229 protein-coding genes and 14 pseudogenes (2 of these 243 cut by a window edge) are annotated in these 223,318 nt (G+C 62.6%); 115 read left to right on the forward strand and 128 right to left on the reverse strand.

Annotation, left to right across the window (positions count from 1 at the left end; all coding sequences use genetic code 11):
- Together sufB and LUA85_RS17045 are read right to left on the reverse strand one after the other, a co-directional pair.
- Positions 1-354, reverse strand: partial view of a Fe-S cluster assembly protein SufB gene (sufB, locus tag LUA85_RS17040; protein ID WP_231471546.1) — the 5' end (the start) only. 1,128 nt of this gene lie to the left of the window's left edge; the window shows 354 of its 1,482 coding nt (coding positions 1-354); its start codon is at positions 352-354; the stop codon falls past the left edge of the window.
- Entirely contained in the window at positions 351-791 is a 441-nt protein-coding gene (locus LUA85_RS17045; protein WP_231471547.1) for an SUF system Fe-S cluster assembly regulator, read from the reverse strand. Before LUA85_RS17045 ends, sufB begins: the two co-directional genes overlap by 4 nt.
- A 425-nt stretch (positions 792-1,216) precedes the next feature.
- Here LUA85_RS17045 and LUA85_RS17050 point away from each other — a divergent pair, with 425 nt between their 5' ends.
- The 3 genes from LUA85_RS17050 to LUA85_RS17060 all read left to right on the forward strand — a co-directional run bounded on the left by LUA85_RS17050 (position 1,217) and on the right by LUA85_RS17060 (position 5,966).
- Positions 1,217-2,266 (forward strand): quinone-dependent dihydroorotate dehydrogenase, encoded by a 1,050-nt coding sequence (locus LUA85_RS17050; protein WP_231471548.1) that lies wholly within the window; start codon positions 1,217-1,219, stop codon positions 2,264-2,266.
- A 10-nt stretch (positions 2,267-2,276) separates the two neighbouring features.
- Entirely contained in the window at positions 2,277-4,028 is a 1,752-nt protein-coding gene (ggt, locus tag LUA85_RS17055) for a gamma-glutamyltransferase (RefSeq protein ID WP_231471549.1), read from the forward strand.
- 120 nt (positions 4,029-4,148) lie between these two features.
- Positions 4,149-5,966, forward strand: coding sequence for a long-chain fatty acid--CoA ligase (locus tag LUA85_RS17060; RefSeq protein WP_231471550.1), 1,818 nt, complete (start codon positions 4,149-4,151; stop codon positions 5,964-5,966).
- 154 nt (positions 5,967-6,120) lie between these two features.
- Here LUA85_RS17060 and LUA85_RS17065 read toward each other — a convergent pair whose 3' ends face one another.
- From LUA85_RS17065 to LUA85_RS17075, 3 genes are all read right to left on the reverse strand, one after another.
- Positions 6,121-6,855 carry a LytTR family DNA-binding domain-containing protein gene (locus LUA85_RS17065; protein WP_256448260.1) on the reverse strand — a complete coding sequence of 245 codons (735 nt, stop codon included), beginning with the start codon at positions 6,853-6,855 and terminating at the stop codon, positions 6,121-6,123.
- A 10-nt stretch (positions 6,856-6,865) separates the two neighbouring features.
- The gene (locus LUA85_RS21745) at positions 6,866-8,770 is read right to left on the reverse strand and encodes a histidine kinase (protein ID WP_371823701.1); all 1,905 of its coding nucleotides are present in this window, start codon (positions 8,768-8,770) and stop codon (positions 6,866-6,868) included.
- Positions 8,771-8,847: 77 nt separating this feature from the next.
- Positions 8,848-10,371 carry a fumarate hydratase gene (locus LUA85_RS17075; RefSeq protein ID WP_231471551.1) on the reverse strand — a complete coding sequence of 508 codons (1,524 nt, stop codon included), beginning with the start codon at positions 10,369-10,371 and terminating at the stop codon, positions 8,848-8,850.
- A gap of 167 nt (positions 10,372-10,538) precedes the next feature.
- Between LUA85_RS17075 and LUA85_RS17080 the strand changes: the two genes are divergently transcribed.
- The 4 genes from LUA85_RS17080 to LUA85_RS17095 all read left to right on the forward strand — a co-directional run bounded on the left by LUA85_RS17080 (position 10,539) and on the right by LUA85_RS17095 (position 13,564).
- Entirely contained in the window at positions 10,539-11,132 is a 594-nt protein-coding gene (locus LUA85_RS17080) for a protein-L-isoaspartate O-methyltransferase (RefSeq protein WP_231471552.1), read from the forward strand.
- 5 nt (positions 11,133-11,137) lie between these two features.
- Positions 11,138-12,598, forward strand: coding sequence for a TolC family outer membrane protein (locus tag LUA85_RS17085; RefSeq protein WP_231471553.1), 1,461 nt, complete (start codon positions 11,138-11,140; stop codon positions 12,596-12,598).
- Positions 12,599-12,636: 38 nt separating this feature from the next.
- Positions 12,637-13,095: a DUF2497 domain-containing protein gene (locus tag LUA85_RS17090; protein ID WP_231471554.1), complete on the forward strand. Its 459-nt coding sequence runs from the start codon at positions 12,637-12,639 to the stop codon at positions 13,093-13,095.
- A 67-nt stretch (positions 13,096-13,162) separates the two neighbouring features.
- A complete protein-coding gene (locus LUA85_RS17095; RefSeq protein ID WP_231471923.1) occupies positions 13,163-13,564 on the forward strand; it encodes a ferredoxin in 402 nt (133 codons plus the stop codon).
- Here the strand turns inward: LUA85_RS17095 and LUA85_RS17100 are convergent.
- Both LUA85_RS17100 and LUA85_RS17105 read right to left on the reverse strand, forming a co-directional pair.
- The gene (locus LUA85_RS17100) at positions 13,533-14,414 is read right to left on the reverse strand and encodes an NAD(P)H-hydrate dehydratase (RefSeq protein WP_231471555.1); all 882 of its coding nucleotides are present in this window, start codon (positions 14,412-14,414) and stop codon (positions 13,533-13,535) included. The genes LUA85_RS17095 and LUA85_RS17100 overlap by 32 nt on opposite strands.
- On the reverse strand, positions 14,407-15,198 hold the full coding sequence (locus LUA85_RS17105) for a histidine phosphatase family protein (protein ID WP_231471556.1): 792 nt from the start codon (positions 15,196-15,198) through the stop codon (positions 14,407-14,409). Before LUA85_RS17105 ends, LUA85_RS17100 begins: the two co-directional genes overlap by 8 nt.
- A gap of 108 nt (positions 15,199-15,306) precedes the next feature.
- Between LUA85_RS17105 and LUA85_RS17110 the strand changes: the two genes are divergently transcribed.
- Complete coding sequence (locus LUA85_RS17110) at positions 15,307-15,807, forward strand: hemerythrin domain-containing protein (RefSeq protein WP_231471557.1); 501 nt, start codon at positions 15,307-15,309, stop codon at positions 15,805-15,807.
- Between the two features lie 38 nt (positions 15,808-15,845).
- Here LUA85_RS17110 and purD read toward each other — a convergent pair whose 3' ends face one another.
- The gene (purD, locus tag LUA85_RS17115; protein WP_231471558.1) at positions 15,846-17,132 is read right to left on the reverse strand and encodes a phosphoribosylamine--glycine ligase; all 1,287 of its coding nucleotides are present in this window, start codon (positions 17,130-17,132) and stop codon (positions 15,846-15,848) included.
- Between purD and xseA the strand changes: the two genes are divergently transcribed.
- Genes xseA through LUA85_RS17130 form a run of 3 tightly spaced genes read left to right on the forward strand, consistent with a single transcriptional unit; the run spans position 17,131 to position 19,507 of the window.
- The gene (xseA, locus tag LUA85_RS17120; protein ID WP_231471559.1) at positions 17,131-18,621 is read left to right on the forward strand and encodes an exodeoxyribonuclease VII large subunit; all 1,491 of its coding nucleotides are present in this window, start codon (positions 17,131-17,133) and stop codon (positions 18,619-18,621) included. The two genes, purD and xseA, sit on opposite strands and share 2 nt — an antisense overlap.
- A gap of 26 nt (positions 18,622-18,647) precedes the next feature.
- On the forward strand, positions 18,648-18,851 hold the full coding sequence (locus LUA85_RS17125; protein ID WP_231471560.1) for a DUF2093 domain-containing protein: 204 nt from the start codon (positions 18,648-18,650) through the stop codon (positions 18,849-18,851).
- Entirely contained in the window at positions 18,848-19,507 is a 660-nt protein-coding gene (locus LUA85_RS17130; protein ID WP_231471561.1) for a M23 family metallopeptidase, read from the forward strand. The genes LUA85_RS17125 and LUA85_RS17130 overlap by 4 nt, the downstream gene beginning before the upstream one ends.
- 35 nt (positions 19,508-19,542) lie before the next feature.
- Here LUA85_RS17130 and LUA85_RS17135 read toward each other — a convergent pair.
- The 7 genes and pseudogenes from LUA85_RS17135 to LUA85_RS17165 form a co-directional block, all read right to left on the reverse strand.
- Positions 19,543-20,091 (reverse strand): annotated as a pseudogene (locus LUA85_RS17135) (transposase); the annotation flags it as partial.
- 67 nt (positions 20,092-20,158) lie between these two features.
- On the reverse strand, positions 20,159-21,688 hold the full coding sequence (gene ltrA, locus LUA85_RS17140) for a group II intron reverse transcriptase/maturase (RefSeq protein WP_008828485.1): 1,530 nt from the start codon (positions 21,686-21,688) through the stop codon (positions 20,159-20,161).
- Positions 21,689-22,325: 637 nt separating this feature from the next.
- A pseudogene (locus tag LUA85_RS17145) lies at positions 22,326-23,146 on the reverse strand (helix-turn-helix domain-containing protein); the annotation flags it as partial.
- A gap of 52 nt (positions 23,147-23,198) precedes the next feature.
- The gene (locus tag LUA85_RS17150) at positions 23,199-23,786 is read right to left on the reverse strand and encodes a mobile mystery protein B (RefSeq protein ID WP_231471562.1); all 588 of its coding nucleotides are present in this window, start codon (positions 23,784-23,786) and stop codon (positions 23,199-23,201) included.
- A complete protein-coding gene (locus LUA85_RS17155; RefSeq protein ID WP_231471563.1) occupies positions 23,783-24,241 on the reverse strand; it encodes a mobile mystery protein A in 459 nt (152 codons plus the stop codon). Before LUA85_RS17155 ends, LUA85_RS17150 begins: the two co-directional genes overlap by 4 nt.
- A gap of 87 nt (positions 24,242-24,328) precedes the next feature.
- A complete protein-coding gene (locus LUA85_RS17160) occupies positions 24,329-24,625 on the reverse strand; it encodes a hypothetical protein (protein WP_231471564.1) in 297 nt (98 codons plus the stop codon).
- A 1-nt stretch (position 24,626) separates the two neighbouring features.
- Entirely contained in the window at positions 24,627-25,163 is a 537-nt protein-coding gene (locus LUA85_RS17165) for an antirestriction protein ArdA (RefSeq protein WP_231471565.1), read from the reverse strand.
- A gap of 388 nt (positions 25,164-25,551) precedes the next feature.
- Between LUA85_RS17165 and LUA85_RS17170 the strand changes: the two genes are divergently transcribed.
- Positions 25,552-27,639 (forward strand): hypothetical protein, encoded by a 2,088-nt coding sequence (locus tag LUA85_RS17170; RefSeq protein ID WP_231471566.1) that lies wholly within the window; start codon positions 25,552-25,554, stop codon positions 27,637-27,639.
- A 215-nt stretch (positions 27,640-27,854) separates the two neighbouring features.
- Here the strand turns inward: LUA85_RS17170 and LUA85_RS17175 are convergent.
- Together LUA85_RS17175 and LUA85_RS17180 are read right to left on the reverse strand one after the other, a co-directional pair.
- Positions 27,855-29,218, reverse strand: a protein-coding gene (locus LUA85_RS17175; protein ID WP_371823646.1) for an IS3 family transposase whose coding sequence is annotated in 2 segments (ribosomal slippage) — positions 27,855-28,870 and positions 28,870-29,218 — 1,365 coding nt in all. Because the reading frame shifts where the segments join, the coding sequence is not laid out codon by codon here.
- Between the two features lie 52 nt (positions 29,219-29,270).
- Complete coding sequence (locus tag LUA85_RS17180; protein ID WP_231471567.1) at positions 29,271-29,666, reverse strand: epoxide hydrolase N-terminal domain-containing protein; 396 nt, start codon at positions 29,664-29,666, stop codon at positions 29,271-29,273.
- A 283-nt stretch (positions 29,667-29,949) separates the two neighbouring features.
- On the opposite strand from LUA85_RS17180, the gene LUA85_RS17185 reads away from it, so the two are divergent.
- Together LUA85_RS17185 and LUA85_RS17190 are read left to right on the forward strand one after the other, a co-directional pair.
- Positions 29,950-31,176, forward strand: coding sequence for an aromatic ring-hydroxylating dioxygenase subunit alpha (locus LUA85_RS17185; RefSeq protein ID WP_183956599.1), 1,227 nt, complete (start codon positions 29,950-29,952; stop codon positions 31,174-31,176).
- Between the two features lie 42 nt (positions 31,177-31,218).
- Positions 31,219-31,581 carry a hypothetical protein gene (locus tag LUA85_RS17190; RefSeq protein ID WP_183956598.1) on the forward strand — a complete coding sequence of 121 codons (363 nt, stop codon included), beginning with the start codon at positions 31,219-31,221 and terminating at the stop codon, positions 31,579-31,581.
- Positions 31,582-31,709: 128 nt separating this feature from the next.
- On the opposite strand, the gene LUA85_RS17195 is transcribed toward LUA85_RS17190, so the two are convergent.
- A complete protein-coding gene (locus tag LUA85_RS17195) occupies positions 31,710-31,883 on the reverse strand; it encodes a hypothetical protein (RefSeq protein ID WP_231471568.1) in 174 nt (57 codons plus the stop codon).
- Between the two features lie 94 nt (positions 31,884-31,977).
- Between LUA85_RS17195 and LUA85_RS17200 the strand changes: the two genes are divergently transcribed.
- From LUA85_RS17200 to LUA85_RS17215, 4 genes are all read left to right on the forward strand, one after another.
- On the forward strand, positions 31,978-32,355 hold the full coding sequence (locus LUA85_RS17200; protein ID WP_183956597.1) for a nuclear transport factor 2 family protein: 378 nt from the start codon (positions 31,978-31,980) through the stop codon (positions 32,353-32,355).
- Positions 32,356-32,469: 114 nt separating this feature from the next.
- Positions 32,470-33,153 (forward strand): SDR family NAD(P)-dependent oxidoreductase, encoded by a 684-nt coding sequence (locus LUA85_RS17205; RefSeq protein WP_231471569.1) that lies wholly within the window; start codon positions 32,470-32,472, stop codon positions 33,151-33,153.
- Positions 33,154-33,197: 44 nt separating this feature from the next.
- Positions 33,198-34,561 (forward strand): IS3 family transposase gene (locus LUA85_RS17210; RefSeq protein ID WP_371823651.1). Its coding sequence is split into 2 segments (ribosomal slippage): positions 33,198-33,546 and positions 33,546-34,561, totalling 1,365 coding nucleotides; the frame shifts between segments, so codons are not numbered across the junction.
- 74 nt (positions 34,562-34,635) lie between these two features.
- The gene (locus LUA85_RS17215) at positions 34,636-34,818 is read left to right on the forward strand and encodes an SDR family oxidoreductase (RefSeq protein WP_256448278.1); all 183 of its coding nucleotides are present in this window, start codon (positions 34,636-34,638) and stop codon (positions 34,816-34,818) included.
- Here LUA85_RS17215 and LUA85_RS17220 read toward each other — a convergent pair.
- Positions 34,790-34,957: a hypothetical protein gene (locus LUA85_RS17220; RefSeq protein ID WP_231466483.1), complete on the reverse strand. Its 168-nt coding sequence runs from the start codon at positions 34,955-34,957 to the stop codon at positions 34,790-34,792. The genes LUA85_RS17215 and LUA85_RS17220 overlap by 29 nt on opposite strands.
- 55 nt (positions 34,958-35,012) lie before the next feature.
- Between LUA85_RS17220 and LUA85_RS17225 the strand changes: the two genes are divergently transcribed.
- Both LUA85_RS17225 and LUA85_RS17230 read left to right on the forward strand, forming a co-directional pair.
- A protein-coding gene (locus LUA85_RS17225) for an IS5 family transposase (protein ID WP_231471571.1) occupies positions 35,013-35,824 on the forward strand; the annotation gives its coding sequence in 2 pieces (ribosomal slippage) (positions 35,013-35,325 and positions 35,325-35,824; 813 coding nt in all).
- Positions 35,825-35,868: 44 nt separating this feature from the next.
- A complete protein-coding gene (locus LUA85_RS17230; protein WP_231471572.1) occupies positions 35,869-36,048 on the forward strand; it encodes a hypothetical protein in 180 nt (59 codons plus the stop codon).
- Here the strand turns inward: LUA85_RS17230 and LUA85_RS17235 are convergent.
- Positions 36,041-36,538, reverse strand: coding sequence for a hypothetical protein (locus LUA85_RS17235; RefSeq protein WP_231471573.1), 498 nt, complete (start codon positions 36,536-36,538; stop codon positions 36,041-36,043). The genes LUA85_RS17230 and LUA85_RS17235 overlap by 8 nt on opposite strands.
- 6 nt (positions 36,539-36,544) lie before the next feature.
- Here LUA85_RS17235 and LUA85_RS17240 point away from each other — a divergent pair, with 6 nt between their 5' ends.
- Together LUA85_RS17240 and LUA85_RS17245 are read left to right on the forward strand one after the other, a co-directional pair.
- Positions 36,545-36,877 (forward strand): hypothetical protein, encoded by a 333-nt coding sequence (locus tag LUA85_RS17240; RefSeq protein WP_231471574.1) that lies wholly within the window; start codon positions 36,545-36,547, stop codon positions 36,875-36,877.
- A gap of 494 nt (positions 36,878-37,371) precedes the next feature.
- Entirely contained in the window at positions 37,372-37,575 is a 204-nt protein-coding gene (locus LUA85_RS17245) for a hypothetical protein (protein ID WP_231471575.1), read from the forward strand.
- On the opposite strand, the gene LUA85_RS17250 is transcribed toward LUA85_RS17245, so the two are convergent.
- The 4 genes from LUA85_RS17250 to LUA85_RS17265 all read right to left on the reverse strand — a co-directional run bounded on the left by LUA85_RS17250 (position 37,572) and on the right by LUA85_RS17265 (position 39,657).
- Positions 37,572-37,781 (reverse strand): hypothetical protein, encoded by a 210-nt coding sequence (locus LUA85_RS17250; protein ID WP_231471576.1) that lies wholly within the window; start codon positions 37,779-37,781, stop codon positions 37,572-37,574. The genes LUA85_RS17245 and LUA85_RS17250 overlap by 4 nt on opposite strands.
- A 404-nt stretch (positions 37,782-38,185) precedes the next feature.
- The gene (locus LUA85_RS17255; RefSeq protein ID WP_231471577.1) at positions 38,186-38,407 is read right to left on the reverse strand and encodes a hypothetical protein; all 222 of its coding nucleotides are present in this window, start codon (positions 38,405-38,407) and stop codon (positions 38,186-38,188) included.
- Between the two features lie 377 nt (positions 38,408-38,784).
- Positions 38,785-39,474: a site-specific integrase gene (locus LUA85_RS17260; RefSeq protein ID WP_231471578.1), complete on the reverse strand. Its 690-nt coding sequence runs from the start codon at positions 39,472-39,474 to the stop codon at positions 38,785-38,787.
- A gap of 15 nt (positions 39,475-39,489) precedes the next feature.
- Positions 39,490-39,657 (reverse strand): hypothetical protein, encoded by a 168-nt coding sequence (locus LUA85_RS17265; RefSeq protein ID WP_231466483.1) that lies wholly within the window; start codon positions 39,655-39,657, stop codon positions 39,490-39,492.
- A 55-nt stretch (positions 39,658-39,712) separates the two neighbouring features.
- On the opposite strand from LUA85_RS17265, the gene LUA85_RS17270 reads away from it, so the two are divergent.
- Positions 39,713-40,479, forward strand: a protein-coding gene (locus LUA85_RS17270) for an IS5 family transposase (protein WP_231466484.1) whose coding sequence is annotated in 2 segments (ribosomal slippage) — positions 39,713-40,025 and positions 40,025-40,479 — 768 coding nt in all. Because the reading frame shifts where the segments join, the coding sequence is not laid out codon by codon here.
- 41 nt (positions 40,480-40,520) lie between these two features.
- Here LUA85_RS17270 and LUA85_RS17275 read toward each other — a convergent pair.
- A complete protein-coding gene (locus tag LUA85_RS17275; protein WP_231471579.1) occupies positions 40,521-41,327 on the reverse strand; it encodes a DUF3703 domain-containing protein in 807 nt (268 codons plus the stop codon).
- Positions 41,324-41,950, reverse strand: a complete 627-nt coding sequence (locus LUA85_RS17280; protein ID WP_069052215.1) for a cation transporter — start codon at positions 41,948-41,950, stop codon at positions 41,324-41,326. The genes LUA85_RS17275 and LUA85_RS17280 overlap by 4 nt, the downstream gene beginning before the upstream one ends.
- A gap of 83 nt (positions 41,951-42,033) precedes the next feature.
- Between LUA85_RS17280 and LUA85_RS17285 the strand changes: the two genes are divergently transcribed.
- From LUA85_RS17285 to LUA85_RS17295, 3 genes are read left to right on the forward strand one after another with little or no spacing between them, the layout of a single operon-like run.
- Positions 42,034-42,438, forward strand: coding sequence for a helix-turn-helix domain-containing protein (locus LUA85_RS17285; protein ID WP_231471580.1), 405 nt, complete (start codon positions 42,034-42,036; stop codon positions 42,436-42,438).
- Positions 42,438-42,788: a DUF3147 family protein gene (locus LUA85_RS17290; RefSeq protein ID WP_231471581.1), complete on the forward strand. Its 351-nt coding sequence runs from the start codon at positions 42,438-42,440 to the stop codon at positions 42,786-42,788. The genes LUA85_RS17285 and LUA85_RS17290 overlap by 1 nt, the downstream gene beginning before the upstream one ends.
- Positions 42,785-43,129 (forward strand): YnfA family protein, encoded by a 345-nt coding sequence (locus LUA85_RS17295; protein ID WP_231471582.1) that lies wholly within the window; start codon positions 42,785-42,787, stop codon positions 43,127-43,129. The genes LUA85_RS17290 and LUA85_RS17295 overlap by 4 nt, the downstream gene beginning before the upstream one ends.
- A gap of 961 nt (positions 43,130-44,090) precedes the next feature.
- On the opposite strand, the gene LUA85_RS17300 is transcribed toward LUA85_RS17295, so the two are convergent.
- Positions 44,091-45,020, reverse strand: a complete 930-nt coding sequence (locus LUA85_RS17300; protein WP_231466349.1) for an IS110 family transposase — start codon at positions 45,018-45,020, stop codon at positions 44,091-44,093.
- 253 nt (positions 45,021-45,273) lie between these two features.
- On the opposite strand from LUA85_RS17300, the gene LUA85_RS17305 reads away from it, so the two are divergent.
- Both LUA85_RS17305 and LUA85_RS17310 read left to right on the forward strand, forming a co-directional pair.
- The gene (locus tag LUA85_RS17305; RefSeq protein WP_231471583.1) at positions 45,274-47,373 is read left to right on the forward strand and encodes a ParB/RepB/Spo0J family partition protein; all 2,100 of its coding nucleotides are present in this window, start codon (positions 45,274-45,276) and stop codon (positions 47,371-47,373) included.
- Positions 47,374-47,455: 82 nt separating this feature from the next.
- Positions 47,456-48,369 (forward strand): annotated as a pseudogene (locus LUA85_RS17310) (ArdC family protein).
- Between the two features lie 121 nt (positions 48,370-48,490).
- Here the strand turns inward: LUA85_RS17310 and LUA85_RS17315 are convergent.
- The 20 genes and pseudogenes from LUA85_RS17315 to LUA85_RS17410 all read right to left on the reverse strand — a co-directional run bounded on the left by LUA85_RS17315 (position 48,491) and on the right by LUA85_RS17410 (position 66,927).
- The gene (locus LUA85_RS17315) at positions 48,491-48,877 is read right to left on the reverse strand and encodes a DUF305 domain-containing protein (protein WP_235527226.1); all 387 of its coding nucleotides are present in this window, start codon (positions 48,875-48,877) and stop codon (positions 48,491-48,493) included.
- Positions 48,878-48,935: 58 nt separating this feature from the next.
- Positions 48,936-49,166 carry a hypothetical protein gene (locus LUA85_RS17320; protein WP_231471584.1) on the reverse strand — a complete coding sequence of 77 codons (231 nt, stop codon included), beginning with the start codon at positions 49,164-49,166 and terminating at the stop codon, positions 48,936-48,938.
- Positions 49,167-49,386: 220 nt separating this feature from the next.
- Positions 49,387-49,995 carry a DedA family protein gene (locus LUA85_RS17325; RefSeq protein ID WP_019368201.1) on the reverse strand — a complete coding sequence of 203 codons (609 nt, stop codon included), beginning with the start codon at positions 49,993-49,995 and terminating at the stop codon, positions 49,387-49,389.
- Between the two features lie 12 nt (positions 49,996-50,007).
- A complete protein-coding gene (locus tag LUA85_RS17330; RefSeq protein ID WP_053556598.1) occupies positions 50,008-50,385 on the reverse strand; it encodes a hypothetical protein in 378 nt (125 codons plus the stop codon).
- Positions 50,386-50,483: 98 nt separating this feature from the next.
- The gene (locus tag LUA85_RS17335) at positions 50,484-50,939 is read right to left on the reverse strand and encodes an MgtC/SapB family protein (protein WP_053556572.1); all 456 of its coding nucleotides are present in this window, start codon (positions 50,937-50,939) and stop codon (positions 50,484-50,486) included.
- A gap of 114 nt (positions 50,940-51,053) precedes the next feature.
- Positions 51,054-51,803 carry an HAD-IIB family hydrolase gene (locus LUA85_RS17340; protein ID WP_053556571.1) on the reverse strand — a complete coding sequence of 250 codons (750 nt, stop codon included), beginning with the start codon at positions 51,801-51,803 and terminating at the stop codon, positions 51,054-51,056.
- Positions 51,800-54,300, reverse strand: a pseudogene (locus LUA85_RS17345) (heavy metal translocating P-type ATPase). Before LUA85_RS17345 ends, LUA85_RS17340 begins: the two are co-directional and overlap by 4 nt.
- Positions 54,297-54,905, reverse strand: a complete 609-nt coding sequence (locus LUA85_RS17350; protein WP_053556569.1) for a cation transporter — start codon at positions 54,903-54,905, stop codon at positions 54,297-54,299. Before LUA85_RS17350 ends, LUA85_RS17345 begins: the two are co-directional and overlap by 4 nt.
- A complete protein-coding gene (locus LUA85_RS17355; RefSeq protein ID WP_053556568.1) occupies positions 54,902-55,588 on the reverse strand; it encodes a ZIP family metal transporter in 687 nt (228 codons plus the stop codon). The genes LUA85_RS17350 and LUA85_RS17355 overlap by 4 nt, the downstream gene beginning before the upstream one ends.
- A gap of 3 nt (positions 55,589-55,591) precedes the next feature.
- Positions 55,592-55,975: a hypothetical protein gene (locus LUA85_RS17360; RefSeq protein ID WP_053556597.1), complete on the reverse strand. Its 384-nt coding sequence runs from the start codon at positions 55,973-55,975 to the stop codon at positions 55,592-55,594.
- A gap of 5 nt (positions 55,976-55,980) precedes the next feature.
- Positions 55,981-56,868 (reverse strand): bestrophin family protein, encoded by an 888-nt coding sequence (locus LUA85_RS17365; protein WP_053556567.1) that lies wholly within the window; start codon positions 56,866-56,868, stop codon positions 55,981-55,983.
- A 31-nt stretch (positions 56,869-56,899) separates the two neighbouring features.
- Positions 56,900-57,241 carry a flagellar hook-basal body complex protein FliE gene (gene fliE, locus LUA85_RS17370; protein WP_007406845.1) on the reverse strand — a complete coding sequence of 114 codons (342 nt, stop codon included), beginning with the start codon at positions 57,239-57,241 and terminating at the stop codon, positions 56,900-56,902.
- Between the two features lie 45 nt (positions 57,242-57,286).
- Positions 57,287-57,661 (reverse strand): hypothetical protein, encoded by a 375-nt coding sequence (locus LUA85_RS17375; RefSeq protein ID WP_053556566.1) that lies wholly within the window; start codon positions 57,659-57,661, stop codon positions 57,287-57,289.
- Positions 57,658-58,146: an SRPBCC family protein gene (locus LUA85_RS17380; RefSeq protein ID WP_053556565.1), complete on the reverse strand. Its 489-nt coding sequence runs from the start codon at positions 58,144-58,146 to the stop codon at positions 57,658-57,660. Before LUA85_RS17380 ends, LUA85_RS17375 begins: the two co-directional genes overlap by 4 nt.
- 53 nt (positions 58,147-58,199) lie before the next feature.
- Positions 58,200-61,445: an efflux RND transporter permease subunit gene (locus LUA85_RS17385; protein ID WP_231471586.1), complete on the reverse strand. Its 3,246-nt coding sequence runs from the start codon at positions 61,443-61,445 to the stop codon at positions 58,200-58,202.
- 3 nt (positions 61,446-61,448) lie between these two features.
- Positions 61,449-62,624, reverse strand: coding sequence for an efflux RND transporter periplasmic adaptor subunit (locus LUA85_RS17390; protein ID WP_231471587.1), 1,176 nt, complete (start codon positions 62,622-62,624; stop codon positions 61,449-61,451).
- Positions 62,624-63,901, reverse strand: coding sequence for a TolC family protein (locus LUA85_RS17395; RefSeq protein ID WP_053556562.1), 1,278 nt, complete (start codon positions 63,899-63,901; stop codon positions 62,624-62,626). The genes LUA85_RS17390 and LUA85_RS17395 overlap by 1 nt, the downstream gene beginning before the upstream one ends.
- 60 nt (positions 63,902-63,961) lie before the next feature.
- Positions 63,962-64,258, reverse strand: coding sequence for a hypothetical protein (locus tag LUA85_RS17400; RefSeq protein WP_007406840.1), 297 nt, complete (start codon positions 64,256-64,258; stop codon positions 63,962-63,964).
- 73 nt (positions 64,259-64,331) lie between these two features.
- Positions 64,332-66,299, reverse strand: coding sequence for a cytochrome c/FTR1 family iron permease (locus LUA85_RS17405; protein ID WP_004212871.1), 1,968 nt, complete (start codon positions 66,297-66,299; stop codon positions 64,332-64,334).
- Positions 66,299-66,927 (reverse strand): annotated as a pseudogene (locus LUA85_RS17410) (cation transporter). The gene LUA85_RS17405 and the pseudogene LUA85_RS17410 overlap by 1 nt, the downstream one beginning before the upstream one ends.
- 90 nt (positions 66,928-67,017) lie before the next feature.
- Between LUA85_RS17410 and LUA85_RS17415 the strand changes: the two are divergent.
- Positions 67,018-67,440: a helix-turn-helix domain-containing protein gene (locus LUA85_RS17415; RefSeq protein WP_231471924.1), complete on the forward strand. Its 423-nt coding sequence runs from the start codon at positions 67,018-67,020 to the stop codon at positions 67,438-67,440.
- A gap of 829 nt (positions 67,441-68,269) precedes the next feature.
- Here the strand turns inward: LUA85_RS17415 and LUA85_RS17420 are convergent.
- Positions 68,270-68,476 carry a hypothetical protein gene (locus LUA85_RS17420; protein WP_231471588.1) on the reverse strand — a complete coding sequence of 69 codons (207 nt, stop codon included), beginning with the start codon at positions 68,474-68,476 and terminating at the stop codon, positions 68,270-68,272.
- A 461-nt stretch (positions 68,477-68,937) separates the two neighbouring features.
- A pseudogene (locus LUA85_RS17425) lies at positions 68,938-69,525 on the reverse strand (recombinase family protein).
- A 477-nt stretch (positions 69,526-70,002) separates the two neighbouring features.
- On the opposite strand from LUA85_RS17425, the gene LUA85_RS17430 reads away from it, so the two are divergent.
- Positions 70,003-70,260, forward strand: a complete 258-nt coding sequence (locus LUA85_RS17430) for a hypothetical protein (RefSeq protein WP_231471589.1) — start codon at positions 70,003-70,005, stop codon at positions 70,258-70,260.
- A gap of 137 nt (positions 70,261-70,397) precedes the next feature.
- On the opposite strand, the gene LUA85_RS17435 is transcribed toward LUA85_RS17430, so the two are convergent.
- The gene (locus LUA85_RS17435; protein ID WP_231471590.1) at positions 70,398-70,655 is read right to left on the reverse strand and encodes a hypothetical protein; all 258 of its coding nucleotides are present in this window, start codon (positions 70,653-70,655) and stop codon (positions 70,398-70,400) included.
- 152 nt (positions 70,656-70,807) lie between these two features.
- On the opposite strand from LUA85_RS17435, the gene LUA85_RS17440 reads away from it, so the two are divergent.
- The 3 genes from LUA85_RS17440 to LUA85_RS17450 are packed head-to-tail and all read left to right on the forward strand — an operon-like array spanning position 70,808 to position 71,831.
- The gene (locus LUA85_RS17440; RefSeq protein WP_231471925.1) at positions 70,808-71,104 is read left to right on the forward strand and encodes a Mu transposase C-terminal domain-containing protein; all 297 of its coding nucleotides are present in this window, start codon (positions 70,808-70,810) and stop codon (positions 71,102-71,104) included.
- On the forward strand, positions 71,038-71,424 hold the full coding sequence (locus LUA85_RS17445) for a hypothetical protein (RefSeq protein WP_231471591.1): 387 nt from the start codon (positions 71,038-71,040) through the stop codon (positions 71,422-71,424). Before LUA85_RS17440 ends, LUA85_RS17445 begins: the two co-directional genes overlap by 67 nt.
- Positions 71,385-71,831 carry an ATP-binding protein gene (locus tag LUA85_RS17450; RefSeq protein WP_231471592.1) on the forward strand — a complete coding sequence of 149 codons (447 nt, stop codon included), beginning with the start codon at positions 71,385-71,387 and terminating at the stop codon, positions 71,829-71,831. Before LUA85_RS17445 ends, LUA85_RS17450 begins: the two co-directional genes overlap by 40 nt.
- A 393-nt stretch (positions 71,832-72,224) precedes the next feature.
- Here LUA85_RS17450 and LUA85_RS17455 read toward each other — a convergent pair whose 3' ends face one another.
- The 8 genes from LUA85_RS17455 to LUA85_RS17490 all read right to left on the reverse strand — a co-directional run bounded on the left by LUA85_RS17455 (position 72,225) and on the right by LUA85_RS17490 (position 78,980).
- A complete protein-coding gene (locus LUA85_RS17455; protein WP_231471593.1) occupies positions 72,225-73,370 on the reverse strand; it encodes a site-specific integrase in 1,146 nt (381 codons plus the stop codon).
- Positions 73,371-73,890: 520 nt separating this feature from the next.
- A complete protein-coding gene (locus LUA85_RS17460; protein ID WP_231471594.1) occupies positions 73,891-74,115 on the reverse strand; it encodes a hypothetical protein in 225 nt (74 codons plus the stop codon).
- Positions 74,112-74,261, reverse strand: a complete 150-nt coding sequence (locus tag LUA85_RS17465) for a hypothetical protein (RefSeq protein WP_231471595.1) — start codon at positions 74,259-74,261, stop codon at positions 74,112-74,114. The genes LUA85_RS17460 and LUA85_RS17465 overlap by 4 nt, the downstream gene beginning before the upstream one ends.
- Positions 74,262-74,413: 152 nt before the next feature.
- Positions 74,414-74,563 carry a hypothetical protein gene (locus LUA85_RS17470; protein ID WP_231471596.1) on the reverse strand — a complete coding sequence of 50 codons (150 nt, stop codon included), beginning with the start codon at positions 74,561-74,563 and terminating at the stop codon, positions 74,414-74,416.
- Positions 74,564-77,485, reverse strand: a complete 2,922-nt coding sequence (locus LUA85_RS17475) for a class I SAM-dependent DNA methyltransferase (protein ID WP_231471597.1) — start codon at positions 77,483-77,485, stop codon at positions 74,564-74,566. It lies immediately after the preceding gene.
- A gap of 49 nt (positions 77,486-77,534) precedes the next feature.
- A complete protein-coding gene (locus LUA85_RS17480; protein ID WP_231471598.1) occupies positions 77,535-77,747 on the reverse strand; it encodes a hypothetical protein in 213 nt (70 codons plus the stop codon).
- A gap of 239 nt (positions 77,748-77,986) precedes the next feature.
- The gene (locus tag LUA85_RS17485; protein ID WP_231471599.1) at positions 77,987-78,301 is read right to left on the reverse strand and encodes a hypothetical protein; all 315 of its coding nucleotides are present in this window, start codon (positions 78,299-78,301) and stop codon (positions 77,987-77,989) included.
- Between the two features lie 220 nt (positions 78,302-78,521).
- Complete coding sequence (locus tag LUA85_RS17490; RefSeq protein ID WP_231471600.1) at positions 78,522-78,980, reverse strand: hypothetical protein; 459 nt, start codon at positions 78,978-78,980, stop codon at positions 78,522-78,524.
- Positions 78,981-79,245: 265 nt separating this feature from the next.
- Between LUA85_RS17490 and LUA85_RS17495 the strand changes: the two genes are divergently transcribed.
- Positions 79,246-80,502, forward strand: a complete 1,257-nt coding sequence (locus LUA85_RS17495; protein WP_231471601.1) for an NYN domain-containing protein — start codon at positions 79,246-79,248, stop codon at positions 80,500-80,502.
- A gap of 261 nt (positions 80,503-80,763) precedes the next feature.
- Here LUA85_RS17495 and LUA85_RS17500 read toward each other — a convergent pair whose 3' ends face one another.
- The 3 genes from LUA85_RS17500 to LUA85_RS17510 all read right to left on the reverse strand — a co-directional run bounded on the left by LUA85_RS17500 (position 80,764) and on the right by LUA85_RS17510 (position 84,264).
- The gene (locus LUA85_RS17500; protein ID WP_231471926.1) at positions 80,764-81,753 is read right to left on the reverse strand and encodes a tyrosine-type recombinase/integrase; all 990 of its coding nucleotides are present in this window, start codon (positions 81,751-81,753) and stop codon (positions 80,764-80,766) included.
- A gap of 91 nt (positions 81,754-81,844) precedes the next feature.
- Entirely contained in the window at positions 81,845-83,062 is a 1,218-nt protein-coding gene (locus LUA85_RS17505) for a tyrosine-type recombinase/integrase (RefSeq protein ID WP_231471602.1), read from the reverse strand.
- Positions 83,063-83,121: 59 nt separating this feature from the next.
- A complete protein-coding gene (locus LUA85_RS17510; RefSeq protein ID WP_231471603.1) occupies positions 83,122-84,264 on the reverse strand; it encodes a tyrosine-type recombinase/integrase in 1,143 nt (380 codons plus the stop codon).
- 217 nt (positions 84,265-84,481) lie between these two features.
- Between LUA85_RS17510 and LUA85_RS17515 the strand changes: the two genes are divergently transcribed.
- Positions 84,482-85,450, forward strand: coding sequence for a hypothetical protein (locus LUA85_RS17515; protein ID WP_231471604.1), 969 nt, complete (start codon positions 84,482-84,484; stop codon positions 85,448-85,450).
- On the opposite strand, the gene LUA85_RS17520 is transcribed toward LUA85_RS17515, so the two are convergent.
- Genes LUA85_RS17520 through LUA85_RS17530 form a run of 3 tightly spaced genes read right to left on the reverse strand, consistent with a single transcriptional unit; the run spans position 85,401 to position 87,996 of the window.
- Positions 85,401-86,444, reverse strand: coding sequence for a TniQ family protein (locus LUA85_RS17520; protein ID WP_231471605.1), 1,044 nt, complete (start codon positions 86,442-86,444; stop codon positions 85,401-85,403). The genes LUA85_RS17515 and LUA85_RS17520 overlap by 50 nt on opposite strands.
- Positions 86,444-87,268, reverse strand: a complete 825-nt coding sequence (locus LUA85_RS17525) for a TniB family NTP-binding protein (protein WP_231471606.1) — start codon at positions 87,266-87,268, stop codon at positions 86,444-86,446. Before LUA85_RS17525 ends, LUA85_RS17520 begins: the two co-directional genes overlap by 1 nt.
- Positions 87,256-87,996, reverse strand: coding sequence for a Mu transposase C-terminal domain-containing protein (locus tag LUA85_RS17530; protein ID WP_231471607.1), 741 nt, complete (start codon positions 87,994-87,996; stop codon positions 87,256-87,258). Before LUA85_RS17530 ends, LUA85_RS17525 begins: the two co-directional genes overlap by 13 nt.
- 33 nt (positions 87,997-88,029) lie before the next feature.
- Between LUA85_RS17530 and LUA85_RS17535 the strand changes: the two genes are divergently transcribed.
- Entirely contained in the window at positions 88,030-88,704 is a 675-nt protein-coding gene (locus tag LUA85_RS17535; protein WP_231471608.1) for a hypothetical protein, read from the forward strand.
- Positions 88,705-89,097: 393 nt separating this feature from the next.
- Positions 89,098-89,970 (forward strand): hypothetical protein, encoded by an 873-nt coding sequence (locus tag LUA85_RS17540; protein ID WP_231471609.1) that lies wholly within the window; start codon positions 89,098-89,100, stop codon positions 89,968-89,970.
- Positions 89,971-90,039: 69 nt separating this feature from the next.
- Here the strand turns inward: LUA85_RS17540 and LUA85_RS17545 are convergent, their stop codons facing one another.
- Genes LUA85_RS17545 through LUA85_RS17555 form a run of 3 tightly spaced genes read right to left on the reverse strand, consistent with a single transcriptional unit; the run spans position 90,040 to position 93,619 of the window.
- Positions 90,040-91,134 carry a hypothetical protein gene (locus tag LUA85_RS17545; protein WP_047867034.1) on the reverse strand — a complete coding sequence of 365 codons (1,095 nt, stop codon included), beginning with the start codon at positions 91,132-91,134 and terminating at the stop codon, positions 90,040-90,042.
- On the reverse strand, positions 91,131-91,952 hold the full coding sequence (locus LUA85_RS17550; RefSeq protein ID WP_047867035.1) for a TniB family NTP-binding protein: 822 nt from the start codon (positions 91,950-91,952) through the stop codon (positions 91,131-91,133). The genes LUA85_RS17545 and LUA85_RS17550 overlap by 4 nt, the downstream gene beginning before the upstream one ends.
- A complete protein-coding gene (locus LUA85_RS17555) occupies positions 91,952-93,619 on the reverse strand; it encodes a Mu transposase C-terminal domain-containing protein (protein ID WP_047867036.1) in 1,668 nt (555 codons plus the stop codon). The genes LUA85_RS17550 and LUA85_RS17555 overlap by 1 nt, the downstream gene beginning before the upstream one ends.
- 252 nt (positions 93,620-93,871) lie before the next feature.
- Between LUA85_RS17555 and LUA85_RS17560 the strand changes: the two genes are divergently transcribed.
- From LUA85_RS17560 to LUA85_RS17570, 3 genes are all read left to right on the forward strand, one after another.
- Entirely contained in the window at positions 93,872-94,531 is a 660-nt protein-coding gene (locus LUA85_RS17560) for a hypothetical protein (protein WP_231471610.1), read from the forward strand.
- Positions 94,532-94,927: 396 nt separating this feature from the next.
- On the forward strand, positions 94,928-95,614 hold the full coding sequence (locus LUA85_RS17565; protein WP_047867037.1) for a ParA family protein: 687 nt from the start codon (positions 94,928-94,930) through the stop codon (positions 95,612-95,614).
- A complete protein-coding gene (locus LUA85_RS17570; protein WP_231471611.1) occupies positions 95,607-96,002 on the forward strand; it encodes a hypothetical protein in 396 nt (131 codons plus the stop codon). The genes LUA85_RS17565 and LUA85_RS17570 overlap by 8 nt, the downstream gene beginning before the upstream one ends.
- Before the next feature lie 46 nt (positions 96,003-96,048).
- On the opposite strand, the gene LUA85_RS17575 is transcribed toward LUA85_RS17570, so the two are convergent.
- Positions 96,049-97,182 (reverse strand): replication initiation protein, encoded by a 1,134-nt coding sequence (locus tag LUA85_RS17575; protein WP_047867039.1) that lies wholly within the window; start codon positions 97,180-97,182, stop codon positions 96,049-96,051.
- Between the two features lie 857 nt (positions 97,183-98,039).
- On the opposite strand from LUA85_RS17575, the gene LUA85_RS17580 reads away from it, so the two are divergent.
- From LUA85_RS17580 to LUA85_RS17595, 4 genes are all read left to right on the forward strand, one after another.
- On the forward strand, positions 98,040-98,879 hold the full coding sequence (locus LUA85_RS17580; protein ID WP_047867040.1) for a toprim domain-containing protein: 840 nt from the start codon (positions 98,040-98,042) through the stop codon (positions 98,877-98,879).
- 103 nt (positions 98,880-98,982) lie between these two features.
- On the forward strand, positions 98,983-99,561 hold the full coding sequence (locus tag LUA85_RS17585; RefSeq protein ID WP_047867041.1) for an NAD(P)H-dependent oxidoreductase: 579 nt from the start codon (positions 98,983-98,985) through the stop codon (positions 99,559-99,561).
- Between the two features lie 143 nt (positions 99,562-99,704).
- Positions 99,705-103,916: a strawberry notch family protein gene (locus tag LUA85_RS17590; protein WP_231471612.1), complete on the forward strand. Its 4,212-nt coding sequence runs from the start codon at positions 99,705-99,707 to the stop codon at positions 103,914-103,916.
- Between the two features lie 138 nt (positions 103,917-104,054).
- Positions 104,055-104,816 carry a YkgJ family cysteine cluster protein gene (locus LUA85_RS17595; RefSeq protein ID WP_066766771.1) on the forward strand — a complete coding sequence of 254 codons (762 nt, stop codon included), beginning with the start codon at positions 104,055-104,057 and terminating at the stop codon, positions 104,814-104,816.
- Between the two features lie 40 nt (positions 104,817-104,856).
- Here LUA85_RS17595 and htpG read toward each other — a convergent pair whose 3' ends face one another.
- The 3 genes from htpG to LUA85_RS17610 form a co-directional block, all read right to left on the reverse strand.
- Entirely contained in the window at positions 104,857-106,737 is a 1,881-nt protein-coding gene (gene htpG / locus LUA85_RS17600; protein ID WP_066766766.1) for a molecular chaperone HtpG, read from the reverse strand.
- A 288-nt stretch (positions 106,738-107,025) separates the two neighbouring features.
- Complete coding sequence (locus LUA85_RS17605) at positions 107,026-108,519, reverse strand: septum formation inhibitor-activating ATPase (RefSeq protein ID WP_231471613.1); 1,494 nt, start codon at positions 108,517-108,519, stop codon at positions 107,026-107,028.
- Between the two features lie 5 nt (positions 108,520-108,524).
- On the reverse strand, positions 108,525-110,789 hold the full coding sequence (locus LUA85_RS17610) for a hypothetical protein (protein WP_231471614.1): 2,265 nt from the start codon (positions 110,787-110,789) through the stop codon (positions 108,525-108,527).
- A gap of 272 nt (positions 110,790-111,061) precedes the next feature.
- Here LUA85_RS17610 and LUA85_RS17615 point away from each other — a divergent pair, with 272 nt between their 5' ends.
- The 9 genes from LUA85_RS17615 (at position 111,062) to LUA85_RS17655 (ending at position 117,041) form a co-directional block, all read left to right on the forward strand.
- Positions 111,062-113,131: a ParB/RepB/Spo0J family partition protein gene (locus LUA85_RS17615; RefSeq protein ID WP_231471615.1), complete on the forward strand. Its 2,070-nt coding sequence runs from the start codon at positions 111,062-111,064 to the stop codon at positions 113,129-113,131.
- 84 nt (positions 113,132-113,215) lie between these two features.
- A complete protein-coding gene (locus LUA85_RS17620; RefSeq protein ID WP_231471927.1) occupies positions 113,216-114,169 on the forward strand; it encodes an ArdC family protein in 954 nt (317 codons plus the stop codon).
- Positions 114,138-114,530 (forward strand): hypothetical protein, encoded by a 393-nt coding sequence (locus tag LUA85_RS17625; RefSeq protein WP_231471616.1) that lies wholly within the window; start codon positions 114,138-114,140, stop codon positions 114,528-114,530. The genes LUA85_RS17620 and LUA85_RS17625 overlap by 32 nt, the downstream gene beginning before the upstream one ends.
- A gap of 47 nt (positions 114,531-114,577) precedes the next feature.
- Complete coding sequence (locus LUA85_RS17630) at positions 114,578-115,219, forward strand: hypothetical protein (RefSeq protein WP_231471617.1); 642 nt, start codon at positions 114,578-114,580, stop codon at positions 115,217-115,219.
- 12 nt (positions 115,220-115,231) lie between these two features.
- Positions 115,232-115,855 (forward strand): hypothetical protein, encoded by a 624-nt coding sequence (locus LUA85_RS17635; protein ID WP_231471618.1) that lies wholly within the window; start codon positions 115,232-115,234, stop codon positions 115,853-115,855.
- A gap of 17 nt (positions 115,856-115,872) precedes the next feature.
- Positions 115,873-116,073, forward strand: coding sequence for a hypothetical protein (locus LUA85_RS17640; RefSeq protein ID WP_231471619.1), 201 nt, complete (start codon positions 115,873-115,875; stop codon positions 116,071-116,073).
- A gap of 94 nt (positions 116,074-116,167) precedes the next feature.
- Entirely contained in the window at positions 116,168-116,422 is a 255-nt protein-coding gene (locus tag LUA85_RS17645; protein WP_060977715.1) for a type II toxin-antitoxin system Phd/YefM family antitoxin, read from the forward strand.
- Positions 116,419-116,685: a Txe/YoeB family addiction module toxin gene (locus LUA85_RS17650; protein ID WP_231471620.1), complete on the forward strand. Its 267-nt coding sequence runs from the start codon at positions 116,419-116,421 to the stop codon at positions 116,683-116,685. Before LUA85_RS17645 ends, LUA85_RS17650 begins: the two co-directional genes overlap by 4 nt.
- A 14-nt stretch (positions 116,686-116,699) precedes the next feature.
- Entirely contained in the window at positions 116,700-117,041 is a 342-nt protein-coding gene (locus LUA85_RS17655) for a hypothetical protein (protein ID WP_231471621.1), read from the forward strand.
- A gap of 23 nt (positions 117,042-117,064) precedes the next feature.
- Here LUA85_RS17655 and LUA85_RS17660 read toward each other — a convergent pair whose 3' ends face one another.
- Entirely contained in the window at positions 117,065-117,562 is a 498-nt protein-coding gene (locus LUA85_RS17660; protein WP_066209246.1) for a hypothetical protein, read from the reverse strand.
- A 67-nt stretch (positions 117,563-117,629) separates the two neighbouring features.
- Between LUA85_RS17660 and LUA85_RS17665 the strand changes: the two genes are divergently transcribed.
- Both LUA85_RS17665 and LUA85_RS17670 read left to right on the forward strand, forming a co-directional pair.
- Complete coding sequence (locus LUA85_RS17665) at positions 117,630-118,916, forward strand: hypothetical protein (RefSeq protein ID WP_231471622.1); 1,287 nt, start codon at positions 117,630-117,632, stop codon at positions 118,914-118,916.
- A 47-nt stretch (positions 118,917-118,963) separates the two neighbouring features.
- Positions 118,964-119,599, forward strand: a complete 636-nt coding sequence (locus tag LUA85_RS17670) for a hypothetical protein (protein ID WP_231471623.1) — start codon at positions 118,964-118,966, stop codon at positions 119,597-119,599.
- Positions 119,600-119,681: 82 nt separating this feature from the next.
- Here the strand turns inward: LUA85_RS17670 and LUA85_RS17675 are convergent, their stop codons facing one another.
- Positions 119,682-120,611, reverse strand: a complete 930-nt coding sequence (locus LUA85_RS17675) for an IS110 family transposase (RefSeq protein WP_231468374.1) — start codon at positions 120,609-120,611, stop codon at positions 119,682-119,684.
- 242 nt (positions 120,612-120,853) lie between these two features.
- Between LUA85_RS17675 and LUA85_RS17680 the strand changes: the two genes are divergently transcribed.
- The 9 genes from LUA85_RS17680 (at position 120,854) to LUA85_RS17720 (ending at position 126,704) form a co-directional block, all read left to right on the forward strand.
- Positions 120,854-122,527: an ATP-binding protein gene (locus LUA85_RS17680; protein WP_231471624.1), complete on the forward strand. Its 1,674-nt coding sequence runs from the start codon at positions 120,854-120,856 to the stop codon at positions 122,525-122,527.
- Between the two features lie 59 nt (positions 122,528-122,586).
- Positions 122,587-122,958 (forward strand): DUF3768 domain-containing protein, encoded by a 372-nt coding sequence (locus LUA85_RS17685; protein ID WP_231471625.1) that lies wholly within the window; start codon positions 122,587-122,589, stop codon positions 122,956-122,958.
- Positions 122,959-123,031: 73 nt separating this feature from the next.
- The gene (locus LUA85_RS17690; RefSeq protein ID WP_231471626.1) at positions 123,032-123,382 is read left to right on the forward strand and encodes a hypothetical protein; all 351 of its coding nucleotides are present in this window, start codon (positions 123,032-123,034) and stop codon (positions 123,380-123,382) included.
- Positions 123,383-123,584: 202 nt separating this feature from the next.
- Entirely contained in the window at positions 123,585-124,073 is a 489-nt protein-coding gene (locus LUA85_RS17695; RefSeq protein WP_231471627.1) for a DUF736 domain-containing protein, read from the forward strand.
- A gap of 186 nt (positions 124,074-124,259) precedes the next feature.
- Positions 124,260-124,775, forward strand: coding sequence for a hypothetical protein (locus tag LUA85_RS17700; RefSeq protein WP_231471628.1), 516 nt, complete (start codon positions 124,260-124,262; stop codon positions 124,773-124,775).
- On the forward strand, positions 124,769-125,140 hold the full coding sequence (locus LUA85_RS17705) for a hypothetical protein (RefSeq protein ID WP_231471629.1): 372 nt from the start codon (positions 124,769-124,771) through the stop codon (positions 125,138-125,140). The genes LUA85_RS17700 and LUA85_RS17705 overlap by 7 nt, the downstream gene beginning before the upstream one ends.
- Before the next feature lie 75 nt (positions 125,141-125,215).
- The gene (locus tag LUA85_RS17710) at positions 125,216-125,518 is read left to right on the forward strand and encodes a type II toxin-antitoxin system prevent-host-death family antitoxin (protein WP_231471630.1); all 303 of its coding nucleotides are present in this window, start codon (positions 125,216-125,218) and stop codon (positions 125,516-125,518) included.
- Positions 125,499-125,903 carry a hypothetical protein gene (locus LUA85_RS17715; protein ID WP_231471631.1) on the forward strand — a complete coding sequence of 135 codons (405 nt, stop codon included), beginning with the start codon at positions 125,499-125,501 and terminating at the stop codon, positions 125,901-125,903. The genes LUA85_RS17710 and LUA85_RS17715 overlap by 20 nt, the downstream gene beginning before the upstream one ends.
- A gap of 465 nt (positions 125,904-126,368) precedes the next feature.
- Positions 126,369-126,704 (forward strand): single-stranded DNA-binding protein, encoded by a 336-nt coding sequence (locus tag LUA85_RS17720; RefSeq protein WP_066284740.1) that lies wholly within the window; start codon positions 126,369-126,371, stop codon positions 126,702-126,704.
- A gap of 36 nt (positions 126,705-126,740) precedes the next feature.
- On the opposite strand, the gene LUA85_RS17725 is transcribed toward LUA85_RS17720, so the two are convergent.
- The 4 genes and pseudogenes from LUA85_RS17725 to LUA85_RS17740 form a co-directional block, all read right to left on the reverse strand.
- Positions 126,741-126,977, reverse strand: a complete 237-nt coding sequence (locus tag LUA85_RS17725) for a hypothetical protein (protein WP_066110934.1) — start codon at positions 126,975-126,977, stop codon at positions 126,741-126,743.
- A 276-nt stretch (positions 126,978-127,253) separates the two neighbouring features.
- Positions 127,254-127,802, reverse strand: a pseudogene (locus tag LUA85_RS17730) (transposase); the annotation flags it as partial.
- 67 nt (positions 127,803-127,869) lie between these two features.
- Positions 127,870-129,399, reverse strand: a complete 1,530-nt coding sequence (gene ltrA / locus LUA85_RS17735; RefSeq protein ID WP_008828485.1) for a group II intron reverse transcriptase/maturase — start codon at positions 129,397-129,399, stop codon at positions 127,870-127,872.
- A 637-nt stretch (positions 129,400-130,036) separates the two neighbouring features.
- Positions 130,037-130,857 (reverse strand): annotated as a pseudogene (locus LUA85_RS17740) (helix-turn-helix domain-containing protein); the annotation flags it as partial.
- A 60-nt stretch (positions 130,858-130,917) separates the two neighbouring features.
- Between LUA85_RS17740 and LUA85_RS17745 the strand changes: the two are divergent.
- Complete coding sequence (locus LUA85_RS17745; protein WP_231471632.1) at positions 130,918-132,036, forward strand: hypothetical protein; 1,119 nt, start codon at positions 130,918-130,920, stop codon at positions 132,034-132,036.
- A 67-nt stretch (positions 132,037-132,103) separates the two neighbouring features.
- On the opposite strand, the gene LUA85_RS17750 is transcribed toward LUA85_RS17745, so the two are convergent.
- On the reverse strand, positions 132,104-133,060 hold the full coding sequence (locus LUA85_RS17750) for a helicase (RefSeq protein WP_231471633.1): 957 nt from the start codon (positions 133,058-133,060) through the stop codon (positions 132,104-132,106).
- Between the two features lie 60 nt (positions 133,061-133,120).
- Between LUA85_RS17750 and LUA85_RS17755 the strand changes: the two are divergent.
- The 5 genes and pseudogenes from LUA85_RS17755 to LUA85_RS17775 all read left to right on the forward strand — a co-directional run.
- Positions 133,121-133,941: pseudogene (locus LUA85_RS17755) on the forward strand (helix-turn-helix domain-containing protein); the annotation flags it as partial.
- A 637-nt stretch (positions 133,942-134,578) separates the two neighbouring features.
- A complete protein-coding gene (gene ltrA, locus LUA85_RS17760; protein ID WP_008828485.1) occupies positions 134,579-136,108 on the forward strand; it encodes a group II intron reverse transcriptase/maturase in 1,530 nt (509 codons plus the stop codon).
- A gap of 67 nt (positions 136,109-136,175) precedes the next feature.
- Positions 136,176-136,724: pseudogene (locus LUA85_RS17765) on the forward strand (transposase); the annotation flags it as partial.
- Between the two features lie 266 nt (positions 136,725-136,990).
- Complete coding sequence (locus LUA85_RS17770; RefSeq protein ID WP_371823702.1) at positions 136,991-138,340, forward strand: IS1380 family transposase; 1,350 nt, start codon at positions 136,991-136,993, stop codon at positions 138,338-138,340.
- Positions 138,341-138,578: 238 nt separating this feature from the next.
- On the forward strand, positions 138,579-139,295 hold the full coding sequence (locus LUA85_RS17775; RefSeq protein WP_183956591.1) for a TetR/AcrR family transcriptional regulator: 717 nt from the start codon (positions 138,579-138,581) through the stop codon (positions 139,293-139,295).
- A gap of 29 nt (positions 139,296-139,324) precedes the next feature.
- Here LUA85_RS17775 and LUA85_RS17780 read toward each other — a convergent pair.
- Positions 139,325-139,682: pseudogene (locus tag LUA85_RS17780) on the reverse strand (transposase); the annotation flags it as partial.
- Between the two features lie 116 nt (positions 139,683-139,798).
- Positions 139,799-139,990: pseudogene (locus tag LUA85_RS17785) on the reverse strand (transposase domain-containing protein); the annotation flags it as partial.
- Between the two features lie 171 nt (positions 139,991-140,161).
- On the opposite strand from LUA85_RS17785, the gene LUA85_RS17790 reads away from it, so the two are divergent.
- The 7 genes and pseudogenes from LUA85_RS17790 (at position 140,162) to LUA85_RS17820 (ending at position 147,916) form a co-directional block, all read left to right on the forward strand.
- Positions 140,162-141,403, forward strand: coding sequence for a tyrosine-type recombinase/integrase (locus LUA85_RS17790; RefSeq protein ID WP_231471635.1), 1,242 nt, complete (start codon positions 140,162-140,164; stop codon positions 141,401-141,403).
- On the forward strand, positions 141,403-142,359 hold the full coding sequence (locus LUA85_RS17795; protein WP_183956594.1) for a tyrosine-type recombinase/integrase: 957 nt from the start codon (positions 141,403-141,405) through the stop codon (positions 142,357-142,359). The genes LUA85_RS17790 and LUA85_RS17795 overlap by 1 nt, the downstream gene beginning before the upstream one ends.
- Positions 142,352-143,086: a tyrosine-type recombinase/integrase gene (locus tag LUA85_RS17800; RefSeq protein WP_231471636.1), complete on the forward strand. Its 735-nt coding sequence runs from the start codon at positions 142,352-142,354 to the stop codon at positions 143,084-143,086. The genes LUA85_RS17795 and LUA85_RS17800 overlap by 8 nt, the downstream gene beginning before the upstream one ends.
- Before the next feature lie 52 nt (positions 143,087-143,138).
- Positions 143,139-143,959 (forward strand): annotated as a pseudogene (locus LUA85_RS17805) (helix-turn-helix domain-containing protein); the annotation flags it as partial.
- A 637-nt stretch (positions 143,960-144,596) separates the two neighbouring features.
- Entirely contained in the window at positions 144,597-146,126 is a 1,530-nt protein-coding gene (gene ltrA, locus LUA85_RS17810; protein ID WP_008828485.1) for a group II intron reverse transcriptase/maturase, read from the forward strand.
- Between the two features lie 67 nt (positions 146,127-146,193).
- Positions 146,194-146,742: pseudogene (locus tag LUA85_RS17815) on the forward strand (transposase); the annotation flags it as partial.
- Between the two features lie 238 nt (positions 146,743-146,980).
- The gene (locus LUA85_RS17820) at positions 146,981-147,916 is read left to right on the forward strand and encodes an IS5 family transposase (RefSeq protein WP_230190284.1); all 936 of its coding nucleotides are present in this window, start codon (positions 146,981-146,983) and stop codon (positions 147,914-147,916) included.
- 516 nt (positions 147,917-148,432) lie between these two features.
- Here LUA85_RS17820 and LUA85_RS17825 read toward each other — a convergent pair.
- A protein-coding gene (locus tag LUA85_RS17825) for an IS5 family transposase (protein ID WP_231466484.1) occupies positions 148,433-149,199 on the reverse strand; the annotation gives its coding sequence in 2 pieces (ribosomal slippage) (positions 148,433-148,887 and positions 148,887-149,199; 768 coding nt in all).
- A gap of 55 nt (positions 149,200-149,254) precedes the next feature.
- On the opposite strand from LUA85_RS17825, the gene LUA85_RS17830 reads away from it, so the two are divergent.
- Positions 149,255-149,422 (forward strand): hypothetical protein, encoded by a 168-nt coding sequence (locus tag LUA85_RS17830; RefSeq protein ID WP_231466483.1) that lies wholly within the window; start codon positions 149,255-149,257, stop codon positions 149,420-149,422.
- Here LUA85_RS17830 and LUA85_RS17835 read toward each other — a convergent pair.
- The 3 genes from LUA85_RS17835 to LUA85_RS17845 form a co-directional block, all read right to left on the reverse strand.
- A complete protein-coding gene (locus LUA85_RS17835) occupies positions 149,394-149,993 on the reverse strand; it encodes a hypothetical protein (RefSeq protein WP_231471637.1) in 600 nt (199 codons plus the stop codon). The genes LUA85_RS17830 and LUA85_RS17835 overlap by 29 nt on opposite strands.
- A gap of 228 nt (positions 149,994-150,221) precedes the next feature.
- Entirely contained in the window at positions 150,222-150,503 is a 282-nt protein-coding gene (locus LUA85_RS17840) for an integration host factor subunit beta (RefSeq protein WP_231471638.1), read from the reverse strand.
- Between the two features lie 150 nt (positions 150,504-150,653).
- On the reverse strand, positions 150,654-150,995 hold the full coding sequence (locus LUA85_RS17845) for a GntR family transcriptional regulator (RefSeq protein WP_231471639.1): 342 nt from the start codon (positions 150,993-150,995) through the stop codon (positions 150,654-150,656).
- Positions 150,996-151,181: 186 nt separating this feature from the next.
- Here LUA85_RS17845 and LUA85_RS17850 point away from each other — a divergent pair, with 186 nt between their 5' ends.
- Together LUA85_RS17850 and LUA85_RS17855 are read left to right on the forward strand one after the other, a co-directional pair.
- On the forward strand, positions 151,182-153,173 hold the full coding sequence (locus tag LUA85_RS17850) for a peptide MFS transporter (RefSeq protein ID WP_231471928.1): 1,992 nt from the start codon (positions 151,182-151,184) through the stop codon (positions 153,171-153,173).
- Between the two features lie 273 nt (positions 153,174-153,446).
- Positions 153,447-154,127, forward strand: a complete 681-nt coding sequence (locus LUA85_RS17855; protein WP_231471640.1) for an NnrU family protein — start codon at positions 153,447-153,449, stop codon at positions 154,125-154,127.
- Positions 154,128-154,156: 29 nt separating this feature from the next.
- Here LUA85_RS17855 and dxs read toward each other — a convergent pair whose 3' ends face one another.
- The 7 genes from dxs to LUA85_RS17890 all read right to left on the reverse strand — a co-directional run bounded on the left by dxs (position 154,157) and on the right by LUA85_RS17890 (position 159,064).
- Complete coding sequence (dxs, locus tag LUA85_RS17860; RefSeq protein WP_231471641.1) at positions 154,157-156,079, reverse strand: 1-deoxy-D-xylulose-5-phosphate synthase; 1,923 nt, start codon at positions 156,077-156,079, stop codon at positions 154,157-154,159.
- A gap of 74 nt (positions 156,080-156,153) precedes the next feature.
- Entirely contained in the window at positions 156,154-156,630 is a 477-nt protein-coding gene (locus LUA85_RS17865) for a Fur family transcriptional regulator (protein ID WP_231471642.1), read from the reverse strand.
- Positions 156,631-156,666: 36 nt separating this feature from the next.
- The gene (gene msrA / locus LUA85_RS17870) at positions 156,667-157,344 is read right to left on the reverse strand and encodes a peptide-methionine (S)-S-oxide reductase MsrA (RefSeq protein WP_231471643.1); all 678 of its coding nucleotides are present in this window, start codon (positions 157,342-157,344) and stop codon (positions 156,667-156,669) included.
- Between the two features lies 1 nt (position 157,345).
- A complete protein-coding gene (locus LUA85_RS17875) occupies positions 157,346-157,528 on the reverse strand; it encodes a hypothetical protein (RefSeq protein WP_231471644.1) in 183 nt (60 codons plus the stop codon).
- A gap of 90 nt (positions 157,529-157,618) precedes the next feature.
- Positions 157,619-158,395 carry an exodeoxyribonuclease III gene (gene xth / locus LUA85_RS17880; RefSeq protein WP_371823703.1) on the reverse strand — a complete coding sequence of 259 codons (777 nt, stop codon included), beginning with the start codon at positions 158,393-158,395 and terminating at the stop codon, positions 157,619-157,621.
- The gene (locus LUA85_RS17885) at positions 158,392-158,724 is read right to left on the reverse strand and encodes an iron-sulfur cluster assembly accessory protein (protein ID WP_231471930.1); all 333 of its coding nucleotides are present in this window, start codon (positions 158,722-158,724) and stop codon (positions 158,392-158,394) included. The genes xth and LUA85_RS17885 overlap by 4 nt, the downstream gene beginning before the upstream one ends.
- A 46-nt stretch (positions 158,725-158,770) precedes the next feature.
- Positions 158,771-159,064 (reverse strand): hypothetical protein, encoded by a 294-nt coding sequence (locus LUA85_RS17890; RefSeq protein ID WP_231471645.1) that lies wholly within the window; start codon positions 159,062-159,064, stop codon positions 158,771-158,773.
- A gap of 155 nt (positions 159,065-159,219) precedes the next feature.
- On the opposite strand from LUA85_RS17890, the gene LUA85_RS17895 reads away from it, so the two are divergent.
- Positions 159,220-159,648 (forward strand): CBS domain-containing protein, encoded by a 429-nt coding sequence (locus LUA85_RS17895; protein WP_231471646.1) that lies wholly within the window; start codon positions 159,220-159,222, stop codon positions 159,646-159,648.
- Positions 159,649-159,748: 100 nt separating this feature from the next.
- A complete protein-coding gene (locus LUA85_RS17900; RefSeq protein ID WP_231471647.1) occupies positions 159,749-161,074 on the forward strand; it encodes an aminopeptidase P family protein in 1,326 nt (441 codons plus the stop codon).
- Between the two features lie 6 nt (positions 161,075-161,080).
- Here the strand turns inward: LUA85_RS17900 and LUA85_RS17905 are convergent, their stop codons facing one another.
- On the reverse strand, positions 161,081-162,076 hold the full coding sequence (locus LUA85_RS17905; protein WP_231471648.1) for an adenosine kinase: 996 nt from the start codon (positions 162,074-162,076) through the stop codon (positions 161,081-161,083).
- Positions 162,077-162,253: 177 nt separating this feature from the next.
- On the opposite strand from LUA85_RS17905, the gene LUA85_RS17910 reads away from it, so the two are divergent.
- The gene (locus LUA85_RS17910; RefSeq protein WP_231471931.1) at positions 162,254-162,694 is read left to right on the forward strand and encodes a hypothetical protein; all 441 of its coding nucleotides are present in this window, start codon (positions 162,254-162,256) and stop codon (positions 162,692-162,694) included.
- On the opposite strand, the gene LUA85_RS17915 is transcribed toward LUA85_RS17910, so the two are convergent.
- Positions 162,678-163,130 (reverse strand): Rrf2 family transcriptional regulator, encoded by a 453-nt coding sequence (locus LUA85_RS17915; RefSeq protein ID WP_231471649.1) that lies wholly within the window; start codon positions 163,128-163,130, stop codon positions 162,678-162,680. The two genes, LUA85_RS17910 and LUA85_RS17915, sit on opposite strands and share 17 nt — an antisense overlap.
- Positions 163,131-163,206: 76 nt before the next feature.
- On the opposite strand from LUA85_RS17915, the gene LUA85_RS17920 reads away from it, so the two are divergent.
- Complete coding sequence (locus LUA85_RS17920; RefSeq protein ID WP_231471650.1) at positions 163,207-163,647, forward strand: globin domain-containing protein; 441 nt, start codon at positions 163,207-163,209, stop codon at positions 163,645-163,647.
- Positions 163,648-163,728: 81 nt separating this feature from the next.
- On the opposite strand, the gene dcd is transcribed toward LUA85_RS17920, so the two are convergent.
- From dcd to LUA85_RS17940, 4 genes are read right to left on the reverse strand one after another with little or no spacing between them, the layout of a single operon-like run.
- Complete coding sequence (gene dcd, locus LUA85_RS17925) at positions 163,729-164,283, reverse strand: dCTP deaminase (protein WP_231471651.1); 555 nt, start codon at positions 164,281-164,283, stop codon at positions 163,729-163,731.
- A gap of 21 nt (positions 164,284-164,304) precedes the next feature.
- Positions 164,305-164,739 carry a cytidine deaminase gene (locus LUA85_RS17930; RefSeq protein ID WP_231471652.1) on the reverse strand — a complete coding sequence of 145 codons (435 nt, stop codon included), beginning with the start codon at positions 164,737-164,739 and terminating at the stop codon, positions 164,305-164,307.
- Positions 164,736-165,431 (reverse strand): glycoside hydrolase family 25 protein, encoded by a 696-nt coding sequence (locus LUA85_RS17935; protein ID WP_231471653.1) that lies wholly within the window; start codon positions 165,429-165,431, stop codon positions 164,736-164,738. The genes LUA85_RS17930 and LUA85_RS17935 overlap by 4 nt, the downstream gene beginning before the upstream one ends.
- 55 nt (positions 165,432-165,486) lie before the next feature.
- Positions 165,487-165,969, reverse strand: a complete 483-nt coding sequence (locus LUA85_RS17940; RefSeq protein WP_231471654.1) for a UPF0262 family protein — start codon at positions 165,967-165,969, stop codon at positions 165,487-165,489.
- Positions 165,970-166,085: 116 nt separating this feature from the next.
- Between LUA85_RS17940 and LUA85_RS17945 the strand changes: the two genes are divergently transcribed.
- The 3 genes from LUA85_RS17945 (at position 166,086) to rpoZ (ending at position 168,741) form a co-directional block, all read left to right on the forward strand.
- Positions 166,086-167,603 carry a replicative DNA helicase gene (locus tag LUA85_RS17945; RefSeq protein ID WP_231471932.1) on the forward strand — a complete coding sequence of 506 codons (1,518 nt, stop codon included), beginning with the start codon at positions 166,086-166,088 and terminating at the stop codon, positions 167,601-167,603.
- Positions 167,604-168,007: 404 nt separating this feature from the next.
- Positions 168,008-168,253 carry a DapH/DapD/GlmU-related protein gene (locus tag LUA85_RS21750; RefSeq protein WP_371823733.1) on the forward strand — a complete coding sequence of 82 codons (246 nt, stop codon included), beginning with the start codon at positions 168,008-168,010 and terminating at the stop codon, positions 168,251-168,253.
- A 143-nt stretch (positions 168,254-168,396) separates the two neighbouring features.
- Complete coding sequence (rpoZ, locus tag LUA85_RS17955; protein ID WP_231471655.1) at positions 168,397-168,741, forward strand: DNA-directed RNA polymerase subunit omega; 345 nt, start codon at positions 168,397-168,399, stop codon at positions 168,739-168,741.
- A 72-nt stretch (positions 168,742-168,813) separates the two neighbouring features.
- Here rpoZ and LUA85_RS17960 read toward each other — a convergent pair whose 3' ends face one another.
- Positions 168,814-169,197 (reverse strand): nuclear transport factor 2 family protein, encoded by a 384-nt coding sequence (locus tag LUA85_RS17960; protein WP_231471656.1) that lies wholly within the window; start codon positions 169,195-169,197, stop codon positions 168,814-168,816.
- An 83-nt stretch (positions 169,198-169,280) separates the two neighbouring features.
- Positions 169,281-169,979, reverse strand: a complete 699-nt coding sequence (locus LUA85_RS17965) for a dienelactone hydrolase family protein (protein WP_231471657.1) — start codon at positions 169,977-169,979, stop codon at positions 169,281-169,283.
- 117 nt (positions 169,980-170,096) lie between these two features.
- On the opposite strand from LUA85_RS17965, the gene LUA85_RS17970 reads away from it, so the two are divergent.
- From LUA85_RS17970 to LUA85_RS17995, 6 genes are all read left to right on the forward strand, one after another.
- Positions 170,097-170,351: a DUF6489 family protein gene (locus LUA85_RS17970; RefSeq protein WP_231471658.1), complete on the forward strand. Its 255-nt coding sequence runs from the start codon at positions 170,097-170,099 to the stop codon at positions 170,349-170,351.
- 31 nt (positions 170,352-170,382) lie between these two features.
- Positions 170,383-171,678, forward strand: coding sequence for a tRNA uridine-5-carboxymethylaminomethyl(34) synthesis GTPase MnmE (mnmE, locus tag LUA85_RS17975; protein WP_231471659.1), 1,296 nt, complete (start codon positions 170,383-170,385; stop codon positions 171,676-171,678).
- 94 nt (positions 171,679-171,772) lie between these two features.
- Positions 171,773-173,620, forward strand: coding sequence for a tRNA uridine-5-carboxymethylaminomethyl(34) synthesis enzyme MnmG (gene mnmG, locus LUA85_RS17980; protein ID WP_231471660.1), 1,848 nt, complete (start codon positions 171,773-171,775; stop codon positions 173,618-173,620).
- Positions 173,617-174,300: a 16S rRNA (guanine(527)-N(7))-methyltransferase RsmG gene (gene rsmG / locus LUA85_RS17985; RefSeq protein WP_231471661.1), complete on the forward strand. Its 684-nt coding sequence runs from the start codon at positions 173,617-173,619 to the stop codon at positions 174,298-174,300. The genes mnmG and rsmG overlap by 4 nt, the downstream gene beginning before the upstream one ends.
- Entirely contained in the window at positions 174,297-175,073 is a 777-nt protein-coding gene (locus LUA85_RS17990; RefSeq protein ID WP_231471662.1) for a ParA family protein, read from the forward strand. The genes rsmG and LUA85_RS17990 overlap by 4 nt, the downstream gene beginning before the upstream one ends.
- Entirely contained in the window at positions 175,070-176,011 is a 942-nt protein-coding gene (locus LUA85_RS17995) for a ParB/RepB/Spo0J family partition protein (RefSeq protein ID WP_231471663.1), read from the forward strand. Before LUA85_RS17990 ends, LUA85_RS17995 begins: the two co-directional genes overlap by 4 nt.
- 25 nt (positions 176,012-176,036) lie before the next feature.
- On the opposite strand, the gene LUA85_RS18000 is transcribed toward LUA85_RS17995, so the two are convergent.
- On the reverse strand, positions 176,037-176,729 hold the full coding sequence (locus LUA85_RS18000) for a glycine zipper 2TM domain-containing protein (RefSeq protein ID WP_231471664.1): 693 nt from the start codon (positions 176,727-176,729) through the stop codon (positions 176,037-176,039).
- 140 nt (positions 176,730-176,869) lie between these two features.
- A complete protein-coding gene (locus LUA85_RS18005; RefSeq protein ID WP_231471665.1) occupies positions 176,870-177,352 on the reverse strand; it encodes a GAF domain-containing protein in 483 nt (160 codons plus the stop codon).
- Between the two features lie 84 nt (positions 177,353-177,436).
- On the opposite strand from LUA85_RS18005, the gene LUA85_RS18010 reads away from it, so the two are divergent.
- On the forward strand, positions 177,437-178,897 hold the full coding sequence (locus LUA85_RS18010; RefSeq protein ID WP_231471666.1) for a sorbosone dehydrogenase family protein: 1,461 nt from the start codon (positions 177,437-177,439) through the stop codon (positions 178,895-178,897).
- A 32-nt stretch (positions 178,898-178,929) separates the two neighbouring features.
- Here LUA85_RS18010 and LUA85_RS18015 read toward each other — a convergent pair whose 3' ends face one another.
- Together LUA85_RS18015 and LUA85_RS18020 are read right to left on the reverse strand one after the other, a co-directional pair.
- The gene (locus LUA85_RS18015; RefSeq protein WP_231471667.1) at positions 178,930-179,745 is read right to left on the reverse strand and encodes a DUF815 domain-containing protein; all 816 of its coding nucleotides are present in this window, start codon (positions 179,743-179,745) and stop codon (positions 178,930-178,932) included.
- Positions 179,742-181,460 (reverse strand): acyl-CoA dehydrogenase, encoded by a 1,719-nt coding sequence (locus LUA85_RS18020; protein ID WP_231471668.1) that lies wholly within the window; start codon positions 181,458-181,460, stop codon positions 179,742-179,744. The genes LUA85_RS18015 and LUA85_RS18020 overlap by 4 nt, the downstream gene beginning before the upstream one ends.
- Before the next feature lie 62 nt (positions 181,461-181,522).
- On the opposite strand from LUA85_RS18020, the gene LUA85_RS18025 reads away from it, so the two are divergent.
- Positions 181,523-182,470, forward strand: a complete 948-nt coding sequence (locus tag LUA85_RS18025) for an L-threonylcarbamoyladenylate synthase (protein WP_231471669.1) — start codon at positions 181,523-181,525, stop codon at positions 182,468-182,470.
- Between the two features lie 3 nt (positions 182,471-182,473).
- Here the strand turns inward: LUA85_RS18025 and LUA85_RS18030 are convergent, their stop codons facing one another.
- Together LUA85_RS18030 and LUA85_RS18035 are read right to left on the reverse strand one after the other, a co-directional pair.
- On the reverse strand, positions 182,474-182,818 hold the full coding sequence (locus tag LUA85_RS18030; RefSeq protein ID WP_231471670.1) for a hypothetical protein: 345 nt from the start codon (positions 182,816-182,818) through the stop codon (positions 182,474-182,476).
- 99 nt (positions 182,819-182,917) lie between these two features.
- On the reverse strand, positions 182,918-183,712 hold the full coding sequence (locus tag LUA85_RS18035) for a head GIN domain-containing protein (RefSeq protein ID WP_231471933.1): 795 nt from the start codon (positions 183,710-183,712) through the stop codon (positions 182,918-182,920).
- 574 nt (positions 183,713-184,286) lie between these two features.
- Between LUA85_RS18035 and LUA85_RS18040 the strand changes: the two genes are divergently transcribed.
- A complete protein-coding gene (locus LUA85_RS18040; RefSeq protein WP_231466349.1) occupies positions 184,287-185,216 on the forward strand; it encodes an IS110 family transposase in 930 nt (309 codons plus the stop codon).
- Positions 185,217-185,398: 182 nt separating this feature from the next.
- On the opposite strand, the gene LUA85_RS18045 is transcribed toward LUA85_RS18040, so the two are convergent.
- From LUA85_RS18045 to rho, 5 genes are all read right to left on the reverse strand, one after another.
- A complete protein-coding gene (locus tag LUA85_RS18045) occupies positions 185,399-185,923 on the reverse strand; it encodes a CarD family transcriptional regulator (protein WP_231471671.1) in 525 nt (174 codons plus the stop codon).
- Positions 185,924-186,237: 314 nt separating this feature from the next.
- A complete protein-coding gene (gene fdxA, locus LUA85_RS18050; RefSeq protein ID WP_231471672.1) occupies positions 186,238-186,576 on the reverse strand; it encodes a ferredoxin FdxA in 339 nt (112 codons plus the stop codon).
- A gap of 60 nt (positions 186,577-186,636) precedes the next feature.
- Entirely contained in the window at positions 186,637-186,909 is a 273-nt protein-coding gene (locus LUA85_RS18055) for an RNA-binding S4 domain-containing protein (RefSeq protein WP_231471673.1), read from the reverse strand.
- A 13-nt stretch (positions 186,910-186,922) separates the two neighbouring features.
- Entirely contained in the window at positions 186,923-189,493 is a 2,571-nt protein-coding gene (locus LUA85_RS18060; RefSeq protein WP_231471674.1) for a helicase-related protein, read from the reverse strand.
- Positions 189,494-189,583: 90 nt separating this feature from the next.
- Entirely contained in the window at positions 189,584-190,840 is a 1,257-nt protein-coding gene (gene rho / locus LUA85_RS18065; RefSeq protein WP_231471675.1) for a transcription termination factor Rho, read from the reverse strand.
- Between the two features lie 246 nt (positions 190,841-191,086).
- Between rho and LUA85_RS18070 the strand changes: the two genes are divergently transcribed.
- Complete coding sequence (locus LUA85_RS18070; protein ID WP_231471676.1) at positions 191,087-191,242, forward strand: hypothetical protein; 156 nt, start codon at positions 191,087-191,089, stop codon at positions 191,240-191,242.
- On the opposite strand, the gene LUA85_RS18075 is transcribed toward LUA85_RS18070, so the two are convergent.
- Positions 191,239-191,682 (reverse strand): CopD family protein, encoded by a 444-nt coding sequence (locus LUA85_RS18075; protein ID WP_231471677.1) that lies wholly within the window; start codon positions 191,680-191,682, stop codon positions 191,239-191,241. The genes LUA85_RS18070 and LUA85_RS18075 overlap by 4 nt on opposite strands.
- A gap of 92 nt (positions 191,683-191,774) precedes the next feature.
- Positions 191,775-192,800 carry a uroporphyrinogen decarboxylase gene (gene hemE, locus LUA85_RS18080; RefSeq protein WP_231471678.1) on the reverse strand — a complete coding sequence of 342 codons (1,026 nt, stop codon included), beginning with the start codon at positions 192,798-192,800 and terminating at the stop codon, positions 191,775-191,777.
- A gap of 337 nt (positions 192,801-193,137) precedes the next feature.
- Here hemE and LUA85_RS18085 point away from each other — a divergent pair, with 337 nt between their 5' ends.
- The 10 genes from LUA85_RS18085 (at position 193,138) to LUA85_RS18130 (ending at position 199,691) form a co-directional block, all read left to right on the forward strand.
- Positions 193,138-193,980 (forward strand): pyruvate, water dikinase regulatory protein, encoded by an 843-nt coding sequence (locus LUA85_RS18085; protein ID WP_231471679.1) that lies wholly within the window; start codon positions 193,138-193,140, stop codon positions 193,978-193,980.
- Positions 193,981-193,993: 13 nt separating this feature from the next.
- Positions 193,994-194,581: a nucleoside triphosphate pyrophosphatase gene (locus LUA85_RS18090; RefSeq protein ID WP_231471680.1), complete on the forward strand. Its 588-nt coding sequence runs from the start codon at positions 193,994-193,996 to the stop codon at positions 194,579-194,581.
- A complete protein-coding gene (gene aroE / locus LUA85_RS18095) occupies positions 194,578-195,432 on the forward strand; it encodes a shikimate dehydrogenase (protein WP_231471681.1) in 855 nt (284 codons plus the stop codon). Before LUA85_RS18090 ends, aroE begins: the two co-directional genes overlap by 4 nt.
- Positions 195,429-196,034, forward strand: coding sequence for a dephospho-CoA kinase (coaE, locus tag LUA85_RS18100; RefSeq protein ID WP_231471682.1), 606 nt, complete (start codon positions 195,429-195,431; stop codon positions 196,032-196,034). The genes aroE and coaE overlap by 4 nt, the downstream gene beginning before the upstream one ends.
- A 48-nt stretch (positions 196,035-196,082) precedes the next feature.
- Entirely contained in the window at positions 196,083-196,769 is a 687-nt protein-coding gene (gene dnaQ, locus LUA85_RS18105; protein ID WP_231471683.1) for a DNA polymerase III subunit epsilon, read from the forward strand.
- Between the two features lie 47 nt (positions 196,770-196,816).
- Positions 196,817-197,401, forward strand: coding sequence for a ribosome hibernation-promoting factor, HPF/YfiA family (hpf, locus tag LUA85_RS18110; RefSeq protein WP_231471684.1), 585 nt, complete (start codon positions 196,817-196,819; stop codon positions 197,399-197,401).
- Between the two features lie 168 nt (positions 197,402-197,569).
- Positions 197,570-198,031, forward strand: coding sequence for a PTS sugar transporter subunit IIA (locus LUA85_RS18115; RefSeq protein WP_231471685.1), 462 nt, complete (start codon positions 197,570-197,572; stop codon positions 198,029-198,031).
- Positions 198,018-198,512, forward strand: coding sequence for a PaaI family thioesterase (locus tag LUA85_RS18120; protein WP_231471686.1), 495 nt, complete (start codon positions 198,018-198,020; stop codon positions 198,510-198,512). Before LUA85_RS18115 ends, LUA85_RS18120 begins: the two co-directional genes overlap by 14 nt.
- A gap of 1 nt (position 198,513) precedes the next feature.
- Entirely contained in the window at positions 198,514-198,855 is a 342-nt protein-coding gene (locus LUA85_RS18125; protein ID WP_231471687.1) for a DUF1491 family protein, read from the forward strand.
- 215 nt (positions 198,856-199,070) lie between these two features.
- A complete protein-coding gene (locus LUA85_RS18130; protein ID WP_231471688.1) occupies positions 199,071-199,691 on the forward strand; it encodes a cell wall hydrolase in 621 nt (206 codons plus the stop codon).
- Positions 199,692-199,965: 274 nt separating this feature from the next.
- Here LUA85_RS18130 and purH read toward each other — a convergent pair whose 3' ends face one another.
- Genes purH through rpe form a run of 3 tightly spaced genes read right to left on the reverse strand, consistent with a single transcriptional unit; the run spans position 199,966 to position 204,120 of the window.
- Positions 199,966-201,555 carry a bifunctional phosphoribosylaminoimidazolecarboxamide formyltransferase/IMP cyclohydrolase gene (gene purH / locus LUA85_RS18135; protein WP_231471689.1) on the reverse strand — a complete coding sequence of 530 codons (1,590 nt, stop codon included), beginning with the start codon at positions 201,553-201,555 and terminating at the stop codon, positions 199,966-199,968.
- An 11-nt stretch (positions 201,556-201,566) separates the two neighbouring features.
- Positions 201,567-203,459, reverse strand: a complete 1,893-nt coding sequence (locus LUA85_RS18140; protein ID WP_231471690.1) for a heparinase II/III family protein — start codon at positions 203,457-203,459, stop codon at positions 201,567-201,569.
- A gap of 1 nt (position 203,460) precedes the next feature.
- Positions 203,461-204,120 carry a ribulose-phosphate 3-epimerase gene (rpe, locus tag LUA85_RS18145; protein ID WP_231471691.1) on the reverse strand — a complete coding sequence of 220 codons (660 nt, stop codon included), beginning with the start codon at positions 204,118-204,120 and terminating at the stop codon, positions 203,461-203,463.
- 399 nt (positions 204,121-204,519) lie between these two features.
- Here rpe and LUA85_RS18150 point away from each other — a divergent pair, with 399 nt between their 5' ends.
- On the forward strand, positions 204,520-205,032 hold the full coding sequence (locus LUA85_RS18150; RefSeq protein WP_231471692.1) for a DUF2141 domain-containing protein: 513 nt from the start codon (positions 204,520-204,522) through the stop codon (positions 205,030-205,032).
- A 60-nt stretch (positions 205,033-205,092) separates the two neighbouring features.
- On the opposite strand, the gene LUA85_RS18155 is transcribed toward LUA85_RS18150, so the two are convergent.
- The 3 genes from LUA85_RS18155 to LUA85_RS18165 form a co-directional block, all read right to left on the reverse strand.
- Positions 205,093-205,854, reverse strand: coding sequence for an NTP transferase domain-containing protein (locus LUA85_RS18155; protein WP_231471693.1), 762 nt, complete (start codon positions 205,852-205,854; stop codon positions 205,093-205,095).
- Positions 205,855-205,946: 92 nt separating this feature from the next.
- Positions 205,947-207,047 (reverse strand): inositol-3-phosphate synthase, encoded by a 1,101-nt coding sequence (locus tag LUA85_RS18160; protein ID WP_231471694.1) that lies wholly within the window; start codon positions 207,045-207,047, stop codon positions 205,947-205,949.
- Between the two features lie 94 nt (positions 207,048-207,141).
- Positions 207,142-208,311, reverse strand: a complete 1,170-nt coding sequence (locus LUA85_RS18165) for a CDP-alcohol phosphatidyltransferase family protein (protein ID WP_231471695.1) — start codon at positions 208,309-208,311, stop codon at positions 207,142-207,144.
- 185 nt (positions 208,312-208,496) lie between these two features.
- On the opposite strand from LUA85_RS18165, the gene LUA85_RS18170 reads away from it, so the two are divergent.
- Entirely contained in the window at positions 208,497-209,465 is a 969-nt protein-coding gene (locus tag LUA85_RS18170) for a CDP-alcohol phosphatidyltransferase family protein (RefSeq protein WP_231471696.1), read from the forward strand.
- Here LUA85_RS18170 and LUA85_RS18175 read toward each other — a convergent pair.
- Together LUA85_RS18175 and LUA85_RS18180 are read right to left on the reverse strand one after the other, a co-directional pair.
- Positions 209,458-210,996, reverse strand: coding sequence for a lipopolysaccharide biosynthesis protein (locus LUA85_RS18175; protein WP_231471697.1), 1,539 nt, complete (start codon positions 210,994-210,996; stop codon positions 209,458-209,460). The genes LUA85_RS18170 and LUA85_RS18175 overlap by 8 nt on opposite strands.
- A gap of 50 nt (positions 210,997-211,046) precedes the next feature.
- Positions 211,047-212,369: an MFS transporter gene (locus LUA85_RS18180; RefSeq protein WP_231471934.1), complete on the reverse strand. Its 1,323-nt coding sequence runs from the start codon at positions 212,367-212,369 to the stop codon at positions 211,047-211,049.
- A 130-nt stretch (positions 212,370-212,499) separates the two neighbouring features.
- Here LUA85_RS18180 and LUA85_RS18185 point away from each other — a divergent pair, with 130 nt between their 5' ends.
- Positions 212,500-213,126, forward strand: a complete 627-nt coding sequence (locus LUA85_RS18185) for a class I SAM-dependent methyltransferase (protein WP_231471698.1) — start codon at positions 212,500-212,502, stop codon at positions 213,124-213,126.
- A 60-nt stretch (positions 213,127-213,186) separates the two neighbouring features.
- Here the strand turns inward: LUA85_RS18185 and LUA85_RS18190 are convergent, their stop codons facing one another.
- Positions 213,187-214,008: a hypothetical protein gene (locus LUA85_RS18190; protein ID WP_231471699.1), complete on the reverse strand. Its 822-nt coding sequence runs from the start codon at positions 214,006-214,008 to the stop codon at positions 213,187-213,189.
- A 106-nt stretch (positions 214,009-214,114) separates the two neighbouring features.
- Between LUA85_RS18190 and lipB the strand changes: the two genes are divergently transcribed.
- Positions 214,115-214,798, forward strand: coding sequence for a lipoyl(octanoyl) transferase LipB (gene lipB, locus LUA85_RS18195; RefSeq protein ID WP_231471935.1), 684 nt, complete (start codon positions 214,115-214,117; stop codon positions 214,796-214,798).
- Positions 214,795-215,091 (forward strand): hypothetical protein, encoded by a 297-nt coding sequence (locus LUA85_RS18200; RefSeq protein WP_231471700.1) that lies wholly within the window; start codon positions 214,795-214,797, stop codon positions 215,089-215,091. The genes lipB and LUA85_RS18200 overlap by 4 nt, the downstream gene beginning before the upstream one ends.
- Here LUA85_RS18200 and LUA85_RS18205 read toward each other — a convergent pair.
- On the reverse strand, positions 215,074-215,955 hold the full coding sequence (locus LUA85_RS18205) for a CoA ester lyase (RefSeq protein WP_231471701.1): 882 nt from the start codon (positions 215,953-215,955) through the stop codon (positions 215,074-215,076). The two genes, LUA85_RS18200 and LUA85_RS18205, sit on opposite strands and share 18 nt — an antisense overlap.
- An 18-nt stretch (positions 215,956-215,973) precedes the next feature.
- A complete protein-coding gene (locus LUA85_RS18210) occupies positions 215,974-217,092 on the reverse strand; it encodes an alkene reductase (RefSeq protein ID WP_231471702.1) in 1,119 nt (372 codons plus the stop codon).
- A gap of 73 nt (positions 217,093-217,165) precedes the next feature.
- On the opposite strand from LUA85_RS18210, the gene LUA85_RS18215 reads away from it, so the two are divergent.
- Both LUA85_RS18215 and LUA85_RS18220 read left to right on the forward strand, forming a co-directional pair.
- Positions 217,166-218,071, forward strand: a complete 906-nt coding sequence (locus LUA85_RS18215; protein WP_231471703.1) for a DMT family transporter — start codon at positions 217,166-217,168, stop codon at positions 218,069-218,071.
- 68 nt (positions 218,072-218,139) lie between these two features.
- On the forward strand, positions 218,140-218,427 hold the full coding sequence (locus tag LUA85_RS18220; RefSeq protein ID WP_231471704.1) for a DNA-binding transcriptional regulator: 288 nt from the start codon (positions 218,140-218,142) through the stop codon (positions 218,425-218,427).
- A 1-nt stretch (position 218,428) separates the two neighbouring features.
- On the opposite strand, the gene nadA is transcribed toward LUA85_RS18220, so the two are convergent.
- From nadA to LUA85_RS18235, 3 genes are all read right to left on the reverse strand, one after another.
- Positions 218,429-219,427, reverse strand: a complete 999-nt coding sequence (nadA, locus tag LUA85_RS18225) for a quinolinate synthase NadA (RefSeq protein WP_231471705.1) — start codon at positions 219,425-219,427, stop codon at positions 218,429-218,431.
- An 82-nt stretch (positions 219,428-219,509) separates the two neighbouring features.
- Positions 219,510-220,163 (reverse strand): DUF4230 domain-containing protein, encoded by a 654-nt coding sequence (locus LUA85_RS18230; protein WP_231471706.1) that lies wholly within the window; start codon positions 220,161-220,163, stop codon positions 219,510-219,512.
- The gene (locus tag LUA85_RS18235; RefSeq protein WP_231471707.1) at positions 220,145-221,068 is read right to left on the reverse strand and encodes an MBL fold metallo-hydrolase; all 924 of its coding nucleotides are present in this window, start codon (positions 221,066-221,068) and stop codon (positions 220,145-220,147) included. Before LUA85_RS18235 ends, LUA85_RS18230 begins: the two co-directional genes overlap by 19 nt.
- An 84-nt stretch (positions 221,069-221,152) precedes the next feature.
- On the opposite strand from LUA85_RS18235, the gene LUA85_RS18240 reads away from it, so the two are divergent.
- The gene (locus LUA85_RS18240) at positions 221,153-222,631 is read left to right on the forward strand and encodes a glycerol-3-phosphate dehydrogenase (RefSeq protein ID WP_231471708.1); all 1,479 of its coding nucleotides are present in this window, start codon (positions 221,153-221,155) and stop codon (positions 222,629-222,631) included.
- On the opposite strand, the gene LUA85_RS18245 is transcribed toward LUA85_RS18240, so the two are convergent.
- Together LUA85_RS18245 and LUA85_RS18250 are read right to left on the reverse strand one after the other, a co-directional pair.
- Positions 222,628-223,110, reverse strand: coding sequence for a DUF1465 family protein (locus LUA85_RS18245; protein ID WP_231471709.1), 483 nt, complete (start codon positions 223,108-223,110; stop codon positions 222,628-222,630). The genes LUA85_RS18240 and LUA85_RS18245 overlap by 4 nt on opposite strands.
- A gap of 137 nt (positions 223,111-223,247) precedes the next feature.
- Positions 223,248-223,318, reverse strand: the 3' portion of a protein-coding gene (locus LUA85_RS18250; RefSeq protein ID WP_054107176.1) for a YdcH family protein. Its footprint extends 127 nt past the window's final position; the window shows 71 of its 198 coding nt (coding positions 128-198); its start codon lies off the right edge, out of view; its stop codon occupies positions 223,248-223,250.

Here is a 223,318-nt window from a genome sequence, read left to right on the forward strand (position 1 = left end):
CAGCTTTTCGTAGATGCGCAGGATTTCGGGATCGACCTCGTCAAGGCTGCCAAGCTTTGGCTTGGCCTTGGGCGCGGCCCAGTAATAAGCGTCCTGATAATCGATCGGCGGTACGTTCAGCTTGGCCCAATCGGGCGTCGGCATGGTCAGCCAGTGACGATAGGCCTTGAGCCGCCATTCGAGCATCCACTCCGGCTCGTCCTTCTTGGCCGAGATGTAGCGGACGGTGTCTTCGGACAGGCCCTTGGGACCGTATTCCTGCTCGATATCAGATGACCAGCCATGTTCGTAATCGGCCACCCTGGCGGCGGCTTCGCGCGCAGCCTGATCCTTGATCTGTACTTCTTCAGTCATGCCAGAACCTCCGCCACCGGGGCCGCGATTGCAGCGGGACGGGACAATTGGGTAAGTGGTATTCCGGCCAGCGCGCCCCGCAATGCAGCATCGACGGCGGGCCAGTGCGGACGGATCGTGCACGCCGCTTCCAGCGTGCAATCGTGGCGCCCATGCTCGCTACAGGGCGTGAGCGCAATAGGGCCTTCGACCGCCTCGACGATATCGGCAAGCGTGATGGCGGCTGCGGGGCGGGCCAGTTGCAACCCGCCACGCGCGCCACGCACCGATTTCAGCAGCCCGGCGGCGGACAGCTTGCTGACCAGCTTCTGCACCGTGGGGGCGGGCAGCCCCGTCTCATCGGCGATTTGCTGCGCCGAAACACGAGCGTGTCCGCAATGACGCGCGGCGGCGCTCATCGTAACGACGGCATAATCGGCCATGCTGGAAAGTCGCATCGTCGCCTTGGTCCCGGACGTCCGAACCTAAATCGGACCGAATCACTCCGGTTATCTAGGCGCTTGCCCCACCATGCACAAGATGCGCCATGCCAGATGCGTCCCGAAACAAAAAAAGGGCGGCCGAGCCCTGTTAAGGTCATCGGCCGCCTTGAAGTCGAGAACCCGATACAGAATGCACCGAGCCCTTCGGGTCGCAACGCCTGACTACGCAGTTGCCCGGATGATGAATTGTATGGATTCGACAAAATAGGTTGCATTGCGGCAACATAACCCGTCAAATCGATGACAATTGCTGTCACTTTCGACACGTTCGGACTTGGCCACTGCTGTTAGCAGGCGCAATAGACAGAAGAGTCTGTGCCGTAGGCGGGTTCGCAACCGGCAGTGCATGCAACTTCAAGCTTATTCGGAACCGTTTCCCTGTGTCGCCCTTTTCCCTGTTGCGTCCGTTCATCTTTCGCATTCCCGCTGAACCGGCCCATCGGCTGACGATCAAGGCCCTGACGCTGTCACAGGGCGGCAGTCATGCCGCGCCAACGCCAACACTGGCGCAGCGAATCGGCGGGATCGTCTTCCCCAATCCGGTCGGAATGGCACCGGGGTTCGACAAGAACGCCGAAGTTCCCGATGCCATGCTCGGCCTCGGCTTCGGTGCGGTCGAAGTCGGTACGGTCACTCCCCTGCCGCAGGAAGGCAATCCCAAGCCGCGCCTGTTCCGGCTGGTCGAAGACCGCGCCGTGATCAACCGCATGGGCTTCAACAACGAAGGCGCACAGGCCGTTACCAACCGGCTGGTGCGGCGGCGCGAAACCGGCGCCCATGGGCTTCCCGGCGTTGTCGGGGTCAACATCGGCGCAAACAAGGATTCGTCCGATCGCATCGCCGATTATGCGCAGATGACCCGGCTGATGGCACCGCTGGCATCCTACCTCACGGTCAATATTTCCTCGCCCAACACGCCGGGCTTGCGCGCGCTGCAGGATGAAGGCGCGCTGTCGGCACTGCTCGACGGGGTGCTGGAAGCGCGCGGCAACATGACCGTACCGGTGTTTCTCAAGCTTGCCCCGGATCTGGAACCTGCCGACATTGACAGCATCTGCCGCATTGCGATGGAGAAAAAGCTGGCCGCGCTGATCGTTTCGAACACCACCATCACCCGCCCGGCGCTGCGATCACGCCATGCTGCCGAAGCAGGCGGCCTTTCGGGCGAACCCTTGCGCGAACTGGCGTTGCAGCGGTTGCGCGATTTCCGCAAGGCCAGCGGCGGCGCGATCCCGCTGATCGGGGTCGGCGGAATTTCCACGGTCGATGATGCCTGGGCGCGAATCCGCGCGGGGGCCTGCCTGATCCAGATGTACAGCGCGATGGTCTATGAAGGCCCCGGCCTTGCCCGCCGTCTTGTGGCCGGGCTGGAAAGAAAGGTACGCGAAGCGGGCCTGACCTCCATTGCAGAGGCGGTCGGCAGCGAATAGCTTGGGCGCCATGATTTTTCTGCGCGCGCTCCGCTTCCTGTCGTTCTCCACCGTATTGCTGGCCAGCGCCTGTGTGCCGCCGCCCGGCGCGCCGGTTGCGCCGCCGGGACCGCCAGCCTCGGCAGCAAACGGTATACCCGATGGCAGCCCCGGTCTTGTTTCCGCCGCCGATCCACGCGCGGCCGAAGCAGGCGCGCAGATGCTGCGCCTTGGCGGCAGCGCAACCGATGCCGCCATCGCCACGATGCTGGCGCTGACCGTGGTGGAACCGCAAAGCTCCGGGATCGGTGGCGGTGGCTTCCTCGTTCTGGGTGACGCTGCGGGCGTTGTCGAAACCATTGATGGACGCGAAACCGCGCCAAAGGCGGCAACACCGCTGTGGTTCCATATCGATGGAAAGCCGCTGGCCTTCCCCGATGCCGTGCCCGGCGGGCGCAGCGTGGGGGTGCCGGGCAACCTGCGGCTTGCCGCGCTGGCCCATAACAAGCACGGTCGACTGTCATGGCGCACCCTGTTTCAGCCCGCGATCCGTCTGGCCCGTGAAGGCTTCGCCATTACGCCACGGATGCGCGCATCGCTTGCAGGCGCCAGCCGCACCGGGGCGCTCGATCCCGATGCCCGCGCGCTGTTTTACGCAGCCGATGGCCAGCCGCTGCCAACGGGCGCACTGGTTCGCAATCCTGCGCTTGCCACCACGTTCGAGATCCTTGCAGCGCGCGGGGCCGACAGCTTTTATACCGGCGATAACGCCACGCTACTGGCGACAAAGGTCGGCACGGCCCCGATCAACCCGGCGCCGATGTCCACCGCCGATCTTGCCGGTTACAAGGCTGTCGAGCGACCGCCGGTATGCGGGCAATATCGCCAGTACCGCATCTGCGGCATGGGTCCGCCATCGTCCGGCGCGACCACGGTCTTCGCCATCCTCAAGCAGATCGAACGCTTCGATATCAAAGTGCTCGGCCCTGCCGATCCGCAATCGTGGCACCTGATCGCCGAATCGCAGCGCCTCGCCTATGCCGACCGGGAACAGTATCTGGCCGATGCCGATTTCGTTTCCGTGCCAGTGGCGGGCCTTGTCGATCCCGCTTATCTTGGCGAACGCTCGGCATTGATCTCGCCAACCGCCACCCTGCCAACAGCGCTTCCGGGTACGCCGCCCGGCGCCAAGCTGGCGTTTGCGCGCGCGGCACCGCAGGAAGAGCATGGCACCACGCACTTCGTCACGGTCGATCGCTGGGGGAATGCCGCCAGCTATACCTCGACCATCGAAGGACCGTTCGGATCGGGGCTGATGGTCGGCGGCTATTACCTCAACAACGAATTGACCGATTTCAACATCATGCCTGACCGGAACGGAAAGCCCACCGCCAACCGTGTCGAAGGGGGCAAGCGCCCGCGCAGTTCGATGGCACCGACGCTGATCTATGGCCCGGACGGAAAGCTGCGGCTGGCCATCGGCGCTGCGGGAGGCACGACCATCCCGGCGCAAGTCGCCAAGGCCATCATCGGTGTGCTCGACTGGAACCTTTCCGCGCGCGATGCCATCGCGCTGCCCGTGATTTTCGCACCCGGCGGCGATACGGTTTATGTCGAGAAGGGTACGACGCTCGAAGCGATGATCCCGGCGCTTCAGCAACTCGGCCACGCAAAGGTCATCGCCCGCAGCCCTTCGTTCAAGGCCAATGCCATCGAGCGCATCGGCGGGTTGTGGCGCGGGGCCGCCGATCCGCGCAGCGAAGGCGCATCGGTAGCGCCCTGAATAACTCGTGCCTGAAGAACTGGTGCCTGAACGGTTGCCGTAACAAAGCTGCGCCACTAGGTTCGCGTGCAACCACAAGGAAGCCGGACGTCCAACCGGCGCCGGGCCGAGGAACCGAACGTGCAGCTTTCCGATTTCGCCAGTTTTCCCAATCTCGTCGCGATGTTTCTCGATCGCGCGGCATCGCGCGGGCAAAGCCCGTTCCTGTGGGCCAAGCGCGATGGCCAGTGGCATTCGCAAAGCTGGGCAGAGGCCGCGCGCAAGGTTTGCCTGCTGGCTGAAAACCTGCGCGCACTGGGCCTGAACCCTGGTGACCGGGTGGCGCTCGTTTCGGAAAATCGGCCGGAATGGGCGATTGCCGATCTGGCGATCATGGCCGCTGGCCTTGTCACCGTACCGACCTATATCACCAACACCGAACGCGATCACCTGCACATCCTCGAAAACTCCGAGGCGCGCGCGGTCATCGTCTCCACCTCGAAACTTTCGCACACGCTCCTGCCCGCCGCGCTCGCCGCGCCCTGCGTCGAACACGTGATCGGCATCGAACCGCTTCGCCAGATGCAAGCGGGCAAGCTGGCATTCCACGATTGGGGTGCGATGATCGCGGGCGATGCCGAAGCGGCACGGGCGGCGGTGGATGCGCGCCTTTCCACGATGGGCCGCAATGATCTCGCCTGCCTGATCTATACCAGCGGCACCGGCGGTTCCCCGCGTGGTGTGCGGCTGCACCATGGCTCGATCCTGTGCAATGTCGATGGCGCGGCCCACATTCTGACGCAGGATTTCGGCTGGGGCGACGAAGTGTTCCTGTCGTTCCTGCCGCTCAGCCACGCCTATGAACACACCGGCGGCCAGTATCTGCCGATCGGCATGGGCGCACAGATCTATTATTCCGAAGGCCTCGAAAAGCTGGCGTCCAATATCGAGGAAGTGCGCCCCACGATCATGGTCGTGGTGCCCCGCCTGTTCGAAGTGCTGCGCACCCGGATCATGAAGCAGGTGGAAAAACAGGGCAAGGTTGCGAACTATCTGATGGACCGCGCGCTCAATATCGGCACACGTAAGGCATCGGGCCGCAACCGGATCATCGATGCGCCGATGAACCTGATCCTTGAACGCACGTTGCGCCCGAAGATCCGCGCACGCTTCGGCGGGCGGATGAAGGCGATGGTTTCAGGCGGCGCGCCGCTCAATCCAGATGTCGGCGTGTTCTTCGATGCAATGGGCCTGACCATGCTGCAGGGCTATGGCCAGACCGAAGCCGGCCCGGTGATCTCTTGCAACCGTCCCAGCGCCGGCCTTGGCATGGATACGGTCGGACCACCGATGAAGGGCGTGGAAGTCAGGATCGCCGAGGACGGCGAGATCCTCGTGCGCGGCGAACTGGTGATGCACGGCTACTGGCGCAATGACGCCGATACCGCGCGCGCCATCCCCGGCGACGGTCCGAACGCGGGCTGGCTGCACACCGGCGACATCGGCCACATCGACGTCAAGGGCCGCATCGTCATCACCGATCGCAAGAAGGACATGATCGTCAACGACAAGGGCGACAATGTCTCGCCCCAGAAGATCGAGGGCATGCTCACCCTCCAGCCCGAAATCGCACAGGCAATGGTGTGCGGCGACAAGCGGCCCTACATCGTCGGCCTGATCGTCCCCGATCCCGAATGGGCGCTCGACTGGTCCCGCAAGCAGGGCGAACACTTCGATTTCAAGGAATTGCAGGACCTGCCCGCGTTCAAGGCCGCAATCCGCGCGGCGGTCGATCGCGTAAACAAGGACCTTTCGGTGATCGAAAGGGTCCGTCAGTTCACGTTTGCCGACGAAGCGTTCAGCATCGACAACGAGGAAATGACCCCCAGCCTCAAGATCCGCCGCCACAAGATCAAGGCCCGGTACGGGGCGCGGGTGGATGCGCTGTACAAGGGGTAATGTTCAGGTGATGAGCATCCTCCCCGAAACGGGGAGGGGGACCGCCAGCGAAGCTGGTGGTGGAGGGGACCCGCCCCATTTACGAACCTCTGTAACGGAGAGACCCCTCCGTCAGCCTGCGGCTGCCACCTCCCCGGAACGGGGAGGATGAAATCTACCGCCCGGCCATCGCCTTGACCCGCGCAAGATAGGTCCGGCCGATCCGCTGGACCGAACCGTCCACCAGTTCGGCCGACCACACGCCCAGCCCATCATGCTTCAGCCCGGCGATACGATCTTTGCGCACGATGGTCGAGCGGTGCAGGCGGATGAAGCATTCGGGATCGAGCCGCGCTTCCAGCCCGGCAATCGTGTGCAGCATCATGTAGCTGCGGGTTCCGGCATGAAGCCGCACGTAATCGCGTTCGGCATCGATGCGTTCCAGATCGGCGGCGGCCACGCGAATCAGTTCGGAGCGGTGCGGCACCCAGAATTCCTCGATCCATTCGCTGGCGGGCTTTTCAGGCGCAAGCGACGGTTCGGCAGGCGCGGCGCGCCGCGCTTGCGCGCGTTCGACCGCGCGTTCCAGCCGCTCCTGCGCCACGGGCTTGAGGACATAATCCACCGCATCGCAATCGAACGCCTCGACCGCGAAATCATCGTGCGCGGTCACGAACACCACGGCCGGGCGATTGGCCTGGCTCGAAAGCGCGCGCGCCACGCCAAGGCCGTCAACTTCGGGCATGGTCATGTCGAGCAGCACGAGATCGGGCATCAGCGCCGCGATCAGGCGCAGCGCGGCCGCGCCATCGCTGGCGGTGCCCACCACTTGCAGCACCGGAATGCGCGAGCAAAGGATCTGCATCCGCTCCACCGCCAGCGGTTCATCGTCAACAATCAGCGTCCGCACAAAAGTCCCCTCAGCATTCGTTTCGCACGATCGGCATGGTCAATACTGTCGCATAACCGCCCGCAGGCAGCGGTCCGCTTTCCACCTTGGCCTCGTCTTCCCCGAACCGCGCCGCCAGACGGCTGCGCACGTTGGCAAGGCCGATGCCGGTGCTGCCATTGACGAAGCCCTCGCCAGGGCCATCGTCCGCCACGGACAGGATCAGGAACCCGCCGGCCTCACGCGCTGAAATGCGGATCGTGACGGGGCGGATAGTGGTGGAAACCGCATACTTGATCGAATTTTCGACCAGCGGCTGAAGGATCATGCCGGGGACGCAGGCTGACATCAGTTCGTCCGGCACGTCGAATTCGCACTTCAACCGTTCGGGAAAGCGCACCGCCTCGATATCCAGGTAATGCCGCTGCAAGGCAATCTCGTCCTCCAGCGGCATATCCGATGTGGGATCGCCCGCCAGACTGTGACGATAGAACCGCGAGATCGACTGGATCATCCGCTCCGCCTGCTCGGCCCGCCCGACCATGACCAGCGCGGACAGCGAATTCAATGTGTTGAACAGGAAATGCGGGTTCACCTGATAGCGCAAACTGCGCAGCTCCGCCGCCTTGGCCGCCCGCGCGAACTGCCCTTCGCGATATTCCGCCGCGCGCAACTGCTCGCCATTGCCCAGCGCCAGATAGAGCGCGGCCCAGGCGATCAGGAGAAAATAGCGGCCCAGCGCCACGTCGGTCAGCTGCCGCCACAACCCCTCGCTTTCCAAACTCTGGCGGATGATCGTCACCTTGTCCGGGCCTTCGAAGTTCTCAGTAACCACATCGGACGGCGATGGTTGTGGCACTTCGGCCGCCGCAGGCACATCGGGCTGCGTCGCCCTGGCTGCCTTCGCCCGCTCGATCCGCGCGGCGACCTGCTGGCGCACCTGCTGGACGGCCTGCGCCTCGCGCAGCGCCTTTTCCGCCGCCTGCCGCGCCGCCGCGCGTGCCTTCGCGCTCGGCACGGTCGATGGTGCCGGTGGCGCCGGAAGTTCTGCCATGGTGGGCGGTTCAGGCGGTTCGGGAATATCGGCTTCCGCCAATGGCTCCACCGATTCAACCTCGTCATCGGCATCGCTGCGGATCAGGTAGCCGCCCGTACGCACTTCGGATCGCCCGTCGGCAAAGCGCCGCACGACCAGTCCCGGCTGCGTGATCACCATCGTGCCGTTCTCACCCTGTACGATCCTGGTGTTCTTCAGCACTTCGGCGGCAATGCGTTCGCCCATCGCCTCAAGCTCGGCCAGCGTTTCGGCGTCAATCTCTCCATCGGTCGCGGGCGTGGCCGGAACGGAGGGCGAAGGCGCGGGTCGTGGCGATACCTGCGCGCGCGGTGCCGGCGCAGGCGCAGGCGGTTCGGGCGGAACCGGCGGAACCGGGGGCACGAAGCCTTCGTCCAGCACGTCCACCAGCACGTTGCTCGCCATGTCATGGCGGATCTGCACCCCGGCGCTGCCATCCTCGCCGCGAACGGTCACCTTGCTGGCCGTGTGCGAGTCGGTCCGTTCCTGCGTGATGCGCTCGATCATGCGCTGTTCCACCGGGGCAAAGGCCCACTGGTTGATCGCCGCCAACGCCAGCGCAGCGGGCAGCATGATCACCAGCGCGGCCGCCACACGCACCGCCAGCGAACGGCCGTCAAACCGGCGCAGCAGCGGCCAGCATGCCACCGTCACCACGATCCCCGCCGCCGTGACCGCCGCGCGCCGCCACAGCAGGTCGGAAAAATCGCCCAGTTCCACCACCAGCCCGCGCACGGTGATCAGCATGAAATAGCACAGCCATAGAGCGACAGCGGACAGCACGACTTGCCGGGCGGGAACGCGCGCAATGCCAGGATCTGTCCCCCGGTCCGTTCGGGCGTCACTATTGGCCGATATCATGCCAGCCTGCCTAAACGCGAACGGCCCGACACACCAGAACGGTGGTCGGGCCGTCTGTGCGGTTTGTCGATGTGCGGTCACACCTTGAGGAGGTTTTCCTCCACAATCTTCTTCTTCCACACCAGCGGAGCCAGCTGGTGCACATTGTTCCCCTCGCTATCGACGGCCACGGTTACCGGCATGTCCTCAACGGTGAATTCATAGATCGCTTCCATGCCCAGATCCTCGAACCCGACGACCTTCGCCTGCTTGATCGCGCGGGCGACAAGGTAGGCCGCGCCGCCCACAGCCATCAGGTAAGCGCTCTTGTGCGCGGCGATGGATTGCGTGGCGGCAGGACCGCGCTCGGCCTTGCCGACGCTGGCGAGCAGGCCAAGATCGAGCATCAGGTCGGAGAAGCTGTCCATGCGCGTGGCGGTGGTGGGACCGGCCGGGCCGACCACTTCCTCGCGCACGGGGTCGACCGGGCCAACGTAGTAGATCACGCGGCCCTTGAAATCGACGGGCAGTTCCTCGCCTTTCGCCAGCATGTCCTTGATCCGCTTGTGCGCGGCATCGCGCCCCGTCAGCATCTTGCCGTTGAGCAGCAGGCGGTCGCCCTGCTTCCAGCCCTGGACTTCCTCGGCGGTCAAGGTGTCGAGGTTGACGCGCTTCGCCGCCGAATCCGGCGCCCAGTGCACTTGCGGCCATTCATCCAGCTTCGGCCGCTCAAGATAGCTCGGTCCCGAACCGTCGAGCGTGAAGTGCGCGTGGCGCGTGGCGGCGCAATTGGGGATCATCGCCACCGGTTTGCCCGCAGCGTGGCATGGCGCGTCCATGATCTTCACGTCAAGGATGGTCGAAAGCCCGCCCAACCCCTGCGCGCCGATACCCAGCGCGTTGACCTTGTCGAAGATCTCGATACGCATCCGCTCGATATCGGTCTGAGGCCCGCGCAGCTTCAATTGCGCCATGTCGATCGGCTCCATCAGCGCCTTCTTGGCCAGAAGCACACAATGTTCCGCCGTGCCGCCGATGCCGATGCCGAGCATGCCCGGCGGGCACCAGCCAGCACCCATCTGCGGCAGCATCTCGATTACCCAGTCAACGATCGAATCGCTGGGGTTCATCATCTTGAACTTCGACTTGTTCTCGCTGCCGCCACCCTTGGCCGCCACATCGACGGTGATCTTGTTACCCTTGACCATCTCGACATGAAGTACGCAGGGTGTGTTGTCGCGGGTGTTGCGGCGGGTAAAGGCGGGATCGGCCAGCACCGATGCGCGCAGCTTGTTGTCCGCATTCAGATAAGCGCGGCGTACGCCTTCATCGACCACGTCCTGCAACGACAGGTCGGATTCGAGGCGGCAATCCTGCCCCCATTCGATGAACACGTTGACGATGCCGGTATCCTGGCACAGCGGACGATGACCTTCCGCGCACATCCGGCTGTTGGTCAGGATCTGCGCAATCGCGTCCTTGGCCGCCGGGCCTTGCTCCGCGTCATAGGCATCGCCCAACGCCCGGATGTAGTCCATCGGATGGAAATAGCTGATGTATTGCAGCGCATCCGCCACGCTCTCGATCAGGTCTGCTTCCTTGATCGTGACCATTTCCGCCATATTGCCGACTCCCTCCAGAGGCCAAAGAACTGCGCAGGCGCATTACGCGGCAATTTGCGACAAGCAAATCCCTTGGAAAGGACAAGTCGATATTCTAAGGCACTGGCGAAACGTCAAAGGCCTTGCCTGAAGCAGGCGCGCAGGCTGCTCGAAACATGAGGGTTGAAATGACCGTGGTTGAAGACCGCACGGCAGCAGGCGACATGCAGATCGCGCGCCGCGCCATGATCGATAGCCAGCTTCGCGTCAGCGGCGTGAACGCGCCCGCCATTCTTGCAGCCTTTGCTGCTATCCCGCGCGAGGATTTCGTACCGGCGGATCGCCGGGCGGTGGCCTACGCAGACCGGGCAGTGCCGCTGGGCGATGGCAAGGCCTTGTCGCCTGCGCTGACATACGGCCAGATGCTCGAAGCGGCCCAGGCGGCGCGCGACGATTCCGTTCTGGTAATTTCGGGCAACGGCTACCTCGCCGCGCTGGCCGCGCAACTTTGCGACAATGTTTCGCAAGTCGCATCGCTGGAGCAGGCACAAGGTGGGCCATATTCGCTGATCCTGATCGATGGCGCGGCCGAAGTCCTGCCCGATTCGCTCGCTACGCTGCTCGCCGACGATGGCCGGGTGATTACCGGGCTGGTCGATCGCGGCGTCACCCGCCTCGCCCTTGCACGCAAGGCGCTTGGCCGGGTCGTGCCGACTGCACTGGGTGAGGCTGACTTCGCCGTCCTGCCCGAATTCGCCGCACCAAAGAGCTGGAGTTTCTGAAGTACATGTCGGCACGCAAGGCACTGCGCCTCCTCCTTTCGGCCAGCGCTACCCTTGCCGCTGCCGCACCCGCGCTGGCCGACGATCTGCGTGAAGCGCTGACCAGCGCTTACAATACCAACCCGACGCTCCAGGCGGCCCGGTCCACGCAGCGCGCCACCGATGAGGGTGTGCCGATTGCCCGTGCGCGCGGGCTGCCCAGCCTTTCGGGACAGGCCAACTTTACCGAATTCCTCAAGAAGAACCCGGTCGCGTTCACGGCACCCGACCGCGCGGTCACCGCCGACGTCAACTTTGGCGTGCCGCTGTTCTCAGGGGGCGCGGTCAAGAATGCTGTTCGCGCAGCGAAAACGCGGGTCGAAGCCGGACAGGAGGACTTGCGGGCGACCGAATCCGGCGTCTTCGCGCAAGTCGTCGCCGCTTACATGGACGTCATCCGCGACAGTGCGATCGTCGGCCTCAGCCGCAACAACGTCGAAGTGCTTGACGTCAATCTGCGCGCGACGAGCGACCGCTACGAGATCGGTGACCTTACCCGGACCGACGTCGCCCAGTCGAACTCGCGCCTTGCGCTGGCCCGCGCAGACCTGCGCACCGCCGAAGTGAATCTTGTTTCCAGTCGTGAGCGCTATATCCAGGTCGTGGGCAAGGCTCCGGTCGATCTTGCGCCGCCACCGCCCCTTCCCGGTCTTCCCGCGACGGCTGACGATGCAGTGGCCTTCGCGCTCGAAAACAACCCCGATCTGATCGCCGCGCGCGAACGCAGCAAGGCTGCGGGTTATGATGTCAAAGTGGCAAACGCGGCAAAGCTGCCCACCGTTTCGCTGAATACCGTAGGCAGTTACCAGGACTATCTCGGCACACTCGGCGGCGGGGTTCCCGGCGCATCGTTCCAGCAGCGCGCCACCACCGCGCAGGCAGGCGTCAGCGTTTCGATTCCGCTGTTCCAGGGCGGCGCACCCGCAGCGCAGACCCGGCAGGCACAGGCGCGCGAATCGGCCACGCTCGAACAGGAAATCGGCGTGGAACGCGATGTGATCGCTTCGGTCCGGTCGTCCTACGCCTCGTGGAGCGCGGCGAATGAGATCATCGCGATGAACCAGACCGCGGTCGATGCCGCCGCGCTCAGCCTTGAAGGCGTGCGCGCGGAAAACAGCGTGGGCAATCGCACGATCCTCAACATCCTCGATGCAGAACAGGAACTGCTGCGCGCGCAAGTGCAGCTCGTGACCGCGCGCCGCAACGCCTATGTTGCCGGTTTCAACCTGCTGTCGGCGATGGGTCGCGCGCAGGCGCGGGACCTTGGCCTTGATGGCGGGGTCCTCTACGATCCGCAGATCAACTATGACCGGGTCAAGGGCCGCGTATTCGATTGGGACCGCGATCCCGATCCAAAGCCCCTGTCGACACGCACCGTTGACACGCCAGCGCAGAATGCGACAATCGCGCCCGCACCGCGTCCTTGACAGAATCGGTTGCAGGGCAATGGGGGGAAGCAGTTTCGATGCGCCAGGCCGGTGAACCGTCCGTCGAGGAAATCCTCGAATCGATCAAGAAAGTCATCGCGCGCGATAATCGTGCCGAGGCCCAGAATCGTGCAGAAAGCCAGACCCGCCCCCGTACCGAACCCCGTACCGAACCGGTGCAGCGCGTGGCGCCACGTCAGGCAGAAGTGCTCGAACTGACCGAACCGGCGATGGAACTGGACGACGATTGCGACAGCGAAGGCCTGCTTGCCGATGCAGCCACCGCCTCGATGCGCGAATCGCTCGCCGCCCTGTCGATGCTGGCGCAGCCGGGCATGGCTCCGCAGATCGTCCGCTCTGGCGAAACCTCGCTCGAAGGGCTTACCCGCGAATTGCTCAAGCCGATGCTGGCCGACTGGCTGGAAAAGAACCTGCCCGCCATGGTCGAAAAGATGGTCTCTGCCGAAATCGCGCGTATCGCCGGAAAGCGCGGCTGATCGCGTGCAACGGCCATTATGACAAAGGCCATTATAACAAAGGGTTGTGGCACCCAAGCCTGACGATATGAGCAACCCGGCAAAACAGCTCGCCAAGGCGGAGCGCGTTCTCGAAAAGCTTGGCGGCTTTCGCATGGAACGCCACATCCTGATCTGTGCAGGCGCGGACAAGGCCAAATGTGCCTCGTCCGACGTGACCGACGAGGCGTGGCATTACCTCAAGACCCGGCTTTCCGAACTCGGCCTTGGCGGCGATCAGGGTATCCTGCGCAACAAGGTGGGCTGCCTGCGCGTGTGCCTTTTGGGGCCGGTCGCGGTCGTCTATCCCGACAACGTCTGGTATCATTCCTGTACGCCGCCGGTGCTCGAACGGATCATTCAGGAACACCTGATAGGCGGCACCCCGGTCGAGGAATTCCGGCTCAACCCGCCGAAGGCTATCCGGCCCGATGCATTACCTGAGGAATGAAGCCCAGCAGTTCGCTGGCAAGAAAACCCAGCGGGCCAATCGATTCGGCGCAACGCCGCCCCGCCTCGCCATGCAACCAGACTGACCATAACGCGGCCACCAGCGGTGGTGTGCCACGCGCGATCAGCGCCCCGGCGATGCCTGCCATGACATCGCCCGAACCGCCGGTCGCCAGCCCGACATTGCCCCCGCTATAAGCAAAGACCTGCCCCATCGGATCGGCAACTACGCTGATCGCACCCTTGAGCACGACCACCGCACCGAAACGTTCGGCACATTCGCGCACCGCCCTTTCGCGATCATCGTCGATCGCTTGCGCTTCGCGCTCCAGCAAGGCCGCAATCTCGCCAATATGCGGCGTCAATACAGCGGGGAATCTCCGCGCCTTCAGACCCTGCGCGTGATGACAAATCGCCATCAGCGCCGCCGCATCCAGCACCAGCCCTGCGTCGCCGCAATGGTCCAGCGCCATTTTTACCAGCGCCGCACTCTGCGTTGCACAACTCATCGCAGGCCCCAGCACAACCGCATCGCTGCGGGTCAGGTGCCGTTCGACTGCGGCTTGCGCCGCATCGATCTCGCCATCGTCATTCATCCGCAGCGGCACTACGCCGATTTCGGGCAGGAATGCCCCGATCATGTCTGCGACACTCTCGATAGTGGCGACCTGCACTTTGCCCGCCCCTGCCCGCAATGCGGCTTCTGCCGTCAGCCGAACCCCGCCCGGCACGGTGCGGCAACCGCCGATCACCAGCACACGACCCCGCGCATTCTTGTCCGCTGCTTCATGCGGCTGCGGCAGGGAATTGGCGCGCAACCATGCGCCGTCAAGGATCGTCGGGCTATCCACGCGAAGCGACCATCTCGTCCGGCGCGCGAGTGGCCGGCGTACCTTCGCGGATCATCGGCGCAACCACGTTGTAGCGCTCAAGCACCAGCGCACCGTCGCCGGTGGCATGCCAATCCCAGCGATATTGCGTGATCGCGCAATTGGCGACATCGGCCTCACGGTCGATGGCGAGGATCTCGGCCTCGGTCATGCCTTCGATGATATAGCGCAGGCACAGCACCACCACCTGATGCGCCACGATCATCACGCGCTTTCCGGCATAGTGCAGCGATATCGTATCGAGCAGCGCGCGCAGGCGGAAGATCACGTCCACCCAACTCTCGCCACCGGGCGGGCGATGATAGAACTTGCCCAGCACCTTGCGGAACTGCGCCTGATCGGGCTGGAAGCGGTGAATGCCGCTCGTGGTCAACCCGTCGAGAATGCCGAACTCCTTTTCGCGCAGGCGCTCGTCGATGCAGATCCGAAGCGCGGGATCGCACCCGCCCGCTTCACGGAACAGCTCCGCCGTCTGCACCGCCCGGACATAGGGACTGGCCAGAACCACATCGGGCCGCGCCCCCTCTTCGCCGCTGGCGAACCAGTGGCCGAGCGCGGTCGCCTGTTCACGGCCCAGCGGCGAAAGCGGCACATCAACGTCGCGATGATCGAGCGCGATGCGATGGGCGCCCCGCGCGTCGGCTTCGTCACGCGCCACGTTGCCCGCGCTTTGGCCGTGGCGGATGACCCACAATGTCTCTGGCCAGCGCAGGCGGGTACGGTTCATCTGTTGAAAATCGGTCATGCCATTGCAACCGCGCGGGGGCCGCGATGTTCCGCGCCGATGGTGCTGGAACCCCAGCCCTTGCGAAGGATTGTCCCGGTAACATCCCTGCTTTCAAGGACTTTCCCCATGGCACAGCCCAGCTATACCGACGCGATTGCCTTGTTGAAGGCCGATCACCGCACTGTAGAAGCCCTCTTCGAAAAATTCGAAAACGCCCGTGACGACAGGAAACAGGCGCTTGCCCAGCAGATCTGCAACGAACTGAAGATCCACACGACCATCGAAGAGGAAATCTTCTATCCCGCGCTGAAGGGCAAGATCGAGGAAGAAACCTATACCGAAGCCTATGTCGAACACGATGCCGCCAAGCTGCTGATCAACGACATCATGGCCTCATCGCCCGAAGACGATTTCTTCGACGCCAAGGTCAAAGTGCTAAGCGAAGAAATCAAGCACCACGTGCACGAGGAAGAGGCGCGGTCCGAAGGCATGTTCGCCCAGGCGCGCGAAGCCGGGCTGGACATGGTCGCGCTGCGCGACGAAATGCTCGCCCGGAAAATGGAGTTGCTGGCCCAGGCCAAAGCCGAAGCCCTGCCTGAAGCACAATTGCGCGTGATGCAGGCCTGATCTCTGCCCCGCGAGCAGACCTGTGAATGGGCGGGGGTTCAGTCCCCCGCCTCTTCCCGTTCGATCTCGCGCCAGCCAATATCGCGGCGACAGAACCCTTCCGGGAAGCTGATGGCATCGACCGCCGCATAGGCCCTTTCGCGCGCTGCCTTCACGCTCGGCCCCTTGGCGGTCACGTTCAGCACACGACCGCCAGATGCGCTGAGCACACCTGCGCCTGACAGTGCCGTACCGGCGTGAAACACCTTGGCCCCGGTCGCCTCGGCCGCCGGAATGTGATCGATCCGGCCGCCCTTTTTCGGGGTGCCGGGATAACCCTCGGCCGCCATCACCACGGTCATCGCCACGTCGTCCGAAAAGTGCGGAGACTCGATGCTCGACAGCTTGTTGTCGGCGCAGGCGAGCAGCACTTCCACAAGATCGCTTTCCAGCCGCATCATCAGCACCTGGCATTCGGGATCGCCGAACCGCGCGTTGTATTCGATCAGCTTCGGTCCCGCGTCGGTCAGCATCAGCCCGGCATAAAGAACGCCGGAATAGGGCATGCCTTCGTCCGCCATGGCCTTCACCGTGGGTGCGATGATCTTGGACAGCACTTCGGCTTCCAGTTCGGGCGTCAGCACCCGTGCGGGGCTATAGGCACCCATGCCGCCGGTGTTCGGGCCGATATCGCCATCGCCGACGCGCTTGTGATCCTGCGCCGATCCGAACGGTACGATCGTCGCCCCGTCGGTCAGCGCGAAAAAGCTGGCTTCCTCGCCGGTCATGAATTCCTCGACCACCACTTCGGCCCCGGCAGCGCCGAACGCGCCATCGAACATGTCGTCCACCGCCGCCTCGGCCTCGGCCATGGTCATCGCCACGACCACGCCCTTGCCCGCCGCCAGCCCATCGGCCTTGATCACCACCGGCGCGCCGAACCGCGCCAGCGCCGCGCGCGCTTCGTCCAGCGACTTTGCGCGGACGTAGTCTGCGGTCGGAATCCCGGCACGTTCGCACAAATCCTTGGTGAAGCCCTTGGACCCTTCCAGCTGCGCTGCCACGCGGCTTGGTCCGAACACCGAAAAGCCCGCCGCCCGCAACGAATCCGTCAATCCATCGACCAGCGGCGCTTCCGGGCCGACCACGACCAGCCCGATCCGCTGCGCTTCGCAGAATGTCACCACGGCGGCGTGATCGGTCAGTTCCAGCGCAACGATTTGCGCATGTTCGGCAACGCCCGGATTGCCCGGCGCGGCATAGAGCTTGCCCAGTCTTGGCGATTGGGCCAGTTTCCAGCTAAGCGCATGTTCGCGCCCGCCCGACCCGATCAGCAGGATATTCATGGCATTCCCTTCCACGCCCTACGATAATGAGGACAACAATCCGTCCGGCGGGCTAGTAGCGAGGGAATCGGCTGGCGACAACGCTCCGGCCCTTTCGATCTCCGAGATTTCTGCGCTGCTCAAGCGCACGGTGGAAGATCGCTTCGGCTTCGTGCGTGTGCGCGGCGAACTTTCAGGCGTGAAACGCGCCGCCTCTGGCCACCTTTACCTGAGCCTCAAAGATGAGAACGCCAAGCTGGACGGAGTGATGTGGCGCGGCGGTGTGCAGCGGCTGGGCTTCCGCCCCGAAGACGGCGTGGAAGTGATCGCCACCGGGAAGCTGACGACTTACCCCGGCCGTTCGAACTACCAGATCGTGATCGACCGCATAGAGATCGCGGGCGAAGGCGCGCTGCTGGCGCTGCTGGCCAAGCTCAAGGCGCGATTGGAAGGCGAGGGCCTGTTTGATCCAGCGCACAAGAAGCCGCTGCCGTTCCTGCCCCGCGTCATCGGCGTGGTAACGTCGCCCACCGGCGCGGTGATCCGCGACATTCTCCATCGCCTGTCAGACCGCTTTCCCACCCGCGTCATCGTCTGGCCGGTGCTGGTGCAGGGACAGGGCGCAGGCGCGCAAGTTGCCAATGCCGTGCGCGGCTTCTCGAACATGGTTGAAGATGGCCCGGTCCCCCGTCCCGATCTGGTGATCGTCGCGCGCGGTGGCGGTTCGATAGAGGACTTGTGGTGCTTCAACGAGGAAGATGTCGTCCGCGCTGTGGCGGAATGCACCATCCCGATCATCAGCGCAGTGGGCCATGAAACCGACACCACCCTGTGCGATTTCGCCGCAGACCTGCGCGCGCCAACGCCCACTGCCGCCGCTGAACTGGCGGTGCCGGTGCAGGCCGAACTTGCCGCCTTCGTCGCCGATCTCAACGCCCGTCAGCGCCGCGCCCTCGCCCGCCAACTGGCGCAGGCAAAGGAACGCCTGGAGGCGCGCAGCCAGCGGTTGCCGCACCCCCATGCATTGCTGCAAGGGCAGGCCCAGCGCGTCGACGATCTGGCCGATCGCCTGCGCCGCGCACTGGTTCATCGCACCGAGATCGCCGGATCGCTGCTCGCGCGCCACGCAGGCGCGTTGCGCCCTGCGCTGCTTTCCGCGCGAATCACGCGCGAACGCGAGCGGCTTGCCGCCCTGCGCCTGCGCCCCGAAGTGCTGCTCCAGCGCATCGACCACGCGCGGGGCAAGGTCGATGCGCTTGACCGCTTGCGCCTGTCGCTCGACCCCGAAGCCCCGCTCAAGCGCGGTTACGTGCTGGTGACCGACCGCGATGGCCATCTGGTCAAGGACCGTGCCACCGCCGAAAGCCGCACCGCGCTCACCCTCAAGTTTGCCGATGGCGCGCTCGATGTCATGGCCGGCACCTCGCCCTCGATCTCACCGGCACCACCCCGCCCTGCGCCAAAACCGCGCCCGGCCGCACGGCCCCCCGGCCAGCAGGAATTGTTCTGAAGCGGCATAGTCGCTACATTGGCCCCATGTTGATGTCCCAGCCAGACCGCCTCGCGCGGCTTCACTACCTTCCCGGCGGCTTGCGCCAGCTTTCGTCGGGCGATCATGTCCTGTGCGCCGTCACCGGCCAGAAAATCCCGCTCGACATGCTGCGCTACTGGTGCGCCGAGCGGCAGGAAGCCTATGCCACCTGCGAAATTTCGACGCGCCGCCACCTCGAAGGCCAATGACCGGCCAATTCATCGCAAGCCGGCGCGATTTCATCGTCGGAGGTGCAACAGCACTTGCCGCGCTATCGCTGGGCAATGCGCCCGCACTGCCAATCCAGATCGAACCGGGCGGGCAATTGACTCAGGGCGGCTGGCTGCGCGGACGGGTTCAGCCCGGCACCCGCGCGCTGGCGCTCGATGGCAAGCCGCTGCCCTTCGCCGACGACGGCCGGTTCCTTGTCGCGTTTGATCGCGATGCCGCGCCTGCCGCACAACTGCTTGCGATCCTCGCCGATGGCGCGAGCTTCGCCATGCCCCTCACCATCGCCCCGCGCGCCTGGCAGATCGAACACATCAACCTGGCGCGCAAGCCCGGCGGTATCACTGACGAACACTACCTGCGCCTGCGCAGGGCCGAACTTGCGCGTATCGCCGCGGCCCGCGCGCTCGATACCGGCGCGCAAGGCTGGCGGCAGGCCTTCATCCGCCCGGCCCCAGGCCGCTTCTCTGGTCGGTTCGGTTCGCAGCGCATCTACAAGGGTGAAGCGGGGTCCTATCATTCCGGGCTGGATATCGCGGGCGGCGAAGGCACCCCCTATGTCGCTCCGGCCGATGGCGTGGTGATACTGGCCGCTGCGTGTCCGTCGTCAGAACATTCGGCACAACTCGCGGCGTAAATTAGCGGAGTGCGGACCTCGTCTGGGGGTTGATGTTAGGCGGCGAGCTTGCGGTGTTGCAAGCGCCGATGTTCGATGGTCTGTCGCTTGATCCTTTCGCGCTGTTTGATGATGGCTGGAGCCCTGCCGAAGTAGGCATCGGCGGGCGTCACGTTGTTCAGGCTCTCGTGGTAACGCTGGTGGTTGTAGTACTCGACGAAGGCCTCGATTTGGGCTTCGAGGTCGCCGGGCAAAAAGTAGTTTTCCAGCAGGATGCGGTTTTTCAGGGTTTGGTGCCAGCGCTCGATCTTGCCCTGGGTTTGCGGGTGCATCGGGGCACCGCGCACGTGGCTCATCTTCCGGGCCTCAATGTATTCAGCCAATTCGCCGGCGATGTAGCTGGGGCCATTATCCGACAACAGCCTGGGCTTGTGCAGCACCGTGGCGCTGTCGCAGCCCGATGCGCCAAGGGCCAGGTCGAGCGTGTCGGTCACATCCTCGGCGCGCATGTTGGTGCACAGTTTCCAGGCGATAATGTAGCGCGAGAAGTCGTCGAGCACGGTCGACAGGTACATCCAGCCCCACCCGATGATCTTGAGTGGAGTAGGAAGCGCATAAGCGCTTCCCCTCCCCGAACCGTACGTGCACCTTTCAGCGCATACGGCTCTCTATTCAACCTTGGTCCAAGGCCATGGCGACATCACGATAGCGGGAGGTGACGGTGTTTCGGAGCTCGTCCCGATAGATGTAGGGATTTCGCTCCGGATTCCGCCACCGGAACTGCATCTTCTGGCTTGTGACCAGTCGTCGCAGCGCCTTGCCGACGGCATTGCCCTGATTGCTTCGACCGTAGACCAGCCACGTCTTCGATTGGCCGGTTTCCGGCATGCGGTACCATTTACGCATCAAAGGCTTGATACGGGACCGGTACTTCTGCGCCAACCAGTGCGCCATTTTCCAGAACACGACGGTGTCGATGCGCCGGAATGTGCGCGCCGTGAAGTCGGTGAACCTGTAGAACGCAGCCCATCCCGCCAGCTGGCGGTTCAGACCGTCGATCATGTCCACCGCGGCAACCTCATGATTGCCGGAGAGAGCCTCGACCAATCGGCGAGCGAAGGTCTTGGCCTTCTCCTTGGGTATCGTTGAGACCACGGACATGCGTCCGCTCGATCCCCGCCTGCGGATAATCCGGTGCCCGAGGAACACGAACCCGTCGTCGACGTGGGTGATATGGCTCTTGTCCATATTCAACGTCAGCTTCAGGTCGTCTTCCAGAAAGGCCCGGCATTCCTCGCGGATGGCCTCGGCATGTGCCTTGGTGCCCTTGACGATGACAACGAAGTCATCGGCGTAACGGCAGTAGGCGACAGCAGGTTTCCATTGCCGGTTCTCGCGAACCGTGATGGGGCGCCCCTGCTGGATGCCGAAGTTCCATGCCCAGCGATCCTTTCGCGCCTTGTCGCTCAGGTATTTCGCCTCCAGCCACGCATCAAACTCATGGAGCATGATGTTGGACAGGAGCGGCGACAGCACGCCGCCTTGCGGTACACCTTCGCTTGAGGCGACGAACAGGCCACGGTCGACGTGGCCCGCCTTCAGGAATCGCCAGAGCAGATCAACAAACCGATCATCCCGGATTCGCCGCCGAACGCAGCGAAGCAGAAGCCGGTGGTGGACCGTATCGAAGTAGCTCGCCAGATCACCTTCGATGATCCAGCGGCCCCGCGCTCCGGCACCACTATCCTGCAACTGTATCTTCACGGTCCGGACAGCGTGATGCACGCTGCGTTCCGGCCTGAAGCCGTAGGAGAGGCGATGGAAGTCGCTTTCCCAGATCGGCTCCATGGCCATCAGCATCGCGCGCTGGACGATGCGGTCTTTCAGGGTCGGGATACCAAGTGGTCGTTTCTTGCCATTGGCTTTCGGGATATAGATTCGCCTGACCGGCTGCGGGTGATAACTCCCCGTCAGCAAGTCCGTTCGCAGACTGGCCAGCTGTTCTGCCAGTACGGCCTGCATCCGTCGCTTGTCCATTCCGTCGATGCCCGGCGTATTGGCGCCACTCGACGCCAGCACGATCCGAGCCGCCTCGGCAAGCCACGCCCGATCGGCAATGAGCCGGAGAAGGCGATCGAACTTGCGGTTCTGGTCGCTCTCGGCCCACGTCGCGAGCTTGTGCTGCATTTCGCTGATTATCAAAGGTCTTCACCTCGTTTGGTCAGGTAGTTTGCACTTCAAGCTGATTGAACTGTCCCCCTTCGCCATGTGACAGGCTTTCCCTGTCGCGGACTACTACGGGGACTCCGCCAGCACGGTGGACATCGGGGCCAACTCCCTTGGCATTCCATCATGCCTTCCCTCGTTCATATGCTGGACTTTCGCGCGCTGGGGAGGCTGCCGGTCGCAGTCCTTGTCCTTGCGTCCCGCAAGTCGATGCCGATGCCATGGCCTGGCTGCATTCTCTCCATGGCTCCATGCGGACGGGCTACATTTCCGGCCACATTCGGATGTCGCCGACATACGTCTCCGGCGCCATCATCAGCATTCCGCCTGTTAAGCCGTGTAGGCGAAGGCGACATTTCAGCCCTCGGATGCGGATTAACCGGTTCGTGTTCCTCAACCTTCCAGCGCTACAGCCTCGGGGACCATCTCGGCGTAACGGCTTCGCCTCAATCCCCTTTACCTGCGGGCTACGTCACCCTGCCAGTTGACGGCAGGTCACCGCCGCTTGGGCTCATGCCCCCTCACAGCAGAGGGCAAGGCATTCGTTCAGTTCCTCCTTTCTCCTTTGCATTCCAGTCATATGCACCCCGGACCATCCGGGACGAGGCGCACAGTAGGTAAAATCAGTCTGCCACATCTCGTTTACCCGCGTGGTCTTGGTGTGGAACTGATCGGCGGCCTTGATCACGACATAGGCCGGGCTGGTGATCAGATCGTGGGCCTTCAACAGACGGTAAACCGTGGCTTCCGACACGAAGTAGCGCCTCTCATCGGTAAAACGCACCGCCAGTTCCCGGGGGCTTAGCTCGGACTGCCCCAGCGCCAGCTCGATGATCTGATCATGGATGTCAGGCGGGATCCGGTTCCACACCCGGCTCGGTGTCGATGGCCGATCCTCCAGCGCCTCCGGGCCGCCTTCGAGGAACCGGTCGTACCAGCGGTAGAAGGTCCGACGGGCAATGCCGAGCTCGTCCAACGTGTGCTTGGCTGGTAGGTGCGATTGCTCGACGATCCGGATGATCTCGAGCTTCTCCGATGCTGGATACCTCATTCGTCGTCGCCCCCATCCGCGATCATACTTTTTTTGAGCAGACGGTTTTCGAGCGTCAGGTCGGCAACGCATTCCTTCAGGGCACGGGCTTCGCGGCGCAGGTCCTGCACCTCGCCGGTGGTTGCGGCACGGGCAGTGTCGCCAGCCAGGCGACGCTTGCCCGCTTCCATGAACTCCTTCGACCAGGTGTAATACAGGCTTTGGGCGATGCCTTCCTTGCGGCACAGCTCGGCAATGCTGTCCTCGCCGCGCAGGCCATCCAGCACGATCCTGATCTTGTCTTCGGCCGAGAAGTGCCGACGGGTCTGCCGCCGGATGTCCTTCACCACCCGCTCGGCAGGGGCCTTCATCGGCGATTTTTTTAAGGAGTGTTGGGGCTTCATCTTCGTTCCTTCGTCACTACGACGAAGCCCCAACACTCCTTAAATCACAACCTCAAATCTGTGCCATTGGTGCTGACGGGGAACAGTAGCCATCGGCGGCGCGCAGCGCCGCCACGTAGGCCCGGCGGGTTTCTTTGGCTTCGACCAGATTGGCGCGGCCCCATGTAAAGCGGGGTAGGGTAAGCTGCACGGCCAGCAGGTCTGCTGCAAGGCGCGCATGGCGTCCGTTTCCATTGGGAAACGGATGGATGGCGACCAACCGGTGATGAAACCGCACCGCGATTTCATCGGCGGGGTAGGTGGCATGGTCGATCCAGTAGCGCACATCGTCCAGCAGTTGATGCAGGTCCATACCAATGCGGTAGGCGTCTACGCCGATGTTGCGCCCGGTCGTGCGGTATTGCCCGGCCCAGCGCCAAACTTGCCCGAACATCCGCTTGTGCAGGGATTTCAGGAAGCGTTCGTCCAGCACATCGCGCTTGCGTCCGAACGCCCAGCGGTCGGCCTCTTCGATGCCAATTTGCTCGGCCTCGTTTAGTTCATGGCGCAACGTGATGTAGGCTGGAATCAGCCCCTCGCGCTCTTCGGCGGTGAGGGGTGTCGCTGCGTCATCTTCATCGTCAAACAGCGAGTCGCTCATGCCTCATCCCATAAACGGCGCGCGGGACCGTCCAAATAAGCTGCAATCAGGCGTTCGCGCGCGTCGGCAAGGTCGCGCGCATCCAACGCCTGATCTTCTAAGCGCATGGTGTGATGCACGCGGGCCAGCTCTGCGTCGGCCAGAGCGACGGCGCGGGCGCGGCGCAATTCGTCCAGCGGCTTGGTTGGCACAATAGCGTAAACGAAGGTGCAGCCCATGGCCTCGGCAGCTTCGCGCATGCTCTTGATGGTGGTGCCGCCCGTTACCTCGGCCTTTTCCAGCGCGGATACGCGCGAAGGAACGACGCGAAGGCGCGCAGCCAATTGCGCGCTGCTCATTCCCAAGGCTTCGCGCAGCGCGCGCAGCCAGCCGCGCGCAGGGGGCGTTAGCTCGATTTCCCGCAACGGGGAAAGCTTGCGCTCTAGGTGCTTACGGGCAAGTTCGCTCTGGTTCATGACACTTATCTGTGAATTTATATTGCCTTGTTTATCACAAATATGTGCACTATTCCAGAATATTATTCATCAATAAGTGAATCTGTATCAGAACAAGCAGCCCTGCCTGCTGGCGTCGATATGCGCCAGCCAATCGGGCTTAGCTGCTTCCTCGTCCAGCCACGCCGTCACCTGCGCGACCACATCGCCGCCATGGGCGTCAACCGTGCCGATGGGTACGAAGTGCGACCGATAGCCGGTGCCGGTGATGGGCAACGCCGCCCCTTCGGGCGCGATACTGCGAATTTCCAGATGCTCAATAGCGGTCCAGCGGCGGGGCGTATGCACCACGCGAATGGTGATTGTCCGCCATGTCAGGCTGTAGGTTCGCGATTGCGGCTCCATATCAGTGCCCCGCGAACACGTGCACGGCATCCCATGCAGTCTGCACGGTGAACAGGTCGCCGTTCATTTCGGCATCGCGGGCCATGGCGGGCCAGTCGATATAGTAGCGGAGCGCATGGGGAATGGCGGTGCTGTCCTCCGTCACTTCCTGCACATAATCGGCAAGGCTGGCATAAGTGCCCAGATGGCGGTCCTCGATGGCCTCGCGGGCTTCGTCCAGTTCGCCGCTGCAATGGTCCAGCAAGGCCACGCCCAACGCGCCATGCTCGGCAATGAATGCGGCAAGTTCGCTCACATGGTCAAAGCTGGCATATTCCTCGATGCGCGCACCGCCGAACCCCTCATAATCATGGATGGCCCATTCTTCGGCCCCAGCGATGGGCGATGCGGCCAGCATGGCCTTTACCTCATCGTAAATGGCCCAAGGCTCCTGTGCGGCGTCGATCCAAGCGCCGTGCAGATAGCCGTTATTGTAGGCGGCAAGGCAGGCCACATAGATGCGGGGTTGTTCGATCTGGTTGGTGGTGAAGGCTCCCATTTCTGTCTCCGTCGGTTTGGGTTTCAGGTGCGATCTGAAACCCTGCCCATGCGGCGAGCATCGGGGGGCAAACGGAGCAAGTGGCTCCGCGGGGAACCGGCTGCACGCAACGCAGTGGAGGAAGCTGGGCGGAAGGCACTTCGCAGTGCGCTGGGGGCAGCGCCCCAGCCCTTGCGTTAGCGGTCGTCACCGGATGGCAAAAACGCCGCAGGCGGTTGCGGGCGCACCGCGCCTAGAACGCGTGCCGAAGGCAACGCCCCGCTAAGAATTGTTACGGAATCCCAGCATCATTGTTCTTGCCAACAAACGGCAAAAGGGAGGAGAATTTCAGGACGGGAGCGTCGGAATTATGATTGCCCCGTCAGAAGTGCATTTCTGGAGGTACTTTTTGGAGCTGAGAGCCTTTTGCGCGACGGTCGATCAGACATCGGGTGGCATCAATGACATCCGCGAGAGCCCGCAAGCGCTGTATGACTATGTAGGACTTAATTTTGAAGGGACCTACCAGCTCGCAGCGGTTCGGGATGCGTTGAATGAACAAGTCCGATCTGCATTTCAGTCTGGCCATCGGACCGCTGCAACCCTTTGTCGCAGCCTGATTACAGATTTAATTCGCGAGCATGTGCTGTTCGATCAACCTCTTGACCCATACTACGAGATTTTGACGCGCATTCGTGATGCTGCCCGGCAGGTCGATGACGCTGGAGAAATCGACGGTGATTGGAAGGCTGCAATCAAAGCGGCACGAGATGGCGTCGAACTCTCGAACTTCCCCCGATCCGACCTCCGCTCACCGCATGCACGGGATTATAATGTTGCCGAGGCGGCTAAGGCACTGAGATCGGCAGGCTATGCGATCCGCCTCGAACCGGGGTTCATTGCCGTAGAGGAAGCGGCCCAGACCTTACTTGTTGGCGAAATCGAGCGACTTGCGGCAGCGATTGGCGGTATCAACATTGCCAAGCGGATATTCGCCCGGATCACCCCGGCCTACGACAACGCGATGGGCCGATATCATCTCGTTCCTTCTATCTCGATGATGGGCGGCGGCAGTCCGCAAATTCCATTCGGCTATATCCTTCAACTGGCCGTCAAGCACCTTGAGGCAAGGGCCCCAATTGCCATGCATGATGCGCATTGGGCGCGACTGACCGGTCTGGCCACTGCGTATGCGGCGGTTATTGATGTGCAGCCCTACTATCCGGCGGTGTGGGGCACCATGGATGCACAAGGTCTGCTGAATTACCTACGTGAACAGGCCCTTTATGACTCGATGTTTCGGTTCCCGCAGTTGCGGGCATCCGATGTCCTCAAAATCTGTCGTGGCGCATTCTCATTTTATGACTCCGACCAGCAAAACCCCGGCGGTTGGACCTTAAGCCAGGCGTTCGATATCATCAGCTATCTGGTTTCACCTAGCCATGACGTTCGTGGCCCCGTCGTTGTCGACGAACGGGCGGTGAGACGCTGTCTGCCGCACATTCCCAGAGCGGCAATTTCCATTATTCTCAAAGAGGTTCTTTCACACCCGGCCGGAGGACCAAATCAGCATTTTTCCCTTCCAACGGATGCCCCCACGCCTGAAAATAAGGGAAAGGGTGCCGATTTTTATCTAAAGCCACTGATCCGCAGGCCCGGCAATCGCTATCTTATCATCGACAGATCGATGTGCGGTTGGGGTTACATCGAAGCTTTGCTGACCGCTTTAAGACCGCACGTCCAAGATCTTGATTCCAAAGTTGGAACCGCAATGGAGCGGTTTATCGAAGCAGAGTTTGCGTTACGCAATGTCGAGGCTTTCGGTGGAGACTATGATGAGGTTGGTCACGGGGAATGCGATTTGGTGGTGCCGACGCCTGACGTGCTTGTGTTTCTGGAATTGAAAAAGAAATCGCTCACCCGCTTGGCACGAGCAGGGGTGGATGCGGAACTTCTCCTGGCACTGGCGGGAAGCATGCTTGACGCCCTTGCCCAGGCGGGTTGGCACGAGCTTCGCATCGAGCGCGCAGGTTCTTTAGACCTCGTGAAGGATGGCACCACGCGCCGAGTTGCACTTGATGGTCGCAGAATTGAAAAAGTTGCCGTGGGCATGATGGACTTTGGCAGCTTTCAGGATAGAACCGTTCTCAAGCAGTTCCTTGAAGCGACCTTGAATGTAAATTTTGGCTCTTCGGACCCTGCATACGATAAGAAATTGAAAAAAATTAATGCTGCACTCGATGAGATCCGCGACCAATATAACGTTGCTCATTCTGGTAATTCCGAAGTTCGTCAACCTTTCTTCAATTGCTGGTTCATGAGCATCTCGCAGATTTTAATTTTGCTGGATGAGGTTTCGGATTCTGCGACATTCAAGGATGCTTTATGGAGCTACCGACATATGGTTACAGGGACATCTGATCTCTATTTTGAAATATCAAACATGCGCAGGATCAAAGCGGAAATTTCGGTGCAATCGCAGACCCCGGACTACTAATCACGATCCACGCCATTGAATGCAGCGACAAGCGCTTGTGCGCGCGTCGCCAATGCCCCCCCGCCCGCAGCCAATGCCACGACCCTATCGCGGGCGGAATCGAAGTCGAGAAAGCTCTCAAGATGGTTCCGCTTTAGGACCTGTCCGTCGTCAGAACATTCGGCACAACTCGCGGCGTAAATTAGCGGAGTGCGGACCTCGTCTGGGGGTTGATGTTAGGCGGCGAGCTTGCGGTGTTGCAAGCGCCGATGTTCGATGGTCTGTCGCTTGATCCTTTCGCGCTGTTTGATGATGGCTGGAGCCCTGCCGAAGTAGGCATCGGCGGGCGTCACGTTGTTCAGGCTCTCGTGGTAACGCTGGTGGTTGTAGTACTCGACGAAGGCCTCGATTTGGGCTTCGAGGTCGCCGGGCAAAAAGTAGTTTTCCAGCAGGATGCGGTTTTTCAGGGTTTGGTGCCAGCGCTCGATCTTGCCCTGGGTTTGCGGGTGCATCGGGGCACCGCGCACGTGGCTCATCTTCCGGGCCTCAATGTATTCAGCCAATTCGCCGGCGATGTAGCTGGGGCCATTATCCGACAACAGCCTGGGCTTGTGCAGCACCGTGGCGCTGTCGCAGCCCGATGCGCCAAGGGCCAGGTCGAGCGTGTCGGTCACATCCTCGGCGCGCATGTTGGTGCACAGTTTCCAGGCGATAATGTAGCGCGAGAAGTCGTCGAGCACGGTCGACAGGTACATCCAGCCCCACCCGATGATCTTGAAGTAGGTAAAATCAGTCTGCCACATCTCGTTTACCCGCGTGGTCTTGGTGTGGAACTGATCGGCGGCCTTGATCACGACATAGGCCGGGCTGGTGATCAGATCGTGGGCCTTCAACAGACGGTAAACCGTGGCTTCCGACACGAAGTAGCGCCTCTCATCGGTAAAACGCACCGCCAGTTCCCGGGGGCTTAGCTCGGACTGCCCCAGCGCCAGCTCGATGATCTGATCATGGATGTCAGGCGGGATCCGGTTCCACACCCGGCTCGGTGTCGATGGCCGATCCTCCAGCGCCTCCGGGCCGCCTTCGAGGAACCGGTCGTACCAGCGGTAGAAGGTCCGACGGGCAATGCCGAGCTCGTCCAACGTGTGCTTGGCTGGTAGGTGCGATTGCTCGACGATCCGGATGATCTCGAGCTTCTCCGATGCTGGATACCTCATTCGTCGTCGCCCCCATCCGCGATCATACTTTTTTTGAGCAGACGGTTTTCGAGCGTCAGGTCGGCAACGCATTCCTTCAGGGCACGGGCTTCGCGGCGCAGGTCCTGCACCTCGCCGGTGGTTGCGGCACGGGCAGTGTCGCCAGCCAGGCGACGCTTGCCCGCTTCCATGAACTCCTTCGACCAGGTGTAATACAGGCTTTGGGCGATGCCTTCCTTGCGGCACAGCTCGGCAATGCTGTCCTCGCCGCGCAGGCCATCCAGCACGATCCTGATCTTGTCTTCGGCCGAGAAGTGCCGACGGGTCTGCCGCCGGATGTCCTTCACCACCCGCTCGGCAGGGGCCTTTATCGGCGATTTTTTTAAGGAGTGTTGGGGCTTCATCTTCGTTCCTTCGTCACTACGACGAAGCCCCAACACTCCTTAAATCACAACCTCAAATCTGTGCCATTGGTGCTGACGGGGAACAGAGCTGAGGCTCAGTCAGGGGGCCGACTATCTTCAGAAACTCTACGACAGATCCGGGCCAGCCATGCGTTATCAGCAGCGGGAGCGCACGCGGGTTCGACGAGCGGATATGCAGGAAATGAATATCAAGCCCGTTAATAGGTGTTCTGTACTGGCCCAGGTCGTTCAATAGGCGCTCGCAACGCCGCCAGTCATATGAGGATCGCCAGTACTCGCACAGCTTTCGTACGGACTCCAACGGTGCGCCCTGCGTCCAGTTCTGCACAGTCTCCGGCTCAGGCCAGCGCGCACGCTCAAGGCGTTGCTTGAGATCAACGATCTGATCTTCCGGAACCCTGCTATAATATCTTTCTACGTCGAACATGAACCTGTCGCTGCTCCCCAAGGCGTCGCTTATTTTTGAAAGTATCGGGCAGAACCTTGCGAGTGGTCCGCTGCCGGGTATTGATCCTGCTTAACAAATGCTGCGTTCTCGACCCAGAGGCTCGGGGAGGTTCATTCTGACCCTCCGTCAGAAAGGCTGATTGTAGCTTTGCGCGCCCCGCCATAAAGACGAGCCTAGCAAGCCACCGAACACCGGCACTATCGTGCAGAGGCAGCGTTGGCGGCCAATGTTGCTAGGTTGCGGATTTGAGTAGGAGGATGTCATGAACGGATTTACCAGGATACCGGAAAGTCGCTGGTTGAGATCGAGGGATCTCAAACTGGAGGAGAGTTCTGCCCCAGCCTCCTTCTATACGTCGCAGGAACAGTTCGAGCTGGAGCGTGAGCAGGTCTTTCGGCGCGCTTGGTTATCGGTCGCGCGCGTGGAAGAGCTTCCCAACGCAGGCGATTTCGTCAATCTCGACATTTTGACACTCAAGGCCAAGCTGATCTTGGTCCGGGGCGACGACGGAGAGGTGCGCGGCTTCCACAATTCCTGCGCGCATCGCGGTGTGATGGTCGTACAGAAGGAGAAGGGCAACGCTGCCCAGTTCCGCTGCCCCTACCATGCCTGGGTGTATGGAACCGACGGCAAGCTGCGGACCATTCCCGGCGCCGATATGTTCCCGGATGTGAAATGCGGTCATGACGGTCTGCCGCCGGTGCATACGGGTATTTGGAACGGTTTCATATTCGTCAATTTTGCCAAGGAACCCGAGGAGTCCCTTGAGGAGTTCCTCGGAGAAGCCGGGGTTCTTTTCTCCGACTTGCCCTTCGAGGATTATAATCACGAGCTGCGCTTCCCTCAGCCGCTCGCGACGAACTGGAAGCATATCAGCAACGCCTTCACCGAAGGCTATCACCTGGGCTTCCTGCACAAGAATTCACTCCCGTTCGTCTTCGATCGCGAAAACCCACTGACGGATTATCCGACCGTGCGATTCATGGGGCGCCACTCCGCGAATATCACCGGAGCCAACAGCAAATGGCAGCCGACAAAGCCGGTTATGCGCTTTGCCCTGGAAACCGGGTTCGCAGCAGACGCCGAGTTGGAGCCGGCCGGCAAGAAGTTGATGGATCATCCGGCAATCAACCCAGATCGTATAGATCCGATCATGGAAGAGGCCATCAATATCTTCCCTAACACTCAGATCCAGGTTCTGCGTAATGGCTATCTGTGGTACCAGTATTGGCCGTCGGGGCCCAATGAAATGCTGTGGGACGTGCGTCTTTTCCTCGATAGGGCACCGCACAGTTTCAGGACGGAATTCGCAGAAGCCTCCTATGTCGCGGCCAGCCGCGACGTGTTGGCCGAAGATTCCTCGATGGGCGAACTGCAGCAGCAAGGTCTCATCTCGGGAGGACTGGAACGGGTCAAATATGGTGAGAACGAGTTCATGCTGCGTCACTTTGCGCAGACGCTGACGAATTACATCGAAGGCAAGGTTTAGATCTAAGGGTTGCTGGCGCCGGACGCGCCAAGGAGAATTATAATGTCAACGATTGAAAGAGGCGTCAGTCCGTCGCTGCCTGCCGGCTTCGAGGCGCTCGAGATGTTCCTCGAGGAGTGGGGTGATCTCGAGACAGAGGACGAGAGATACCAACTTCGACGCCGCAAAAGCCTCGAGGACTTGAAGCTCTTCTATGATGCCGTGACTCCGAGGCTCGAGGATGTGTTCCGGCATCTCGACCAATTCGAGTATGGCCCGCTGCCCAGAGCCGAGCAGGGACTTTTCCGGCTCGCTCTCGGGCTGGCCGAGGTCGCCCAGGCTGTGGAGGTGATCGGGCATCCCAGTGTCCCCACCACCTCTGCCCAGCACACTATTCAAATTTCTCGGCCACGGAGCCTGAAGTAGAAGCAGGTTCTTGAGGAGGGCCGATCGGGCGGTCCCGCTCGGAGCGACCAAGTTGCCGTGGTCGGGAAGGGCAGCGGCTAACCGGGAGACATCGTGTCACGCTGGTTCAAGGTGGCTCGACACTGGCATCACAGTTTGAGGCGCCGCTGGCAGCGGTAAATATCGGCTATGATGACGTCGAGGCGGCCAAAGACCGTCTGGAGGCGGCGGGTTACCCCGTGCTGTATCAGCAGGCGATGAAGTCGGGTGGAACCGCCTATCATTTCGGGAAAGCTTTCCATGGCATGCCACTTTTTATTCATCCAAGCTCGGCAGACGCGGAAATGATCGGCGTGTAATATCATAGCGGGTGCGGAGCGATTACCGCTCACGCGCTAAAGGAACGGGAGCAATCACGTGGCTAATTCTGACGGCAACAAGGAACTGGTTCTACGGTTTATGCAAGCCATCGTGGATGGCGACGTCGCGACCCTCGAGACAATTATCCATTACGACGCGAGATGGTGGATCAACGGGATCGGGGACCTCGATCGAGCGGGCCTCTTCAACGGCCTTAGCGCCCTGATTGCCGCCAAAGAGCGGACGATGGTAGTGACCCATGCTGTGGCGGAAGGCGATCACGTCGCTGTGGAGGCGGTCGGCGAAATGGTCTATGATAACGATGTCTATCGAAATCAGTACCATAATGTCTTCCGGATTGCCGATGGCTGTATCATAGAGGGCCGGGAATATATGGATACGCAAGCGGCAGCCGCGTTTATGGCTAGGCGGTAGTTTCCGGGCCGAGGGGAGCCCCCGCGGGCAATGGCCTACGGCCTAGCATTAAATGCAAGCAGAGCGGATACTGGGCAATGCCTTTCGCCTGCTACCTATGTTAAAGGAAAGCAAATGCAGCGTCTGGCAAACAAGGTCGCGATCGTCACGGGCGGCGGCGGCCGTATCGGTGCGGCAACGGCAAAGCGTTTCGCTGCCGAGGGCGCAAAGGTTGTGATCGCAGATCTTAGTGAAGAGGGCGCCGAACGGGTCGCGACCGAGATCGGGGACGCGGCGCTGGCCGTCCGGTTCGATGCCGGCGACGTCGAAAGCATTGCTCGCCTGGTACAGCGCACCGTCGATCATTTTGGCGGACTTGACATCCTTCACAACAACGCCGCGCTTTTGGATCTGGAATTCCTCAATCGTGATCGTACCGTGGTCGATACCGATATAGAGGTGTGGGATCGCACAATGGAAGTTAATGTGCGCGGCTACATGGTGGCATGCAAACATGCGATCCCTCATATGCGTCGACGGGGTGGCGGATCCATTATCAATACGTCGTCGGGCGCGGCGGCAGCGGGGGACAGTTCGCGCGTCGCTTACGGTTCATCAAAGGGAGCGATCCTCGTGATGACCAAATATATTGCCACACAGCATGGTCGGGAAAATATCCGATGCAATGCGATAATGCCCGGGCTCATTCTCGACCCGGAACTTGAGCCTAAGATTGCCGAACTCGCCGCGCTCATCAAACGTCACCAGCTCATCGAACTGTTCCCCGTCAGCACCAATGGCACAGATTTGAGGTTGTGATTTAAGGAGTGTTGGGGCTTCGTCGTAGTGACGAAGGAACGAAGATGAAGCCCCAACACTCCTTAAAAAAATCGCCGATGAAGGCCCCTGCCGAGCGGGTGGTGAAGGACATCCGGCGGCAGACCCGTCGGCACTTCTCGGCCGAAGACAAGATCAGGATCGTGCTGGATGGCCTGCGCGGCGAGGACAGCATTGCCGAGCTGTGCCGCAAGGAAGGCATCGCCCAAAGCCTGTATTACACCTGGTCGAAGGAGTTCATGGAAGCGGGCAAGCGTCGCCTGGCTGGCGACACTGCCCGTGCCGCAACCACCGGCGAGGTGCAGGACCTGCGCCGCGAAGCCCGTGCCCTGAAGGAATGCGTTGCCGACCTGACGCTCGAAAACCGTCTGCTCAAAAAAAGTATGATCGCGGATGGGGGCGACGACGAATGAGGTATCCAGCATCGGAGAAGCTCGAGATCATCCGGATCGTCGAGCAATCGCACCTACCAGCCAAGCACACGTTGGACGAGCTCGGCATTGCCCGTCGGACCTTCTACCGCTGGTACGACCGGTTCCTCGAAGGCGGCCCGGAGGCGCTGGAGGATCGGCCATCGACACCGAGCCGGGTGTGGAACCGGATCCCGCCTGACATCCATGATCAGATCATCGAGCTGGCGCTGGGGCAGTCCGAGCTAAGCCCCCGGGAACTGGCGGTGCGTTTTACCGATGAGAGGCGCTACTTCGTGTCGGAAGCCACGGTTTACCGTCTGTTGAAGGCCCACGATCTGATCACCAGCCCGGCCTATGTCGTGATCAAGGCCGCCGATCAGTTCCACACCAAGACCACGCGGGTAAACGAGATGTGGCAGACTGATTTTACCTACTTCAAGATCATCGGGTGGGGCTGGATGTACCTGTCGACCGTGCTCGACGACTTCTCGCGCTACATTATCGCCTGGAAACTGTGCACCAACATGCGCGCCGAGGATGTGACCGACACGCTCGACCTGGCCCTTGGCGCATCGGGCTGCGACAGCGCCACGGTGCTGCACAAGCCCAGGCTGTTGTCGGATAATGGCCCCAGCTACATCGCCGGCGAATTGGCTGAATACATTGAGGCCCGGAAGATGAGCCACGTGCGCGGTGCCCCGATGCACCCGCAAACCCAGGGCAAGATCGAGCGCTGGCACCAAACCCTGAAAAACCGCATCCTGCTGGAAAACTACTTTTTGCCCGGCGACCTCGAAGCCCAAATCGAGGCCTTCGTCGAGTACTACAACCACCAGCGTTACCACGAGAGCCTGAACAACGTGACGCCCGCCGATGCCTACTTCGGCAGGGCTCCAGCCATCATCAAACAGCGCGAAAGGATCAAGCGACAGACCATCGAACATCGGCGCTTGCAACACCGCAAGCTCGCCGCCTAACATCAACCCCCAGACGAGGTCCGCACTCCGCTAATTTACGCCGCGAGTTGTGCCGAATGTTCTGACGACGGACAATCGAACGAACCGGGCGGCCCGAGGATATTGCCGCCTTGGCGGCTTTCTTCGCGTCAGACGAATCCGGCTTCATCACCGGGCAGTCGCTCAGGGCCGATGGTGGCGTTCTCGATCATCAGCCTATGTTCGCGGATGAATTAGGCCGTGAACCCATTAACGCGACGGTGTCTGAGCCTTCTTGATCTGTCGCACCGCCCAGATGACAATCGGAATTGTCAGAATCAGGAACACGATAAGTCGGGTGTTCCACTGCTCACCGCTGAAGAATGCGATCAAGGCAGCGGCAAAGAAGAATAGCGTCCAAGACATCCAGGGCTTCATAGGGTTCATCGTAACACGCCTTTCCTTGTTGAGCGAAAGCTGATTCAGGGACTGGATGAGCCGATATGACCTGACCGATTTCGAGTGGCGTGTGATCGAACCAATGTTGCCCAACAAGCCTAGAGGCGTGCCACGTGTCGATGACCGGCGTGTGCTGAATGGCATCTTCTGGGTGCTGCGGTCAGGGGCGCCGTGGCGAGACTTGCCGGAACGCTATGGCCCGCGCACAACCTGCTACAATCGCTTCGTGCGATGGCGAAAAGCCGGTGTGTGGGATCGAATGATGGACGCCATCACCGCCGCCCATGATGGCGATATCCAGATGATCGACAGCACTTCCATCCGGGCGCACCAACAGGCTGCGACGGCAAAAAGGGGGATCGAGATCATTGTCTCGGTCGCTCCCGAGGCGGGCTCACCACCAAAATCCACGCGGTCGTCGATGGGCAAGGCCTCCCGATCCGGCTCAGCCTGACTGCCGGGCAAAGCCACGACGGGCAAGCGGCTGACGATCTACTCAATCACGTTGGCGCCGGAACAATCGTGCTGGCAGACAAGGCGTATGACGCCGATCGTATCCGAGCGTCTCTCCGCGAAAAGGGATCGTTTGCCAACATTCCGCCCAAGGCAAACCGGAAGTCGAAACCGTACTTCAGCACATGGCTGTACCGCGAGCGGAACCTGATCGAACGCTATTTCTCCAAATTGAAGCACTTCCGCAGAGTAGCTACCCGCTACGACAAGTTGGCCGAAAACTTTCTGGCCATGGTCCAACTCGCCTCAATGCGCCTGTGGCTGCGCGTTTATGAGTCTACGGCCCAGTTTCAGCGCAAGCAACGGACCCCAAAGAGAAGGCTTACATTCTGACCCTGACCTGTTCGGTGGTGGCGTCATGGTTCAAGGACGAACCGATGTATGCCAAGACCAGCGATGCCATTTCGCGCACAGCCACGGTGCTTGGCTACTCCAAGAAAAAGCAGGCGCAGGATATTGTCGCCATGAGCAGCGTTCTGGGAAATGAAAGGCGTTCCAATCCGACGATCATGGATCGGCATCGGGCGGCCTGCCGCCGTTATGGATTAGCTAGCTAAGCCCGGCGGCTGGATTGTTCGGCGCTCGTACATCGGGCACCGACTGTGGGGCAGGAGCGGCGTTACTGCCAACGGAAACGCCCGCAGCAGCGAGTGCTGCACCGATTTCATCCATTTCGGCAGGCACCACGGCATTTGGAGTGGGTGCGGCTTGCCGTGACACTGCATCCTTGGAAGCGGTTTGGCTTTGGCTGGCCGCCTGCGCCTGTATCCCTTCAATCTCTTGCAAGTTTGCCTGCGCGGTGCTGAGCAAACGCGGATAGTCAGGACTATCCTTAGCGCCGTGGTCGCCCGCGTCTTGTACTTGATCGAGTTGAAGCTGCGCGGCTTGTCGTAGGGCATCCGGGGTGCCAATGGCGCGCAGGCGGTCGATTTCTTCCTTACGTTCCTGCTCGCGCTTGCGGTAGGCGGCTTCCTCTTCAGCGTTTTCAAAGCGCAGATAGGGATCGAGCACTTTCTTCTCGAACAGGTCGCTATTCAGGGCGTCCATCGAAGCGTGCACGCGCTCAAGCCGTGCTTCCAGCGTTTCGGCGCTTTGCGCACTGGTCGCGGTGGTGCGGGCCTGCTGCGCCACGGCCCCACTCTGAGCAACAATGGCGGCAATATCGCTGCGCAGGCCAGCGAGCGCGGTGGCACCGGCGGTGCCTACCTGCCGCATGGCGGCGCTGAGGTTTTGGAGCTGGGTTTCCAGTGGGCCGGTGCTGGCCCCGCTGCGGCTGAGTTCGGCCAGGACGTTCTCAAGGTCAAACTGAGCTATGGCCAGTTTGCCAATCAGTTCGGCGCGCTGGCTAGCCAGCGGTTCATCCGTGGCCGGATGACCCGGCTCTGAAACTGTCATGTCGGCGGCGATAGATTACCTGTCTCGCGCGAGGGTGAACGTCACACAGCATACCTCAAAAATCGCTAAAACTTGGTTAATATTTGGTTGATGGGTGGGCGGTTTCGGCAGGGAACCTCCCCGCACTAGCGCGTGGAATGGCGCTGGCCGTGTCGCGTATGGCCGACCGCGCGGAACGGGCAAGGCGCGGCGCTTCCGTGGCCCATGGCATATCCGGGCCGTGTGCAGCTTGCCCGCCGGGGGGCGGTGCCAAGGGCAGCCGGTGCCCGATGCGCTTGGCCGGTCGGCCTGTGGCTCCGGGTCCATCGTGCAATCCAGCGCGGGGCGAACCGGGAGGAACCCATGACCGTGACCGCCACCATCCTGCTTATTAACGCTATTGCTCAACTTGCGGCTTCCGTGGCGCAACTGGTGCGGGCGCTTCGTCACGGGCGACGGCAATAGGTAGCGCTTGCGGCTGCGGTTGCTGCCACTATGCTTCGGGGATGAGCCGTGAATGGGACCATTATGATGTTGAATGCAGCGGTTGCGGCGCAACCGGCAGCATTCGTATGTGGTCCGACGACTGGAACCGCTGGGGCACAGAATGGGACGGTTTCAAAGGCATGACCTATGTGACCGGGCCGAAGCCGGAACGGGTCGAATGTGAGAAATGCGGCAGCAGCAATCCTGCTATCATCCGGCGTTAGCCGAGCGCTGAGTAGCTCGTCACACTGACATGGAACACAAGCATAGCTTCGCGCTTGGTGTCATTGACGCTGCGGATGCTGGGATGGCAAAGATGTTCGCTGTCACGGTAGCTGATCCAGAAATCGCGCCCGCCTTTGTAGACCCAGACCATATCGCCGTCATCATTGGTCCATTTTCCAATCAACTGCCGCTTTGAGCGCGCCATGCTTTTCGATTCCTTCGTCTGAGGGCTGACAGGCCCGTGCTGTCAGAAAGCCGCCATAGCAATGATCGAACAAAAATAGAACAAAGAGGCTTCGATTCATCGGTGGATAGTGCGTCTAATATGGAGTGGTTGCGATGGCCGCGCTCCGTTCGGGGCGCTTATGGCCACCATGCTCCCGGTTCCGTGAGCATTTCGCGGGCGCGTCGCCGGTTCCGGCTTTGGCGCGGTTGGCGTCCTGTTCAGTGCGCCAACAGTAGGGCTGTTGCGTATGCTTTTTCTTTTACCCAGCAAAAGCTGATGGTTTTGTACAAAATGAGCAATGTTCGATGTTGGATTGGCTTACTCTGCTGACCGTTACCGATCAGCACCGTCATGCGCCATTTGATTGACAACTTCTTAATCAATCAAATCGCGTCCCATTCTCCGATATCATCAGGTATATTCAGGCTCCCGAGATCGACGCCGTTTGAGGGTGAATATGTATGTCCGCCGGAGGCATCATCTGCTGCGGCCATTGGTGAGTGATATGAGCCCAGATTTTCATTATCATACATGATGATCCAGCGGCCTTGATGGGCCAGAATGAAGACCGGCCCACGTCTAGTTTGGAAGCGATAGCCTCTCATATACGAACTCCGTCACGTCTGGTGCGGGCGGGGGGAATCGAACCCCCAAGGGCAAAGCCCGACGGATTTTCTTACCAGCTACGGCTTTCGCCGCCGCCCGGATGGGCGTTTGTGGTCTGGACTATCCCTTCACCATGCCCCGGCTGGCGGGGGTTAGGTGCTGCCCGTCTAGTCTCTACACCTTCCCGAAAGCGGGGCTTTCGGGCTTGGCTCGGGATTGCCATTTCAAAGGTTTCCCCGACTTTGAGCAGTTCTACATCGCAGGTTTCCCCGCGCGCACTCAATGGCCTAAGTCCGTTGCGTCTACCAGTTCCGCCACGCCCGCACAGCCGGGGCAACCTATAGTCTGCACAATAGAGAGTGCCAAGCAGGATATATCATTTGTCCGCATTATCGTTGCTGGACTGGCTTTCGCCGGAAGGCTGCTTTTTCGGTTTGCGTTTTACAACATTGACGGCTCGAGCGTCGATCATGTCCTTAATATGTGCGGCATAGTATTTCTCGATCATCTCCACACTTGTTCGGCAGTTCTTTGCGATTTGATAAATGTCTGCGCCCTCAAGGAGGCGCATAGATATATATGTGTGCCGCAGGCTGTAGAATGTGCGGGGGTTTCCTTCTCGATCCTTTTTCATATCGAGTTCGCCAAGCAGCGCGTTGAACAGCTCGCGTTGCAGCGTTGGGAAAACCAGGTCGGTCGGCTTAAGGCTATGACGCTCCTTCATGCGGGTGAAAGGATGCACCGCGCCTGGCATGGACTTGGCCCAGCCGGTGCCGCGCTTTCCCCGAACGGCAATATGAAGGATGCGCTGGCCTTTGGGGCCATCCGGGACGATTTCAATGTCCCGGAGTTCAAGCCGTTTCGCCTCGTCGGGCCGAAGGCCGGTATTCACCATGAACAGGATATAGTCCAAGAGGTCTTCGCAAGCGCTGCGCCAGCGTTCCTTCTTTGGCGTTCTAGCCCGTTCCCGCGCCGCCTCGTAAAGTTGCTGATACTCGGCGGGCGAAAACCACGCCCGATGCGAAACTTTGCTGGGCGCGCGATACGGGTCAGAAAGGTCAGGCATTAGGCCGTGAACCCATTAACGCGACGGTGTCTGAGCCTTCTTGATCTGTCGCACCGCCCAGATGACAATCGGAATTGTCAGAATCAGGAACACGATAAGTCGGGTGTTCCACTGCTCACCGCTGAAGAATGCGATCAAGGCAGCGGCAAAGAAGAATAGCGTCCAAGACATCCAGGGCTTCATAGGGTTCATCGTAACACGCCTTTCCTTGTTGAGCGAAAGCTGATTCAGGGACTGGATGAGCCGATATGACCTGACCGATTTCGAGTGGCGTGTGATCGAACCAATGTTGCCCAACAAGCCTAGAGGCGTGCCACGTGTCGATGACCGGCGTGTGCTGAATGGCATCTTCTGGGTGCTGCGGTCAGGGGCGCCGTGGCGAGACTTGCCGGAACGCTATGGCCCGCGCACAACCTGCTACAATCGCTTCGTGCGATGGCGAAAAGCCGGTGTGTGGGATCGAATGATGGACGCCATCACCGCCGCCCATGATGGCGATATCCAGATGATCGACAGCACTTCCATCCGGGCGCACCAACAGGCTGCGACGGCAAAAAGGGGGATCGAGATCATTGTCTCGGTCGCTCCCGAGGCGGGCTCACCACCAAAATCCACGCGGTCGTCGATGGGCAAGGCCTCCCGATCCGGCTCAGCCTGACTGCCGGGCAAAGCCACGACGGGCAAGCGGCTGACGATCTACTCAATCACGTTGGCGCCGGAACAATCGTGCTGGCAGACAAGGCGTATGACGCCGATCGTATCCGAGCGTCTCTCCGCGAAAAGGGATCGTTTGCCAACATTCCGCCCAAGGCAAACCGGAAGTCGAAACCGTACTTCAGCACATGGCTGTACCGCGAGCGGAACCTGATCGAACGCTATTTCTCCAAATTGAAGCACTTCCGCAGAGTAGCTACCCGCTACGACAAGTTGGCCGAAAACTTTCTGGCCATGGTCCAACTCGCCTCAATGCGCCTGTGGCTGCGCGTTTATGAGTCTACGGCCTAGTATCAAGTCGTATTGTTTCAATTGAAGGCGGCCACGTCCTGTCATGATCGGCCTCGATCATCATGCCGGTCAACTGCGAATCGAAGATCCTCCGGGATTGGTATCCGCGCAAAAGCGCTCACATTTGATCGCCCGGTGTTACCTTCTGGTGGCCGCCCAGTCACCGCGCCAAGTGGGGCCAGAATGATCCTGACCAACTGCCCCAGAACTTCGCTCCATTCGTGCCGTCGCATCGCAATCGCCAGCATTGCACCGTGACTGGCGAGATGCGGGCCAAGATAGGGCTGCGAAACGATATGCACCCGCTCCAGGTGGTGCCACACAAGATCATCGTCGCCCGCTTCGACCGCTGACCGGTATGCCGCCATTTCGGCCGCGATCACCCGCCGCGCCGCGAGGCTCTTGGCAAGCCCCCGCCAGCGTCGCTGCCGGTGCCAATAGAAGATCTGCGCGAAGGCCCAGATGAACGGGGTCAGGGCTCCGGCCGAAACTTCGACCTCGTCGCTGTAACGCGTCCCGCCGTCCTTATCCGGCGCGACCGTAATCCAATGATCCCACTTCGAGATGATGGCACTATAGCCGTCATCTCGCAGTCGCTTGGGCCACTGGGTGCCCTTAGCTTCGTGCAGGGACGTCACGATCCACTGGGTTCCGAAGGGGATCATTCCGAACAGCCGGAGCTTAATCTGATAGCGCCCGCCGGGCTGAAAGCTCTCGAACGCCGCATCGTCGGCCGGGATGAAGCGCACCAGCGGCCAGGCGATATGCTGCAACAGGCCCGCCGTCTGGACCTCTGCCCAGACAGATTCCGGCTTGAGCGCGATACGTGTCGAACGGGAAACCTTCATGCCGCAACGCTCCCCAACTCACGCCGTGCCTGCCGGACAATCTGGATGCCGCCGCTGATCCCGAGCAGCGCCAGGATCGCTGCAACAATAAGGTCGGGCCGGGCCGTCCCGGTGCCGAACACGCCAAGTGCTGCCGCCATCACGGCGATATTGCCGATCGCGTCATTGCGCGAGCAGATCCAGACCGAGCGCATATTCGCGTCTCCGGTGCGGAAGCGATAGAGCATGATGGCGACACCGGCGTTGGCCGCGAGCGCGAGCGCACCGATGATCCCCATCAATTCAGGCTCGGGTGCAGCGCCGCCGAGCGCCGCCAGAACCGCCGTGATCATCACCCAGCCACCCAGACCGATGAGGGTAAGACCCTTGGCAAGGGCAGCCCGCGCGCGCCATGCCAGCGCCATCCCGGCAACCAGCAGGCTGATCGCGTAATTGGCAGCATCACCGAGAAAATCGAGTGCGTCCGCCTGCAGCGCGCGGCTGTCAGCAGCGGCACCTGCCGCCATCTCGACAGCGAACATGCCGGCGTTGACGCCGAGCGCGATCCACAAAGCCCTGCGCCAGCGCGGGTCATTCAGCGTTGCCGTCGTTCCGCACGCGGCCTTGCAGCAATCATCAGCCATCATCTTGCGTTCTCGACAACTCCCGAGTCGGCACTCTATCTACACCCTGTAGCAACTACAGGGTCAAGCCCGGAGGAGTGGCAATGAAAATTGGCGAGCTCGCGAGCGCCACGGCGACCAAGGTCGAGACCGTGCGCTTTTATGAAAAGACTGGGCTGCTGCCTCCACCCGCACGGACAAGCAACAATTACCGGACCTATGGGACTGATCATCTGGCGCGCCTGTCGTTCATCCGCCGCGCCCGCGATCTCGGTTTCACGCTCGAAGCGGTGCGCGAACTGCTCACGCTGTCGGATGACAAGGCCCAATCCTGCGATGCAGTTGACGGCATAGCGCGTGTCCACCTCACCGAAATCGACCGCAAGGTTGCCGATCTGACCGCGCTGCGCGGCGAGCTTGATCGGATCATCGGTTCCTGCCGTCACGGGACGGTGGCCGATTGCAAGATCATCGAGACCCTGGCTCCGCGCGGAAAGGACAAAGCTTGATGTATTATCTGCTCATCAAGGCCGTGGTATCTGCCATCATCATCGTGATCGTTTCAAAAACCGCGCGGCGTAATCCCGGCACCGGTGCGCTGATCGCTTCGTTGCCGCTGATTTCAGTGCTCGGCATGATCTGGATTTGGCGCAACACGCAAGATGTAATGCGTCTGGCCGACCATTCTGCGGCGACGTTCTGGTATGTGCTCCCAAGTCTACCGATGTTTCTCGTCATCCCTGCCCTGCTCAAGCGTGGTGTCGGGTTCTGGCCCGCCCTGCTTGCGGGGTGCGTTCTGACCATGGCGCTTTACGCGTCAATGGTCTGGGCCGGCCCGAAATTTGGATTGAAGCTATGACCATGCCCAACCTGCCAACGGCAATCATTTATGCCCTCGCCGCGATAGCCGAGATCGCGGGCTGCTTCGCCTTCTGGGCATGGCTGCGCCTCGACAAGCCCGTGTGGTGGGTGTTTCCGGGCATAGTTTCCCTAGCCTTATTCGCGTGGCTTCTTACGCTTGTTGATGCGCCCGTCGCGGGGCGCGCTTACGCAGCCTATGGAGGTGTTTACATCGCCGCTTCGCTGATATGGCTCTGGACGGTGGAAGGTGCACGGCCCGACCGCTGGGATGTCATCGGAGCCTCGATTTGCCTCGCCGGGGCCGGGTTGATCCTTTTGGGGCCGGGACGATCAGCGTGATGGGAGCCAATTGCAATCAATCAGACGCGCCGTAGCCCAATGAACTGGTGCCTAGCGAAGCTATGCCGTCAATGTCACGGATAACAATAGTTTCGATCCCATAATTAACAAGCCTTGACAGGATCCCCACCGTGCACACTCTCAAGCGGAAGCGATCCATAAAAAAGGCGGGCGCCCGGTCAGTGACCGAACGCCCGCCCTCATGCTCTGGTTATTCCCTTACGGGCAGCAGCTCATGGCCGCATCACAGCAAGCGAGCACGAGGTCGCAGCAGGACATAGCCAAGGACGCAACCTGATCAGGCGCAGCGGCAAATGCCGCCGAGCTGGAACCAAGCAGCACCGCTGCGGTGAGAATGTACTTTTTCATGATGGTATCTCCGTTGATGTTGAATTGAAGTGATCAGCGGAGAATTCGGGGAGGCGGCGGTTCCGGCCCTCCGATTGGAGAGGGCGGAGAATTGGCGAGAAGCGGGAGAAAGGTGAGTGACGAAAGATCGCGGGCTTCTAGCGGCGAAATGCGCGCTGCTGGCAGCGTCTGGCACAAGGCCAGACAATAGCTCTGACATTGCTGACGCTCATCATCCATGCAGTCGCCGCAGTCGCCTGCGTCCATCTCTGCCATGGGGGCGCACCCGTTCGTTGCATACGTTGCCTCGACGGGCAGCAGCGCGACCAGAAATGCCGCGAGATAGAGAAAGAGGCGCTGTGTCACTGGTCGAACCATACTGCGGTGTTCGGTTGGATCAAAGACATAGTTACACGGGTGTCTCGAATCCATCGTGCCGCCTGAATGACGATCTTCGCCTGTCTACTGAGCCGGTAATTTCGGAAACGTCGATTGACTGCGCCTTTTCAGGGCCGGTTTACCTCTGCGTTAAACCCTGGGGCGAAAAAGAATAACCCTGAGGCCTGCGTGAACCGCAGATCAGAAGGGGAGCGACTATCTGACAGGTCAAGTGTCACTGACCAATTTCAGCTCTTGTTTCGCGTGCTTTTGCGTTGAGTCGGACGAGCAGTTTTCGGGCGAGGGCGATGCGGACGACCATTTTGGGTTTACCTTGGTCGAGCAGGCGTTGGCGGAACTCTGCCATGGCCGGATCGAATTTTCGCACGATGTCGGCGACGAGGAAGAGGATCGAGCGGACAGAGCTTCTTCCACCACGGATAGATCGGGCACCGGATCGTTTGCCGCTGTCGTTCGCGATGGGCGCAAGGCCTGCAAGTTTGGCGATGGCCTTGTTCGACAGGGTTCCGATTTCGGGCAGTTCGGCCAGCAGGGTGGCAACGGTGCGATCTGCCACGCCCTTGACCGAGCGCAGTGTGCGATCAAGCGCGGTCCAGACGGGATCGTGTTCGATCAGGCCTGCGATTTCACGGGCCAGCGCTTTGGCTTGGGTATTGAAGAAGGCGATGGCCTCTTTCAGGCTGGCAAGGGCAAGCGGATCGCGGGTGGAATGCAGGCGCTGCTTTTGCACCGTGATATCGCCTGTCACTTGCCGCAACCGGGCAGAAAGCGCGCTAAGCCTTTGTTGTTCGTCGCAAGGTGGCGGCGTTGGCCGTAGCCGCCGTGCCGCAGCAAAGCAGGCGATGACCTCTGCATCGATACGGTCGGTCTTCTCCAGCCGCCCCATCGCCTCGGCAAAATGCCGTACCGCTCTGGGATTGGTCAGGGCACAGGGCATGCCTGCGCGCCACAGCGCCAGGAATGCGTCCTGTTCGAGCCCGCCACTGGATTCCATCACCACCAGCCCTGCGCCATGGCGACCGGCCCAGTCCACCAACGCAGCAATCCCCGCCTCATCATTGGCGAACCGGCGATAGCCGCCGGCCTCGATCCAGCCATCAAGCCAGGCCTTGCTAACATCCACTCCACAAATCGTTTCGATCACGGTAACCTGCCTTGTCCGTACGGTTGAGACACCTGCCGACTATTCGGTCGTGCGTGACAAGCGGTGCTGGTCCCAGGCTCCCTTACGGTTACTGCCTGAGGGGTGACGGGCGACAGCACCGCAGCGCCGGGGTGGGTGGCCACCCACCCCGGCGATCAGCCGATTACATCGCAATCAACCAACAACGTCCAGATACAAGGGGGAGGGGATGTGTGCCCGGGTGATTGCCGGGTGTACATCAGGAGTCACGACCATGCTTATTCCCTTTTCCCGGCTCTATCTGAGCGATGCCAATGTGCGCAAAACGCGCAGCGAAGAAGACGATATCCAGCTTTCCGCCGACATCGAAGCGCGCGGCCTTTTGCAGAACTTGCTCGTTACTAAGAGCAAGAAGCGCGGCAAGTTTGCCGTGATCGCCGGTGGTCGCCGCCTGCGGGCCATCGAGATGATTGTGACGCGCGGTGCCTGGGCCCCCGACACCGAGATCGAATGCAAGCTGCTTGAGGGTAGCGAGGAGGACGCTGGCGAGGCCTCGCTTGCCGAGAACTTCCAGCGCGTCGGCATGTCACCGGCTGAGGAATGCCGCGCCTTCCAGCACTTCATCAAGGAAGGCAGCGATGTTGCCGCGGTCGCCAAACGCTTTGGCCTCACCCAGCGCTTTGTGGAAGGCCGTCTGCGGCTTGCCAATCTCGCCGAGCCGATCTTCGAAGCGCTTGCCAAGGGCGATGTCACTCTCGAAATCGCGAAAGCCTATGCTGCTACCGATCAGCACGAGGTGCAGCTGCGGGTCTTTGAGCAGATGCGCTATGCATATAACCCAAGCGCCGATGCCATCCGGCGTATGGTGGCGAGCGGTTCCATGCGCGGCAATGACCCAATCGCGCGGCTGATCGGCGAAGATGCCTATGTGGCCGCCGGCGGAAAGATCGAGCGCGACCTCTTCAGCGAAGCGGCAGATGATCGCTGGATCGACATCGAGATCGCTCACAGACTTGCGGCCGAGAAAATGGAAGCCGAAGCCCAGCGCATCGCTGCTGAAACGGGCCTTGCCTGGATCAGCCCGGTGGCGTCGACCAATTCCTGGCAGGCGCGAAGCGAAATGGGCGTCAATGCGGTTCGCCTCCCGCCCGCGCCGCTCTCAGAAGAAGCACGTGCCAGAATTGACGCGATCGATGCCCGCATGGAAGAAATCAGCGAGATCATCGACGAAGGCGAAGAGGGCGGTGATACCGATTTCGGGCAGCTCGAGGCCGAATATGAGGATCTCGATGCTGAGCGCAGCGACCTCAATAACCCGGTGCGCGAATTGCCCGAAGAATGGCGCAGTGAGGCCGGACGGTTCCTGGTTCTCACCACCCGCGGCGAGATGGTGCTCGAGGCCGATTACTACAGCGAAAAACGCCTGTCGTTCGAGACCGATGAGAATGGCAAAGTGACAGCGACGGCCGAAGAGCCGGTCCCAGGTTCCACCAAGCGCGGTAGCGCTGCACCTTCCAGGCCCGAGGCAGTTGCGCCGGGCACGGAGAAACCGATCAGCGCCCGCCTGTTCGACGAGCTTTCGGTTCAGCGCCGCAATATCCTGTCGGCATCCCTCCTCAGCGATGCGGGGCTCGCGCTCGACTTCGCCATCTTCGCGCTGGCTGACAGCCGCAGCTATGAAAGCCGGGGCACCTCGATCAAGGGCGGACGACCCAGCGATCCTGCGACCGGAGAACTTTCGCAATCCACAGCTGAGGGGATTCTCGCCGAGGCCGAAAACGCGCTCGACACGACATGGCAGGAACATAGCTGTGCAGCCCAGCGCTTCATTGCCTTCCGCGAACTTGCCGACGAAGCCAAGGCGGCGTGGCTCGCCTATGCGGTGGCCATCTCGCTCGAAGCCAAAAAGGGCTATGGTTCGGAATACCATCCGATCCATGCTGTCATTGGCAGCATGCTCGACATCGACGTTGCAGCGATGTGGCGGCCGACAGCCGAGAATTTCTTCGACCGGGTCAGCAAGACCTCGTGTCTTGTCGCGCTGACCGAAGTCGGCGGCAGCGATCTTGCGGCGCGTTATGCCGCATCGAAGAAGGCTGACCTTGCCAAGACCTGCGAGACGATCTTCGCCGGCAAGGCGATCATTGAACAGGACGTCAAGGAAGCAGCGCTGGCCTGGTTGCCTGAAGGCATGAAGTTCACGATCGCTGCCAATCCCGCTGATCCGGTCATCCCGGACACCGACGAAAGCGATCCCGTCGCCGACCCCAGCGACTGTGATGGCGATAATCGTGGAGCCGACAGCGAGGCCGATGAACTGATCGATGACCATGAACCTCAACACGCCTGTGAAGAAACGGCGGTAGCCGCCTGAGGCGGTCAATCACCCCTCCTGATGACCTGGCCCGGCCACTCGCCTGAGTGAGCCGGGCCTCTTTTTGTTGAGGAGCAGGCCAATGCGCCAACGACCCAAGCGCGACGTCGCGCAGGAAATCACCAATCTGATCATCGCTACAATCGAGGCCGGAACGCTGCCCTGGCGCCGGCCCTGGAAGAAGACCGGGATGGGCGGAGCGCCGCTGCGCGCTGCAGGCGTCCCTTACACAGGGGTCAACCGCCTCTATCTTTGGGCGGTCGCCGACCACTATGGCTATGGCTCACGCTACTGGATGACCTGGCGGCAAGCCATCGAGCTTGGCGGACAAGTCCGCAAGGGCGAGGCCGCCGAGCCGAGCATCTACTTCAACAGCACGAAGAAGACTGCGGTCGACCAGGCAACGGGCGAGGAATCGTCAAAAACAATCCGCTTCATGCGCGCCTACAGCGTGTTCAACGCCTCTCAGATCGATGGCCTGCCGCCGCATTTCTATCCGAGCCCGGTGCCCGAAGCGCCGCCGACGCCTTCGCAGAAGGCCGCTGCGATCGAGCGCTTCTTCGCACCCGTTCCGGCTGACATACGCCTCGGCGGAGACCGCGCGTTCTACTCGCCGGGCGCTGATTATATTCAGCTTCCGCACCCCAATGTCTTCAACACCGAAGACGGGTTCGTGGCCACGCTTGCCACGAACTTTGCCACGCGACGGGACATGTTGACCGACTTGCCCGTCCCTCTCTCATTTCCACGAAGCGCGAGGACTACGCCCGAGAGGAATTGGTTGCCGAGCTAGGGGCGGCGTTCGTCAGCGCGACCATCGGCATCAAGCTTCACGATCGTGAAGACCACGCCGCCTATCTGGCGAGTTGGCTACAGGCCCTGCGCAACGACAAGCGGTGCATCTTCACCGCCGCCCGCCTAGCCCAGGACGCGTCCGACTGGCTCTTGAGCCGCATGGCCGTTGAGACGGCCCCTGAACTGGACGAGGCGGCATGAGCGCCCCCACGATCCCGGCCCCGACGAGGGCCGGGACGTGGCGGCGCGACTGGCCTATGATCCCAAAATCACGACCGTCGCCATCATTGACGGCGGTGAGCGCCACCTTTTCAATCAGCCGCTACTTTCGGGGTTGCCGACGTGCAAGCCAGGTCCGCATTTCGGCGATCTCGCGCCTTTGGGTTGCCACCACTGCGGCCGCGAGGCGGCGCACGGCGGGATCTCGGCCATACTTCAATTCGATTTCAGCCATCGCGATAGCGCCTTCATGATGGGGAATCATCGCGCGCATAAAATCGGCGTCGGCATCACCCGTGAAGGCTACGTCCATATCGCCATGCATCTTGGCATTTGCGGCCCGGTAGGCCCGCGTAGCGGGCGGCTCGTTTAGCGAGCCTGACACGGCACCAGTTGACCCATGCTGGGTATGCTGTGCCTTCGCGGAAAGCGGGGTTAAGACGGCGGTCATTGCCAGCATCAGCGCGAACGGCCTGTTGCTTCCGATCATTACGATTCGTCTCCAGTGATAGTGATTTGGTTCATGGGGCGGGCGAAGGTGGCTCGCTTCAGCGTCCAGACTGCCGCCCCGCCGCCGCGTCGAGCTCGGCCACGGCTTGCGCCGCGGCCTCGCAGTCGCTGCCGGTCTCTTGGCCCCGCTCGCAGCGTGTGACGACCAGTCTCGCCTCTTCCGCGTGGAAGCGGAAATAGCCGGCGTCGCGTGGTTTAATCAGCCCGCATCCGGACAGAACGATTGTTGCGGCAACGGCGATGATCGCCTGCTGCTTGCTGTTCCCCATTATGTCGATCCTCTCCATATTCCGGCCCAACGCCACTTCCCTCCGTTGCGACGCCATGCGTGAAATCCGCTGCGGTGAAGCCTTCCAACCAATCTGATGAGGATGATCGCGCTGGCTGGTGAGATCAGGCTAAAGGCACGTGCAAAGCGTGTGATGCGGACAAGCATCGAAGCTGCCATGAGCCAAAGGCCGGCAGGAAACGCGGGCAGCAGGTCAGCCATCAATGGCCACCCCTTGATCGCCCGAAAGTCGCGACCCGCCAAAGATACCAGATGACGGCCAGCGCGAGCACGGCGTTGCTGACCGGTTCGATGACGCTCGCCACCTGGCTATAGCGTTCGCCCAGCTCATAGCCCGCCAGCACGAGGATAACGGTCCATATGGCCGAGCCGGTGAGCGTCGAGACCAAGAATGGACCAAGGGGCATCCCGCTGACCCCTGCGGGCACCGAAATCAGGGTCCGGACTCCCGGGACCATGCGCCCGAACAGAACCGCCCAACGACCGTAGCGGTCGAACCAGCGGTCGACATGATCGACCTCACCGGGCGTCAACGTCAGCCATCGGCCGTGGCGGGAAGCAAAGCGCTTCAATCGTTCGATGCCGATCCAGCGGCCGACATAGTACCACAGCACCGCCCCTGCAGCCGATCCGAGGGTGCCGGCGATTGCCACCACCCACAGCGAGCCGCGCCCCTGCGCAGCGGTGTAGCCGGCAAGTGGCAAAATCACTTCCGACGGGATTGGCGGAAAGACGTTTTCGGCCAGCATCAGCAGGAAGACGCCAAAGCCGCCGAGTGACGCGAGGATCGATGTTATGATGTCGAACACAAACCAGCCTCGTCAGAAGATCCAATAGGAGATCGCGCAAATTACGAGCAGGAGGGCGGCGACGGACCCAACGATCCGATTTTCCAGGCGCGGACATTCGACGTTCCTGATCCGCACGGCGACCTGCCAAGCGGGTCGAACCGGACACCGCCATGAACCTGCGGCAATCCGATCCAGCTCGGCATCAGACAATCCGAAGAACGATTTTGCTTCACCGCGCGATCGTCCCGCCAACCCCATCACCCGCAGCACCACGTCGCTCCATGCGACATCGATCGCGCTCGGCCGATCGACCATCGTGCCGCGCGCGTCACCGCCCGCCCACGAGGGGGACAGCAGGCCGATGATCTGGTGGGGATTGCGCTCCAGCAGCGTCGCCCAGCGCAGCAAGCGATGTTGGCGGTCTCGCGCCGCGATGGTCGTCGCCGGTGACCAGCGCCGGGTAAGGGATCGCACAGGCCGCATCCATCGGCTCGCCCAAGGGCTCGTCATGGGCTCGCCGAGCTGCCGACGTCGCCATTGGTGGCACGCTTGAGCGGACGAGAGCAGCGCAGGGTGAGGAAGGTGGTGGCGCTCAGGATGAAGGCGATGTCGTATAGGCCGTAGCCTACGGCCGCGCCGAGAGCCCCAGTCGCCCACAGACTGGCCGCCGTCGCCGTACCTGACGCCTTGTCGCCCTTCTTCAGAATCGCGCCGCCCCCGATGAAGCCGACGCCCGTAATCAGACCTTCGAGCAACCTGGCTTGCGCTGGAGACGTGCGGCCGAGGATCGCGATGCCCACCAGCACGAAGCCGCAACTGGCGATGGCAACCAACGGGAATGTACGGATGCCTGCGCTGCGGGCGTCCTTCTCGCGATCCCAGCCAACAGGAAGGGCGAGCGCGTAGGCGACGGCGAGACTGATGATATGGGTGGCGATCTCCCACCACGAGCTTTGAAACATGCCGGCCTGCCTGTTCTACGCGATTGCTCCAGATCGGAGGTAAAGGGCTAAGGTCGGGACGAGAGTCCCACAGACGTTCAGGCCCAAGGCGGGGATCGCGAACATCGGCGATCCCTACCGGTGCAGACATGCGATGATGGCTGTCACGACGGCGGTGGTTTCCGCAACGTCGCGCACTCTCACCGTATCGAGGCCAATTTCAGCGGCGGGATAGTCATTCCCACCGGGGAAGATCGCGTCGCCGATGAACAGCATCCCGTCGAGCGGGACGCCGCTTTCAGCACTCAGGCGCTTCAGGCCATAGCCCTTGTCCACCCCTGCCCTGGTCACGTCGATCGATGTCGTGCCACCTAGATTGATCGAGAGGTCCGGCAGCGTCGCGCGCAACGTGGCCTGCAACGCGGTCCTCTTCTTTCGGTCGGGATCCCACGCTTCCTTTTCCTTTAGCGGCGCTCCCTGCCCCAGCCCCGAAAAGGTGATCTGGCTGCCCCGGTCCTCGATCCGTTCGCCCCAGATACGTTCGTCGGCGAGGCTGGCATCGGTCAGGGCTTGATCGAAGGCCGCGCGGATCGTCGCCTTCTCTGCGTCGTCGAACAGCTCGGCATAGACCGCGCGCCAAGCGCCGTTGATGAACCGATAGAGTTTTGTGCCTGTGGTCGGCATCAACCAGAGACGGTCAAGCGCGGCGCCGGCAGGAAGACGCGAGGCGACCTGCTTTTCGAACTGCGGCCAGTCCCCGCCCGAGATCACCGCCACATCCGTGACGGCGAGCAATCGGGCGAGGGTTGTGGCCATATCCTCCGACAGCGGCCGCTTGCTCTCGGCAAGCGTGCCGTCGAGGTCGAAGGCGATCATCCACTTCATGCCGCCTTCCCCGCCGGATCGCGGTAGGCGAGCAGCCTGAGCGCATTGATGACAACAAGCAGCGTTGATCCCTCATGAACCGCCACCGCTGGCCCAATGCCGAGGCCGAGGATGGTAGCAGGCACCAGGAAGGCGACGACACCCAGGCTGACGAAGACGTTCTGCCGGATGATTCCACGGGTATGGCGGCTAAGACCGACTGCGAATGGCAGGTGCGCCAGATCGTCGGCCATCAGCGCCACGTCGGCTGTCTCCAGCGCAACGTCCGACCCCGCCGCGCCCATCGCGATGCCGACCGTGGCGCTTGCCATCGCCGGCGCATCGTTCACGCCGTCGCCCACCATCGCGACCTTGTCTTCGCCGGCGAGCTTCTTGATCGCGGCAACCTTGTCTTCGGGCATGAGGTCGCCCCACGCTTCGTCGATCCCGACTTCGTCGGCGATCGCTTCGGCGACTTTCTGGTGATCGCCGGAGATCATTATCATCCGCGACACGCCCATCTCGTGCAGCCGGCGCAGCGCGGTCTTTGCCGCTTCGCGGGGCGTGTCCATCAGGCCGATCGCGCCCAGGTCGCGGTCCCCCTTGCGGACCACCATCGTCGTGCGACCGTTCTCGCGCAGTTTCGCGATCGCGTCCTGCGCTCCCTGCCCCAGCGCCGGAATACCCTCACTCCCGAACATCTCGGCCTTCCCGATCCAGACCGTCTCGCCATCCACGCTCGCGGTGACGCCCCGACCGGTCAGGCTCTTGAGGTCGCCGGCAGTCGGCACGGCACGATCGTTCAGTCGTTCGCGACCGTCCTTGACGATCGCTTGGGCCAGAGGATGGTCGCTCAACGCTTCGACGGCGACGGCCAGCGCCAGCAGCTCGCCTTCATCGGCGCCATCGACGGGCACCACATCGGTGATGCGCGGACGACCTTCGGTCAGCGTGCCCGTCTTGTCGAAAGCGATCGCCTTGAGCGACCCAAGGTTTTCGAGCGGTGCACCGCCCTTCACGAGCACGCCGCCCCGCGCTGCACGGGCAACGCCAGACAGGACAGCGCTCGGAGTTGCGATGGCGAGCGCGCACGGGCTTGCCGCCACCAGCACCGCCATCGCGCGATAGAAGCTGTCGCGGAACGGCTCGTCGACGACCACCCATGCGAAGAGCAGGAGCACCGACAGGATCAGGACAGCAGGCACGAAGATCCGCTCAAACCGATCGGTGAAGCGCTGCGTCGGCGACTTCTGCGTCTCCGCTTCGCTCACCATCTTCACGACCTTGGCGAGTGCGCTTTCGTTGGAACGGCGCGTCACCTCGATCTCGATCGCGCCGCCGCCGTTGATCGTACCGGCAAAACCCGGCTTTCCGCGTCCACCGCATCGGGCTTTGCGCGTGCCGCCGCAGCGTCGGCGACCGGCACCTTGTCGACCGGGATGCTTTCACCCGTCACCGGGGCCTGGTTGATCGCGCTCGTGCCCTTGATGACGAAGCCGTCGGCGGGCAGGCGCTCATTCGGGCGCACGATGGCGATGTCCCCGACGACCATCTGTTCGACAGGGATTTCGCTAGTTTCCCCGTCGCGACGCACGGTCGCGGTTTCCGGGGCGAGCTTCGCCAGCGCCTCGATCGCCTTCTTGGCGCGACCCATCGCGTAATGCTCGAGCGCGTGACCAAGGCTGAACAGGAACAGCAGCAGCGCGCCTTCGGCCCATGCGCCCAGCGCAGCGGCGCCGGCGGCAGCGACCAACATCAGCGTGTCGATCTCGAACTTCTTCATCCGAAGGTTATCGATCGCCTCGCGCAGCGTGAAGAATCCGCCGAAAAAGTAGGCTGTGATGTAGCAGGCGGTCGGCAGCCACTCCGGTGCGCCGGCAACTAGCCTCTCGATCGCATAGCCGATCCCCAGCAGCGCGCCGCAGGCGAGCGCGAAGATCAGCTCGGTGTTGGGGCCAAGAAACTCGGCATGGCTATGGTCGTGGCCATCGCCGGGACCGTGCTTCTCCTCGCTCATGCCGTGGCCCCCCGGCCCGTGGTCGTGGCCGGCATGGTCGTCGGCCGCGACCCGCTTGCCCACACCGACCTTCAGCTTGCGAAGCGCAGCGCGGACCTCCTCTTCGGTGGTTTCGCGTCGATCATACTCGACCCGAACCGAGCCGCTGGTGCTGGCGCTTGCCTGGACCACGCCGGGCAAGGCGCACAGCGCATCGCTGACGGTGCGTGCCCGACGCTCGTGATTGATACCTGTAACCTGCCAGATTGCATGGCCGTAGCGGTCGGTGATCTCGGCGCCCGCGGCGCGCACCATCTCGCGCACGCGCGGCAGCGGCAGCTTGGCAGCATCGAAATGGATGCACAGCGCCGCCGGCGTGTCGCCGTCGAGGCAGATCACATGCGCCCGCTCCACGCCTTCGCGCTTGGATAGGGTCGACACAAGACGGTCCAGGCAGGCATCGGCCGCATCAGGCAGGTCCGGCAACAGCACTGGAATATCGAGTTCGAGCTTGTCGTTCATGACGACCTCCTTTCGCTTTTCTTGGTTTCGGCGCGCGCATCGCGCAGGATTTCGACACCGCCCTTGATGGCGATGATGGCGGTGGCGAAGCCGACCAGCAGGTCCGGCCAGTTGGTGCCCAGCCACAACACCAGCACGCCGGCGATCAGGATGCCGCCGTTGGAAATGAAGTCGTTGAAGCTGAAGGTGGTGGCGGCCCGGAGATTGACGTCCGGATCCTTGAGGCGCTGAAGCAGCCGCAGGCAGAGGTAGTTCACGACACCGGCAATCGCCGACATGACCATCATCGTCGGTCCGATCGGCTCGCTGCCTTGCACGTAGCGCCGTGCGACATCGAGCAGAATGCCGCCCGCGAAGATCAGCAGCATGACGCCCGACGCCATCGCGGCGCGTGTCTTCCATGTCTTGCCCCGGGTGAGCGCCACGAGGCTCAGCGCGTACACGGCGGTGTCTGACAGGTTGTCGACGCCGTTGGCGATCAGCGCGCTCGAATCCGCGAAGAAGCCCGAGACGAAGAAGCCTGCCGCAATCGCCGCGTTCAGCAGCAGGACGATCCAGAGAGTGCGGCGCTCCTGTCCGCCGTTGTTGTCATTGCTCGAGATCATCCCATAATCTCCTCAAGCGTGAGCAGGGCCAGGAACCCCACGAAGAACATCGAGCTGATGAGCGGGGTGTCGGGTTTCTCGTGCGCCTCGACCAGCAGCTCCTCCGTGACGAGATAGAGCAGCGCCATCAGCCCGAAGCTGAGGAAGCCGGCGACCATCACCGGCGACAGCGTGGCGACGGGCACGGCCGCAAGCGCGCCGAGCGGCAGCAGCAGCGCCAATGCCGACACGATCACGATAATGCGAAGGCGCGAGCGATAGGTTTCCGCCAGCTCGTCGGTCAGCGTCAGCCCTAGGAACAACACTTCCAGCGTCAGCGCGATCGTCAGCAGGAAACCCGCCTTTTCGCCCGCCACGAAGGCGAGGCCGAGCACCAAGCCGTCGACCAGAATGTCAATGCCGATCGCGGCGAGCAGCGCCATCGGTCCTTTGAAGCGGGCTTCGAATGCCTTGAGCCCTAGCATCGTCGCAACGCCCGCCGCCCCGCCGATCAACGTCGCGCTGGGCGACGCCTCATGCTTGACCTGCGGCAGGATTTCAGTCGCGGCCGCCGCGAACACGACCCCTGCCGCGAGATGCTGGAGGCCGGCCACAAGGTTGGGCTTCAACTTGGTGCGGCTCGCTATGATCGCGCCGAGCACGACCGCCAGCACAGGCGCAAGCGTGTAAAGCAGTGCCTGCATATCCTATGATCCCTCCGGGGTTCGGTGACAGACGTGGATTTTCCCGCGCCGCATGAAGGCGATCGCCCCGCCCGCCACGACGGCCCGTGACTGGTTGCCGCGAAATTCATCACCGGTTCGCTGGGCGCGCAGGATCTCGGTCCTGCCCTTCGGCAGCCAGGTTACGGCCATCTTCAGGCCGTCGTCGATGAAGTCGACATCGGCGCGGGTGCCGTCGTCGCAATACATGATGCGCTGCGCGATCAGCCTTGGCGTCACACGCTTGTCGTGAGCCGGTTCGACAGGTTCGCTCGGAGCCGGGTTGCACGCCCCTACAATCACGCCGGTGACGAGAACGACGCCAACGCGCGCGATCGTCAGCCCGGGCAGATGCAGCAAGGCGCGCATGCCCATCACCACAGCACCCCGTGGTCAGGTGTCAGCGGCTCGGGGGCCGGAAGTCCCGCGGTTTGGAGAAGGTCGATCTCGATCGTGCGACACATTGCCGTGAGCGGGACATCGTGGACGCTATTGGCGAACGGATCGGTCAGATCCTCGCCGATGCTCAGCACCGCGAGGAAGACGAGTCCGATCAGCGTCGATCCGATCGGCGTGGCAAGGCCCAGGGATTCGACCAGCGCGATCGGGAGCAGCACGCAGAACACACGCGTGAAGAGGTTCGGGAAGAACCGAAAGCCATTGGGCAGCGGCGTGTTCTTGATCCGCTCCATGCCGCCCTGCGCATTGGCGATGTCGATCAGGACGCGCTCCACAGTTGCCTGCTGGATTTCGGTGATCCGACCTTCCGCGAGCGCGTCGGCGTAAATGCCCGATATGTCCTCCAGGAGCGCGTTGGCAGGGTTCAGGCGGGCGACCGCCATATCGGCGACTTCCGTTCCAGCGACCCGGGCAATCTCTTCATAGGGCGATTGTCGGCGAAGCTGGCAGCGCATCGAGTGCGCAAAGGCGATCTGCCGCAGGATGATGTTGTGCCGCATCTCACTGCCCTCGGGTTCCCCCTTGGTCAGGCTGCGCGTGATCCGGGCCAAGCTGCGCGAGGCATTGATGAGCGCGCCCCAAAGAGTTCGCGCTTCCCACCAGCGTGCATAAGCGGCGTTGGTCCGAAACCCCATGAAGAGCGCGATGGCAGTGCCGAACAGCGCCGTCGGCAAAGGCGGTTCCTTGATCGGGGTCATCATGTGGAATGCCGTCACCGCCACGTCCCACACGAACAGGATCGTGAGAGGCTTCCAAACCTCGACAATAATCTGCTTGAATCGTGGCCTTGTGCCGACAATCATACCAATACCGCCTTAGTTATCTTCGCGATCGTCATCCGATCGGCATGTTCATGATGTCTCGATATGCAGACAGCAGCTTGTTCCGGACTTGCAGCGTCGCCTCGAAAGTAATGGATGCACGGCTCTGGATGAGCGCGACGGTTGCAATGTCGGTGGTTTCGCCCCGTTCATATGCTTCGGTGACGACATCCTCCTGCTCCTGGGTCTCGTTGACCTTCGCCACCACGGCATTGAGGGTGTCGGCAAAGGTTGAGGCTGGAGCGGTCGGCGTCACGCCGGGCGGTGCCGTCGGCTGCGCCTCGCGCAAGGCGCGGCTTCGCGCGATTACTTCGGCGCGAATGGCCATCACATTCGAGATCGACGTGTCAGACATCGTTTCTCTCCCGTTGCGGTGCGACGTGTCGGAAGACATGACGGTTCATCGGGTGCCCTCCCGTTCGCAGGTCCGCGTGCGGCCTTCGCCTTCCACGATGGTGAGCTGCGACCCCTTGAAGGTCGCGGTGGCTGTCTCGCCGACATATTGGAGGCCCTGCGCTGGCGCGGTCAGCGTCATGGGCACGGCGCTGCTGGAGCGCCGCAAATCGATCTGCAGGCCGTTGTCCTTGTAGTCGACGAACAGCGGTTCCCCGTCGGAACAGCGATAGGGATGGCGCCCCATTTCCCCGGTCGCCACGGCGCTGTCGGATGAATGGATTTGCTGCTCCGTTGGCGGGGCTGGCGGCTTGCTTTCCGTGCAAGCCGCCAGCCCGACAACGAGGATGAGGGCGGGCAGTACCCGCTTCAACGGCGTCATCGCGCCTTCCTCCTGTAGCGGGAGGGGACGCGCTGACGATTGATCCCACGGGCAGGCTGACCCACCCGCCAGCGCAGATAGGTCGCAAGTCGATCGTCGGCATCGACCATCAGGGACCGCAGACGACGCAACATCATCGCCGCGAACGGCAAAGACAGCGCCCCGCGCAGCGTGCAGCTATGTGTTAGCCTGGTGCCACCGTCGTCCCCTGCCAGCTCGTACCGCTCTTCGAGCGTGAACAGATAAGGGATGCCGCAGGACCAAGCGAAGGCGTGCGGCTTGTCGAATTGATCGACCATGGCCGGCGTCCGAATTGGCCGGGTGATGCCCTGGATCGCGAAGGTACATTCCGTCTCGCCAAGCTGGCACGGGTTGTCGAGGAATACGAGCGGACTCCAAGCCCGGCGATGATCCGGATCGGTGATCGCCGACCAGATCCGCAGTGGCCCGCCGTGAAGCATTGAGCTGGTTATGGTGCGAGGCATATCCCCATCTCCCAGAGATGAGCGGGGCGATCGCGGATCGCCCCGCGCACCCATCAGGCCAAGTTGTTCACGAAGGTCTGACCGTGGTCGTCCCCTTCATGCTCCTCATTGTAGTGCTCGGGCTTCTCGATCGCCTTCTGCCCGAACCGGGCGTAGAGCGTCGGCAGCACGAACAGCGTCAGCAACGTCGCCGAGATCAGGCCGCCGATGACGACGGTCGCCAATGGCTTTTGCACCTCCGCGCCCGCGCCCTCGCCAAGCGCCATCGGAACGAAGCCGAGGCTGGCGACGAGCGCGGTCATGACGACTGGCCGCAGACGCTGCATTGCGCCGACATGGGCCGCCTCCTCGCGCGATAGCCCCGACCGGATCAGATCCTGGATTGAGCTGACCATGACGAGGCCGTTGAGGACCGCGATGCCCGACAAGGCGATGAAGCCCACCGCCGCCGAGATCGAGAAGTCCATGCCGCGCAGGAAGAGCAGCAGGACGCCGCCCACCAGCGCGAAGGGCACGCCGGTGAACACGATCGCGGCATCGCGGACCGATCCAAGCGCACCGTAAAGGAGCAACAGGATCAGGATGAAACAGGCCGGAATGACTAGCTTCAGCCGTTCGCTCGCCGATTGCAGGTTCTCGAACTGACCGCCCCATTCGAGATAGGCACCGGCAGGCAGCCGGACCTGGCTGCCGATCGCCGCCTGCGCGTCTGCAACGACGCTACCGACGTCGCGACCACGCACGTTGGCTTGCACCACCACGCGCCGCTTCCCGTTTTCGCGGCTGATCTGATTGGGACCGTCGACGACCTTGATGTCAGCGACACTGGACAGCGGCACATAGCCGCCCCCCGCCACCGGCACCTGCACCTGTTCCAGCAGGCCAATGTCAGCGCGCTGCGTCTCCGACAGGCGGATCACCACCGGGAAGCGGCGGTCGCCCTCGAAGATCTGGCCCGAGGTGCGTCCGCCGATTGTCGCGGTGACGGTATCCTGCACATCCTGCGCGGTGACGCCCAGGCGCGCCATCGCGTCACGATTGACGCGAATGTCGAGCATGGGCAGGCCCGTCGTTTGCTCGACCTTCACGTCCGCCGCGCCCTGCGTTTTGCGCAGTACGGCGGCGATTTGCTCGGCCGTCCGGTTCATCGTGTTGAAGTCGTCGCCGAACACCTTCACCGCGATGTCACCGCGCACGCCGGCGATCAGCTCGTTGAAGCGCATTTGGATAGGCTGGGTGATCTCATAGGCGTTGCCCGGGATTTTTGCGAGATTTCCCTCGATCCGGCTGACCAGCTCCTCCTTGGCAAGATCGGGATTTGGCCAATCCTTGCGCGGCTTCAGGATGACGAACATGTCGGTGGCGTTGGGCGGCATCGGGTCGGAAGCGAGTTCCGCCGTGCCCGTCTTGGAATAGACGAACGCCACCTCCGGCTGCTTCGACATCATCCGTTCGATCGGCACCTGCATCGCCTGACTTTGCTGGACCGACGTGGCGGGGATGCGCAGCGATTGGATCAGCAGGTCGCCTTCATCGAGCTGTGGCAGGAACACCGAGCCGAGCGTCGTGAAGGCGAGCGCCGCCACGACAAGGCTGCCGACACCCGCGCCGATCGTCAGGGTCGGGCGCTTCATTGCCCGGTCAAGACCGGGCTCGTAGCGCTTCTTCAGCCACGTGATGATGCGGCCGTCCTTCTCCTCAACCTTCTTCGACAGCCAGATCGCGATCATGGCCGGCACGAAGGTGATCGAGAGGATGAAGGCGAAGGCGAGCGCGATGATGACGGTGAGCGCCATCGGCACGAACGTCTTGCCCTCCACGCCGGTCAGCGTGAGCAGCGGCACATAGACAAGGATGATGATCGCCTGCCCGTATACCGAGGGGCGGATCATCTCGCGCGCGGCGGCCGCCACGGTCGCGAGCCGTTCCCTTACGCTCAGCAAGCGACCTTCATGATGCTGTTGCTCGGCAAGCCGTCTCAGCGCGTTCTCCACGATGATGACAGCGCCGTCGACGATCAGACCAAAGTCCAAGGCGCCAAGGCTCATCAGGTTCGCCGAGACGCCGGCACGCAGCATCCCGAAGCCGGTCAGCATCATGGTGATCGGGATGACCAGCGCCGCGATCAGCGCCGCGCGGAAATTGCCGAGCAGCAGGAAGAGCACGACGATGACCAGCACCGCGCCTTCGGACAGGTTTTTCGCGACCGTCTTGATCGTCGAATTGACCAGCTCGGTGCGGTTCAGCACCGGCTGAATTACGACGTCAGGAGGCAGCGAAGCGTTGATCGTCTTCAGTTTCTCAGCGACCGCGGTCGACACGATGCGGCTGTTCTCGCCGATCCGCATGATCGCCGTGCCGACGACGACTTCGGTACCGTTCTCCGATGCCGAACCCATGCGGATCGCCTGACCCGTCTTCACAGTCGCAACTTGTTCGACCGTGATCGGCACGCCGTTACGTGTCGCGATCACGGTCCTGGCCAACTCGCTGGCATTGCGAACGAGCGCATCCGAGCGAACAGCCAGACCTTCGCCATTGCGATTGACGAAGCCACCGCCGACGCTGGTGTTATTGCGCTCCAGCGCATTTCCCAGGTCCGTCAGCGTGATGCCGAGCGAGGCCAGCTTCTGCACGTCGGGCACGACGAGGAACTGCTTGGCGTAACCGCCAATCGAGTCGACACCGGCGAGGCCCGGTGTGGTCTTCAGAAGCGGCGTCACGATCCAGTCCTGCGCGGTGCGCAGGTAGGTCGCCTTGTCCTCTTCGGTCGTCAGTCGCTCGCCCTCTGGCGTGATGTAGCTGCCATCGGGCTGTTGGCCCGGTTCACCGGGCTTGTGCTTGTCGTCCTCGCGATGATCGAGACGAACGGTGTACATGTACACCTCGCCCAGGCCTGTCGCGATCGGACCCATTTCAGGGTTCACGCCGTCGGGCAGATTCTCTTGCACGCCCCGCAGACGCTCGCCCACCTGCTGGCGGGCGAAATAGATGTCCGTCGCGTCCGAAAAGACCGCCGTGATCTGCGCGAAGCCGTTGCGGCTCAACGAGCGCGTATATTCCAGGCCGGGGGTGCCGGCGAGCGCGGTTTCGATTGGAAACGACACCTGCTTCTCGACCAGCTCGGGCGAGAGGGCAGGCGCGCGGACGTTGATCTGGACCTGATTGTTGGTGATGTCCGGCACCGCGTCGATCGGTAGCCGGTAGAGGGAAAAGGCGCCGATGGCGGCGACGATGACGGTGAGGAGCAGGACTAGCCAGCGCTTCTCGACCGCCCAGGTTACGATACGGGCGATCATGGCTTAATCCTCGTGGCTCGCTTCGCCCTTGCCGATCTCGGCCTTGAGCGTGAAACTTCCGGTGGTGGCGATCTGTTCGTTGCCGGTCAGGCCCGACCGGACGATCACCGTGTCGCCCGACGCATCGCCGAGCTGGACCGGGGTCGCCTTGAAGCCGGTGGGCGTGCGCACGAACACGACCGACTTGCCCTCGAAACTCTGGACCGCCGTCGTCGGCACGCGGACCGCCCCGCTCCCGCCGCTGCCCGTGAGCTGCACGGCTGCCGTCACAGGCTCGCCGACCCGCCATTCGCCACCGCGATTGTCGAGGGTGGCGAGCGCAGGCACGAGCCGCGTCTGCGGATCAAGCGCCGGCGACACGAAGGTCACGCGGGCGGTCGCCTGACGGCCTGCCGCCTTCACCAGCACCGTATTGCCGGGACGCACCCGGCCCGCATCCTCGGGCTTGAGATTAAGCGCGATCGACACCTGGCTCAGGTTGGCGATGCGATAGAGTTCGGCATCCGCCGCGACCGTTTGTCCCAGCGTCACGGGGCGCGCAATGATCTGGCCCGAGATCGGCGCGGCAATGCCGAGCCGGTTGAGCCCGCCGCCGCCGACACCCGCCGCCGAAACCATGCTCTGCGCCTGCGTCAGGGCGATCCGCGCCTCCGTCGCCGCTGTGCGGGCGGCGATCAGATCCTGTTCAGGGGAGACTCTCTGCGCGAACAGCCGCTGTTCGCGCGCGAGGTTCGAATTAGCGAGCTGAAGCCGCGCCCGCGCCGCCTCGACCTCGCCCTTGATCTGCGCCGCCTCGCGGCTTTCGATGACCGCAATGGTCTGGCCGCGTCCGACCGATTGGCCGAGGTTACGGGTGAGCGCGACCACGCGTCCCGCAATTGCGGCCGAGACGACCTGCGTTCCCTGTGGGTCGCCCTCGATGATCGCGGGCAGCTCGATCGTCCCGGCCCCGCCGATGATCGGCCGTCCAATCTGCACGCCCGCTGCGGCGATCTGATCGGCGCCCAGCGTGACCACGCCTTCATCGGCATGACCGCCTTCGGCACCGCCCTTTTCCGTGCCTGCCGCTTCGTTACCGGCTGCGGCATTGGCGGTCGCCTCGTTCCCGGCATCCTTGCCGCCACAGGCAGCCAGCAGCAGGGCGAGCGATGCGACGCCCGCGAGATAGAAGTTCTTCATCACTGGTTTCCCCCATTGGGCGCAGGAGCGGTCAATCGCTCCACCTGCGCGCGGGCATTTTGATAGTTGGCGAGCGCGTCGATCGCGGCGACCCGCGTCTCGGCGAGGGTGCGTTCCGCATCGAGCAATTCGAGCTGGCCGAACTTGCCCTCGCGATAGCCAATCCGGGCGATGCGGGCGGCCTCCTGCGCAGCCGCCAGCGCCGGCCCCGACGCCGCGCGTGCGGTCGTCGCGGCATTGGCCGCCTGTGCCTGCGCGTCCGTGATGGCCTGTTCGATGTCGAGCGCGGTCACGCGGCGCTGTGCATCCGCCTGCGTCCGCTGCGCGGTCGCCTGCGCGATCGCCGCGCGACCGTTGTTGAACACCGGGATCGGGATCGACACGGTGAACACCGCCGCCATGTCGTTGGTCGCTTCCAGTCGGCGGATCGCAGGTCCGACGTTCAGGTCAGGGACGCGATTAGCGCGCGCGAGCCGCACGCCGGCCTCGGCGATCGAGAAATCCGCGTTGGCCGCCGCCAGCGCCAGCGTGCCGGTCGTGTCAGCCGGCGCGATCGGCCCATAGACGTTCGCCCCCGGGAGGCGATCGAGCAGCGTGTCATCGAGCGCACCGTCAATCGGTCGCCCGATCCGGCGCGCCAGATTGGCCCGCGCCGCCTCAGCCAAGCGAAGCTGCCGCTCCACATTGGCGTCGGCGTTGATGCGCGCGACATCTGCGCGCTGTTGCTCGAGCGGGGAGGCGCGCCCCGCCTGCACGCGAACGCTCGCAGCCCGCAGCGCGTCGCTGGCGATCCGGGCCTGATCCCGCGCCGTCGCCACCCGGCGATCGGCCGCGACCGCTTCGACATAAAGCTGCGTCACCTGAAGCCGGACATCCGCCGCGATGATCGCGGCCTGGATCTCGGCCCGGGATAATTGCGCATTGGCGACCGCGACGCGGGCGCCGCGCTTGCCGCCTAGCTCGATCGGGATCGCAAAGCCGACCGTGGATTCCGCGCTGCGGACCCCACGATACGGACCCGAGCCGATGACGTTCTCAACCTGGCCCTGGACAACCGGGTTGGGCCGCAGTCCGGCGACCGTGCGGCCCGCGCGGGCCGCATCGATCGCGGCTGTTGCCGCTTCGGCAGCAGGGGCCGAACCGCCCGCTGCACTGACCGCTTGGTCAAGCGTGTAGACCGGCGCGTCCTGCGCAAAAGGCGCGGACGGTCCGACCTGCGCCTGCGCCATAGTGGCGCACGACGCTGCGGCCAGCATGGCCGCGAGGATACGATGCATGAAAATAGGACTCCTGACGATGATCGACAGGGGCGCGCCAACGCGCGCCCAAATCGGACGTCAGGCTTGGGGGGGCCTCAAATGGACCATGCCGGTGCGGCCGTCGAGCGACGCAGAGGCGGAGATTGTCGGCTTGGGCACTGTGAGGACGGGGGTATATTCCATCGTCGTGCGCGCAGGCGCGCCGACGTCGTGTCCGTGACAATAATTGTGATGATGCGGGACATTCTTGTCCGAGTCCGATGGCACCTGATCGATGTCACCGGCGGTATGGACCGTGAACTCAACGCCCGCGATGCTTCCCCCCGCCAGATCGGCGGCATGGGCCATGCCGGAGAAGCTGGTCAGGACCAGCATCAGGCATGTCAGGAAAGGCAAAAAGGCTCGCACTAGCTTGCCTCTATCACGGAAGGGTTTTCATGTCATTGCACTAATTCGAACCAAGGGTCACTGAGCCGGAACCCGAGCGGGATCGGTCGCGCCCGTTCCAGGCGAACCCGACCGCAATGGCGACCGCCATCAGGAGTTGCGCCAGCACCGATTGCCAAGTGGGAAACACGCCGAGCATCGACAGCCGTGGCACGTCCGCGAGCGGTGCGATGTTGATAAGGCCGGCTTCCTGGAGCGCGGCGACGCCTTTACCCGCCAGCACGACGGTCAGGACCGCCATGAGCCAGGAGCTATAGCGGAAGAACTGCGCGATCGGCAGCTTGCGACTGTAGCGAAGCATGGCCCAAGCGATCAGGCTGAGCAGTCCAATCGCCGACCCGGCCCCCGCGAGAAGCATCCCGTTGTCACCTTGCGCCGAAAGCGCGGCATAGAACAGGATCGTCTCGAAGACCTCGCGATAAACTACGACGAACGCCAGCCCGAACAGGAACCAGCCCGACCCGCCCGAGAGCGCCCGCGACATCTTCTCGCGAATATAGCGCTGCCACTGATCGGCCTGCGCCTTGCCGTGCATCCAAATCCCGACCGAGAGCAGCACGACCGCGGCGAACAGCGAGCCAAACCCTTCCGTCAGCTCCCGGCTCGCACCGCTGATCCCGATCGCATAGGTGGCGACCGCCCAGGTGATCCCGCCCGCGATGATCGCGCTGACCCAGCCGCCATGCACGTACCGCAGCGCCTCGCCGCGCTCGGCTTTACGCAGGAACGCGATCATGGCGACAACGATGAGCAGGGCTTCGAGCCCTTCACGCAGCAGGATCGTGAACGCGCCCAGGAACGTGGACGCTTCGGTGGCGGCATCAGGCGCGAGCGCCGCTTCCGCATCGTCGAAAAGGCCGCCCAGTACTGCGACCTTCTCCGCGAGATCATCGGGCGACGCGCCCCGGTCGATCGAGGCGCGGAACTCCCCCATCGCGCCCTCGATTCGACCCATCAGCGTCGCGTCGCGCGCGGTGAGTGTTGGCTCGATCGGCTCGAACCCATCGAGATAGGCCGACAGCGCCAGCTCTTTCGCCATGCGCGCATCGCCGCGCCGCGCAGCCGCCACGCTTTCGGCGAGTTTGGCGCGGGCGACCGCGAGCGAGCCGGGAGCCTGTTGTATCACCTGTTCGGGATGACGACGCAGGAACGCGAGCACTGGGTCAGCCTTGGCGTCGCCGATCGCCGCGCCGAGCGCGGCCGGGGTGAGCGCGACCAGGGTTTTCAGGTCCGGAATGCGCCGGCGAAGGGTCGGGTCGGATTTCCAAAGCCGCTCGCCTTCGCGCGCCTGCGCATCCGTGAAGGCGAAGCTCCCGGCTCGGAATGCTAACGCCCAGCGCTGATCGTTGGGCAGATCGGCGAAGCTCTGCATCGCGGTCCCGTCGATGCCTTGCGTCACCACCTGATAGAGCGCGAACACGCTGCGCTGGCGCGCGCGCTCGGCATCGGTGAAAGCAATCGGGGGCGTAGCGAGCTTGGCGGCGTCAGGGCCACGGCCGTTGCCCGTCATCCCGTGGCAGGACGCGCAGGATTGTCGGAACAGGGCATCGCTGGAGACGAGGTTCGGAGCCTTATCGGGCGCGAGCGGCACCGGGTAGGCGCGCAACAGATCGGCCGCGAGCCCGTGCGCCAATGTTGCCACCTGTTCAGTCGGTCCCTTTTCCGCGATCACCGCCTGGAGGTTGGCAGCCCGCTGGATGAGGGCTTGACGCTCCGGCTTCGCCGGCAGGCCCTGAAGCCGTGTCGAGACCGACGCGGCGAACTCCGTCATCTCGGCATATTCCGACGTGCTCTTGATCCGACCGTTGGCGACCGCGCCGCCATAATCGACGGCCATATAGTCGAGCAGCCGCCATGCGGTTTGCACGTCGCCGGGTTCGGCGATTGCCGCAGCAGGGATCAGCAGCGCCGCGAGCGCGGAGAGCAGCCGCAACGAGAGCATTGCCCGGATCAACGCGAGCAGACGCACTACCGCTCTCCCAATTCGCGCCGAGCGCCAGTGACGATTTCATAAGCGGAGTGGAGGAACAGGAGGGCGATGAGGCCGGCGACGGCGAGGTCCGGCCAGGCGCTTCCTGTCCACGCCACCAGACCGGCCGCGGCGATCACCGCCACGTTGGCGAGCGCGTCGTTGCGGCTGAACAGCCAGATCGCGCGAACATTGGCGTCCCCTTCCGGAAAACGCGCAAGCACCAAGGGCGGACACGACATTGATCGCGAGCGCGACAACGCCGATTGTGCCCATCAGTTCGGCATCGGGCGCGGTTGCGTTCAGGGACGCGCCAAATCGCGAAACCGATTACGCCCACGCCAAGCGCACCGAGAAACAACCCCTGCGTCAGCGCGACCTTTGCCCTCGCCCGTGCGGACCAGGCAAGCGCGAGAAGACCGATAAGGCTGATCGACCCGTCGCCCGAGAAAATCGAGGGAATCCGCTTCAGCGCTTGGCTATCGGCGATGAACCCGCCGAACAGCTCGGCGACTCCGAAGCCGAGGTTGAGCACCACGACGGTCAGCAGCGCACGGCGATAGGCCGGATCGGTTTGCGCGCGCGCGGGCTCCCCGTGGCACCCGCAGCTTTCGGTAGAAGCATTCATGCGGCCTTCCTTACCACCTCCAGTCGCTGTAGAAGCAAGCGAAATGTGCGACACGTTCGCATAAGCAAGGATGGCATGATGAAGCCGGTGATGATTGGGCAGCTCGCCAGCGAGACCTCGACGAAGGTGACGACGATCCGCTTTTATGAGTCGATCGGGTTGCTCCGATCCGCCCCTCGCACGGCGTCGGGTCGCAGAACCTACGATGCCAGTGACATTGAGCGTTTGCACTTCATCCGCAACGGTCGCCGGCTTGGCTTCTCCGTCGACGAGATCCGTTCGTTGATGGGGCTGGCGCAGAACCCGGACCAGGATTGTGGTGCCGCCTCAGCTATCGCTGCTCAGCACCTCAAGGATGTGGAGGAGAGACTGGCGCAACTCGCGGTGTTGCGGGATGAGTTGGCAATGCTCAGCCAGAGCTGCACCAAGGCGCGCATGGCCGATTGTCGGATCATGAAAGGCGAGCGGCAAAGGCCACCCATCAAGCCGATCAATAATAATCGGCCAGCCTGAGCTCGCGCACATCACCCGAGGCCAATCGTCAGCTTACGAGGGTGCCAGCAGGCCGGGAGCGCACTTGCCAGAGCTCCCCACGGCGTATAGTTCGCCATCGATCGAATGGCCGTTCACCGCCACTATCCGGTCGCCGACCGCCCAGCCAGACCTTTTCCGCGGGACTGTTCGCCGCCACATGAACAAACGGTGAGCGCCGTTGGTGAGGCTGCGAGGCCAAGGCCGCTACGGTCCTTCAGCATCGGCAGGCGACGACGAGGACGCGTGGCCGGAGCCACAACGAATCCGGCGGTCACGTCGAACACCAAGTCGAATTGAGGCGATACGCGGTAGGGCCGACATTGCCAACCGCTGTCATGTTGGAGAGCCAAGCTCTCATCCCCGAGTGTGGGGACGTTTCGCAGACGCCAAGCCCTTCGATGTTGATGTTCCTGTGATCGTGAAAGCCATCGTTGACTACGCACAAGCCAGTCGAGCCGCCGAATCGCCGCGGTCGAGAAACGAGCTTCCCGATTCAACGCCCTTGATCGCGTGCATAGGCCGACGAGGAGCATCATCGCGGCCAGCAGCTGCCAAGATTCCGATCAAATCAAGGCACGGGAGGCAAACCCGAAGACGGAACAGCTCGAATGAACACTCCTGCTTTTGGCACAAGTGCTCCGAAGCGCGACAGCGCGCCCAGTCGGCAGGCGAGAAACGTGCCTACTTGACGACCGCCATACCCTTTTCGCGAAATCGACAGCGCGGGGGGGGGGTGCACTACCCTTGAACATATCGGCCCCGAGGCGGATATCGATCGGTCCGTCCGAAAAGGCCGCCGACACTGAACTCAGATCACCAACGACGGCAAAGGGTAAGCGACGGGTTTCGCGGGCGAGCTGTACGTCGATGTCGCGGACCAGCAGCACCGGGCCTTGGCGCTCAGGCCCCAGCCGCTAATCATTCGCCGCTCACCATCGTTCAAGCCGAGCTTCGCCGCGAGCGCCGTGCTCATGATCGACGCGGCCGCTGCCCACTGGTCGAGCACCGCCCGCACCGGCACTCCGCGCACTTGTGCCGAAACAAGGAGGGTATCACCCGTGCCGACTTCCAGCGGCTCCCATTCGAGGTGAGCCGCACCGAAGTTCCACGAGCCCGCAGACCGGGAAGTCTGTCGCGCGGCGTTGGAGAACCGAGCACCAAGCCGGTTCCACAGGCCACCAGCCGCGCCACTAATGAGCGTCGAGACATACCGATTGCTTCAACACGGGCCGTCAAAAAGCCACCTCCAGCCCCCCGTCCGCAGGAGAGCAAATGCGGTTACATGCTCCAGCCCTGGAGGAGCAAGTGCTTTTGGTGCGCCCGAAAATCCTCAGAAGCGCTTGGAGAACTTTAGATGAAGGATGGTGCAGACCGCTTAGATGCCTTCCCGATAACGAACGGTTCCGGGGGACGCTGGGCCGATCGGGACCGCGAACGGTGTAAACGCTCGCGCTAAGTGGCGGCATTCTGATCGCGCTATTTGTCGGCGAGCGTCGCTACGCGGCTAACCGGCTTGGTCTCGGCCGATCGCACATAGGCGTAGAGTTTTGGCTTGGAGATGCCGAGCATCGAGCAAATCTTGGCGATCGGCATCGTGTTCTCGTGGTAGAGCCTGACGGGCAGGTCGCGCTTGTCCTTGCCGAGTGCGGCCGGCCGGCCACCCTTCTTGCCGCGGCGCGGGCTGCGGTGAGACCGGCCTGGGTCCGCTCGCGGATCAGTTGCGCTCGAACTCCGCCAATGCCCCGAACAGGTGGAAGGTAAGCTTGCCCGACGTGGTGGTCGTGTCGATCGCCTCGTGCAGGCTCAGCCCGACCTTTTCCTCGTCGAGGTAGGTCATCCATCCGATCAGATCACGGAGCGAGCGGCCGAGCCTGTCGAGGCGCCAGACCACCAGTGTGTCGCCGGCGCGAAGCAGCTCCTTCACCTTTTCCAATCCAGGGCGAGCGGCAGTCGCCCCGGAGGCCTTGTCGTGATGACCTTCTCGCAGCCGGCAGCCTTCAGCGCATCACGCTGGAGGTCCAGGTTCTGCTCGGCGGTCGATACGCGGGCGTAACCGATTTTCATGCGTAGGGCCGGTGGCGCCCGATCGGGCGCGGTTTGGGAAGAAAGTCGTCATCGGCAGGTCTATGTTGCCCTAGTTTTCTTTACCGGGTAGATTTACGTCGAACAGGCCGGTTTGGCAACGCGAGCGGACTCGCATGGCGATGGGCAGGCAAATCTCCGTTTTCCTTACCTGCGACACGGACCGTCGGCGGTGACGCATCCGGCGCTTGTCCCGCCGCTGGCGATCGAGCGCTACCGCGTCCTTGAACCGCACCTCGCCGATGGCATCCCGCTCGCGGACCTCGCCCGCACCGGCACGCTGAGCGAGCGGACGTTGCCTGCGCTGGCTCGGGCGCTACCGTGCCGAAGGACTTGCGGTCTCGCGCGTCTGCCGCGCAACGATCGGGGCAGGCTGCACCTGCCGGAACATCTGGTCGAACTGACCCGCACTCTCGCCACCAAGCGCCCGCGACCCCCGGTCGCCGCCATTCACCGAAAGTGCAGGAACTCGCCATCGCGCATGGACACCGAACCCCCAGCTATGCGGCCGTCGCGCGTGTCGTCAGGGCGATACCGGCAAGCCAGATCGCCGCAGCCTCCGATCCGGCCGTCTACCGCGACCAGCACGAGCTAGTGCATCGGCGCGAAGCCGCGACCTCGAACGAGATGTGGCAGGCCGATCATACCGTTCTCGACATTCTCGTGCTCGATGATGCCGGAAACCCCGGTGCGTCCTTGGCTGACCGTCATCGTTGACGATCACAGCCGAGCCATCGCCGGTTACTCCTCAGCCTCGATGCCCCCAGTGCCCTCAACACGGCGCTCGCCTTGCGGCAGGCGATCTGGCGCAAGCCCAATCCCGAATGGATCGTCAGCGGCATTCCCGAACAGCTTTACGTCGACAACGGCTCGGATTTCATCTCCGAGCATATCGAGCAGGCGTGCATCGCCTCAAAATCCGCCTCATCCATTCGCTGCCGGGGCGTCCTCGCGGGCGCGGCAAGATCGAGCGGCTGTTCCGCACCATCAACGACATGTTCCTGCCCGACCTGCCCGGCCACCTGATCGCGGGCAAGCCGCTGTCGGCGCCAGTGCTCACGCTCGACGAGCTGCGCGCCCGCTTCGAGGCGTTCGTGTGCGGCGTCTATCATCGTCCCCGCATGGCAGCACCGGCGAACCGCCGATCACGCGCTGGCAGAAGGGCGGGTTCCTGCCCGCAATGCCCGACAGCCTTGAACAGCTCGACATGCTGTTCGTGCACGTGCCCAAGCCCCGTAAAGTGCTGCGCGACGGCATCCGTCTGATGGGCAGGCGCTATGTCGAACCCACGCTCGCGGCCTTCGTCGGCGAGCAGGTCGAGGCGGTCTATGACCCCCGACCTGACCGAGATCCACGTCTACCACCAGGGCCGGTTCGTCTGCCGTGCGCTCAGCTCCGAGCACGCTGGGCACCCGTCGTTGCGCGCGATCCAGCGCGCCCGGCGCGGCGCGAAGGAGCGCGACAAGCAGGTGCCTGCCCCCACGGAGACCTTCGATGGCGACCAAGAGGATACGGCTTCCCGGCCCACCACCTACCGAGGGCTCCGGCTCTACGCCGCTGACGATTGAGTTCCTGGTCGAGCAGCCGTTCCTGGCGACCCGCGAACATGCCCGGTTCGTCGAGTTTGCCGAAGCCTGCGCGCACTACCGCTATATCGGCGTGTGTCATGGCGGCCGGGCGTCGAAAGACGCGATCGGCGCGGAGTTTTCCAGCTTCCCCGACCTGGGGGAATATGCCGCGCTCCGTCCCATTGCCGCGCTCCTTGGCGAAAAGGTCGCTCGCTGCCGCGCCGTCTTCTACACCGTGTCGGTCAGCAACACGCCCAAGACGATCGACGCGGTGTGGGCCTCAACCTCATTAAGCTGGGCTATGCCCGGCTGACGGTCGCGGGCGGCTCGCAGGACGAAATCACCCATGACGCCGCCCGCATCGCCTGCCCCCTCGTCATCGTCGACGAGGCCGACCGCCTGACCATAAAGTCGCTCGAACATCTCCGCGACATGGCCGATCGCCACGGCTTCGGCTGTCCTGATGGGTATGCCGGGCTTGGAGAAGCGCCTCGCCCGCTCTATGCCCAGCTCTACTCGCGGATCGGCTTCGTCCACGAGTTCAAACCCGCTTACCGAGACCGAAATGCGGCTGCTGCTCGCGACCCACGCCGGCGATTTCGGGATCAGCTCGACCCGGCCCAACTCGACGCGATCGAAGCGCAGGCAGCCGTGATCCGCATCACGCGCGCAACTTCCGGCTCATGGAGCGCCTGTTCGCGCAGATGCGGCGGATCATGACCCTCAACCGCGTCGAGGAGGTCACCGCTGACATCGTTCAGGCCGCGCGCGATTGCCTCGTCATCGGACCCGGCAACTGACAAATAGCGCGATCAGAACGCCGCCATTTAGCGCGAGCGTTTACACAGGATAAGATCCATACCGTTTCCGGAACCACTTTCTTGTTTCCTCTTCGAAATTGGACTGTGCTGATGAGTTTGAGCGATGGTGGCTTCGCTCATACACTACGCGCTACCAGGCCCCTGCCCGTTTCTTAGGCTTAACGTTGTAGCTCAAGACCCCGGGGGCTCAGCCTCCCTTCTCCGGTTCTTGCCGCTGCGCAAATCCCTCGATCTACCTGCCGCCGTCGTGTGGTCGCACGCATCATCCAAAGACCTATTTAGGCCGTCATGACTAGCCAATCTTCGCCATAAGGCGCCCCGCCGCCCCCTGCTCTGCCGCGAGATTGCGATTATAAGCGAGCGGCATCCGCGGCGACTTCCACCGCAGCGCGTCCATGATGCCGGCCAAATCCTCCCCGCTGGCGAACAGGTCCTGATTGAGCCCGATCCGCGTCGAGTGCGCACTGATCCCCTTCAGCAACCGCGCCAGATCGTCCGCCGTCAAATCGGGCAGCGCGCCACGGTCGAACGCGCGGCCGATGATCGACCGAAAGATTGGTCCGATCGAGCCCGGGTGCAGCGCCACGGTGCCGATGTCATATTCGACGCGCGCCTTCACCGCCGGCTTGGACAGCGTCTTGCGCAGATCCCACGTCTCCCGGCCCGAGATGCTGTCGATCGGCCGACCGCGCACGGCTGCCCGCGCCTTGTAGCGCCGCACCTGCACCCGCCGGAACAGCGGCCCTGTCGTGATCCCCGCCGCTTCGGTCCACGCCGCGATCGCCGCGACGGTGCGCGGGCTGAGGTAGGCGGTCGCCCCCTCCCCGTCTTGATCGCCCTTATGACGCAGAATCTGCAGCAGCCGCGCTTCGGGATCGATCGCCTCCTCAATATGCTCAATGGCGACCGCCACCAGTTCGGAGGCGCGCAGCCCGGTGTCATAAGCGGCCGATAGCAGCGCCCGATCACGCAGCCCCGGCAGATCCTCGCCACAACTCTCGAGCAGCGCGCGGATGTTGAGCCCCCGCGCCTTGTCGCGCTCGACGTCGCGCACCGGGCCCTTGAACCGCAGCGGCCGCGCCTGCTTCTGCGCAGCCCCCTTCTCGCGGCGCACCGTCTGGAGCCGCAGCTTCACCAGCGGCGCCGGCGTCGGATCCTTGAGCTCGAGCAGCTGGTGGATCTTGGCGATCGACGCCTTGTAGCGGGATAGCGAGGCCGGCCGGCTCCCCTTCCCGGCCCGCGCGTCGAGATAATCGGCCACGGTCTCGGCCGTCGCCGGCAGCGCGATCCGGTTGGTGCGCCGACACCACGCGTCGAACGCTTCGACGTCGGATTTGAGCGCGCGGATGCTGTGGGGCGACGAGGCGCCCTGATAGGCGGCGATCAGCGCCTCGTTGACGTGATGCGCTCGCCGGCGCGCATCTGCACGATCGTCCAAGCAATGTGGCCGAAGCCCCGACGACCGGCAGGGTCGCCTCAGGCGCCGCCACAACGGTTTTCTGCCCTTCCTGGCGGTTTCGATAGCCATGACACGCCTAGCTGCTCGGCGGCGCTTGTACCGCACGTTATAAGGGGTGTCAAATCTGCTTATGTGGATAACTGTATTATCGCAATAAAGCGTTTTCTCGATCTAGCACCATGGAGTGCCGTCAGCAGTCGACCAATCATTGTCCATTCAAAGCCGGTTTCCCGACTTCCCAAATGCGGACATGTTTTCCCGCTTGCTTCCGGGTCGCCCAATGTCAGAAAAGTCGACGTTTGGGACTGTCCGGATTTACTCGCCAAGATGGAGGAAGCGGTCTTTGATCTTGGCCTGATCCGCTCATGCCAGTGCTACGTCCCAGCAAGGGAATGAGCGATCATTCGCGAAGGCGTTTGCCGAACCCGATCTTCGAGGACTTTCGGTTCCCTGGCCGAGGCCACGTCACGACTTCGCCGGCCCGGTCGGGAATCGCGTTCTACATCTCGATCCAGAGATGATCGATCTGGATCGGAGACAGGCCGGCGAGTCGTTGATGATGGGATCGCAGGAACGCCAGGCGCTGCGCTGCATCGTGGCCTAGCAGCGCCAACTTATCCGTGACCGACCAGTTTTCCACTGTGTCGCCTACGATCGCATCAACCCAGCTATCGAGCTGCTGTTTCCAATGCGGGATGTCGTTGACCTGGACATAGCCGATCATCGCGGCACGGCGATGGCTGCCACCGTGGTGCCCAGCCTTAAAGCGCTGAATCCCACCGTCGAACTGAACCGGCTGATCAGGTACTCGCGTTCGTCGCGATCCGCCGCTGCGGGCGTGGGCAGGCGCTTGCATTCGATCGGGAGCAAGGTGCGATACTCGGTGTATTCGCGCCCTTCGATCCAGATTGATGGCTCCGCTCGGGGCGAACGGCAAGGTCGATCGCGCGGGCGGCCATCAGCTTCATCAGGCTCCTGCGCTTGACTGGATGAAATCCCAGCCTGGCGCGTGGCGAGAGAGACTATTCAGACCGCGAGCAGAGCTGCGCCGTCAGCTTGGTCTCGCCGGTCGCCGCTTCGCGCGCCGGATCATCGCGCCAGCCCGCCAGCGCACCGCCGATGAAACCGACCAGCGCCGACAGCCATTCTCCGGGCTGGATGGATACCGACACTCAGCGCTCCCGCCGGTCTACCGCGTTCGCCTTCGTCCGCCAGCACCTCAGAAGCCCTGCGCTCTGAGGTCGGCGAGCACGTCGTCGGCGTCCCGAAGCGCGATGGCGGGCGTCCAAAAACGATGGCGATCGGGCTTCAACAAGAACACGAAAGCCGTCGTCGTAACAAGCGGTAATCCGCGTGATCGTCAGGCTGGTGCCCCGGCGCTCTTGGAGCAGCGCATCGAGCTTCTGGCGCAGTCCATCCGCGCCGGTCCAATCCACCTCGCCATCACCGAAGACATAGGCCTTGCAGATCGCCCCAGGCCAGCGCTGACCCGGCAGCGCCTTCAGGGCGGTACGCGGATAAACCGCATTGATCTGCCGGGCGAAAACGTCGTCGAATTCGGCAAGGGCTTCGCCCGGCGCGGGCCGCATGACGGCGGCGCCGGTGCCGAGGCGGATGAATTCGCGCTGGTGTTCGACCACATCCGCCGCAACGATCCGCTCGTTCTCGCTGAGGTCGAGGTCATGATCCTCGGGATAGGGCACGGCCAGAACGTCGGCGCTCAGAATGGCGGTGGCGCGCTGCGTGAAGAGCCGAGCGCTGATCCCCGCCACGTAGGCACGCAGAACCGTCGCTTCTCGGAAGAGCCAATCGTTGATCGCGCTCAGCGCACCGAGTTGCTCCGCCGGGGCCGCCAAGCCGACGATCTCGTGCTTGTAGGCGAGGTAGTGGCCGTTCCACACGCCATGGTGCAGATCCTCGTGCTCCTTGATGAGCAGCAAAGGCGGCGTGAAACGCCGCGCGGTCTTGGTGTCCTTGATCGGCTTGTCGGGCACGACGTCGAGAAAGCGCGTATCGAGCCCATCACGCGACAGGTTGCTGGTCGGAAGCAGCGGCTTGCCGACGAGGTGCTCCGCTGGGCGCGAGATGCCCTTCCGGCCGGCGATATAGCCTTCGCCGAAATCCCACTGATGCTTCTGCGCGAAATCCCGCAGAGTCGGATAATCGCGCAAGCGCTGGATCAGGTCGTGGACGCGGCTTCCGCCGAGCAGGTTCGCCCGCCAGATGTCGCGAGACTTCTCCGCGATCGCGTTGCCGAACCAGTGCAGGTCATAATAGTCGATGTCGAAGCCCTGCTCGGCCGTCGCCCGGCCGTTGCGGCGAAACACGGCATGAAGGAGGCGGCTGTCGGCGGTCGGCTGCACCGCCTCGGCAATGACCACGACGACCTTCGGGTCGGCCTCGCCCTTCTTGAAGAGGCCCCGAACCGAGACGAAGTCCAGAACCTCACGGACCGACCAGCGGCTGAAGAAGGACTGACGGAACGTGAGAGCGTGCTGGTTGTAGAGAAAGCCCGCGGGCTCGACCATCGCGAGCACGCCGCCCGGCGAAAGCAGCTCCATCGCCTCGCTGAGAAAGAGATAGGCGAGCTGGTTGTCGGCGAGCGCCCCATGCGCCTTGGTATAGGCGGCATAGCTTCGCCTCGCGCCGTCCGTCGTGAGAGCGGATTCGAACGGCGGATTGCCTACGACGACCGCGACCGGCGCCTGGACCAGGCCGCGCTCTTTGGCCTCGAAGAAGCAGCTCCAGTGGAGCGTGTTGTCGGCGAGCCGCGGAAACAGCTTGACGCTGGAGCGGATCTCTTCGGGCTGGAGAGCGTCGCACAGGCTCAGGCACAGGCTGAACGCGGCCAGTTCGACCGCCCCCTCTTCGAGATCGACACCATGCACGCGCTGGAGCAGCGGACGCAGATCGTCGACATCCGGACGCGCCCAGCCGTTGCGCCAGCGCCAGTGCAGCACCAGCCGCTTGTATGCCTCGACCAGGAAGACGCCCGATCCGCAGGCCGGATCGAGGATGACCCCGTCCCCGGCCATGAGCCGGTCGATACGGTCCCAGCTCAGCGTCTCTTCCAGCATTAGCCGAACCAACGCCGGCGGCGTGTAGATCGAGCTGGCCGCGTCTTTCACGAAGAGCTGGTAGATGTTGCTGATAAGCTCCACCGGCAGGTCGCGGAAGGAGTAGAGGCGCCAGAGGCTGAACTGCCCCGTCGAATCCTCGAAGCCCTCGACCAACCGCGCGTAGCTGGCGAGTTCGGTGCTGTCGGCCAGCGCTGCGCGCTCTGCATCCTTCAGGCGGAACACATGTCCGTTGAACCGCTCTTCGAGCGCTTCGAGCAATGTTATCAACGCCGGACCATTGCCCAGAACCTCGAAAAAGTGGGTGGCGCCAGGCAAGGCGCGAGCGAAGTCGTCCGGCAGAAGGACCGACCGTTCCTCGAGATAGGCGATGAGCAGTGAGAGGATCAGTAATCGCCGCTGCAGCCCGCCATCGAGCAACCTACGCTCGCCCATCTGCCTAGCGAGCTCGCGGACTTCTTCGACCAGTTTACGATGGGCCGATTTCTGAGCCGAAAGCATCAGGCGGCAGGCATCGGGGTCGTCCCAGATGGCGCCATTGCGGATGCGAGCGGCATCCCACCATACGTCCTGCACCGCGATCTCCGCGCCGATCGCCAGCGTGCGGATCGGCCGGCAGATTGGCGTGTCGTCGGGACCGACGAAATCGGGCGCATGCGCGCAGCGGAAGAGCTGAATCTGCCCCGGACCGGCGCGGTAGACGATCGGGACGCCGCTCCAGCTCCACAGCCGCTTGTGCAGCTCAGCGAAAGCCCGATCGTCGGCATGCGCGGCAGCATCGAAAACGAAGGCCTGCGCGACCGATGCGCGACCATGCCGGCCAGCTTCGAAAAATACCGCGCGCGCGCCGTAGCTCGCGGCCTTCTCGATGAAGGCGACTTCCTCGGGGGGCCGCCCCGCCGGAACATAGCCATCGACAGCGACCAGGCCATCGACGGCGGGCAGATCGCCCCCGCGCCCGATCGCGAAAAGCCATTCAGCGCCTTCGAATGCAGCGCCGGGTGTGTGGAGCGTCACATCCGCCTCCTCGGACCGAGGGCGGATGGAAGGGCGAACGGCACCACGATCATTTCTGCCGCTTCTTCTTCGAGAGCGCGAAGCCCTCCTTCAGCAGATCGGTCATCGTGATCCCTTGGGAGACCGCGAAGCCCTTGAACTCTTTCTTGAAGTCGGGACTCACCTTGAAATTGAGCGACTTGTTCTCGCCGTCGCCCCCATGATCCTCGTCGGCCGGATGGGTTCGACTGCTGGCCAAGATACGCCCTCCCACTGCGGCCATGTTCCCTCTCGGCTGCTTCGGTTTGGGCAGAAATACAGATTTCCGCCTTTCTGGCAATCCGGAAAGACGGAATTCCTGAAATCTGGAAAGACAGAAATAAAGAAATCTGGATCGACTCCTCGACTCACGCTGGCTCAGGCGGATTGATGGAAACGGCTAAAAACCGTTGTCATAACGAGAACACAATAGGAACATTTGGTCAACCTGCGGCTTTGTGGCGCCGAATAGAAAACCGACCCCTATTCGTCCAGACTGGCTCCGGTCGACCAACGCTCGTCGCTCGGTTTCAGGAAATACCCTTCCTCGCAACAGGCCGGCGCCAGGGCGTGGAGCGGCGCCTGTTCGTCAAGCCATTCGCCGATCGCGAACGGATCAATCAGGAGAGGCATGTCCCTGCTCGCGCGGCCGACGATCGCGTTCGCGGCGGTGCGAATGCCAGCGCAGTACATGCCGTCAGGCCCATCAGCGATACGGGCGTTGATCCGTGAGGCGATTTGGCGGCTGCTTACGACCAGTTTAAGGCGCTCGCTGTTGCCGGTTGGAAGGACAGGCACTGCCAAGAGCGGTCGCCCGCTGATGGCATGCCTGTCCGGTGACGAACGATGGAAAAAAGGGCGCGATCCAGAATATGGGCAACCGGGCGGTCGCTTTTTTTGATTTGGGTATGCCTATAAAGGAACAAGCCCTTCCAAAACGGCTTCCCAAAAAAATCCGGCAAACTTGACGCGCCACTAGGGATCGTCCGTGAGCGAGGCAGCCAAATAGACACTTGCTTCAAATTTTGCTTCGAGCGTTACGAATTTTGTACTCGATGTCGGAAATTTTCCGACTGATGTCGCTGCACCGGCTTTCGCCCTCTGCAATCCATGAACGTAGTTTGACGATACGCTGCTCAGCGCTCGCAACCCGGTTGCGGTAGTCTAGCAATTTTGCAGCGGCCTCGGCTCTGCGCTCCTCACGGGAATGTGTGGTCGCAATCTTCTCTTGCCGCTGTGCCCATTCCTGTGACGGCGGACTCAGCTGCCTTTCCAGAAAACCTTCCGCTTTTGCCAGTCTTTCCTTATTGGAGTGTATGCTGTCCGATATTCTGGATTGCGTGGATTCCAAACGAGAAATTGAGTCCTCCCACCGGCTGATATGCCCATTCAGGCGGTCTACCATCTCGTGATAATTATTGCTCCGCTGCATGTGATCGAACAGCAAAAACAGCCCAACTGCTTTGCCCAAATTCATACGTGAACTCCAAAAGTGTGCAGCCGTGAGGCTAAGTCGTGCCTGTGCTGCTGGATAGTGCAAATGCTAGAGAGAAGGCGACGAGTCAGTCGGGTCCTTGCAGCTGTGGCGGTAGTGTCCCGCTTGCAAGGCCGCTCAATAAGCGTATGCTACGGGGGCTTCGAACCAACTGCAAATTCATAGCCTTTGCTACGAATTATCTTGTCGGTCGCGGCAGGGAATCTCGCGGATTGGCCGCGCGATACCTTTTAAATGGAGATTTTACATGGTTGCGAAAAGCGCGATTCTCGTCGATTTCGACAACGTTTTCATCACCCTTTGGGATCTCGATCGCGACGCTGCATTACGGTTCGCTTCCGAGCCCGCCGACTGGCTTCAGGTCCTCGCTAACACGCACCTGTCGGGCGATTCCCGGCGCTGGCTGGTGGCGCGCTGCTACCTCAATCCAGCCGGTTACTTGCGCGCGGTAGGCGAGACCAACGACCGCCTGTACTTCTCCCGTTTTCGCCCGGGACTCGTACGTGCGGGGTTCGAAGTTATCGACTGCCCCGTAGTGGCGCGGGGGGGCAAGAACGCGGCCGACATTCGCATTGTCATCGACGCGCTCGATCTTCTCGGCCACGGTACTCGTTTCGACGAGTTTGTGCTCGCCTCCGGGGACTCCGACTTTACCCCGTTGCTCCAGCGCCTGCGTGCCGAGGACCGCCGGATTACGATCATATCGCCGGGATACCTCTCATCCGCTTACACTGCTCTGGCAGATAGCATTGTCGGGTACGACGCTATTCGTGCCCTCGTCGCGGCAGACACGGAGGAATCCACCGAGGAGGACCCGCCCGCCCGCTCTGAAGTTGCTGCAGAGGGCGACAAGAATGCCGAGGCCTCCGAGACTGCATTCGCCGATTTTGTGCGAAAGAGGTATGAGGGGGCCAGCGCCCCGCTCAACCTTGCTGCCCTCGCGCTGGAGGCGGCCCGGGCGCTTCCCGGTGCCAAGCGTTCTCGCTGGTACGAGCACGGTAGCTTTTTAGCGGCCGTCGCCGCCCTAGGGCTACCGCATGTCCGCTTCTCGCAACACCACCTGTGGGATGAGGACAGGCACCAGCCTCCGGCCGGCGCCACGGCCGGTGAAGCCGCTCAGCAACCGAAGCCCGTCGAACTCCTCTCAAACGCCCTTGATCTGCCGCGAGTTAAGCAAGAGCATTGGCCGAGGCTATTCGACGCCCTGTCGACCTTCGCCGCGTCCAACGAGTTCAACCTAACGGAAGCGACGCGCTGGTGCCGCGATGCGCTTGCCCGCGATGGTGTGTCCGTCCCTCGCGCCACGATCGGATACGTGGCGCGAGGCTGTCAGTTCGGAGGGGCCCGTCTAGACGCGGAGGTTCCACCGAGTGCGCAGGAGATCGCAAGGGCGTTCCTGGACGCAGTGATCGAGCGAGCGGGAGCTGTCGGCGTGGCGCTTGATACAAGAGCAGAACAAGAGATCGCCAGTTGGCTCGGGTTGACACTTCCGCCAGCAGGGTAAGGCGAACAGTGACCATTGGAATACTGTCGTCGCTCCTCCGAGCCATCTCGGCGGAGCCAGTCAAGATCCACTATAGCCAAGAAGGCTCGGGGAAATGATTCTCCGACGCGGTAGGATGGACCCTATGGGCGAGAGCCAGCCTGCACACGGCCAGTCCCGTTTATAGGTACGAGAGTGAACATGGAATAATGGACGGCTGCTCTTGCTAAGAGCGGCCGTTCATCGCGCGCAGTCGGAACGGCAGGAATGTCCCAAACTCAGTCATTCCAGCTTGCGAGACAGGCGACCAACCGCTCCTGCTTCGGCCGCTAAATTACGATTATAGGCGAGCGGCATGCGGGGACTTTTCCAGCGCAGCGCGTCCATGATCCCGGCCAAATCTTCGCCCGCGACGAACAGGTCCTGATTAAGACCCACCCGCGTCGAATGAGCGCTTATTCCCTTCAGCAGTCGGGCCAGATCGTCAGCGGTAAGGTCGCCCAATGCGCCGCGATCGAACGCACGCTGAATGATTGCCCGCCAGATCGGGCCGATCGATCCCGGATGGAGCGCCGCGGCGCCGATGTCATACTCGACCCGCGCCTTCACAGCGGGCTTGGACAGCGTCTTGCGCAGATCCCAAGTCTCACGGCCCGATATGCTGTCGATCGAACGACCCTTCACAGCCGCCCGCGCTTTGTAGCGCCGTACCTGCACCCGCCGGAACAACGGCCCCGCGTCGATCCCAGCGGCCTCTCTCCACGCCGCGACAGCCCGCACAGAGCGGGGCGACAAATAGGCTGTGGCTCCCTCGCCCTCCTGATCGCCTTTGCTTCGCGCGATGGCGAGGAGGCGCGCTTCGGGATCAAGCGCCTCGAGAATGTCATTGATGCTGATTGCGACGAGCTCCGATGCACGGAGCCCCGTGTCATAGGCCACCGACAACAGGGCTCGGTCCCGCAGGCCTGGCAGATCGCCCGCGCACGCCTCCAGCAAAGCTCGCACATTCAGTCCGCGAGGACTGTCGCGCTCCACGTCTCGCACTGGCCCCTTGAAGCGCAAGGGACGCGCCTGAGCCTGCGCGGTGCCCTTCTCGCGCCGGATCGCGCGTAGCCGCAGCTTCACGAGATCAGCCTGGGTGGGATCCTTGAGATCAAGCAGCTGATGGATCTTGGCGATCGACGCCTTGTAGCGGCCAAGCGAGGCGGGCTTGGCCCCCTGCCCTGCCCGCGCGTCGAGATAGTCGGCGACGATCTCGGGCGTGGCCGGCAGTTGTCGGCTGCCAAAGTTTCGATCATTCCTGACGCCAAGTTCAGGCCCGCTCTGCCATAATTGATGGCAACGGATTGGCTGCTTGAGGCCATTATCTCCTCACCTCGCGCAGCATTCGCGCGGTTGCGTTGGATGCCGGAGCCAGCTTGCGGCCATATCGCAGCGCGGTGGACGTCGACGTCCACCGCAGCGCCTGCGCGATCGGTCCGGCGTCTTCGCCGGTGGCGAACAAATCCTGGGTCAACCCGACCCTGAGCGAATGCGTACTGAGCGCCGCGATCGCCGTGTCGAGGTCCTTGCCGACGAGATTGACGAGGTACTCGTCTGCTGCCCGCTGTGCGACCCTCTTGATGATCAATCGCACCGCTGCCGGCGTCAGCGGTTCCTCGCCGATGACATAGGTTGTTGTTGCCAGCACGGGTTTCGTGTCCGGAGACACTGTCGCGCCGGCAGGCAGCCGCCACTGGAACCCCGGCGGGGCCGGGAGTGCTTCGGTTGGCGCAGCGGCACGCGCTTTGGTGCGAACCACACCGATACGCCGAAACAGCGCCCCCTCAGAAATTCCGCTTGCTTCACGCCAGGCTGCAAGTCGCCGCATGGTGTCGGGCGAGAGCCAAGCGTAAGCCCCCTTCCCTTCCTGATCGGTTTTGGAATTCGGCACAGTGAGCACCGCCGAGCCATCGGGTTCGACCGCAATGTGATCGCAGGCCACCCGCACCAACTCTGCCACGCGCAACCCGGTGTCGTAAGCCAGCGAAAGCAGCGCCGCATCGCGCAGACCCGGCAGCGTCTCCGGACAGGCCTGCAATAGCGCACTCAAGGTGAACCCTTTGGCGGGAACGAGGCCGATCCCCTCACCAAACCGCAGCGGCCCCGCCTGGCGCTGCGTCACATCGACCCGGCGACGGAACCCGCGCAGCGCATCCCGCACGATCGGTCCCCGCGTGGGGCTTGGCGCACTGAGCAGCCCGTGCACCACGGCAAGGCTGGCCAGGCGTCGGCCCACCGTCGCCGGTTTGAGCTGCCGCCTTTCGCAATCCTCCAGATAGGCAACGATCCGCGCCTCGCTGGCGGGCAGAGCAATGCCGCCCGTGCGGGCGCAGAAGCCAGCATAGCAGGAGAGGTCATTGGCTAGCGCCTTGACGCTCATCGGGGCGCGCGCTTCGAGGCTCTTGCGGAAGGCGAGATGGTCGATCGCTGCGTCTTTGCCGACGAGCCCCGCGAGCAGGTCGGTAAGCTGGTGAACTCGGTCGGTAGCGCGTCCGTCACGCCTTCGCGGCAGTGTGTGACGCACCATAATTGACGTCATGCCGGGTCCAAGCGGAGCCTTTAGCGCTTCAACAATAGTGACATTGGCCTGCTTCTGCCTCAGCCGCTCCCTCGCAACTTGCCCAGCACCCGTGCGGCCGCATTATTGCCTACGGCAAGCTCGCGGGCATATCGCAGCGCGGTGGTCGGCGAGGACCAGCGCAGCGCCAGCGCGATCCCTGCGCCGTCCTCGCCCGCTGCGAACAGGTCCTGTGTTAACCCGACCCGGAACGAGTGCGCGCTCAGCCCACGCACGGTGTCACCTTCCATCCCGGGCTCGACTTCGACGAGACCGCAATCGACCGCCTCCAGCACCCGGCGACGCAGGATCGCAACCACCCCCTGACGCGTGAGCGGCCTGGCCCCGATGTAGTGCCGCACAATTCGCTGCCCGGAGGCGTCTGGCGGACCGCTCAGAACATTGATGCGCCGAAACACCGGACCCTCGCCGATGCCGCTTGCGAGCAACCAGGTCGATAGGCGCGCCATGGTGTCGCCCGACAGCCAGGCCAGAGCCCCCTCCCCCAACTGGTCAGTCTTGGAATGCGCGATGTCGAGCCGTCCGCTGCCATCGCCGACTTGGCGCAGATCGGAAACCGTGGTGCCGACCAGTTCGGAGACTCTTAAGCCCGCGTCATAGGCGAGACTGATCAGCGCTGCGTCACGCAGACCGATGATGTCGCTGCCGCACGAGGCCAGCAGTGCGTTGACGGTTACCCCCTCGGGCGGTGCCTGACCCTCCTGCATCGCCTCGCCGAGCCGTAGCGGCGCAGCCTGCTTTTGCCGTTCACGCTTTTTGCGGCGGATGGCTTTCAGCGTATCGCGCACCATTCCAGCCTGGGTGGGCAGCGGCTCTGTGTCGCCAAAACCCAGGATGCGGTGAATGCGCGCGATCGAGGCGATCCGGCGGGCAAGGGTGGCGGGCTTGGCACCCGCGCGCGTGTCCGATCCTTTAGACAACCAGTGCAAGTAGTGGACCAGCGTTTCCGGTTCGGCGGGAACAGCCGTGGCGACAGGCCGTCGCGCCTTGCACCACCCTAGAAAGCATTTGAGATCGGCCGTGATGGCCGCCTTGGTCGCCGGCGCCATCGCCGCGACTGCGGCCTCAAGCGCCAGCGGACTGGCGGCGCGGGTATCGATCAGCATCCCGTGGCCGCCGAGCACCAGTTCCACCGATGACGGGAACGGACGATCGGTTGTCATGCGGAAGGATCGTTTTGGGTGGATTTCATGGGCACTTTATGGGCCAAAATCGGCACTCTGGGCAATGCTGATTTTACCATAATATTAGATTATGGAAATACCGCCGATTTACGATGCTATGGATAGGATACCAAAGCGTAGGTTTAGTAAACTCTGTGTTGACGACGATTCCCTGTCCCGTTAGCCAGTTCGCAGCCTCCAGAGCGAAAGCCTTGAATTGAGCAGCACGATCGACGCCGGCCCTATCGCCTTCCGTATCGGCCAGATCGATGCTCTGGCCAAATGCCTGCTGGCCTCCGACACCTGCTATTCCGCAGAAATGCGCGCCGCACTCGCCCTCCACTGGCTCAGCCGTGCCTGGGAGCAATACCGCCAGGACCGGGCGATTACCCTCGGGGCCTCGCTGATCGGCGCCGAATGCATGGGCGAGCGTAACGCCTTCCTCGCCCTCTTCGAGCACGCCCTGCCAACCCCCGAAAAGGTGATCGCCGAGGCCATCCGGACAGTGCGCAAGATCGCAATCCTGCCGATGGCCAGCGAAGCCCGAGAGACCGAAACCATCGTCGCTGCCAGCCTTCCCGAACTCAGTGCCGTACTCGACGCGCTGGGTCACGCCAAGCTGCCCGGCGATCCACTCGAGCGGCTGCTTTCCCTCGTCGAGCGCTTCCGCTATTCGCGCGGGAACGAGCCCGATGCCCTGACGGCAACCGCCCGAACCCCGTGCTGGGCAATCAACCTGGCGGCGAGCGCGCGCGGGCATGCCTTTCGGCTGAGCGAGACCCCCCTCCCCTTCCCCGGCCTTGTCCAGCGCCGACTGTTCAGGGCCGACCGCGACCCCAGCCAGCGCCGCGCCCAAGCCCGCGAGAGTCTGCACGATGCACTCTATGCTACTGCCTGCGATATCGCCCGTTTCCCGCGCGGCGCCGATGTTTTTGCGCGCGAGTTTCCGAGCCAGCGTTCGAACTCGCGCCTCTATCATGCCTGGATGCTGCTGTTCGGCCTTGGCACCCTCACCCCCGCCCAACTTGCCCGCGCGCTTGGCGCGACCAAGGCCGGTGCTGCCAAACTCCTGCGCCAGCTGGAGGCAACACGCATGGCCTACGCTCAAGGCCCGTTCACGACCTTTGTCTGCGCCATTACGCCAACCCTGGCACTGCCAGATTGGCGGCATCAAGCAAGCTTCTAGACGGCCAGGCTGCCGTCGGCGGGAGAGGAAGACCCTCGTAGCGCGCGAATTCCGCCGCCAGCTCCCTTTCTTTCTCCTGGCGTTGGCGCACAGTGCCGTATGTGGCGATCAGCGCAAAGATGTCGCAGGTCCATTTGGATCTGGGCTTGGGGAGCTTGCAGGTCCGCAGACGCAATGCACCTCGAACCGGCGTTTCAATTCTACCTTCAGTCAGCGGCCTCTCGGCCAGTCTGGTTGCGATCATACGCTCAAAGCGGTGCGCGGCTTTCGTACGTGGGCTGTGCGCCAGCGCCAGCATGCCGATCCGTTCGCGCGCAAAATGGTACTGATTGGCTACGAACTGCTCCTGATAACGCTGGTATGGCGGCGCAAGCCCCACCCAATCGCTAGGGCGCATCAGGCAGTCGATCACTGTCTTGTTTCGCGCAAGCGCGGCAGAAGTCGGTTTGATTTTCCATTGAATTCTGCGAGATCGCATCACGGCATGCGCCAAGAACGCCTGCAATTGCCGCCCCGTGTCCTCCAATGGAAGGCTCCGCATGTCGGTGAGCGGCAACCCGTGCAGGCTGCATAGCCAGGTCGCCCGAAAAATCCATTCGCGGCGCACGATTATAGGCCCGCCAGCCAGATGCGCCTCGTAACAGCATAGCGCACAGACGTAATGGCGGTGCGCAGAGGGCAGGAGCGCCTCCGCCTCACACGCGAGAAAGGTCGCATTGATCTGCTCGGGATCGATTTCGACCGCCCATGCAAGCCGTTCCACCATCGCATCGCAGGCCGCATGCAGCGCCGGATCGAGACCGCCCTTCCCTCGCGCCAGGTCCAAGCGCGAAAGACCCGGCGCGATCTCCAGATGGCGGAACAATTGTGCCCGGCTCACCCGGTGGGCGGCGGTCAAGCGGCTCAACCACGAATCAAACGCTTCATCTCTGCGTGGCTTGATCGGGAACGCCAGCGTCTCAGGCTCAAGATTGGGCGACCACTTGGCGGCCATCAAGCTGAAGCCGGGAGCATCGCTGCTGCTGCGCGCAAATCTGCAAATTCAACACGCTGACGACCGTCGCGAGAGGCAATCTTATGGCCCCAATGCAAAAGCCGTTTGAAATTCCCTGTCACGCCATGGCTGGTGCGCCAGATGAATTCGGCCATCTCGGGCTCAGCGAAGCGTTCCGGCTCGATGATGCGCAATCCCCGCGCCAGCGCAAGGATCAGGCGCTGGGATGGCTCTCCAGGCGGCCAGAGCGGCAATCGCAGGACGATCGAGCGATAGGCCAGCTCGACGTCCTCGGCAAAGATGTCTGCGGCGATTTCGAGACCGGCGACAACCATAGACACATTGCCTTCGCTCATCAGAAACCGGAATGCATCGAGGGTGTCACGCCTCGCCCTGCCGCCCGCGGTGAGAATGGCGTGAACATTGTCGACCGCCACTAACCGCGTCCGCTGTCTGCCGAGCAATTCAACGACTTTCAGGTCGGCAATCCGGTGGATACTGGTGGTGATCGGCCAACCCTGCTTCCACAACAAGGTCAGGTTGATCTTGAGCGACGTCGGACTAGCTGGGATCACGGTCCTGAGGACGGGAGCATACCGGGCATCCCGCCACCCTTCAGGCTCTGGAAAGTCGCATTCGATACGCCGCTGGGCTTCGCGCAGGATCGATGTCTTCCCCATACCGGATTGACCCACGAGAATGACGCAGGGCGGCCGTTCATCAGGCTCGTCATGTGCGATATCAACCAGCGTTTCCACGGCAAAACGCGCTTCGTCGAAGTCGATCCAGAAAGCGGAACTGTGCGGCTGACCTAATCCCTCCATTTGAGCCACCCTTCATCGTGTAAGTCGGCCACCGATACCCAACTGGGTACATTGGAAACCTCCTGATTTGCCGGCTGAGCGGCGTGGGATACACCTTCCCTTTCCAGCCTTTTTCGCGCGTCTCGCAAGCCCCGCGTCCGGGATTTCGCGTTGAGAACTTCCTGCCTGTTGGCATGCACAAGCCGCGCAATTTCAGCCTGACCCCCAGCATGCTGGTAAACCACGCCGGAATGGCGCCGTGCAGCGACCGCAACATCCCATTCAGGCCTGGTCACGTTCGGATAATTGCCCACCGCAGCAGCAGCGACAAGAACTCCATCGATGACAGGATAGACCTCCTGGATAGTCCTGTCGTCGTAATGGATCATGACCTTGAGACCCAGGCGCGGCGCCAAACTTTCGTGCCAATAGCGAATATGATCAATCTTCACGCCGCCCGATTGAACGGTCCGCTCGACCCACGGCAGAAATCGGCGGGTTAGCTGCTCGATATCGACACCTGGCGGCGCCAGCGGCCCGTGGCTCTCGACACCCGTGGACCACATTTGCGCAGGTGCGACGCGACCCAGTCCTTCGTGAGGTGTATGATGATAGCGGCAAATCTCCCGGACCAACCACCGCTCGAATTCCTCAAGCGTCATCGCCGCGTCCGCTTCCGCATCATGGCCGTCTCGCGCCGTAACATTACCTCCGGTCGCCCCCGGAAGAAGCCGCATTCTACGCGTCATGGTGCCGATCAGACGCTCGATATGCGTGCCATAATGCGCCGGACCACGTGGGCGGACGTCCGGATCGATGCCATAAGTCTTGCAAGCGCTTCTAAAAACTTCCGCGCGATGAGATCCGGCGTGATCGGCATGCAACTTCCTGAAAAAACCATGCATTGGATATTCGATTTCGAGACCGAGACTCTCGAGCAACGGCTGTTTCGGCAACAGAGCATTGGCGATTGCCCGTCCGCATCGAAAAATCGAAGGTGCCCCAAAACTCACGTAGAAGCCGAGAATGCATCGGCTCCAGACGTCGATGAGCAAGGTCACCCACGGTCGGCCCAGAGCCATACGGTGTGTGCTGTCGACAAGTATGACGTCGGCGGGGGTGTGATCCATCTGGACCACATCGAGCAAACCATCGCTGTGGTATTCCCCCGGGTGCGCCTCGTGGGCGGTACGCCGTTTCGAACCCATGAAACGAGCCTTCTGCGGCTCGCTTATCTCCCCGATTATCCGCTCGATCGTTCGAAAACTTGGAACGATCCCGGGATCGAAGCCGTAGTCGCCATTATCGGCGATCAGCAAATAACGCACCTGCTGCGCCGCTTCCCGAACACTGAGCGGCACTTTCGTCAGAACGATTTCTTCAATGAGGCCATCGATCGCCACGAGGACCTCTGGCGGCGCTTGTCTACTTCCTGGCTTTGGACCGCGCGGCCGTGAGGCCAGGCTCTCGGCAATGGGCTTGCTGCGATAGCGCCGCGCCAACTCCCGAATTCGCCGCTCGCCCAAGCCAGTTTCCCGGGCAATGACAGAAACAACGTCGGCCGCCAGCGGCGCGTCCAGCGGAACCAATTTGCGGAAAGTTTGATAGAGGTCCGCGCCGCGCGTTAGCGCAGCTTCCGAATACGCTGCCATTCTTGGCGGTTTGCGTTCGATCATAGGGAAATTTCCCTCTCTTTCGGCCGCGCAGACTGTCGTTTGTTTTGACCACCGTTGAAAGCAGAATCTTTTGTGCGTCATATTTGACTGTCACTTTATCGCGAGAATATGACTTTAATTCAATAGTTTACACCCGATGTTGGAAACTTTGTCGCGTGACACCTGCTCGCGGAGATGACCCGCAGCCGCTGGACGCCGCTCGCCGACGCGGCGCTGGGGCTGGAAAAAGCCTGTCTGGCGCTGCGCGATCCCGACAGCGCTGCCGCCGTCGAAACCGCAAAGGCCGCGATCGACGAGGCCGCGGCCCTGGTCGCGGCGCTCGAGCCGGCCCCCCTCCCCTTCACCGCTCTCGCCGCCCTCCACCGCGCCATCGGCCAGAGCCCGCGCTTCGCTCCCGCCGAGCGGACGACCGACACGATCGCGCTCGCGAACCGGCAAGTCGTGATCGAGCGGCCGCGCCCACCTTCCCCGCGCTGGGCGATCGAATGCGCCTTTGGTGCGCATCTCCAAGCCACCGGCGCCCATGGTGCGGCGCTGCCGCTGAACGGTCTGATCCGGCTCGACACGGTGCGCGCGGCCGACGTCGACGACAACCCGGCGCACGCCGCCATTGTTCAGGCCGAGGCGTTGCGCGATGTCCTGGAGCACCTCTACAGCCTGGTCGCGAAAGCCCGCGACACGCGCCAGGCGCTGGCCGATCGCTACCGTGCGAAGCGGGCGAATTCGCGCGTGCCCCAGCTCTATGGCCTCCTCGCCAGCTTCGGTCCGCTGCGGTCGTCGCAGATCGAGGCAGTGCTGGGCGTCACCCGCCTTGGGGTCCGGAAAATGCTGGAGGCCTTGTCGGAAGCCGGCGACCTGGCCATCGAAACCGTTTCGGGCGTCAAGCTCTACTCGGTCACGCGCGGCAGACCGTCCGTTCCCCCCACCGCCCTGGCCGACGAACCGAGCCAGTTTTCCAGCGAGGCGATCGAGGACTATGATGCCGCCCTCGCCAAGATCGACGCCTTGCTGGCACGCTATGACGATCAGTCGGACGACCAGGCCTGAAAACCGGCAAAAATTTTGCCCCCGCAAATGCCCCTTACAGCGCCAAAACGGGCGTAGGCCAGCCCAGACTTACGGCAGCGACCCCAAATCGCGCTGTACGGGCTTCTGAGGGCGATTTTGCCAACCGAGGCCGCCCGGCCCGCGATCATTCGTCCATTTTTGCGCCGATGCGCTGTTCATCGAGCGATAGAAGCCATAATTGTCTCCAGGCCCCGCGGGGCGACCGAGCGGCTCGCCCCGCGCTTCCGCGCGCTGGGCAATGGACAGATAGGTTTGCAACAGCATCGGCAAATCGGGTTCCCAGCGGCGGCCGCGCCTGGGCCTGTCGATAGCCGCCTCGATATCGATTCCCTCGACCCTCGGCTGCGGGCGCCGGAAGAACCCCCTCCCCTCCTTCGCAAGCTCGCTCCGGCTGAGCGCGACAAAGCGCTCGAAGCGCCGCGCCGGTTGCGCTCCGCTGCTGTGCCGCAAGGCCAGCAACCGGATCCGCTCGCTCGAAAAATGAAAACGGTTCGCGACGATGGTCTCGACATAGCGCCTGTACCGCTGCGGAGTGACGCCATCGTCGCCTTTGCGGAGAAATTCGATCACGGCCCGATTGTACGCGATCAGCCGCGCCGTCGGGCGCGCCGCGCGCACGATCTCGCGCGCGGCCGCCTCGAGGCGTCCCAGCATCGCCGCAAGGCTACCCTCCCGGCGCGGCCAGTCCCATGCCGGCATCACCGACAAGGGCAGCTGATGCTCGTGACACCACCAGCTCGCGCTCCATATCCAGTCCTTGCGGATATAGAGCGGCCGCCCTTCGGCGATCAGCCCGGACCAGCAGCAAGCGCAGCCATAGCGGCGCAGGGTCAGCGGCAATAGCCAATGCGCAGGCCCAGCGGCAAAACCGTCCATCACCGCATCGCGATCGACGTCCACCGCCCAGCCCAGCCCGGCAACGAGCCCGTCGAATGTTGCATGATGCCGCGCCGGCAGGCCGAGCTTACCCCTCGCGAGGTCATAATTTGCCAGATCGGGATCGACATCGAGATAGCGGAACAAGGTTCTCCGCGAGGTTTCGTGGCGGCGCACGATCCGGTCCAGCCACGAATCGAAGCCCTCCGCAGGCTGGGGGCGCACCCGGAACGCGAGCGGCGTGCGCTCCGGCGCTTCCGGCTTCATAAGAGCCGGTAGGGCGGAAAACGCTTCAGCGCATTGTCGATATCGTCGCGCCTAATGACGCTGCGACCATCGCTTTTCGCGACCTTGGCCGACCAGTGCAGGATCCGCTTGAAATTGCCCGTCACGCCATGGCTCGCAGTGCAAATCGGTTCGGCGAGATCGGGCTCGGCGAGCCGGTTAGGCTCGACAAGGCCCATGCCGCGCGCCAGCGCCCGGATCAGCCGCTGTGACGCCTCCCCCGGCTCCCACAGCGGCAAGCGCAGGATGATCGAGCGCGAGGCGAGTTCGACATCTTCGGAAAAAATATACTCGGCCACGTCCAGGCCCGCCACAACCAACGGCACATTGCCGGCGCTCATCAAATAGCGGAAAGTATCGAGCGTATCGCGGCGCGCCTTGCCGCTGGCCGTCAGAATCACATGGACATTGTCCACCGCGACAAGCCGGGTGCCCTGCTTGCCGAGCAGATCGACGACCCTGAGGTCCGCGACCTTGTGGGTCGTGCTGGTGACAGGCCAGCCTTGCTGCCACAGCAGAGCGAGATTGATCTTGAGCGAGGTCGGGCTTGAGGGGATGACCGTCCTCAGCACCGGCTGATAGCGCGCATCACCCCAATCGGGCGGCTCGGGAAAGTCCGCGGTCAGCCGCCGTTGCACTTCACGCAGGATCGAGGTCTTGCCCATGCCTGAATCGCCGACTAGGACGATGCACGTTGGCCGTTCCTCGGGATCGTCATGGGCCACGTCGACGATCGTCTCGACGGCATTGCGCGCTTCGTCAAAGGCGATCCAGAAGGGCAGCGATGGTGCTGGTCCCATCAGCCGATCCGGTCCCAGTCTTCGCCGAGTTCGGCCGCGGGTTTCCAGATCACGGGCTTGGCCGCCGGCGTTTTTGGACGCCGCAGATCGGCCACGGTCGCCCCCTCCCCTTCGCGGCGCTTGGCCTGGCGCCGCGCCTCCTTCGTGCGAACGCGGGCGCGGTGTATTTCCTGATTTGCGGCGGCCACCGCCCGCGCCGTCGCCGCGCGGCCGCCATCGGCCTGGTAGGCCCGCCCCAGCGCCCGCACGCCTGCCCTGGCGGCTTCCCAGTCCGCCTCCCAGACATCGGGATAGTCGCCGATAACCGGCAATTCGACATAGCGGCCATCGAGATCGGCGTAGACATGCTGAATCGTCCGCTCGTCCCAGCTGATTTCGATCTTTTGGCCGATCCGAACGGCAAGCTCCGGATGCCAGTAATGGCGATATTTGATCTGAATGCCCTTGGCATGGACCGTCAGCGACTTCGACGGCAGAAACTGGCGGAACAGCGCGTCGGAAGCGACCGACACGGGCAGCAGCGGGCCGTGCTTCGCCGCTTCGCGCGCCCACATCTGGGCCGGGCACAGGCCGCCCAGCGCGCTATGCGGCGCGTGATGATAGATCGCGATCTGGCACAAGAGCCAGCGCTCGAATTCTGCAAGCGTCATCGCCGCGTTCGCCTCGGCATCATAGCCGTCGCGCGCCGCCACATTCGATCCGGTCGCACCGGGCAAGAGCCGCAGCTTTCCAACCATCGTGCCGATCAGCCGCTCGATATGTCCGCCAAGGTGAGCCGGCCCGGGCCGCCGAACATCGGGGGCGATCCCGTTTCGGATACAGGCGCGCCTAAAAGCCTCCGAGCGATGCGGTTTGGCCTGATCGGCATGCCAGCGCCGGAAGAGGCCGTGCATCGGATAGCTGACGTCGACGCGCAGGTGGGAAAGGACCGGCTCTTTGGGCAACACAGCGCTCGCTACCGCCCGCCCGCACCGGAAGATCGAAGGGTCGCCGAAGCTCACATAATAGCCCAGAATCGACCGGGTCCAGATGTCGATGAGGAAGGTGATCCACGGTCTTCCGAGATGTTCGCGCCGCAGGCTATCGACCAGGATCACATCGCCCTTGGTATGATCCATCTGCACCAGATCGAGAAATCCCTCGCTGGCATATTCGCCGGGGTGCGGCTCATGCGCGCTCCGCGTCTTCGATCCCATCGTCGCTTTCGCCCAAACACGGCTCGGAATCTCGGCCAGCAGCCGCTCGATCGTCTTCTCGCTCGGGATCAGATCGGCGGGAAACCGATGATCTCCGTTATACGCGTGCAGCAGGCCCCAGATCTGCCGCGCCGCTTCCGCGCGCGATGGCGCGACCATCTTGAGCGCGATTTCGTCAATCAGCGTATCGATGGCGACCCTCACCTCGGGATCGATCCTGTGCGATCCGATAGCGGGTCCGCGCGGTTTTGGCGCCAGCGTTTCGGCAACGGGATGCAGCCGGAAGCGCGCGGCAAGTGTCCGTATCCGCCGCTCTTTGAGGCCGGTTGCCTCGGATATCGCCTGAACCTGCGCCGCAGTCACCGGGCCGCTAAGCGATATATGTCGCCGGAAATGCGGGTAGAGCGCCAGGCCCGTCTCGAGAGATTTGAGGCGCCGACGGGGCGCAGGAGACGGCTTGCGCTCAATCATGGAACGGGCTCCCCAACGATTTTTGCTGCCCGCGGAATGTAGCTTATTTTGTCTAAGGCCGCGACGTGCATATCGCCCTGGACAGATTTACTTGCAGCTCATTCGACATAATCTATTGATATTACTAGGCATTATGGAAATGCAGCCTATTCTGTCGGCTGACATCTGGACGAGTTCGCTGAATTTGACGGTTGGCGGCAAGCGCTGCTCTCAAACGAGCCGCTTGAATGGCGCGATGCTCTTCCCACGTCGGTGGTCGATCCACCCGGGGCGGCCGAGCACCCTCCCCTCATTCGTGCCATCGACCGTGTCCGGCAATATTCACGGCAACTCGGCACGATCACGCCCTGGCTTGGTCTACCCTTCTCCCTTCGTGATCAGGGTCTATCCCACGTCCCACTGCCCTGCCTCTGCGGCGGCGCCAAGGCTATGCGGCTGAAGCCGCGGCTGTCCGACGCGGACTGGCTGCCGATCGTGAGGTCGCTGCAACGTGCAGCCGCTGATGGGACTGAGCGGCTCGATCAACTCGAACGACTCTATCGTGACGCGCAGCGCGCGATCGTCAGCGAGTACAGACCGGGCGCCCTCCCCTCTTTGGCCGCTCTGACCATTCACCGTCCTCTTCTCTCACCGCAATTTGTCTCCGAGGCTCTCGGCCTCACTATAACTGGTGCGAGCAAGCTCCTCGAGCGCGGTGTCGGGTCTGGGTTGCTGGTCGAAGTCACGCGGCGTCGTTCCTGGCGCGTTTTCGTGGCCGGTGATCTCGCGGTGGCATTCGGATATGCCTCTCCCCAGCGCGGTCGACCGCGATTGGAGCCCCCTCCCCCACCTGCCGATCGAAGCCTCAGGCAGGTTTTCGACTCGTTCGATGAGCAGATGGCGGAGATCGATCGCCTTCTGTCCCGCTCTTGATCCAGCTATCGTCGCGATGAAGACGCCGTCGACGCGAGAGTCGCGTGCTGCGGTTTGGCCGATTTCCACCGTTTTCTCCCTGTGCCGCGTTATGTGCCGCGTGTTGTAACGCGCTGGGTGCCGCGATTGCGCTCTGCCTAGCGTTCGCGCGGCGCAGCGCGCTGGCGCGTGCGGCATCGCGAGCCGCAGCGCGTGCGCTTGTGCGTTTACTGGCGCTTGCGTCCTCGCTGCTAACGGCGCTTGCTGTTGCGCGTGTGCCATTCCCAGCGCGGTCAGTAGCGCGGTCGCCTTGCACCGCGCTTACACAGGCGCTATGAGAAGCGCAGATCAATTGTGCCGCGCTGCCTGTGCCACGTCACATGGGTGCCGCGCCCGCGACCCACAGGGAGCTATTTCGTGCCAGTCATCACTATCGCGCAGAGCAAGGGTGGAGCAGGCAAGACGACGCTTGCGCTTGCCCTCGCATCGGAATTCGAGGCACTGGGCGGCTCGGTGTTCATGCTCGACGCCGACCGTCAAAACAGCCTGTTGAACTGGCACCGGGATCGGATCGCAGCGGGCAGGGGAGGGGACTCGCGCATCGCCGTCGAGGACGCCTCGCAGCTGCGGGACTCGGATATCGGTGCCGCGATCGGACGAGCGCGCGAGGCGGCCCAGCTCGTCGTCGTCGATTCCGAGGGAACGTCGAACTTCAAGACCGCCTATGCCGCTATGGATTCCGACTTTGTCGTCATCCCGACACGGTCATCGCGGCTCGATCTCGAGCGAACCGTCGAAACCAGCGATATGCTCGAGAAAATGTGCCGCGGCGTCCCATACCGCGTGCTCATCACCCAGACAGGGCAGGTGGCCCGCTCCAAAGCCGAGTGGGAGATCGACGGTCAAATCAGGAAAGCTCTCCCGACCTTCACCGACCAGATGTTCACCCTCGACGCCTTTCGCGCCATGTCGAACTACCGGATGACCCTCGCTGAGGTCGAAGCTGCCAACCTCGCCAAGACGGAGAAAGCGCGCCGCATCGCGCAAAGCGTCCTCGCCGATATTCTCAGCGAAATTCAGAACAAGGAGGCAGTCGATGCCTGAAGAAAAAGCCGCCGTGAGCAGCATGGGCGACATCATCGGATCGACACGGCAGCGCCTGGAGCAGCCAGAAGCGCCCGCCGATCGTCTCCGCGGGCTCGTTGCCGCTACAGCCGCGCCCAAACCTGCCAGCACGCCGCCAGTCCAACGCGAACCCGCCGGATCGGCGCTCCCAGCCAACTATTTTCCGCAGGTTACTGCCGATCTCGGCGTCACACCCAAGCGCAAGCCCCATCGCGGTCCGGCCCGGTCGCTCCATATCAGCATGCGCCTGTCGCCTCCTGAGCGCGACCGCCTCGTGCGCTGGTGCGACGACCGCAACCTCAGCCTCCCGGACGGGATCATGGCGCTGATCGATCTGGCCGAAGGGGAGGGGAGGGCGCCCGAATAGGCCCGGTCTCGCTTTATGTGAGGAAACGGGGGAGGGCAGGCTATCCCTAAGGCCGGCCACGAAGCCCGACGAAACTTTTGCAGAAGCCTTCCCAGGATTTGTAGAGCGGCACGCCCGTCAGGGTCTTGAGCCGGTCGCCCATCTTCTCGCGAAACGCCCCGGCGATCAGATCCTTGTCCCAGCCGCCCCCGAAATCGGCCACAATCGTCAACAGGCGCTGATCCCCGCAGAAATGCATCGATCCAGTGGGGAAGGGCTTGCTCGACGGCAATGCCGCCACAGGGGCGGCCGCCGGAATGGCCGCGACCTCCTCGACGCTGCCATCGCGCCTGGCACGGCGTCCGACCTTGGGCCGATCGAGCTCCTTTGCCGTCTCTTCCTGCTCAACAGGGTCCTTGGGGCTGAAGGTCAGCTTGACCGCCTCGACCGGCCGGCCGCGCCCGGACCCCCGGATTTCTTCCCATTCCACGATGAAATCGGCGAGCTGGTCGATCTCCGCCTTCGATTTGACGAGCACGTCACGCCGAAACTCGGCGAAGTTCTTGAAGCTGCCGTCGGGCACACCCAGGCGTCGGCGCAGTTCATCGACGTTCATTTTGACGACGCGGTTCTGCCGATTGATGATCAGGCAGCCAAGATCGTACAAGGTGAGCGAATAGCGCGACTGGAGCGCAAGCATCACCCCGAGGTTCACCCGCGCATAGTAATCCGAACGCTGGATCACGCGCTTGAAGCTCTCTGAGAACTGAAACTCCACGACGCTCATGCCGTCTTCGGAGATTTCCTCGACGCAGCTCGACAGCAGCGACTGCGACATGATCGCAGGCTTACCCTTCTTCGAGGTGGTCCGGATACGGACGATCACGCGTAGCAGTTCGTCCATTACCGGCTGGATGCGCTCGTTACCCTTGTGCGAGCCGCGCAGTTCCTTCTTGGTGATCGTGAAAGTCTTGCTGTCTTCGCCGGCTTCCGGTCCCGCTTTCCGCAACATCAGTGCGAAAGCCTTTCTTCCGGCCGCACTCAACGACCCCGTCTCGAACTCGGATTCGACTAATTCCCCAGGTTTACTTACAAAGTCGAGGTCGCGGCGGCGAATCACGTCAGCAACCCGCAACGTCCGACTCAGACCCTCCAGGTCAGGCGGAACCTCGATTTCCACGGTGTCCGAATCGAGCTTCATGTGAGTTGCATACCATCAGCTTGTCATAATGAGAACCGCCCCCCGTTCACTCACATAGACGTGCCCCCAGACGCTCATAGAGACGTCGTTGGCCCATGCGATCACCAGCCCCCAAGCGCTCACATAAAGCCGCCGAGCCCTCGGCACGCGACTCGCGTTCCCGAGCCGAGTCGCGATCACTCCCCCGAAAACTCACATAAAAGATTCGTGTCGCGTGGCCGCGTCGAAGCGGCGAGCAGGGCCGCGCAGCGCGTGACCCCCGCCGACTCACATATAGATCTTCATATCATGTTGGTTTAATTGGCTTTTCTTGGCATCCCCCAATCGCTCACATAAAGGTGGAGAAATTCCTTATTTCGAACGCCCCATTTTCGCGGGCCGCCCCCGAGACCTCACGCAAAGATCCGCACGCCTCGGCCACGATCCCCCAATCGCTCACATAAAAGAGCATCTCCGATGTCGGCGATCTTCCCCGAAGCAAAAACATACGGGGATTCAGGGATTTCCCGGCAGCTCTTTAGCCCGTTTCGCCTGAGTCCCCCGAGAACTCACATTGTCCCCCGATCACTCAGGCTCCAGCCCCCCCTGGCTCGCACAGACGCCCCCGAGCCCTCACACTGAAGCCCCCGTCTCCTCACAAGGAGAGCACTCAACCTATTGGTTTACCGTCGTAAACGGCCCCTGAATCTTAGAATCAATGAATCTATGAAGCTCCCGCGCTCCGCTTGGGCGTTTTTAAGATTTGATTCTTCAAGAGGAGCAGAACGACCGTCCCGCAAAGCCGGTTAGCTGCGCCCCAGGATAAGGTGAGCCGGCAGAGAGGCAAGGGGGAGCATGGGCCGCGAAAGGAACTGCCAATGGCCCTTGTCGCGCTCAGACCAACCCAGGACCTCATCGATCTAGTCGGCTCGCTCGGGGGAACCTGGCACGGACGCACCGCGATGTGTCCGTGTCCCGCCCACGCCGACAGCACGCCCAGCCTCTCCATTCGCCAAGGCAACCAGGGTATTCTCGTCACCTGCTTTGCCGGCTGCGACCGGGAAGATGTTCTGCGTGAGCTTCGGCGGGTCCCGAGCCGTGGTCGCTTCGCCTACACCGACACGCCCACCGCGCGGTCCGGCAACGCCGAGCGGCTCTGGGACGAGGCGCTCCCTCTCGATGGCACGCTCGCCGAGCGCTATCTTCGCCTGCGACATCTCTGGCCTGTAACCCATGACCTGCGCTTCCACCCGCGCTGCCCCTATCGGCCCAAGCCGTGGACGACCTATCATCCTGCGCTGATGGTCGCGGTGCGGGAAGGGCGGCGCCTGACTGCCGTCCAGCGGATATTCCTCGACCCGTTGACAGCCCGATATCGGATGAAGCTGATGCTCGGCCGGCCGGGGCAAGGCGCATGGCAGGGAGGAGGGCAGGCAGTTCCTGTGCTGGCGCTGGCCGAGGGCTTCGAAACCGCGCGCGCCTTCACCATCCTCCACGACATACCTTGCTGGACGAGCCTTGGAGCCCGCCGGCTCGACCAGCTCCTGCTTCCGTCATCGCTGACCTCGCTGATCCTGGCCGTCGACAACGATGCCGAAGGCGCGATCGCGGCAGAGCGGGCAGCCCTGCGTTACGCCAGGCCGGATCTCGCGATCACCCCCATGCCCCCCAAGGGCGTCAAGGACTGGGCCAAGGTTCTCGAGATGAGCCGGCGATGACCAGGGTCTCGCCAACGGCAGCCTGGCATTGGCGCGGCACCTTGGGAAACTTCCTGATTGCCGGAGGCAACGCGGGAGAGGAAGGCAATGTCCGGAGGAGCGCATGGCACGCATTGCGATCATCGATGGACACCCCGATACTGATCGGGCGCGCTTCGTTCACGCGCTGGCGGATGCCTATGCGGCGGGTGCCGAGGCAGGCATCCACGAAGTCCGCAGGATCGATATCGCGTCCCTGGATTTTCCGATTTTGCGCTCGGCCAAAGAATGGCGCGAGGCCAATCCTGTAGACACGATCCACACGGCGCAAATCGACATTCGGTGGGCCGACCATCTCGTGATCCTCTATCCGCTTTGGCTCGGCGACGTGCCCGCTCTCCTCAAAGCCTTCCTCGAGCAGGTCATGCGGCCCGGCTTTGCGATCGATGAAACCGAACCTGATCAGCCAGCAAGACTGCTCGGTGGCTGGTCGGCGCGTATCATCGTGACGATGGGGATGCCCGCACCTTTCTATCGGTTCTTCTACCGGGCCCATAGCCTCAAGAGCCTCGACCGCAATCTGCTCCGCCTCGTCGGCATCGCACCCGTTCGCTATTCGATCATCGGCGGCGTCGAGAAGGGTGGCGGACACCGGAAACACTGGCTGCACTGCGTCCGCCAGCTTGGCCGGGACGCCCGATAGCACTGGTTCGGAAACTGTCGGCGAACCCAAGGCTTTCCGCGATAGCGTAGCCGGCCCCTGCCAACCACCGCGCGACTGGGCAAAGGGAAGGGGGATCGAAGGATTGATGCTGCCGATGGGGCAGCCAGTCCGGAGACCCCACCATGTCCGATCTCTTCGATACCGCCACCGCGGCCGAACGCCGCGCGGCCACGCTTCTCATCGACCGCCTCAGGTCGACGGACCCGATCACCCGGGCCGACCTCAATACGGCGATGATCGAAGGCTATGGCGGGACCGACGCGGACGGGCTCTGGACCCAGCGCGACAGCTTCGAGATTCTCGAGCATGCGCTCGCCCACCACCTCCAGTTCGGTCCCTATCCGCTGACCTCGCTCGATGACGTGATTGCGGCCTGCGACCTGCTCGACCGGCTGCCCACCCAGACCGTTCGCAGCGAAGATCAGATCGAATGGCAGCAGTTCTCGACGCCCGTCGATCTTGCCGCGGTGGCGGTTGTCCTCGCCAATATCCAGAGCGACGATGTGATCCTCGAGCCGAGCGCCGGCAATGGGCTCCTCGTGGCGCATTGCCGCGACTTCGGCTCCCTCCAGCTCAACGAATATGCGTCGGGCCGCCGGGCGCGTCTCGCCGATGTCTTCCCCGACGCGACCGTCACTGGCCACGACGGCGCCACGATCAACTCGAGCCTGGCGGCAGCGGCGCGCCCCAGCCTGATCCTCATGAACCCGCCATTCTCCCGGTCGGTCGGGCTGGGCGCGGACGCACACGCCGCTGTCCGACATCTCCAGGCAGCCCTTCGCCGACTGCAGGCCGGCGGCCGTTTGGTTGCAATCATGCCCGACTGGTTCGGACCCAATGCCCGGATGCGCGATCTCTTCGAGACCACGCTGCGCGATGTCAGCGTGCGGACCTCGGTGCGGCTCGAGAAATGCTATCTGAAGCACGGCACCAGCATCGCGGTCCGGCTGTTCGAGATCGACAAGGTCCCCGGCACGACCATTCCCGCGACGATCCAGCGCACCTCCATCCGCGAGCTCATCGGCGCGCTCACGATCCACGAACGCGCGACCCTCGCAGCGCCATCGGCGCCGACTCCCAAGCGATCGAGCAGCCCCTCGCTGTTCCGCGCCATGAAGAGCAATCGCGCGCAGCCGCGGCCCTATCACGCTCCGGTGCGCAACAACGTACTGCCTGTCGACTACGCGCCGCTCGACACGCCGGCACCGCTGCTCGACCAGGTCGGTGTCTATCTTCCCTATCGTCCGAGCCGGATCACCTTCGACGCCGCCGGCGAACATCCGACTGCCCTGGTCGAATCCGTCGCGATGGGCTCGATCGCGGCGCCGATCCCGGCCTATGTGCCGCGGCTCCCCGAACGCACTGTCTCCGAACGCCTGCTGTCGGCCTCGCAGCTCGAAACCGTCGTCTATGCGGGACATGCCTGGGACCAGTTTCTACCGGGGAAGTTCAGGCCCGCCAAGGAAGGCGTCGGCCTTGAGGAAGCGCAGGATGGCCGCGCCTATCGCATGGGCTATTTCCTCGGCGACGGGACCGGGGCGGGGAAGGGGCGGCAGGTCGCCGCGTGCATCCTCGACAGCTGGCTCGCCGGCCGCCGCCGGAACATCTGGATTTCGAAGAACGAGGCGCTGCTCGAAGACGCGCGGCGTGACTGGACCGCGCTCGGTGGTCTCGCGGCCGACATCCAGCCCCTCTCCAACTGGAAGATCGACCAGGCGATACCGCTGGAGCAGGGCGTGCTCTTCGTCACCTACCCGACGCTTCGTTCGGCACGCGGTGACCACAGCCGCCTCCAGCAGGTCATCGACTGGGCAGGCGACGACTTCGAAGGCGTGATCGGCTTCGACGAAGCGCATGAGATGGGCGGCGTCGCCGGCGGCGAAGGGGCGCTCGGCAAGAAGGAGGGCTCGCAGCAGGGCATCTCCGGGGTCCTGCTCCAGAACCATCTGCCCGGCGCGCGCGTGCTCTACGCCTCGGCAACCGGCGCCTCCGACGTCAACAACCTCGCCTATGCCGTGCGGCTGGGCCTGTGGGGGCCGGAAACCGCCTTCAGCAACCGCGAGCAGTTCATCTCCGGCATCCGCAAGGGCGGCATCGCCGCGATGGAGCTCGTCGCTCGCGATCTGAAGGCGCTCGGCCTCTACACCGCCCGCGCGCTCAGCTTTGCCGGCGTCGAATATGACATCCTGCGGCATGAACTGACGCGCGAGCAGATCGCGATCTACGACGCCTATGCCGACGCCTGGGGAATCATCCACCGCAACATGGAGCATGCCCTCGAATTGACGGCTGTGGTCGACGGGCTCGAAAATGCGACGCTCAACAGCGGCGCCAAGGCGTCGGCGCGCTCGCGGTTCGAGTCGACCAAGCAGCGCTTCTTCGGCCAGCTCCTCCTCAGCATGAAACTCCCGACCGTGATCGCGGCGGCGAAGGCGCATCTCTCAGCGGGCCAATCGGTGGTCCTTCAGCTGGTCACGACCGCGGAATCGATCCTGGATCGGCGGCTTGGCGACCTCTCGCCCGACGAGCGGGCGAACCTGGAAATTGATCTCAGCCCCCGTGAGTACATCATCGATTACCTCGAGCGTGCCTTCCCGACCCGGCAGATGCGCGTCTTCAAGGATGATACCGGCACGCCGCGCTCACTTCCGATGGTGAATGACGACGGGCACCCGGTCTACAATCCCGAGGCCCAGGCCGCACGCGACGCGCTGATCGAGACGCTCTGCGCCATGCCCCCGATCATGTCGGCGCTCGATGCGCTGCTCGAGCATTTCGGCCATGACAATGTCGCCGAGGTCACCGGTCGCACCAAGCGGCTCATCACCGCAAGCGACGGGCGCCAGAAGCTCGAAAGCCGCTCGGCGCGGACCAGCCAGGCGGAGGCCGCGGCCTTCATGGCCGGCAAAAAGCGGATGCTGGTCTTCTCCGACGCCGGCGGTACGGGCCGCAGCTATCATGCCTCGCTCGACGTCATGAACCAGGAACAGCGCGTCCACCTGCTCCTCGAACCCGGTTGGCGCGCCGATCGCGCGATCCAGGGGCTCGGCCGAACCCACCGAACCCATCAGGCGACAACGCCGCTGTTCCGGCCGGTGACCACCGACTGCAAGGGCGAGCTGCGCTTCACCAGCACGATCGCGCGGCGCCTCGACAGCCTCGGGGCGCTGACGCGCGGCCAGCGGCAGACGGGCGGGCAGGGGCTCTTCGACCCGGCCGACAATCTCGAAAGCGAATATGCCTGCGCCGCGCTCCTCTCCTGGTTCGACCTGCTCGCGGCCGGCAAGCTCTCGAGCACCACGCTTGACGACTTCCAGCATCGCACCGGCCTGGAGCTCTGCGACAAGGATGGCGTCCTCAAGGACGAGATGCCGCCCATCCAGCGCTGGCTGAATCGCATCCTCGCCCTGCCGATCGCGCTGCAGAACAATATCTTCGACGAATTCCTGTCGCTGATCGAAACCCGCGTCTCGGCCGCGCGCGAAGCCGGCCGCCTCGATGTCGGCGTCGAGACGATCCTCGTCGACAAGGCCACGCTGATCGACGACGTGGTGCTGCGGACCGATCCCCGCACGGGCGCAACCTCGCATCTGCTCACCATCGAGATCGCGCGACGCCGCAACCCGGTCTCGCTCGAGCGCATCCTGCGGATCGCCGACGGCGATGCCAGTGCCGGCTTCATGATCAACCGCAAGTCGGGCAAGGTTGCGCTCAGGACACGGGCGCGTTCGCTCATGGAGGAAAAGGAGGGCACGCCGATCCCCCGCGTCGAGATGATGCGGCCCACGCGCAACGAATATATGCGCGAGGACGATCTCTACGAATCCTCCTGGGAGGAGGTGACGCGCGACGCCTTCACGGCAACCTGGTCGGACGAGGTGGAGGCCGCCCGGCAGACCGTCGACAGCGAGACGATCCGGCTCGCGACGGGCCTGCTTCTGCCGATCTGGTCGGCGCTGCCGAGCGATCATATGGCGGTGAACCGCATCGTCGATGGCGAAGGGCACTCCTGGCTCGGCCGTCTCGTGTTCGACGATCACGTGCCTCAGCTGTTCACCAAGCTCGGCATCGATCGTTCCGAGGCGCTGCCGGCGGACGCCGTCGCCAAGGCGGTCACGTCCGGGCGCAGCGTCGACGTCTCACATCCGTTCCCGCTCACCATCAAGCGCTCGGTCGTCAACGGCTCCCAGCGGATCGAACTCGTGGGTTGCCCGCACGACCGCTTGCCCTGGCTCAAGTCGATCGGCTGCTTCACCGAGGTGATCCAGTATCGCACGCGCATGTTCGTGCCGATGGCGACCGCGGAAGCCGTCCTCGGTCAGCTTCTCGCCTAGCGATGGAGCGGGGGGCTCGCAGTTGTAAACTCGTGTAAAATCACAAGAAATGGACGGCGCGATGTGGCGGATTGCCCGAAAATAACCTATCAGGCTCGTTGCGGGCAAATAACGATAGTGTAACAGGAAGATCATGCCGTGACGGACGTGGATTCCTCGTCTCGCGGCGAGGTACAGCCTTACATTCGCCCCGATAGCGAGATCGTTCGGGAGATGCGCGCACTAAGGGGATTCATCGACGAGGCCCGCTCCGCCCGCACCCTCGATCCGCTCTTCGGCTATCTCTATGACGCGATCGAGCGGCGAACGCCCGAGCAGGTTTGGACCGAAGCGGCATGCGGTCCGCGCTGTGCCTGGTGTTGCCACACCCGCGTCTCGGCGACAGCGCCGGAAATCCTCTTCCTCGCGCGAAATCTGCCCACCGGCGTGACGGATGGCATTCCGGCATTGGCCAGGCGGCGCCGTGAGGGCTGGGATAAACCGCTCCTGGAGAGTCTGGCGCCCTGCGCGGTCCTCGCCGATGGTCTCTGCACGGCGCATCCCAGCCGTCCGATCGTCTGCCGCACCACCATGTCGCTCGACGCGGACCAGTGCCGGCTCGCCTGCAGCCTTCCGGACGAAGCCGTCATCCCCTCTGCGCTCGCATCGGTCGCCCTGCGCGCAGCCTATGAAATCGCGCTTCAGGGAGCGCTCCTCAACGCCGGTTATTGCACCGACAGGTTCGATCTTGCGACCGCGCTTGCCGATGCGGTTTCGCATCCGGATGCGGAATCGGCGTGGCTCGCCGGCGGCGACGTCTTTCCCTCCGCGCTCCGGGTCGAACAGGACGGCTATCTCGACGAGCCGGTGAGACGCGCCCTCTACGAGGCAGCGTTTGATCCCGGCGTTAGCACGGTCTGAGCGCCGCCCCGGGGACCGCACCCAGACCTCCGGGCAGGCGCTATGCGAGCGCCTTCGTCCAGATCCTTCCCAATCGGGCGGCGAAACCGCGCGGATCGGCCGGAAGCTCACCATCGGCAATCCGCGCCTCGTCGAGAAGCAGCCGAGCCGAGTCCTCGCGCAGGTCCGCATCTGCAGCAAGGCCGGCAAGCTTCTGCACAAGATCGTGACGAGGGTTGATCTCCAACACGGGCCGTGCCGCCGTCCCGCCACGCCCAGAGGCTGCCAGCAGCTTCTCGAGCTGTCTGTCCATTCCGTGTTCGGGCGCAACCAGGCATGCCGCGCTTTCGGTGAGTCGCTCGGAGGCCCGCACGTCCGACACCTCGTCCTTGAGCACCTCCTTCACGAACTCGATGAAGCCGGAAACCTCATCGGACGTGGAGGCGGCCGGCGCATCGCCTTCGGTCAAAGGTATGAGCCCGAGATCGGCCGAGCCCTGCGTCACGGACTTGAAGGGCTTCCCTTCGAAGTCCAGTCCCGCGGTCACCCAGAAACTGTCCACCTGATCCGTCAGCAGCAGCACCTCTATCCCGCGAGCCCGGAAGCCCTCGAGCTGAGGCGAGGACGCCAGACGATCGAGATCGGGTCCGGTCGCATAGTAGATCGCCGTCTGGTTTTCCTTGATCGCCGCGACATAGTCCTTCAGCGAACGCCACTCGGTGCCGGAGGTCGTCGTCTTGAAGCGCGCCAGACCCAGCAGCGTTTCGCGCCGGCCATAGTCCTCGTACAGCCCCTCCTTCAGCACCGCCCCGAAATTCATCCAGAATTGCTGGTAAGCATCGGCGTCATTCGTCGAGAGCTTCTCGAGCTCCGACAGCAGCCGGTTCGCCACGCCCTTCTGGATCGCGGCCAGCACGGGGCTCTCCTGGATCATCTCCCGCGACACGTTCAGGGGAATGTCGCTGGAGTCGACGAGACCGCGCACGAACCGGAGGTAACGAGGCAGGATTTCGGCTTCGTCGGTGATGAAGACCCGTTTGACATAGAGCTTCATCCGCCCGTGACGTTCCGGGTCGAACAGGTCGAAAGGCTTCATCTCCGGAATGAAGGCGAGGACGGAATATTCGTGCAGACCCTCGGCCCGATAGTGCAGCGTAAGCGCAGGCTTGTCGAACTGCCCGGCCACGCTGCGGTAGAAGTCGGTGTAATCCTCTTCGCTAATTTCGGACTTTGGCTTCGTCCAAAGGGCGGCGCCGTCGCCTATCTGGACCGGCTCAGCATCGGGCTTCTCCAGCAGGAAGATCGGCACGGGGACGTGGCCCGACTGCGCCTTGATGATCCCTTCGGAGTTGAAGCGCTGCGCATATTGGGCCGCGTCTTCCTTGAGCTCCAGCACGACCCGGGTGCCATGCGTGGGGGCATCCGCAAGCTCGGCAATCTCGACGCTGTAGGTCCCAAGACCGTCCGACGACCAATGCGCCGCGGTATCCCCACCGGCCCTTCGCGAGAACACGTCGACTTTGTCGGCGACCATGAACGCCGAATAGAAACCGACGCCGAACTGCCCAATCAGCTGCGCGCCTTCAGCGTCTTTCGCCGAAGCGACGCGTTCCATGAAGGCTTTGGTCCCCGATCGCGCAATCGTGCCGAGCGCCTCGATCATCTCGGCCTCGTTCATGCCGATGCCATTGTCCTCGACGATGAGCCGCCGCTGGTCGGGGTCGAGTGTCACTGTGATCCGCGGGAGTTCGCCCGAGCCCAATTCGGGATGGCTCAGCATTTCATAGCGAAGCTTCTCGCAGGCATCGGCGGCGTTCGAGATGAGTTCGCGCAGGAACACATCTTTGTCCGAATAGACCGAGTGCACCATGAGGTGCAGCAGCTTGGCAACGTCCGTTTCGAAGGAACGGGTTTCAGGCGCAGCATCCAACGTCGTCGTCATGGCTTCTTTCCACAATCTCCTGGGTTTCGATCGCCGATCAGATGGCGAGACCGCCAAATGCTTTCAAGCAGACGCGGTGAAGACATTCCTCGATCACGCGCCGCTCCGGCATGTGGACTTGGACGAACAATGATCGGCAGGCGAAAAAAGAGCCTGCCCGGCAGGACCAGGCAGGCTTTATGAGTGGGAGGCCGCCGAAACTTTCGACTCGAAGGCCCCTCGGGTCGCAGCAAGATCGTATCGTAACGCGCCTGCATTTCCTTGCACGGATGCGACACTCGCGTGTCGCTAGAGGCGCCCGCATTCGACGAGCAGATTCGTCGCCGTTTCGAGCCGGTCCGGGGTCGGCTCTGGAGGATTGCCCTGGCGCGTCGTGCCCGGCGTCAGCGTCCATCCGCCCTCGTCCATGACAATCCGCAAACGGAGGATCGTCTTGCCCCGATTTCGAGCGTCGGCCAGGCCCCGTCCGACGGACCAATAGGCATGCTGCGCCATGATCCAGATCTCGAGCACGCGCCCGACGAAACCGGCCGGCGAGAGCTCACGCCAGCTTTCCGCCTCCCTCCTGGCCCGGCTGAGGGGCAATCGATCGGGATTCTCGAATGGGTGGCCCTGGTTCGGCGCTTCGCGGAGGCAGAGAGCAAGGGCCGCGACAATGGCAGTAGGAAGCCTTTCCTGGTCGCGAAGGACTTTCTGCAGGGAGCGAAGATGTTCGACGGGATTTGTGGTGTCCTTCGACGCGAGAATCCACTCTCCAGCGCTATCCGCCAATGACGTCTCGTCGAGGGCATCGATGAAGGCCTGTGCGAGCTGCCGGGTGGAACGGGAGGCAGGTAGAAGCGCGCCGATCGTCCAATAGAACAGACCTTCGAGCGCGAGCCGGAACAGCTGCCGGATCTGGACCGCTCTCCATTCGTCCGCCGCGATCGGGCGGTCGTTCGCGTTGCTCCATGCGTCGGCCCGATCGGCCATCCGCATTCTGATATCCTCGTACGTCGCCTCCTCGTCCGCCAGATCCGCAACGGCCGCCAGAATCAGAGCCACGCCTTTCTGGCGGGCCGGCGCCGCGCGTTCGCCGCCGAGCCTGGCGAACATGGCCTTCGCTTCGGCCGCGCGAGGCTTGTCCATCGTCCAGAGTTTACCCCAGCGCTCGGCGTCCGCCCGCTTCACGCTGACGCTTCCGAAGCGATTGAACGCCTCGTGGTCCAGCTCGCCCTCGAAGCGTTTTTCGAAGGCGTCGAGCACCGGCTCGAGGGCAGGATCGGGCTGGAATATGCCAGCGGCGCCCTCGACCGGGATCAACCAGCCCATCGTGCGCAGGCTTGGGCCGTAGTTCAGCGGCGATATGAAGCCGGTGGAATAGCGTCTCATGTTGCGCCGGGCTTCCCATTCCTCGCCGCCAAAACGATAGCGCACCGTATCCAGCATCGGGCGCATGGCCTGTGCTCCGGGTATGTCGGCTTTCGGATTGATCAGAAACTGCGACCACGCGTAGATCGCCTCGATCCGGTCGACGAAATCGCGCATCTCCTCGGCCTGTGCGCTCTGTCGCCTTCCGCGCTCGAGGATATGGCGGACGCGCCGCCAGGCCCAGGCCATCAGCGTATAGGGCCGGATGTGGCTTGCGACGTTGTTGAGGTCAGGGAGCACCCGGTCCATCAGGCCGAAATTGATCTGGCGCAGACCGAGCGGATCCACGCCGCCCATGCCGACCTTGCTTCTGTCGACCGGCTGGGGCTCGCCGGCGGTGCGGGCGACATCAAGGAGTTCGTTCAGGTCCATCACGTTCAGCAATCCCGATTGAGCAGGATTCGGCCGCAGCAACTCGCCAATCCCCGCAGCCGCAGATCTTCTCCGGCCGCAAGGGGAAGCCGCATATGGCAACGCGGGCACGACGCTCGGAAGGTCTCGAGTACCATCAGCTTGGCGAACGAGGCGGGATCGCGCAGCGCCCGGTCAAGACTGGGCCAGTGCGGCGACGAGCGAAGGCTATCAAATCCGACATCGGGACCATGCCCATCGCCGGCGGCAAGATAGGCGTCGATTTGCTCGCCCACGGTCCTTGCCGTCAGCACTTCGCCGAGAAAACCGTCGAGATCGATGCCTTCGCCGAGCAACGCCATGAAAGCCGGGATGACATCTGGAGAGACGGCAATGGTGGCCGGATCGATCCCGCGGCGCAGGAAATAGCGTCGCGCCCGAATGGCATTGTCGTCTCGTCGGTCGGCGGCATGATGAAGGAGGATGGAAGCGGCGGCGAGGTCGCTCTCGGGGCCGTCAAGCGCGGCGATCTGCGGCAACACCTTGTCGAGCCAGAGTTGCACCTTGGCCGGTGCCGGCCTGATCCGGTCGGCCAGGAAATGCGACAGCGACAGCGCCATGAGCGCGTTACGACCCGCAGCCTCGGGCGCCAGCATGGTCGTCAGCAGTTCGTCGAAGATCTGGAGCGACCGATAGTTCGCCGCTTCTTCGGACCTCGCTCGCTTCTCGCGGTCCTTTTCATCGTCGTCGTCGTCATCGTCGGTTTCGCCGCCGGCCCCCCAAGGACCGCGCGACTGCCTGAACACGGCACGGATCAGGGCCATGGTGCGCCGCCACGCGGACGATGTTTCCTCTCCGGGCGCGCCCGACAGCAAATTGGCGCCGAGGGCAGCCGCATTGAGGTCGGCGAGCGTCACCATGCCTTCGGTCCCGTCTGGCCGGCCGCCACTTCCGCCACCGCCGATGCCGAGCGATGCGGGCATGCGACTCGGATCCTCGCGAAACCACGCCAGGATGGCGGCGACGTCGGTCGGCGTTTCGGTGCCGGCGAGCATCGCCATGAGCCGCGTGGCAATCGAACCTGTGCGCCGGATCAGCTCGAGCGCCGCCGCAATCGACACGAAGCCTTCCCAGCAGCGGCTGCCTTGCTCAAGTCCGAGGATCAGACGACCGTTTTCCCAGCTTTCGAATTCGATGCCCGGCGCGTCGAGCTGGAAATGGCCGTCGCCAGAGACCACGACCGGACCCAGCGCATGGGATCCCCTGGGGGTTCGCAGCACGGCGCTTGCGTTCCCGCCAAGCCTCGGTGTCAGCGCGCGCCCCGCTATCCGTTCTCCTTCCAGCGAGGCGCTCAGGATTCCGACTGCGGAGTCGCTCGTCTCGTTCTCGTCCAGCGCGTCTGCCGGGAGGCGGGCAGGGGCCGTTCCCGGGGCCGTGACCCAGTAGCTCTTGCTGGCCCGCTGGACCCGGAGGACCCCGGCCTCGACGTTTCGCCCGAACAGACCGGCATGCGTCACATTGGCGCTGCCGCTGAGAAGGAGGCGTCCTTTGCGGCAAACCAGTTCGATCGACTTGGCATGGAGCGGTCTGTCATCGTGGCCGAACGCATCAGCGACATCGACGGGCTGCCACTTGGACCCGCCCTCGAAGGGCCAGGCATTCGAACCCGGACCGCGGACCGTTCCTGCGGGATGGGCATGGAGATGCGCTTTTTCGATACCCAGCAGCGTCGCGAGCGCACCCAGCCCGTCGGCGCGTAGATCGTAATAGGGCGAGACCGTCGTGAGGCGCGTCACGCCGCCAAGATCGTCGGCATAGAGCGCCAGCTGTTCCGCGATCGGCGCATCGAGGCTGTGCACCATATGGATATTGCCCGCCCGCGGCTGTCCCTGCGCCGATCGTCGCAGGGAACCGGCGATCGTCTCGCAGGCAGGCCCTGCCGTCGTGATGATCTGAGCCGACGCGGCGAGCTGTTCGAAAAACGCCGCCGCATCGTCAAAGGCGTCCGCAGCGAAGCTTGGATGCAGATGCTCGACCAGCTCGAGATTACCGCCCCACCCCGCGAAAGTCAGGTTGCCCGATCCGACGAGCAGATGGGCATCGTCATCGCCGAACAGCGCGCCCACTTTTGCGTGAAACACCCCATGATTTGCGCAGGCCACGGCTTCGATCTCATAGTCGCGGCCGACCCTGCGCGCGCCTTCCTCGCTCAGGCCGGCGCGCACGCCTTCCGGATCGGCCAGGATGAGGGCATTGCGACCACCCCCGCGAAGCAGCGCGTCGAGAAGCACCGCCTCGAAAAACGACAGCGAAAGCGCATAGGTCGTGAAGGCAGCGCGCCTCCATGGCGCTGCCGAGATCAGATCAAGCGGATTCACACGCACCCCCTTGGTTCAAGCCTAATCGCTCCCCAGTTCACCGACAGTAAAAATCGAGGCTTGCCGAAAGGCGATCGCTCGGCGGCTCAGCCGCTCGCCGGTTCGCCGCAAGCCAATCGGGGAAAGGGAAGGGGGGACGGAGCTGGTGTCCGGGATGATCCGGACGCCAGATGGAGCTCCTTCCCATGACCGCATCCGTTAAGCTCGCCAAGCTCACGCTTTCGCCCATCAACGTCCGCAAGCGACCCGACGAACTGCTCGAAATCCCGCAGATGGCGGCCGATCTCGAAGCGCGCGGCGTCCTGCAGAACCTTCTCGTCACCCCCGTCCGGAAACCGCGCGGCACCTTCGAGGTGTTCGATGGCGGTCGCCGCCTGCGCGGCCTGCGCCTGCTCGCCGAGCGCGGCGTGATCGACCCGGAGACCTATGACGTTCCCGTGAAGGTCCTGGTCGGTGACGAGGCGACCCTGTCCGAGACTTCGACGGCGGCCAACTTCCACCAGCTCAAGATGACGCCGGCCGAGGAATGCCGGGCGTTCCAGTATTTCATCGGGCTGACGGGCGACATCGACGGCGTCGCCAAGCGCTTCGGTCTCACCCGGCGCTTCGTCGAGGGCCGCCTGCGCCTTGCGACTCTCGCCGAACCGATCTTCGAGGCGCTGAGCGAAGGCACGATCACGCTCGACGTCGCCAAGGCCTATGCGTCGACCGAGAACCAGGAGAAGCAGCTGCTCGTCTGGAACAGCTACGGCACCAGCTACTCCAACGCCGACACCATCCGCCGTGTCATCGCCAACGAAACCATGAACTCGACCGATCCCGTCGCCATCCTGGTCGGCGAGGACCGCTACGCGGACGCCGGCGGCAAGGTCGACCGCGACCTCTTCAGCGACAGCGGCGACAAGTGGGTCAATCCCGAGATCGCGCAGCGGCTCGCCGCGGACATCATGGAAGCGGAAGCCAAGCGCGTCGGCGAGGAATTCGGCTTCGGCTGGATCCGTCCGATCGCGTCCAACTATACCCACAGCGCCGCCGCCGGCCTCTATCGCGTCATCCTGCCCGCCGCGGACCTGACCGAGGAACAGCAGCGCCGGCTCCAGGAGATCGCGGAACGTCAGCAGGCGATTTCCGTGGCGATGGACGACGAAGCCATCGGCGAGGACGCCTATAAGGCGCTGGACCAGGAATATGACGAGCTCAGCGCCGAGGAGCATGCGATCCGCAACGTCGCGCCGGTCCTGCCGGACGAACTGCGGCCGCTGGTTGGCGCCTTCCTCAAGCTGACGCCCAAGGGCGAAATGGTGCTCGACGCCGAATATTACAGCGAGGAGCCGATCCGGATCGGCGGCACCGAGGACGAGACGGGCGCCACCGCGGACAAAGGCTCGCGCAGCCGGCCGAGCGGTGCCGGCAGGGAATCCGCGAGCCCGGCCTCCCGGCCGGAAGCGGTGGCTCCGGGCGGCAAGCCGCTCAGCGCCCGGCTCTACGACGAGCTCGCGATGCAGCGGCGCGACGTCCTGGCAGCGACGCTCCTCAGCCACCCGGCCCTCGCGCTCGACTATGCGCTCTTCGTCATGATCGACGATCGCATGACCGCCGAAAGCGCCTATGGCTCGACCATTCGCGCGCGCTCGCCCCAAGACCCGGTCACTGGCGAGCAGCCTGCGACCCGCGCCCGTAGCTATCTCGCCGAAGCCCATGACGGGCTCGATGCCGGCTGGACCGAGTACCAGTCGCAGGTCGACCGGTTCGAGGCCTTCCGCGGTCTCGACGACGACGCCAAAGCGGCTTGGCTCGCCTATATCGTCGCGATGTCGCTCGAAGCGCCGAATTCCCGCGCCGAGCATTCCCCGCTGCACAACCGGCTTGCGACCATCATGGAAATCGATGTCGCAAGCTGGTGGCGGCCGACCTCGGAGAACTTCTTCGACCGGGTCAGCAAGGGTTCGACCCTGACCTTGCTCGCCGATGTCGGCGGGGCGGCGCTCACGGCGCGTCACGCAACGATGAAGAAGTCCGAAATCTCGGAATCGTGCGCCAAGCTCTTCGCCGGCGAAGCGATCGTCGAGCCGGAGGTTCGCGATGCGGCGCTGGCCTGGGTCCCGAACGCGATGAAGTTCCTCGATTCTGCTCCCGCCGACGATCTCGATGTCGACGACGAGCCTGAGGACCAGGGCGTCGATCAGGAGACGCTCGCGGTGAACGACGCCGATGGCGAACCTCAGCTGGAGGATCGGGACGCGCTCGCGGCTTGAGGCCTCTCACCTCCTGGAGTGCTGACCGCCGGCGCGCAGACACGCGTCGGCGGTTCCCTTCTCGTCCGCACGGGAGTACCCACCATGACAGCTTCACGTCGGTCCAACCGCGACGTTGCCGCGGAAATCACGGATCTCATCATCCGCAAACTCGAGGAAGGCGTTCCGCCCTGGTCGCGACCTTGGCGGTGCAGCGGCGCCGGCGGCCGCCCGCTCCGGCACTGCGGGACGCCTTACACCGGCATCAACACGCTCTATCTCTGGGCGCTTGGCGATGCGATGGGCTACCGCTCACGCTTCTGGATGACCTATCGCCAGGCCGAGGCGCTCGGTGCCAATGTCCGGCGCGGCGAGACCGGCGCGATCTCGGTCTATTATTCCTCGTTCAAGAAGACCGAGGAGCATCCCGAAACCGGCAAGGAGGTCGAGAAGAACATCCGCTTCCTTCGCCACTATGTCGTCTTCAATGCCGACCAGATCGACGCGCTCCCGGCCTATTTCTACGCGCCCGAAGAGGCGGAGATTCCGGTGGAACCCTCCACGCGCCAGGCGGCGATCGACGCCTTCTTCGACGCGATCCCCGCCGACGTCCGCCATGGCGGCAACCAGGCCTACTTCACGCCGACCTTTGACCATATCCAGATGCCGAGCCGCACCTCGTTTCGCAGCATGGATCTGTACGCGTCGACGAGATGCCAACTCGGGCATTGGTCGGGCCATGCCTCGCGGCTCACCCGCGAGTTTGGCAAGCGTTTCGGCGACAAGGCATACGCTTTCGAGGAGCTGGTGGCCGAGCAGGTGAGTGCGCGAATTTGCTATGAATTGGGTCTGCCGGCAGACCTTCACGAAAGCCATGCCAGCTACGTCTCGCACTGGCTGGAGATCCTCAAGGCCGACAAGACGGCCATCATCACCGCAGCCGCGAAGGCCGATCAGGCGTTCAACCATCTTGCGGCCTATTCGGGCTACCAGAGCGAACCTGCAGAGGAAGAGAGGGAGGAAGCCGATGAAACGGCGCCAGTTCCGGCTTGTGCTTGAGCCAACCCCCGAGGAGGTCGTTCGCCTCACCCAGCTTCACCATTATGCCGGCGATGTCGCAGGCCGGGGCAGGGCGCCCATTGGCGGTGTGCTGGCTGAGTATATCGCAGGCCTGTTCCCCCAGAGGGATCCACGCCAGGTGCTGGACGGTCTTCTCGGCAAGGGGGACGCCGGTTGGTCACTTGGCACAGCTCCGGATCAAGGCCGAACGCTCATCATCCAGACAACCGAAGCAGGCGCTGCGGTATCGGCTGTTGCGCGAATCCTCGAACAAATTGCGCCAAACACGCTGCTGCGACCGATGATCTACGAGCCGTTGCCGCTGCAGGGCCTAAGCGAACATCGTCGCAGCCTGCATTGAGGGAAGGGGGATGGGGCCATTGCATCTTGCAATGGAAAGGAAGCCTCATGTCCTGCGACATCGATTACCGTTACCGCCGCGCACTTCAGCCTGATGGGCTGACAACCTTCGAGAATGCGCTGCGGGCATTGAACGAGGCCGTGGATGATGTTCGCCTTGCAGGCCGGCAGGCGGCAAACTGCCCGGCAGTGCTGCTCCTCACCCGCCACCTTCAGCGCATTGCCGACGGAAGGCCGACCGAATGTGAAGCAGACGACCAGGCGCTGCGATCCCAGTGCATCGAACGCCTTGCCGAGCTCAAGCACAGACCGGCGATCATCGCGCTGGTCAAGCGCGGGATCGACTATCGTCCCGAAGAGCTGCGCCACTATCGGCGCGAGGGCACGCGCGCACTCCGCCAGATCGCAGCAGGGATCGGGCTCGAGCATGCCAATTACCGCATCAGCTATTACACCTCACAGGAACAGCTCGCGGGCGAGCATGTGCTGGAAGCCGAAGGTATCTATGTCCGGATCAGCCCGGAAAGGTTCGGCGAGCCGGGTCTCGCCTGGCGCAACCCGTTCTGGAAACCGCCTGGCGCGGTGATGCGCAAAGCGCCGATCACCGCTCTTGCAGACATTCCCGCACTCACGGCGCGGATCGCGCGCGAATTGAAGATCGCACCTCCGGCGCAGCCGGGGCTCATCTGAAGGAGAACACGCATGGGCTGGCTTTACATGCACCGTGCCGGAATGGGGGGCTTCGACACTCCCAAGGCCTATCTCGACAATCAGCTCACATGGGAGCGCGAGAATGAAGAAACCGGCACCTTCGAAGGATGCCGGGTCATCAGAAGCGTGTCCACAACCGGGGCCTATTACGCGGCTGTCCAGCGCTATGGACCGAACAACCAGACCCACGCCATCTCCGCGGTAATCTGTCTGGTCCGCTGGAACCCCAAGGCAGCCGACGGCCTCCTGTTCGGCTACAAGGACATGGATGAGAACTCCGGGCCGGTGGAGGCTGGGTGTCCCAGAAGTATCCTCGAGGAACTTGGGCCAACCAATCACCCTTATGCCCTCGACTGGCGCAACCGGTGCTACCGGCAGCTGCGGCTGAAGGAGCGCAAGATCGCCGATGGCGACATGATCCGGCTGCCTGAACCCATGAAGTTCACCGACGGGAGCGAACACGCCGAATTCAGGGTGACAAAGCGCGGCGCGAAGATTGAACTCAGCACGCCCGATGGCCGAGGCCGGTTCCGCATCAGCAGATTGATGGAGCGCCGGTTCGAAGTCGTGCCCCCCAAGCGTGCGCCGCGCACATTCTTCCCGGCAACGCCGTAACGCTCGGGAGGTAACCCATGCTGCTTCAGAGCCTCGATCCCCGAAGGGCGATCCTGTGCGGACGCGCAAATGCTGAGCGCCTCGCCATCCGGATGACAGCAAATTCCGGGCAGCGCCATGCCGTGGTGAGGACGGACAGCAAGCTCCAGCCCTTCTGCGTTCTGCCTGCAGAGCAGGGCGTGCCCGGTGTGATCGAGCTGCAGGTTGTCGTCCTGTAGGCCATCTCGGACAAATGGGGCTCTTGCCCTTCATCACTTGTTCAGCTTGCAAGTGTACCAATATCAGTACAATGTTTCGGGAAAGGATGAAGCTATGGATGTTATCACCTACTCAGAAGCGCGCGCCAATCTGAAAGGCATTATGGATCAAGTGGTCAGTGACCGGACACATGTTGTGGTCACGCGCCAGAAAGCAGAGTCGATCGTGATGGTCTCGCTCGAAGATTGGAACGCGATCGAGGAGACCATGTACCTCCTTTCGAACCGCACCAATTCCGACCGCCTAAGGCAGTCGATCGAGCAACTGGATGGTCAAGGCGGCAATGAGCGCGGGCTGATCGAGCCTTGAAGCTGGTCTTTGCTGACAATGCCTGGGAGGATTATCTTCACTGGCAGCAAGCCGATGACAAGGTTCTCACCCGGATCAACGATCTCATCAAGGAATGCCAGCGAACGCCTTTTAAAGGAACTGGAAAGCCTGAGCCGCTCAAAGGCTCCCTGGCAGGCTGGTGGTCGCGGCGGATCACCAAAGAAGACCGTCTGGTCTATCGCGTCACTGGCAAAGGAAATGAGCAACAGTTAGAGATTGCCCAATGCCGGTTTCACTATTAAACTGAGGCTCCTGCATGAAATCCCATCGCGATGCGGAAGATAGCGCGCGTGATCCGCGCAAACTGATAGCGCAGCTGGGCACAACGGGCGATGAACTCGCGCGCACTCTTGGTCTCGACAAAGATGCTACCCGCCGCATGGAATCAGATGACAATCAGCGGCGCATAGGCTCGATGAGAGAGGTGCTCAGCAAGGTGGAACCGCGTTTCGGTTCTATGATCATGGCCTATACCTGGTATCGTTCTGAGCCGCTTTCCGGTTTTTCCGGCCAAACTGCGAAGGAGCTTGTGCGCTGCGACCGCGTGCAGGACGTGCTCACTTATATCGATGCCGTGGACGCAGGCGTGCATGCCTGAGCACCGCGATGTAACCGGAATGTCTATTCCTCGATCATCCCTCCGAGGCCGGGATCGAGATACCACGATGGGCCTTCGGTAAAGTCGGCATTGCGGGCAGGAACCGGGCCATCAGGCTCTGACGAGACGTAAGGGTTGACCATCGGCGCAGGGTGCTGGCCCGAGCGCAAAAGGTGCCCCGACATCTGGCACCGTGGCCCGAGGAGTCCGAAGAGCCATTCGAGATCGTCGAGCATCTGGACAACCCCGCGCCCTGCCAGCGCATAGTAGAGGCAGCGCTGATAGTCATCGCAATGGCAGGACAGGATCTGTGTCAGCCGAGACTTGGCATTGGGCAGGCCCTGAAACACGCCCTGCAAGGTCTCATAAAGCTCGCGCGCCGAGTAATAGGCATCGAACGGCTCCACTCCGATCGAGGCATTGGCGAGCATGCGCTTGGTTGGACGGCAATTCGGATCAAGTGCCGCATCGCGCAGCGTGACATCGAGGTCGAACTTGCCGATATCAAAGACCTTGTTCATTATTCATGGGCTCCTGCTGATTATGAACATATAGTGAACAAATGACAGGGTCAAGGCGTCATCATGCATGTGGCTGGTAGGTAAGGACACCACAGGAAAGACCGGCAGGGTCGCCATCAGCGGCGAGTTGAAGGCTGCGCTGGTGCGGTGGTATACAGGCCGGGGCAGCAAGGCCGACCACCGCGCTTGCGTCTCACTGGTCTCTACCGCGCGAGAGAACCACAAGTGGATCGCCTGCGATTGCCTTGGGGCAGAGCGGCCGCCGCCGCTGATGAGCGCGGCCTATCTCAGTTTTCAGGAAACCTATTATCTCAGGCGTCTCACCTCGCGGCCAGGCCACGAGCCCGGATGCCCGTTTCATCTGCCGCAGGCGCCGCCGCGCATCCGCGAGACCATGAAGGACTCGCTCTATGCCATCGGCCTTCCAAAGGGCCTGTTCAGCGCACACCAGAAGGCGCCGGAGAAGCTTGCACAGAAGCCAGAGGACATAGAGCCTGACGACCGTTCACGCGGCGTCGCCATCCCGCGCCTTGGCAAGCTGCTCTGGCTGCTGCTCGAACGCGCTGGCTCGAATATCCTGCGCGAATTACCGCCCAGTGGCAGGCGCGCAGGCTCGATCAGCGAAGAAATGCGCCACCTCAAGCGCGCCGCTCAGGGCCTCGAAATCGCGCCGGGCATCCGGCTGTCGGATCATCTCTACACCAACGCGATCGATTACGAGAAACGGCGGGTCCATGCCCGGTTGCGAGCCGCGGCCGAGACCTGGCCGCCCGAGTTTGCGCCGCAGGCCTTTCTGCTTCTCGAAGCGAGCGAGGTCACATCGAGCGAGGTGGTGACGGGGCTCGGAACTGTCGAAATCCGCAATCGCATCCAGCACACCGGGATCATCCGGGCCGAGGTCGAGCCACCCTTTCTCGTGCTGGCCGTCGTCGGGGAGCATAGTCGGCGCGAAGGATACCTGGCGCTGCGCGCCTATGCCCAGCCTGTCTTCAGCGGAAACCAGTTCGTGCCCGCCGAGCGCGACCATGATCGCGACGTGCTGCGCGCGCTCCAGCAGGCCCAGTATGAATTGCGCCGCCTCGGTGTCAGGATGGCGGTCAAGAAGATCCTCTTTGACATCGCGCTGGCTTCGGGCTCGGCGAGGCCGGACTTCCTGGTGGCGCTGCTCGATGAGCATAGCGGGGTGGAGTGCAAGTTCGCGCTCCAGATCCTGCAGTCGGATGATGCCGACTATCTTGAGCTGCGCAGCATCGAGCGAGAGCGTCTCAGTCAGGCCGGGCTTGTCATATCCATGGCCGTCAGCAGCGTGACGCCTGAGGCAATTATCAGCGAAGCCCGCAGCCTTCTCGAGTGAAGGGGAGGGGGAGGATTTGAGCGAACCTGAAGAAGGAGAGTTCGCTCATGACATGCTTTGCTCCGTCGCCGCGCCCATCGACATCGATCTGGGGCGCAGTCCAACAGGCCGATCAGCTTGGCCCCGGCATTTGGTCGGTGATGACCGCCAGCCACGGCGGCATCATTCTGTCCGATCAAAGGCAGGCCGCCATGCCGCAGGCGCTACTGATCGAGGGCGGCTCCTACGAGGAAGACTGCGACTGGGCGCTCCCGATCCTTGCCTTCGCCAGCGAGCTTGAACGCCAGCGCTCCTGCTCCGCGGGCTTCCTCCAGCTTGCCCGCGATACCGCCCGGTGTTGGCACCCGGACCGCCTCAGCGCCTTCACCGGCGAGGCCGTCGAGGAGAATGCGTCCGCGATCCTGCGGACGCGCAAGGCCTACATGGCCGTGATCGGCGAATTCTGCACGACCACCGCCTGGGGTGATTGGGCCGACTGGGTGCCGGACGGAAAAGTCGGCGTGATTGCCCGGCAAGTCGAGCGCGTCGATCACCTGGGCCGGCCAATCTATGGCGAGGCCGAAGTCTGCGCGCTCATTGCAAAGGACCTCTACACTGCGCGCGGCGAGGTTACGGCGCTCCGCGATACGGCGCACGAGATCATCCCCATGCCTGAGAATTTGCGGCCGAAGCGCGTGGGCTGAAGAACAGGCCGAAGGCGGCCCGGCTCCGGCCATGCATCAATCCGCCGATCTGAAGGGGAGCGACTATCTGACAGGTCAAGTGTCACTGACCAATTTCAGCTCTTGTTTCGCGTGCTTTTGCGTTGAGTCGGACGAGCAGTTTTCGGGCGAGGGCGATGCGGACGACCATTTTGGGTTTACCTTGGTCGAGCAGGCGTTGGCGGAACTCTGCCATGGCCGGATCGAATTTTCGCACGATGTCGGCGACGAGGAAGAGGATCGAGCGGACAGAGCTTCTTCCACCACGGATAGATCGGGCACCGGATCGTTTGCCGCTGTCGTTCGCGATGGGCGCAAGGCCTGCAAGTTTGGCGATGGCCTTGTTCGACAGGGTTCCGATTTCGGGCAGTTCGGCCAGCAGGGTGGCAACGGTGCGATCTGCCACGCCCTTGACCGAGCGCAGTGTGCGATCAAGCGCGGTCCAGACGGGATCGTGTTCGATCAGGCCTGCGATTTCACGGGCCAGCGCTTTGGCTTGGGTATTGAAGAAGGCGATAGTCTCTTTCAAGCTGGCAAGGGCAAGCGGATCGCGGGTAGAATGAAGCCGCTGCTTCTGCACTGTGAGGTCGCCTGTCACTTGCCGCAACCGGGCAGAAAGCGCGCTAAGCCTTTGTTGTTCGTCGCAAGGTGGCGGCGTTGGCCGTAGCCGCCGTGCCGCAGCAAAGCAGGCGATGACCTCTGCATCGATACGGTCGGTCTTCTCCAGCCGCCCCATCGCCTCGGCAAAATGCCGTACCGCTCTGGGATTGGTCAGGGCACAGGGCATGCCTGCGCGCCACAGCGCCAGGAATGCGTCCTGTTCGAGCCCGCCACTGGATTCCATCACCACCAGTCCCGCGCCATGGCGACCGGCCCAGTCCGCCAACGCAGCAATTCCCGCCTCATCATTGGCGAACCGGCGATAGCCGCCGGCCTCGATCCAGCCATCAAGCCAGGCCTTGCTAACATCCACTCCACAAATCGTTTCGATCACGGTAACCTGCCTTGTCCGTACGGTTGAGACACCTGCCGACTATTCGGTCGTGCGTGACAAGCGGTGCTGGTCCCAGGCTCCCTTACGGTTACTGCCTGAGGGGTGACGGGCGACAGCACCGCAGCGCCGGGGTGGGTGGCCACCCACCCCGGCGATCAGCCGATTACATCGCAATCAACCAACAACGTCCAGATACAAGGGGGAGGGGAAGGGCGAACCAGTGCGATGAAGGACCCTTTGCCATGAACACGACAATCATCCGTCCCAGCGTCAGCCCGAAGACGATCACCAAAGTCACGCGCCTCTTTAACGGCACCATCGGCGATATCCTCGGCGAGCTCCTCCAGAACAGTCGCCGCGCGGGCGCGTCTCGGATCGATATCGCCTGCTGCGCAGATCAGGACGGAGCGCGCCTGACCCTGGTCGACGACGGAACCGGTGTCGCCGACCCCCAGACGATGATTGCGCTGGGGGATTCGGGCTGGAACCAGCGCATCCATGAGGCCGAAGATCCGGCAGGCATGGGCGTCTTCAGCCTGGCGGGCAAGGACACCTGGATCAGCTCGCGCCATGCCGATGCAGACATCGGATGGTCGGTCCATGTCCCAGCAGATGGCTGGACCGGTGCGCAGGACATTGCCGTGGTGCCCCTTGCTCGCCCGGTTGGGACGACCATCACCTTCCTGATCCCCGGGGTGAGCGAACAGACGACCGAGCGGATTCTGCGCGAGGTCGCGAGGTTCTACCCGCTGCCGGTGTTCTTCAATGGCACGGAAATGCCGCGCGAGGACTTTCTCGCCAAGGCGATCTACATCGCCGAATGGAACGGCAGCCAGATCGGCGTGTTCGAGGGGCGCGAATACAACCAGGATCCCACCACGAACTTCCATGGCATGGTGCTCACCCGCAAGCTTGCCAGCGTCTCGGAGAGCCTCGGCGGCAAGACCTACCATGCCCGGCTCGATATCGGAGCCACCCGGGGCCTTGCCCTAGTGCTCCCGGCACGCAAGGAGTTCGTCGAGAACGCCGCATTTGCGGCGCTTCAGACAGCGTGCAAGCGCACGATCTATGCCGCGCTGGCGGACAAGGGCCAGCACCGGCTTTCCTTCGACAACTGGAAGGAAGCGCGCGATCTGGGGGTCGCCCTGCCGGAGGCCGATCCCTGCCTGCCTCGCTGGCATGCGGCCATCGCGGAAAGCGACAACGTCAATGTCGAGTATGAAGAGGTCGCTACAGGACCGCACACGATCCTTGTTGCGGATCTTGAGCCCGATATCGGGCAGGGGCTGGAGCGCGCGCTGCGCGCCCATCCCTTGCGCCCGCACCTCGTCGAGAACCATCCTCCTTACGCGGGCTATGGCTGGTATGACGCGCTGCATCAGGTTGGCAACGTGCGATTCTATGTTGAAGCGGGGGAGCAGGGCCACGTTATCGCCGAGAACGGAAGCTTCCCTCCGCTCGAGGGCCATGTGCGTGCCGAGACGATCGAACTGAGGTTCTGTGTCTTCCACCGCGCCACCGAAACCCAGCGCGAGGAACGGATCCCGGCAGATGTCGCCTTCGTCGTGGGCGAGGATGGCTGGTACAGCGGTGTCGATCAGATCCGCATCGCTTATGTGCCGGGTCCGGCGCTGACCCCCGAAACGCTGGTCGATCTGATCGAGAACGTCTGTTTCTGCGCGAGCGACGACAGCGAGGCCGACTCCTGGGACACCCAGCACGAGCACTTCTTGCGCGATGCGCGCGAGCTCGCGGCCCGGGTGCTGCTCGGCGAAGACGAGGCCATTGCGGCGCGTATCCGCGACACACTCGCCGGTATCCTGTGGGCCATTCCCAAGGATCGGCAGGTTGCCATTACCGTCGCCCCCGGGACCGCGATTGATGTTCAGCTGTCCGCTTGTCAGCCTGCCGGCTGAGGCTCGCGAGGCCGTCCGGTTCCCCGCTGATCGCACCTTTGATCGGGAGGAGACCTCCAATGCATGACACATCCGACCTCTCTTGCGCGCAGCAGCGTACCGAGCGCATCGCGCTGCTCAATGATGCCGCACGCCAAGGCCGTGACCGAACGGCCCGCATCGTCATGACCTCTGGGCTGCTTGCAGAACTCGGCGGCGGCACGGTGGCACAAAGCATGATGGCACAGGCTCGGTTGATGGCCGCTCTGCGCCATTGCACCTTCGCCCCGGATTCGCCCGAGCAAGACTTTGCAAGCATGGATGTCGATGGCATCAAGGTGCTGATGAAGGTCGATTATTACGACACTGAACTGGCGTTCGGGTCAGAGGATCCGGCCAATCCAGCGATGACACGGCGCGTCATCACGCTGATGCGGCCAGCGGACTACTGATCAGCGTCAGGGGCTGACATGTCACTGCGCCGCGGGGCATCGGCCCGGTAAATGGTGGGGAGGTAACGAGCGCATGAGCAGGCACAAAGTACCGCTTCGTGACGGGATTGCAGCGGCAAGCGCCTATGTTGGCTGGGATCGCCCGCTTCAGACCTATTTCGCACAGGTGCTGAGCGCTCCCGACGAAGACGGAGAGGAGATCGAACTCGTATGGGTCGGAGCCGCCTTTGGCGAGCTCCCCTGCGCGGTTGACGCAATCCGCGTGCTCGAACCCTATTGCCAAATCGAGGCAAGTCTTGCCGCACAGCTCGAGATCGACAGGATGGCCTGCCTCGCCACGCGCGATGGACCCAATCAGCTCGAAGCCACGGCCTTCATGGCGCGCCTCAGCCAGATCAAGGACGGGTCCGCGCCCGAAGCTTAGGTCGGTACAAACCGCCGAGGGCTCGAAGCAGGGCCAATTCAGCTCCAAGCAACCTATCAAGACTCCTCAGCCCTCCGGGCTGGACAGGATGACGCGCGCCTGCGGTGGCTGGCGCACGGGCCGGGCAAGAGGCCCGGAGGAGAGGGGGGATGGGAGAAGGTGTTCCGGACAAGGGGTTCGGACAGCATCAGGAGAATGTGACATGAACATCGGCACCCTCAAGGCCAACGCAGAAGGCGTTCACATCGGCCGCATCACCACCCTGACCTTCAGCGCGACCGTCGCACTGCGGGCCTTCGAATCCACCAACGAGCGGGCACCCAAGTTCGACCTCATGGCGCTCTCGGCGGACCGCCGCAGCTGGGTCAAGATCGGCGCGCTCTGGGAATACTCGTCGAACGAGACCGGCGAGTGCTTCCTGTCGGGCCAGATCGACGACCCCAGCCTCTCGGAGCCGATCCCGGTGGCGATGTTCCAGCAGAACGACGGCAGTTTCAATGTCGCCTGGCGCCGTTCGAAGCCCAAGGCATCGCTCGACGGCTTCGGCAGCGAGAGCGAAGGTGCCCTGCCGCCGCTGACCGCCACCGGCGACGAACCGGCCAGCGACCGCGGCGCTGCCAGCGGCGACGGTCTGGGCGAGAGCACCGCTCCGGCACCCAAGGGCAAGACGCGCGTGAGCGTCGACGGCTGACCGGGACAAGCCCCCCCCGTGACCGGTGCCGCGACCCGCGCCGGTCACATCGGGAAGGCCCGTCCGCGCATTTGCCGCGGGCGGGCCTTTTCTTTTGCCCACTGCTTTCAAGCTGACCAGACCTGCTGCAGGAACTCTGCCTGCGAGAGAGGAGGGGGAGGTGCCGTTCAAGCAAAGGAGGCTTGAATGGCACAGGCAGACTGGACTCTCGATCTTGGCGGCGCTCCGTGGAACGAAGACTGCGCGCAGATCGGCCATACCCCCAATTTCGATCTCGTGAATACCGCAGAAGCCATGCTCTACAGAGCTGCGCTGATTGCGGTTGCCGGATCGCCGCCTGTCGGCATCAGCTTGCGGATCAAGGCCAACGCTCATGATTTCGGGACCTACCGGACAGTCGAGGCAAGCATCGACAATGATCAGGACGACGGCAGCCATGCCAGCTATCTCGAGACCCTCGAGACCGGCATCGCTTTCTGGCATCAGGCCGGGTTTGCACCGCCTGAATTCAGCAAGCTGACGGCCAGCGATCAGCTTGCAGGCTTCGTCGTTGATGCCGTCGCAAGCGCGCTGCGGATCACACGGCCGAGCAGCACCGGCGCCTTCGTTCCGGCGTCCTCCGGGCCGCTCCACCGGAACCTCATCGCAGCCTTTCCGGAAGCGGCGCAGCGCGCCTTTTCTGCAGGGGGCCTGCCATGCTGACCGATAGCGAGCGCTTCGCTTTCACTGTCTGGCGGATCCATGCTTTCGGCTCGAGCGGCAATGCCTACGACGCCGTGCAGACCGATGAGTCTATCGCTGCTGGCGAAACTCTGCTCATTCTCGACGAACGGGTCGTCGGTGTCGCGATGACCTGGCCCTTTGCTATCACCGCAGAGGCAGGCAAGCTTCATGCGGTCTGTGAACCCGGTGCTGGCGAAACCCTTGGGCACATTGAAAAGGCGCTCGATGTTCCAGACGGGTCAATCGCTCGAGCCTGCCGCCTCGCAAGGACTCTCGGCTTTGCGATTGATGCGGGCCTCGTCCCAGTGTTGCCGGAGCTGCCGGCGACAGAGGTGGAAGGCTAGCGCGGCGATCGTCGCCACAGAAATCTTGCTATTTTGGCCATAATTGCTATTTTGAGACCACGAGGAGATACCAGCATGCCAGCGACGGCAAATGAGCACCCCAGGGTTCCCCTGACCCGGTTTCACAACAACACCGGCGAGTTCCTCGATCTCGCAACCAAGCAGCCGGTCGTCCTCACCAGCCATGGCCGCGAGCGGCATGTGATCGCAGATAGCGAGTATTTCCGCCATCTCGAAGAGGCGGCGCGCGGCGTGATCGCGGGCCACATGAATATTGAAGCTGTCGCTGCGTCCGACATGACCGAAGCCGACCGCAAGGCTTTTGCCAATGCTCGGCCTTCGGACAGCGAACTCGCCAATGACCGCTGGGAAGACTGACCGCCCCGCCGCAGGCCATATCCTCCGATACGTTTACCTCTTCGAGGAAGAGTTCAGACGGGGCCGCGACGAAGGCGTGAAGGAACGCTTCGTCGTCGTCGTGGGTGTGGGGGGGTCACGCTATCTGGTCGCCGCGATCACCACCAAGGGCGAAGGGCGCAAGAACGCCATCGTGATCCCTGATGAGATTGCACGCACAGCCGGGCTTGCTCCGGGTAGCGCGATCGTCATTTCGGAATTCAACCGCTTCACCTGGCCCGGGTTCGACATCAGGCCCCTGATGAAGCAGCCCGGGTACGTTGCCGGACGTCTCCCACCGCGGTTCACGGCAAAGATCATCGATGCCATTGCGGCCTGGGGAGCAGCTCCCGTCGATCGGGACTGATTGGCGCAACGTGCAGACAGGCCCCCTCGTGGCCTTGTCCAATTGTGCATCAACGCGAGGCCAATGGCGGCAACCCTGCGGATTGGCATCCCCAAATGGCCAAGGTCAGGTCTTCCTGACGACTGCCGCCAAGGGACGATTCGCTCCCCGAACTCGGCGAGGACGGATGATCAATCCTGCGATCAACGCCAGTGACAGCAAGCCGAGACGCGGCGAGGTTGATATTCAGGCACGCAATCCGCCCCAGTACCAACAGCACATCCGCCGCCCAGTGCCCCTGCCTCTCTGGTCGAGCTTAGGGCCAACCTGCAGAAATGCGAGCCGTGTTGCCCGGCAAGCCGGGCTGCCCGCACCACCTCGATTTCCGAGGTTTCCCGCGCGAGGGCGCGCGGTGTCCCAGCTCTCCCGCCAAGGCTCGATAAGGGCACCGGCGGACGAGCCGTCGGCACCAAGGAGGCTCTTGCAATGAACATCGTCAACCTCGTCGGCCGTCTCGCCAAGGATCCTGTCGCCCGCGATCGCAGCGACACCCGCATCACCGAACTCATCCTCGTGACCGAACGTCCGGTTATCCGCGACGGCAAGGTCCAGAAGGACCCTGAAACCGGCTACCCGGTCAAGGATGCTGAATTCCACAAGATCACCGTCTTCAACGGCCTCGGGCTTCCGCTGCGCCAGCACAAGGCCAAGGGTGACCAGCTCGCCGTGACGGGCCGCATCCACTACTCGCGCTGGCAGGACGCCGACGGCAATGACCGCTACGGCTGCGAGATCATCGCCGAGAACGTCGAGTTCCTGTGACCGGCAGGGCGGCGCGCAGGCGTCGCCCGAGCCCTTTCAAGGGGGCGACAGCTGGACACCGGTGGCGTCCAGCTTCGTCCCGCGGTGACCGCAGCTGCAGCGCAAATGCCGCGCGACGATCTCCAGCTTCATCGGGATGGATTTGGCAAAGCATCGGTCTCGGAGCGTGGCCGCTGGCACGATCACAACGCGGTGGCATCCGAGACATTCTACCTGCGCGTTGAGGCCGTGGCGAACCAGATCGGCCAGGGTATCGAGACGTTTGCTGCTCATGGCTGCGTTAGAACATTATAAGAACATGGGCTGTCAAGCGTGCTGGGTGAATGCACAATCGACCTGATCGCCAAGGTGTGTGGACCGAACAACACGACGCATTGCGCTGAAACAAAAAAGCGCAGTAATCCCGCACATTGCAACTGAGGAGCATGATGCAGTGGCACTCTTTGAGGTAGCTCTCGATGAACAGCTCGAGCACTGTCCGTCGTCAGAACATTCGGCACAACTCGCGGCGTAAATTAGCGGAGTGCGGACCTCGTCTGGGGGTTGATGTTAGGCGGCGAGCTTGCGGTGTTGCAAGCGCCGATGTTCGATGGTCTGTCGCTTGATCCTTTCGCGCTGTTTGATGATGGCTGGAGCCCTGCCGAAGTAGGCATCGGCGGGCGTCACGTTGTTCAGGCTCTCGTGGTAACGCTGGTGGTTGTAGTACTCGACGAAGGCCTCGATTTGGGCTTCGAGGTCGCCGGGCAAAAAGTAGTTTTCCAGCAGGATGCGGTTTTTCAGGGTTTGGTGCCAGCGCTCGATCTTGCCCTGGGTTTGCGGGTGCATCGGGGCACCGCGCACGTGGCTCATCTTCCGGGCCTCAATGTATTCAGCCAATTCGCCGGCGATGTAGCTGGGGCCATTATCCGACAACAGCCTGGGCTTGTGCAGCACCGTGGCGCTGTCGCAGCCCGATGCGCCAAGGGCCAGGTCGAGCGTGTCGGTCACATCCTCGGCGCGCATGTTGGTGCACAGTTTCCAGGCGATAATGTAGCGCGAGAAGTCGTCGAGCACGGTCGACAGGTACATCCAGCCCCACCCGATGATCTTGAGTGGAGTAGGAAGCGCATAAGCGCTTCCCCTCCCCGAACCGTACGTGCACCTTTCAGCGCATACGGCTCTCTATTCAACCTTGGTCCAAGGCCATGGCGACATCACGATAGCGGGAGGTGACGGTGTTTCGGAGCTCGTCCCGATAGATGTAGGGATTTCGCTCCGGATTCCGCCACCGGAACTGCATCTTCTGGCTTGTGACCAGTCGTCGCAGCGCCTTGCCGACGGCATTGCCCTGATTGCTTCGACCGTAGACCAGCCACGTCTTCGATTGGCCGGTTTCCGGCATGCGGTACCATTTACGCATCAAAGGCTTGATACGGGACCGGTACTTCTGCGCCAACCAGTGCGCCATTTTCCAGAACACGACGGTGTCGATGCGCCGGAATGTGCGCGCCGTGAAGTCGGTGAACCTGTAGAACGCAGCCCATCCCGCCAGCTGGCGGTTCAGACCGTCGATCATGTCCACCGCGGCAACCTCATGATTGCCGGAGAGAGCCTCGACCAATCGGCGAGCGAAGGTCTTGGCCTTCTCCTTGGGTATCGTTGAGACCACGGACATGCGTCCGCTCGATCCCCGCCTGCGGATAATCCGGTGCCCGAGGAACACGAACCCGTCGTCGACGTGGGTGATATGGCTCTTGTCCATATTCAACGTCAGCTTCAGGTCGTCTTCCAGAAAGGCCCGGCATTCCTCGCGGATGGCCTCGGCATGTGCCTTGGTGCCCTTGACGATGACAACGAAGTCATCGGCGTAACGGCAGTAGGCGACAGCAGGTTTCCATTGCCGGTTCTCGCGAACCGTGATGGGGCGCCCCTGCTGGATGCCGAAGTTCCATGCCCAGCGATCCTTTCGCGCCTTGTCGCTCAGGTATTTCGCCTCCAGCCACGCATCAAACTCATGGAGCATGATGTTGGACAGGAGCGGCGACAGCACGCCGCCTTGCGGTACACCTTCGCTTGAGGCGACGAACAGGCCACGGTCGACGTGGCCCGCCTTCAGGAATCGCCAGAGCAGATCAACAAACCGATCATCCCGGATTCGCCGCCGAACGCAGCGAAGCAGAAGCCGGTGGTGGACCGTATCGAAGTAGCTCGCCAGATCACCTTCGATGATCCAGCGGCCCCGCGCTCCGGCACCACTATCCTGCAACTGTATCTTCACGGTCCGGACAGCGTGATGCACGCTGCGTTCCGGCCTGAAGCCGTAGGAGAGGCGATGGAAGTCGCTTTCCCAGATCGGCTCCATGGCCATCAGCATCGCGCGCTGGACGATGCGGTCTTTCAGGGTCGGGATACCAAGTGGTCGTTTCTTGCCATTGGCTTTCGGGATATAGATTCGCCTGACCGGCTGCGGGTGATAACTCCCCGTCAGCAAGTCCGTTCGCAGACTGGCCAGCTGTTCTGCCAGTACGGCCTGCATCCGTCGCTTGTCCATTCCGTCGATGCCCGGCGTATTGGCGCCACTCGACGCCAGCACGATCCGAGCCGCCTCGGCAAGCCACGCCCGATCGGCAATGAGCCGGAGAAGGCGATCGAACTTGCGGTTCTGGTCGCTCTCGGCCCACGTCGCGAGCTTGTGCTGCATTTCGCTGATTATCAAAGGTCTTCACCTCGTTTGGTCAGGTAGTTTGCACTTCAAGCTGATTGAACTGTCCCCCTTCGCCATGTGACAGGCTTTCCCTGTCGCGGACTACTACGGGGACTCCGCCAGCACGGTGGACATCGGGGCCAACTCCCTTGGCATTCCATCATGCCTTCCCTCGTTCATATGCTGGACTTTCGCGCGCTGGGGAGGCTGCCGGTCGCAGTCCTTGTCCTTGCGTCCCGCAAGTCGATGCCGATGCCATGGCCTGGCTGCATTCTCTCCATGGCTCCATGCGGACGGGCTACATTTCCGGCCACATTCGGATGTCGCCGACATACGTCTCCGGCGCCATCATCAGCATTCCGCCTGTTAAGCCGTGTAGGCGAAGGCGACATTTCAGCCCTCGGATGCGGATTAACCGGTTCGTGTTCCTCAACCTTCCAGCGCTACAGCCTCGGGGACCATCTCGGCGTAACGGCTTCGCCTCAATCCCCTTTACCTGCGGGCTACGTCACCCTGCCAGTTGACGGCAGGTCACCGCCGCTTGGGCTCATGCCCCCTCACAGCAGAGGGCAAGGCATTCGTTCAGTTCCTCCTTTCTCCTTTGCATTCCAGTCATATGCACCCCGGACCATCCGGGACGAGGCGCACAGTAGGTAAAATCAGTCTGCCACATCTCGTTTACCCGCGTGGTCTTGGTGTGGAACTGATCGGCGGCCTTGATCACGACATAGGCCGGGCTGGTGATCAGATCGTGGGCCTTCAACAGACGGTAAACCGTGGCTTCCGACACGAAGTAGCGCCTCTCATCGGTAAAACGCACCGCCAGTTCCCGGGGGCTTAGCTCGGACTGCCCCAGCGCCAGCTCGATGATCTGATCATGGATGTCAGGCGGGATCCGGTTCCACACCCGGCTCGGTGTCGATGGCCGATCCTCCAGCGCCTCCGGGCCGCCTTCGAGGAACCGGTCGTACCAGCGGTAGAAGGTCCGACGGGCAATGCCGAGCTCGTCCAACGTGTGCTTGGCTGGTAGGTGCGATTGCTCGACGATCCGGATGATCTCGAGCTTCTCCGATGCTGGATACCTCATTCGTCGTCGCCCCCATCCGCGATCATACTTTTTTTGAGCAGACGGTTTTCGAGCGTCAGGTCGGCAACGCATTCCTTCAGGGCACGGGCTTCGCGGCGCAGGTCCTGCACCTCGCCGGTGGTTGCGGCACGGGCAGTGTCGCCAGCCAGGCGACGCTTGCCCGCTTCCATGAACTCCTTCGACCAGGTGTAATACAGGCTTTGGGCGATGCCTTCCTTGCGGCACAGCTCGGCAATGCTGTCCTCGCCGCGCAGGCCATCCAGCACGATCCTGATCTTGTCTTCGGCCGAGAAGTGCCGACGGGTCTGCCGCCGGATGTCCTTCACCACCCGCTCGGCAGGGGCCTTCATCGGCGATTTTTTTAAGGAGTGTTGGGGCTTCATCTTCGTTCCTTCGTCACTACGACGAAGCCCCAACACTCCTTAAATCACAACCTCAAATCTGTGCCATTGGTGCTGACGGGGAACAGTTTCGATTACCCTGAGCTTCATCTTGGCTTCGACTGCGCCTGGAACCCCTACAATTACCGCAATGCCATCCAGAAGATCGGACGCCTGATCAGAAAGGCGGAGCAGAAGCCGGGCAGCACATACTATTATGCTGTCGACGCGCTGAGCGTCGCGGTCTCCCGCTCGCGGCAATACTACCGGTCATTTTTAGACCCCATGCGGGAGGTTTACGCTGCGGAGGACGAGCTGACATTCTCACTCGATACCCTTGCGGACGTGGCCATGCTGAAGACCAACATCAGTCCCGACGGTCAGTTCAGCACCACCGTTCCTAAGCGCACGGCTATCAGGCTGGCGGGCATCAATATCCCTGTAGAGCGGGTGCCCCTGTTCGATGTGGAATTTGCAGCCGGCTCAATCCAGCATTCGCGCATCGAACTCTCGAGCTTCAGCAAAGGGAATTCGACGATTCAGGCTGAAGCGCTCGTTGAAGACATCATCCAGGGTCGCGCAAAACTGCGGCAATATGGCGACCTTAGCCAAGCCGAAGAGAGGCTGAAGAATCTTCTGTCCCCCAGCTTTCCTGGACACCGTCCTGATTTACGCGCCCGCCTGATCGCGTCTGGTCACTTGCAGCCTCGCGCTGCCCGTATTGAAGCAACAAGAGCAAAACTTGAGGGACTATTATGCGGGATCGAGAGCGGAGAAGTGCGCTGGAATAGCAGGCATCCGGACTGGAAGTGGTTGGAAAAGTATTCCAATCCGACCTGCAATTGCTTTCGGCCAGAAGTGCGTGAGCGGCTGATCAAGTGCGGCGCATTGAAGCCAGCTGGACCACGACTTGAGGCGAAGGTCCGGCTTAACTTAGTAATGGAGAAGGTTCTCGCCAGCCAGAAGTTGCCACCGCAAAAGTCGGCAGATCGCGCCTTTCTCAACCAGTATCTCTCACGTCGAAGCTCCAAATTCGATGCTTTGGTCCGCAAAAAGGTCGAACATCTTCTCGGGAAGCGGCCCAATTCTGTGATCCAAGGGCATCTGGACCGGCGTGATCGCAAGCGTCTAGAGGATTGCTCGTACGCTTGGCTTGCTGCAGGCTGGGCTCCGCCTGGCTGATGTGCTGATCGCGGTGTTCCACGAGACGGCTTCGGCGCGGCTTGGATGAAGTGAGCCCAGGCCGTGTTCAGCTGCGCTGGAACTGCCCGCCTGAAATTTCCACATAGCCGATCAGCTCTGCCGAATAGCTGAAATCGCCTGTCGCCAATCCCTTGTGTTTGAGCTCTCGCTGGAGCGTTGGCTCGACCACATTGCCGAAAAATTCCACTCTTTCCTCAGCCGTTAGGAAGGGTTTGGCCAGCGGCGCGTTCAGATACTGACCCGACTGCCTTTCGACAGCGGGCATCCGTGTGCCGTCTGGTTGCACTGCAATGGTTTGGATCGTGGTCCGCCGCTCACCATTGGCGACAGCAGATTCTACAATCCAGAAGGACAGGAGTGTCGGGCTCAGGTCGTCGCTGGAAACGGAAAGACCCAGTTGTTCTGGCTCCAGCCCCCTCCACCGGCCCAGCTCTTCCTGAACCAACGGGTGGTCTAAGCCGAGCAATTCGATACCTTCTTGGCTCGTGGCGACATCGCGATCGAGCGTGAAACGCGCCTTGCGTGACCCATCAGCGGACGTCAGATCGTAGGTTTGATCATCCACCTTTGCGAGCCGCTGGTGTCGGTCGGGAAGAGAGGATGACATGAACTGGACGATCCGCCCCATGCCGGTCGAGACGTCGGAAAATGGCTGATACTCATCCAGGCTGAATCCATCGAGGTCCTGAAAAAGGTCAAACACAACTTCCCGAGCCTCTCGGGCATTGGATAGCGCGGCCTCGAGCTCGACGGTGGTTCGCTGCAGGGTGGGGTCGGAGAGCGCCTCTTGATAGACGCGGTCGTAGTTCAACCGTTCGGATAGCTGTCCCAAAATCTGGGCCCGGAGATCCTCAGCGGCATTCCCATGATCGTCGACCTTGCCCAGTGTCCGGGCGATCTCGGTGAGCTTGTCGTCCAGGAGCAGGAATATCCGCCCCTCGATCGTGTCGGAAAGAACGAGATTATAGACTTGGGCAGTGTTCCCCGTCAGCACCAATGGCACAGATTTGAGGTTGTGATTTAAGGAGTGTTGGGGCTTCGTCGTAGTGACGAAGGAACGAAGATGAAGCCCCAACACTCCTTAAAAAAATCGCCGATAAAGGCCCCTGCCGAGCGGGTGGTGAAGGACATCCGGCGGCAGACCCGTCGGCACTTCTCGGCCGAAGACAAGATCAGGATCGTGCTGGATGGCCTGCGCGGCGAGGACAGCATTGCCGAGCTGTGCCGCAAGGAAGGCATCGCCCAAAGCCTGTATTACACCTGGTCGAAGGAGTTCATGGAAGCGGGCAAGCGTCGCCTGGCTGGCGACACTGCCCGTGCCGCAACCACCGGCGAGGTGCAGGACCTGCGCCGCGAAGCCCGTGCCCTGAAGGAATGCGTTGCCGACCTGACGCTCGAAAACCGTCTGCTCAAAAAAAGTATGATCGCGGATGGGGGCGACGACGAATGAGGTATCCAGCATCGGAGAAGCTCGAGATCATCCGGATCGTCGAGCAATCGCACCTACCAGCCAAGCACACGTTGGACGAGCTCGGCATTGCCCGTCGGACCTTCTACCGCTGGTACGACCGGTTCCTCGAAGGCGGCCCGGAGGCGCTGGAGGATCGGCCATCGACACCGAGCCGGGTGTGGAACCGGATCCCGCCTGACATCCATGATCAGATCATCGAGCTGGCGCTGGGGCAGTCCGAGCTAAGCCCCCGGGAACTGGCGGTGCGTTTTACCGATGAGAGGCGCTACTTCGTGTCGGAAGCCACGGTTTACCGTCTGTTGAAGGCCCACGATCTGATCACCAGCCCGGCCTATGTCGTGATCAAGGCCGCCGATCAGTTCCACACCAAGACCACGCGGGTAAACGAGATGTGGCAGACTGATTTTACCTACTGTGCGCCTCGTCCCGGATGGTCCGGGGTGCATATGACTGGAATGCAAAGGAGAAAGGAGGAACTGAACGAATGCCTTGCCCTCTGCTGTGAGGGGGCATGAGCCCAAGCGGCGGTGACCTGCCGTCAACTGGCAGGGTGACGTAGCCCGCAGGTAAAGGGGATTGAGGCGAAGCCGTTACGCCGAGATGGTCCCCGAGGCTGTAGCGCTGGAAGGTTGAGGAACACGAACCGGTTAATCCGCATCCGAGGGCTGAAATGTCGCCTTCGCCTACACGGCTTAACAGGCGGAATGCTGATGATGGCGCCGGAGACGTATGTCGGCGACATCCGAATGTGGCCGGAAATGTAGCCCGTCCGCATGGAGCCATGGAGAGAATGCAGCCAGGCCATGGCATCGGCATCGACTTGCGGGACGCAAGGACAAGGACTGCGACCGGCAGCCTCCCCAGCGCGCGAAAGTCCAGCATATGAACGAGGGAAGGCATGATGGAATGCCAAGGGAGTTGGCCCCGATGTCCACCGTGCTGGCGGAGTCCCCGTAGTAGTCCGCGACAGGGAAAGCCTGTCACATGGCGAAGGGGGACAGTTCAATCAGCTTGAAGTGCAAACTACCTGACCAAACGAGGTGAAGACCTTTGATAATCAGCGAAATGCAGCACAAGCTCGCGACGTGGGCCGAGAGCGACCAGAACCGCAAGTTCGATCGCCTTCTCCGGCTCATTGCCGATCGGGCGTGGCTTGCCGAGGCGGCTCGGATCGTGCTGGCGTCGAGTGGCGCCAATACGCCGGGCATCGACGGAATGGACAAGCGACGGATGCAGGCCGTACTGGCAGAACAGCTGGCCAGTCTGCGAACGGACTTGCTGACGGGGAGTTATCACCCGCAGCCGGTCAGGCGAATCTATATCCCGAAAGCCAATGGCAAGAAACGACCACTTGGTATCCCGACCCTGAAAGACCGCATCGTCCAGCGCGCGATGCTGATGGCCATGGAGCCGATCTGGGAAAGCGACTTCCATCGCCTCTCCTACGGCTTCAGGCCGGAACGCAGCGTGCATCACGCTGTCCGGACCGTGAAGATACAGTTGCAGGATAGTGGTGCCGGAGCGCGGGGCCGCTGGATCATCGAAGGTGATCTGGCGAGCTACTTCGATACGGTCCACCACCGGCTTCTGCTTCGCTGCGTTCGGCGGCGAATCCGGGATGATCGGTTTGTTGATCTGCTCTGGCGATTCCTGAAGGCGGGCCACGTCGACCGTGGCCTGTTCGTCGCCTCAAGCGAAGGTGTACCGCAAGGCGGCGTGCTGTCGCCGCTCCTGTCCAACATCATGCTCCATGAGTTTGATGCGTGGCTGGAGGCGAAATACCTGAGCGACAAGGCGCGAAAGGATCGCTGGGCATGGAACTTCGGCATCCAGCAGGGGCGCCCCATCACGGTTCGCGAGAACCGGCAATGGAAACCTGCTGTCGCCTACTGCCGTTACGCCGATGACTTCGTTGTCATCGTCAAGGGCACCAAGGCACATGCCGAGGCCATCCGCGAGGAATGCCGGGCCTTTCTGGAAGACGACCTGAAGCTGACGTTGAATATGGACAAGAGCCATATCACCCACGTCGACGACGGGTTCGTGTTCCTCGGGCACCGGATTATCCGCAGGCGGGGATCGAGCGGACGCATGTCCGTGGTCTCAACGATACCCAAGGAGAAGGCCAAGACCTTCGCTCGCCGATTGGTCGAGGCTCTCTCCGGCAATCATGAGGTTGCCGCGGTGGACATGATCGACGGTCTGAACCGCCAGCTGGCGGGATGGGCTGCGTTCTACAGGTTCACCGACTTCACGGCGCGCACATTCCGGCGCATCGACACCGTCGTGTTCTGGAAAATGGCGCACTGGTTGGCGCAGAAGTACCGGTCCCGTATCAAGCCTTTGATGCGTAAATGGTACCGCATGCCGGAAACCGGCCAATCGAAGACGTGGCTGGTCTACGGTCGAAGCAATCAGGGCAATGCCGTCGGCAAGGCGCTGCGACGACTGGTCACAAGCCAGAAGATGCAGTTCCGGTGGCGGAATCCGGAGCGAAATCCCTACATCTATCGGGACGAGCTCCGAAACACCGTCACCTCCCGCTATCGTGATGTCGCCATGGCCTTGGACCAAGGTTGAATAGAGAGCCGTATGCGCTGAAAGGTGCACGTACGGTTCGGGGAGGGGAAGCGCTTATGCGCTTCCTACTCCACTCAAGATCATCGGGTGGGGCTGGATGTACCTGTCGACCGTGCTCGACGACTTCTCGCGCTACATTATCGCCTGGAAACTGTGCACCAACATGCGCGCCGAGGATGTGACCGACACGCTCGACCTGGCCCTTGGCGCATCGGGCTGCGACAGCGCCACGGTGCTGCACAAGCCCAGGCTGTTGTCGGATAATGGCCCCAGCTACATCGCCGGCGAATTGGCTGAATACATTGAGGCCCGGAAGATGAGCCACGTGCGCGGTGCCCCGATGCACCCGCAAACCCAGGGCAAGATCGAGCGCTGGCACCAAACCCTGAAAAACCGCATCCTGCTGGAAAACTACTTTTTGCCCGGCGACCTCGAAGCCCAAATCGAGGCCTTCGTCGAGTACTACAACCACCAGCGTTACCACGAGAGCCTGAACAACGTGACGCCCGCCGATGCCTACTTCGGCAGGGCTCCAGCCATCATCAAACAGCGCGAAAGGATCAAGCGACAGACCATCGAACATCGGCGCTTGCAACACCGCAAGCTCGCCGCCTAACATCAACCCCCAGACGAGGTCCGCACTCCGCTAATTTACGCCGCGAGTTGTGCCGAATGTTCTGACGACGGACATTGGGCAGTATGTGCCTGGCCGTAGCGATGGTACCGGTCTGCAAAGGGGCGCCGTCCTCACTAGCCGCTCTTATTCACGGAGGGTGGCTTGAGGGGTTGGCGGGAGTGGCATAAGCCTCTGATCTGAATTAGGAACTGGGTGTCTAGTCCGAACCTGCCGCAGGGCAGAAAATGCCACAGGCCACACCCGCCATGAACGACGATATCGCAACCTCATTCCGATTCCCAGCGGTTGGCGGGAAGAAGACCACAGCTGCGTTTGACGGTGGCCGCCTGACCTCGGACGGCGGCGTTCTGCTGCTGGCGCAGGCCGAGCGTGCGATGGGGATTTGCCGGAGGCTTGCGGCGTGCATTGCCGATCCGCGTGACCCTGTGCGGGTGATCCATCGCCTCGATGACATCTTTCGTGCCCGCGTGTTCGCGATTGCCTGCGGCTATGAGGATGCCGATGATCTCGACGCCCTGCGCGACGATCCGGGGTTCCGCCTGGCGCTGGGCAAGTTGCCGGGATCGGGCGCGGGGTTGGCCAGCCAACCGACGATGAGCCGCTGGGAGAATGCGCCGAGCACGCGTGAGCTGGCCCGGATGATGGCCGAGATGATCGGGGTTTACTGTGCCAGCTATCCGGCCCCGCCAGCGGCGGTGACGCTGGACATTGATGATACCTGCGATGTCGTCCACGGCTATCAGCAGCTCTCGTTCTGGAATGGCCATCACGGTGAGCGCTGCTTTCTGCCGATCCACGTCTACGACACCGCGACCGGCCGTCCGGTGGCGATGCTGCTGCGCACCGGCAAGACGCCATCGGGCGCCGAAGCTGCCGGCCACATCCGGCGCCTGGTGCGTCATATCCGCCGGCACTGGCCCGATACCCACATCACCATCCGGGGCGACGGGCATTACGGCCGCCCCGAAGTCATGGCCTTCTGCGAAGCGCACCGCGTCGATTACGTGTTCGGCTTGCCGACCAATGCCGCCCTGCGTGCCGATCCGGCTATCGTTGCCCTCGCCGATGCCTGCGCGGTCAAGCGGGCCAAGGCCCAGGATCCGGTGCTGCGGAGCTATGCCGAGACCCGCTACGGTGCCAAAAGCTGGAACTGCCAGCGCCGCGTCGTCGCTCGGATCGAGGCCAGCACGCTGGGCATGGATATCCGCTATGTCGTCACCTCGCTGGCTGAGGGTTCGGCTGAGCACATCTACGATACGCTCTACTGCGCACGCGGCCAGGCCGAGAATCTGATCAAGCGCCACAAATCCCAGCTCGCCAGCGATCGCACCTCGTGCCGTTCGGCCAATGCCAATCAGATGCGCATCATCCTGCACACCGCTGCCTACTGGCTGATGTGGCGCATCCAGCAGGCTGTCCCCAAGACCACCGCGCTGGCCGCTGCCGAGTTCGCGACGCTACGCCTGCGCTTGCTCAAGGTCGCCGCCCGCGTCATCGAAACCGCATCGCGCATCCGTATCGCCTTCGCGTCAGCCTGCCCGGATGCCGGCGTGTTCAAAGCCATCACCACCAGTCTCCGGCCAGCACCGACATAGCCAGTGCGGCAGTGCCGCACAAAGCCCGAGCCCTCGTCCTTCAATCTCGAAAAGCCCATCGCTCCTGGCACGGTGAAAAACGCCGCCGCCGGCGCTCGCCCACATCACGCGGCAACCGACCCACCAAACCCAAAACACCAATGTGCAGCGGGCTCATGAATAAGACAGGCTAGGAGGCGAATCGCCCCGCTGAGGGCCATGTTGCCGGCTGATCCGCAAGGGAGAGCCCAACTGACCGGTGACTGCGCCCGATCAATCGGATATAGGGCAGTCAAATTCAAAAGATCGTTTGGAGGGTGCATTGGCTAAACAAACGACGAAACGGCAGCTTTTGGGTAGAGAACGTTACGATCCCGCGTCCAAAATTTTGAGAGTCATGGCCGCCGCCCGAGAGGAATTTGCCCTGTCTGGGTTTGAGGGTGCAAAAGTTGAGCATATAGCCCGACGCGCGGGGGTAACTAAGCAACTTGTCTATTTCTATTTCGCCAGCAAGGATGAATTATACAGCGAGGTACTTCGAGACATTGCTAAAGGAACATATGAGAAACTCCTAGCAATAGACTATGATTCCTTGCAGCCTGTGGATGCTGTTCGCCAGTATATCGGTGCTCTTTATGATAGATATTCCACCGATCAGGCAACCGCGATCGTGACAATAGATCAGAGCCTTCATGACGGCGCGCAAATCGGTCGTGCACCAGAAGTCGCTGTGCTGTGCAATACATTGTCTCAAAAAATTGATAGCGTGCTAAATCGTGGGAAAGATGCCGGATTGTTCGGCCCGCATGTCGACACTGCGGCACTTGAGTTTATGATCCTTATAATTGTCTCGGGCAGCGTCTCATCCCGCCGAATGTTGACGCGCTACAATGAGCATTTTGGACTAGAGGAGCGCGGCACTGCATTCTGGCGGGAATATGCGATTGACTTTATTCTGCGGTCGATAAGTCGCTGAGCCGCGTGGGTGATACCAACCTGCATTGATCATGACCCACGCGCCCATTTGCGGCGACCGATGGTCATGATGTGCCAAGGCAGATCGACGAGCTTGTTCCAAGCCTCGCAGCAGTGGTCGATGACGTTGTCGTAGGAAGACGCGGTTGGAGAGCCAGTTGTCGCGCATGAACTGCCAGATGTTCTCGACCGAGTTCAATTCAGGACATTTTGCCGGCAGAGCAATGATGCTGATGTTATCGGGCACGACGAGCTGTCCGGTCATGTGCCACCCAGCCTGGTCCATCAGCACGACCACGTGAGCGCCAGGGGCGACGGGGGGCGATATCTCTGTCAGGTGCAGTGTCATGGTTTCGGTATTGTAGAAGGGCAGCACCAGCCCTGCGCCCTAGATGTTCCACGGTTCGTCCTCCTCGTGTGAGGATAGGCTCGGCCCACCCGAGCAACCCTCGGAGCACCAGTGTAGGGCGAACCAACCTCTTTCACGAAACATGAGCGCTGTTCTCAGCCCACGTAGATCCAGGGCATGAGTTCATGAACGCGATTGGCCGGGTAGCCGTTGGCGAGCGCGGTCATTGTCTTGGTCAGCCATTCGTGGGGATTGATGTCGCTCAGCTTGCAGTTTTCGATGAGGGTGGCGATGACCGCCCAGTTGCCGCCTTCGTCAGAGCCGGCGAAGAGCGCATTTTTTCGATTATGCATACATTTCCATAACCGCAATTATGCGAAGCGCCGGATTATGTGCAGGTACAGATTGCCTGCGATGTTGACCGCGCGGTTTTCTGTCGCCTGCGATGCAGCATGACCGATACCATCTGCACATAATACCGTCCCTCTCCGCCCAACCATCTGGAGAGGAGCGTTTTCATGAGGTCCGATCTTTTACAGCCTGAGCCGCGCCGGTGGCTATCCAGCAGCGTCATCGCATCGGTCGAAGAGGAGTATGTCGCTCATCTTCGGGCAGGCAGGTATCATCCCAACACCGTGCGCGTGTATTTGGCCTGCGTCGCTCACTTCGCGAAGTGGGCCTCCGAGGCAGATGTGGGCCTTATTTTGATCGATGAGGCTGCGCAGCAGCAGTTTCTCGACGCCCATTTGCCGTTTTGCACATGCCGCCCGCCCGTGCGTAAACTGCGCCACGAGCTGCGCGCGGCTATTCGTCATCTCTTGCACGTGCTTCGCGCTCAGGGCCAGATTCCTCCTGCGGAACAGAAGGATCGCCTCAGCAGCGAGCTGGCGGCTTTCGATCGCCACATGCGGGATGTCGGCGGTCTGGCGGACACGACACGGCGGCAGCGGATTCAGATCGTTCGCCGATTGCTCCTCGAACGGTTTGGCAATAGCGAGATTGATCCTGAGAAGCTCGATCCTGCCCACGTTCGGCGTTTTATCCTGGGCGAAGGCCGAGGTTGGAGTGCCGGTGCAGTATGCGTCGCCGGTGGAGCGGTCGGCTGTTATTTGAAGTTTCGCAAGATGTTGGGCGACGACGTTGGCAAGCTTGTACGGGAGGTCCCTCGCGTGGCGCATTGGCGCTTGGCGGCGTTGCCCGACGTTTTATCACCGGCCCAGATTGATGCGGTACTCGCGTCATTTGATGATCGACTGCCGTCCCGGCGGCGCGCTTATGCGATGGTGAGATGCATCACCGACCTTGGACTCAGGTGCTCCGAAGTCGCCAAGCTGCGGATCGACGACGTTGACTGGCGGAACGGGATCATTCGCATAGCCAGAACCAAGACGCATTTCACCGATAGCCTTCCACTGCCTACCGCCACTGGTGACGCGATCGCAGATTATTTGCGCCATGAACGCCCCCAGACCAACAGCCGCGCGATCTTCGTTCGACACGTCGCGCCCTATGACGTCCCCATCAAGGCGGGCGTCGCCAAGCACGCAGTGATCGCCGCCTTCGCTCGATGCGGATGGCATCGAACCGATCCGCGCGTGCTTCGCCACAGTATCGCAAGCAGACTGCTCCGCGATGGTACGCCTATGAAGCACATTGCCGATATCTTGAGGCACCAGAGCCTCGACACGTCGAAGATTTACACCAAGATCGATCTCCACCGGCTGTCTGCCGTGGCGTTGCCCTGGCCTGGGAGGGTGTGATGACAACCAGGATGATGGCAACGCACGTCGAGGCCTTTCTTGCTGAACGGCGAGTCTTGGGGTTTCGCACCAATGGACCGAGCGCGAGCCAGTTACGCTCCTTCGCTCGATTCTTCGATGGCACTGACCGCAAGGGATCTCTGACAACAGAGCTCGTGGTCGAGTGGGCAAAGGAACACGCCCGAACCGATGGGCCGCGCGCGTGGGCTCGGCGGCTTGATGCCCTTCGGCCCTTCGCGACCTATCTGTTGCGAGAAGATCCAGCCACGGAGTTTCCGCAAACCCAGATATTCGGCAAATCCCAGCGCCGGGCCACCCCTCACATCTACACCGAGGAAGAGGTTCTGGCGCTGCTTGCTGCAGCACGTCATCTCGAACCAGTGGGCGGCCTGCGACCCGCCGCATACGAGGCTTTCTATGGTTTGATCGCCGCAACCGGCTTGCGCATTTCCGAGGCGATCAAATTGCGCTGCGCCGACGTAGACCTTGGAAGTCGATGTTTGACGGTTCGGATGACGAAGTTCAGCAAGTCGAGGCATGTGCCGTTCCACTCAACCACCGCCAGTGCTCTTGCCGACTATCTGGCCGTGCGGGACCGATTCCTGCCGCGCGCTGCGGAGCAGTCGTTTTTCGTCTCGACGCCAGAACGATCACTAAAATCGCGTGCCGCGCATTGGACCTTCCAGAGGTTGCGCAGCAAAGCAGGGATCGTTGCTCGCGGTGCCTACCCCGAAGTCCGCATCCATGATTTCCGCCATACATTCATCTGTCGACGCATCCAGAGGTGGCGAGCTGACGGTGCCGATATCGATAATGCAATCGCCGCGCTCTCCACCTACGTCGGCCATGCGAAGATATCGGACACCTATTGGTATCTGACCGGCATCCCGGATTTGATGGCTGCTGCTGGCAATCGGTTCGAAGATTTCGCATTCGGGGAGAAAGGCAATGGCTGAACACGCCGCCCCCACTTTGTCGACGCTGGTGCAGCGCTTCTTCATGGATCATCTCATAGAGCAACGTGCCGTCAGCCCTCAGACCATCGCTGCCTATCGGGATACCCTGCGCCTACTCCTCAACTACGCTGCCACGGCGTTGAAGCGAACGCCCAGCGCCATCACATTGTCCGATCTCGACGCGCCAATGCTGCTCGCTTTCCTTGATCATCTGGAGAAGGAGCGCGGCAATAGTGTGCGAAGCCGCAACGCACGCCTGGCCGCAATTAGGACGTTCCTGAAGTTCGCGTCGCACCACGACCTTGCCTCGCTGGCCACGATTGAGCGAGCGCTGGCAATTCCGTTCAAGCGGTTCGATCGGCCGATGGTCGGTTTTCTGTCTCGTGCCGAGATTGGTGCCATCATCGAAGCCCCGGATCGGGCCAGTTGGGCTGGACAACGCGATCGGGCATTCTTCAGCATGATGTACAATACCGGTGCCCGCGTTTCCGAGATGATCGGCATCCGGTGTCGGGACGTCGTGCTTGAAGGCCAACCTGCTGTCCACTTGCGCGGCAAGGGACGTAAAGAACGAAGCGTGCCGCTCTGGCGACCCACCGCCGCACTCATCAAGTCGTGGCGTCGCCGGATCGGCGATCCTACTGGAGAGAGCATTCTTTTCCCAAATCGCAGCGGTGGCCGGATGTCCCGCTCCTGTTCCCCGTCAGCACCAATGGCACAGATTTGAGGTTGTGATTTAAGGAGTGTTGGGGCTTCGTCGTAGTGACGAAGGAACGAAGATGAAGCCCCAACACTCCTTAAAAAAATCGCCGATGAAGGCCCCTGCCGAGCGGGTGGTGAAGGACATCCGGCGGCAGACCCGTCGGCACTTCTCGGCCGAAGACAAGATCAGGATCGTGCTGGATGGCCTGCGCGGCGAGGACAGCATTGCCGAGCTGTGCCGCAAGGAAGGCATCGCCCAAAGCCTGTATTACACCTGGTCGAAGGAGTTCATGGAAGCGGGCAAGCGTCGCCTGGCTGGCGACACTGCCCGTGCCGCAACCACCGGCGAGGTGCAGGACCTGCGCCGCGAAGCCCGTGCCCTGAAGGAATGCGTTGCCGACCTGACGCTCGAAAACCGTCTGCTCAAAAAAAGTATGATCGCGGATGGGGGCGACGACGAATGAGGTATCCAGCATCGGAGAAGCTCGAGATCATCCGGATCGTCGAGCAATCGCACCTACCAGCCAAGCACACGTTGGACGAGCTCGGCATTGCCCGTCGGACCTTCTACCGCTGGTACGACCGGTTCCTCGAAGGCGGCCCGGAGGCGCTGGAGGATCGGCCATCGACACCGAGCCGGGTGTGGAACCGGATCCCGCCTGACATCCATGATCAGATCATCGAGCTGGCGCTGGGGCAGTCCGAGCTAAGCCCCCGGGAACTGGCGGTGCGTTTTACCGATGAGAGGCGCTACTTCGTGTCGGAAGCCACGGTTTACCGTCTGTTGAAGGCCCACGATCTGATCACCAGCCCGGCCTATGTCGTGATCAAGGCCGCCGATCAGTTCCACACCAAGACCACGCGGGTAAACGAGATGTGGCAGACTGATTTTACCTACTGTGCGCCTCGTCCCGGATGGTCCGGGGTGCATATGACTGGAATGCAAAGGAGAAAGGAGGAACTGAACGAATGCCTTGCCCTCTGCTGTGAGGGGGCATGAGCCCAAGCGGCGGTGACCTGCCGTCAACTGGCAGGGTGACGTAGCCCGCAGGTAAAGGGGATTGAGGCGAAGCCGTTACGCCGAGATGGTCCCCGAGGCTGTAGCGCTGGAAGGTTGAGGAACACGAACCGGTTAATCCGCATCCGAGGGCTGAAATGTCGCCTTCGCCTACACGGCTTAACAGGCGGAATGCTGATGATGGCGCCGGAGACGTATGTCGGCGACATCCGAATGTGGCCGGAAATGTAGCCCGTCCGCATGGAGCCATGGAGAGAATGCAGCCAGGCCATGGCATCGGCATCGACTTGCGGGACGCAAGGACAAGGACTGCGACCGGCAGCCTCCCCAGCGCGCGAAAGTCCAGCATATGAACGAGGGAAGGCATGATGGAATGCCAAGGGAGTTGGCCCCGATGTCCACCGTGCTGGCGGAGTCCCCGTAGTAGTCCGCGACAGGGAAAGCCTGTCACATGGCGAAGGGGGACAGTTCAATCAGCTTGAAGTGCAAACTACCTGACCAAACGAGGTGAAGACCTTTGATAATCAGCGAAATGCAGCACAAGCTCGCGACGTGGGCCGAGAGCGACCAGAACCGCAAGTTCGATCGCCTTCTCCGGCTCATTGCCGATCGGGCGTGGCTTGCCGAGGCGGCTCGGATCGTGCTGGCGTCGAGTGGCGCCAATACGCCGGGCATCGACGGAATGGACAAGCGACGGATGCAGGCCGTACTGGCAGAACAGCTGGCCAGTCTGCGAACGGACTTGCTGACGGGGAGTTATCACCCGCAGCCGGTCAGGCGAATCTATATCCCGAAAGCCAATGGCAAGAAACGACCACTTGGTATCCCGACCCTGAAAGACCGCATCGTCCAGCGCGCGATGCTGATGGCCATGGAGCCGATCTGGGAAAGCGACTTCCATCGCCTCTCCTACGGCTTCAGGCCGGAACGCAGCGTGCATCACGCTGTCCGGACCGTGAAGATACAGTTGCAGGATAGTGGTGCCGGAGCGCGGGGCCGCTGGATCATCGAAGGTGATCTGGCGAGCTACTTCGATACGGTCCACCACCGGCTTCTGCTTCGCTGCGTTCGGCGGCGAATCCGGGATGATCGGTTTGTTGATCTGCTCTGGCGATTCCTGAAGGCGGGCCACGTCGACCGTGGCCTGTTCGTCGCCTCAAGCGAAGGTGTACCGCAAGGCGGCGTGCTGTCGCCGCTCCTGTCCAACATCATGCTCCATGAGTTTGATGCGTGGCTGGAGGCGAAATACCTGAGCGACAAGGCGCGAAAGGATCGCTGGGCATGGAACTTCGGCATCCAGCAGGGGCGCCCCATCACGGTTCGCGAGAACCGGCAATGGAAACCTGCTGTCGCCTACTGCCGTTACGCCGATGACTTCGTTGTCATCGTCAAGGGCACCAAGGCACATGCCGAGGCCATCCGCGAGGAATGCCGGGCCTTTCTGGAAGACGACCTGAAGCTGACGTTGAATATGGACAAGAGCCATATCACCCACGTCGACGACGGGTTCGTGTTCCTCGGGCACCGGATTATCCGCAGGCGGGGATCGAGCGGACGCATGTCCGTGGTCTCAACGATACCCAAGGAGAAGGCCAAGACCTTCGCTCGCCGATTGGTCGAGGCTCTCTCCGGCAATCATGAGGTTGCCGCGGTGGACATGATCGACGGTCTGAACCGCCAGCTGGCGGGATGGGCTGCGTTCTACAGGTTCACCGACTTCACGGCGCGCACATTCCGGCGCATCGACACCGTCGTGTTCTGGAAAATGGCGCACTGGTTGGCGCAGAAGTACCGGTCCCGTATCAAGCCTTTGATGCGTAAATGGTACCGCATGCCGGAAACCGGCCAATCGAAGACGTGGCTGGTCTACGGTCGAAGCAATCAGGGCAATGCCGTCGGCAAGGCGCTGCGACGACTGGTCACAAGCCAGAAGATGCAGTTCCGGTGGCGGAATCCGGAGCGAAATCCCTACATCTATCGGGACGAGCTCCGAAACACCGTCACCTCCCGCTATCGTGATGTCGCCATGGCCTTGGACCAAGGTTGAATAGAGAGCCGTATGCGCTGAAAGGTGCACGTACGGTTCGGGGAGGGGAAGCGCTTATGCGCTTCCTACTCCACTCAAGATCATCGGGTGGGGCTGGATGTACCTGTCGACCGTGCTCGACGACTTCTCGCGCTACATTATCGCCTGGAAACTGTGCACCAACATGCGCGCCGAGGATGTGACCGACACGCTCGACCTGGCCCTTGGCGCATCGGGCTGCGACAGCGCCACGGTGCTGCACAAGCCCAGGCTGTTGTCGGATAATGGCCCCAGCTACATCGCCGGCGAATTGGCTGAATACATTGAGGCCCGGAAGATGAGCCACGTGCGCGGTGCCCCGATGCACCCGCAAACCCAGGGCAAGATCGAGCGCTGGCACCAAACCCTGAAAAACCGCATCCTGCTGGAAAACTACTTTTTGCCCGGCGACCTCGAAGCCCAAATCGAGGCCTTCGTCGAGTACTACAACCACCAGCGTTACCACGAGAGCCTGAACAACGTGACGCCCGCCGATGCCTACTTCGGCAGGGCTCCAGCCATCATCAAACAGCGCGAAAGGATCAAGCGACAGACCATCGAACATCGGCGCTTGCAACACCGCAAGCTCGCCGCCTAACATCAACCCCCAGACGAGGTCCGCACTCCGCTAATTTACGCCGCGAGTTGTGCCGAATGTTCTGACGACGGACAGTCCCGCTCCAACGTCACCCAGCGCTTGGATCTCGCGGTAGCCGCCGCAGGCCTCAAGAATCCAGGCATCCTTGAACGTCCGGTTAAGAGACCTGTGCGCGGGTGGGTGTAGACAAGGGCATTTATTCCTGATTCAATTGGTTTTCCGAAGAGGAGAGTTGGGCGTGGCACATCGTTCGATTGGTCAGGAGCGATTTGGATTTGCCGGACGCGCAGGGGCGTCATCAACGCTGGACGAGCTTGGCAAGCTGATCGACTGGATGTCAGTCGCTGCGGTTTTGGATCCGCTCTATTGCGCAGCCAAAGGCGAACCCGCCTGGCCGCCACTTGCCATGTTCAAAGCTCTGCTACTGTCGATCTGGTACGACCTGTCAGACGTGAAATTGGCTGAGGCGCTCGATGATCGCGCGTCGTTTCGCCGCTTCTGCGGGTTTTCGGCAAATGAGGCGACACCCGAGCGCACCGCGTTCGTCAGATATCGCAGGCTGCTGGTCGTGCATAAGCTGGATCGATCGCTGTTTGATATCGTTACCGCTCAGCTCAAATCGAAAGCAGTGACGGTCAAGACCGGAACACTGGTCGATGCCACGATTATCGCGTCCGCCAGCGAAGACGATGAAGAGGCCCGTTGGGTAAAACATAAGGGTAAGCGGGCTGTTCATGGCTTCAAGGCCCATGTTGGAGCGGACGCCGATACAGCGCTGGTTGAGGAAGTATCGATCACCTCTGCCAATATCAACGATGGCAAGGCCGGTCCCGATGCGCTGCCCGACAACCCCGGCGAGGTGTTTGCTGACAGTGCCTATCGCGGCAATCATTTCCGTGACGCAGTCTTTGCAAAGGGTGGCGTACCGCGGATCGTCGCTACGGGCGCATGGGGCCGCGACGAACAGGAAACACTGCGAAAGCTCCATGAATGGAACCAACCCATCCATCGCATTCGCGGACGGATCGAGAAGATCTTCGGGACGTGGAAGCGATCCTATGGCCTGCGCCGAATGCGATGGCGAGGTCTCGCCAAAGCCGCCATCCAGGTCCACCTCACCGCCATCGACTACAATCTCAAGCGCACGATGAACATTCTCGCGGCCCAGGCATAAAGGAAACTACAGCCTGTGCCTGAGTGATCGGGAAGCAGCGCAACCCGCACTAAAGACCAAAAACAGATGGCTTTTCAGTCTTCTACACCCACCCGCGCACAGGTCTCGTAAATTAGGTCAGCCAGGGTTGGGGCGAGCCCCAACCCTGGCTGAAGTGTTATGCAAGCCACGGAACTCGCCCTTCAAATGGAAAGCAGTGCTAAATAGAAATGACACCCCTCCGCTAGATAGAGATGACACTCTTGGGTCTTGGCGGCGAACGCGGTGTTCATGGTCTTCCCACGGGAGGATCAGACTATGCCCGTAGAAAGCGGGATGTTGGTGCAGCCGTTCAGAGCGGCGACCGGATGTGAGGTTGTACAGGGTCCGGATACCGGGGCTCAGACCTTGGATGCCGACGAGAAGGATGGATTAACGTGATGAACTCCTTGACCCCAAAACCCTCATGTGAGGAGTTGGTGGCTCTCGCAAACCCGGCACGATTCGATCGTTGCTGACCCTAATTACTCTGACGGTCTAGGCCGTAGACTCATAAACGCGCAGCCACAGGCGCATTGAGGCGAGTTGGACCATGGCCAGAAAGTTTTCGGCCAACTTGTCGTAGCGGGTAGCTACTCTGCGGAAGTGCTTCAATTTGGAGAAATAGCGTTCGATCAGGTTCCGCTCGCGGTACAGCCATGTGCTGAAGTACGGTTTCGACTTCCGGTTTGCCTTGGGCGGAATGTTGGCAAACGATCCCTTTTCGCGGAGAGACGCTCGGATACGATCGGCGTCATACGCCTTGTCTGCCAGCACGATTGTTCCGGCGCCAACGTGATTGAGTAGATCGTCAGCCGCTTGCCCGTCGTGGCTTTGCCCGGCAGTCAGGCTGAGCCGGATCGGGAGGCCTTGCCCATCGACGACCGCGTGGATTTTGGTGGTGAGCCCGCCTCGGGAGCGACCGAGACAATGATCTCGATCCCCCTTTTTGCCGTCGCAGCCTGTTGGTGCGCCCGGATGGAAGTGCTGTCGATCATCTGGATATCGCCATCATGGGCGGCGGTGATGGCGTCCATCATTCGATCCCACACACCGGCTTTTCGCCATCGCACGAAGCGATTGTAGCAGGTTGTGCGCGGGCCATAGCGTTCCGGCAAGTCTCGCCACGGCGCCCCTGACCGCAGCACCCAGAAGATGCCATTCAGCACACGCCGGTCATCGACACGTGGCACGCCTCTAGGCTTGTTGGGCAACATTGGTTCGATCACACGCCACTCGAAATCGGTCAGGTCATATCGGCTCATCCAGTCCCTGAATCAGCTTTCGCTCAACAAGGAAAGGCGTGTTACGATGAACCCTATGAAGCCCTGGATGTCTTGGACGCTATTCTTCTTTGCCGCTGCCTTGATCGCATTCTTCAGCGGTGAGCAGTGGAACACCCGACTTATCGTGTTCCTGATTCTGACAATTCCGATTGTCATCTGGGCGGTGCGACAGATCAAGAAGGCTCAGACACCGTCGCGTTAATGGGTTCACGGCCTAATTCCAGCCACCCATGGCGCCGGGCATATTTCAGCACCTGCCTCAGGCAGACAATCTCCTGATGAAGTGTGCTGCGGGCAGGGGGCTTGCCGTTGCGAGGCCGTTTGGCGAGTTCGGTAGGCTCGCCAACCTTCGGCTTGCTGAAGCTGCCCTTAGTCATTCGGTCGATTCGGTAGTCCTGAATCATCCCGGAAGTGATCTCTGTCAGAACCTTATTGCCGAAGAAGGGTATCAGATAGAGGTCGAGTCGGTCGCGATGCCGCTGGAGATAGACAGGGCTGCGATGCCCTTCGGTGAGTATCTTGAATTCCACATAGAAACGCTCAGCCGCAAATTGAAAGGTCTTGCCGGTCTTGATCTCGCCCCGTGCAGCCTTGCCTGCGAGGGTCAGATACCAGTCCTCGGCCACGTCCTTCGCCTGAGCCAGTGAAGTCTGCTTGGTGCTGTGGCGGTGTTGCGCGCCGCCGATGCTGGCCCGGCAATGCCACCGCTTGCTGTTTGGCCGCTGGAAGAGCTGTACCTTGCCGCCAAGGATTTCGTGGATAGCCTCCGCCATAGGGTAGCGCCTCCTGCTGCGCTAAAATGTGCTAGCTGTGTGCTAACCTCATTGCCCTATAAAAATGGCAGAAAACTGGGAAAAATCAAGTAAAATCAGTGCTTTTAAGTCCCTGGCGTCTACCATTCCGCCACGTCCGCATATGTTCGATGCGCTTGCCACAGCATGAAAGCCGCCGCAACGCCCGGTTGCGGCGGCTTGTGCATGCCGGTACTGAAAGCGGGCGTATCAGTCGGCGTTCAGCCGGACCCGCATTTCCTTGCCTGCCTTGAAATAGGGTACGCGCTTGCCCGGAACTTCCACGGTTTCGCCAGTGCGCGGGTTGCGTCCCTTGCGCGCATCGCGTTCGCGCGTGGAAAATGCGCCAAAACCACGCAGTTCCACCCGTCCCCCTTCGGCGAGCCGCTTGGCGATCTCGTCAAAGAATACATCGACCACGCGTTCGATTTCCTCGCTGCGCATGCCTGGGCTCTCTTTTGCGAGCGCCTGCAACAGCTCCGACCTTATCATTCGATACCCTCCGCCAGACGCCCGCAGGCGTCCCCCAATTGACGATCCCTGCGCCCGAACCCCCGAACGGCCGCATTCTGCGATCCTGCCACGCGGGAACCGGCATTACAATCGATGGATATCGACTTTATGGTACAGAATTGGACCGTTTCAGGCCATTTCTGCAAGGTCTGCCGCCTTCAGGCCAAGCAAACGCATCCGCGCGGCAATTTCGGGCCATTCATCGCGAAGAAACGACTCGCGCTCCCGTGCCCGCAAGGCAGCTACCGCACCGGCGGCCACGAACATGCCGATCCCGCGCTGCACGGTCACCAGGCCTTCGTCCTGAAACTGCTGGTACGCCTTGGCCACCGTCAAGGGATTGGCACCCTGTTCGGCTGCAAAGGCGCGCACGGATGGCAGCATCGTGCCCTCGGCATAGCGACCCTCAAGGATACCGATGCAGATCTCGTCACGCAGGCGCAGATATACGGGGCGGTAAGCACTGCTCATGGGTGATGCACTGCCATAATACAGCGAGGCGCACAATGGCGGCGTTCCCCGCGCCAGTGGCGTCAGCCCGGAATGGTTGCGATTGAAAATAGTTTCTTGCCGTTTGCGTTCGTGCCACTAATGCCGGTCAGCCTTGCGCAGGAGAGGCGCACGGCAACCGCCAACAAAGACGAGAACGCCCGCCGCATGGCTCAGGACAACATCAGCGCACCCGCCATTCCGCAGCAGTCGCATGGAGACTGGTTTGGCCATCCGGCCCAGTTGAAGCGCCTGTTCACCACCGAGATGTGGGAACGGTTCGGCTATTACGGCATGCGGGCGATCCTCACGCTCTACCTGGCCAAGCATTTCCTGTTCAACGACACGACCAGCACCGGCATTTATGGCGGATTCACGGCGCTGGTCTATCTTACCCCGCTGATCGGCGGATTGATGGCGGATCGCTATCTCGGCTCGAAGCGCTCGGTGAAGTTCGGCGCGATCCTGATGGCGCTGGGCTATTTCATGCTCTGCTTCGGTGGCGATGCGGCGCGGCCCTATGCCACGATTGACGGCCAGCGTTATGACGTGAGCATTTCCGAAACCGGCGGCGACGAAGTCCGCTCGCTCGAAATGGGCGGACAGCGCCTCGAAATCATCGGGAACGAGGACAAGTCGGTCTCGCTGAAGGCCGCAGACGGTACGGAAGCACGGCGGATTGCGGCCGGCGGCTTTGAGTCCGATGGCGAACGGTCCCCCTTCTACGTCGCCGTGCTGCTGATCGGTCTGTCGATCGTCACTGTCGGCAACGGCTTCTTCAAGCCCAATATCTCCACGATCGTCGGAACGCTTTATGCCGAAGGCGACAGGCGGCGCGATGCCGGGTTCACCATCTTCTACATGGGCATCAACCTCGGTTCGCTGATTTCGCAGTTCTTCTGCCCGATCCTGGCTGAAGCGGTGGGCTGGTGGGCGGGCTTCGGCCTTGCCGCGCTGGGCATGACCTTCTCGTGGCTGCTGGTCCAGTTCGATGGCGGGCGCCTCGATGGATACGGCGAAAGACCTGTGGGTGCCGATGCCAGCAAGGACTGGCTGATTTATGGAGCAGCGCTGGTGTGCGTCCCGCTGTTCTGGCTCCTGTTCATGAACCTGATGGCCTACGTTCCCCCACAAGCGGGCGAAGGCCTTGCCGGGTACGTTCTTGGCCTGCCGATCATGGGCAAGCTGATGTTCGGCACCTTCCTGATCGCAGTTCCGGGTATTCTGATCTGGGCGCTGACGGCAGGCAACCGCGTCGAATTCCAGATGATGGTCGCAGCAATGGTGCTGATCGTCTTCAACACCGTGTTCTGGACGTTGTTCGAACAGGCCGGTTCCTCGCTCACCCTGTTTGCCGAACGCAACACCATGCTGGAAGTGGGCTGGACACGCCCGCTCTTCGCAATGTTCCAGTCAATCCAGGCCAGTTATTACGTTTTCTTCGCCGTGCTTCTGGGCGGCCTGGGCTGGGCGCTGGCCTGGTTCTTCGGACAGGGTGAGGTTGCGGCAACACGGACGAAGCTCAACATCGGCTTTGCCCTTGTCATGATCGCGGGCTTTCTTGGCATGGTCTATGCGCGCGCGCGCGGCTTCGGCAGCGATAGCGTCTATGTCATGCCGGCAGGACAGACACAGATCTTCAATGCCTTGTTCATCGTCACGCTGGCCCCGCTGTTCAGTGTGATGTGGAACGTGCTGGCGCGACGCGGGCTGGAACCGTCAATCCCGCTCAAGTTCGCCATCGCGCTGATGGGCGTGGGCGGCGGGTTTCTGCTGCTCGTATGGGGTTCGCAGTTCGCCGACGCCCAGTTCAAGGTCGGACTTGTCTGGCTCGCCGGACTTTACCTTATCCATTCGATGGCCGAACTTTGCATTTCGCCGGTCGGCCTCTCGATGATCACCAAGCTTTCCATGGCCCGCATCGTGGGCATGATGATGGGCGTGTGGTTCCTGTCCATCGCCGTCGCGCAATATGTGGCAGGGCTGGTCGCACAGGTCGCCAGCGTCGAGACGGTCGGCGGGCAGGTCACCAACCTCAAGGTCAGCCTCGATACTTATGTCGGTGTGTTCACCACCATCGGCTGGGTTTCGGTCGGCATCGGTTTGGTACTGCTGATCGTTGCCGTCCCGCTCCGAAAGCTGATGCACGGGGTAACCTGACCTGCAAATCGCCATGCCACACGCGATTTCAGCGCTCTGGAATGCGCTTTTTCACAGCGCACCGAACAATCCATCCGATACGACACATTTTGTGTCTGATCATTTGACGGTTTCCGTATCGCATGGAGTTAATTTGTATTAACCCTGCATCAACTACTTTCTGCTCTTAGGGCCAAGGTGGTTATACATAAAAATTCAATCGGTATTACAAATGCTTAGAGATGTAGTCCCGATAACAACAATAGAATTGTTCGGGTAGGAAAGGTGAGGCCGGTGGACAACACCCACATCCATCTGACCATAGCGATGGCCAGTTTCGTTCTTTCACACTTCCTGATGTCAGGCCCGCTGCGACGGACACTTGTATCTGCCATGCGCGAACAGGGCTTCGCGCTATTCTATTCGATGGTTTCGCTTTGCACTCTTACTTGGGGCATCGTCGCGTTTGACCGCGCCTTGTCAACCACGCCTGTATGGGACGGCACTCATCCATTGCCCTGGCTGCTGGGCAGTGTGCTGACGATCGTTTCACTGGCGTTGCTGCTGCCATCCTTCGTCCGCAATCCGGCTCTGCCCGGCGTCAAGGCGGCAGGCCTTGGCACTGTCATCCCGACCGGGGTGTTCAAAATCACCCGTCACCCGATGATGTGGGCATTCAGCTTGTGGGCGATCGGGCACATCATCGTGGCCCCCGAATTGCGCATGTTCATTTTCATGGGTTCGATCATTCTTATCGCACTGCTTGGATCGCACTTTCAGGACAAGCGCAAAGTGGCGCAGAACAATCGCGAATTCGGGCCATGGCAGCGCCGCACCACGTTCTGGCCGGATGTGCGCCAGTTCGGACGAATCGGCATCGTGTGGCTGATCGCCGTGGTCTTGTGGTTTCTCGCCACGACGCTGCACTGGGAATTGTTCGGCATCCCGGCAGGTCTCTGGCTGCTGTTCCGTTAGAGCCTGATGACCTTGCGCGCGCGAACCATTCAGGCCCGCGCTTCGCTGACCCCGGCGCTGTTATGCCGCAGCGCCTTCAGCACTGTGTCGACGATGTTCGGCGCATTGAGACCCGCCTCGTCATATTGCTTGTCCGGCGTGTCGTGGTCCTGGAACACGTCGGGCAGGCGCATCGTGCGGATCTTCAGGCCTGCATCGGTCAGGCCCTCGTCGCTCGCCATGGTCAGCACGTGGGCGCCAAGCCCTCCGATGGAGCCTTCCTCGACCGTGACGATAACTTCATGCGTGGTCATCAACTGGCGAATCAGCGCTTCGTCCAGCGGCTTGGCAAAGCGCAAATCGGCAACCGTGGTGGAAAGGCCCTTGGCCTCCAGCTGGTCCGCCGCCTTGAGCGCCTCGGCCAGCCGTGTGCCGAGCGAAAGCAACGCAACCTTGGTGCCGTGCCGCACGATCCGGCCCTTGCCGATTTCAAGCCGCTCAGGCACGGCGGGCATGGCAACGCCGGTGCCGTTACCGCGCGGATAGCGGAAGGCAATCGGCCCGCTATCGTGGCAGGCGGCGGTATAGGTCATGTGAACCAGTTCCGCCTCGTCAGCCGCCGCCATCACCACCAGATTGGGCAGCGTGGCAAGGTACGTGATGTCGAACGATCCGGCATGGGTTGCGCCATCGGCACCCACCAGCCCCGCCCGATCGATCGCAAAGCGCACCGGCAGGTTCTGGATCGCGACATCATGCACCACCTGGTCGAACGCGCGTTGCAGGAACGTGGAATAGATCGCGCAGAACGGGCGCATGCCTTCGGCGGCAAGCCCTGCTGCAAAGGTCACCGCGTGCTGTTCGGCAATGCCCACATCGAAGGTGCGTTCAGGGTGCGCCCTGGCAAACTTGTCCACGCCCGTACCGCCGGGCATGGCAGCGGTGATCGCGCAAATGCGCGGATCGCTGTCCGCCAGCATGGAAAGCGTCTCGCCGAACACGTTCTGATAGGCGGGCGCGGTGGCCTTGGCCTTGACCTGCTCGCCCGTCACCACATCGAACTTCTGGACGCCGTGATACTTGTCAGCCGCCGCTTCGGCCGGACCGTAGCCCTTGCCCTTCTGCGTCACCACGTGGATCAGGCACGGCCCTTCGGCAGCATCGCGCACGTTTTCCAGCACCGGGATCAACTGTTCGATATTGTGCCCGTCGATAGGGCCGACATAATAGAAACCCAGTTCCTCGAACAGTGTGCCGCCCATGGCCATGCCGCGCGCGAACTCGTCGGTCTTGCGGGCGGCTTCGTGCAGCGGACGTGGCAATTTGCGCGAAAGGCGCCGCGCGATTTCGCGCAGGCTCAGGAACGGACGCGACGATACCAGCCGCGCGAGATAGGCCGAAAGCCCGCCCACCGGGGGCGCGATCGACATGTCGTTGTCATTCAGGATAACGACAAGCCGATTGCCCGCGCCCTGGGCGTTGTTCATGGCCTCATAGGCCATGCCTGCGCTCATCGCGCCATCGCCGATCACCGCGATGCCCTTGCCGGGGCGGTCGGTCAGCTTGTTGGCGATCGCAAAGCCGAGTGCAGCGGAGATCGAGGTCGAGGAATGCGCGGTGCCGAACGGATCGTATTCGCTTTCGCTGCGCTTGGTAAAGCCCGAAAGCCCGCCGCCCTGCCGCAAGGTGCGAATGCGGTCGCGCCTGCCGGTCAGGATCTTGTGCGGATAGGCCTGGTGGCCCACGTCCCATACCAGCCTGTCTACCGGCGTATCGAACACATAGTGCAGCGCAACGGTGAGCTCCACCACACCCAGCCCTGAACCGAGATGGCCGCCAGTCGTCCCGACGGCGGAAATCATTTCGCTGCGCAGTTCGTCCGCCAATTGGCGGAGCTGCGATGGCGCAAGCTTGCGGAGATCTGCGGGCGTGCTGACGGTGTCTAGCAACGGGGTTGCCGGTTCTGGACTCATCCCACTGCCCTTACACATGTGCAAAGCCGGTGTCGAACACGATCAGCCGGATTCAAGCTGCCCGAAATGCCGCCTCACAGCGCCTCGCCCCTGGCGCATTCGGCGCAGTGCCCGCGAATCTCCACGACGGGCCGTACTTCGGCAAAGCCGGCCGATTGCGCGGCTTGCCGCAGCGCCCCGGTCAGCCGGTCGTCATCGATATGCACGGCCGATCCGCACACGTCGCAGATCAGGAAGATGCAATCGTGGCGACAGCCGGGATGGCTGTTGGCAACATAGGCATTCGCGCTTTCCACCCGCCGCGCCAGATTGGTCCGCACGAAAAGGTCGAGGATGCGATATACCGAATTGGCTGCAACCCGCTTGCCCCGGCCGGTGCCGACGCTTTCGGCAATGTCATAGGCCGAGGCGGGTTTTTCACACCCGGCGAGGGCTTCGAACACATCCGAGCGCATATCGGTCCATTGCTCGCCCGCCGCCACCAAGGCGTCGCGCGCAGCAAGGACCAGCTTCTCGCCAGCGAAATCGTGATGGTGATGGTGGCCTGACATGATCCCTAGATAGGGGGCCTGCCGCACCAGCGCAAATCAGTTGCGCGTGAAGATCGGCTTGTACAGATCGGGGAACATCCGCTTCAGCGCCGTGACCTTGGGCGCGTCCCAGCGGCGGATATAGCCGTGGTCCGGGTTGTTCGCCATGAAATCCTGATGATAGCTTTCGGCCGGGTAGAACGCCTTGTAAGGCTCCACCGTCGTCACGATCGGCTGCTTCCACAGATCCAGTCGCTTCAACTGGGCTAGATACCCCGCCGCAACCCGCGCCTGTTCCTTGTCCAGCGGCACCAGCGCGTTGCGGTATTGCGATCCGTGGTCCGGTCCCTGGTAATTGAGCTGCGTGGGGTTGGCGCCCACCGCAAAGAACACGCGCAGAAGCTGATCGTAGCGGATCTTCGAAGGATCGTACGTCACCCGCACGGCTTCGGCATGGCCGGTACGCCCGTTTCCGACAGTGTCGTAATCGGCATCCTTCTTCGATCCGCCGTGGTAGCCCGATACGACGCTGCTCACGCCCTTCAGATGGCTGAACACCGCCTCGATGCCCCAGAAGCAGCCGCCTGCAAACACCGCGACCTTCTTGCCCGGCGCCTCGTTGGCCTGCACCGCCGCAGCGGGCGTAGCCATCACGCCTTCGGCCAGAGCGGGCTGCTGGCAAGCGGCGGTCATGATCCCCACCGCTGTCAGGACGGCAAGGATCGGACGCTTCATGTTACTGTGCAACCTGCTGTGTGGTGGACGAAGAGGCAAAGGCGGTGGCTCCGGCGGTCATGCCCATGACGGCAGCCCCCATCAGGAAACCAAAGGCCAGCGAGCGGAAAAAGTCAGGCTTGAACAGGCCCATGGTCGTGCTTTCTTGTCGTGTTTTCGTATCGTCGTGGCCTGCATGGCGCATGCTGCCTTAACGTGCAGTGACGCCATGCACAGGCGTTCGCCTATTCCGAGAATCATTCAGCAGGCCGTTGCGCATGTGCGACAGGCCGAGTCAGGCTCGCAGTTGCACCCACACCGGCGCATGATCGCTGGCCTTTTCGCGCCCGCGATAGTCCTTGTCCACGCCCGCGCTCACCATCCGGTCTGCCAGTTCGGGCGAAAGCAGGGCATGATCGATGCGGAATCCGTGATCGCGCTGCCACGCGCCCGCCTGATAATCCCAGAACGTCCACACCCCGCCCTGCGGGTTGAGCGTGTCGATCGCATCGGTCCACCCGTCATTGAGCAACCGGCGATAGGCATCGCGCGATCCGGGTTGCATCAGCGCATCATCGGCCATCGCCTTGACCGAATAGGTGTCTTTGTCTTCGGGGATCACGTTGTAATCGCCGATCACCATTGCCGGCACTTCCTCCGCCGCAATCGCCTTCATCCGGGCGCGCAGCCGCTCCATCCAGCGCAGTTTGTAATCGAACTTCGGCCCCGGCTGCGGATTGCCGTTGGGCAGATAGATGCACACCACGCGCAGGCCGAAGACGTCGGCTTCAAGATAGCGCGAATGCTCGTCCTCCGGCTCCCCGGCCAGCCCGCGCTGCACTTCCACAGGCTTTTGCCCATCGGCAAGGATCGCCACGCCGTTGAAGCCCTTCTGTCCGTGCCAGATCGCATGATAGCCGATCTTCTCGAACTCGGCCGCCGGGAAGCCTTCGTCCTGCGTCTTGATCTCCTGCAGGCAGGCGATGCCGGGCCGGGTTTCCTCCAGCCATTCGAGCAGGCGCGGCAGGCGGGCCTTGATCCCGTTGATGTTGAACGATGCAACCTTGATCATATCGCGAAGCTGGACCCGCACCCGCACCCCGAAGCCGCCTGCGGGTTGCTCACCCGGAAGGCCGCGCCGCCCAGCGATTCGACATATTCCACCACGCTGCCTTCCAGCAGGTCGAGGCTGACCGAATCGACCAGCAGCTTCACACCATCGGTTTCGGTAACCGTATCATCCGCTTCGGGTGCATCGGCGAGACCGAATTTGTATTGAAAGCCCGAACAGCCGCCCCCCTCTACCGAAAGCCGGAGGATCGCAGGCTTCGCCTGCTTGGCGGCAATGGTGGCCACGCGCGCGGCGGCGCTGGGAGCGAGCGAGATGACAGGTTCGGACATGGACCCAAGATAGGAGCGATAGCGCCAAACCTCAACGTCCGAGACGTCAACGATTCCGCTCATCCTCCAGCGGGTCGAGGATCGATTCATCATGGCCGGTCCCGCTGGACAGGAACACCAGCCCCATCAGCGCCGCCATCAGCATGATCGTCAGTCCGACACCCAACGCCGTGGCGATGTAGAAATGGACCGAAACGAACCCGATCCACGAATACAACAGCGCCAGAACCAGTATCACCACCGCTGCGGTGAACCCGCCCATCCACTTCATCAGCAAGCGATAGCGCGCCCACGCGAAACTTGCGTTGTGCGGATCGTCCAGGGGGGATCGGCCTGCCATCGATATGGTCCTTTTCGCATCGCGAATAGTGGCGGGGAAATGGTGGAGGCAAGTGCTTTCGCAACGGCCGGATCGGTGGCATGATCCAGCAGGGAGACAAGCGGAACGCAAGACGCCCATAGGCGCATGTGACCGGTAACAGGATGGAGGATGCCATGACGATTGCACAGGTCATTGCCGGACGCAGCGAAGTGTGGAGCTGCAGCGCCGACGATTCGGTGTCGGATGCGGTCGATATGCTCGCCACGCACCGGATCGGCGCGCTTCCCGTGCGCGATGGCGACATCGGCGTGGCCGGGATATTTTCAGAACGCGACATGATGCGCTGCCTGCACAAGCACGGTGAAGCCGCGCTGCACATGAAAGTGCGCGACATGATGACCGCGCCGGTCATCACCATCACCCCGCAAACCAGTGTGCTCGAAGCGCTGGCCCTGATGACCCAGCGTCGTTTCCGCCATTTGCCCGTGGTCGAGGGCGGAAAGATGGTCGCCTTCGTTTCCATCGGTGATCTGGTCAAGCACCGCATCGACAAGATCGAGGCAGAAGCCGACGCGATGCGGGTCTATATCCAGCAGGCTTGATCCCAGCGCCCGGTGGCAGTGCCTCGCATTGCCGTCGTTCGTCGAAACTCTCTCCCCTTTCATCTGAAACCATCTACGGTTTCGCGCGAAGGGGAGATTCATGCATTTCAACCGCCGCACCGTGCTGACCGGAGCTGCCGCCACCGCCGCGCTTGCCGCCACCGTCCGCGCGCAAGTCCTGCCCCCTTCAGGCTTCGCCACGCCTTCGGGCACATTCCCCTTTGCCGCCGACGTCTATCGTGAACGCCGCGCCCGCCTGATGGCCACGCTCAAGGACGGCGTCGCGGTCATCCATGGCGCGAAGCGTGGGGCCACCAGCGGACCGGTCAGCCCGCCGTTCCATCAGAGCGGCGATTTCGCGTGGCTTACCGGCATCGTCGATGAACCCGGCGCGGTGCTGGTCCTTGCCCCGGCAGAGCGCCTCTATCGCGAATTCCTGCTGCTGCCTTCGCGCGATGTCGAAACCGAACGCTGGGATGTGGAACGTCTGCCGCTCGGCTCGCAGATCGAGGCGCGCACCGGCATCCAGCGGGTGCGCCGCACATCCGGCCTCGATGCGCTGGTTACCGGCATGGCCGCGCGCAGCCGCACCCTGCATTTCATGGGACCGATCGCCAGCGCCTCCAGCCCGGTCCCGGCGGCGCTTGACCTCTACAACCGCGTAATGGCACGCGTGCCCGGATGCACGCTAAAGGACCAGAGCGCGCTGCTGCCCGCGCTGCGCACGGTCAAGGAACCGCGCGAGCTTGATCTGATGCGCCGCGCCACCGCCGCCACGAAAGCAGGCCACCTCGCCGCGATGAAGGCCGTCCGTCCCGGCATGACCGAGCGCCAGTTGACCGCAATCCTCGAAACCGGCTTTCGCGAAGGCGGCGGGGAAGGGCTGTCCTACGATTCCATCGTCGCCACCGGACGCAACGCCGCCTCGCTCCATTATGCCCATGGCAATGCGGAGATCGGTGCCAGCGATCTGGTCCTGATCGATGCCGCCGCCGCTGTTGGCACATATGCCTGCGACGTTACTCGCACTTTCCCCGCATCGGGCAAATTCACCACGCAGCAACGCGCCGATTACGAACTGGTTCTTGCCGCGCAGGACGCCGCCGCGCGGATGCTCAAGGCAGGCGTGATGCACGAGGACATGACCGAAGCCGCCAGCGCTGTGTTCCGCAGGGCAGGACGCATTGATGACTTCACCCACGGCCTCGGCCATTTCGTCGGTCTCGATGTGCACGATGCTGGCGATTACGCCAAGCCACTGCCCGCAGGCGCGGTCCTGACCATCGAGCCCGGCCTCTACAACCAGCCCCTCAACCAAGGCATCCGCATCGAGGACATCTACCTCGTCACCGCCACAGGCGCCGAACGCCTCAGCACTGGCATCCCACGCACGGTCGACGAAATCGAAGCCTTCATGGCGCGGTGACGGCGCTTACCCCAAACGCGTTGCGACCAGTGCCTGGAGGTCCGCTTCGGGACGGGCGCCATAGTGCGAGATCACTTCCGCCGCGCAAATAGCCCCCAGCGTCAGACTCGCGGCCAGTGGCTTGCCCCGCACGTAGCCAAACAGGAATCCGGCGGCAAACAGATCGCCCGCGCCTGTCGTGTCGATCACCCTGGCGATCGGCTCGGCAGGCACATGGGCATGTTCGCCCCCGCTCATCGCGTGGGCGCCCTTTTCGCTGCGGGTGACGACCACGGTCGGCACTTTTGCGGAAAGATGCGCCAGTCCTGCGTCGAAATCGTCAATCCCGGTCAGCGCGGCCAGCTCGTGTTCGTTGGCAAACAGGATGTCGATTTGCCCAGCTTCGATCAGCGCGCGGAAATCATCGCCATGGCGCGAAATCACGAAAGGATCGGACAGCGTGAACGCGACCTTGCGCCCGGCCCCGCGCGCAGCGGCAATCGCGCGACGCATCGCCTTGCGCGGCTCTTCCGGGTCCCACAGATAGCCTTCGAGATAAAGCACACTTGCCGCCGCGATGGTCGCATCGTCCAGCGCTTCGGCGGGGAGGAATTGCGAGGCCCCCAGGAACGTGTTCATCGTGCGCTGCCCGTCGGGCGTCACGAAGATCAGGCAGCGCGCGGTCGGCGGTTCGTCCGTGCGCGCCGCCGTGTCGAACGCGATTCCCCCGGCGCGAATGTCATGCGCGAAAACTTCGCCCAGCTGGTCGTCTGCAACCTGGCCGATGAACGCGCATTTTGCGCCGAGCGCGGCCAGGCCCGCCAGCGTATTGGCCGCAGAACCGCCCGAAATCTCGCGCGCAGGACCCATCGCATCGTAGAGTTCGCGGGCGCGGTCCGTGTCGACCAGGGTCATCCCGCCCTTGGCCAGCCCCAGCGTCGCGATTTCGGCATCATCGCAGGGCGCCATGACATCGACGATGGCGTTGCCGATGGCGATGACGTCATAAAGCGGTTCGGACATTTGCGCTGTGGCTCCGTGCAAGGGCAGTATTTCAGGGTGATTTCGCGGCGGGCCTAGCGGCTTCGCCGGACTGCGGCAAGCGCATGCGATCAGCGCCGGACTGCACTGGCGATGCGCCCGGTGGTTGGCAGCAGCGTTGACCAAAGCGCACGGGCGCTCCATTCCCGCAGCGTGATCATGGTTCCCCACCGCTTCGTCCCCCATCGCTTCGCTGTCGCGCTTGCGGCGCTTGCGCTCGCCTCTTGCGGCGGCAGCGGCATGCCATCGGGCGGCAAGGCCCCGGTGCGCTCGGCTCCGCCCCCTGTCCGCACCACCGTACCACGCCCGGCGCCGGTCACGCGGCCATCGGCGCAAGTGCTGATGATTCCCGGCCTTGAAGGCGTGATCGGTGCCGATGCGCTGCAACTGGGCAAGGTCTTCGGCACACCGCGGCTCCACCTGATAGAGGATGATTCGCGCAAGATGCAGTGGACCGGCCCTGCCTGCATCCTCGACATCTACCTCTATCCGCAGCAAGGCGCATCACGCCCCACCGCGACATATGTCGATGCCCGGCGCGGCGATGGCCGCGAGGTTGATCGCGCGGCTTGCGTCGCCGCGCTCAGGAAGGCTCCGTAACCGCGCATCCGGGGGAGGGCGGGGCCAGGCTCCACGGCGCAAACGCCGGTACCCCTTCGCGCGATACGTCCGCCAGCGTATAGCGGTCAAGCACACCGAGAAACGCCGCCAGCGCTTCGGCCAGAACGCTGCTCAGCGCACAATCGGCCTTGAGCGCGCAACTGGCGCAATCGGCCAGACGCAACCCACGCTCAAGCCTGCGCACGACATCGCCCACGCGGATATCCGCAGCATCCCGTGCCAGCGCGATCCCGCCACTGCGCCCGCGCTGGGACTTGGCAAACCCTTCGCTGACCAGCGCCTGCGCCACTTTGGCGACATGGTGATAGCTCAATCCCTGCTCGGCCGAAAACGCAGGGAGAGACACCGCGCCGCCCTTGCGCGCCAGCACGATCAGCAGGCGCAATCCGAAATCGGTATGCTGGGTCAATTGCATGATCGCCAATGTCGAATTTCTGCTTGATTTAATCAAGTAGATTAAATACCAGTATTTACCTGATTGGAGATACCGCATGCGCACCGCTTCCGAACACGCCAAGTCGATCGTCAAGGCAACCGCCCCTGCCATTGAAAAGCACGGCGTTGCGATCACCACCGCCATGTACGCACGCCTGTTTCAAGATCCCGATGTCGCCGCCATGTTCGATCGTGCAGCGCAGGAAAGCGGCGAACAGCCCCGCCGCCTCGCAGGCGCAATCCTCGCCTACGCCAGAAATATCGACAAGCTTGAGAACCTCGGTCCGGCGGTCAACCGCATGGTCGCCCGCCATGTCGAAACCGGCGTGAAGGCAGAACACTATCCGCTGGTGGCGCAAGCCCTGCTGCCCGCCATTCGCGAAGTGCTCGGCGCGGATGTCGCCACCGACGAAGTTCTCGCCGCATGGGGCGAGGCGTACTGGATGCTCGCCGATATCCTGATTGCCGCCGAAGCAGAGGCTTACGCCAAAGCCTAAGCCCCCGCTCAGGCTTTGGCGACTGCCCGCCGGCTACCGCTCCCTACGGTAGCCAGCGGGTGTTTCCTTGGAACTTGGCCCTTACAGCTTGGGCAGCGTCACCCCGCGCTGGCCCATGTATTTGCCCGCACGGTCGGCATAGCTGACCTCGCACGGCTCGTTCCCTTTCAGGAACAGGAACTGACACGCGCCTTCGTTGGCATAGATCTTGGCGGGCAGGGGGGTGGTGTTGGAAAATTCCAGCGTCACGTGGCCTTCCCAGCCCGGTTCCAGCGGGGTTACGTTCACGATGATCCCGCAGCGCGCATAAGTGCTCTTGCCAAGGCAGATCACCAGCACATCACGCGGGATGCGGAAATATTCGACCGTGCGGGCCAGCGCGAACGAATTGGGCGGGATCACGCAGCAATCGGTCTTGCGATCGACCAGGCTCGCCCCGTCGAAATTCTTGGGGTCCACGATCGCCGAATCGACATTGGTGAAGATCTTGAACTCGTCGGCCACGCGCGCGTCATAGCCATAGGACGAAAGCCCATAGCTGATGCACCCATCACGCTTCTGGCTCTCGACAAAAGGCTCGATCATGCCCTCGCTCAGCGCGTGCTCGCGAATCCACTTGTCGGAAAGAATGGACAAAGTTGCTCCCCCGGAGTCGGTTCAGTTCAGGCTCGCCGGCCCGAATGCGTTGGGCAATAGCACTGACAGGCGCATTTCCACCACCTCGGTTTCGCCCACGCAGAGCACCAGCGGATCGGTCGCGCCCAGCGCTGCCAGTTCATTGAGTATCTGGCGGCACCGCCCGCAGGGACTGATCGCCGCATCCACCCGGCCAGCCATGCCGCCCAGCACCGCTACCGCCAGCAAACCACCGCGGCGCCCGGCGTGGGCGGCGATCGAACAGGCGACGGTCTCGGCACAGAGCGAGAGACCGTAACTGGCGTTTTCGAAATTCGCCCCTGTCACGATCGCCCCATCGTCGAACAGCAGCGCGGCGCCAACATGAAAGCCTGAATAGGGCGCATAGGCGGAACCCATCGCCCGGCGCGCGGCCGCGATCAGGTCTGCGCGGCGATCGGTCAGAACATCGCTCATCGCTGGACCACCACCCAGCGTATCGGCCCCGGCGCGGCTTTCAGCCGCAGGCGCGCGGTCGCCGTCCACATCACCCACGGTCGTCCGGCGTAGCCCGGCGCGATGAAATCCTGCGAAACCCAGATGTTGCGGTCGATCACGGCCGCCAGATGATACCGCTGCTCCAGTCCCCGCGAAACCATCAGGATCACCGGCTTTTCGGCATGCTTTTCCACCTGATTGAGGAAGGTGGTCAATTCGCTCTGCATCTGCGCCTCGCCCGGCGCTTCGGGGCAGGTTCGCGAATCGATGTCGAGTGCGATGGCTGGCGGCAGCAATTCAGGATCGCGCGGCACCACCGTCACGAAATTCGCCGCCTGTGCCCCAGCCGGGGCGCACAGATCATAGACATGCACCGCGCCGACCTGCATCCCGCGCCCACGCGCCGCCTCGACGCCCTCGGCAAAGGCGCCATCACGCATGGCAACGCCTTCGCTGGCGGTAAGATAGGCAAAGTCGGCACCCGCTGCCCGCAACAGCCGCCAGTCTACCGCGCCATCGTCATCGCTCAACCACGCGCCCTGCACGGGATAGTCGGCACGATCCGGCAACCATGTGCGCGCCTTCCACCAGGCAAATCCCGCCGCGATCAGCGCCAGCAGCAGCAATGCCGCAGCCATGCGCCTTCGCGCCGTGTTTCGTTTCTTCGCCATGATGAAGTTTGCGCGCCCCGATATTCACTTCGGCAGAATCATGCCGGGATTTATGTCATCCCTTGATATGCAGCACGCAGATCAGGGTAAAGAGCCGCCGCGCGGTCGGGAAATCGGTTTCGATCTTGCCATCCAGCCGCTCCAGCAGCATTTCAGCTGCCTCGTTGTGAACACCGCGGCGGGCCATGTCGATGGTTTCTATCTCGGTCGCGGTGGCCTTGCGAATCGCCTGATAGTAACTGTCGCAGATTGCGAAATATTCGCGAATTGGCCGCCGGAACCGGCCAAGCCCCAGAATCACCGTTTCCAGCGCGGTTCCGGCCTCGTCCGCCATCGCCATGACCAGCCGCCCGTCATCCACGGCAAGCTTCAGCCGGTAAGGGCCTGCATGGCCAGCCTCGAATGCGCGCAATGGTTTGAACGTGTTTTCTTCGATCAGGTCGAAGATCGCGATGCGGCGCTCCTGCTCGATATCGGCATTTCGCCTGATAATCGTCGTTTCGTCCAGCTCGATATGCGAGATGCGCGGGTCGCCCATGAATGCCCTGTGTTGCAGAGGCGAAACGCGCGGGCAAGGATTTTACCGATTCCCTCCCCGCTATCCACAACCCTGGCCCGTTGCCCCCGGTCACCCGGTCGGGCACAGTGCGCGTCATGTCAGCCAGCGAAGCCATCCTGTCCCGCGAACCGTCCGAGATTCGCGCCCTTCCTTCCAACGTCGAAGCCGAAGCCGCCTTCCTCGGCGCGGTCCTGATCGACAATCGCATTCTCGAAGAACTGCAAACCCCGCTGAAGCCGGAGCACTTCTTCGCCGCCGTGCATGGCCGGGTTTACGAACGTATCCAGGCCCTGATTGATCGCAAGGCCGTGGTCACGCCGGTCACGCTCAAGCCCTATTTCGAAACCGATGAAGGTCTCAAGGAACTGGGCGGCACCGCCTATCTCGCGCGCCTCACGGCTGACGGGCAGGGCCTGCTCAATCCGCGCGAGCTGGCCGAACAGGTCTATGACCTCGCCCTGCTGCGCGAACTCATCACCGTCGGGCGCAATCTTGTCGAAGGTGCGCTCGATACCAGCGATTCGGTCGCCCCGCTCGAACAAGTCGAAAAAGCCGAAGCCGCGCTCTATGCCGTGGCCGAAGGCGCGCAGACCGGCAGCGAGGCGCAAAGCTTCGGCGCAGCCACCCGCACATCGCTTGAGATGATCGAAAAGGCGCTGCTTTCGGGCGGCCACATTTCAGGCAAGACCACGGGCCTCACCTCAGTCAACGAAAAGATCGGTGGCCTGCATGATTCGGACCTGATCATCCTCGCCGGGCGCCCCGGCATGGGCAAGACCTCGCTCGTCACCAACATCGCGTTCAATGCGGCAGACCGCCTGCGCCGCGACATGGACGATGGCATCGCGCTCAAGGATTCGGTTGGCGCGGGCGTTGCTTTCTTCAGTTTGGAAATGAGCGCGGACCAGCTCGCCACGCGTATCCTTGCCGAACAATCGGGCATCAGTTCCGAAGCGCTGCGCATGGGCCGCATCAGCCGTGAGGATTTCCAGCAGCTTTCCTTCGCCAGCCAGCGTCTGGCGGAATTGCCGCTCTATATCGATGATACCCCGGCGCTGACCATAGGCGCACTGCGCGCCCGCGCCCGCCGTCTCAAGCGCCGCCACGATATCGGGTTGATCGTGGTCGATTACCTTCAGCTCTTGCAGGGTTCGGGCCGCTCTGGCGATAATCGCGTCAACGAAATCTCGGAAATTTCCCGCGGATTGAAGACCTTGGCCAAGGAACTGTCGGTTCCGGTGATTGCCCTGTCACAGCTGTCCCGTGCGGTCGAACAGCGCGACGACAAGCGCCCGATGCTGTCAGACCTTCGTGAATCAGGCTCGATCGAGCAGGACGCCGACATGGTGTGGTTCGTCTTCCGCGAGGATTACTACGTCGCGGCCAAGGAACCCAAGGTGCCCCAAGGCAGCGACGATGCAAAAACGCAGGAAGCCCACGCCGCATGGCAGGCGGAAATGGAGCGCGTCTACGGCCTTGCCGAACTGATCGTGGCCAAGCAACGCCATGGCTCCACCGGCAAGGTCCGCCTGCGCTTCGAAGCCAAGGTCACCCGCTTCAGCGACCTCGCGCCGGATGATCTGCGCGCCAACTCTTACGGAAGTGATGAATAGCAGATTTCGTCTGCCATGGCCCAATTCGGGCATGCCGCCTTTCTGTATATATGGACAAGGTATTGCACCGCGTTATCGTGCCGACCATGAGACACAAGATCGAACGATACCAGCGAGCGATCAAGGGACTTGTTGTTTCCGTACTGCTCCGATTCAAGGGCGTTAAAGTCGCCGACCGGGTCGTGATCGAAGGTCGTTCGCCATTCATCGTTCCTGACGGTGATCTCTATCTTGGTTCCCGTATCAGCTTCCGCTCGTTGTATGGCACCATACGGATCATCATCCGGGGTGGGGCGCGCCTGTCGATCGGAGCGCGATGTTTCATAAACAACGGTTGCAGCATCGAGAGTTTCAGTGACGTTGAAATCGGAGACCATTGCCTGATCGGTGACAGTGTCCAGATCATGGACAACAACTATCATCAGATCAGCGAAGGCTCTCTCCCGCGCGTAGCCCGCGTCCGAATCGGCAGAAACGTCTGGCTGGCCAACCGATGCCTTATCCTTGCCGGCGTGGAAATCGGCGATCATAGCGTGGTCGGCGCCGGCGCGGTCGTGACGAAGTCCTTTCCGCCACGGTCCATCATCGGCGGAAATCCCGCGCGCCTGATCGGGCAGGTCCAGTGTTCGGATGACTGGATCAGAAGATAGGACAGTGTGCTTCCGCTCTGCCATCTTCCCGCATTGCCGGGTCATGCTGACATTCCTGGGGATCACGGCAAATCCTTGACTTTTCCACAACTGCGGCCTAGCAGCCGTTCTTTCCATCTTTACCAGTATATCGGAGTGCCCGGATGGCGCGCGTTACCGTCGAAGATTGCGTCGACAAGATTCCCAACCGTTTCGATCTCGTCCTTCTTGCGGCAGAGCGCGCCCGCGCGATCTCCGGCGGTTCGGAACTGACCGTCGATCGCGATCGCGACAAGAACCCGGTCGTCGCGCTGCGCGAAATCGCAGAAGAAACTATCCGTCCAACGGTGCTCAAGGAAAACCTGATCCAGTCGCTGCAACGCGTCCTGCCTGACGATGATGACGAAGTCGATGAAATCGGCTCGCTCTCGCAGTCGGCCGAAGCTCTGCGCATCACCGCTGCGGCGCCAGTGCGCAACACGTCGCTCGGCGCTGACTACGACGGCTGATTTCAAGCGAAATCACTGTTTTGGCAAAAAGCCCGCAGTGCAGACTGCGGGCTTTTTTGTCGCAAGCGGCCTTCAGGTGTTTTCCAGTTCCACCGCCATCAGATCCCAGACCTTGTTGATCCCCTCCAACGGGCGCACCATCATCTTGAAGTCGACGATCCGCCCCTCCAGATCGAAGCGGATCAGATCGATGCCATTCACTTTCACCCCGTCTATCTCGCACTCGAATTCCAGGCACGTCTCCGGCCCGTCGACCAGCTCGCGCACATAACGGAAAGTGCCATTGCCGAAGACCTGGCCCACTGCCGTCAGGTACATCAGCACCTTCTCGCGTCCGGCCTGCGGGGTGTGGGCCACCGGTGAATGAAACACCGCATCATCGGCGACCAGTTCATCCAGAAGAGCTGGATCGCTGCCCAACATATAGCGGTGCCACGCTGCCAGTCCCAGTTTCATGCCACGTCTCCCGTCAGGTTGGTGATCGAACAGTGGAGCAAGGCAGGCGGCGCGGCATTGATCCGGCGCAACCCGTCCGTGCGTTATCCCAGATAGCGGGCGAAGAAATCACGCGTCCGGCGATCAGCCAGTTCCGCGCCCTGTTCATCGCGGCGCTTTCCCATTTCCGCCGCGAACCCGTGGTCCAAGCCCGCGTAATCATGCAGCGTGACCTTCGGATGGGGGTCGAGCGCGGCATGGATCGCCGCCTGTGCCTCTGCACTGACAAGATGGTCCGCGGTAGGAATGTGCAGCATCAACGGATTGGCGATCGCGTGCGATTCGCCCAGCATCTGGTCGATCATCACGCCATAATAGCCCACCGAAGCATCGATATCGGTACGGGTCGCCGTCATATAGGCCATCCGCCCGCCAAGGCAGAAGCCGACCAGCCCGACCTTCGATATCCCTTCATAGTCCCGCAGAAAGCGAATCGCCGCCTCGATATCCTGCACGCCCTTGTCAGGATCATATTGCCCGAAATATCCGAATGCCTCTTCCATCTGCTCCGGCACGTCCGGGTCCAGTTCGACGCCAGGCGCAAACCGCCAGAAGATATCCGGCGCCAATGCCATATAGCCAAGATCGGCCCAGACCTTGCACTTGTGACGGATACCGGGATTTACACCGAAAATTTCGGGCACGACGATGATCGCCGCGCGGATCGGTCCTTCCGGCACGGCAAGATATCCCGGAATTTCGCCTTCATCGTGCATCGCTGCAAACGTGATATTCTCGCCCATGATCGCTCATCCTGTGCACTGGTATCTTTGGTCTGATGCCATGTTGGCCCCGACCGTGGACTTTGCCAAGCTTGCATGACACTGTTGCCTCAACGACGATTGGTGAAGGATGCTCCCATGAAAATGACGGTGGAAGTCGATTGTACCCCGGAAGAAGCGCGCCGCTTTCTCGGCCTTCCCGATGTTTCCAAGGCCAATGAGCTGTATGTCGACAACATCGCCAAGGCGATGCAGGGCGTGACCAGCATCGAACAGTTGCAGGGCTATATCAAGCAGGTCGCACCGATGGGGGAAATGGGCCTCAAGCTTTTCCAGCAGGTTATGGAACAGGGCGGCATGGGGGCATTCACCGGAAAGAAACCGAAGGCCTGACGCGCGCCGGATGATCCTGTAGGGGGAGGCCGTGACCGACACGATATTTGCCTTGTCCTCTGGCCAGCCCCCCGCCGGAATTGCGGTGATCCGCATCAGCGGATCGCAATCCGGGTCCGCACTCGAAGCGCTCGCGCGGAAGCTTCCGCCCCCGCGCCGCGCCACTCTCGCCACACTGCGCGATCCGCAGGATAACACCCTGCTGGATCGGACCGTGATCCTGTGGCTTCCGGGGCCGGGCACCGCCACGGGCGAAGACAGCGCCGAACTGCATCTCCACGGCGGCCGCGCAGTCGTCGCGGCCGTCGAATCCGCCCTCGCGAAAGTTCCCGGCTTGCGCCGCGCCCAGCCTGGCGAATTCACCCGCCGCGCCTTTGCCCATGGCCGGATAGACCTCGCCGAAGCCGAGGGTCTTGCCGATCTGCTCTCTGCCGAAACCGAACTGCAACGCCGCGCGGCTCTCGCCATGGCCGATGGTGCGCTCTCGCGCGAGGTGGCCCGATGGCGCGATGCCTTGCTGCACTTGTCGGCAAGGCTCGAAGCAGCGCTCGACTTTTCGGACGAAGATGATGTCGGAGAAGGGGAGTCGGCACTGCCCAGCGGCTTCACAGCAGACTGCACCGCGCTTCTGCATGACCTTGAATCATGGCTGTCCCGCCCCCGCGCCGAACCCTTGAAAGAGGGCTTTCGCGTCGTCCTCGCCGGGCCGCCCAACGCGGGCAAGTCCACCTTGTTCAATGCGCTCGTCGATCACGAGGCCGCGATCACCGCCGCTGAGCCGGGCACCACGCGCGATGTCCTGACGCATTCCTGCGCGCTCGACGGCATCGCGTTCACGTTCGTTGACACCGCCGGACTGCGCGATGAAGGAGCTGGCGAGATCGAGCGCATCGGCATCGCCCGCGCCCGCGCCGCAGCAGAGCGCGCGGACCTGATCCTCTGGCTCGGCCCCGAAGGACAGGGACCGCACGGACGCCCGCTCTGGGAAATTGCCGCGCAATGCGATGCGCCGCATGCACCGGCCAAGTCCAACGGCCTGCGCCTTTCCGCTCACACGGGCGAGGGCATGGCCCCGTTCCGCGAAGCCCTTGTGGCTTACGCGCGCAACGCACTCCCCGCTCCCGGCGAAGCAGCCCTCAACCAGCGCCAGCATGCCCTGCTTTCCGACGTCGCCTCCGCGCTTGCCGACAGTTGCGCCCACACCGATCCACTGCTCGCCGCCGAACACCTCCGGCTCGCCCGCCGCGCGCTCGATGCGCTCGTCGGTCGCACCGGCACCGAAGACATGCTCGACGCCCTGTTCGGCCGCTTCTGCATCGGCAAGTGAACATCCATCTTCACGCACAATGTTCCACGTGAAACACTGCCTGCCACCAATCCAAATCTTTGACGCGAATCTCCAACTCGCGTAACGCGGCCCCATGCACCAGTTCGACATCATAGTGGTCGGCGGCGGGCACGCCGGCGTTGAGGCAGCGAGTGTTGCTGCACGGATGGGCGCGCGCACCGCGCTGGTCTCGTTCGATCCGCAAACCATTGGCGCGATGAGTTGCAATCCGGCCATAGGTGGATTGGGGAAGGGGCACCTCGTGCGCGAGGTTGACGCCTTTGACGGTCTTATCGCCCGCGCTGCCGATGCGGGCGCAATTCACTACCGCATGCTCAACCGTTCGAAGGGCAGCGCCGTACAGGGACCGCGCGTCCAGGCCGATCGCAAGCGCTTCAAGGCCGCGATCCAGCAGATGATTACCGCCCAGCCGAACCTTACCGTGATTGGCGGGGAAGCGGCGGCGCTGCGGCTTCATGGCAGCACGGTCACAGGTCTCGATCTGGCAGACGGCACCGCCCTGCATGCCAAAGCCGTGGTCCTGTGCACCGGCACGTTCCTTGGCGGGCGCCTGTTCCGGGGCGAAGAACGGATGGAAGGTGGCCGCATTGGCGAAGATGCCGCCCATCGGCTCGCCGGGCAATTGCGCGACGCCGATCTGCCGATGGCGCGGCTCAAGACCGGTACGCCCCCGCGCATCGATGGCCGCACCATCGATTGGGCGCGCCTGCCCGAACAACCAAGCGATGCCGAACCGTGGACCATGTCGCCACTCAACACCACGCGCCCGCTGCCGCAAGTGTTCTGCGCCATCGCCCGCACCAATGCGCGGACTCACGACATAATCCGCAGCGGACTTGACCAATCGCCGCTGTTCACAGGCGCGATCGACGCGCTCGGCCCGCGCTATTGTCCGTCGATTGAGGACAAAATCCATCGTTTTGGCGACCGTGATGGCCATCAGGTCTTCCTAGAACCGGAAGGGCTGGATGACCGGACAGTCTATCCCAACGGCATCTCCACCTCGCTCCCCACCGATATCCAGATTGCCATGGTGCGGTCAATGGAGGGTCTGGAGCAGGCGGAGATCACTGTGCCCGGCTATGCCGTGGAATACGATCACATCGATCCACGCGCCTTGCGCCGCAGTCTTGAAGTGAAGGCCATGCCCGGCCTTTATTGCGCGGGCCAGATCAACGGCACGACAGGCTATGAAGAAGCGGCGGCACAAGGCCTGGTCGCCGGAATGTCAGCAGCTGCCGTCGTTCTGGGGCGGGAGGCGCCAGACCTCGATCGCGCCAACAGCTACATGGCGGTGATGATCGATGACCTGACCCTGCACGGCGTGAGCGAGCCATACCGCATGCTCACCGCCCGCGCGGAATACCGGCTGCGCCTGCGCGCCAACAACGCGTCCACACGCCTGACCCCGCTTGGCCTCGCCGTCGGCTGCATCGGCGATCACCGTCGCGAATGGTTCGAACAGCGCAGCGCAGCCCGTGCCATGCTTGAAGCATCGCTCCAACAGGAAGCGACATCGACCGAACTCAACCGTCACGGCATTGCCGTTCGAACGGAAGGGACGCGCCGTCCGCTGACCGGATGGCTGCGCTTCCCTGAAGTCTCCCTTGCCAGCCTTCGGTCGTGGATTGGGGAAGGGGAGATCGATCCGCTGCTTGCCGAGGAGGTTGAGGAGGATGCGGCCTACGCCCCCTATCTTGCCCGGCAAGACGCCGAACTGCGCGATCTGCGCGCGTCTGACTCTGTACCGCTGGGCGACGGGTTCCCGTTTGCGGATATCCCCGGCCTGTCGCGCGAAATGGTCGAGCGCCTTGAAAAGGCCCAGCCTGATACGCTTGCCGCCGCCGGACGCATTGCGGGAATTACCCCCGCTGCGCTCGCCAGTCTGCTGGTCCATGCCCGCCGCAGGGTTGCCGCATGACCATCGCCACCGAAGCTGAGGCCCAGGGCTGGCTTCGCGATATCCTGGGTGCGGACGATGCAGGCATGGCACGACTTTCCCAATTGATCGATCTGCTGTTGGAGGAAAACGAACGCCAGAACCTTGTCGCGCGGGGCACGCTGCCACATGTCTGGCAACGCCACATTGTCGACTCCGCACAGCTCCTTGATGTTTCACGTGGAACATTGCCGCAAGGGGAATGGATCGATCTTGGCACGGGGGCAGGCTTTCCCGGCCTGGTGATCGCCGCGCTTCAACCCGAACGTCATGTCAAACTGGTGGACTCGCGTCGCTTGCGCACTGAATGGCTGCAACGCGCTGTCGATGCGCTGAGCCTTTCCAATGCCGAAGTCATTCTCGCGCGCGTGGAAGACTTGCCAACAAGCGCTCACGCGGTGATCTCTGCGAGGGCATTTGCCCCATTGGACAAACTCGTGACGCTTTCTGCCCGGTTTTCCACACCGGACACGCTTTGGCTGTTGCCCAAAGGGGCCGGCGCACAGCATGAACTGGATGTGCTTCCCGAATCATGGCGCCATGTGTTTCACGTGGAACAATCGTTGACCGATCCCGGAGCCGGGATCATCGTTGGTCGCTTGCTGGAAGGGAAGCCTGCCGCTGTCGCGTCCCGATCCACGAAAAAGGCCAGGCGTTCATGATTACTATCGCGGTCGCAAATCAGAAGGGTGGGGTGGGCAAGACCACCACGGCGATCAATATTGCCACCGCCCTTGCAGCAACGGGCTGGAAAACCTTGCTGATCGATCTCGATCCGCAGGGCAACTGCTCGACCGGCATCGGCATTTCAGCAGCAGAGCGCGAGCGTTCATCCTATGATTTGCTGATCGATCAGGCGCGCGTGTCCGACTGTCTGATGCCGACGCGCATTCCCAACCTCGATATTGTACCTGCCACGGTCGATCTCTCCGGGGCCGAGGTGGAACTGGTGACGGTCGAGGACCGCACCCATCGCCTGCAAAAAGTGCTCGCCGAAGATACCGGGCACGAAATCTGCCTGATCGATTGCCCCCCTTCGCTCGGCCTGCTCACGCTCAACGCGCTGACTGCAGCCGATTCGATTCTGGTCCCCTTGCAGTGTGAATTCTTCGCGCTCGAAGGATTGAGCCAGCTTCTGCAAACGGTCGAGCGTGTGCAGGAACGCTTCAACGCCGATCTCGGCATTCTCGGCATCGTGCTGACCATGTTCGATCGACGTAATCGCCTGACCGATCAGGTGGCTGACGACGTGCGCTCATGCCTGCGTGATCTGGTGTTCGATGCCGTGATTCCGCGCAACGTGCGCCTGTCCGAAGCGCCCAGCCATGGGCTTCCGGCGCTGATCTATGACCATGCCTGCCCAGGATCGCAGGCCTACATGAAACTGGCGCGCGAGTTGATTGCGCGCCTGCCCGAACGGAGGATTGCGGCATGAGCGGCGAGGATGCAGTGAAAACGCAGGTCCCCGCGCGACGGTCCGGTCTTGGCCGCGGTCTTGGCGCGTTGATGGGTGAGGTTCGCCGCGAAGAACCGCTTTCCCGCGTCTCGGTATCAGGGAGTGACGGTGTGCGCGATGGCGGCCTCGCCATGCTTGCCGTCGCCGCGATCGAACCGCATCCCGAACAACCGCGCCGCCATTTTGATGAAGAGGCGCTGGAAGAGCTGGCGCAATCGATCGCTGCACGCGGCGTGATCCAGCCAGTCATCGTCCGCCCGCTTGGTGGCAATCGCTATCAGCTTGTTGCGGGTGAGCGGCGATGGCGTGCGGCGCAGATCGCGCAAGTGCACGAGATTCCCGCCATTGTCCGCAAGCTGGACGAGCGCGAAGTCGCAGCGCTGGCCCTGATCGAAAACCTGCAACGCCAGGATCTCAATCCGGTTGAAGAAGCGCGGGCTTATCAAAGGCTTGCCGACAGCGAAGGCCTGACTCAGCAGGAAATCGCCAAGTTCGTCGACAAATCGCGCAGTCATGTCGCCAACATGATGCGCCTGCTTGGCCTGCCCGATGATGTGCTCGATATGGTGGTGCGCGATGAATTGTCGATGGGTCACGCCCGCGCGCTGATCAACGCGCCCGATCCCACCGGACTTGCGCGCGATGCCGCTGCCAAGGGGCTTTCGGTGCGCGATGTTGAAAAGCTGGCGCGCAAGGCCAGTCGCCCGGAATCAGGCAGGCGGCAGGCGAGGGCGGCCAAGGACCCGTTCGGCCAGGCAGACATCGCTGCAATCCAGCAGCATCTCGAAGATTTTCTCGGCCTGAAGGTGACCATTGCTGCCGACGCCGACCCGACGACTGGCGCGGTCACGATTCGCTACAAGACCCTCGATCAGCTTGACCTGATCTGTCAGCGCCTGACCGGGGGTGAGTTCTGACCGGACAGGTGCCGAAGTCCCTGTCTCACCCGGTATAGACGCGCTTTTCCTTGATCCGCTTGGTCGGTGCGCGGCGCGGGGCCGAGCGGCGGCGCACCGGCACATCCACCCAGCGTTCGGTCACGACCGTGGTTTCCACGCAGGGCTTCTGCGGCGGAAGCATCACCGGAACCATGACATAACCATAGGGCGCATAGCCGCCAGGCGCACCATAGCCGTAGGAACCTTGCGCCTGTACCGATCGGGCATAATCGTCGCACTCACGGCGCAAGTCGCGGTCTTCGGCCTTGTCGATCGCGGTCCCCGCAATAGCGCCAACTGCTGCCCCGGCAACCGTGCCGAGTGTACGATTGCCGTCTGCCACGCGATTGCCGATCACGCCGCCGACAAGACCTCCAAGCAAGGCCCCGCCAATGCCCTTGTCGCCATAGACCTTGCGACAGCGCTCTTCCATCTCCGCCCAGCGCGGATCGGGAGCAGGGTAAGCCTGTTGCGGGTAGGCCTGCTGCGGGTAGGCATAAGGCTGCGCCATCACCGTGGTCGGCCAGGGCGCGCCGACCATCGGCGGGTAATAGATCGGACCCTGACCGTAGGCCTGATTGCCATAAGTCTGGCCATGATGCGCGGCCTTCGGTCCATGGCGATCGTTCGCCAATGCGGGCGAGGCTGCGAGAGTAGCGACAACCAGCACGGCGCTAGTTAATCCAAAAAGGCTCATGCGGCGAAGCATTGCGGTATCCCCCTGGGGACCGGCGCAAGCTTGCGCCAGTTGTTAACCGCAAACTTACCATTGCAAGCCGCAGGAATCCAAGGGCGGCGGGCAACGGAGTCATACGCTGTCCCGAATCGGGTCAGGAATCAGATACGCGCGGCAATTGCCCCGGCCAGCGCCTCGATGCCCCGCGCATCCTCCTCCGCAAATCGGGCGGGGGAGGGGCTGTCGAGATCGATCACGGCGATCACTCGCCCATCGCGCAGCACCGGCACCACCAGTTCCGAACGGCTCTGCGCATCGCAGGCAATGTGCCCCGGAAAAGCGTGAACATCGGGCACCAGTTGCGTCTCGCCGGTTGCAGCCGCCGCTCCGCACACCCCCTGGTTCAGCGCGATACGGATGCAGGCGGGCTTGCCGATGAACGGGCCAAGGACCAGTTCACCTTCAACCAAGCGATAGAAGCCCGCCCAGTTGAGATCGGGCAGGAATTGCCAGATCAGTGCAGCCACATTGGCCATGTTGGCAATGCCATCAGGCTCGCCGTCGGTCAGGGCACATGCCGCTTCGAGCAGATCGGCATGGCATTCGGCCATGCTCTGGCCGTGCGTCGGGGAAAAGCTGAACATGGCGAATGCCTTACCGCAAAATCCGCGAAATCCATACCTTCTGGGGCATTGCCCTTGCCGCGCACCGGGCATAGATTCAAATCCATGAACCTGATCAAGAAAATCCTGATCGCGCTGGTCGTGATCGTCGCCATCATCGGTGCTTACATCGCCTGGTCCGTGCGCGGTCCATCCGCACAATTCACGCTGGATGAAACAACCGGAACGCGCCCCAAGCTGGCCGACCCGGACGAACAGACCATCCCGACCATCCGCACCGCAGATCCCATCGGCTGGAAAGATGGCGAAACGCCCGTGGCGGCGCAGGGCCTGCAAGTCACCCGCTTTGCCGATAAGCTGGATCATCCGCGCACCGTGGTCGTCCTGTCCAACGGCGATGTGCTGGTGGCCGAAACCAATTCTCCCCCACGCCAGGGTGGCGGCATCACCGGCGCGGTGATGGGCTATCTGTTCCGCAAGGTGGGCGCGGGCGGACCTTCGCCGAACAAGATCGTGCTGCTGCGCGATGGCAATGGCGATGGCACGGCCGAACAGCGCTTCACGCTGGACCATCCCGCACTGGCATCGCCGTTCGGCATGGTCTTGCGCGAAGGGCGCCTGCTCGTCGCCAATCACGACGCCGTGCTCTCGTTCCCCTATGAACTGGGCCAGACGACACTTTCGGGTACGCCCGAAAAGCTGGTGGACCTTCCCGGTGGCGGCAATCACTGGGCGCGCAACCTCATTCTCAGCCCCGATGGCAACCTGCTTTACATCACGGTCGGGTCGGCCTCGAACATCGCCGAAGGGGGCATCGAGGCGGAGAAGGGCCGTGCGACGATTCACGAATATGATTTCACCAAGAAGCGCCTTCGCGAATTTGCCGGGGGCCTTCGCAATCCCAACGGCCTCGACTGGAACCCCAACAGCGAGGAATTGTGGACCACCGTGAACGAGCGCGACATGCTCGGCCCCGATCTCGTTCCCGATTACCTGACCAACGTGCCCTTCGGCGCAAACTATGGCTGGCCGTGGGCCTACTGGAAAAAGAACATCGACTGGCGCGTCGAAGCACCGATGCCGCGATACCTGATGGAATATGTGCGCAAGCCCGAATACGCGCTCGGCGCACACGTCGCCCCGCTGGGCCTCGCCTTCGCCAAGGGCGGCAACCGCATGGGCGCAAAGTTTGCCAGCGGCGCCTTCGTGGCGCGGCATGGTTCGTGGAACCGCCGTCCACTGGCGGGCTACGATGTCGTCTTCGTCGGCTTCGATGAACGCGGCAACGTGCTGAAGCAGCGGCCGCTCCCGGTCCTGACGGGCTTCCTCACTGACGATGAGAAAGCCCGCGGACGCCCCACCTGGGTCGCCTTCGCCAATGATGGTGCGCTGCTGGTCAGCGACGATACGGGCGGCGTGATCTGGCGCGTGATCGCTCCGGGTGCACAACCGGCAGCAGCGCCCGTTGCCTTGCCAAAGCGGGTTGCACCGCCGCAGCCCAAGGGCACCGGACGCTACATCATGAAGCCCAACGCCGAATCAGACCTGGTGAAGCCCAAGCCCTGACCTGCAAATCTGGCTGGAAGGGGCCGGGTCGCTCAAAGCGAGCGTCCGGCCCGTCCAGCCAGTTCATTGACGAATTGCCAGGCCACGCGGCCCGAACGACCGCCCCGGCGCTTGGACCATTCCAGCGCATCGGCCTCGGCATATTCCAGCCCGTAATGCGCGCCATAGCCGGCGATGATCGCAAGGTATTCGTCCTGAGTGCAGTTATGGAAGCCAAGGCTCAGGCCAAAGCGATCCGCCAGCGCCAGACGATCGTCGACCACGTCGCGCTGGTTGATCGGATCGTCCTGTTCGGACAAGTGCCGTTCGACGATGGCGCGGCGATTGGAGGTTACCGCAAGCCGCACATTGGCAGGCCGCGCTTCCACGCCACCTTCCAGCCATGACCGCAGCTTGCGCGCGCCGCCTGAATCGCCCGCGTCAAAGCCAAGATCGTCGAGAAATACCAGGAAACTGCGCTGCACCCCGCGCAATATGCTGAACAGATCGGCCAGACCCGCATCGGGGCTGGCCTGCACCAGCGCAATCGAACCCGGAAGCGCTTCCTGTGCCGCCAGCGTGGCCGCGCGCAACAGGGCAGACTTGCCCATGCCGCGCGATCCCCACAGTAGCATGTCATGCGCAGCCGCCCCGCGTGAAAGCCGCGCGACGTTTTCGACCACCGCGGTCTTCTGCTTGTCGATGCCCTGCATCAGCGCGAGCGCAGGTGCGTCAAGCCGTGCGATGCCGCGCGCACCCTTGCCATCCCAGACATAGGCCGGAAAAGCGTACCAGTCCGTATCCGGCAGCGCGGGCGGCGCGATCCGCTCCAGCGCTTCGGCAATCCGCAACAACAATGCTTCACTCATCCAGCCAATGCCTCACTATCAAGATCATAAAGCAGCGCCGCGCCAGACATGGCAGACGATCCCAGCCCGCGCGCTTCGGGCACGATCACCCGGTTGAAGAACCTCGTCACGGCCGTCTTGGCATGCTGACCCGATGCGCGTGCCTGCCGCGCCAGTTGCCACCCCGCCACGGCCACGGCGCACATTGTCGTGAACGGAACCGATCCCGCCAGCTTGTCGTCCAGCGAAGCCGTCTCGCTCATCCACTGGCCGATGGCGGCCGCATCTCTGGCAAGCGCCGCCACTTCGGGCACGTCTTCCATCTCGGCGACAATCTGCGCCATCAGGCTCTGAAGAACGCCGCCATCTTCGTAAGCCAGCTTGCGCGTGACAAGGTCCGCCGCCTGAATGCCGTTGGTGCCTTCATAGATCGGCGCGATGCGCGCGTCGCGATAATGCTGGGCCGCGCCGGTTTCCTCGATAAAGCCCATGCCGCCGTGCACCTGAATGCCCAGACTCGCCACCTCGCAGCCGATATCGGTCCCCCACGCCTTGAGCATCGGCACAAGCAGTTCGGCGCGCTTCTGCGCAGCTTCATGGCCCAGTGTGCCCCGGTCCACCTGGCCAGCGGTATAATACAGCAACGCCCGCGCCCCCTCGGTCAGCGCGCGCATCCGCATCAGCATGCGCCGCACATCGGGATGCTCGATAATCGCCACCGGGGTCTTGTCGGGCGATCCGGCGCGCGGCGACTGCACACGGTCCCGCGCATAAGCGCTGGCCTGTTGCAGCGCGCGCTCGGCAATCTGTACACCCTGTGACCCCACATTGATCCGCGCGGAATTCATCATCGTGAACATCGCGCGCAGGCCGCCGTTTTCAGCGCCGACCATCTCGCCAATGCATTCGCCATGATCGCCGAACGACATCACGCAGGTGGGCGAGGCATGGATGCCCAGCTTGTGCTCGATCGAAACGCAGCTCACGTCGTTGCGCGGACCAAGGCTGCCGTCATGTTCCACGTGAAACTTCGGCACGACGAACAGGGATATCCCGCGTGAACCATCCGGCGCATCCGGCAGACGCGCCAGCACCAGATGCACGATGTTCTGCGTCGCATCGTGATCGCCAAACGTGATGAAGATCTTCGTCCCCGCGATCCGGTACTTGCCCGCATGAGGGCCTTCGCTGATCGGCGTAGCAGTGGTGCGCAGCGCGCCGACGTCTGACCCGGCCTGTGGCTCGGTCAGGTTCATCGTGCCCGACCATTCGCCGCTGATCAGCCGGGGCAGGTAGAGCGCCTTCTGCGCGGCACTGCCATGATGATCCAGCGCTTCGATCGCACCAACGGTCAGCATCGGCAGCAGGGTGAAACCCATGTTGGCTCCGCCCAGCGTTTCCAGGACAGCGGTGGCCAGCGTGAACGGCAAGCCCTGACCGCCGAATGCTTCCGGTCCGGCAATGGAACCCCAGCCTTGCTCGACAAAGGCCCGATAGGCCGCAGTGTAACCCTCAGGCAGGGTGACAACGCCTTCTGCCCACTGTGCGCCAACCTGATCGCCAATCCGATGTAGCGGCGCCCATTCGCCTGCTGCAAACGCGCCCACCCCCGCAACAATCGCTTCGACCAGATCGGGCGTAGCGGCGGAAAACCGCTCGTGCGCGGCCAGTTCATCAAGTCCGACGCTTACCGTTATGGCAAGGAGCTGATCGGTACTTGGCGGTGTGAAGGTCATGGCTTGGCTCTCCCATGCGGCCGCGCTTGCGCGGTCCGGCGCGCTCCCTATAGCGGGAAGCCATGGAGCCGACAAAGCCTTCCAGAGTGCATCTGCCCGATGCCAGCGGCATTGCCGAGGCCGCGCGCGTGATCGCCAGTGGTGGCACCGTGGCCGTGCCGACCGAGACCGTCTATGGTCTGGCAGCACGGGCAGACGACGATGCCGCCGTCGCAGGCATCTATCGTGCCAAAGGCCGTCCCGATTTCAATCCCCTGATAGTGCACGTCCCCGACGTTACGGCAGCGCAGCACTTTGCGCTGTTCGATGATCGCGCCATCGCGCTGGCGGATGCGTTCTGGCCGGGTGCGCTGACCATGGTCCTGCCTCGCCGCGAGGGGGCTGCACTGGCCGCAGCGGTCAGCGCGGGATTGCCCACCGTGGCCCTGCGTTGCCCGGCCCATCCGGTGATGCAGGCCCTGTTGAAAACCTGTGGATTGCCGCTGGCGGCACCCTCTGCCAACCGCAGCGGCGGAGTCAGCCCGACCAGCGCCGCGCACGTTGCCGATTCGCTGGGGAACCGGGTCGATCTGATTCTCGATGGCGGGGAGACTGAACGGGGCATTGAATCCACCATCGTTGCCTTGCGCAGCGATGGCACATGGGCCGTTCTGCGGCCCGGCCCAATTACCGAAGCGGAAATCGCTCACGTCCTTGGGGCCGAAAGTGCCACACCAGCTTCACCCAAAATCGAAGCACCCGGTCAGATGACCAGCCACTATGCGCCGGGCAAGCCGGTCCGGCTCGATGCACAAGGGGCAGGGGAGGACGAATTCCTGATCGGCTTCGGCGCAGTGACCGGCGATGTCTCGCTTTCATCCACGGGCGATCTGGCAGAGGCCGCCGCGCGGCTTTACGCGTGCCTCCATCTGGGCGCTGCGGCTCCGCATGATCGCATAGCCATAGCGCCAATCCCACACCACGGCATCGGTGTGGCGATCAACGATCGCTTGCGTCGCGCTGCTGCCTGAGGTTCAGTTGCGCTCGTAGGGAACCGAGCTGCGCATCGCGTTCATTTCGCCATAGATCTCGCGCGCATCGGCGCAGGCGTCGTCATTGCCCCGGTCGCACTTCTTCAGCGCGCGGTCGTAATCGCGCGAAAGCTCGCCATAGCGCTCCTCGCGCTTGCGGATTTCGCGCCCGCGCTTCTGGTCACGCTCGGAATCGCTGACGGTGACGCGATCATAGGCATCGGCGGTGGTGTTGACCGCGCGCGCACCGGCCCTGACCGGCAGGGTCGCCAGATCAAAAGCACTTTTGGCGACACAGCCCGGCAGGCTCGTCAATACCAGCAGAACGGCAAGGTTGCGCAATCCCATCCAACACTCCTTCGCCGCTCAAAAATCCCATGGCGCGAAGTCTTTGGCAAGACCGGCATTGGTCCGATGCGGTGAGTCGATGAATTGGGAATCAAATCCTCACTTTTCGACGGCTGCCTCGCTGCGGCCGGTATCCGGCGTCACCCCGGCCTCACACACCAGCTTGCCCGATCCCATTGACGAGACCTTGCAGGTTGCGCGGCCGAAAACCCGCACTTCGCCCGATCCCATGATATTGGCGTTGACGTGGCCGTTGGAAGCAAAGCGCGCATTGCCCGATCCGGCAACGTCAACCTTGGCCGTGTCGACGTTCAACCCGTCCATCTCGGCGTCGCCGCTGCCGGCCACGGTCAGCTTCATTTCCTTCGCCTTGCCGCCGGCGCGCAATTTGCCTGATCCGACGACATCCACGTTCAGCTTGGTCGCATCGACCGCGCGCGCCTCGACCAGGCCTGATCCCGCCACAACGATCTTCGCTTCGCCGCCACCGATCTGGTCAGCCGTCAGATTGCCCGATCCGGCCAACACGACTTCGCTCAGCATCGGCAGGGTCACGTTGACCATGGCCGGGCGCTGTCCAGTGCCCATTTTCCAGTCTTCACGCGCAATGCCAAGCTCGCCGTCGGACAAGGCAAAGCGCAGCTTGTCGGCACCTTCGCCTTCGACGGTGATGGCCAGCCTGTCGCCCCGGATCACGCGGACATTATCGGGGCCAAGCAGCGTGATCGCGGTGGGCGAGGGACCGGTCATGTCAAGCTCGCCCAGCGGCACACCCTTCTTGCCGTTGAACGAAATGTTCGACGTATCGCAGCCGCCCAGTGCGGTGGCGATGCCAAGCACGGCCACACCGGCCAAGGCACGGATCAGGGGTGCACGAACAAGCGATTGCAGCATCACGGAATCTCTCCTGCCAAACCTTCGTTGACTGTATTGCCGATATAACACGGCAATACGATCCTCGCCACGTCGTTCGTGGATCGGGACGGGAGGTTGGTCGGTGCAGGGTGCTGCGCTGCAAGCTTGCCAGCTTGTTTCACGCCGAGGCGCAGCGGAGGCCGGGAGCGCCGAGGAAATGCGCAAGGCCGTCAGGCCATTCTCCCCGCCAACCTCGCCTCGGACCTTGCGGTGAATCAGAAGACGGCTTCGCCGTAAGCGGTATCTCCGCGCACTCTGCTTCCCCTGCGCCTCAGCGCGAAACGACCCGCCCGCTCCAGACAAAAGGTGATTATCGTTGGCAAACGCAGGCGCTGTAAACCCACCCCCCAGCCCCTTGTATCTGGACGTTGTTGGTTGATTGCGATGTAATCGGCTGATCGCCGGGGTGGGTGGCCACCCACCCCGGCGCTGCGGTGCTGTCGCCCGTCACCCCTCAGGCAGTAACCGTAAGGGAGCCTGGGACCAGCACCGCTTGTCACGCACGACCGAATAGTCGGCAGGTGTCTCAACCGTACGGACAAGGCAGGTTACCGTGATCGAAACGATTTGTGGAGTGGATGTTAGCAAGGCCTGGCTTGATGGCTGGATCGAGGCCGGCGGCTATCGCCGGTTCGCCAATGATGAGGCGGGGATTGCTGCGTTGGTGGACTGGGCCGGTCGCCATGGCGCAGGGCTGGTGGTGATGGAATCCAGTGGCGGGCTCGAACAGGACGCATTCCTGGCGCTGTGGCGCGCAGGCATGCCCTGTGCCCTGACCAATCCCAGAGCGGTACGGCATTTTGCCGAGGCGATGGGGCGGCTGGAGAAGACCGACCGTATCGATGCAGAGGTCATCGCCTGCTTTGCTGCGGCACGGCGGCTACGGCCAACGCCGCCACCTTGCGACGAACAACAAAGGCTTAGCGCGCTTTCTGCCCGGTTGCGGCAAGTGACAGGCGATATCACGGTGCAAAAGCAGCGCCTGCATTCCACCCGCGATCCGCTTGCCCTTGCCAGCCTGAAAGAGGCCATCGCCTTCTTCAATACCCAAGCCAAAGCGCTGGCCCGTGAAATCGCAGGCCTGATCGAACACGATCCCGTCTGGACCGCGCTTGATCGCACACTGCGCTCGGTCAAGGGCGTGGCAGATCGCACCGTTGCCACCCTGCTGGCCGAACTGCCCGAAATCGGAACCCTGTCGAACAAGGCCATCGCCAAACTTGCAGGCCTTGCGCCCATCGCGAACGACAGCGGCAAACGATCCGGTGCCCGATCTATCCGTGGTGGAAGAAGCTCTGTCCGCTCGATCCTCTTCCTCGTCGCCGACATCGTGCGAAAATTCGATCCGGCCATGGCAGAGTTCCGCCAACGCCTGCTCGACCAAGGTAAACCCAAAATGGTCGTCCGCATCGCCCTCGCCCGAAAACTGCTCGTCCGACTCAACGCAAAAGCACGCGAAACAAGAGCTGAAATTGGTCAGTGACACTTGACCTGTCAGATAGTCGCTCCCTTTAGGGAGGGGGCCGAGACTTGCGCTTCTGCAAGAAGCATTAGTCGCAGCGGGGAGGGTGCTCTACGGCCCGTGTTTGCAAACGGCATAATCGCCAAAGAAAAAGGCCCCCGGTTTCCCGGAGGCCTTTTGCTGCGCTTTAGCGGAGAAGCGGATCAGACCGTTTCGTAGTACTTTGGCGCGTGTTCGTTGAGGATCGCGAGGATCTTCTTGAGCGCGGCAGGCTCGTCGGTCTTTTCCATCGCCGCGAGTTCACGCGCAAGGCGCGACGAAGCCGCTTCGAAGATCTGCCGTTCGGAATAGGACTGTTCGGGCTGGTCGTCCGCACGGAACAGGTCGCGCGTCACTTCGGCGATCGAAACCAAATCGCCCGAATTGATTTTCGCTTCATATTCCTGGGCGCGGCGCGACCACATGGTGCGCTTGACCTTGGGCTTGCCCTTGAGCGTATCGAGCGCTTCGCGCAGCGTCTTGTCCGAAGACAGCTTGCGCATGCCGATGGCTTCGACCTTGTTTACCGGAACGCGCAGCGTCATGCGTTCCTTTTCGAAGCGCAGCACATAGAGCTGCAGCTTCATGCCGGCAATTTCTTCGTCCTGAAGTTCGACCACCCGGCCGACACCATGCTTTGGATAAACGACGTAGTCCCCAACATCGAAGGCGAGAGCCTTGACTGCCATTGGTATTCCTTTCGACGCGGGCGGGACGTGCCAGCGGTCGCGGGGTGCTTCATCGGGGAGAAAGCATCAAGGCACCGCCCATCAGGCGGTCTTGCGAGGCCCAGCGATCCGTTTGCTTTTCTGTCCTGCCTTTTCGTGGTGAAAAGACGCCGGACAGGTATGAACCCACCGGCGCTTGGCTAAGGGTATAACACTTCGGCAATAAAATTACCAGCCCTGTATGTGCGCAACGCACACGAAATAGCCTGTCACCGCCAGATCGGCGGCAACAGGGCCGATTTCAGCACGGGATGACGCGGCGCAAACGCGCCGGATCAGTCACCTTCGCCCGGCTCTGCCGAGAAGTACTTGTCGAACTTGCCTTCTTCGCCCTTGTGCTCATCAGCATCGTCGGGCGCATCCTTCTTCGCCGTGATATTGGGCCATTCGGCCGAGAACTTCGCATTCAATTCAAGCCACTGCTCCAGGCCTGATTCGGTATCGGGCAGGATGGCTTCGGCCGGACATTCGGGTTCGCACACGCCGCAATCGATGCATTCGCTGGGGTTGATTACCAGCATGTTTTCGCCCTCATAGAAGCAGTCGACGGGGCAAACCTCGACGCAATCCATGAATTTGCAGCGAATGCAGGCATCTGTGACGACATAGGTCATGGCGAATTTCGTCCCTCAGTATCTCTTTGAAGCCGTGCTAGAGGCCTTGTACCCGGATCGTCAAGAGTCCAGATTTTCCGTGGCACCATCGAGTACCCGATAGCAACCCTGCGCTTCCACGGCCGGTCCGCGCCGTTCCGGCAAGGTCAGAACCTCGATCACCCGGACCCGTGTCGGCAAAGGGAGCACCAGGACATCGCCGCACTTCACATCCGCGCTTGCACGAGCGACACGGCGGCCATTGATGCGGATGTGGCCATCGGCCACCCATTCCTGCGCCATTCCGCGTGAACCGGAAAATCGCAGGAACCACAACACCTTGTCGATCCGCAATGCGCGTTCTCCCTTACCGTGTCACAAGTTCCGCCAACGCGGCAAATGCGCCGGTGGATGGCGGCACCGGCGCCACCTTCTGCACTGTGCCCTGACGCACAGGTCGCCATTCCCACAGCGGCGGCATAGCAGGCCCGTAAGCGCCCTGTGACAGGACACGACCCGTGAACACGCGAAAGCCGCCTGCGCGCAGCAAGGCTGCAAAGCTTGCGGTCGAAAGCCCCATCGACCGCGCCAGCGCAGGATCGACGAAGAAGCGCCGTCCCCTGGCAGTCAATCGCGTGCGGTGGGCGGCGTGCAGCAGTTTTTCGGCAAGGTCCACGCGCAGCGATTCCGCGCCAAGGCGGCGATACCCGGCAACAGCCTGCTTGCCCCCGATTACCCGGCTGGCCGTTTCAGGTGTGGCGATAAGCGCTTTCGCTCCCCACACCCATGCCAGCGTGGCCCAAAGACCAAGCGGCACCGGCCGCAGCATCGCCGGCACGAACAGGTCCAGTGCGCCGATCCTGACGCCCAGCTTCTTCATGCGTTCGCGTTGCGCCGGATCGAGCCGATCAAGGCCAGACCCTTCACGCGGCAACACGCCGCCCGCCTCGACCAGATGCAGCAGCAAGGCGCGCAGGTTCGCGCCGGATTCGCTGGCACGGCTTGCCTCGTCAAGCGTGACCAGCGGAGCCAACAGCCGTGCAACATGGGCAGAAAACCAGTCCTGCATTCCCTGTACCACCCGGCCTTTCAACACAGGTGAAAGGCGGTCGAGCGCCGCATCGGGCTTGATTCGCGGCTTCAGAAGACTGCGCCCGCGCTCCAGTCGTGCCACCGCAATTCCGCGCCACACCAGCGCGTCCTTCTCCAGCACCAGCCCGTCCGCCTTGGCAGCGCTCGCAATCAGTTCAACACCGCGCGCTTCCAGCAGGCCAGGCAAATGTCGTTCAGCCGCTGCCAGCAGCAATTTACGGTCAGCCGCGCGCGCCAGGGGATCGACAACGAACCGGAAGCCCTCAAGGTGGCCAATGGGTTCATCGTCCACCAGCACCGCCCCGGAATCGCACAGCCGCACCGGCAAAAGACCTGCATCGGCCCCTGCCTTGCGCATCAGCACGGTGGTACGGCGGTTCACGAAACGCTCGGTCAGCCGCGCGTGCAGGGCATCGGACAGCCGCGTTTCCACCGCCCGCGCGCGCGCCGCCATCTCATCGTGCGCCAGCACCCAATCGGCCCGCTGTGCGATGTACGACCATGACCGGATTGCCGAAATTCGCCCTTGCAGCGTGTCGATATCCCCTGTTGGAACATCGAGCTGGGCAATCGCCTGCGCCACGAAATCGGCACCGAGATAACCATGGCGCAAGTCCTGCCACAACCGCGCGACAAACCGGCTGTGCGTCTCCTCGCCCTGCTGGCGGAAATCGGGCAGACGGCATACATCCCAGAAACGCCGGACCATCCGCGCACCCCGAACGTCGGACGTATCCGGTTCTTCGGCCAGCCGTTTCAGCACTGCCAGATCGATGGACTGCGGCGGCGTTGCCAGTTCGGGCCGTGGCGGCACACTTTCCAGATCCTCGATCAGCGTCGCCAGGCTGTCGAACCGTGGCTCGGCTTCGCGCCAGAACAACCGGGTCAGCGGCGGGAAGCGATGCTCCTCGATCGCGTAGATTTCTTCCGGGGTGAACTCAGGATCATGCCCGCCCCCCATGGTTCCCTGGCCCGCCAGCGTACCAAACGTGCCATCGCGCTGGTGCCGCCCGGCGCGGCCTGCGATCTGCGCCATTTCCGCCGTGGTCAACCGGCGCTGACGGTGGCCGTCGAACTTCGAAAGCCCCGCGAATGCCACGTGATGCACATCCAGGTTCAGCCCCATCCCGATGGCATCGGTCGCCACAAGATAATCCACTTCGCCCGACTGATACATTGCCACCTGGGCGTTGCGCGTCTGTGGTGATAGCGCACCCATCACCACCGCCGCGCCACCCCGGAAACGGCGCAGCATTTCCGCCATCACATAAACCTGCTCGGCACTGAACGCGACAATCGCGCTGCGCGGAGGAATGCGCGAGAGCTTCTTTGCGCCGACATGCGTCAGCGTGGAAAAACGCGGGCGTGAGACGATTTCCGCTTCGGGCACCAGCGCCTTGATCATCGGCTGCAAGGTCGCCGATCCCAGCAGCATCGTTTCCTCGCGCCCGCGCGTGTGCAACAGGCGGTCGGTGAACACATGGCCGCGTTCGGGATCGGCGGAAAGCTGGGCTTCATCGAGTGCCACGAAGGCAAGATCAGGGCGCGAAGGCATCGCCTCCACCGTACACAAGTGCCAGCGCGCGCCTTTCGGCTCGATCCGTTCCTCGCCGGTGATCAGCGCAACCTTGTCATGTCCCTTGATCGCGCAGACCCGGTCATAGACCTCGCGCGCCAGCAACCGCAGCGGAAAGCCGATGGCGCCCGATGAATGCGCGCAAAGGCGTTCGATCGCCAGATGCGTCTTGCCGGTGTTGGTCGGGCCGAGCACGGCCTTGACCGCGCCGGTATGGGCAGTCCGCCGGGGCTGGGCGGGCGTAGTCCGGGTTGGCGTGCGGGTTGCCATGGATGCGAATGTGGCGGGCATCATGCGCCGAAACAAGCGAGGGCGAGGAATTTATCCCCGCCCTCAATCTCTTGCCCGAAATGTCAGGCCTTACTGGTTCATCGTGGCGAAGAAATCCTCGTTGGTCTTGGATTCCTTCATCTTGTCGAGCAGGAACTCCATCGCATCGATGGTGCCCATCTGCATCAGGATGCGGCGCAGGACCCACATCTTCGAAAGTTGATCCTTGGCGACGAGCAATTCTTCCTTGCGGGTGCCGCTCTTGCCCACGTCGAGCGCCGGGAAGATGCGCTTGTCCGCAACCTTGCGGTCCAGCACGATTTCACTGTTGCCAGTGCCCTTGAACTCTTCAAAGATCACTTCGTCCATGCGGCTGCCGGTATCGATCAGCGCGGTGGCGATAATGGAAAGCGAGCCGCCTTCCTCGATGTTGCGCGCCGCACCGAAGAAGCGCTTGGGGCGCTGCAGGGCGTTGGCGTCAACACCGCCGGTCAGCACCTTGCCCGATGACGGAACAACCGTGTTGTAGGCACGGCCAAGGCGCGTGATCGAATCCAGAAGGATCACCACGTCGCGCTTGTGTTCGACCAGGCGCTTGGCCTTTTCGATCACCATTTCGGCCACTTGAACGTGCCGGGTGGCAGGCTCGTCGAAGGTCGAGGAGATGACCTCGCCCTTCACGCTGCGCTGCATGTCGGTGACTTCTTCCGGGCGTTCATCGACCAGCAGGACGATCAGGAACACTTCAGGATGATTGTCGGTGATCGCCTTGGCCATGTTCTGCAGCAGCACGGTTTTGCCAGTGCGCGGCGGGGCGACGATCAGTGCGCGCTGGCCCTTGCCCTGCGGGCTGACCAGATCGATCACGCGCGCCGACTTGTCCTTGACCGTAGGGTCCAGCGTGTCGAGGCGCAGGCGCTCATCCGGGTAAAGCGGCGTCAGGTTATCGAAGTTGACGCGGTGGCGCACCGCATCGGGATCATCGAAGTTGACCTTGATCAGCCGCGTGATCGAAAAATAGCGCTCCCCATCCTTGGGTGCGCGCACTTCGCCTTCCACGGTATCGCCCGTGCGCAGTCCCCATTTGCGGACCTGATTGGGCGAAACGTAGATGTCGTCCGGCCCGGCAAGGTAATTGGCTTCGGGGCTGCGCAGGAAGCCGAAGCCATCCGGCAGGACTTCGATCGTGCCGATGCCGAGGATTTCCTCGCCATCTTCGGCCATTTCCTTGAGGATCGCAAACATCAGGTCCTGGCGGCGCAATGTGCTCGCGCCTTCGACCTCAAGCTCTTCGGCCATCTGGACCAGCTCGGCGGGGGGTGTCTTCTTCAAGTCTTTCAAATGCATATCACGGGTATCCAAGGCAAAGGCTGGAAATGGCCGGAAGCCTCTAAAGGGCTTGGAGAAAGCGAGAGGGCGGCTGCAACGGGGCAGCGCATCTGTTTCCGGTCGGTCGCGGAGATATTCCTGCGCGCAGGCTTAGTCAATCACGCAGAATCATTCGCGTGGAAACCTAGGCCGTGGCAAAGTGTTGGCAGGATGGAGCCGGAGAAAATCCGGCCCGCACGAGAGACCTGAAGAGAGATACGTCCGATGATCAAGCTGCCCCGCCATCGTCCCCCGTTCCCGCGCACTGCCGCACCACAGCCCAAGGCCAACGCCTGGGGATCGCAATGGAAGCAATTGCGCGCACCGGCCACACTGCTGCGCAATGCGATGCGCGATGGTTTGCGAACCCTGCGCGGTTAAAACGGCTTCACGATTACCAAGATCACGATCAGCGCGGCAGCAATGCCAGGCACTTCGTTGAGCATGCGCAGCTTCCGGCCGGTCAACCGGCGCTGGCCGGCGGCAAGCATCTGCGCGTAATTCGCCAGCCAGAAGTGATAGCCGGTCAGCGCCAGCACCAGCGCCAGCTTGGCGTGGAACCACCCTTGCGCAAAGGCGCCGATGCTCATCGCCAGCGCAAGGCCGAGCACCCAGACAACGATCAGCGAAGGCCACATGATGATCTTCATCAGCTTGGCCTCGCGGTCCACCCACACCGCGTTTTCCGGCGATCCCAACGGTGCTTCCTGATGATACACGAAGAAGCGCGGCAGCATGAACAGGCCCGCCATCCAGAAGATCACGAAAATGAGATGGCCGGCCTTCAGCCAGAGATAGATCATCGCCAGTACCTGCTGCATGAGTTGCGGTTCCGCCTGCCTATGCGCCCATGCGGGCTATTTCGGCGCGGAAACCGTGGTTTGCAAGACGTTGATTCGTGTGGCGGAGAGGATCAGCGCGACCAGCTTCGCACGATCTTCAGCAATTGCTCGACATTTTCGATGGGTGTGTGCTGGCCGATGCCGTGGCCCAGATTGAACACGTGCGGGCGGTCGGCAAATGCTTCCAGCACACGGATGGTCTGCACCGCCAGATCCGCGCCGCCGGACAGCAGCAGCAGCGGATCGAGATTGCCCTGTACCGGCATGTTCGCGGGCAGTTCACGCGCGGCCCACAGCGGGTCGATGGTTTCGTCCACACCCACCGCGTTGACCCCGGTTTCACGGGCATAGGCGGCGAGCTTTTCGCCCGCACCCTTGGGGAACCCGATTACCGGAACATGCGGATAGCGGCGCTGCATTGCGGCGGCGATCCTGGCGTTGGGTGCGATGACCCAGCGTTCGAACTGGGCAGGGGCAAGGCTGCCCGACCATGAATCGAACAGTTGCAGGCCTTCTGCGCCCGCCTCGACCTGGCCTGAGAGGTATTCGATGGTCACGTCCGCGATCGCATCGATGATCGCCTGGAATGCACCCGGATCGCGATAGGCCATGGCGCGCGTATCGTGATGATCGCGGCTGCCTTCGCCTGCGACCATGTACGTCGCCACCGTCCACGGACTGCCTGCAAAGCCCAGCAGCGTCGTCTCAGGGCCGATCTGCGCCTTTACCTTGGCCACCGTCTCATAGATCGGGGCAAGACGCTCAGGCACGGCTGTGAGGCTTTCCAGCGTGGCATCGATGAGGCGTGGCGAGAGGTGCGGGCCTTCGCCAGCCAGAAACTGCAAGTCCTGCCCCATCGCATAAGGCACGATCAGGATGTCGGAAAACAGGATCGCACCGTCAAAGCCGAAGCGCCGGATAGGCTGCACGGTTACTTCAGCCGCAGCATCGGTATCGTAGACCAGCTTGAGGAACCCGCCGCGTTCTGCGCGAAGGGCGCGATATTCGGGCAGGTAACGCCCGGCCTGTCGCATCAGCCAGATCGGACGACGGGCAAGATTGGCACCCTGGAGCGTATCGAGAAGCGGGCCGGGCATCGCGGGTTTCGATCCATTCTACTTAAACTAGATTCTTAGAATCAGGTTGATGGTGTTAGTTGGCCCTGTGGAAAGCGGGGATTGCGGCGCTCTGCCCGATTTGTGAGTCCGCTTCCACCCTTTTCCACATGTCCGACTCTGCCCGAAATCAGGTCAAGAACAAGTTCTCACCGCTCTCCACAGGCTGGGGAAAAGCCTGTCCCCCTGTCCACAACCGGAGGTGGGAAGGGCGGGAAACAAGCATGGAATCGCCCGTTCAACTTGTGCCCGACGCTGTCCCGTGGTTTATCGGTCCTGTTTCCACAAGGCTTTCCCGGCCCCCCATGAAAGCGCCAAAATGCAGCGGTTGCACTTGCATCTCCTGTCGGATTCCACGGGCGAAACGCTGGAGATGATCGCCAAGGCTGCGCTTGCGCAGTTCGATGGCGCAGATGTGGTGCGCCACTTCTGGCCGATGGTCCGCTCCATGCAGCATCTCGATCGTATCATGGGTGAAATCGCCGCCAATCCGGGCCTTGTGCTTTATACCCTGGTCAATCCTGAAACGCGTGAACGGCTGGAAAAGCGCTGCGTCACTTTGGGCCTGCCCAGCGTTGCTGCGCTCGATACCGTCACCGATGCCCTGCAGCAGCAATTGGGTGTGCAGGCCAAGGGGCGACCGGGCCGCCAGCACATCATGGATGAGGCCTATTTCGCGCGCGTCGACGCGATCCAGTTCACGATCGCACACGATGACGGCGTGAACTGGGAAAACTGGGAAGAGGCCGATATCCTGCTTGCGGGTGTCTCGCGCAGCTCCAAGACGCCCACCTCGATCTACCTGGCCAACCGCGGCTACAAGGTCGCCAATATTCCCATCGTGATCGAAAGTCCGCCGCCGCCGATGCTGTTTTCGTTGGGCCGACCGCTGGTGGTGGGTCTCACCACCAGCCCGGAACGCCTGATCGCGGTGCGGCGCAACCGCCTGCTCTCGCTCAACCAGGTTCCTGAAACGGCCTATGTGGATAACGATCAGGTCACGCGCGAAGTGCAGTATGCGCGGCGCATGTTTGCCGATAACGGCTGGCCGGTAATCGATGTCTCGCGCCGCTCTATCGAGGAAACCGCAGCGGCGGTGATCAATCTGTACAACGAACGCGCCGCCGGTGGCGGCAGTGGTGATGGTGTAAAACCGATATGAATTTCATCAGCTTATGTCCATGATCCTGGCCAGCCAGAGCGCCTCGCGCAAGGCGATGCTCGAAGCCGCAGGCGTTCCGTTCGAAGCGCGCGCAGGCCATGTCGATGAAGGCGCGATCAAGCGTGAACTGATCGGGGTTCCGCCCGGCGATATTGCGCTGATCCTTGCCGAAGCCAAAGCGCTGGCGGTTTCGGTCGGCGCACCGGGGCGACTGGTGCTGGGCGGGGATTCGCTGGTCGAAGTCTGCGGTCGCCTGTTCGACAAGCCGGTCAGCCGGGAAAACGCGGCCGAACACCTTGCGTTCTTTTCCGGCAACGAAATGCGCCTTCATTCCGCCGCGGTGCTGATGCGTGATGGCCAATGCGTCTGGCGCCACGTTGAATGCGCGCGGCTCAAGGTTCGCAGCCTTTCCGACAGCTTTATCCAGAGCTATCTCCACAGGGAATGGCCTGCCGTTTCGGGCTGCGTCGGGGTGTTCCGCATGGAGGCGCTTGGCGCGCAATTGTTCGAAGCGGTTGAAGGCAGCCATTTCACCGTGCTGGGCATGCCACTGCTGGCGCTGCTCGGTGCCCTGCGCGATCTCGGAGAACTCGAAGCGTGACTGCCTATGCCGAAGTGATCGGCGATCCGATTGCCCAATCCAAATCGCCGGTGATTCACGGTTTCTGGCTTGAGAAGCTGGGCATCGCAGCCGATTATCGCCGCGCCCATGTCAAGGCCGATGATCTGGCGGATTACCTTGCCGCGCGCCACGCCGATCCTGCGTGGCGCGGCTGCAACGTCACCATGCCGCACAAGCAGGCGGTCATTCCCTTGCTCGACCGGCTCGATCCGCTCGCCGCGCGAATCGGCGCGGTCAACACCATCGTCCGCGAACAGGGCGCGCTGATCGGGTACAATACCGATGCGCCGGGCTTCCTCGAACCTTTGCAACCACTGCTGGCGCAGACCCACTATTTCCGCATGGCCCGCGTGCTCGGCACCGGCGGCGCGGCACGCGCGATCATTGCCGCGCTGGCAGACGCCGGGCTGGTCATCGTGCTGGCAGGCCGCAACGTGGAAAAGGCGCGCGCCCTGCTCGATGAACTCGATCCCGGCGGCGAACACCACGTCGCCCCGCTCGATCATTTTGCCGATGCCACGGATTTCGCCTTCGACGATCGTGAAGGTTGCCTCGATCTGGTTGTCAATGCTTCCGCGCTGGGCATGACCGGGCAACCGCCGCTTCCCTTCGATCTCAGCCATGCGCCGCCCGGATCGGTATTCTACGATATCGTCACCAGCCCGCTCGAAACCGGGTTCCTCAAGGCGGCGCGCGATTCCGGTTTCGTCACCATCGATGGCCTGTCGATGCTGATCGGGCAGGCCGACCACGCCTTTCGCCGGTTCTTCGGCGCGGTGCCGCCGCGCGGGGAGGCTGATGCTGAACTGCGCGCGAGGCTGCTGGCATGACCCGCCCGTTCATCGCCGGGCTGACCGGCTCGATCGGGATGGGCAAATCGGCGGTCGCGCAGATGTTGCGCGAACTGGGCGTACCAGTGTTCGATGCCGATGCCGCCGTCCATCACCTGCAGGGGCCGGATGGTGAACTGCTTCCCGCCATCGAAGCCGCATTTCCCGGTACGACCGGTCCCGAAGGCGTCAGGCGTCAGACTCTTGGCGCGCAGGTATTCGGTGATCCCGCGGCGCTCAAGCGCCTCGAAGCCATCGTCCATCCCGCCGTCTCGCGCATGCGTGAGGCTTTTCTGGTCGAACACATGGCCGCGCCCCTTGTGGTTTTCGACATTCCCCTGCTGTTCGAAAAGGGCCACGGTGCCGATCTCGACGCAGTGCTGGTCGTGTCCGCGCCCGCTGCTGTCCAGCGCGAACGTGTGCTGGCCCGGCCGGGCATGACGCCCGAAAAGTTCGCGCATATCCTCTCGCTGCAAGTGCCCGATGCCGAAAAGCGCGCCCGCGCCACGCACGTTATCGATACTGGCGTCACGCTTGCGCAGACACGGGCGCAGGTGGCGGCGCTGGTCGCGGCTATCCGCGAAAAAAACCCGCGGGACTGAACCCGACTCCCCTTGCCAGCCCCGGATTGCAGGTCCACATATCCCCTAATGCGTGAGATCGTTTTCGATACAGAAACGACCGGCCTCGATCCCAGATCGGGGGATAGACTGGTGGAAATCGGTTGCATCGAGATGGTCAACAAGGTGCCGTCGGGTGCCGTTTATCACTGCTATTTCAATCCTGAACGCGATATGCCGGCAGAAGCCGAGGCCGTTCATGGCCTGTCGATCGCATTCCTTTCGGACAAGCCGAAATTTGCCGAAAAGGCAGGCGAATTCCTCGATTTCATCCAGGATTCGCCGCTGGTCGCGCATAATGCGGGGTTCGATTTCGGATTCATCAATAACGAGCTTGAATCGTGCGGGCTTGAACCCGTCAGCCGTGATCGCATGATCGATACGGTGGCGATTGCCCGGCGCAAGCACCCCGGTGCCAAGCTCAGCCTTGATGCCTTGTGCACGCGTTACGGGATCGACCGCAGCCACCGTACCCTGCACGGGGCACTGCTGGACGCTGAACTGCTTGCGCAGCTTTATGTCGAGCTGCAGGGCGGCAGACAGATCGGTCTCGAACTCGCTGCAGAAGCGGCGATGCCGACCGAAGGTTCAATGACCGTCACGTCGTCGGTTACCCGCGTATTCCGTTCCCCGCGCCCGCATGCCGCGAGCGCGCAGGAGCTGGCCCGCCATACAGAATTCATGGCGGGTTTCAGTGAGCCGATCTGGTCACGCTGATGGTGTGATCAAGGCCGGCTTGCCCGAGTGTACAGGAGAAGTAGCTTATGGATATTCGCGTTTCGGGACACCAGGTCGATACCGGCGCTGCATTGCAGACACATGCCGAGGAACGTCTTTCCACCATCGTCGACAAGTACTTCTCCCGAGCGCTTTCCTCGCATGTCACGATGGGGAAAGCCCCGCACGGCGGTTTCCGCTGCGATATCGTCACACATGTCACCAACGGTCTGATCCTCAAGGGCGGGGCCATCGCGCAGGACGCGCACGCCGCGCTCGACCAGTCGGCCGACAAGATCGAAAAGCAGCTGCGCCGCTACAAGCGCCGGCTCAAGGATCGCCACGAAAACGCCGATCACGCGCGCAAGACCGATGAATCCAACCTCGTCGTGCAGGATGCCGCCTATACCGTGTTCGCCCATGATGAGGCGGGCGAGGAGGAACCCGCCGATGCTCCGCTGGTCATCGCCGAAACCCGCGTCGACGTGCCGACGGCCACCGTCTCGGATGCGGTGATGATGCTCGATCTTCGCAACACCAATGCGCTGATGTTCAAGAATGCCGGAACCGGCGTTCACAACATGGTCTATCGTCGGGGCGATGGTTCGATCGGCTGGGTCGAACCCAAGTAATCGCCACGCCGAAGGATGGTTCAAAACGGGGAGGGGGCGTAACCGTCCGCTCCCCGTTTGCGATGGCACTTCTGCCGCGCGCTTTGCTCTTGCGTTCCCCGGCGTTCGGGCGCATTGCGCGCCACAATTCACCGTGTATTTGCAATTTTGTGATCTATTCCATCCGCTATGACGGCTCTCTTCACGCTCGATCAACTGGCCGTCCGCATGGTCTGCGCCGATAACAAGCAGCAGATCCTTGCCGATCTCGCTCGCTGCTTTGCGGATGTCTACGCGCTTGATTTCGATGCGGTCGCCGATGGTATCGAGGAGCGCGAAAAGCTGGGCAGCACCGGCTTCGGGCGTGGCGTCGCCATTCCCCACGCCCGGATCGATGCATTGGAGCGCCCGGTCGCGGCGTTCTTCCGGCTTGAAAACCCTGTGGAATTTGCATCGGCCGATGGCATGCCGGTCGATTGCGTGTTCGGCCTGCTCTCGCCCTCGCAGGCGGGTGCCACCCACTTGCAGGCCTTGGCTGCCATCTCGCGGCTGATGCGCGATGAACGCATGCACGAACGGTTGATTTCCGCTCCCAATGCCGAGGCTCTTTACGGTCTGCTGGTCAATGTGATCGACCGTGACGCCGCCTGAATTCGGGCCGGGCAGCGATAGCAGTGCAGCGCTGCACTGGCGTGCACTCGAAGGCCTTTACGGCTCTGCTCCGGTCAATAACCTGTTCGAATCGCGGCTTGAAATCGTGGCCGAGGGCATTTCTCGCATTCATTTCAATGTCACCCGCGCCTGTTTCCATGCGGCGGGCGCGGCGCATGGCACGATCTACTTCAAGATGCTCGACGATGCTGCGTTTTACGCGGCCAATACCCTTGTCACGGATCGCTTCCTGCTGACCACGTCATTCAACCTGCTGTTCACCCAGCCTATTCACGAAGGGCCGCTGATCGCCGAAGGGCACTGGGTGTCCGGCCGCCGCCGTGTTCTGGTTGCCGAAGCGCGCCTGATCGATGCCCAGGGCGAGGAAGTCGGGCGCGGCACCGGTACTTTCCAGCGTTCGCGAATCCCGCTGTCGAGCCTAGACGGCTATAACGCCGGGCTGCGCGCGGCACTCGCCTGAAATGGACAGCAGGCTTCCCGCTCACCTGGAAGTATCCGGTCTGATCCGCACGGCGCAGGCCACAGGCGATTTCGGCATGGTCCTTCACAAGGGCGAGCGAGACGGCGGGACCATCCTGATCGTTATACTGGACAATCAAGGGCTTGGCCGCCTGTTCGAACGGATGCCGCAGCTTGATGGCAGCCGCAAATGGATCGAAGTAAAGGCTCAAGTATCTGAGAATAAATCAGAATTTGAAGATTATTTGAGCCGCCGGATACGTCAGGACCCGGACGTGTGGATAGTCGAACTGACTGTCGCAAAAGTGGAACAGTTCATCTGCGAGAACCTGTCGTCCCGGTGAACGCGGGTTGACTCTTCGCCCCCGCACAATAAAGGCACCGCACCGATTTTGCGCAGGCGATGACGGAAGGCGATGGCGCCAACCGCATTGGCACGCAGACGGGGGGCAACCGACATGGCCCTTCGGCATTTCGCCCCCGCGCGGCTTTTCAGCCCGTGCGGCAGGGCTTTTTGTCGCGCCATGGCTGGAAGCTCACCGCACTTTGACGATGTTGGATGAGCAAGAAATTCCGTTACGCCGCCACGCTGAGCATGGCTGCGACTTTTATCACAACGCTGCTGAGCACGAGCGGATCCCATGCCAATGCGCAAGGATTCAACGCTCCTGTCGCCATCGCGACAACTTTCATCTCCCAGCCGGTCATTCAGGCCATTGCTCCTGTACAGCCTGAGACCACGGAGTCCGCGCAAGATGCAGTCGTCGCGTCTTCGCTGGCCGATCTGGTAGAGAACACCCCCGCCCCCGCAGCCCTTTCCGATGAACTGGAATGCCTGGCCGGAGCCATCTTTTTCGAAGCGAAAAGCGAATCGCTGGCTGGCCAGCTCGCTGTCGGCCGTGTGGTGATCGCGCGTTCGCAGTCGGGTCGTTTCCCTGCGTCTTATTGCGGCGTAGTGTACCAGCCTTCGCAATTCTCGTTCGTCCGCGGCCGTTCGATGCCTTCGATCAACCGCGCCAGCGCCGCGTGGCAGAATGCCGTGCGCGTTGCGGTGATCGCCGATCAGGGTTTGTGGAAAAGCCCGGTGGAAGGCGCGATGTTCTTCCACGCCACGCATGTCTCGCCCCGCTGGGGCAAGGCACGCATGGCGAAGATCGATGGTCACATCTTCTACCGCTGATCGCATTACATTGTGTCTGACATGAAAAAGGCCGGTTCCGCAGGGGACCGGCCTTTTTCTTGGCGATTATGTCTTTTGCAAAGACAAGCCTTGGATTCGTCATTGCGAGCGCCGCGAAGCGGGGAGAAGCAATCCAGAGCGGTGTGTAGCGGCGGTGGATTGCTTCGTCGGTTTCGCCTCCTCGCAATGACGAAGTGATGTTTGCAAAGGGTATAATCGCCAAACAAAAAGGCCCACCCCCAGCCCCTCCCGCAAACGGGAGGGGGGATCACTATCAATGGCGGAAGTGGCGCATGCCGGTGAAGACCATGGCAAGGCCCGCTTCGTCCGCCGCCTTGATAACTTCATCATCGCGCATCGAACCGCCGGGCTGGATGACGCAAGTCGCGCCTGCTTCAACGGCGGCCATCAACCCGTCGGCAAACGGGAAAAAGGCATCTGATGCCACAGCCGAACCGTGTGTACGCGCTTCGGTAAAACCGTGCGTTTCAGCCGCTTCCTTTGCTTTGGCGGCGGCAATGCGCGATGAATCGCGGCGGTTCATCTGGCCTGCGCCGATGCCTGCGGTCACCCCGTCTTTGGCATAGACGATAGCGTTTGATTTCACATGCTTGGCCACGGTCCAAGCGAACAATGCGTCTTCAAGCTCTTGTTCGGTAGGTGCGCGCTTGGTCACCACCTTCAGGTCGGCCTTGTCGACCTTGCCCGAATCGCGGTCCTGCACCAGCAAGCCCCCGGCGATGGGCACGGTCACCAGCCCCTTGCGATCCGCATCGGGCAGGCTGTCCACCAGCAGCAGGCGCAGGTTCTTCTTGCGCTCAAACGCGGCCTTGGCCGCATCGTCCGCGCCCGGCGCCACCACCACTTCGGTGAAGATTTCGCAGATGGCATTTGCGGTCGGGCCATCAAGCGCTACGTTTGTCGCCACGATTCCGCCGAAAGCCGAAACCGAATCGCACTCCAGCGCCGCCTTCCATGCATCGAGCAGGGTATCCCCGCTCGCCACGCCACAGGGGTTGGCGTGCTTGACGATCACCACCGTCGGTTTCCCGACGGTAAATTCGGCAATCAGTTCCAGCGCGGCATTGGCATCGTTGTAATTGTTGTAGGACAGTTCCTTGCCCTGAATCTGCGTCGCCTGCGGCAGTCCGGTCACTGCCGGGTTGCGCGGAACATAGAGCGCCGCATCCTGATGCGGATTTTCACCATAGCGCAGCGTGGTCACGCGCGAAAACGCGCTCGCCAGCACTGGCGGGAAGTGTTCCTGCTGATCGACCGTTGCAAACCACTGCGAAATGGCCGCGTCATAGGCCGCCGTCGCGGCATAGGCCTTGGCCGCCATTGCCTTGCGAAATGCCAGCGTCGTGGCGCCGTCGTTCTGCGCCAGTTCGCCAAGGAAGGCGTCATAATCGGCAGCATCGGTCAGGATCGTCACGAAGCCGTGATTCTTCGCGGCAGAACGCACCATCGATGGCCCGCCGATGTCGATATTTTCGATCACCTCGTCGCGCGCGGCACCCTTGGCCACGGTCGCTTCGAACGGATAGAGGTTGACCACCACCAGATCGATCGCGCCGATGGAATGTTCGGCCATGGCAGCGGCGTGTTCGGGGTTGTCGCGCACTGCCAGCAGCCCCCCATGAATCGTCGGGTGCAGGGTCTTGACGCGCCCATCCATCATTTCAGGAAAGCCGGTGTGTTCGGACACGTCCTTTACCGTCAGCCCCGCATCGCGCAGGGCCTTGGCGGTGCCGCCGGTCGAAAGCAGCTCGACGCCGCGCGCCGCCAGCGCCTTGCCCAGATCGACAAGCCCGGCCTTGTCGGACACTGAAAGCAGCGCCCGCTTGATGGTAACCGTGGTCACGTGTGGTATTCCTATCTCATCTTCTTGAGCAGCCAGGAGAAGCTCTCTCCGCTGCGGGGAACCTTGGCCGAGATCACCAGCTGGCGTGTGCCCACTGGCCGTCCCTGACCGTCTGCCCAAAGGCTTTCCTCGACCGTGATCGCATCGCGGCCCGAACGGAACTGCCACAGGCTGCCGTCGGACAGGGCAAGCGTCACGCCTTTCCCGTCCGAACTGGCGGCCAGCTCGATATGCGGACCCAGATGAAAGCGCAAGGCAACGCCGATGGTGCCGCGCTTGCCCTTGCGCCCCGCAGGCACCAGCAGATCCTCACCGCGCAGTTCGCTGCCATCGTCGCGCAGGATCAGGATGCGGCGATGCACCAGTCCATAGCGCCCGACATAGCCGTTGTGGCTGGCCTCGATCCTGGTCGCACCCCCGCCTGAACCACTGGGTCCTGTGCCGTCAGCCGAAAGGGTCCGCCTGTCCACTTCCACCTCGGACACGCCCGATCCCAAGCGCCCGTTGATCAGCACGGCGGTGGAATTGAAATCGTCGATGGTCAGCGTCGAATGGGCGCCTGTCGCGCGTAACCCCTGTTCCAGCCGCAGCGGAATCAAGCCGCCCGCAAATGCCGCACCGCCGCAATTGACGATCAGCCGGTCGTGCCCATGACTGAATTCGAACGCCAGCGTCGATGCGCAGCCATCGCGGGCATGGCGTGCGACAGGTGGCGGCCCGGCATCGAACTGCAGCACGGCTTTCCCGGCAGTCGCGCGCTGATAGCCCCACTGCCGCGCATCGCGCAAAGGCCGGGTACGCACGCCGGTAATCCCGATCAGCGCGGCAATTCGCTCCGCCTCTATCGCGCCTGCGCCCTGCCAGTTGCCCAAACCGCCATCGCCGTGCAGCAGCGCCAGCAGTGGGGGCACCAGCAGGTTCAGCATCGTGCCGATCTGCGGCAGAGGATCGGCGCGCACCGCTTCGTAGCAGGCGCGCAACAAGACCATCAGCTCGATCGCCTCGATCTGGCAGAGCGGGCTGCGTGAAAGCACCCCGCCATCGTCGCTCACCAATTCGCCCAATGCGCGCACCAGCCCAGCCTCGCCGAACAGCCGCCGCGCCTTGCCATCAGCCATGATCAGCCCGGCGGCGACCAGCGCGCACCATCCGGCCACTTCGGCAAGCTGGTCCTCCGCCTTGCCGACATGGCGGTCAAGCCAGCGGGCGGTATCGTCGATCGTGTGCAGAGCACGGTTGCGCACTGCGCGGTCCTGCCCGGAAAGCACCAGCGGCGCATGAACCATCCAGTTGAGCAGGCGATGCCCGACATTGCCGACATCCCATGCAGGCGTCGGGTCTGGCTTGGGATTGGCAGCCAGCCAGGTCGAGAAAATCCGCTCGGCCACTTGCGTACACTGCTGGCGCTGCCCGCCCGATTCCAGATCGCGCAGCCAGCGGAATCCGTGGACCATGCGTTCGAACGGCGGCGGCAGGCGCGGTCCTGAAAAAGCGGTGTCGGCAATCGGCGATTTGAAGCCGTGGACAAGGAAATGCCCGGCCCGCAACGCCTTGCCCGCAGCGGCATCGCCGGGCAGCGGGTTTGTGACGGTGGCGGTCAGGCGGGTTTTTGCGCGCTTGCGGAACGGATGGATCGCGCTGGCGGGCAGGCCCAGCCGATAGGCAAAGCGCACCAGCCGGTCACCCGCACCCAGCGCTGGCGGCGCAAAATCGGCCAGCGCCAGCGCCCGGCCCGGCTCGATCGCGGCGGGATCGGCCAGCGATGGCGCATCCTCCTCCTGCGGAACATAGCGGTCGTGCGGATCGGCCAGCGGTTCTTCCTTCGTCGGATCGAGCGGCAGTGCGGGCGGAGCGGCGCCCGCCGCCGGGCGGCTTCCGATGGTGGAGAAGCCGCCGTCCCTCATATCAGCCCAGGGCCTTCAATGCAGCGATATTGGTGGCATACTGGCCTGGCCCGCCCCGGAAGGTGGCGGTTCCGGCCACCAGCACATCGGCCCCGGCATCAACGCAGGACCGGATCGTCTTCAGATCCACCCCACCATCCACTTCAAGGTGAATGTCGCGGCCGGTCTTGTCGATCATCTTGCGCACTGCCTCGATCTTGCGCAGCTGGCTGGAAATGAAGCTCTGCCCCCCAAAACCGGGGTTCACGCTCATCACCAGCACCAGATCCACGTCGTCGATCAGGTAATCCAGCATCTTCGCAGGCGTTCCGGGGTTGAGCGAAACCCCCGCCTTCTTGCCCAGCCCCTTGATCGCCTGCACCGTGCGATGAATGTGCGGACCGGCTTCGGGATGGACCGTGATGATGTCTGCCCCGGCATCGGCAAAGGCCTGAAGATAGCCGTCCACCGGCGAGATCATCAGATGCACGTCAAACGGCTTGGCCGTGTGCGGGCGAAGCGCCTTCACCACCATCGGGCCGATTGTAATATTGGGGACGAAATGGCCGTCCATCACGTCCACATGGATCCAGTCGGCCCCGGCTTCGTCAATCGCGCGCACTTCCTCGCCCAGCCGGGCGAAGTCTGCGGAAAGAATCGAAGGGGAAATCAGTGGTATCATCGGGCGGCGTCTTCCTGCGACGTGCGGCGTTCCTGCGGCGGTGGCAGGGGACACATGCACAACACCGACGCAACGCCTGGCGCCTGCAAATGGCCACCCCACGCCTTAAGCGGTTACCTTTGGCGAATCGGGCGGGCAAGCGTTTTGAACAGTCTTATCCACACGGAATGTCCCGCATCGGAGCCGATTCGCGGCAAGCGGAAGCGGTGTTTTGTCGATGAACGGTTCATCGCATGAAAATTCAGCGGGCATTCACGGCACGAATCGTACTTAACGGCGGCGAAATCTGCCGGTATGTCGCTGGCGGGGACAAGGATGTCACAAAGCCAGCGGTCGCAATTTCATGCGGTCAGGGTGCGATGTGCCGCACAGAAACATCGAAACTGGGGTTAATTGACCATGATTACGCCGAGACGTCTTCACGCCACGGCCCTTGCCTTTGCTGCAACCGTCGCCACCATGACCGGCGCGGGAACGGCTTTCGCGGCACCTGCCAGCGCAACCAGCGGCAGGCCGAACTGTGCCGGGCCGGCAAGCGACACCTGGGTCAACGTGACCATCGATGGCGTGCGGAACGGCAACGGGTTGATGGCGGTAACGCTTTATGCCGACGAATCGCGCAAGTTCCTCGTCAAGAAAGGCTCGATGTACGTCGGCCGTGTCGATGCCACGGCGCCCGAAACGAAGATGTGCCTGTTCGTGCCCAAGCCCGGCGTCTATGTACTGGCGGTCTATCACGATGAGGATTCAAGCCGCAATCTCAAGCGTGGCGGCGTACTCGGCCTGCCTGAGGAAGGTTTCGGCTTTTCCAACAATCCGCCTACCGTCGCGAGCATTCCCTCGTTCCGGTCGGTGCGGCTGAACATCGCCAAGTCGGGCCTGTCGACCCGCATCCATCTCAAGTATCCGTGATTCGAATGGGGAGTCGGAAGGCTCCCCGCTTGTTTTGGGCTTTTCTGGCCTCTTCGCGCCTCAGCCCTCGTCCGCAGTCGCCTGAACTGCGGCGAATGTGGGCGCCAGATACCACGGCGCCAGTTCCTCGGCCAATTCGTGCGCGCGCGGATCGTCCACGTCCATCCACCAGGCATCGTCGATGTCCATCGTGCCCGCGCGACCTGCATCGGCCAGCCGCTGCATTCCGTCCGAAAGGCTGCCCGACTTGCCGGCAGCAATGGCTTCGCGGATGGCGATGGCCAGTTCGGGTGTTGCCAGAAACGCCCCGCAATCCACCGCATCATAAGGTGCGATGGTCTTGCCGATGGCGGTGATCCGTCCTTCGTCGTCCATCTTCACCCACGTTGCATCGTCGGGATCGACCAGCGGGTTGTCGACACGGCGGTCGATCGCCAGGGTCACGCCACGATCCGGGCGGTCTTCGGCGAGCAGGCGCGCGAGAATATCGGCTTCGAACATGTGGTCGGCCATCATCAGCAGGTAATTGCCATCGCATCGCGTCGCCCCCGCCATGACCGAAAAGCCGTTGGGCGTGGACCAGTCGGAAAGCCGTACCGGTACGATCTCGATCCCGGCGCGCAGGGAAAGGTCGGCGAGGAACGCCTCGACCAGATCGGCCTTGTGCCCGGTCACCACCACCACACGGGTAACGCCTGCGAGCATCGCCTGACGGACGCCAATCTCGATCAGCGGCACACCGGCCACAGGTGTCAGCGGCTTTGAGGGCGAAAGGTCGGCAAGGCGGCTGCCGTAACCGGCGGCAATGATCAGCGCGTCCATCGGGATTCTCTGTAATTATCGGGATTTTAAACATGAAAAGGCCGACCAGACGTCCGCCCGGTCGGCCATTTTCATTGCACGAGGCAAGTCGCTTATTCGGCGGCCAGCTTTTCGACCGAGGCATATTCCTCGACCATCTGGGCTGCGACATCGTCGTTGAACTGCTGCGGCGGATGCTTGCAGAAGTAGGCCGACGGGCCGATCAGCGCACCACCTTCACCACGATCGAGCGCAACCTTGCAGCAACGTATCGCGTCCATCACGCAAGCCGCCGAGTTCGGGCTGTCTTCGACCGAAAGGCGAAGTTCGAGGTTCATGGGCACATTGCCCCACTGCTGGCCTTCCATGCGGATGAAGCACAGCTTGTTGTCCTTCTGCCATGGAACATAGTCCGAAGGACCAACGTGGATGTTTTCATCGGCCAGACGCGTGGCAAGCATGGCTTGCACCGCTTCGGTCTTCGATTCCTTCTTGCTGCCCAGACGCTGGCGGTCGAGCATGTTCATGAAATCGGTGTTGCCGCCGGTGTTCAGCTGATACGTGCGTTCCACATTCACGCCGCGCGCTGCAAACAGGCTGGAAAGAACGCGGTGGACGATCGTGGCGCCAACCTGCGCCTTGATGTCGTCACCCACGATCGGGATACGCTTTTCGCGGAACTTCGATTCCCATTCGGGGGTCGAAGCGATGAACACGGGCATGCAGTTGACCACGGCAACGCCGGCTTCAAGAGCACATTCCATGTAGAATTCGGTTGCCTTCTGCGAACCGACCGGCAGGAAGTTGAGCAGCACTTCGGCGCCCGATTCCTTCAGTGCAGCAACGATGCTGGCCTGTGTCGCTTCGGGTTCGTCAGCAACGATGAAGCCCTTTTCACCAACGCCGGTCATGTGCGGGGCAACGCCGTCCGACACATAGCCCATGATCACCTTGGCGCCGGTTGGCGGCACGGTGGCCTGGAAAACAGTGGTGTTGTTCGGGCCAGCGAAGATCGCTTCCGAAATATCCTTGCCGACCTTGCGTGCATCGACATCGACGCCCAGCACGAAATCGACATCGCCCGCGCCATAGCCACCGATCCGGTCATGGATCAGGCCCTGCGAAGAATTGTTGTTGCGATAGTAGGCAACCCCCTGCACCAGCGAGCTAGCGCAGTTGCCTACGCCGATCACGGCGACCTTGATTGGCTTCATGAATTCAGATCCCTTCACACAGGCGCCCAGGGCGGCTGTAACGATAACGCCTCATTTATAAATCGCGCGCCAAAAGCAAGAAGAATCCCCGCCGTCAAGCTTGCTTAGGCACGAGAGCGAAAATGACTGCCACCAGCCACCCCGCCGCAGCGATCGCGAAAAGGGCCAGGACAAGCGTCGCAAACCCGAACGCAATCAACAGAGCAAACACCAGCGCAAAAAAATCGCGACTGGTCATGAAAGTCAGCCATTGCATGATCTGCGATGGCTTTTCGTCAACAACGCCAACCCGAACCGCCGCGGTTTCCGCTGGCCGATTCCCGCTTGCACCCCCGGAACGCCTGTCAGCGCCCTTGGAACGATAGTGCTCCTTGACAAGATCGAAGCTGAACGGGGCATTACTGCGCGCCGCCGCCCGTCCGATCAGGAAAAGCCCCATAGCGAGCAAAACAAGCCCCGTATAGCCAAGGCTTGCGCCCAGCAGTTCACCCCGCATCTGGAGGTTCAGCGCCACGCCCAGCAGAAACGCCAGATTCGTTGCGGCATCGATCAGGCTGTCCATCCGCGCGCCTTCGGGCGATGTGCGCCAGGTTGCGCGGGAAACCTCGCCGTCCACGCCATCGAAGATCGATGCGGCCTGGAACAGCAGCGCGCCCGCCACCAGCCCCCAGGCGCCGCCCACCAACAGGCAGGCGAACATGGCAATCGCGATCAGCGCGGTGCCGATCGTTGCATGGACGGGCCGGAATCCCGGAATGCGCAAGGCCACGCTGGACATTGCCTGCGATACCGGACGGTTGATATGGCGCGATACGATGCCGTCGGTGGGCTTGGCGGTAGACCGCAGGATCGCGCGCCCGGCTGCGCGCAGCCGCTCCGCCGCGCCCTGTCCCGCCGCAATCGCGCGCGCCACAGCCTCGTCAACGCCATGGCCTGCTGCGATCTCCACCCCATCGACGGGTTCGTTGCGCCCCGCCACGGCATCGGTGATCGCCTGTGCCGGAGGCAGGGCATCGCCCCGGATCACGGCCGTGCTGGCCACAGGGTTCGCAGGTTGCCGTTCGAATGCAACCGGTGTGAATGATACCGGCATGGTCCCACCAAGGCGTTCTGCCTCGGCGCGGGTCGTCGCGCTGGGCTGCCAGCCTGCTCCTCCAAGCACTTCGCAGGCGGCAATCCCGGCCAGCCGCGCTTCACGCACGACGCGCGCTGCGGCAGGAATGCCTGCCACAAGCAGGTCCGCGTCCCGCCCGGTTGCAAACACGATAAGAGCAGAAGTGGAAATGGCCGGTCTATCCTGTCATGGCGCGTTTGATGGGGTGCGTTGCCCCCGCTCCCGCACACCTATCCGGTGCAAAGTCTGCGCCGACCCTGTTTACCGGGGCGGCAGATTTATATAGCCGTGAATCCCGGTCGCCAAGCCATGACGACACAAGAGGAGTGCACAAAATGACGAGGTTCGCTGACGCCAGGGACGCCAAGCGCCCCAAGCGCCCGCGTGAAATGCAGGATTCCCTGAATTTCTACCTCTATCACCCTCTGGCGTGGCGGCTGGCAAAGCTGCTTTCGCATACGCCACTGACCCCGAACATGGTTTCGGTTATCGGGGGGTCGCTGGTGGTGATGGCGGGCGTGGTCTATTTCAACATGGATTCAACCGGCGGCACCTGGGCGCTCGGCTGGCCGTGGGGCGCGCTGCTGGGCATGGTCCTGCACATGAGCTGGCACGTGGTCGATGGCGCCGATGGCGATCTTGCGCGGTTGACCGGAAAATCCAGCCCGATCGGCGAAATGGTCGATGGCGTGTGCGATTATGTCAGCCACATCGTCGTCTACGTCCTGCTGGCGTTCGTGCTCACCCGCCAGATCGGCGCAGGCCCGGCCTGGGCGTGGACACTGGCGGCGGGGGCATCCCATATCGTCCAGTCCAACCACGTCGAAGTGCAGCGCCGCTTCTATCAGTACTGGACCTATGGCGTTCCGTGGCTCAACAATTCACGCGGGAATGGCGCGGGCATTCTCGGCTCAGGCAGCGTGTTCGCCCGCCTGTTCGAACCTGTCGCGCAAGGCTATCTTTATCTCGCCGCCGGGATGACGCCCCACGCGCGCACCATCGACAACGCGGTTGGCGAAGCCATGGCCAAACAGGACTCTGCGCGTCTCGACGTTATCCGGGGCGAAGTCGCACGAGAGCAGAAGCCGCTGCTCAGCTTCCTCAAGCTGCTCGGTCCCAATCCGCGCGCCATCGTGCTCGGCCTTGCGATGATCGCGGGCAGCCCGGTATGGTACTTCTTCTATCAGGCGGTTGTGCTCAACGCGCTGCTGGCGATTTCGGTGATCCTGCACAACCGTGCCGCAACGCTGACGGCCAGCCGCATCGCGGGCGCCAAAAAGGCCGCCTCTGCCGCGTTCAGCTGATCCGGTAGCGCGCCAGCGAAAGCACACCGGGCCGGGCCTTGCGCCAACCCCACACGAACAGCGCATAGATTGCCAGGGCAATCAGCGGTGGCGTTGCCTTGACCAGCCCCGGAGGCGCCCCCTGCAGCAGGCTCATCCGCATGATCCAGCCGCCATAGGCGCTAAAGATGACCGCCGCTCCCGCCGCGAGCGCCGGCACGGCTGCATGCAGCAGGTGGCGACGTACGCCAAGGCCTGCCAGCCAGTGCCGCCGCAACAGCGCCGCAACGATGGCCGCCAGCAACATTGCCATCGAAGCGCCCAGAATGCCGTATTTTGGCGTCAGCAGAGGAATGCCCGCCGCCGCAATCGCGATCAGGATCAGGTTTACCTTCAGCGCCAGTGCGGGACGGCGATAATACAGGATCAGTTCCGAAACCCCGAATGCGCCATTGATCGTCTCTGCCAGAACCATTGCCAGCAAGGCGCTGTAGCCGGTGGCATAATGCGTACCGAACAGATCCAGCAGCGCATCGCCCGCCGCCGCCATCAGCAGTACCAGCCCCAGCTGGATCGTCAGGATGACGCGCGTCGCCGCAGCGGTCGCCTCGCCTGTCGTCACATCGCCATCGGCCTTCATCGTGCGCGCGGTCAACGGGGTTAGGATGCCGTCAAAGGCCTGTCGTACCTGCAGGATCGGCGTACGCAACTGGCGCAAAACACCATAGACGCCGGCCGGGGCATCACCCAGCAGGAAGCCCACGAGATAGAGATCGATCCGCTGGGCAAGACTGGTCAGCAGATCGCTGCCCGAAGCCGGGACCAGCGAACGGGCGCGCTGCATCAAGGCGCGTGGGTGCGGTCGCCAGTGCCGCAAATGCAGCGGACCCAGGCAATGGCGCGCACTCCACACCGAAAACACCGCGAGCGCGATTGACCCTGCCCAATAGCCCAGCAACATGCCGGTCTCGTTCATACCGAGATACCACGCCCCCAGCGCCACGCCGGTCAGCATGTAAGGCTCGATCAGGCCGCGCGCGATCACCTCATAGCGCATCTTGTGCGTCCAGCGCGTCGCCGCCAGCGCGATGTCGCCCGTGATCTGGCCCAGAACGGCAGGCGCCAGCAGCGCAAAGGCCAGTCGCAACTGGTCTGAAACCACCGTGGCGGGCAGCAATTGCGTACCAAGGATCAGCAGCAGCGAAACTGCCACGCCTGCCACTATCGCCAGCAGCAGGGCATCCAGCAGGACATGCGTGGCGGGGCGCGGCCCTTCGCCGTGCGGCTCCTCTTCCAGTCCCCGACCTTCTTCCGGCCCCCGACCTTCTTCCAGCCAGGGAAAGATCATTCGCTTCAGGCCAAGGCTGGCCACCGGCACGGCCAGTTCCACCATGGCGCTGGCCATCGCGAACACGCCGTAATTCGTCGCGCCATAGAGTCGCGCGCCGACATAAAGGAACGACGCCTTGGCCGCGAACCGGATGACGAAGCTGAACGCATTGGAACTGACGCCGCGAGCAATGATCTTCTGGGAATTGCTTGCGGCAGGCATTTGGCGCGATTGGCGTCAAACGCGCGGATTGGCAAGTCCCGATGCGGTCTTCAGGCGCGGTCGCGCCCAAGCCCGAACAGGCCAAGCGCAACCACCAGCAGTGCGAATGCCTCCATCGCGCCCCATGCAAGCCATTGCGAATGGTTGTAGAGCCATACGCCGATGGCGGGCGCGGCAATATAGGCGGCCCCGTTCACCGCAGCGATGATTCCGGCAGCCTGCCCCTGTTCGCTGCGGCTCACGGCAAGGCTGGCACCCGACGTGAACCCCGGACGGAACAGGCCGAATCCCATCGAAGCCACCGCAAAGCCGACCGCGATGGTGTGCAGGTCCGTGCCCACGGCCACGGGCACGATGCCCAGCGCGGCAAGGCCCATGCCCCACAGCGTCGATGTGCGTGGCCCCATGCCCAGCATCGGGATCAGGCCCCATTGCGCCAGCAGTGTGGCAAATGCGCCTGCCATCAACACCAGCCCCACCGGCCCGGCGCCCGCATCGGGATTTCCGCGCAGGCCCAGCCGGTCCAGCAGCAGAAAGCCGATCACGCCCAGCAGCATCGCCTGCGCGTGCCCGCCAACCAGCCCTGTCACCAGCCACGGACGCAAGCGCTTGTCCGCCCAGCGCAGGCGGTCCGCATTCATGTGCTGCGGCTCTGCAGCGGGCAGTTCGTCGGGTGACCCGTCAGGCGTATCGTCTACAAGGCGCGGATTGGATGACGCGCTGAACGGTGCCGACATCACCTCGCCCCGTCCGGCAAAGCGGGGATCGTCGTCGGGCAGGCGCATCCTCAACAACGCCAGAACGATCACACCAAGCAGGGTGAACACCACGAACGGCCCGATCAGTCCCAACCCCGGCAGGATCATCAGTGGTGCCAGCGCCGGGCCAAGAACCGTACCCAGCCCGAAACTTGATGCCACCAGCGAAAGCGCCTTGGTGCGGTCTGCCCGTCCGGTGCGGCTGGCGACATAGGCCTGGACGGCGGGCGGTGCTGCCGAACCGAACCCGCCATAGAATGTCCGCGCCAACGCAAACAGCACCATCGTCAGCGTCGCGCCAAGCCACCCGGCCAGTCCCAGATGCAGGATCAGCCCGCACAGCGCAAATGACGTGATGAAGCCGATCATGCCCAGTGCCATCATCGCCTTTCGTCCCCGCCGGTCGGATCGTCGCGCCCAGAACGGCGCCATGACCACCCACAACAAGGCCGACCACGAATAGGCGAGGCTCACCCATACGTCGGCAATGGCCAGCCGGGTGCCCACAGACGGCATGATCGATTGCATTGCGGTATTGCCGGCGGCGGTCACCAGCATGACCGCAAAAAGCAGCGCCATGCGCTCTTTGGGAAGCCGAACTGCGTCCTCGCTCATCGCTTCTTCCGCAAAATTGTCCACGGCTGGTTCATTCATCATCGGTAAGCGCGCCGATGTACGCTTGCAATGGCGAAGCAAATTTGCGACCGCCTGTGCGAGCTTGACCGGCAGAGGACCATTTCACCCGATGACTTCGACCCAGGCGGCGCGTGAGCCCCTTCTCCAGCGGGCCAGGCGCAAGGCGGAACGCATGCTCGGCCCCGCCGGGATATTCTTCAAGGGCTTCATCAAGCACCCGGCCATGGTCGGCGCAATCGTGCCTTCATCGGGGCGCACGATCGAACGTGTGCTGTCGAAAGTGAACTGGGACGAATGTCGGCTGTTCGTCGAATATGGTCCCGGCGTCGGCACTTTCTGCCGCCCCGTTCTGGAAAAGCTGCGCCGCGACGGGCAGCTGATCGTCATCGATACCAATCCCGATTTCATCGAATACCTGGCGAAGACCATCGGTGACAGTCGCTTTACCGCCGTTCACGGTTCGGCATCGGATGTTGAGGAAATCGTCCGCGCGCACGGCTTCGATCATGCCGATTATGTGCTGTCGGGCCTGCCGTTCTCAACCCTGCCCGAAGGCGTCGGACCGGCCATCATGGGCGCCACGCACCGTGTCCTGCGCCCCGGCGGCGCGTTCCTTGTCTATCAGTACACCGCGCGCGCGCGCGATTTGATGGGCCAGTTCTTCCGCCACATCGACAAGGGCTTCGAACCGATCAACGTGCCGCCCTGCGTGATCTCGTGGGGCTGGAAGGAATAACCGGGCCACCCTCGCGCTTGCGAGGGTCAGGTCGGGGAGGCCTTGTCGGTCAGCGCGTCGTTACTCGAAAATCCCCGCCACTTCGCCCTGCGGCGGGCCAGCCAGCTGGCGATAGACCGCCGCCAGCATGCCGATAAAATATACCAGCGCGCCCGATGTCAGCGCGCTTGAAACGGCAGCGGTCAGCACTTGCTGCACACCGCCCCCGGTGGTCAGCACCAGCACCACGCCCACCAGCATCATCGCAAGCCCATAGATCACCGCAAACAGCAGCCCGGCAAGCATGAGGAAGCCCAGCAACCGGCCCGAATTGCCGCGCGTCAACGCCCACGAACGGCGCAGCGCCTGCACCGGATTGCGCTCTGCCTCGATCGCCAGCACCGGCGCCACCAGTGCCATGCGCAGGCTGCACCACACCATCGCCACGAATGCGGCAATCACCACGAATGCACCCAGCACCTGAAGGCCGGTCAGCGCCGCAAGGCTCACCAGTACCAGAAAGGCCATGCCCAGCGTACCGCCGACGATGATCTGTGCCAGCACATAAGGTCCCAGCGCAGAAAATCCGCGCCGGATCGCCTGGCCCACAGTGGGCCGCGCAGGATCGGTCATCACGATCAGCATCGTCACCGTGCCGGCCATCTGCAGCAGCGTCACCACGATCAGCAGCGGCAACGAAGATGTCCACGCTTCGGCGATGATTTCCATCATCTCTCCCGGCGGCGTGCCCGGCGCCATCTGCGGTTCGGGCACGAACACGGAAAAGGCTAGGCCGGGAAGCAGGAAGAACACCCCGGCAATCGCCAGCAGCATGTCGCGGTTGGTCGAAACGAGGCGCGTCGCGGTTTTCCAGGCGAGGCTGCTGTCCAGTCGGAGTGTCATGCACCTTTGATAGCAGCGCTTGCCCCCCGATGTCGAACCCCCGATTTGCGCGATCTGCGTTGCGTCACCCCTTGAAAGCCGGGCCATGTCGCGCCATGCCCCGATCATGGCCGCAACCGACACGATCGAGATCCTGTGCGAAAGCGCGCAAGTACCCTACCGGGAAGCGCTCGATGCCATGACCCTGCGCAATGCCGCGATTGCGCAAGGCACCGCGCGCGAACTGGTCTGGTTGCTCGAACACCCGCCGGTCTATACTGCGGGCACCAGCGCCTCGCCCGATGAACTGCTCGATCCGCGCTTCGAAGTCGTCTTCGCCGGACGTGGCGGGCGCTATACCTACCACGGTCCCGGCCAGCGCATTGGCTATGTCCTGCTCGATCTCACGCGGCGCGCGCGCGATGTTCGTGGTTTCGTTCATGCGCTCGAAGGGTGGGTGATCGATACCCTTGCCGATTTCGGCGTCGAATCCTGGCGCGTCGAAGGTCGCGTGGGCATCTGGACAAATGGTTCTGACGGGCGCGAGGCCAAGATCGGCGCGATTGGTGTGCGTATCCGCCGCTGGGTGACGATGCACGGCTTTTCGGTCAACCTCTCGCCCGATCTTTCGCATTTCGGCGGCATCGTTCCGTGCGGGATCGAGGAATTCGGCGTCACCAGCCTTGCCGCGCTGGGTCGCGACGTTACACCTGCCGCGTGGGACAAGGCGCTGCTCTCGCGGCTCGACAGCTTCCTTGCCCGGCTCGATACACCCTGTCCTTCCGTGATTACGCCACCGGAGTCCGCATGAACCCTCGTTTTCGCTCCGTCGTCCTGTGCTGCTCGCTCGCGCTGCTGGTTGTGGCCTGCAACAAGGCCGCGGATGAAAGTGCTGCCGAATCCGGCTTGGGCGAAGTGCTGCCCGGCTCAATTTCCGATGCGATGATCGATCTCGATACCTCCACCGCATCGCCGCCCATGGCCGCCGTCAGGGAGCCAACGAAAAAGGCGGCTTCGCCGTCCTCCAGCAATGCCGCCGCAGAAGTAAAGCCCGCCGCCGAAACTGCGGAACAGGACCTGGCCGGATCAACCGATACCGAGTAACTGCCTGGCCATCCGCAGATGCGGCTGGTCCACCATGCGCCCGGCATATTGCAGCGTACCTGCGTGGGGATTGGCGGCAAACAGGGCAACGATGGCCTCGGCCTCGGCCAGTTCGTCTGGCGTCGGCGCGAAGGCGGCATTGATGATGGGTATCTGTGCGGGGTGAATCGCCAGCATTCCGGTGAACCCGTCGGCGCGGGCGGATTGCGCGGCGCGCCGGGTGCCTTCCTCGTCGCGGAAATCGTCGTGCAGCGTGTCGATCGCCCACACCCCGGCTGCGTGGGCGGCCAGCAGGCATTGCGCGCGGACAAACCTGAAGGCATCGGTCCATGCGCCACCTGCGTCGCGCTTGCGGCTTGCACCCAGGACGGCAGACAGGTCCTCGGCGCCCCATGTCAGCCCGCCCAATCGCGGCAGCGGATCATGGACATAGGCAATGATTGTCATCGCCGCACGTGCCGTTTCGCTCACCAGCGGGAGGATGCGGGTCGTGCCGTTGGGAATCCGGTGCCGCTGCTCCAGTTCATAGATTTCGGCGGCAAGCTGGCGCACCTGCTCCGGGCCTTCGCACTTGGGCAGCATCACGCCGTCCGGCGCGCCTGCCATCACTGCCTGCAAGTCGTCGCGCCACATCCCGGTGTCGATTGCATTGATCCGTGCCCAGCGCGCGATCGGGCGGCCTTCGGTCACGTGCTGGCGGTGCGCCGAAAGCCACTCGCGCGCGGTCACCCGCGCTTGCGGCTTGGCGGACGGCGCCACCGCATCTTCAAGATCGACGATCACCGCATGCGCGCCCGTGGAAATCGCCTTGTCCAGCTTTCTGTCGCTGTCACCGGGAACGAAAAGCCAGGATCTGGGCGGCATGCGGTTTATCTCCAGCGATCAGGCCGTGGCGGATTCTGTCGCCCCGGTTTCCTCTGCAAGCGTCGGATAATCGATATAGCCGACTTCGCCGGGGAAATACCACGTTTGCGGCACCCCCTTGTTCGGATTGATCGGCGCGCCGGCAGCGATGCGTTCAACCAGATCGGGGTTGGAAATGAACGGTCGGCCAAAACTGATTGCATCGGCCCGGCCCGCAGCCACGTCGGTGGCGGCCTCATCCGGGGTGTAATCGCTGTTCAGCACCAGCGGCGCGGTATAGATCGAACGGATCAACGCATCCTGCTGCGGAACCTCCGTATTGCCAAAGGTCCCGTGCGGTCCCGGTTGGCGCAGTTCGACAAAGCTGACGCCCAGCTCCTCCAGCACCCGTGCCGCCTCGCCAAAGATCGCGGCGGGATTGCTGTCGTCAACCCCTTGTGAATCGCCATTGGGCGAAAGCCGGATCGAAACCCGATCCTTGCCCCAGACCGAAATCAGCCGTTCCACCACCTCGCGCATCAGCCGTACGCGGTTCTGCGGGGCGCCGCCGTATTCGTCTTCGCGCAAGTTGCTGCCATCGCGCAGGAACTGGTCGATAAGGTAGCCATTGGCGGCATGAAGCTGCACCCCGTCGAACCCGGCCTTCTTCGCGTTTTCGGCGGCGCGGGTATAATCATCCAGCAGCCGCGGCATTTCATCCAGCCGCAGCGGGCGGGCGATTTCATGGTCGCTGGTGCCCTCATTGGTATGTGCATGGCCTGGCGCGCGGGTTGCCGATGCCGAAACGCCCGGCTCACCATTCAGAAACGATGGGTGGACGATGCGCCCCATGTGCCACAGTTGCATCATGATACGCCCGCCGGCGGCGTGAACCGCTTCAGTCACCGGCTTCCATGCGTCGACCTGCTCGTCGGTCCAGATGCCCGGCGCATTCGGCCAGCCAAGGCCTTCGCGGCTGATCCCGGTCGCTTCGGAAATGATCAGTCCGGCGCTTGCCCGCTGGCGGTAGTATTCGACCATCATGGGCGTGGGCACATGATCGCGCGTTGCGCGTCCGCGCGTGAGGGGGGCCATGATCACGCGGTTGGGCAAATCGATCGCGCCAAGGCTGATGGGCTGGAACAGCGGTTCATGCATGCTAGGAGAACTCCGAATGACGTATCGGCGAAACATTTCCAGTTTCGCTTTGAAACTGGATTAAGCGGCGCCAATGACGATTTCAAGTGATGCGGCCCCGCCTTTGCGCCCCGGTCCGATGCATTTCCTTGCGCTGCTGACAGGAAATGTCGCGCTCGCGCTGGGACCATGGTTCGTCCGGATCGCCGATAGCGGCCCGGTTTCCGCAGGCTTGTGGCGCCTTTTCCTCGCTCTGCCGTTGCTCGCGTTGCTGGCCCGCACCAGACGCGAACCGTTATGGGGGTATGCGCCGCGGGTCTGGCTGATCCTCATCGGCGCAGGCATGGTCTTCGCAGCTGATCTGGCCAGCTGGCATGTCGGCATCGAAATGACCCGGCTGAGCAATGCCACCCTGTTCGGCAATTCAGGCAGCGTGATCCTGATGGTCTGGGGGCTGATCGCCATGCACCGTCGCCCGCACTTGCGCGAATATGCTGCCGTAGCCATGGCGCTGGGTGGTGCAGGCCTGATGCTTGGCCGCTCGATGCAGATCGATGCGCGGACGCTGGCGGGAGACCTGTTCTGCATTCTGGCCGGGCTGTTTTACGTGGTCTATATCCTGCTGGTGCAGAACGTGCGCGGCCGGATGGGGTCGTGGAACCTGCTGTTCTGGTCCAGCGTGGCGGGCGTCCCGGTGCTGCTGATCACCGCGCTGCTTCTGGGCGAGCCGGTATGGCCGCAGCACTGGCTGCCGCTGATCGGCCTGATGATCGCCAGCCAGATTGTCGGGCAGGGCCTGCTGGTCTACGCGCTCGGCCATTTCCCGCCGCTGGTGATCGGCCTCGTCCTGCTCACCCAGCCCGCCGTCTCGGTCGTGCTCGGCTGGTTCGCGTTTGGGGAAGTCCTCGCTCTGCCCGACGCGATTGGCATGGCGCTGGTCGGCGCGGCGCTGGTGCTCGCCAGAGTTTCCGAACCTGCGGGCGAGGGTAAAAAGGCCTGATTACCGCCAATCTCGACTTATCCTCCCTCGCCTGTTATGTGTGAATCACATAGTCAGAAGGGAAGAAAATGAGCAAAGAAACTACGATCGCCATACCGGCAGATCCGAACGATCCCGAAGACTTTGACGTAAGCGTCGCAGGTGTTGAACGCGCGCTCATGGGCCGCCGTGTGCGCATAATGCGCAACCGGCTGGGTTTGAGCCAGAAGGAGTTCGCCGAAGTTTTCGGCATCCCAGTCAACTCGATCCGGCAATACGAGATTGGCCGCTATATGCCGCCGCCTGCTGTTCGAGCGTATCTCAAGGTGATCGAGGCCGAGCCTGATACGGTGCGCCGGGTGATAGCGGCGGGCTGATTCACCCCGCGAAAGGCTTCGCTCCCAGATCGCCCATGCCCACCGTGCCGCTGGCCATATCGAGCATGCGGTCGAGGCTCTTCTTGGCGGCGAGGCGCAGTGGCTCCTCGATCTCGATGCGGGGGCTGAGATCGCGCAGCGCGATGTACAGCTTTTCCATCGTGTTGAGCGCCATGTACGGGCAGATGTTGCAGTTGCAATTACCGTCAGCACCCGGTGCACCGATGAAGGTCTTGTCCGGGATGGCCAGTTCCATCTGGTGGATGATGTGTGGCTCGGTCGCCACGATCAGCGTATCGCCGGTGAAGGTCTTGGCGAATTGCAGGATGCCGCTCGTCGATCCCACGTAATCGCAGTGATCGATGATGTGCGGCGGGCATTCGGGGTGGCCCGCCACCGGCGCGCCGGGGTGCTGGGCCATCAGCTTGAGCAGTTCGGTTTCCGAAAACGCTTCGTGCACGATGCACACGCCCGGCCACAGCAGCATGTCGCGCCCGAACTTGCGATTCAGGTATCCGCCAAGATGACGGTCGGGACCGAAGATGATCTTCTGTTCGGGCGGAATCTGCGCAAGGATCGTCTCGGCGCTGGATGAAGTGACGATCACGTCCGACAGCGCCTTCACCTCGGTCGAGCAGTTGATATAGGTCAGCGCGATGTGATCGGGATGCGCCTCGCGGAACGCCTTGAACTTGTCGGGCGGGCACGAATCCTCAAGGCTGCATCCGGCATCCAGATCGGGCAGGACCACGATCTTCTGCGGTGACAGGATCTTGGCGGTATCGGCCATGAACTTCACGCCGCAGAACGCGATCACTTCGGCATCGGTCGCCGCCGCCTTGCGCGACAATTCCAGCGAATCCCCGACGAAATCGGCCAGATCCTGAATCTCAGGGCGCTGGTAATAGTGGGCAAGGATCACCGCCTTGCGCTCGATCCGCAGACGGTCGATCTCGGCGCGCAGGTCAAGGCCGGAGAGATTAAAAGGCTGGGCAGTCATCGCAGGCATCCTCCACCGGCCAAACCATGCCGGGCTGAAGCGCGGACTTAAGCGGCAGTCCGGCGTCTCGCAATAGCGTTGCTCATTCGAAAGTGACGTTGACCTTGGCTTTGCCGTACCCCGCCACTTGCAGCGGAATCGAAAGGTTCTGGCTGATTGCCTCCCTTGCTGCCTGCCGCGCAAGGTTCATCAGCACCGGATTGGCGGCCTGGGTTACGGCCTGCGCTTCGGCGAGCCGGGTATTGTCGCGATTCAGCTTGTCCTGTGCCTCGCGGCTGATCCAGATGCCATCGCGCAGATATTGCGCGCGCGCTTCGTCAAGGTTCGGACGGCTCACGCTCAGCGGCGGCAGCTTCACGCCCAGCGTCTGCGTTTCCGCACTCCACGAAAGCCGTTCGCGCCCCACGCTGGCAAGGTTGACCGTATAATCCACGCGGGCCGGGATCACTGCCACCTGCTTGGAATTGACCAGCCCGAACATGCGCGAATCGTTGCTCGACACGACGGGTGCCAGTTCCGCGCTGAACACGGTGAGCTTGTCCTGCTTCTCGAATGCCACAAGGCTGGTCGCCAGCGGATCGCCGATGTCTTCCGGCTCCAGCCATTTCCAGGCAAAGAAGGCTGCGGCGGCCAGCGTCACCAGAAACAGCGTCCACGGCAGAAATGATATGCGCGCCAGCGAAGCATCGCGCTTCACTGCGGCTGGAGGCGAAGGGGTCAGGCTTGGATCATCCATTGTTCACCCCTAACGGCCACCCGGCCCTGCCGTTCCAGATCGATCAGATGCGCCAGTACCGAACGCCCCGCCGCGCCGTGCAGCCGCGTATCCAGCCCCTTGTACATCGCGCTCACGAATTGCGGGATCGCATGGGAGCCGCCATCTTCCAGCAGGCGCAGGATCTGGCGTTCGCGCTGGCGGCGGTGGCCCAGCATCCCGCGCACCAGCTGGCGCGGATTGTCGATCTGCGGCCCGTGCGCCGGGTAAAGTACGCGGTCCTCACGGTCATGCAGCTTCTGCAGGCTCGCCATATAGGCGGCCATATCGCCATCGGGTGGCGATACGACCGAAGTTGACCACGCCATCACGTGATCGCCGGTAAACAGCGCGCCGCTCTCGACAACCGAATAGCACAAGTGATTGCTGGTGTGCCCCGGCGTCGCCACCGCTTCCAGCGTCCAGCCATCGCCGGAAAGCCGCTCACCATCCACCAGAACGCGGTCGGGCACATAGTCGCCATCGAACGATGAATCCGCGCGCGGCCCGCTGTCGTCCAGCGCCAGCGGTGCACAGCCGATGATCGGCGCGCCGGTCGCGGCCTGCAACGGGCGCGATGCCGGGCTGTGATCGCGGTGGGTGTGGGTGCAGACGATGGCCACGATCCGTGCATCGCCCACCGCTCTCAGGATCGCTTCCACATGGCCCGCGCCATTGGTATCGGCATGGCCTGCAACGCCCGTATCGTCTGGCCCCGGATCGATCACCGCCACTTCGGCCCCCGCGCCCAGGATATAGGTCTGCGTGCCGGTGAAGGTGAACGGCGATGGATTGGGCGCCAGCACCCGCCGCACCAGCGGTTCAAGCTGTTCGGAAAGGCCGGTGGGCCAGGTATCGCGGTCGGGGATCGGGGGCGTCTGGGCCATTGCTCCGTTATGGGGATTGCCTAGGTTCCCCGCAACCATCAAGCAACCTTGCGCAATCGGGCGCGCCGTATCAAGGTGGCGCGGATGGAACCCCCATACGATCTGGCCGTGATCGGCGGCGGCGTGAATGGCGCCGCCATCGCGCGCGATGCCACCGGGCGGGGGCTGTCGGTCCTGCTGCTGGAACGCGGCGATCTGGCGCAAGGCACCTCGTCGGCCTCGACCAAGCTGATCCACGGCGGCTTGCGCTATCTTGAACACCGCGAATTCGCCCTGGTGGCAGAGGCCTTGCACGAACGCGAAATCCTGTGGCGGCAGGCCCCGCACATCGTCTGGCCGATGCGGTTCGTGCTGCCGATCGTGCCCGAAGGCCGCCCGTGGTGGATGCTGCGCACCGGCCTGTGGCTCTATGACCGGATCGGCGGGCGCAAGGCCTTGCCGCCCACCGCGCGCGTCAGGCTCGAAGGCCGCATGGGTCTCCAGCCCGAAGTGCGGCGCGGTTATGAATATTCCGATTGCTGGGTCGACGATGCGCGGCTGGTCGTGCTGCTGGCGCGCGATGCGGCAGATCGCGGCGCGGAAGTGCGTACCCGGTGCGCGGTTACCAGCCTTGCGCGCGAAGGGCACCTGTGGCGCATCGAAGCGCGGGGCGATGGTGGCGCAGAGCTGTTCCACGCCGCCATCGTCGTCAATGCTGCCGGTCCGCAGGTGGGGCAGGTGATGGACGTTGCTCATGCACCGCGCCCCGGCCTGATGCGCCGCGTCCGCGGCTCGCATATCGTCGTGCCGCGCCTGCATGACGATCCGCGCGCCCTGTTCCTGCAATTGCCCGATGGCCGCGTGTGCTTTGCCATACCGTGGCAATATGCCTTCACCCTGATCGGCACGACCGACAGCGAAGAGAACGCGGACGCCGATCCGCCGCAGGCCAGCGAAGCGGAAATCGCCTATCTGCTTAATGCCGCCAATCACTATTTCCGCCGCAGCCTGAAGCGTGACGATGTGGTCCACACGTTCGCAGGTGTCCGCCTGCTTGCCGACGATGGCACAGGCCGCCCCGAAGCCGCCACGCGCGGTTATCGCTTAGAACTCGATCGTGGCACCGATCGCCATTCCGCGCCGCTGCTATCGGTGCTCGGCGGAAAGATCACCACGCACCGCACACTGGCAGAGGCTGCGCTCGAACGCCTCGGCGTGACCGAGAACGCGGGCTGGACCGCCAGTGCCCCGCTGCCCGGCGGCGATTTCACGCCCGACGGGCTGGATGAAGCCGATAATCTCGGCCCGATCGAACAGGACATCATGGCGCAGGCGCAGCACCTCTCGCGCCCCACCGCCCACCGCCTCGCCCGCGCCTATGGCACCGAGGCCCTGGGTTTCGTGCGCGGAGACATGGGGCGGCACATCGGGCAGGGGTTTACCGAAGCCGAACTCGATCACCTGACCACGCGCGAATGGGCGCGCACCGCGCAGGACGTGCTGTGGCGGCGCTCCAAGCTGGGGCTGTGGTTCAGCGACGACGAAACGACCGCGTTGCAAACCGCATTGGGCGAGGAACCCTAAGCAGCGCTCTCGACCGCGCTCGCCAGCCGCTCCCGCAATCGCCGTACCGCGCTGTCGCCTGAAAGATTGGCCTGTCGCCACGCCTGCTCCAGCCGCTGGATGCGCTGGTACAGGCGCTCGCTTTCCATCACAAGCGCGCGCACGTCATCGGGGAGAGTGGCCACCACGTCGGCCTCGCTGGCCGGGAAATTGGCGATCAGGCGGCCATGACGGCGCAATTGCAGTTCGGAAAGCTCGCCTGCAAAGTGCGCGCGGTGATTGAGCAGCCACGCCAGGCAATGCATCACCCGCGTCGTCGTGCGCAGCGCCTCGCACGAGATCTGCACCCGGCGCAGATCCTCATCGTCTTGCGGGTCGACCTGTGCCGCCACCTCGCGCCGCAGCCGTTCGAACCGTACGCGCACGGTCTCGGCAAGGCCAAGCGCTTCGGCATAGAGCGCTTCGACGATGCGCGGGTTGAGGCTGGGCATAAGGGCCATGCCAAGCGCATAAGCGCGCAAATGCCCTGCCGCCAGCCGGTGTTCCCCCGCCGGGCCGTCCAATCCGTGGACGTTTCTTAACGGGACATGTTGCGCTGCGGTGACAATTGCTGCCGTGGCGACTCATGCCCTTCAAATCACGCGATAATGTCCGGGATCAGGTAATCCTCGATCATCGCGATCTGATCACGCAGCAGCAATTTGCGCT

This window comes from Novosphingobium sp. CECT 9465, from assembly GCF_920987055.1.
In the GTDB taxonomy this organism is placed as follows: domain Bacteria; phylum Pseudomonadota; class Alphaproteobacteria; order Sphingomonadales; family Sphingomonadaceae; genus Novosphingobium.

What these genes read in the sequence shown, in the direction of transcription:
- rho (WP_231471675.1), bottom strand. Translation starts at nt 190,840, where the DNA reads ATGCATTTGAAAGACTTGAAGAAGACACCCCCCGCCGAGCTGGTCCAG.
- LUA85_RS17245 (WP_231471575.1), top strand. Translation starts at nt 37,372, where the DNA reads ATGAGCCGTGAATGGGACCATTATGATGTTGAATGCAGCGGTTGCGGC.
- LUA85_RS17350 (WP_053556569.1), bottom strand. Translation starts at nt 54,905, where the DNA reads ATGATCTCGAGCAATGACAACAACGGCGGACAGGAGCGCCGCACTCTC.
- LUA85_RS17295 (WP_231471582.1), top strand. Translation starts at nt 42,785, where the DNA reads ATGACCATGCCCAACCTGCCAACGGCAATCATTTATGCCCTCGCCGCG.
- mnmG (WP_231471660.1), top strand. Translation starts at nt 171,773, where the DNA reads ATGCACCAGTTCGACATCATAGTGGTCGGCGGCGGGCACGCCGGCGTT.
- dnaQ (WP_231471683.1), top strand. Translation starts at nt 196,083, where the DNA reads ATGCGTGAGATCGTTTTCGATACAGAAACGACCGGCCTCGATCCCAGA.
- LUA85_RS17320 (WP_231471584.1), bottom strand. Translation starts at nt 49,166, where the DNA reads ATGGGGAACAGCAAGCAGCAGGCGATCATCGCCGTTGCCGCAACAATC.
- LUA85_RS18035 (WP_231471933.1), bottom strand. Translation starts at nt 183,712, where the DNA reads ATGCTGCAATCGCTTGTTCGTGCACCCCTGATCCGTGCCTTGGCCGGT.
- LUA85_RS17385 (WP_231471586.1), bottom strand. Translation starts at nt 61,445, where the DNA reads ATGATCGCCCGTATCGTAACCTGGGCGGTCGAGAAGCGCTGGCTAGTC.
- LUA85_RS17605 (WP_231471613.1), bottom strand. Translation starts at nt 108,519, where the DNA reads ATGGACCTGAACGAACTCCTTGATGTCGCCCGCACCGCCGGCGAGCCC.
- lipB (WP_231471935.1), top strand. Translation starts at nt 214,115, where the DNA reads ATGGCCGCAACCGACACGATCGAGATCCTGTGCGAAAGCGCGCAAGTA.
- LUA85_RS18015 (WP_231471667.1), bottom strand. Translation starts at nt 179,745, where the DNA reads ATGAGTGAAGCATTGTTGTTGCGGATTGCCGAAGCGCTGGAGCGGATC.
- LUA85_RS18220 (WP_231471704.1), top strand. Translation starts at nt 218,140, where the DNA reads ATGAGCAAAGAAACTACGATCGCCATACCGGCAGATCCGAACGATCCC.
- LUA85_RS17965 (WP_231471657.1), bottom strand. Translation starts at nt 169,979, where the DNA reads ATGGGCGAGAATATCACGTTTGCAGCGATGCACGATGAAGGCGAAATT.
- xth (WP_371823703.1), bottom strand. Translation starts at nt 158,395, where the DNA reads ATGATCAAGGTTGCATCGTTCAACATCAACGGGATCAAGGCCCGCCTG.
- LUA85_RS18140 (WP_231471690.1), bottom strand. Translation starts at nt 203,459, where the DNA reads ATGAGGGACGGCGGCTTCTCCACCATCGGAAGCCGCCCGGCGGCGGGC.
- LUA85_RS17715 (WP_231471631.1), top strand. Translation starts at nt 125,499, where the DNA reads ATGACCGCTGGGAAGACTGACCGCCCCGCCGCAGGCCATATCCTCCGA.
- LUA85_RS17770 (WP_371823702.1), top strand. Translation starts at nt 136,991, where the DNA reads ATGAACGACGATATCGCAACCTCATTCCGATTCCCAGCGGTTGGCGGG.
- LUA85_RS18025 (WP_231471669.1), top strand. Translation starts at nt 181,523, where the DNA reads ATGGAGCCGACAAAGCCTTCCAGAGTGCATCTGCCCGATGCCAGCGGC.
- LUA85_RS17845 (WP_231471639.1), bottom strand. Translation starts at nt 150,995, where the DNA reads ATGAGCAGTGCTTACCGCCCCGTATATCTGCGCCTGCGTGACGAGATC.
- LUA85_RS17375 (WP_053556566.1), bottom strand. Translation starts at nt 57,661, where the DNA reads ATGACGCCGTTGAAGCGGGTACTGCCCGCCCTCATCCTCGTTGTCGGG.
- LUA85_RS17365 (WP_053556567.1), bottom strand. Translation starts at nt 56,868, where the DNA reads ATGATTGTCGGCACAAGGCCACGATTCAAGCAGATTATTGTCGAGGTT.
- LUA85_RS17400 (WP_007406840.1), bottom strand. Translation starts at nt 64,258, where the DNA reads ATGCTGGTCCTGACCAGCTTCTCCGGCATGGCCCATGCCGCCGATCTG.
- LUA85_RS17580 (WP_047867040.1), top strand. Translation starts at nt 98,040, where the DNA reads ATGGCCCTTGTCGCGCTCAGACCAACCCAGGACCTCATCGATCTAGTC.
- LUA85_RS17075 (WP_231471551.1), bottom strand. Translation starts at nt 10,371, where the DNA reads ATGGCGGAAATGGTCACGATCAAGGAAGCAGACCTGATCGAGAGCGTG.
- htpG (WP_066766766.1), bottom strand. Translation starts at nt 106,737, where the DNA reads ATGACGACGACGTTGGATGCTGCGCCTGAAACCCGTTCCTTCGAAACG.
- LUA85_RS17180 (WP_231471567.1), bottom strand. Translation starts at nt 29,666, where the DNA reads ATGTTCGACGTAGAAAGATATTATAGCAGGGTTCCGGAAGATCAGATC.
- LUA85_RS17235 (WP_231471573.1), bottom strand. Translation starts at nt 36,538, where the DNA reads ATGGACGCCCTGAATAGCGACCTGTTCGAGAAGAAAGTGCTCGATCCC.
- LUA85_RS17865 (WP_231471642.1), bottom strand. Translation starts at nt 156,630, where the DNA reads ATGTCAGGCCACCATCACCATCACGATTTCGCTGGCGAGAAGCTGGTC.
- LUA85_RS18125 (WP_231471687.1), top strand. Translation starts at nt 198,514, where the DNA reads ATGGACAGCAGGCTTCCCGCTCACCTGGAAGTATCCGGTCTGATCCGC.
- hemE (WP_231471678.1), bottom strand. Translation starts at nt 192,800, where the DNA reads ATGCCCGGCCCGCTTCTCGATACGCTCCAGGGTGCCAATCTTGCCCGT.
- LUA85_RS17525 (WP_231471606.1), bottom strand. Translation starts at nt 87,268, where the DNA reads ATGGAGGGATTAGGTCAGCCGCACAGTTCCGCTTTCTGGATCGACTTC.
- LUA85_RS17540 (WP_231471609.1), top strand. Translation starts at nt 89,098, where the DNA reads ATGACCCGCAGCCGCTGGACGCCGCTCGCCGACGCGGCGCTGGGGCTG.
- LUA85_RS18245 (WP_231471709.1), bottom strand. Translation starts at nt 223,110, where the DNA reads ATGGCCCTTATGCCCAGCCTCAACCCGCGCATCGTCGAAGCGCTCTAT.
- LUA85_RS17290 (WP_231471581.1), top strand. Translation starts at nt 42,438, where the DNA reads ATGTATTATCTGCTCATCAAGGCCGTGGTATCTGCCATCATCATCGTG.
- LUA85_RS17700 (WP_231471628.1), top strand. Translation starts at nt 124,260, where the DNA reads ATGGCACAGGCAGACTGGACTCTCGATCTTGGCGGCGCTCCGTGGAAC.
- LUA85_RS17910 (WP_231471931.1), top strand. Translation starts at nt 162,254, where the DNA reads ATGGTTCCCCACCGCTTCGTCCCCCATCGCTTCGCTGTCGCGCTTGCG.
- LUA85_RS17585 (WP_047867041.1), top strand. Translation starts at nt 98,983, where the DNA reads ATGGCACGCATTGCGATCATCGATGGACACCCCGATACTGATCGGGCG.
- LUA85_RS18180 (WP_231471934.1), bottom strand. Translation starts at nt 212,369, where the DNA reads ATGAGCGAGGACGCAGTTCGGCTTCCCAAAGAGCGCATGGCGCTGCTT.
- LUA85_RS17090 (WP_231471554.1), top strand. Translation starts at nt 12,637, where the DNA reads ATGCGCCAGGCCGGTGAACCGTCCGTCGAGGAAATCCTCGAATCGATC.
- LUA85_RS17220 (WP_231466483.1), bottom strand. Translation starts at nt 34,957, where the DNA reads ATGAAGCCCTGGATGTCTTGGACGCTATTCTTCTTTGCCGCTGCCTTG.
- LUA85_RS17190 (WP_183956598.1), top strand. Translation starts at nt 31,219, where the DNA reads ATGTCAACGATTGAAAGAGGCGTCAGTCCGTCGCTGCCTGCCGGCTTC.
- LUA85_RS17690 (WP_231471626.1), top strand. Translation starts at nt 123,032, where the DNA reads ATGAGCAGGCACAAAGTACCGCTTCGTGACGGGATTGCAGCGGCAAGC.
- LUA85_RS18215 (WP_231471703.1), top strand. Translation starts at nt 217,166, where the DNA reads ATGACGATTTCAAGTGATGCGGCCCCGCCTTTGCGCCCCGGTCCGATG.
- LUA85_RS17510 (WP_231471603.1), bottom strand. Translation starts at nt 84,264, where the DNA reads ATGACAACCGATCGTCCGTTCCCGTCATCGGTGGAACTGGTGCTCGGC.
- LUA85_RS17800 (WP_231471636.1), top strand. Translation starts at nt 142,352, where the DNA reads ATGGCTGAACACGCCGCCCCCACTTTGTCGACGCTGGTGCAGCGCTTC.
- hpf (WP_231471684.1), top strand. Translation starts at nt 196,817, where the DNA reads ATGGATATTCGCGTTTCGGGACACCAGGTCGATACCGGCGCTGCATTG.
- LUA85_RS18210 (WP_231471702.1), bottom strand. Translation starts at nt 217,092, where the DNA reads ATGCATGAACCGCTGTTCCAGCCCATCAGCCTTGGCGCGATCGATTTG.
- LUA85_RS17555 (WP_047867036.1), bottom strand. Translation starts at nt 93,619, where the DNA reads ATGATTGAGCGCAAGCCGTCTCCTGCGCCCCGTCGGCGCCTCAAATCT.
- fdxA (WP_231471672.1), bottom strand. Translation starts at nt 186,576, where the DNA reads ATGACCTATGTCGTCACAGATGCCTGCATTCGCTGCAAATTCATGGAT.
- LUA85_RS17390 (WP_231471587.1), bottom strand. Translation starts at nt 62,624, where the DNA reads ATGAAGAACTTCTATCTCGCGGGCGTCGCATCGCTCGCCCTGCTGCTG.
- rpoZ (WP_231471655.1), top strand. Translation starts at nt 168,397, where the DNA reads ATGGCGCGCGTTACCGTCGAAGATTGCGTCGACAAGATTCCCAACCGT.
- LUA85_RS17905 (WP_231471648.1), bottom strand. Translation starts at nt 162,076, where the DNA reads ATGTCCGAACCGCTTTATGACGTCATCGCCATCGGCAACGCCATCGTC.
- LUA85_RS18235 (WP_231471707.1), bottom strand. Translation starts at nt 221,068, where the DNA reads ATGGCCCAGACGCCCCCGATCCCCGACCGCGATACCTGGCCCACCGGC.
- LUA85_RS17505 (WP_231471602.1), bottom strand. Translation starts at nt 83,062, where the DNA reads ATGACGTCAATTATGGTGCGTCACACACTGCCGCGAAGGCGTGACGGA.
- LUA85_RS17395 (WP_053556562.1), bottom strand. Translation starts at nt 63,901, where the DNA reads ATGCATCGTATCCTCGCGGCCATGCTGGCCGCAGCGTCGTGCGCCACT.
- fliE (WP_007406845.1), bottom strand. Translation starts at nt 57,241, where the DNA reads ATGTCTGACACGTCGATCTCGAATGTGATGGCCATTCGCGCCGAAGTA.
- LUA85_RS17875 (WP_231471644.1), bottom strand. Translation starts at nt 157,528, where the DNA reads ATGCGCCATGCAGGCCACGACGATACGAAAACACGACAAGAAAGCACG.
- LUA85_RS18155 (WP_231471693.1), bottom strand. Translation starts at nt 205,854, where the DNA reads ATGGACGCGCTGATCATTGCCGCCGGTTACGGCAGCCGCCTTGCCGAC.
- LUA85_RS17380 (WP_053556565.1), bottom strand. Translation starts at nt 58,146, where the DNA reads ATGCCTCGCACCATAACCAGCTCAATGCTTCACGGCGGGCCACTGCGG.
- LUA85_RS17890 (WP_231471645.1), bottom strand. Translation starts at nt 159,064, where the DNA reads ATGGCAGGCCGATCCCCCCTGGACGATCCGCACAACGCAAGTTTCGCG.
- LUA85_RS17830 (WP_231466483.1), top strand. Translation starts at nt 149,255, where the DNA reads ATGAAGCCCTGGATGTCTTGGACGCTATTCTTCTTTGCCGCTGCCTTG.
- LUA85_RS17255 (WP_231471577.1), bottom strand. Translation starts at nt 38,407, where the DNA reads ATGAGAGGCTATCGCTTCCAAACTAGACGTGGGCCGGTCTTCATTCTG.
- LUA85_RS17530 (WP_231471607.1), bottom strand. Translation starts at nt 87,996, where the DNA reads ATGACGCGTAGAATGCGGCTTCTTCCGGGGGCGACCGGAGGTAATGTT.
- LUA85_RS17940 (WP_231471654.1), bottom strand. Translation starts at nt 165,969, where the DNA reads ATGGGCGACCCGCGCATCTCGCATATCGAGCTGGACGAAACGACGATT.
- LUA85_RS17415 (WP_231471924.1), top strand. Translation starts at nt 67,018, where the DNA reads ATGATTGGGCAGCTCGCCAGCGAGACCTCGACGAAGGTGACGACGATC.
- LUA85_RS17230 (WP_231471572.1), top strand. Translation starts at nt 35,869, where the DNA reads ATGTATGCCAAGACCAGCGATGCCATTTCGCGCACAGCCACGGTGCTT.
- LUA85_RS17635 (WP_231471618.1), top strand. Translation starts at nt 115,232, where the DNA reads ATGGGCTGGCTTTACATGCACCGTGCCGGAATGGGGGGCTTCGACACT.
- LUA85_RS18160 (WP_231471694.1), bottom strand. Translation starts at nt 207,047, where the DNA reads ATGAAGCCAATCAAGGTCGCCGTGATCGGCGTAGGCAACTGCGCTAGC.
- LUA85_RS18005 (WP_231471665.1), bottom strand. Translation starts at nt 177,352, where the DNA reads ATGTTCAGCTTTTCCCCGACGCACGGCCAGAGCATGGCCGAATGCCAT.
- LUA85_RS18205 (WP_231471701.1), bottom strand. Translation starts at nt 215,955, where the DNA reads ATGCCGCCCAGATCCTGGCTTTTCGTTCCCGGTGACAGCGACAGAAAG.
- LUA85_RS17630 (WP_231471617.1), top strand. Translation starts at nt 114,578, where the DNA reads ATGTCCTGCGACATCGATTACCGTTACCGCCGCGCACTTCAGCCTGAT.
- LUA85_RS17445 (WP_231471591.1), top strand. Translation starts at nt 71,038, where the DNA reads ATGGCGACCAAGAGGATACGGCTTCCCGGCCCACCACCTACCGAGGGC.
- LUA85_RS17080 (WP_231471552.1), top strand. Translation starts at nt 10,539, where the DNA reads ATGACCGTGGTTGAAGACCGCACGGCAGCAGGCGACATGCAGATCGCG.
- dxs (WP_231471641.1), bottom strand. Translation starts at nt 156,079, where the DNA reads ATGAGTCCAGAACCGGCAACCCCGTTGCTAGACACCGTCAGCACGCCC.
- LUA85_RS17930 (WP_231471652.1), bottom strand. Translation starts at nt 164,739, where the DNA reads ATGAGCGATGTTCTGACCGATCGCCGCGCAGACCTGATCGCGGCCGCG.
- LUA85_RS17670 (WP_231471623.1), top strand. Translation starts at nt 118,964, where the DNA reads ATGACATGCTTTGCTCCGTCGCCGCGCCCATCGACATCGATCTGGGGC.
- LUA85_RS17945 (WP_231471932.1), top strand. Translation starts at nt 166,086, where the DNA reads ATGTCAGCCAGCGAAGCCATCCTGTCCCGCGAACCGTCCGAGATTCGC.
- LUA85_RS17305 (WP_231471583.1), top strand. Translation starts at nt 45,274, where the DNA reads ATGCTTATTCCCTTTTCCCGGCTCTATCTGAGCGATGCCAATGTGCGC.
- LUA85_RS17520 (WP_231471605.1), bottom strand. Translation starts at nt 86,444, where the DNA reads ATGGCCGCCAAGTGGTCGCCCAATCTTGAGCCTGAGACGCTGGCGTTC.
- LUA85_RS17480 (WP_231471598.1), bottom strand. Translation starts at nt 77,747, where the DNA reads ATGGCCGCAGTGGGAGGGCGTATCTTGGCCAGCAGTCGAACCCATCCG.
- purD (WP_231471558.1), bottom strand. Translation starts at nt 17,132, where the DNA reads ATGAATATCCTGCTGATCGGGTCGGGCGGGCGCGAACATGCGCTTAGC.
- LUA85_RS17355 (WP_053556568.1), bottom strand. Translation starts at nt 55,588, where the DNA reads ATGCAGGCACTGCTTTACACGCTTGCGCCTGTGCTGGCGGTCGTGCTC.
- LUA85_RS18130 (WP_231471688.1), top strand. Translation starts at nt 199,071, where the DNA reads ATGAGCAAGAAATTCCGTTACGCCGCCACGCTGAGCATGGCTGCGACT.
- LUA85_RS17680 (WP_231471624.1), top strand. Translation starts at nt 120,854, where the DNA reads ATGAACACGACAATCATCCGTCCCAGCGTCAGCCCGAAGACGATCACC.
- LUA85_RS17495 (WP_231471601.1), top strand. Translation starts at nt 79,246, where the DNA reads ATGGTTGCGAAAAGCGCGATTCTCGTCGATTTCGACAACGTTTTCATC.
- LUA85_RS18190 (WP_231471699.1), bottom strand. Translation starts at nt 214,008, where the DNA reads ATGACACTCCGACTGGACAGCAGCCTCGCCTGGAAAACCGCGACGCGC.
- LUA85_RS18090 (WP_231471680.1), top strand. Translation starts at nt 193,994, where the DNA reads ATGTCCATGATCCTGGCCAGCCAGAGCGCCTCGCGCAAGGCGATGCTC.
- LUA85_RS17835 (WP_231471637.1), bottom strand. Translation starts at nt 149,993, where the DNA reads ATGGCGGAGGCTATCCACGAAATCCTTGGCGGCAAGGTACAGCTCTTC.
- LUA85_RS17640 (WP_231471619.1), top strand. Translation starts at nt 115,873, where the DNA reads ATGCTGCTTCAGAGCCTCGATCCCCGAAGGGCGATCCTGTGCGGACGC.
- LUA85_RS17615 (WP_231471615.1), top strand. Translation starts at nt 111,062, where the DNA reads ATGACCGCATCCGTTAAGCTCGCCAAGCTCACGCTTTCGCCCATCAAC.
- LUA85_RS17790 (WP_231471635.1), top strand. Translation starts at nt 140,162, where the DNA reads ATGAGGTCCGATCTTTTACAGCCTGAGCCGCGCCGGTGGCTATCCAGC.
- LUA85_RS17195 (WP_231471568.1), bottom strand. Translation starts at nt 31,883, where the DNA reads ATGAATAAAAAGTGGCATGCCATGGAAAGCTTTCCCGAAATGATAGGC.
- LUA85_RS18200 (WP_231471700.1), top strand. Translation starts at nt 214,795, where the DNA reads ATGAACCCTCGTTTTCGCTCCGTCGTCCTGTGCTGCTCGCTCGCGCTG.
- LUA85_RS17545 (WP_047867034.1), bottom strand. Translation starts at nt 91,134, where the DNA reads ATGAAGCCGGAAGCGCCGGAGCGCACGCCGCTCGCGTTCCGGGTGCGC.
- LUA85_RS17280 (WP_069052215.1), bottom strand. Translation starts at nt 41,950, where the DNA reads ATGGCTGATGATTGCTGCAAGGCCGCGTGCGGAACGACGGCAACGCTG.
- LUA85_RS17250 (WP_231471576.1), bottom strand. Translation starts at nt 37,781, where the DNA reads ATGGCGCGCTCAAAGCGGCAGTTGATTGGAAAATGGACCAATGATGAC.
- LUA85_RS17155 (WP_231471563.1), bottom strand. Translation starts at nt 24,241, where the DNA reads ATGAACCAGAGCGAACTTGCCCGTAAGCACCTAGAGCGCAAGCTTTCC.
- LUA85_RS17130 (WP_231471561.1), top strand. Translation starts at nt 18,848, where the DNA reads ATGACCGGCCAATTCATCGCAAGCCGGCGCGATTTCATCGTCGGAGGT.
- LUA85_RS17710 (WP_231471630.1), top strand. Translation starts at nt 125,216, where the DNA reads ATGCCAGCGACGGCAAATGAGCACCCCAGGGTTCCCCTGACCCGGTTT.
- LUA85_RS17260 (WP_231471578.1), bottom strand. Translation starts at nt 39,474, where the DNA reads ATGCCTGACCTTTCTGACCCGTATCGCGCGCCCAGCAAAGTTTCGCAT.
- msrA (WP_231471643.1), bottom strand. Translation starts at nt 157,344, where the DNA reads ATGAAGCGTCCGATCCTTGCCGTCCTGACAGCGGTGGGGATCATGACC.
- rpe (WP_231471691.1), bottom strand. Translation starts at nt 204,120, where the DNA reads ATGATACCACTGATTTCCCCTTCGATTCTTTCCGCAGACTTCGCCCGG.
- LUA85_RS17625 (WP_231471616.1), top strand. Translation starts at nt 114,138, where the DNA reads ATGAAACGGCGCCAGTTCCGGCTTGTGCTTGAGCCAACCCCCGAGGAG.
- LUA85_RS17990 (WP_231471662.1), top strand. Translation starts at nt 174,297, where the DNA reads ATGATTACTATCGCGGTCGCAAATCAGAAGGGTGGGGTGGGCAAGACC.
- LUA85_RS17265 (WP_231466483.1), bottom strand. Translation starts at nt 39,657, where the DNA reads ATGAAGCCCTGGATGTCTTGGACGCTATTCTTCTTTGCCGCTGCCTTG.
- LUA85_RS17490 (WP_231471600.1), bottom strand. Translation starts at nt 78,980, where the DNA reads ATGAATTTGGGCAAAGCAGTTGGGCTGTTTTTGCTGTTCGATCACATG.
- coaE (WP_231471682.1), top strand. Translation starts at nt 195,429, where the DNA reads ATGACCCGCCCGTTCATCGCCGGGCTGACCGGCTCGATCGGGATGGGC.
- LUA85_RS17440 (WP_231471925.1), top strand. Translation starts at nt 70,808, where the DNA reads ATGGGCAGGCGCTATGTCGAACCCACGCTCGCGGCCTTCGTCGGCGAG.
- LUA85_RS18185 (WP_231471698.1), top strand. Translation starts at nt 212,500, where the DNA reads ATGACTTCGACCCAGGCGGCGCGTGAGCCCCTTCTCCAGCGGGCCAGG.
- LUA85_RS17105 (WP_231471556.1), bottom strand. Translation starts at nt 15,198, where the DNA reads ATGACCGATTTTCAACAGATGAACCGTACCCGCCTGCGCTGGCCAGAG.
- LUA85_RS17165 (WP_231471565.1), bottom strand. Translation starts at nt 25,163, where the DNA reads ATGGGAGCCTTCACCACCAACCAGATCGAACAACCCCGCATCTATGTG.
- LUA85_RS17840 (WP_231471638.1), bottom strand. Translation starts at nt 150,503, where the DNA reads ATGATAAGGTCGGAGCTGTTGCAGGCGCTCGCAAAAGAGAGCCCAGGC.
- LUA85_RS17645 (WP_060977715.1), top strand. Translation starts at nt 116,168, where the DNA reads ATGGATGTTATCACCTACTCAGAAGCGCGCGCCAATCTGAAAGGCATT.
- LUA85_RS17720 (WP_066284740.1), top strand. Translation starts at nt 126,369, where the DNA reads ATGAACATCGTCAACCTCGTCGGCCGTCTCGCCAAGGATCCTGTCGCC.
- LUA85_RS17685 (WP_231471625.1), top strand. Translation starts at nt 122,587, where the DNA reads ATGCATGACACATCCGACCTCTCTTGCGCGCAGCAGCGTACCGAGCGC.
- LUA85_RS17570 (WP_231471611.1), top strand. Translation starts at nt 95,607, where the DNA reads ATGCCTGAAGAAAAAGCCGCCGTGAGCAGCATGGGCGACATCATCGGA.
- LUA85_RS17970 (WP_231471658.1), top strand. Translation starts at nt 170,097, where the DNA reads ATGAAAATGACGGTGGAAGTCGATTGTACCCCGGAAGAAGCGCGCCGC.
- LUA85_RS18115 (WP_231471685.1), top strand. Translation starts at nt 197,570, where the DNA reads ATGACGGCTCTCTTCACGCTCGATCAACTGGCCGTCCGCATGGTCTGC.
- LUA85_RS17655 (WP_231471621.1), top strand. Translation starts at nt 116,700, where the DNA reads ATGAAATCCCATCGCGATGCGGAAGATAGCGCGCGTGATCCGCGCAAA.
- LUA85_RS21745 (WP_371823701.1), bottom strand. Translation starts at nt 8,770, where the DNA reads ATGATATCGGCCAATAGTGACGCCCGAACGGACCGGGGGACAGATCCT.
- LUA85_RS18170 (WP_231471696.1), top strand. Translation starts at nt 208,497, where the DNA reads ATGACGAGGTTCGCTGACGCCAGGGACGCCAAGCGCCCCAAGCGCCCG.
- LUA85_RS17915 (WP_231471649.1), bottom strand. Translation starts at nt 163,130, where the DNA reads ATGCAATTGACCCAGCATACCGATTTCGGATTGCGCCTGCTGATCGTG.
- xseA (WP_231471559.1), top strand. Translation starts at nt 17,131, where the DNA reads ATGGCATTCCCTTCCACGCCCTACGATAATGAGGACAACAATCCGTCC.
- LUA85_RS17895 (WP_231471646.1), top strand. Translation starts at nt 159,220, where the DNA reads ATGACGATTGCACAGGTCATTGCCGGACGCAGCGAAGTGTGGAGCTGC.
- LUA85_RS18010 (WP_231471666.1), top strand. Translation starts at nt 177,437, where the DNA reads ATGAACCTGATCAAGAAAATCCTGATCGCGCTGGTCGTGATCGTCGCC.
- LUA85_RS17435 (WP_231471590.1), bottom strand. Translation starts at nt 70,655, where the DNA reads ATGATAGACGCCGCACACGAACGCCTCGAAGCGGGCGCGCAGCTCGTC.
- LUA85_RS17850 (WP_231471928.1), top strand. Translation starts at nt 151,182, where the DNA reads ATGGCTCAGGACAACATCAGCGCACCCGCCATTCCGCAGCAGTCGCAT.
- LUA85_RS17150 (WP_231471562.1), bottom strand. Translation starts at nt 23,786, where the DNA reads ATGAGCGACTCGCTGTTTGACGATGAAGATGACGCAGCGACACCCCTC.
- LUA85_RS17205 (WP_231471569.1), top strand. Translation starts at nt 32,470, where the DNA reads ATGCAGCGTCTGGCAAACAAGGTCGCGATCGTCACGGGCGGCGGCGGC.
- LUA85_RS18150 (WP_231471692.1), top strand. Translation starts at nt 204,520, where the DNA reads ATGATTACGCCGAGACGTCTTCACGCCACGGCCCTTGCCTTTGCTGCA.
- LUA85_RS17285 (WP_231471580.1), top strand. Translation starts at nt 42,034, where the DNA reads ATGAAAATTGGCGAGCTCGCGAGCGCCACGGCGACCAAGGTCGAGACC.
- LUA85_RS17085 (WP_231471553.1), top strand. Translation starts at nt 11,138, where the DNA reads ATGTCGGCACGCAAGGCACTGCGCCTCCTCCTTTCGGCCAGCGCTACC.
- LUA85_RS17795 (WP_183956594.1), top strand. Translation starts at nt 141,403, where the DNA reads ATGACAACCAGGATGATGGCAACGCACGTCGAGGCCTTTCTTGCTGAA.
- LUA85_RS18175 (WP_231471697.1), bottom strand. Translation starts at nt 210,996, where the DNA reads ATGCCTGCCGCAAGCAATTCCCAGAAGATCATTGCTCGCGGCGTCAGT.
- LUA85_RS18000 (WP_231471664.1), bottom strand. Translation starts at nt 176,729, where the DNA reads ATGAGCCTTTTTGGATTAACTAGCGCCGTGCTGGTTGTCGCTACTCTC.
- LUA85_RS17275 (WP_231471579.1), bottom strand. Translation starts at nt 41,327, where the DNA reads ATGAAGGTTTCCCGTTCGACACGTATCGCGCTCAAGCCGGAATCTGTC.
- LUA85_RS17360 (WP_053556597.1), bottom strand. Translation starts at nt 55,975, where the DNA reads ATGCGCGCCTTGCTGCATCTGCCCGGGCTGACGATCGCGCGCGTTGGC.
- rsmG (WP_231471661.1), top strand. Translation starts at nt 173,617, where the DNA reads ATGACCATCGCCACCGAAGCTGAGGCCCAGGGCTGGCTTCGCGATATC.
- LUA85_RS18030 (WP_231471670.1), bottom strand. Translation starts at nt 182,818, where the DNA reads ATGGGATTGCGCAACCTTGCCGTTCTGCTGGTATTGACGAGCCTGCCG.
- ggt (WP_231471549.1), top strand. Translation starts at nt 2,277, where the DNA reads ATGATTTTTCTGCGCGCGCTCCGCTTCCTGTCGTTCTCCACCGTATTG.
- LUA85_RS18060 (WP_231471674.1), bottom strand. Translation starts at nt 189,493, where the DNA reads ATGGCAACCCGCACGCCAACCCGGACTACGCCCGCCCAGCCCCGGCGG.
- LUA85_RS17900 (WP_231471647.1), top strand. Translation starts at nt 159,749, where the DNA reads ATGCATTTCAACCGCCGCACCGTGCTGACCGGAGCTGCCGCCACCGCC.
- LUA85_RS17315 (WP_235527226.1), bottom strand. Translation starts at nt 48,877, where the DNA reads ATGATCGGAAGCAACAGGCCGTTCGCGCTGATGCTGGCAATGACCGCC.
- LUA85_RS17590 (WP_231471612.1), top strand. Translation starts at nt 99,705, where the DNA reads ATGTCCGATCTCTTCGATACCGCCACCGCGGCCGAACGCCGCGCGGCC.
- LUA85_RS17665 (WP_231471622.1), top strand. Translation starts at nt 117,630, where the DNA reads ATGTGGCTGGTAGGTAAGGACACCACAGGAAAGACCGGCAGGGTCGCC.
- LUA85_RS17550 (WP_047867035.1), bottom strand. Translation starts at nt 91,952, where the DNA reads ATGGGACCAGCACCATCGCTGCCCTTCTGGATCGCCTTTGACGAAGCG.
- LUA85_RS17695 (WP_231471627.1), top strand. Translation starts at nt 123,585, where the DNA reads ATGAACATCGGCACCCTCAAGGCCAACGCAGAAGGCGTTCACATCGGC.
- LUA85_RS17935 (WP_231471653.1), bottom strand. Translation starts at nt 165,431, where the DNA reads ATGGCGAAGAAACGAAACACGGCGCGAAGGCGCATGGCTGCGGCATTG.
- LUA85_RS21750 (WP_371823733.1), top strand. Translation starts at nt 168,008, where the DNA reads ATGGACAACAACTATCATCAGATCAGCGAAGGCTCTCTCCCGCGCGTA.
- LUA85_RS17885 (WP_231471930.1), bottom strand. Translation starts at nt 158,724, where the DNA reads ATGTCCGAACCTGTCATCTCGCTCGCTCCCAGCGCCGCCGCGCGCGTG.
- LUA85_RS18240 (WP_231471708.1), top strand. Translation starts at nt 221,153, where the DNA reads ATGGAACCCCCATACGATCTGGCCGTGATCGGCGGCGGCGTGAATGGC.
- LUA85_RS17185 (WP_183956599.1), top strand. Translation starts at nt 29,950, where the DNA reads ATGAACGGATTTACCAGGATACCGGAAAGTCGCTGGTTGAGATCGAGG.
- LUA85_RS17045 (WP_231471547.1), bottom strand. Translation starts at nt 791, where the DNA reads ATGCGACTTTCCAGCATGGCCGATTATGCCGTCGTTACGATGAGCGCC.
- LUA85_RS17160 (WP_231471564.1), bottom strand. Translation starts at nt 24,625, where the DNA reads ATGGAGCCGCAATCGCGAACCTACAGCCTGACATGGCGGACAATCACC.
- LUA85_RS17110 (WP_231471557.1), top strand. Translation starts at nt 15,307, where the DNA reads ATGGCACAGCCCAGCTATACCGACGCGATTGCCTTGTTGAAGGCCGAT.
- LUA85_RS18075 (WP_231471677.1), bottom strand. Translation starts at nt 191,682, where the DNA reads ATGCAGCAGGTACTGGCGATGATCTATCTCTGGCTGAAGGCCGGCCAT.
- LUA85_RS17960 (WP_231471656.1), bottom strand. Translation starts at nt 169,197, where the DNA reads ATGAAACTGGGACTGGCAGCGTGGCACCGCTATATGTTGGGCAGCGAT.
- LUA85_RS17125 (WP_231471560.1), top strand. Translation starts at nt 18,648, where the DNA reads ATGTTGATGTCCCAGCCAGACCGCCTCGCGCGGCTTCACTACCTTCCC.
- LUA85_RS18070 (WP_231471676.1), top strand. Translation starts at nt 191,087, where the DNA reads ATGATCAAGCTGCCCCGCCATCGTCCCCCGTTCCCGCGCACTGCCGCA.
- nadA (WP_231471705.1), bottom strand. Translation starts at nt 219,427, where the DNA reads ATGACTGCCCAGCCTTTTAATCTCTCCGGCCTTGACCTGCGCGCCGAG.
- LUA85_RS17920 (WP_231471650.1), top strand. Translation starts at nt 163,207, where the DNA reads ATGCGCACCGCTTCCGAACACGCCAAGTCGATCGTCAAGGCAACCGCC.
- LUA85_RS18045 (WP_231471671.1), bottom strand. Translation starts at nt 185,923, where the DNA reads ATGGCAGTCAAGGCTCTCGCCTTCGATGTTGGGGACTACGTCGTTTAT.
- LUA85_RS17705 (WP_231471629.1), top strand. Translation starts at nt 124,769, where the DNA reads ATGCTGACCGATAGCGAGCGCTTCGCTTTCACTGTCTGGCGGATCCAT.
- LUA85_RS17660 (WP_066209246.1), bottom strand. Translation starts at nt 117,562, where the DNA reads ATGAACAAGGTCTTTGATATCGGCAAGTTCGACCTCGATGTCACGCTG.
- LUA85_RS17535 (WP_231471608.1), top strand. Translation starts at nt 88,030, where the DNA reads ATGCGCCGGACCACGTGGGCGGACGTCCGGATCGATGCCATAAGTCTT.
- LUA85_RS18230 (WP_231471706.1), bottom strand. Translation starts at nt 220,163, where the DNA reads ATGGATGATCCAAGCCTGACCCCTTCGCCTCCAGCCGCAGTGAAGCGC.
- LUA85_RS17340 (WP_053556571.1), bottom strand. Translation starts at nt 51,803, where the DNA reads ATGAAGTGGATGATCGCCTTCGACCTCGACGGCACGCTTGCCGAGAGC.
- LUA85_RS17995 (WP_231471663.1), top strand. Translation starts at nt 175,070, where the DNA reads ATGAGCGGCGAGGATGCAGTGAAAACGCAGGTCCCCGCGCGACGGTCC.
- LUA85_RS17725 (WP_066110934.1), bottom strand. Translation starts at nt 126,977, where the DNA reads ATGAGCAGCAAACGTCTCGATACCCTGGCCGATCTGGTTCGCCACGGC.
- LUA85_RS17575 (WP_047867039.1), bottom strand. Translation starts at nt 97,182, where the DNA reads ATGAAGCTCGATTCGGACACCGTGGAAATCGAGGTTCCGCCTGACCTG.
- LUA85_RS17335 (WP_053556572.1), bottom strand. Translation starts at nt 50,939, where the DNA reads ATGTTTCAAAGCTCGTGGTGGGAGATCGCCACCCATATCATCAGTCTC.
- LUA85_RS18020 (WP_231471668.1), bottom strand. Translation starts at nt 181,460, where the DNA reads ATGACCTTCACACCGCCAAGTACCGATCAGCTCCTTGCCATAACGGTA.
- LUA85_RS17095 (WP_231471923.1), top strand. Translation starts at nt 13,163, where the DNA reads ATGAGCAACCCGGCAAAACAGCTCGCCAAGGCGGAGCGCGTTCTCGAA.
- LUA85_RS17460 (WP_231471594.1), bottom strand. Translation starts at nt 74,115, where the DNA reads ATGATCGGCTATGTCCAGGTCAACGACATCCCGCATTGGAAACAGCAG.
- LUA85_RS18085 (WP_231471679.1), top strand. Translation starts at nt 193,138, where the DNA reads ATGCAGCGGTTGCACTTGCATCTCCTGTCGGATTCCACGGGCGAAACG.
- LUA85_RS17620 (WP_231471927.1), top strand. Translation starts at nt 113,216, where the DNA reads ATGACAGCTTCACGTCGGTCCAACCGCGACGTTGCCGCGGAAATCACG.